The sequence below is a fragment of the Streptomyces flavotricini genome (assembly GCF_020639365.1).
GTDB classification, from domain to species: Bacteria; Actinomycetota; Actinomycetes; order Streptomycetales; family Streptomycetaceae; genus Streptomyces; species Streptomyces flavotricini.
In genome coordinates, this window is sequence record NZ_JAINUL010000001.1 from 4551454 (window position 1) to 4717644 (window position 166191).

Below are 166191 nucleotides of genomic sequence, written 5' to 3' on the forward strand. Positions count from 1 at the left end.
CGCTGCGGGCGCGGCCGGCGCGGCGGCGCCCGCCCCGGCCGCCACGGCCTGCTCCGGCTTCGCCTTCGACTTCGGCTTGCGGGTGTCCGTCACGGTTCTCCCCCTGCCCTCGGCGGCCCCGGCGCCCCCGTCCGGGGAGTCCGCGGCGGGGCCACGGGTACCGTCCTCCCCAGTCTTGGCCGGTCCGGCGCCCGTGGCTCCACTCACGACTTACTCCTCGTGCTCCCCGGCCGAGGGCTGCGTGCCCTCGGCGGCCTCGGCGGCCTGTCCTTCGGCTGCGTCGGTCTCCTCGACCTCGTCAGCTTCCTGACCGGCCTCGGCGTTACGAGCGATACCGACCACGGCATCGCGCTTGCCCAGGTTGATCAGCTGGACGCCCATGGTGTCACGGCCGGTCTCCCTGACTTCGTTGACTCGCGTACGAATCACACCACCGCCCAGGGTGATGGCGAGAATCTCGTCCGTCTCGTCGACCACGAGCGCCCCGACGAGCGAACCGCGGTCCTCCACGATCTTGGCGGCCTTGATGCCCAGACCACCACGACCCTGGACGCGGTACTCGTCGACCGGCGTCCGCTTGGCGTATCCGCCGTCGGTCGCGGTGAAGACGAACGTACCCGGCCTCACAACGCTCATGGAGAGCAGTTCGTCACCTTCGCGGAAACTCATGCCCTTCACGCCCGAGGTGGCGCGGCCCATCGGGCGCAGCGCGTCGTCGGTCGCCGTGAAACGGATCGACTGCGCCTTCTTGCTGATCAGCAGCAGGTCGTCCTCGGCGGACACCAGCTCGGCGCCGATCAGCTCGTCATCGCCGCCGTCCTCGGTCTCCCGGAGGTTGATGGCGATGACGCCGCCGGAACGGGGCGAGTCGTAGTCCTTGAGCGCCGTCTTCTTCACCAGGCCGCCCTTGGTGGCCAGGATCAGGTACGGAGCGGCCTCGTAGTCGCGGATCGCGAGGATCTGGGCGATCTTCTCGTCCGGCTGGAAGGCCAGCAGGTTCGCCACGTGCTGCCCGCGGGCGTCGCGGCCGGCGTCCGGCAGCTCGTACGCCTTGGAGCGGTAGACCCGGCCCTTGTTCGTGAAGAACAGCAGCCAGTGGTGCGTGGTGGACACGAAGAAGTGGTCGACCAGGTCGTCCTGCTTCAGCTTCGTGCCGCGCACGCCCTTGCCGCCGCGCTTCTGCGAGCGGTAGTCCTCGGTCTTGGTGCGCTTGACGTAGCCGCCGTGCGTGATCGTGACGACGATGTCCTCTTCGGCGATCAGGTCCTCCATGGACATGTCGCCGTCGAAGGGAACCAGCTTGGAGCGCCGGTCGTCGCCGAACTTCTCGACGAGGGCCGCCAGCTCCTCGCTGACGATCGAGCGCTGCTTCTCCGGCGAGGCCAGGATCGCGTTGTACTCGTTGATCTTCGCCTGCAGCTCGTCGTGCTCGGCGACGATCTTCTGCCGCTCCAGGGCCGCCAGGCGCCGCAGCTGCATCTCGAGGATCGCGTTGGCCTGGATCTCGTCGATCTCCAGCAGGCCCATCAGGCCCTCGCGCGCGATCTCGACCGTGTTGCTGCGCCGGATCAGCGCGATGACCTCGTCGATCGCGTCCAGCGCCTTGAGCAGACCGCGCAGGATGTGCGCCCGCTCCTCCGCCTTGCGCAGGCGGAACTTCGTGCGCCGGACGATGACCTCGATCTGGTGCTGCACCCAGTGGCGGATGAACGCGTCGATCGACAGCGTGCGCGGCACGCCGTCCACCAGCGCCAGCATGTTCGCGCCGAAGTTCGTCTGCAGGTCGGTGTGCTTGTACAGGTTGTTCAGCACGACCTTGGCGACGGCGTCGCGCTTGAGCACGATCACCAGGCGCTGGCCCGTGCGCGACGAGGTCTCGTCGCGGACGTCGGCGATGCCGCCGATCTTGCCGTCCTTCACCAGGTCGGCGATCTTCTGCGCCAGGTTGTCCGGGTTCGTCTGGTACGGAAGCTCCGTGACCACCAGGCACTGGCGGTTCTGGATCTCCTCGACCTCGACGACCGCGCGCATCGTGATGGAGCCGCGCCCGGTCCGGTACGCCTCTTCGATGCCCTTGCGGCCCACGACCAGCGCGCCCGACGGGAAGTCGGGGCCCTTGATCCGCTCCAGGAGCGCGTCGAGCAGCTCCTCGTGCGAGGCCTCCGGGTGCTCCAGCGCCCACTGGGCGCCGGCCGCGACCTCGCGCAGGTTGTGCGGCGGGATGTTGGTGGCCATGCCGACCGCGATACCGGCGCTGCCGTTGACCAGCAGGTTCGGGAAGCGGGCCGGCAGGACGGTCGGCTCCTGGTTGCGGCCGTCGTAGTTGTCCGTGAAGTCGACGGTCTCCTCGTCGATGTCCCGGAGCATCTCCATGGCCAGCGGCATCAGCTTGCACTCGGTGTAGCGCATCGCGGCCGCCGGGTCGTTGCCCGGGGAGCCGAAGTTGCCGTTGCTGTCCACCAGCGGCATGCGCATCGACCACGGCTGGGCCAGGCGGACCAGGGCGTCGTAGATGGAGCTGTCGCCGTGCGGGTGGTACGTGCCCATGACGTCACCGACGACGCGGGCGCACTTGTAGAAGCCCTTCTCGGGCCGGTAGCCGCCGTCGTACATCGCGTACAGGACGCGGCGGTGGACCGGCTTGAGGCCGTCCCGTACGTCGGGCAGCGCGCGGGACACGATGACGGACATCGCGTAGTCGAGGTAGGAGCGCTGCATCTCCGTCTCGAGCCCGACGGGCTCGATGCGCAGCACGGGCTGCTCCTCCGCGGGATTCTCGGCGGTGGGGGTGGTTTCGTCGGCCATTGCTGGTCAGAAGTCCTTTCAGGCGGCGGTCAGCGGAGGCCGACTCAGATGTCGAGGAACCGAACGTCCTTGGCGTTGCGCTGGATGAAGGAGCGCCGGGCTTCGACGTCCTCACCCATGAGCACCGAGAACAGGTCGTCGGCCTGGGCCGCGTCGTCGAGGGTGACCTGGCCGAGCACGCGGTGGTCCACGTCCATGGTCGTGACGCGCAGCTCCTCGGCGTTCATCTCGCCCAGACCCTTGAAGCGCTGGATCGAGTCTTCCCTGATCCGCTTGCCGTTCTGCTTGCCGAGTTCGACGAGGGCGTCGCGCTCGCGGTCCGAGTACGCGTACTCGAAGTCGTCCCGACCCCACTTGATCTTGTACAGCGGCGGGCGGGACAGGTACACGTGACCCGCCTCGACCAGCGGCCGCATGAAGCGGAAGAGGAAGGTGAGCAGCAGGGTGTTGATGTGCTGGCCGTCGACGTCGGCGTCCGCCATCAGGATGATCTTGTGATAGCGGAGCTTCTCGATGTCGAAGTCCTCGTGCACACCGGTGCCGAAGGCGCTGATCAGCGCCTGGACCTCGGTGTTCTGGAGGATCTTGTCGATACGGGCCTTCTCGACGTTCAGGATCTTGCCGCGGATCGGCAGGATGGCCTGGTACATCGGGTTGCGGCCGGACTTCGCGCTGCCGCCGGCGGAGTCACCCTCGACGATGAAGATCTCGCACTTGGTCGGGTCGTTCGACTGGCAGTCGGACAGCTTGCCCGGCAGGGAGGCGCTCTCCAGCAGGCCCTTGCGGCGGGTGAGGTCGCGGGCCTTGCGCGCCGCGACGCGGGCCGTGGCCGCCTGGATCGACTTGCGGATGATGTCCGCGGCCTCGACCGGATTGCGGTCGAACCAGTCGTTGAGGTGCTCGTGGACGACCTTCTGCACGAAGGTCTTGGCCTCCGTGTTGCCCAGCTTGGTCTTCGTCTGGCCCTCGAACTGCGGCTCGCCCAGCTTCACCGAGATGATCGCCGTCAGACCCTCGCGGATGTCCTCGCCGGCGAGGTTGTCGTCCTTCTCGCGGAGCAGCTTCTTGTCGCGCGCGTAACGGTTCACCAGACCCGTCAGCGCGGCCCGGAAGCCCTCCTCGTGCGTACCGCCCTCGTGCGTGTGGATCGTGTTCGCGAAGGAGTAGACCCCCTCCGTGTACTGCGAGTTCCACTGCATCGCGATCTCGACCGAGAGCATGCGCTCCTTGTCCTCGGCCTCGACGTCGATGACGGTCGGGTGGATGAGCTCGCCCTTGCGCGAGTTCAGGTACTTCACGAAGTCGACGATGCCGCCCTCGTAGTAGTACGTGACGGTACGCGCGGTGGGCGCGGCCGTGTCCGCCTCGGGGTCGTCCGCACCGACGGTCGCCTTGGCCGACTCGCGCTCGTCGGTCAGCTTCAGGGTCAGGCCCTTGTTGAGGAAGGCCATCTCCTGGAAGCGCCGCGACAGCGTCTCGAAGGAGTACTCGGTCGTCTCGAAGATGTCGCCGTCGGCCCAGAACGTCACGGACGTGCCGTGCTCGTCGGTCTGCTCGTTCTTGGCCAGCGGGGCCGTCGGCACGCCCAGCTTGTAGTCCTGGGTCCAGCGGTGGCCGTCCGTCTTGACCTCGACCGCGACCTTGGTCGACAGGGCGTTCACGACGGAGACGCCGACGCCGTGCAGACCGCCGGAGACGGCGTAGCCGCCACCGCCGAACTTGCCGCCCGCGTGCAGGACCGTCAGAACGACCTCGACGGCCGGCTTCCCTTCGGACGGCACGATGCCGACCGGGATGCCGCGGCCGTTGTCGATCACGCGCACCCCGCCGTCGGCGAGGATCGTGACGTCGATGGTGTCCGCGTGACCGGCCAGCGCCTCGTCGACCGAGTTGTCTACGACCTCGTAGACGAGGTGGTGCAGACCACGCTCGCCCGTCGAGCCGATGTACATACCCGGCCGCTTGCGGACCGCGTCCAGGCCCTCGAGGACCTGGATCGCGCTGGCGTCGTACGAGGCGGTGACCTCGCCGTTCCCGCCGGCTGTGGACTGGTTGTCGTTGGGGTTGCCGGAATCGGCCACGAAGCGCCCTTTCTGGCACAGCACAGGCCGTACTCCGGGCCAGCAGGCATGCAAGCAGGAGCGGCTGCGTCGATCTGCGTTGTCAGCGTGTATCAGCGAGATCCCGCAAGCGGGCGGGATTCGCTTCAGTCTACCGGTACCACGGACATGAATGGGGGTTTGCCGGTACCTCAGTCCGCATGTGCCGCCCTGAACCTCCTCTCTCCGACTCCCCATATCCGGGAAGGGGCTCAAAGAGGCTCACGCGGGCGTCCAGCGCTTCGGCCTGTCAACCTCCGGCTACCGTGAGGGACGCCACGCGATGCGGGGCTATCCGTACGTGTCCCCCGGGCCCGTGCTGCCCGGCGCGCGCAGCGGCCCGTACCGCTTCGGGCGCCCGCCCGGGCCCTGGACCTTGATCATCCGGACCGTCCCCTGACCCAGGTCCGCGTTGAGCCGGGCCACCAGCTGAGGGGCCAGCAGCTTCAGCTGCGCCGCCCAGGCCGAGGAGTCACAGCGCACGACCAGTTCACGGTCCTCGTACCGGTCCGGTTCACAGTGCGCCGCGATCTCCGGCCCGACGATCTCCGGCCAGCGCTCCATCACGCCCGCGACCGCCATCGGCATCTCCCAGCCGTGCTCCGTGCGCAGCCGGTCCAGCGCCGCCATGAGGGGCATCGGGTCCCGGCCGTCCGCGCGGGCGCCCGAGCGCAGTCCGGGCCGGTGCCTGTTCTTGGCGCCGGCCGCGTTGCCCCGGGCCCGCGCCTGCTCGCGGGCGGCCGCCAGCGCCTGGCGCGCGAGGTCCACGCCCGAGGGCTCGGGGACCCTCCGGGGTCCGGTCGTACCGGGTCCCTTCTCGTCGTCGCTCACAGCCGGGTCACCTCACCTCCGGACACCGCGAACCGGGTTCCCGCCAGCACCCCCGGAACGTCGTCGTCCACCGCCGCGGTCACCAGTACCTGCTCGCCCGCGGCCACCAGCTCCGCCAGCCGCTCCCGGCGCCGCGCGTCCAGCTCGGCGAACACGTCGTCCAGGATGAGCACCGGCTCGGCGCCCTCCGAGCGCAGCAGCTCGTACGAGGCCAGTCGCAGCGCCAGCGCGTAGGACCAGGACTCGCCGTGGCTCGCGTACCCCTTCGCCGGGAGGTCGCCCAGGCGCAGCAGTACGTCGTCCCGGTGCGGGCCGACCAGGGTCACTCCGCGCTCGATCTCCTGCTTGCGCACCTCGGCCAGGGCCGACAGCAGCACCTCGTACAGGTCTTCGCGGGTGCGGGCCCCGCCGTCGTCCACGCTCCGGCCGCCCTCGCCGGCGGCCGAGGACTTGTACGCGAGCCCCAGCGGGCCGCCGCCGGGCGCGAGCTGCTCGTACGCCTTGTCCGCGAGCGGCAGCAGCGTCGCGATCAGGTCGAGACGCTGCGCCAGCAGCTCCGCGCCCGCGCGCGCGAGGTGCTGGTCCCAGACGTCGAGGGTGGAGAGGTCCATGGAGCGGCCGCCGTGCCGACGGGCCATCGCCGCCGACTTCAGCAGGGTGTTGCGCTGCTTGAGCACCCGCTCGTAGTCCGAGCGGACTCCCGCCATCCGCGGCGAGCGGGCGGTGACGAGCTCGTCGAGGAACCGCCGGCGCTCCCCGGGGTCCCCCTTCACGAGGGCCAGGTCCTCCGGCGCGAACAGCACCGTCCGTACGATCCCCAGTACGTCCCGGGGCCTGACCTGCGAGGACCGGTTGATGCGGGCGCGGTTGGCGCGCCCCGGGTTCAGCTCCAGCTCGACCAGCTGCTGGCGCGCGCCGTGGGTGACGGCCGCGCGGATGACGGCGCGGTCCGCGCCCATCCGCACCAGCGGGGCGTCCGAGGAGACGCGGTGGCTGCCGAGCGTGGCCAGGTACCCGATGGCCTCGACCAGGTTCGTCTTCCCCTGGCCGTTGGGACCCACGAAAGCCGTGACGCCCGGGTCGAGGGGAACCTCGGCCCGGGCGTACGAGCGGAAGTCGGCCAGTGAGAGATGCGAAACATGCATACGGCGCCGACCTCCCCCGGCTTCCTGCTGCTCTGCTCTGTACTGCTGTGGAGCGGTTGTGGACAGGCTGTGGATTACGCCTTCTCGACCGCGTGGCCGCCGAACTGGTTGCGCAGCGCGGCGATCATCTTCATCTGCGGGGAGTCGTCCTGGCGGGACGCGAACCGCGCGAAGAGCGAGGCGGTGATCGCGGGCAGCGGCACGGCGTTGTCGATCGCCGCCTCCACCGTCCAGCGGCCCTCGCCCGAGTCCTGCGCGAAGCCGCGCAGCTGCTCCAGGTGCTCGTCCTGGTCGAGGGCGTTGACGGCCAGGTCCAGCAGCCAGGAGCGGATGACGGTGCCTTCCTGCCAGGAGCGGAAGACCTCGCGGACGTCGGTGACCGAGTCCACCTTCTCCAGCAGCTCCCAGCCCTCGGCGTAGGCCTGCATCATGGCGTACTCGATGCCGTTGTGGACCATCTTCGCGAAGTGGCCCGCGCCGACCTTGCCGGCGTGCACGGCGCCGTACTCGCCCTCGGGCTTGAGGGCGTCGAAGACCGGCTGGACGCGGGCGACGTGGTCCTTCTCGCCGCCGTACATGAGCGCGTAGCCGTTCTCCAGGCCCCACACGCCGCCGGAGACACCGCAGTCGACGAAACCGATGCCCTTGGCGGCCAGCTCCGCGGCGTGCTTCTCGTCGTCGGTCCAGCGCGAGTTGCCGCCGTCGACGACGATGTCGCCGATCGAGAGCAGCTCGGCGAGCTCGTCGACGGTGGACTGCGTCGCCGCACCTGCCGGGACCATCACCCACACGACGCGGGGGGCCTGCAGGCTGTCCACAAGTTCCCGCAGGCTGTGGACATCGGCAAGGTCCGGGTTGCGGTCGTATCCGATGACGGTGTGGCCTGCGCGGCGGATGCGCTCGCGCATGTTGCCGCCCATCTTGCCGAGACCGACGAGACCAAGCTCCATCAGGTGGTTCCTTAAGCGTTGTGGCCGTCTGTGCCGGGTTCCCCGAAATCACCGGGGCACCCAGGCTCCGAGCCTACGCCGGGCGGTGGCGCCGGGCGCCACGGGCGCTCCAGGGACGGCCGTGCGGGGCGGGGGCGGGCCCGTACGGGCCGGGTGTACCGGCCCTCGCGGGGGTTCTCCGTACGGGGTTCTCCGTACGGGGTTCTCCGTACGGGGTTCTCCGTACGGGGGCGGACGGCGTCGGGCCCGGCCCCGCGCCTGCGAGACCGGGCCCGACGTGCGCCGCGCGTCAGCCGGAGAGGCGCACCGGCATGATCAGGTACTTGTACGCCTCGTCCGCCTCGGCGTCGACCGCGGGACGGCCGCTCAGCAGCGCCGGCTTGGTGGACGTGGTGAAGCTCAGCTGCGCGGCTGGCGAGTCGATCGCGCTCAGGCCGTCCAGCAGGAAGGTCGGGTTGAAGGCGATCGAGATGTCGTCGCCCTCGAGCTTGGCGTCGACGCGTTCCACAGCCTGTGCGTCGTCGGAGGAGCCCGCCTCCAGGATCAGCACGCCCTGCTCGAAGCTGAGACGGACCGGGGTGTTGCGCTCGGCGACCAGGGCCACGCGCTTGACGGCCTCGACGAACGGGGCGGTCTCGATGACGGCGATGGAGTTGAACTCCGTCGGGAAGAGCGTGCGGTACTTCGGCAGGTCGCCTTCGAGCAGCCGGGTGGTGGTGCGGCGGCCGGCGCCCTCGAAACCGATGAGGCCCTCGCCGGCGCCGGAGCCCGACAGCGCCAGGGTGACGGTGTCACCGCTGGTCAGGGACTTGGCCGTGTCCAGGAGCGTCTTCGCGGGCACCAGGGCCACCGCGGAGGCGTCCGGGTTCTCCGGCTTCCACAGGAACTCGCGGACCGCGAAGCGGTAGCGGTCGGTGGAGGCCAGGGTGACGCGGTCGCCCTCGATCTCGATGCGGACACCGGTCAGCACGGGCAGCGTGTCGTCGCGGCCGGCGGCGATGGCGACCTGGGCGGCGGCGGAGGCGAAGACCTCACCGGGCACGGTGCCGGTCGCGGTCGGCATCTGCGGCAGCGCCGGGTACTCCTCCACAGGCAGGGTGTGGAGTGTGAATCGCGAGGAGCCGCAGACCACGGTCGCCCGTACACCGTCTGTGGAAATCTCCACCGGGCGGTTGGGGAGGGCGCGGCAGATGTCGGCGAGCAGCCGGCCGGAGACGAGGACGGTGCCGTCCTCCTCGACGTCGGCCTCGACGGAGACGCGGGCCGAGACCTCGTAGTCGAAGCCGGAGAGGGACAGCGTGCCCTCCTCGGCCTTCAGCAGCAGGCCCGCGAGAACGGGCACCGGCGGCCGGGCCGGGAGGCTACGGGCAGCCCAGGCCACCGCCTCCGCGAGTACGTCGCGCTCCACCCGGATCTTCACCGGAACCGCCTCCTGCTGTTGCTCGCTCGTCTGCCGGCCTTCGTTCTCGGCCCGATGCCTCGATGCCCTCGATGGCTCGGAGCCTCGGTGCCGGGGACCAGTCTGACGTACGGCGCCGACAGTCGGTGCTGCCGGAGGTCAAGTCGGGAGCGAGGTGTCGGGGAGGCATTCCCACCGAGTTGTGCACAGGACCCGCTTGAAAACCGAAACCGGGCTAACTCTCTATGGGGGTAGTAGTAGGGCCTGTGGAAACGGTGGATAAGCCCGTTCTCCCAGGTCAGCCCGCGTTTTTTATCCACCGACCCTGTGGGTGACACCGGTGGACAACACGGTGTGTCTGTGGAGAACAAAAACTTCTGCACAGGCCATCCCCAGATGACCCCGACTACTCCACAGGTGTGTCCCCAGGTTTCCCCCAGTACTCCACAGCCCAAACGTCGTCTTCCGTGTGACGGCTTTCACTCCGGGTGGTGACGGGAGGTGCAATGTTGCCGAACAGTGGACAGCGGTGTGGGTAACTCGTCGGATCCTGTGCACAGAGTGCGGGAACCTGTGGGTCGGCGGTGGACAGAGGAGTGGACGAGCCTGTGGACGAGGACTCTGTCCACAGGCTGTGGATGACGCTTGCGCACAAATCCACAGGGTTCTGACCAGTGCTGATGGTCCCTCATCCGGCGGCCCTGTGGACAGATTGTGGGTGACGGAACCCGTCCCCACCCTGTGGACGGAAGAAAGTCGGGGAATCTGTGGATGAGTTGCTCCACAGGGGGCGTATTCGAACAGACCAGGGGCGCTCGGACGAAGAAGGGCGCCCCCGAAGTACCCCGGGAGCGCCCTCTGAAAGCGTTTGGAGAGGCCCGGCCGGGCCCGCAGGCACGGCCGGGAGGCCCTTCGCTCAGCCGTTCTTGATGCGGTTGGTGAGCTCCGTGACCTGGTTGTAGATGGAGCGCCGCTCCGCCATCAGGGCCCGGATCTTGCGGTCCGCGTGCATGACCGTGGTGTGGTCGCGGCCGCCGAACTGCGCCCCGATCTTGGGCAGGGAGAGGTCCGTGAGCTCCCGGCACAGGTACATGGCGATCTGCCGGGCGGTGACCAGCACGCGGCTGCGCGAGGAGCCGCACAGGTCGTCCACGGTGAGGCCGAAGTAGTCCGCGGTGGCCGCCATGATGTCCGTCGCCGTGATCTCGGGGGCGGAGTCCTCGCCGCCGGGGATCAGGTTCTTGAGGACGTCCTCGGTCAGGCCCAGGTCGACCGGCTGCCGGTTCAGGCTCGCGAAGGCCGTGACCCGGATCAGCGCCCCCTCCAGCTCGCGGATGTTGCGCGAGATGCGGGAGGCGATGAACTCCAGTACCTCCGGCGGGGCGTTGAGCTGCTCCTGTACGGCCTTCTTGCGCAGGATCGCGATACGGGTCTCCAGCTCGGGCGGCTGGACGTCGGTGATCAGGCCCCACTCGAAGCGGTTGCGGAGCCGGTCCTCGAGGGTGACGAGCTGCTTGGGCGGCCGGTCGGAGGACAGCACGATCTGCTTGTTGGCGTTGTGGAGCGTATTGAAGGTGTGGAAGAACTCCTCCTGCGTCGACTCCTTGCTCGCGAGGAACTGGATGTCGTCGACGAGCAGGATGTCCATCTCGCGGTAGCGCTTGCGGAACGCGTCGCCCTTGCCGTCGCGGATCGAGTTGATGAACTCGTTGGTGAACTCCTCGGAGCTCACGTACCGCACGCGGGTGCCCGGGTACAGGCTCCGCGCGTAGTGCCCGATGGCGTGCAGAAGATGCGTTTTGCCCAGGCCCGATTCCCCGTAGATGAAGAGGGGGTTGTAGGCCTTGGCCGGCGCCTCGGCGACGGCCACCGCGGCCGCGTGCGCGAAGCGGTTGGACGCGCCGATGACGAACGTGTCGAACAGGTACTTGGGGTTGAGCCGGGCGGTCGGCTCCAGCGGGCCCGAGGTGGAGCCGCCAGAGGAGGACGGCGGCGGCGCGGGCCGGCCGGGCGCCGGGCGCGGGGCCGGCTGCTCGTACTGCTGCTGCTCGTATTGATGGGACTGCTGGGGCTGGCGGGGCTCGTACTGCTGCTGCTCGTACTGCTGCTGGTCGAAGGAGCCCTGCTCGTAACCGCCGGGGTCGGACTGCTGGAGGTAGCCCGGCTGCGGGGAGGCGTACGGATCGCGCTCGGGGAAGCCGCCGAGGCGCGGCTGCTGCCAGCCGTAGTCGTCCTGCTGGCCGCCGCGGGGCCAGGAGCCGGGCTCGGGGCGCGACTGCTGGTAGTCCGGGTAGGCGGGGCGGGCGGTGGGGAGCTGGTCGTCGGAGGGCCCGCCGGGGCCGTTGTGGCCGCCACCGCGCTGGTTGCCGTACGGCTCGTACGACTCGGAGCGCTGCTGGGTGGCCGCGGGCAGGGGCGCGGGCTCGCCGGCGGAGTCGTCCACGGTGATGGCGATGCGGATGGGGCGGCCGCACTCGCGGCTGAGCGCATCGCTGATCAGCGGGGCGAGCCGGCCCTCGAGGACGCGCTTGCCGTATTCGTTGGGGACGGCGAGCAGCGCGGTGTCGGCGACGAGGGCCAGGGGCTGGCAGCGCTCGACCCACTGCTTGTCCTTGGGCTCGATCGCCTGCTGTCCCTCCCCGAGGAGCTTTTCGAGCACCCTTGGCCACACTGCGGCAAGATCGGCAGGTACGTCAGCCACAGAGCACGCTCTCTCACAGGGGTCCCACGAATGTGTGGTTCTTTGGGACGGTCGGGACAAAAAATCCGGGATCAGACAACGGTAGTCAGGCCGACGGGTACGGTTCAAGTCGTTGTCCACAGCCTGTGCACAGTGTGAGGGCATGCCGCCTCGGTTTGACCGGATGGCGTAGCCGCGCGTACCGTAACGAGGTCGAGTTGTCGATGGCTGCTGCCGCCTGCCTACCGATGGGCGAAGATCACCTTTTGTGATCGTTTAGCGGTGCCACTCGGGCGAACACGCGAGTTTCCTCGTGGGCGCACGGTGACAGCCAGGCGATGTCCCGCCACAACGATTCATTCTCTGGAGCCCCCGAGTGAGCAAGCGCACCTTCCAGCCGAACAACCGCCGTCGTGCCAAGACCCACGGCTTCCGTCTCCGGATGCGTACCCGTGCCGGTCGCGCGATCCTCGCGAACCGTCGTGGCAAGGGCCGCGCAGCCCTTTCCGCGTAACAACGCGCAGGTCGTGACGTCGTGCTGTCTCCCGAAAATCGGCTGAGGCGGCGCGAGGACTTCGCGAGCGCGGTACGCCGAGGTCGTCGGGCTGGTCGCCCGCTCCTCGTCGTCCACCTACGTACAAGCGGTGCAACGGACCCGCACGAGCCGGGGGAGATCGATCCCTCGACGCGTGCGGGTTTCGTCGTCAGCAAGGCCGTGGGTGTAGCCGTCGTCCGTAACCGGGTGAAGCGCCGTTTGCGCCATCTTGTCCGCGAACGCCTCTCACAGCTGCCCGCCGGTAGCCTGGTGGTGGTGCGGGCATTGCCCGGTGCGGGTGATGCCGGTGCCGACGAACTGGCCCGGGACCTGGACGCCGCTCTGACGCGGCTCCTGGGAGGCGTGGCTCGATGAAGTACCCGCTGCTCGCATTGATCAAGCTGTACCAGTGGACCATCAGTCCGCTGCTCGGGCCGGTGTGCCGTTATTACCCCTCGTGCTCGCACTACGGGTACACGGCCATCGACCGGCATGGTGCGGTGAAGGGGACGGTCCTGACCGGCTGGCGGATCCTGCGGTGCAATCCGTGGTCCGCCGGCGGTGTCGACCATGTCCCACCCCGTAAACGCCCGCGTTGGCACGAGCAGCTGCGCAGTGCGTTGCGTAGATCTCGCAATGCTCAAGGAGCCTGATTAGTGGACACGATTGCCAGTCTGTTCAGCTTTATCACCACGCCCGTCTCGTGGGTCATCGTCCAGTTCCACAGTCTGTACGGCGCGATCTTCGGCCCGGACAGCGGTTGGGCCTGGGGCCTGTCGATCGTGTCCCTGGTGGTCTTGATCCGTATCTGCTTGATCCCGCTCTTCGTGAAGCAGATCAAAGCGACGCGTGGCATGCAGGCGCTCCAGCCGAAGATGAAGGCGATCCAGGAGCGCTACAAGAACGACAAGCAGCGCCAGTCCGAAGAGATGATGAAGCTGTACAAGGAGACGGGTACCAACCCGCTCTCCTCGTGCCTTCCGATCATCGCGCAGTCCCCGTTCTTCTTCGCGCTCTACCACGTGCTCTCGGCCATCGCCAACGGGCAGACGATCGGCGTCATCAACCAGTCGCTGCTGGAGAGCGCCCGCCAGGCGCACATCTTCGGCGCGCCGCTGGCGGCGAAGTTCACGGACAGCGCCGAGAAGGCCGCCTCTTTGGGCGCCTCGATCACCGACGTCCGGATCGTGACCGCGGTCATGATCGTCATGATGTCGCTGTCGCAGTTCTACACGCAGCGCCAGCTGATGCAGAAGAACGTCGACCTCTCGGTGAAGACGCCGTTCATGCAGCAGCAGAAGATGCTGATGTACATCTTCCCGCTGATCTTCGCGGTGATGGGCATCAACTTCCCCGTGGGTGTCCTCGTCTACTGGCTGACCACCAACGTGTGGACCATGGGCCAGCAGATGTACGTGATCAACCAGAACCCGACCCCCGGCAGCAAGGCCCAGGACCAGTACCTGACCCGTCTGCTGAAGCACGTCACCACGCACGGAGACGTCAAGGGCCGGGGCAAGAAGAAGATTGTCGCGGCGATCGTGGCCAAGGGCCCGGACCGCAACGACAACGAGCGCAAGTTCATCGCGGCTCTCACGAAGCAGGGTCTGGCTGCGCAGGCGGACGGGTCTGTGATCAAGAGCGCCGAGGCCACGGCCGACTCGGACGCTGCGAGCGGCGGTGCCGCCAAGCGGCAGCAGCCGAAGCGGCAGACGAAGTCGCAGCGGCAGACGCCCCCCAAGCCCTCTTCCAAGAAGTAAGAAGGAGTCCCTCCCGTGACGGAAGGCACCACCACCGCCGCCGCTGAGAGTGGCGACACCCTGACCCGCCTCGAGCAGGAGGGTGAGATCGCGGCCGACTACCTCGAGGGTCTGCTGGACATCGCCGACCTGGACGGGGACATCGACATGGACGTCGAGGCCGACCGGGCCGCGGTGTCGATCGTCAGTGACTCCGCCAGCCGCGATCTCCAGAAGCTCGTGGGCCGCGACGGTGAGGTCCTGGAGGCTCTGCAGGAGCTGACCCGCCTCGCCGTGCACCGCGAGACCGGGGACCGCAGCCGGCTGATGCTGGACATCGCGGGCTTCCGTGCGAAGAAGCGCGAGGAGCTGACGGCGATCGGTGCCCAGGCGGCGGCGGACGTGAAGGCTTCCGGTGAGCCGCTGAAGCTGGCGCCGATGACCCCCTTCGAGCGCAAGGTCGTCCACGACGCCGTGGCGGCCGCAGGTCTGAAGAGCGAGTCGGAGGGCGAGGAGCCGCAGCGCTTCGTCGTCGTGCTCCCGGCCTGATCGCAAGCCTGAGTGTTCGGCCCCGTCTGTGTCGCAGACGGGGCCGAAGTTTGTCAGCCTGGCAGTGCCGGTCCCGGCGGTGCCAGTTCGAGCAGTGCGTTTTCAACGATCCATGCGGTACGGAAGGACGGTCCCCGTGACGGAGGCAGCGGAGCTTCCCCCGGCGCCTGAAGAGGCGCGCGCGGTGTTCGGCGAGTTTTTCCCGGAAGCTGTGCGGTATGCGGAGCTGCTGGCAGACGCGGGGGTCAAGCGCGGCCTGATCGGCCCGCGCGAGGTGCCGCGGCTCTGGGAGCGGCACCTGCTGAATTGTGCGGTGCTCTCGGAGGTGGTGCCCGAGGGCGTCACCGTCTGCGATGTCGGCTCGGGTGCCGGCCTGCCCGGCATTCCGCTGGCTCTGGTGCGGCGCGATCTGAAGATCACGTTGCTGGAGCCGCTGCTGCGGCGGACGACCTTCCTTCAGGAGGCCGTGGAGCTGCTGGGCCTGGACCACGTCACGGTGGTGCGCGGCCGCGCCGAGGAGATGCTCGGCAAGGTGCAGCCGGTGCACGTGGTGACGGCACGGGCCGTGGCTCCGCTGGACCGGCTCGCGGGCTGGGGCGTGCCCCTGCTGCGTCCGTACGGGGAGATGCTGGCGCTCAAGGGCGACACCGCCGAGGAGGAGCTGGTGGCGGCGAAGACCGCACTGGCGAAGCTCGGTGTGGTGAAGACCTCGGTGCTGCAGGTGGGCGAGGGTGTGGTGGATCCCCTGTCCACCGTCGTCCGTGTGGAGGTCGGAGAAAGCCCCGGTGGGGTGAGGTTCGCGGCCAAGCGGGCTAAGGCCGCGCGGACCAGCCGGACCCGTCGGCGCCGCTGATTTTCGGGGCATTGAGCCCTATAGGTATGGATTTCGGAGTGTCGTAGCGGCTCGAAGACCCTGTCCGGGTGCTGTGCGGGCATCGTGTTTCACGTGAAACATCGCTCTCTGCTGCACGGAATCATCAGCCGCGGCCGTGCGGCCGCGTCCCCCCGTTCCCGTAAGGGCGACGGGGGGACGGAGTTGTCCACAACGGTGGATTCATCCACTGGAGTACGGGCCCCGCTGGTTCGCGACCCGGGTGTCATGGCAGGCTCTGTTCATCGCGAGCCTGATGCCGAGGAGAGTGACACCGTGCGGTCCGACGCCAACCTCGCGGGGCCGATGGCCGACCCGGTCCCCGGTCCCCGCTCTGAACCAGCGGGGGACGATGTTTCACGTGAAACATCGTCGCCTCTTGTAGACAACGACACGCCCATCGGTCGTGCCGCCCAGCTGGCGGTCGAGGCGCTGGGACGTGCCGGCGCGGGGCTGCCCCGCCCGGCGCAGACCCGGGTCATTGTGGTCGCCAACCAGAAGGGCGGCGTGGGCAAGACCACGACGACCGTGAACCTGGCGGCCTCCCTGGCCCTGCACGGTGCGCGCGTCCTGGTGGTCGACCTCGACCCGCAGGGCAATGCGTCCACGGCACTCGGTATCGACCACCACGCGGATGTGCCCTCGATCTACGACGTGCTCGTGGACAGCCGGCCGCTGCTGGAGGTTGTCCAGCCGGTGGTGGACGTGGAGGGGCTCTTCTGTGCTCCGGCCACGATCGACCTGGCGGGTGCGGAGATCGAGCTGGTGTCCTTGGTGGCCCGCGAGAGCCGGCTCCAGCGGGCCATCCAGGCGTACGAACAGCCGCTGGACTACATCCTGATCGACTGCCCGCCCTCGCTGGGGCTGCTGACGGTGAATGCACTGGTGGCCGGCGCCGAGGTACTGATCCCGATCCAGTGCGAGTACTACGCACTGGAGGGTCTGGGTCAGTTGCTGCGCAATGTCGACCTGGTGCGGGCTCACCTCAACCCGTCGCTGCACGTGTCGACGATCCTGCTGACGATGTACGACGGCAGGACCCGGCTGGCTTCGCAGGTGGCGGAGGAGGTGCGCACCCACTTCGGCAAGGAGGTGCTGCGCACGAGCATCCCGCGTTCGGTGCGCATTTCCGAGGCCCCGAGTTACGGCCAGACGGTGCTCACCTACGATCCGGGTTCGAGTGGTTCTCTCTCCTATCTGGAAGCGGCGCGCGAGATCGCGCTGCGGGGGGCCGGAATTTCGTACGACGCCCAGCACGCCCATCTGGGCGCGGGCATGAACAGCACGCAGAGTGTGGCGGAGGGGATCCAGTGAGTGAGCGACGTAGGGGTCTGGGGCGGGGGCTCGGCGCGCTGATCCCCGCCGCTCCCCAGGAGAAGACGCCGCCGGTGATCGGTGCCGGCTCGACGTCTCCGGCGGCGGTGCCGATGTTGCCTTCGGAGCGCGGGGTCGCGGCGGCGAAGCTGGCTTCGCTGGCACAGGCCGATGTTTCACGTGAAACATCGCTTGGCGGGACGACTGCGGTTGCCGTCGTGGATGAGCCGGAGACGGTGGAGCCCGAGGCCGATGGGGTGGCCGGGGCGACGTTCGCCGAGCTCCCGATGGACTCGATCACGCCGAACCCGCGGCAGCCCCGTGAGGTGTTCGACGAGGACGCGCTTGCGGAGCTGGTCACCTCCATCCAGGAGGTGGGTCTGCTTCAGCCGGTGGTCGTGCGGCAGTCGGCTCCGGACCGCTATGAGCTCATCATGGGTGAGCGTCGCTGGCGGGCCTGCCGGGAGGCCGGGCTGGAGCGCATCCCGGCGATCATCCGGGCGACGGACGACGAGAAGCTGCTGCTGGACGCCCTGCTGGAGAACCTGCACCGGGCGCAGCTGAACCCCCTGGAGGAGGCGGCCGCGTACGACCAGCTGCTCCAGGACTTCAACTGCACGCACGACCAGCTGGCGGACCGGATCGGGCGTTCACGTCCGCAGGTGTCCAACACGCTGCGCCTTCTGAAGCTCTCGCCCCCGGTCCAGCGCCGGGTGGCCGCGGGCGTGCTGTCCGCCGGACATGCGCGGGCCCTGCTGTCGGTGGAGCACTCCGAGGCACAGGACAAGCTGGCGCACCGGATCGTGGCCGAGGGACTGTCGGTGCGTGCGGTCGAGGAGATCGTCTCGCTGATGGGTTCCGAGCCGGAGGGGCCCGTGAAGCCGAAGGGGCCGCGGGCCGGTACCCGAGTGGCTCCGGCGCTCAGCGAGCTGGCGACTCGGCTCTCGGACCGGTTCGAGACGCGCGTGAAGGTGGATCTGGGCCAGAAGAAGGGCAAGATCACCGTCGAGTTCGCCTCGATGGAGGATCTGGAGCGGATTCTGGGGACGCTGGCGCCGGGCGAGGGCCGGGTGCTGGAGCAGGGTCTGTCCGGGGAGTGAGTTCCCGGCCGCCGAGGGGCGGATCGTGCCGGTGTGAACCGGGGCGGTCCGCCCCTTTGCCTTGTCGCGGTTTCGCCTGATTCGGGCTGTGGATACGATGCGCTCATGGGGCGTCGGTTGGTACCACTCACGCTGGACAACCTGCAGGACCTGCCTCGCCGTTGCCGGTCCTGTGTGTTCTGGGAGTTGGATCCCGTCAGCGGTGAGGCCGCCGTGAAGGCGGGGACTCCGGCGCAGGAGAAGGAGGCGTGGATCTCCGCCGTCCTGCTGGAATGGGGCTCGTGCGGCCGTGTGGTCTACGTGGACGAGATTCCGGTGGGGTTCGTCCTGTACGCGCCGCCGGCGTACGTACCGCGGGCCGCTTCGTTTCCGACGAGTCCGGTCTCCCCGGACGCGGTGCAGCTGATCACGGCGTGGATCATGCCGGGCTATCAAGGCCAGGGCTTGGGGCGGGTGATGGTCCAGACGGTGGCCAAGGACCTGCTGCGGCGCGGGTTCCGGGCGATCGAGGCTTTCGGGGACGCGCGCTGGGAGGGCCCGGCCTGCCTGCTGCCGGCAGACCACCTGCTCGCCGTGGGCTTCAAGACGGTGCGGCCGCATCCCGTCCATCCGCGGCTGCGGCTGGAGATGCGCTCGACGCTCTCGTGGAAGGAAGACGTGGAGCTGGCGCTGGACCGGCTGCTCGGCGCGGCACGCAAGGAGCCCGCGCTGCGGCCACTCTGATGCGCGAACGGGGCCGCCCCTCGAAGGGGCGGCCCCGTTTCACGTGAAACATCCCCGGCTCTCGCCGGGCGGAGGTTCCAACCGTCAGCCGACGGGCTTGATGGTCACGAAGCCGTCGAGGTCACGCAGGATGGCGGCCTTCGGCTTGGCACCGACGATGGTCTTGACGACCTCGCCGCCCTGGTAGACGTTCAGGGTCGGGATGGACATGACGCCGTACTTGGCGGCCGTGTCCGGGTTCTGGTCGATGTTGAGCTTGACGATCTCGATCTCGTCGCCGTACTCGGCCGCGATGGCCTCCAGGGACGGGGCGATCTGGCGGCACGGGCCGCACCACTCGGCCCAGAAGTCCACCAGGACGGGCTTGTCGCTGCTCAGGACTGCGGCGTCGAAGTCGGCGTCGGTCACGCTCTTGAGGGCCACTGCGGCCTCCTAGTTCTTTCCTGCGGGGTGTGGGGTGTGAGAGTGGGCGAGGGTCAGACCGTCGCGTGCGCCTTCTCGGCGTCCGCGAGGGCGGAGAGGAAGCGCTCGGCGTCCAGGGCCGCGGAGCAGCCCGTGCCCGCGGCGGTGATGGCCTGACGGTACGTGTGGTCCACGACGTCTCCTGCGCCGAACACGCCAGTGAGGTTGGTCCGCGTCGAGGGGGCGTCGACCTTGAGGTAGCCCTCCCCATCGAGCTCCAGCTGGTCCTTGAACAGCTCGGTGCGCGGGTCGTGGCCAACGGCGATGAACAGGCCCGTCACGGGGAGCTCGGAGGTCTCACCGGTCTTGGTGTTGCGCAGGGTGAGACCGGAGAGCTTCTGCTCGCCGTGGATCTCCGCGACCTCGCTGTCCCAGGCGAACTTGATCTTCGGGTCGGCGAACGCGCGGTCCTGCATGGCCTTGGAGGCACGCAGGCTGTCACGGCGGTGCACGATGGTGACGGACTTGGCGAAGCGCGAGAGGAAGGTGGCCTCCTCGATGGCGGTGTCGCCGCCACCGACAACGGCGATGTCCTGGTCCTTGAAGAAGAACCCGTCACAGGTGGCGCACCAGGAGACACCGCGGCCGGACAGGGCGTCCTCGTTGGGGAGCCCGAGCTTGCGGTGCTGGGAGCCGGTGGTGACGATCACGGCCTTGGCGCGGTGCACGGTGCCGGCGGTGTCGGTGACGGTCTTGATGTCACCGGTGAGGTCCACGGACACGACGTCGTCCGGGACGAGCTCGGCGCCGAAGCGCTCGGCCTGGCCGCGCATGTTGTCCATGAGGTCCGGACCCATGATGCCGTCCTGGAAGCCGGGGAAGTTCTCGACCTCGGTGGTGTTCATCAGCGCGCCACCCGCGGTGACCGCGCCTTCGAAGACCAGCGGCTTGAGCGAAGCGCGTGCGGTGTACAGGGCGGCGGTGTAGCCGGCCGGCCCGGAACCGATGATGATCACGTTTCGTACGTCGCTCACGGGTTTCTTCCTCGTCTCTGTGGACTGCACGCTGCTGCCGGAGGGGCCGGTGTGTTGTCTCACCCCACCCAACGGATCCTACGGCGCATGCATTCCCGACCCGCTCCCTCGCGGTCCCGAAGGTGTCAGCTTCGAGGATATGTCCTGGTCAGCAATGGTTTGTCAGATCCGGCGGACGAGGTCTTCGTGCACGCGGCACCCACCAGGTAGGCATCCACACGGGCTGAGTCGCCGGGGTGCGGCAGGACGAGGAGGTAGACCTCGGCGCCCTGGTAGCTGCCCTGTTCGGCCACGACCGGGGTGTCGGTGCGACCGGTGGCGTGCTGGACACAGGCCGGCACGGAGGAGGCCGTCGTGCGGTTGCCGTCCCCCGGGACCAGGTCCGGTGGGGGCGTGGTGCTCTTCTCCAATCCGTAGGTGTTGTTCTGCTGTTCCTCCTGCGGGACGGTCTTCGCCCCCGGTCCGGAGGCCAGGAGCCGATGGACGTTGTCCTCGAGGCCCTGCGCGGTGTAGGTGCCGTCGGCAGGTGCCGCGGTTGCCGTGCTGGTCGCGGATCTGCGGGCCGCGGTGTCCGGAGAGCCGGTCCCGAGCAGGTTGCCCGCGAGGAAGATGCCGAGGGCGCAGGCGGCCGCTCCGGACAGGCCGGCAATGACGGCGATCCGGCGGCGGGCACGGCGGCGCCCGGGACCGGTTGCTCCGGCCGGGTGACCGGCCGGCCGCCCGGTACCCGGACCCGAAGGCGCGGCAGGCGATGTTTCACGTGAAACATCGGAGGCCGGGGCGGCGTCCGCCCTGGGCGCGGTGGAGTCGAGGAGGGCTTCGGCAGCGAGAGCCGCGTCGATGCGGCCGGCGATGTCGGAGGGCATCCTGGGCGGCCCGGGCAGTGTGCCGAGGAGTCCCCGGATCTCCTCCAGGGAGGCGAGGACGTCGGCGCACAGGGGGCAGTCGCCCAGGTGGCGGCGTACCTCACCGGCCCTGACCGGCGAGAGGAGCCCTTCGGTCAGGTCGGAGATCTCCGAGACGTCAGGGTGCCGGATCGTGCCGGTTGTGGGAGTCACGTTCGTCCACCTCCGCCCTTCACCGTGTCTGCGTCTGGGGCCGGCTGACTGGGGTCTGCCGCTGGTGGGACGGGTGTCCCCTGCGTTCGGTTCCTTCCCCGCTCGGTGGCGGTGTTATCCCCGGCATTCGAGCGCAGATGAGTGAGCATCGGGAGGAGTTTCGCCCGGCCGCGCGCGCACCGGCTCTTCACGGTGCCGGCGGGGACGTCGAGGATACGGGCGGCCTCGGCGACGGGGTATCCCTGCATGTCGACGAGGACCAGGGCGGCCCGCTGCTCGGCCGGGAGCGTGCTGAGAGCGGCCAGGAGCTGCCGGTGGAGGTCTTGGCGCTCCGCGGGTGCCTCGGCGGACTCGTGGGGCTCCAGGAGGCGCTCCAGGCGTTCCGTGTCGTCCAACGGCGAGGTCTTGCGGGAGGCGGCTTTGCGGGCCCGGTCGAGGCAGGCGTTGACGGTGATGCGGTGCAGCCAGGTGGTGACGGCGGATTCGCCGCGGAACGTGTGGGCGGCCCGGTAGGCGGAGACGAGGGCGTCCTGCACGGCGTCGGCGGCTTCCTCGCGGTCGCCGAGGGTGCGCAGGGCCACGGCCCACAGCCGATCGCGGTGCCGCCGGACGAGTTCCCCGAAGGCATCGGGGTCACCGGCGGCATGCAGCGCCAGCAACTCCTGGTCGCTCCGGTCGTCTCCCGTTGCTGAGTGCATCACACCTCCCCTCCGGAAGGGAGCGTACGGGTCGGGCGGGATGAATACGAGGGACCGCTGCCCAGTCGGCGCAGCGGTCCCGTATCCATGGCGGCCCGGCCCTACTCGGCCGTGCCGAGCACCTTGATCTCGTTGATGCCGCCCCGGTAGCCGCCGTTCGAGTCGGCGGGCAGCGCGGTGATGTGGATCACCAGGTAGCGGGCCTTCAGCGGGGTCTCCAGGGTGGTCTTCAGGTTCTTCCCGGCGGTGGTCAGCTTGACGACCTCGTGGGAGAAATCCGAGAGGGAACGGGGCTGGGAGGCCTCCGGAGAGGCGGCCCGGACCTCGACCTTCTGCCCGGCCGCGTACATGTCGACGTCGAGGCCGGCCACCTCCTGGACGCTGCCGAGGTCGACGATGATGCCGCTGCCGTCGTCGTAGCTGTCCAGGTTGCCGAAGTTGGCGTAGCCGTAGAACACCTTGGTGATCCAGGCGGAGTCGCCGTTGTTGTCGATGGCCTTGTCCGCGTCCTCCGGCTTGATCGGTTCCTTGCCGAAGGTGGTGGCGTTGGCGATGTGCAGGGGCTTGCCCGGGTTGTTCGGTTTGGCCCCCTTGGAGGCCTCGTCGGGCTTGGGCTGCTGGTTGGAGCCGTTGCTGCCGGTGTCGCCCTTGACGCGTTCCAGGAGCGTGTCGGCGAGCTGCCAGCTGCCCAGGCCGAGCGCGGCGATGAGCAGGGCGGCCACACCCCACTTCAGGACGCGACCGGTGCGGCTCTGCAGCGGGGGCGGCGGTGGGATGGCCATGGTGTGGCTGCCCGGTCCGCCGGGGTGCGGCTGCGGACGGCCGTAGCTGCCCTGCTGGTAGGTGGTGTGCTGGTACTCCGGCGGAGCGGTGAAAGCGGGCTCCGGCGGCCGGATGCGGGGCATCGCGGCGACGGCCTTCGCCAGTTCCTCCGGGGTGGTGCAGGGCGGCTCCTGCCGGGAGGCGGTGGCGCCGTCGTTGGCGAGGGCGCGCATGGCGAGCTCCCCCAGCCCCCGGTGTACTCCGGCACGGACCTGGTCGGGCGCGATCAGGCCGACGCCCTTGGGCAGGCCGGTCAGGCCGTACGCGTCGTCCTCGTACGGCCAGCGCTGCGTCAGGGCGGCGTACAGGAGCGCGCCGATGGCCTCGGTGTCCGCGCGCTGCGGGGTGTCGCTGGTGATGCCGCGCAGGGCGGCATTCACGGCGAGCCCGCGGATGCGGTACTGGCCCGTGGAGGTCCGCAGTATGGCGCTGGGCGTCAGCCGCAGGTGGGCGAGGCCTTCGCGGTGAGCGGCGGCCATCGCCTGGGAAACCTGGGTGACGAGCTGGTAGGCCTCGTGGGGCTCCAGGGGGCCCGACGCGAGGATCGCGGTCAGCTCGGTGGCGTCGGGCAGCCACTCGTGGACGACGTAGACGAGGTCGTTCTCCTCGACGGCGTCGAGGACGTGGACGAACCTCGGGTCGCCGAGCAGCGCGGAGGAGCGGGCCGCGGCCAGGACGGCGCGGGCCCGGGGGTGGTCGGCGGGCAGCAGGTGGACGCCCACGGCACGGCGCAGCTTCTCGTCCATGGCGCGCCAGCTGCTGAATCCGTCCAGACGGGTGACGCACTCCTCCAGGCGGTAGCGCCTGGCGAGTTTGTGGCCGCTGTGGAGTTCGGGGGCGGCAGCAGGAGCCGCTTTCCTGCGCTCGCCGTCCTTTTCGGGCATGGGTCCGTCCGCGGCTCGTCCGTTCTGGGTGTCCACCCCGTCGGCCGTGGCCTTCGCCGCATCTGCGGCCGGCGGCTCGTCGCCGCCGTTGTCGGCCACGTCGACGGCAGCCGTGCTACGTTCCGCCACCGTCGTTCCTGCCTCCCCATCCGTTACGCGCTGTCGGCCAGTCTGCGAAGCCATGCCAATTGTGCCCACAGTCCGGCGCTATGCACGACACGCGAAGGGGTCCGACGGTTGTGCGCATCAGCGACCCAAGCGGCCGCGGACCATTCCGACCATGGCGTTGAGCTCTTCGATGCGCATCCGCTTGGCCGCCACGAGGAATACGGCGGCCAGCGCGACACCGCCGGCGGCCAACGCGGCGAAGGAGCCGGTGACTCCGCTGCCGAGCCACTGGGTGACCGCGTAGGCGGTGGCGCCGCCCACGGCGGCCGCGGGGACGCAGGCGCCGGTGAGGCGGGCGTAGGTGCGCATCACGTGGGCGCCGTCGAGGTCGCCGCCCAGCCGGGTGCGCAGCCGCCGCCAGGCGACGCCCACGCCGACCGTGTAGCCGAGGCCGTAGGCGGCGGCCATGCCGACGACGGCCCAGCGCGCGGGGAGCACGAAGAACGCGGCGGTGGAGACGGCCGCGTTGACGCCGGCGACGATGACCGTGTTGTAGAAGGGCGTCCGGGTGTCCTCGTAGGCGTAGAACCCGCGCAGGACGACGTACTGGACGGAGTACGGGATGAGTCCCAGGCCGAAGGCCATCAGGACGTAGCCGATGTTCTGGGCGCCGGATCCGGAACCCGCGTACAGCAGCGTGGCCATGGGGACGCCGAGGGCGAGGAACGCGAAGGCGCAGGGCACGATCGCGACGGCCGAGGTGCGCAGCCCGTACGAGATGTCGTCGCGGACGGCGGCCGCGTCCCCGTCGTGGGCGGAGCGGGAGATGCGCGGCAGCACGGCCGTCATGACGGAGACGGTGATGATGGCCTGCGGCATCTGCCACAGCAGCAGTGCGTAGTTGTAGGCGGTGATGCCGGTGCCGGGGTGGCCCTGCTTCTCCGCCACGGATCCGGCCCACGTGGCGAGCTGCGTCACGACGACGAGCCCGATCTGGTTGGCCAGGACGAAGAAGAACGTCCACTTGGCCAGGCGGGCGGCCTTGCCGAGGCCGTGGCCCCGCCAGTCGAAGCGCAGGCGCGGCCTGAAGCCGGCGTCGCGCAGGTAGGGCAGCATCGCGAGGGCCTGGACGGTGAGGCCCAGGAGGGTGCCGAGGCCCAGCAGGCGGACGCCCTCGGGGGTGACGGTGGTGGCGCTGACCCCGGAGGTGGTGAAGCCGCCGAAGGCCCAGATGAAGGCGCCGAAGGTGGCGATGACGACGATGTTGTTGAGGACGGGGGTCCACATCATCGCGCCGAACCGGCCGCGCGCGTTCAGGATCTGACCGAGGACCACGTGCACGCCCATGAAGAACATGGTCGGCAGGCAGTACCGGGCGAAGGCGACCGCGACGTCCATCTGCTGGGGGTCGGACGCGAGCTTCGGCGACATCATCGTGATGAACACCGGCGCCGCGAGGACGCAGATCGTGGTGATGGCGGCCAGCAGCACGACGACGAGCGTCAGGAGGCGGTTGGCGTAGGCCTCGCCCCCGTCGTCGTCCTGCTTCATGGCCCGTACCAGCTGCGGGATGAAGACGGCGTTGAGCGCGCCGCCGCCGACCAGCACGTAGATCATCGTCGGCAGGGTGTTGGCGATCTGGTACGTGTCGTTGAACGTGCCCACGCCGATGGCACCGGCGATGACGAGGGTCCGCAGGAAGCCGGTGATGCGGGAGACGATCGTGCCGGCGGCCATCAGGGCGCTGGACTTGAGGAGGCTGGAGGCGCGGCCGGCAGGCTTGCTCGGTGCCGGGGCGGCGACGGGGACGTCCTCCACGGGCGTGCCGGGCGTGCCCTGCTGGTCCCGGTAGAGGTGCGCGAAGGCGTCCGGCTCGGGTTTCTCGTCCGCCGCATTCGTGACCAGGGAGTCCACGCCGACGAACTGGGTGGTCGTCGCGTGGTCGCCGTACGGCAGGTGCCGGGAGGGCCCGTCCGGCTCGGGCGGCGGGGTCTGGGCCCAGACGTGCGGGTCGGGGGCGTGCACGGGGGCCTGCGGGGCCGCGTAGAGCGGTCCGGGCTCCTGGTAGGTGCCGGGCGGCGGCGGAGGGTGCGCGGCCCGGTCGTAGAGGACCTCGGCGACGGGGTCCTGGGCCGACAGGTCCTGGGACCGGTACGGGTCGTGGCCGTAGGCGTCCTGGACGTACGGGTCACGGTCCGGCGCGGGCGCAGGCGCGGGGACCTGCCCGGCCACCGGGGTGCCCGGGGCAGAGCCCTGGTAGGGCGCGGGCCCACCAGTGCCCTGCGCGCGGTCACCGTCGTACGGCGCGTTCATCGAAACCCCACCTCATCGTCCCCAGGCCGACCGGCCACGGCATCGCTCAACGGTCCACTGTCTCACCCGTGCCGGACGGCCCGGTGCTTTGCGGTCCGGTGTCCGGGGTCTCGTCACTCGGCTGCGTGCTCTCGTCGGCGGCCGCACGGGCCGCGATGCGCTTGCGGCTGGCGTACATCTTGATGCCCGCCAGGACGAGGAGGAGAACGCCGCCCGCGATGACGAGCATGACGGTCGGAGTGATCTCGGTGGCCTCCACGGTGAACTTGCGTGCCTTGCCGTAGGGCACGCCGTCCGTGGTGAAGAGCTGCGCGGTGACCTCGACGGGGCCGCTCGCGGTGGCGTTGGCGGTGAACTTGACCGTCTGGCTGTGCCCGCCCGTGACGGTCACTTCCTGCTCGGCCTGGCCGCTGTCGCCGAACATCAGGCGGGTCGGGTTGGCGGACTTCACGCGCAGGACGAGGTTGTGCACGTCCTGGACGAGGCTGTTCTGGACGCTGACCGGGATGGTCGCGCTGTGTCCGGACAGGGTGGCGTCGGACTTGGGGACGACCTTGACCTTCTCGGTGAGACCGATCAGGTACTCCTGCACCTGCTCCCGGTAGAGCCGCGCCTCCTCGGGGCGGCCGCGCCAGGAAGTGGACATCTCGCGGTTGGTGGTGTTGCCGAAGGGGATCTCCACGCGGTCGGGCGCGCTGAGGATCACCTTGAAGTGGTCCAGGGTGTTCTGGGTGGTGCGGATCTTCTCGAAGGCCGAGACCGGGAGCTCCGTCTTGCGCAGCGCCTCGGGGTACTGGCCGGCGCCCGGGACCTGGGTGTTGACGCCCGGGTCGGGCTTGGTCGCAGCCGCGGTGTCGAGGTCTGCCGGCTGGGTCCAGCGGCCCGCCTGCAGGCCCCGTACGGCGGCCGCCATCGATTGAGCCTGGCTGGTGGACGGCATCCGCTGCGGGGTGACGACGAAGCTGCGCTGGTTGTCGGTCTTCTGCAGGTTCAGGGCGAGGCTCTGGGCGAGGAAGCGCTGCACGGCCAGCGTGGCGTTCCCGGCGTTCAGCATGTCGCCCTCGAAAGCGGTGGACAGGTCGGCGTCGGCGACGACGGCCGTGGCGCCCGCCCCGATGGGACGGGCCGCGGAGGGCGTGTAGCCGAGGGCGCCGGTCTCCTGGAGGCTGTCGCTGCGCGTCAGGACGTTGTGGGCGCCCGCCGAGGTCGCCACGTTGACGATCGACGGGTCGATGGCCCCGTCCACGGGCCAGGAGAAGTCGGTGGACGGGGTGACGTGCAGGACGGTCTCCACGGCCTGCTTCGCCTTGTCGGTGGCCGGCCGCAGCTGACCGAGGGTGCCCGAGACGTCCTTGCCCTGGTGGGCGAGGGAGGCGATGTCGGGGTCGGCGAACGGCAGCGCGACGATCTTCTTGCCCTGGACCGCCGCCTCCAGGGCGCTCAGCCACTGCTCGGCGACGGCCTTGTTCTTGCCCTGGACGATCCGGCCGTCCGGCGTGCGGTACCGGTAGCCCTTGGTCATGGCATCGACCGTGTACAGCAGGTCGGGGTCGATGACCCAGGTGACGGGCAGGTCCTTGCCGAGGGCGACCATCTGCTGGAGGCGCCCGCCTGACTTGAGCTCATCGGCGAGGGAGTCGTCGAGGAAGACGGGGGTCTGCAGCTCGTCCGAGCCGGTCTCCGCCGTCACGTGCGTGGTGGAGATCAGCGGCCACAGGTACGTGAGCTGAGAGCGTTTGGCGGCGGCCTCGGGCTGCCAGGGGAGGAAGGTCCGCTTGATGCCGAGCACCTGCTCGTACTGGCGGCTTTCGGTCTCCCCGGACAGCGAGACGCCGAGCTGGTAGACGCCGTCCTTGTCCAGCTCCAGCTTGTTCACCGGGATGGTGAGGGTGAAGTCCTGCTTGACCTTGGACGGCAGCGAGGGGATCTTCACGGCGTAGGCCGGGTCGATCTCACCGGGGTCCGTGCCGGCCCGGAACCCGGCGCGTTCCGCGGCCTCGTCGATGGAGGCCCGGTCGCCCAGGGCGGGCCCGACCCGCAGCCCCACGTGCGCGCCCGTGATCGTCTCCCGGCCGTTGTTGACCACGGTGCCGGAGATGGTGAGCGTGTCGCCCTTGACCGGGGCCGCGGGAGCCATACCGTCCAGCTGTACGTCGACGGTACCCGCCTCGGCGGCCTGGGCGGCCTGTGGGGCGGGTGAGTAGACCAGAGCGGCGAGCACGGGGGTCCCGGCCAGCAGAACGACTGCGCGCCGCAGCCAGCGGCGCCGGGCAGGTGCGGGGGGTGCCCCCTGGATGTCTGCCGCCTCGGCCACGCGCTAGCCCGTCCCTCGAAGTGTCAGTGGTCGTCGTATGTGCGTCCACGAATGGTAACGAGGTGCGCTGTGCGCGAGTGCCGCGCCTTGCTCCACATGATCGGGGGCCGCCCCGGCGGCGCCGCGTGCCGGGGTGCCCACAAACAGGGAAGCCCGCGCCGGGCGGGGCACGTACCCTTTTCTGTTGTGCCGAACGCCAACGAAGACAACCCCAGTGCCCTGAGTCAGGTGCAGCGCCGCGCGGTCAGTGAACTGCTGCGGGTCGCCCCTGTCGCCGACGAGCTCGGCCGCCGGTTCCAGGAGGCCGGCTACCGCCTTGCCCTGGTCGGCGGGTCCGTACGCGATGCGCTGCTCGGGCGTCTCGGCAACGACCTCGACTTCACCACCGACGCCCGCCCCGAGGCCGTCCTGAAGATCGTCCGGCCGTGGGCCGACTCGGTCTGGGACGTCGGCATCGCCTTCGGCACCGTCGGAGCCCAGAAAGAGGGCTTCCAGATCGAGGTGACCACGTACCGATCGGAGTCGTACGACCGCACCTCGCGCAAGCCGGAGGTGTCCTACGGGGACTCGATCGAGGAGGACCTGGTCCGCCGGGACTTCACCGTGAACGCGATGGCCGTCGCGCTCCCCGAGAAGGAGTTCGTGGACCCCCACGGGGGCCTGGAAGACCTCCAGGCGGGCGTTCTGCGCACCCCCGGCACCCCGGAGGACTCCTTCTCCGACGACCCGCTGCGGATGCTGCGCGCGGCGCGCTTCGCCGCGCAGCTCGACTTCGAGGTCGCTCCCGAGGTCGTGGCGGCGATGAAGGCGATGTCGGACCGGATCGAGATCGTCTCGGCGGAGCGGGTGCAGGGCGAGCTGAACAAGCTGCTGCTGTCCGCGCACCCCCGCAAGGGCCTGGGCCTGCTCGTCGACACCGGGCTGGCCGATCATGTGCTGCCCGAGCTGCCCGCCCTGCGGCTGGAGAGTGACGAGCACCACCGGCACAAGGACGTCTACGACCACTCGCTGATCGTGCTGGAGCAGGCCATCGCGCTGGAGCACGACGGCCCGGACCTGGTGCTGAGGCTGGCGGCCCTGCTCCACGACATCGGCAAGCCGCGCACCCGCCGGTTCGAGAGCGACGGCCGGGTCTCCTTCCACCACCACGAAGTGGTGGGCGCGAAGATGACCAAGAAGCGCATGACCGCGCTGAAGTACTCCAACGACATGGTCAAGGACGTGTCCCGGCTGGTGGAGCTGCACCTGCGCTTCCACGGCTACGGGGACGGCGAGTGGACCGACTCCGCGGTGCGGCGCTACGTCCGCGACGCCGGCCCGCTCCTGGACCGCCTGCACAAGCTCACCCGGTCCGACTGCACCACGCGCAACAAGCGAAAGGCCAATGCCCTCTCCCGCACCTACGACGGCCTGGAGGAGCGCATCGCGCAGCTTCAGGAGCAGGAGGAGCTCGACGCCATCAGGCCCGACCTGGACGGAAACGAGATCATGCAGGTCCTGGGCGTCGGTCCCGGGCCGGTGATCGGCAAGGCCTACGCGTTCCTGCTGGAGCTGCGGCTGGAGAACGGTCCGATGGAACGCGACGCCGCGGTCGCCGCTCTCAAGGAGTGGTGGGCGGCACAGGCCTGATCCGCAGGCGGCCGGGTCGATGTTTCACGTGAAACATCGACCCGGCCGACGCATCGGACGCGTCACGATTGCGCTCCCCGGCGCCTCAGGTAGACCGCCGTCACCGCGTAGAGGACGGACACGCTCACGATCAGCGTGACGGACCGCCCGTCCGGGGGGAGCATCAATGCGGCCACGGCGGCCGCGCCCACGAAAGCGATGTTGAAGAGCACGTCGTAGACGGAGAAGACCCGGCCGCGGAAGTCGTCGTCCACATGGGACTGGATGGCCGTGTCGGTGCAGATCTTCGCGCCCTGGGTGGCGAGGCCCAGCACGAAGGCCGCGACCAGCATCGGTCCGGGCCTGAAGAACAGCCCGAGCGGGGGCACCAGGACGGCTGCCCCGGCGGAGCAGGCCGTGATCCAGCCTCGGGTCCCCAGCCGGCCCACCATCCAGGGGGTGACGACGGCGGCCGCGAAGAACCCGGCCCCGGAGACGCCGACCGCGATGCCCAGCAGGGCGAGGCCGGCGGACTCGCTGTCCGACCAGGAGTACCGGCAGAGCATGAGCAGCGTCACGAACAGGGCCCCGTAGCAGAAGCGCATCAGGGTCATGGCGGTGAGCGTCTGGGCCGCCTCGCGCCGGGAAGCCAGGTGTCGCAGCCCCTCGACCATGCCCCGGACGGTCAGGGCTATCCCCTGGGCCACCGAGGGGTGGACCCGTCCGGCGGGATGGTCCGGGCCGAGCAGGCCCACGGCCAGGCGCAGGGAGACCAGGGCCGCGCACAGGTAGAGCCCGGCGCCGAGCAGCACTACCAGGGCGTTGGAGTCGGAGGCCAGCACCCGGACGAGGAACGCGAGTCCCCCGCCGGCGACCGCCGCGAGCGTCCCGGCCGTGGGGGAGAGCGAGTTGGCGGTGACCAGCTGTGCGGGGGCGACGACGCGGGGCAGGGAGGCGGCGAGCCCGGCCAGAACGAAGCGGTTGACGGCGGTGACCGACAGGGCGGAGGCGTAGAAGAGCCAGTCGGGGACCTGCGCGACGATCAGCAGGCCGGTGACGCAGGCCAGGACCGCCCGCAGCAGGTTGCCGAAGAGGAAGACCTGGCGGCGGCGCCAGCGGTCGAGCAGTACCCCGGCGAAGGGGCCGATCAGCGAGTACGGCAGCAGCAGGACCGCCATGGCCGAGGCGATGGCCGCGGGCGAGGTCTGCTTCTCGGGGGAGAACACCACGTACGTGGCGAGCGCCACCTGGTACACGCCGTCGGCGGCCTGGGAGAGCAGCCGTACGGCGAGAAGGTTGCGGAAGTCCCTCAGGCGCAGGAGTACGCGCAGATCACCTACGACAGGCATGAGGGCAAGGGTCACATACGCGGAGGGTCCCCGGGCACATTGCCCGGGGACCCTCCGCGGAAGAACGGTCGAAGACCAGGTGTCCGAAGACCCGTGGGGTCCGACTTAGCGCTCGACCTCGCCCTTGATGAACTTCTCGACGTTGGCCAGCGCCTCGTCGTCGAAGTACTGCACCGGCGGGGACTTCATGAAGTAGCTCGAAGCCGACAGGATCGGGCCACCGATGCCGCGGTCCTTGGCGATCTTCGCGGCGCGCAGGGCGTCGATGATGACACCGGCGGAGTTCGGGGAGTCCCACACCTCGAGCTTGTACTCGAGGTTCAGCGGGACGTCGCCGAAGGCGCGGCCTTCGAGGCGGACGTAGGCCCACTTGCGGTCGTCGAGCCACGCCACGTAGTCGGACGGGCCGATGTGGACGTTCTTCTCGCCGAGCTCGCGGTCGGGGATCTGCGAGGTGACGGCCTGCGTCTTGGAGATCTTCTTCGACTCCAGGCGGTCGCGCTCCAGCATGTTCTTGAAGTCCATGTTGCCGCCGACGTTGAGCTGCATGGTGCGCTCAAGACGGACACCGCGGTCCTCGAACAGCTTGGCCATCACGCGGTGCGTGATGGTGGCGCCGACCTGCGACTTGATGTCGTCGCCGACGATCGGGACACCGGCCTCGGTGAACTTGTCGGCCCACTCCTTGGTGCCGGCGATGAAGACCGGGAGGGCGTTGACGAAGGCGACCTTGGCGTCGATGGCGCACTGGGCGTAGAACTTCGCCGCTGCCTCGGAGCCGACGGGCAGGTAGCAGACCAGAACGTCGACCTCGCGGTCCTTGAGGACCTGGACCACGTCGACCGGAGCCTCGGCGGACTCCTCGATCGTCATGCGGTAGTACTTACCCAGGCCGTCCAGGGTGTGGCCGCGCTGCACGGTCACGCCCGTGTTGGGGACGTCGCAGATCTTGATGGTGTTGTTCTCGCTGGCGCCGATGGCGTCCGAAAGGTCGAGGCCGACCTTCTTCGCGTCGACGTCGAACGCGGCGACGAACTCGACGTCGCCCACGTGGTAGTCGCCGAACTGGACGTGCATCAGACCGGGGACCTTGGCCGCCGGGTCGGCGTCCTTGTAGTACTCGACGCCCTGCACCAGCGAGGCGGCGCAGTTGCCCACGCCGACGATGGCTACGCGAACCGAACCCATTCCGGTTGCTCCCTGTTCGTTCTTGGACGAGGCCTGCGAGATGCAGGCCTCACTTTGCAGTTTCGTCGGGCGGACCGGGTCGTCTCCGATCCCGTCCCGCCCGCTCACTCTCGATGAGCTCGTTCAGCCAGCGCACTTCGCGCTCCACGGACTCCATACCGTGCCGCTGCAGCTCAAGCGTGTAGTCGTCGAGGCGCTCCCGCGTACGGGCGAGTGAGGCGCGCATCTTCTCCAGGCGCTCCTCCAGCCGGCTGCGACGGCCCTCCAGGACCCGCATGCGCACTTCCCGCTCGGTCTGACCGAAGAAGGCGAAGCGGGCGGCGAAGGACTCGTCCTCCCAGGCGTCGGGGCCCGTGTGGGACAGGAGCTCCTCGAAGTGCTCCTTGCCCGCCGCCGTCAACCGGTAGACGATCTTGGCGCGGCGCCCTGCGAGTGAAGTGGCGAGAGCGTCTTCCGGGGCGTTGCCCGGTTCTTCGATCAACCAGCCGTTGGCGACCAACGTCTTGAGGCAGGGATAGAGCGTCCCGTAACTGAACGCCCGGAACACCCCCAGGGAGGTGTTGAGCCGCTTGCGGAGCTCGTACCCGTGCATGGGGGATTCGCGAAGCAGGCCGAGGACGGCGAACTCGAGGATGCCTGAGCGCCTGCTCATCCGCCTGCCTCTCCCTCGCCCCTGAGTTTTATACCGAGCTGATGTATCGGCTCGATACATCCAGACGATAGAACGGGCCGTCTTCGACGACAAGGGGTGGCGTGGTGACCGGCGTCACATCACTAATTCGCACGAACCGAGTTGCCTGATTTGGGGTGAACTTCGGCACTGTTCGGGTTTTGAGCGTGCGTAGTCTGTGGGCCATGACAACGGGGGAACCGGAATTCACCTGCCGCTTCCAGGCCACTCGCCTGCCCGAGGAGTAGTCGTTCGATGAGCGAGCACCGCCGCAAACCGCCGCATCCCGAAGGGGGCGGACGTGCCGCGACCCGTCGGGCCGCCCAGCAGCGCCCCGGCCGGGGTGCCGGACCCGCACGCGACGTCCCCACCGCGTCGCCCAGCGGACCGTACGCAGAGCCGCCCGGCCACGGCGGCCGGGCCGGCACGCGCCGGGCCGCCCCCCGTGGAGCCGGAGGACGCGGACGCGACGCCGACGGCGCGGGCCGCCCGGACAAGCGGCTGATCAACTACCCGCGCTCCGACAAGGACGGCTGGCAGCGGTTCGTACCGTCCTGGAAGCTGGTCTGCGGCACGGCGCTCGGCTTCTTCGCCGTCGTCACGGCGGGCGCCGGCATCGGCATCGCGTCGGTGAACACCCCCGACCCGAACAAGGCGGCCCAGGCCCAGAACAACGTCTTCTTCTGGGCGGACGGCACCCAGATGGTGGCCACCGGCGGATCGATGAACCGCCAGATCGTTCCCATCGACAAGATCCCCAAGTCGATGCAGAACGCGGTGATCTCCGCGGAGAACGAGTCCTTCGAGACGGACAAGGGCGTCGACCCGATGGGCATCGCCCGCGCCGTGTGGAACATGGCCAAGGGCGGCTCCACCCAGGGTGGCTCGACCATCACCCAGCAGTACGTGAAGAACACGTACCTGGACTCCGACCAGACGCTCAAGCGGAAGGTCACCGAGCTCTTCATCTCGATAAAGCTGGGCGTGTCCGAGGAGAAGGACACGATCCTCGCCGGCTACCTCAACACCGCCTACTACGGTCGCGACGCCTACGGCATCCAGGCGGCCTCGCGAGCCTACTTCGGCAAGGACTGCAAGGACCTCACACCGTCCGAGAGCGCCTTCCTGGCCTCGGTGCTCAAGGGGCCCAACCTCTACAACCCGGACGGCGGCATCGGTACGGCGGCCACCCCCGAGAAGAACACCGAGCGGGCCAAGGAGCGCTGGGCCTGGGTCCTGGACCGCGAGGTCGCCGTCGGCCGGATGCAGAAGGCCGAGCGGGACCAGTTCACGGAGTTCCCGAAGATCGTCGACTCCGAGCAGGCCCGCAGCCTGTCCGGTCAGACCGGCTACCTGGTCGACACGGCCAAGAAGTACGTGATGAAGGTCACCGGCCTCACGGCCGAGGAGATGGCCCGCGGCGGCTACCAGATCAAGACCACCTTCCAGAAGCCCAAGGTGGACGCGCTGGTCAAGGCTGTCGAGGACACCCGCAACAACTTCCTGGACGAGAAGGCCCGGCCCGAGTACGACACCTTCGTCCAGTTCGGGGCCGCCTCGGTGGACGTGAAGAGCGGGGCGATCGTGGCCCTGTACGGCGGCCCGGGCATGGACAAGAAGTACTTCAGCAACAACGCCGACACCCTCGGTGTCCCGGTCGGCTCGACCTGGAAGCCGTACGTCCTGGCGGCCGCGATGGAGTACGGCACCCAGAACTCGCGCGGCCAGGGCATCTCGGCCGACAGCAAGTACAACGCGAACGACCTGACCGTGATCAACAACCGCGACGGCAAGCCGCTGCGGGACGCCTCGGGCAAGCCGTTCAAGCAGAAGAACGAGAGCACCTACCCGTACGGCTACGTGACCCTCAACGAGGCGATGGAGAAGTCCATCAACGTGCCGTTCGCGCAGCTCGTCTTCGACGTCGGCCACAACAAGGTCCGAGAGGTGGCCGAGGCCACGGGCATCCTCAAGGACTCGATGAACCCGAACAACGACGCCTCGTTCGCCCTCGGCACCTCGACGCCGAGCGCCATCCGCATGGCCGACTCGTACGCCACCTTCGCCGCCTCCGGCACCCACCACGATCCGTTCTCCGTGACCAGCGTCGAGAAGGACGGAAAGGAGCTGCCCGGCTTCGGGGCCCCCAAGGAGCAGCGGGCGATGGACGACACCATCGCCGACAACGTCACCAAGGTGCTGGAGAACGTCGTCGACAACGGCACCGGCACCAAGGTCAGGAAGCTCGGCTTCACCCGGCCCGCCGCCGGCAAGACCGGAACCACCGACCAGAACAAGTCGGCCTGGTTCGTCGGCTACACCCCCGAGCTGTCCACCTCGGTCGCCCTGTTCCGCACCGACCCGAACTCGAAGGACAAGAAGCTCATCTCCATGAACGGCGTCGGCGGCGTCGACTCCATCCACGGTGGCGACATCCCGGCCGCGATCTGGACCGAGTACATGAAGGAAGCCCTCAAGGGCGCCCCGGTCAAGGAGTTCCCGGAGGCCGAGAAGATCGGCGTCACCGCGGACGCCTCCGGTGCCCCTTCGCCGTCCCCGTCCTTCTCCCCCTCGCCCTCCCCGTCGATGCCCTCGCCCTCGGCGAGCTCCTCCCCGCCGGTCTCCCCGTCCCCGTCGAAGGGCGGCAAGCCGACCTGCAAGCCGTGGGAGCTGTACTGCATCCCGGACACCAATGGCGGTACGAACAGCGGCAGCACCAACGGGGGCTCCGGCGGCGGGACCGGCGGACCCAGCGGTTCACCGTCGGGGAGTCCGTCGGGCAGACCGGGACGTCCCGGCGGCACGAGCTGGGGGACCTCGGTGGGCGCCTCCGGCTGACCCGCCTCACTGCGCCCGGTGAGGGCCGCCGCACACCGTGCGGCGGCCCTCCCGCATGTCCGGCCCCGTACGGCAGGATGAGCGCATGACGAAGGTGCACGAGGACCGGCCGCCCGTTCTGCCCACCCAGCAGGACGAGGTCGCCGCGGCCGGCAGTGAGTTCCTCGGCGGCCCGATGGGCCGCTACGCCCGGCTGGGCGGCCACTGGCTGACCCCGGTCCGCGTCGTGGTCCTCGTGGCCCTCGGGATGTTCGCGCTCGGCATGGTGCAGAAGCTGCCCTGCTACGACTGGGCGTGGTTCAGGGGAGCCGACTCCCAGTACACGCACGCCTGCTACTCCGACATCCCGCACCTGTTCTCCGTACGCGGCTTCGCCGACGGGCTCACGCCCTACTTCGACCGCCTCCCCGGCGACATGGAGTACTTGGAGTACCCGGTCCTCACCGGGCTCTTCATGGAGGTCGCCTCCTGGCTGACCCCGGGCAGCGGCTCCATGCAGCACCGCGAGCAGATGTACTGGATGGTCAACGCGGGGATGCTGATGGCCTGCACCGCGGTCATCGCCGTGTGCGTCGTGCGCACCCACCGGCGCCGGCCCTGGGACGCGCTGCTCTTCGCCCTCGCACCCGCCTTCGCGCTCACCGCGACGATCAACTGGGACCTGCTGGCCATCGCCCTGACCGCCGCGGGGATGCTCATGTGGTCCCGCGGCCGCACCCTGCTCTTCGGCGTGTTCATCGGCCTGGCCACCGCCGCCAAGCTCTACCCCGTCCTGCTGCTCGGCGTGCTGTTCGTACTGTGCTGGCGGGCCGGGAAGTGGCGCGCCTTCGGCTCCGCCGTCCTCGGTGCCGCCGTCTCCTGGCTCGTGGTCAACCTGCCCGTCATGATCTACGCCTGGGACGGCTGGAAGAAGTTCTACACGTTCAGCCAGGAACGCCCGATCGACTTCGGCTCCGTCTGGCTGCTCATCTCCCAGCGCTCCGGGAACCCCCTGCAAGACGCCAACACGTACGCGACGGGCCTGACGCTGCTGCTGTGCGCGGGTATCGGCCTGCTGACGCTGACCGCCCCCCGCCGACCCCGTTTCGCGCAGCTGGCCCTCCTGGTCGTGGCCGCCTTCATCCTGGCCAACAAGGTCTACTCGCCGCAGTACGTGCTGTGGCTCATCCCGCTCGCGGCGCTGGCCCGGCCGCGCTGGCGGGACTTCCTGATCTGGCAGGCCGGCGAGGTCGTGTACTTCCTCGGGATCTGGTTCTACCTGGCCTACACGACCAGCGGGGACAAGCACCAGGGCCTGCCCGTGGAGGGCTACCAGCTGGCGATCGCCGCCCATCTGCTGGCGACCCTCTACCTCTGCGCGGTCGTCGTCCGCGACGTCCTGCTGCCCGAGCGGGACGTCGTACGCCGCGACGGATCGGACGACCCGTCCGGCGGCGTCCTGGACGGGGCCGAGGACGTCTTCGTGCTGTCGGACGCGGCGAGGGCGCCGCAGGACGCGGCGCCCTCGGAGGGACAGCGGGTGGAGTGGGGCACGGCCCACGGGGACTGACCGGTCAGGCGTCGAGCACCCGGTCGAACTGCGTCGTGGTGTGGCGCAGGTGCGCCACCAGCTCGTCGCCGACCTTCGGCTCGGGCGCGTCCGACGGCACGAACAGGATCGACACCTGCATGTGCGGGGGCTCCGCGAACCAGCGCTGCTTGCCCGCCCACACGAACGGCGACAGGTTCCGGTTCACGGTCGCCAGACCGGCCCGTGCCACGCCCTTGGCGCGCGGCATCACACCGTGCAGGGCCTTGGGGGCCTCCAGGCCCACTCCGTGCGACGTGCCGCCCGCGACCACGACCAGCCAGCCGTCTGAGGCGGCCTTCTGCTGGCGGTAACCGAACCGGTCGCCCTTGGCGACGTGCGTGACGTCCAGGACGGCGCCGCGGTACTCGGTCGCCTCGTGATCGCCCAGCCACAGCCGGGTGCCGATCCGCGCCCGGAAGCGGGTCTGCGGGAACTGCTGCTGGAGCCGGCCCAGCTCCTCGGCCCGCAGGTGGCTGACGAACATGGTGTGCAGCGGCAGCCGGGCCGCGCGCAGCCGGTCCATCCAGCCGATGACCTCCTCGACGGCGTCCGAGCCGTCCGGGCGGTCCAGCGGCAGGTGCAGGGCGAAGCCCTCCAGCCGCACGTCCTCGATCGCCGCGTGCAGCTGGCCCAGGTCCTGCTCGGAGATGCCGTGGCGGCGCATCGAGCTCATGCACTCGATCACCACGCGGGCGCCGACCAGGCCGCGGACCCCGTCCAGCGAGGACACCGAGCGGATCACCCGGTCCGGCAGCGGCACCGGCTCCTCGCCCCGCCGGAACGGGGTGAGGACGAGCAGGTCGCCGCCGAAGAAGTCCTTGATGCTGGCGGCCTCGTACGTGGTCCCGACGGCCAGTACGTCGGCGCCCAGCCGGGTCGCCTCCTCGCACAGCCGCTCGTGGCCGAAGCCGTAGCCGTTGCCCTTGCAGACCGGGATCATCCCGGGGAACTGGTCCTGGATCTGCTTCTGGTGCGCACGCCAGCGCGCGGTGTCGACGTAGAGCGTGAGCGCCATGCCCGTCCGGAGCCTCTCTCTAAAAGCTGCCTGTGCAGCGGTGCGGTGTGTGGGGGGTGCGGCAGCAGGTCAGCGGCGCGACATGTAGATGTCGAGCGCCTTGTGCAGCACCTTGTTGAGCGGGAAGTCCCACTCGCCGACGTACTCGACGGCCTCGCCGCCCGTACCGACCTTGAACTGGATGAGGCCGAACAGGTGGTCGTTCTCGTCCAGCGTGTCACTGATGCCGCGCAAGTCGTAGACGCTCGCACCGAGCGCGTAGGAGTCGCGCAGCATGCGCCACTGCATCGCGTTCGAGGGCCGCACTTCGCGCTTGTGGTTCGCGGATGCGCCGTACGAGTACCAGACGTGCTGGCCGACGGTGAGCATCGTGGCGGCGGCCAGTGGCTCCCCCTCGTGCTTCGCGATGTACAGCCGCATCCGGTTGGGGTCCTCGGAGTTGAGGGCCGTCCACTGGCGCTGGAAGTAGCTGAGCGGGCGCGGGCGGAACTTGTCGCGCTCGGCCGTGACCTCGTACAGCTCCTGCCAGATCGGCAGGTCTTCGTAGCCGCCCTGGACGACCTCGACACCGGCCTTCTCGGCCTTCTTGATGTTGCGGCGCCACAGCTGGTTGAAGCCCTTGAGGACGTCGTCCAGCGACCGGTTGGCCAGCGGTACCTGGAAGACGTAACGGGGCTGGACGTCACCGAAGCCGGCGCCGCCGTCCTCGGCCTGCTGCCAGCCCATGCGGCGCAGCTTGTCCGACACCTCGAAGGCGCGGGGCTCGATGACCGAGGCCTCCACGTCGCGCAGGCGCTTCACGTCCGGGTCCTGGATACCGGCCTTGATGGCGGCCGAGTTCCAGCGGCGGATGACGACGGGCGGGCCCATCTTCACGGTGAAGGCGCCCTGCTGCTTGAGGTGGGCCAGCATCGGCTGGAGCCACTCCTCCAGGTTCGGGGCGTACCAGTTGATGACCGGGCCCTCGGGGAGGTACGCGAGGTACCGCTTCACCTTGGGCAACTGCCGGTACAACACGAGGGCGGCGCCGACCAGTTCGTCGTTCTGGTCGAACCAGCCGAGGTTCTCGGAGCGCCACTCGTTCTTCACGTCGGCCCACGCCGGGACCTGGCAGTGGCTAGCCGAGGGCAGGCTCTGGAGGTATCCCAGATGCTGCTCTCGGCTGATGGTCCTCAGGGACAGGCTCATGCGGGGCGTCTCCTCCGGCGGCTTCGCTGGCTATGGCGCGAAGCCTACTGCGACAAGGGCGCCACCCATCTGGGGGACGGGCCGGGCCCGGGCCGGTGAGTGGCCGGCGCCCTGTCGCCGAAGAGCCCCGGTCAGCCCGCCCAGCCGCCGAAGAGACCGCCGTGCGCCATGCCGAGGTAGAAGCCCACGCCCGAGGCGCCAAGCCCGATGATCAGTGCGAAGCGCTCGCGTGTCGTCTCCGAGATGAACTGTCCGTACGCGCCGGTCAGGATGCCGATGAGCCCGGTCCACGAGCTCAGCAGGTGCAGATTGTCGAAGAAGCCCGTGACGAACGCCACGATGCCGAGCACCACCGTGGCCACCATGAGGGTGTCCTGCAGCGGATGGGGCTTGCCGTCGGTCGCGAGGAGCGAGATGGAGGACTTGGGTTGCATGGCCTGTGCCATCGGAAGGCACCTCCTGGCTGAAGCAGAGCGGTGCCCGGGCGCCTCCGGCAGGGGCCGGGGGCATAGCACCGAGCACACCCGATGCATACAGAGTGTGGCCTCCTCCCGTCGGATTTCAACCGGAAGGAGTCGAGCAGGTAGTCTGTACAGCTGCGCGGTGTCTGCTCACAGACGCCGTGCGCACGCATCACGACCCTCCTGCCACGGAACGACCGTGGCCGCTGAGTCCAAAGGAGGTGGGTTCCACATGCGTCACTACGAAGTGATGGTCATCCTCGACCCCGATCTCGAGGAGCGCGCTGTCTCCCCGCTGATCGAGAACTTCCTCTCCGTCGTCCGTGAGGGCAACGGAAAGGTCGAGAAGGTCGACACCTGGGGCCGTCGTCGTCTCGCTTACGAGATCAAGAAGAAGCCCGAGGGCATCTACTCGGTCATCGACCTTCAGGCCGAGCCTGCGGTCGTCAAGGAGCTTGACCGACAGATGAACCTGAACGAGTCGGTTCTCCGGACCAAGGTCCTTCGCCCCGAGACCCACTGAACTTCGGTTCAGCGGTAATCGGGACCGAGTAGCACAGCAGCCCAGCAGCAATCCCCGCCGAGAGGTTCATCCATGGCAGGCGAGACCGTCATCACGGTCGTCGGCAATCTCGTCGACGACCCCGAGCTGCGCTTCACCCCCTCGGGTGCGGCGGTCGCGAAGTTCCGTGTCGCGTCCACCCCCCGCACCTTCGACCGTCAGACCAATGAGTGGAAGGACGGCGAGAGCCTGTTCCTGACCTGCTCGGTGTGGCGGCAGGCGGCCGAGAACGTCGCCGAGTCCCTTCAGCGAGGCATGCGCGTCATCGTGCAGGGCCGACTGAGGCAGCGGTCGTACGAGGACCGTGAGGGTGTCAAGCGCACGGTCTACGAGCTGGACGTCGAGGAAGTCGGCCCCAGCCTGAAGAACGCCACGGCCAAGGTCGCCAAGACCACCGGTCGCGGTGGCCAGGGCGGATACGGCGGCGGCGGTCAGCAGCAGGGCGGCGGCGGTGGCTGGGGCGGAGCCCCCAGCGGCGGCGCCCCGCAGGGCGGCGGAGCTCCCTCCGACGACCCGTGGGCGTCCAGCGCGCCGGCCGGCGGCCAGCAGCAGCAGGGCGGCGGGGGCGGCTGGGGCGGAAGCTCCGGCGGCTCCAACGGTGGCTACTCGGACGAGCCTCCCTTCTAGGGAAGCTCGCATCCCCACTTCTTGATCACACAGGAGAGACACAATGGCGAAGCCGCCTGTGCGCAAGCCTAAGAAGAAGGTCTGCGCGTTCTGCAAGGACAAGACCGCGTACGTGGACTACAAGGACACGAACATGCTGCGGAAGTTCATTTCCGACCGCGGCAAGATCCGTGCCCGCCGCGTCACCGGCAACTGCACGCAGCACCAGCGTGACGTCGCCACGGCCGTCAAGAACAGCCGTGAGATGGCGCTGCTGCCCTACACGTCCACCGCGCGATAAGGAAAGGGTGACCGAATAATGAAGATCATCCTGACCCACGAGGTCTCTGGCCTCGGTGCCGCCGGCGATGTCGTCGACGTCAAGGACGGTTACGCTCGCAACTACCTGGTCCCGCGTGGTTTCGCGATCCGCTGGACCAAGGGTGGCGAGAAGGACGTGGCGCAGATCCGCCGCGCCCGCAAGATCCACGAGATCGCGACCATCGAGCAGGCCAACGAGGTCAAGGCCAAGCTCGAGGGCACGAAGGTCCGTCTGGCCACCCGCTCGGGTGACGCCGGCCGTCTCTTCGGCTCCGTGACCCCGGCCGACATCGCCACGGCGATCGAGGCTTCCGGTGGTCCGAAGGTCGACAAGCGTCGCGTCGAGCTGGCTGCCCCGATCAAGACCCTCGGTTCGTACCAGGTCTCCGTGCGTCTGCACGCCGAGGTCGCCGCGAACGTGGGCGTCGAGGTCGTCGCCGCCTAAGTGCTGCGAGCGAAGGGCCGCACCCCTGTGGGGGTGCGGCCCTTCGTCGTTTCCGGGACCGCCGGTCGATGTTTCACGTGAAACATCGATCCGAGGATCAGCGGGTGGCTCCCGCGACCAGCCAGCGGCCGGAGCGGGCGCGCAGCTGCAGGGTGGCCATCCGAACCAGCATCATCAGGGTCATGGCCCACCACAGCGTGGTGAGACCGCCGCCGAGGACCGGGACGAGCAGGGCGGCCGGGGTGAACACGGCGAGCGTCAGGAGCATGGCCCAGGCCAGGTAGCGGCCGTCGCCCGCACCCATCAGGACTCCGTCGAGCACGAAGACGATGCCGCACACGGGCTGGGAGATCGCCACGACCAGCAGGGTCGGCAGCAGGGCGTGCTCGACCACGGGGTCGCCGGTGAAGAGCGGGATGAAGGCCGGGCGGGCCGCGACCACGAGCGTGCCGAGGACGATTCCGGAGGCGATCCCCCACTGCACCATGCGGCGGCAGACGGCCTTGGCTCCTTCGGTGTCGCCGGCGCCCAGGTAGCGGCCGATGATGGCCTGCCCGGCGATGGCGATCGCGTCGAGTGCGAAGGCGAGCAGGCTCCACAAGGAGAGCAGTATCTGGTGGGCCGCGATGTCCGCGTCGCCGAGCCGCGCGGCAACGGCGGTCGCGATCATCAGCACGGCGCGCAGGGACAGCGTGCGCACGAGCAGCGGGACGCCCGCCTGGGCGCAGGCTCGGATGCCCGCGGGGTCGGGGCGCAGGGACGCCCCGTGCGTACGGGCTCCGCGGACGACCACGAAGAGGTACGCGCCGGCCATGGCGCACTGGGCGATCACCGTGCCCCAGGCCGAACCGGCGATGCCGAAGCCGGCTCCGTACACGAGGGCGACGTTCAGTGCCGCGTTGAGGGCGAAGCCCGCGACGGCGACGTAGAGCGGTGTGCGGGTGTCCTGGAGGCCGCGGATGACGCCGGTGGCGGCGAGGACCATCAGCATGGCCGGGATGCCGAGGGCGGAGATTCGCAGATACGTCACCGCGTGCGGGGCGACGGTGTCGGAGGCTCCGAAGAGGGAGACCAGCCAGGGCGCCGCCGGCAGCAGGACGGCGACGACGACGGCGCCGATCAGAAGGGCGAGCCAGATGCCGTCCATGCCCTGCCGGATGGCTGCCCGGAGGTCTCCCGCGCCGACCCGTCGGGAGACGGCCGCGGTGGTGGCGTAGGCGAGGAAGACGAAGACGCTGACGGCGGTGGTGAGCAGGGCCGCGGCGATGCCGAGACCGGCCAGCTGGGGAGTGCCGAGGTGCCCCACGATGGCGCTGTCGGCCATCACGAACAGGGGCTCGGCGACGAGCGCGCCGAAAGCCGGGACGGCGAGCGCGAGTATCTCGCGGTCGTGCTGTCTCGGGGCAGGCTTCAGCGGGGCGATGGCCTGTGTCATGCGCTCAATCTAATCTTCCACAGGTAATGGATGCAATGGCCTTTGGATCCTTACTTGCGAGTTGGTTCACACGTTCTCGGCACCCCATTGGAGGCGATCTCGGAACTGGGGCGGAGAAATTTCTCCCCCACAGCCCGTGGGGGAAGAAATCGCAGGTCAGGATGGGTGGATGGGTAGGGCAGGTGATTTTGTCCACAGCGCCGTCCCCCGGTCCGTGCACAGCTTCCGGCGACTTACCCACAGCATTGGGTCGGTCATCCACATCTCATCCACACAGCCTGTGGATAACAAGATTGGCTGACGTCGCTCTCGGCCCTACCGTTGTGCGTTGCCCGACTCGCCGATGGCGGTTTCGGGTGCCCCACATGTCAGAGCCGTGCCCTAGAAAGAGTGGCACGGCGAGGTCCGCGTTGCGGACGGGAGGAGGCGGCCCGGTGAGTATGCCCGAGCCCATGGACGACCCCTGGGCCGACAGCGGTCCGGGTGACCGTCTGCCCGCCCGTCCGCGCCGAAACAGCGACAGCCGGGGCCGCGGGGACGAACAGCACGAACGGGGCCGCGAGGGCGGCTCCTGGGACGGCGGTGGCGGCGGCTTCGAACGCGTCCCCCCGCAGGACCTCGACGCCGAGCAGTCCGTGCTCGGCGGCATGCTGCTGTCCAAGGACGCCATCGCGGACGTCGTCGAGGTCATCAAGGGCCACGACTTCTACCGGCCCTCGCACGAGACGATCTACCAGGCGATCCTCGACCTGTACGCCAAGGGCGAGCCGGCCGACCCGATCACCGTCGGTGCCGAGCTGACCCGCCGCGGCGAGATCAGCAAGGTCGGCGGGGCCTCCTACCTGCACACGCTCGTCCAGTCGGTGCCGACTGCGGCGAACGCCGAGTACTACGCGGAGATCGTCCACGAGCGGGCGGTCCTCCGCCGTCTGGTCGCCGCCGGTACGAAGATCACGCAGATGGGATACGCGGCGGACGGCGACGTCGACGAGATCGTCAACAGCGCCCAGGCCGAGATCTACGCCGTCACCGAGCAGCGGACCTCCGAGGACTATCTGCCGCTGGGCGACATCATGGAGGGCGCGCTCGACGAGATCGAGGCCATCGGCTCGCGCAGCGGCCAGATGTCGGGCGTCCCGACCGGTTTCACGGACCTCGACTCGCTGACCAACGGACTGCACCCGGGCCAGATGATCGTCATCGCGGCCCGACCCGCCATGGGCAAGTCCACGCTCGCGCTCGACTTCGCCCGGGCCTGCTCCATCAAGAGCAACCTGCCCAGCGTGATCTTCTCCCTCGAAATGGGGCGCAACGAGATCGCGATGCGCCTCCTGTCGGCGGAGGCCAGGGTCGCCCTGCACCACATGCGCTCCGGCACCATGACGGACGACGACTGGACCCGGCTGGCCCGCCGGATGCCGGACGTCTCGGCCGCCCCGCTCTACATCGACGACTCCCCGAACCTGTCGATGATGGAGATCCGGGCGAAGTGCCGGCGCCTCAAGCAGCGCAACGACCTCTCGCTCGTGGTCATCGACTACCTCCAGCTGATGCAGTCGGGCGGATCGCGCCGTCCCGAGAGCCGCCAGCAGGAGGTCTCGGACATGTCCCGAAACCTCAAGCTGCTGGCCAAGGAGCTCGAGGTGCCGGTGATCGCGCTGTCCCAGCTGAACCGTGGTCCCGAACAGCGCACCGACAAGAAGCCGATGGTCTCCGACCTGCGTGAGTCCGGCTCGATCGAGCAGGACGCCGACATGGTGATCCTGCTGCACCGCGAGGACGCGTACGAGAAGGAGTCGCCCCGCGCGGGCGAGGCGGACCTGATCGTGGCGAAGCACCGTAACGGTCCGACGGCGACGATCACCGTCGCCTTCCAGGGCCACTATTCGCGGTTCGTGGACATGGCCAACACGTAGCATCCGATCATGGATGCCGTATCTGAAGACGTGGATCTGCTCCCCGCGACCCGGCGTGCGTTGAGGCACCGGATCGCCGTCGCGCAGAGCGAAGGGCGGGCGCCCTCGGTGGTGGCGGCCGTGGCCCGCGGCGGCGAGGTGGTCTGGGAGGGCTCCCGGACCTCCGTCGAGGGGCACGGGCCCGACGGGAACGTGCAGTACCGGATCGGCTCGATCAGCAAGACCTTCACCGCAGTGCTGGTGATGCGCTTGCGGGACGAGGGCCTGGTGAGCCTCGAAGACCCGCTGGAGAAGCACCTGGCGGGGACGGGCGCAGGAGAGGTGACCATCGCCCAACTTCTGTCCCACACGGCTGGGTTGGCGGCGGAGACGCCGGGCGAGTGGTGGGAGCGCACGCCTGCGGCGCTGCGGCCCGAACTCGCGGACGTGTTGGGTGAGGAGCCCTTCCGCTTCCGGCCCGGCCGACGACACCACTACTCCAACCCGGGCTACACACTGCTGGGTTCACTCGTGGAAGCCGTGCGCGGAAAGCCGTGGGAAGAGGTGCTCCGGGCCGAGGTGCTGGAGCCGCTCGGTCTGGACCGTACGACGGCCCACCCGCAGGCTCCGCACGCGGGAGGCTGGGCGGTCCATCCGTGGGCCGACGTGATGATGCCGGAGCCTCTGGAAGACCTGGGGCTGATGGCCGCGGCCGGACAACTCTGGTCCACTACACGTGACTTGGCGCGGTTCGCGCTGTTCCTCGCCCAGGGTGACGAGCGGGTGCTGAGCGCGGAGACGGTACGGGAGATGCGGACGCCGGCCGCGCCGCCGGAGCCGGGACTGGCCGAACTCGGCTACGGGCTCGGCATGCAGCTGTCGAACGTCGGCGGGCGCCGGCTCGCCGGCCACACCGGTTCGCTGCCCGGCTTCGTCGCCGGGCTGTGGCTGAGCGAGGCGGACGACGTGGCGGCCGTGGTCCTGGCGAACTGCACATCAGGGCTGCCCGCCGCGACGGTGGCCGCTGAGCTGGTGGCGATCGTGGCGGACGCGGAGCCGCGGTTCCCGCAGCCGTGGCGACCGTTCCGGGAGGCCGATCCGGTCGCCCTGGATCTGTGCGGTCCCTGGTACTGGGGTACGTCGCCGCAGGTGCTGCGGTTGAACGCGGACGGTCTGCTGGAGCTCGCGCCGGTGGGGGCGACGGGTCGGGCGGCCCGGTTCCGGGCGGAGCCCGACGGCAGCTGGACCGGACTCGACGGCTACTACGCGGGGGAGACCCTGCGGGCGGTGCGGCGCGAGGACGGTTCGGTGAGCCATCTCGACCTGGGCTCGTTCGTGTTCACGCGGGAGCCGTACGACGCACAGGCCCCGGTGCCCGGCGGGGTGGACCCGCAGGGTTGGCGGGGCATCGGCTAGCGCGTCCGGCGGACTCAGGCGACGAGTTCGCGTTCCAGCGGAGTGCGGAAGCGCGGGGTGATGCGGGCCTCGCCCACCCATCGGGCGAGGCGGGCCGCCTCGGCGGCGACGGCGCCCTCGGCGGCGCGGCCGCGATCCGCCAGCAGCCGCCAGACGATCTCCCCGTCCGCACGCTGGGCCCAGCCGCCGACGATCTCACCGTTCCACCAGACCGTGGGGCCGATGTTGCCGGCGTAGTCGAAGAGCGCGGGCCGGTGGGCGGGGTCGAGGTGGAAGCTCCGGTCGGCCCAGCCCATTCCGCTGGGGTCCAGGCCGGGCAGCAGTGCGGCCCAGGGCTCCGGGACGGGTTCGGGCACGGTGTCGCCCGGGCTGACCAGGGCGGTGGTGTCGTCTTCGAGGCGGACCTGGTCGGGGCCGACGAGGGCGAGGGCCTTGCGGACTTCGGTGAGGGTCCAGCCCGTCCACCACTTGAGGTCCGACTCCGTGGCCGGTCCGTAGGCGCGCAGCCATCGGCGGGCGATCTCGGCGTGTGCCTCGGCCGCCGGTACGGCGGGCCAGGGCTCGGTGTGCACCCAGCGGAACTGGCTGGAGGTCCACGATCCGCGCGGTCGGTCGCGTCGGATCCGGCCGTCGGCGGCCAGGAGGCGGATCACCCGGGTGGCGACGCCGGTCTCTGCCTCGTACTTCTTGCCCCTGCCGACGGTGATCTTCTGGCGCAGCGCGGGCACGGCCGCGGAGAGCTGGCTGCCGGTGCACGGACCTTGGGCGTCGAGGGCATCGAGCGCAGCGGCCTCCGCTCCGGCCAGCCACCCCGCGTCGAGACCCTGACCGTCCTCGTCGAGGTGCTTGAGCAGGTTGCGGCGCTCCTTGACGGCGATACCCCGGGCGGTGGAGGAGTCCACGTACGGGGCGAGCTCGCAGGAGACGGCGAAGAGCGTCCTGCGCATGCTGAGCAGCCGGACGAGGGAGACGTCCTCGTACAGCGCCTGCTCGACGGCTTCGGGGCCGCCTTCCGCGAGCCGGGCGCGAGCCGAGAGGAACAGGGTTGCGGCGTCGGTGGCGTGCAGGGCGACGACGGCGTCCGCGGCCTCGGCGACCGTGGAGGCATGTGCCGAGGGGGCCAGGCGGTGTCTGCGTCCGAGCCGGTGGCGGCGCTCGGCGGTGGTGACGAGGGGGAGGCTGGGGCTCATCCTCCCGATCGTAGGCCGGGCCGCAGACACCGGCCCGGCCTGCCGTGCGGGTGATCAGAGGGACAGCTTGAACCCGACGTGGGACGCGGTGAACCCGAGCCGCTCGTAGAAGCGGTGGGCATCGGTGCGGGTCATGTCCGAGGTGAGCTGCACGAGTCGGCAGTTCTCCCGGCGGGACTCCTCGATGGCCCATTGGATGAACCGTGTCCCCAGGCCGCTTCCGCGTTCGTCGGCGTGGACGCGGACCCCTTCGATGATCGAGCGCGTGGCTCCCTTGCGGGACAGCCCGGGGACGATGGTGAGCTGGAGGGTGCCCACGACGCGGCCCTCGCGGACCGCGACGACCACGTGCTGGTGGGGGTCATCGGCCAGGCGTCTGAACGCCGCGAGGTACGGAGTGAGGTCGTCCGGTGATTCGCGGGTGGCGCCGAGCGGGTCGTCCGCCAGCATGGCGACGATGGCGGACAGGTCCTCCTCGGTGGCGGGGCGGATCGCCGGTTCGTCGAGATGGGTCATGGAGAGGTTCCTTCCTCGGCCTGTCGCTCTCAGCCCGCCGCCACGGTGAGCGGGGCCCAGCGGCGGGTCCAGTCGCCGGGCAGCCCCGGGATGTCGCGGGTCATGACGGTGTTGAACGCCACGGAGTCGAGGCCGCGTTCCTTGAGCCAGGCGAGCAGTTCTTCGTGGCGTACGTCGATATCGGTGCGCAGCGGGCGGTCGGTGACGGCGGCGAGCGCCGTGATGAGGGCCCGGGCGCCGGCCGTGTCATGCGCGATCAGCGGACCGATCACATGGGTCTCCATGTTGGGCCAGATCGCGGCGTAGCCGACGAGCTCGCCCCGCCCGTCTTCGGCGACCAGCAGCCGGTCCGCGAAGGCGGGAAGACGCGTGATCATGTGCGTCCGGTCCGAGCCGAAGACCTCGGTGTCCAGGCGGACGATCCGCGGGATGTCCTCGCCGGTCGCCGGCCGGACCGCCACCGAGGCCGGCTCGGGCGCTTGGTCCGAGGGCTCGGTGCGGAAGGTGCCCCGGAGCATCTCCGCACGACCGGTGGTGTCGAAGCCGAGCTCTTCGTAGAGGGGGCGGCCGTAGGGGGTGGCGTGGAGGGTGAGCGGGATCCCCTTGAGTGCGTCGTCGCAGACGTACGTCATGAGGCGGCGGCCCAGGCCCTGGCGGGCATAGCGCTCGGCGACGAGGACCATCCCGATGGCGGCCAGCTCCGGGCCGGTGTGAGTGTGCCCGTACGAGGTGACGACGCAGGCTGCCGCGAGTCCTTGGCCATCGGGAGCATCGATGCCGTAGCCGTTGCCCGCCGCGAGAAGCAGCCCCCACTTGTGGTCCTCGCGCGGCCACCCGCGGTCTTCGGAGAGGTCGGCGCAGTGGCGGAGATCATCCACGGTCAGCGCACGGATCGGCAGGTCGGTGAGGTGTGGTGGTGTCACGGGCCCAGACTGGATCATCAGCCGGGGGGCGTCCAGAGGATTTGGGGTCGATGTTTCACGTGAAACATCGCGACCTCTCTCCCCGGGCTGTCGTGGCGAGGCGGCTCGGTGGGAGCGGGCGATGTTTCACGTGAAACATCGCTAGCCTCGTCTTCCATGACGCTCCTTCACCTCTTCGATCTCGACGGGACGCTGATGTACGGCTCGGCCGCGCCGGTCGAGATCTCCCGACAGCTGGGCTTGAGTGCGGAGATCGCCGAGCTGGAGCGCGCGTTCGGCGCGCAGGAGATGGGGCCGCACGAGTTCTCGGTGGCGGCGCACGCGATGTGGGCGGAGCTGACCCCCGCGCACGTCCGGGCGGCGTTCGACGGAGCCCCGTGGCTGACGGGGATTCGCGAGGTGTGGCAGGAGATCAGGGAGCGTGGGGACTACTGCGCGGTGGTCTCGTTGTCGCCGTCGTTCTTCGTGGAACTGCTGCTGGAGTGGGGCGCGCATGCCGCACACGGTTCGGTCTTCCCCGAGGTCCCCTTCACCCGGCCCGTGGATGCGGCCGGGATCCTGACGCCCGAGGGCAAGGTCACTGTGGCTGACCGGCTCTGCGCACAGTTCGGGGTGAGCCGGGCCGACTGTGTCGCGTACGCGGACTCGGCGACCGACGCGGTGCTCTTCGATGCGGTTTCGGTGTCCGTGGCGGTCAATGCGCGACCGTTCCTGGCGGGACGGGCGACACACGTCTACGAGGGTCGGGACCTGCGCGAGGCATATCAGCTGGTTGGGGCGGCACGCCCGGAAGTCCGAGCATCTTAAGAGGAAAGTGGGTTCGAAACGCGGACTTTCCAGGTTTTCCCGCGCGTGGTGGGGGCGGCTGGCAGTCTCTGAGGCCCGGAACCACGGATTCGTAGGCCGTGGCGTGCTTACCGACCGAGATGTTCGAAGCGAGGCACCGCATGGACGCTCCGCCCACCAGATCGGCCAGACGGACGGCCCGGATACCGTCCGGGGGCGGTGAGGTCGAGCCCTCCCCGGACGCGGTGCTCATCCGCCGGACCCTCGAAGAGGTCGCTCCCATCGCCGACAGGGTGACCTCGTATTTCTACGCCCTGGTGTTCACCGGGCACCCGGAGGTGCGGGGCATGTTCCCGGCCGCCATGGACGCACAGCGAGATCGGCTGCTGAAGGCACTGCTGACCGCCGCCGAGCACATCGACGACCCGGAGGTGCTCGTCCCGTACCTGCGCCGGCTGGGTGCCGGGCACCGGAAGTACGGGACGATGGCCGGGCACTATCCGGTGGTGGGCGAGGCCCTCATCGGCGCACTGTCCCGATACGCGCAGCAGACCTGGGGGCCGGAGACGCAGGCCGCGTGGGTGCGGGCCTACACCGTGATGTCGCAGACCATGATCGACGCGGCGGCGGAGGACGAGGTGCAGAGCCCCGCGTGGTGGCACGCGGAGGTGGTCTCGCACGATCTGCGCACCCCGGACATCGCGGTGCTCACCGTCCGCCCCGACCAGCCGTACCCCTTCCTCGCGGGCCAGTACACGAGCCTGGAGACTCCGTGGTGGCCCCGGGTGTGGCGGCACTACTCGTTCGCCTCGGCACCGCGCGCCGACGGGCTGCTGTCCTTCCACGTCAAGGCCGTTCCGGCGGGCTGGGTATCCAACGCGCTGGTTCGGCACGCCCGGCCCGGTGACGTGTTGCGGCTCGGGCCGCCGACCGGGTCGATGGTGGTGGACCACACCACCGACAACGGGATGCTGTGCCTGGGCGGCGGGACCGGCATCGCCCCGATCAAGGCGCTGATCGAGGACGTGGCGGAGCACGGCGAGCGCCGCCCGGTGGAGGTGTTCTTCGGGGCGCGCAGCGACGGCGGCCTGTACGACAAGGACACCCTGCTGGGGCTGCAGCGCTCGCACCCGTGGCTGTCGGTGCGCCCGGTGGTGGGCGAGGGCCTCGCCGGCCAACTTCCCCAGGCGGTCGGTGAACACGGGCCGTGGAGCTCGTACGACGCGTTCGTCTCGGGGCCGCCCGCGATGATCCGCAGCGGTGTGAGCGAGCTCAAGCGCATCGGGATTCCCGGCGACCGGATCCGCTTCGACGCGGTGGAGGAGCTGGTGGGCGCCGCGGGCTGAGCCCCGGGCCACCGGCCGGGGCCCGGGCCGAAGCAACCCGGGCCGAACAGACCGAGGACAGGGCCGGGATCAGCCCAGGTCGGGGGCGTGCATGGCGCGTACGCCTTCGATGTTGCCGTCGAGGTAGTGCCTCAGGGACAGCGGGACGAGATGGACGGCGGCGATGCCGACCCGGCTGAACGGCACGCGGACGATCTCGTATTCACCCGCGGGCTCGTCGATTTCGGGGCCGTGCCGCTGGCTGGGGTCCATGGATTCGAGGTGGCAGACGAAGAAGTGCTGCACCTTCACTCCGGTCACCCCTCCGTCGGCGATGTGCTCGACGGTGTCGACGAAGCAGGGCACGACATCGGTGATCTTCGCCCCGAGCTCCTCGTGGAGCTCTCGGTGGAGGGCGTCGACGACGGTGGCGTCCGAGGACTCCACTCCCCCGCCGGGGGTGAGCCAGTACGGATCGACGCCGGGCTTGGTGCGCTTGATGAGGATCAGGTCGTCACCGTCGAGCAGGATCGCGCGGGCGGTGCGTTTGACCACGGGACGTTCGGTCATGGGAGAAGAGTGGCCCAGACGACGGTGTCTGAAACGCGAGTCGGCGAAACGCGCCGCACACCGGAAGCGGAGGCTCACCAGTGGGCGGCGGCGCGCAGCAGCCGGTCGTGCGCACGGGCGAGGTGGGCGAGGGCGAGGCTGCCCGTCCGTACGGCGAGGAACCAGGTGCGCAGCGGCGGTACGGGTGGCTCCAGCAGGGCGACGATCTGCCCGTGGTCGAGGGCGTCCTGGCACAGATACCGAGGCAGGACGGCCAGCCCGGCGCCGGCCCGGACGCACTCCAGTACGGCACGCAGGTCGGGGGCGACGACGGTGGCGGCATCGGGCCGGGTGCCTGGCCGGGTCTCGAAGACTGCGGCCCAGTAGCGGGCGACGAGCGGCAGCGTCTCGTGGACCTCGACGAGCGGAATGCCGTCGAGGGCGGCGGGGCCGGACTCGCGCAGCCGGTCCGGATCGACGAGCGCCGCCCAGTAGGGCGCGGCGACCAGGACGTGCTCCTCGTCGCACAGGGCGGTCGCGCTGAAGAGTCCGCCGCGTGGGCGGGCGGTGGTGACGACGAGGTCGTGGTGGCCGGCGGCGAGCCCGTCGAGGGCCTCCTCGGCTGCTGGCTGGAGGACGGTGCGCAGGGTGTGGCCCTGTCCGACGAGCGGAGCCAGGGCGGGCAGGACGCGCATGCACAGGAACTCGGGCGGACCGGCGAGGTGCAGCGTGCGTAACGCGCCGGCGGCTTCGCGTTCCGCCTCGGTTATCCGCAGCAGGGCGTCGAGGTGGGGGGCGGCCTTGTGGGCGAGTTCGTCGCCCACGGCGGTGGGGGTGACCCCGCGGGCACGGCGGTGGAACAGCGGTCGGCCCAGCTGGCGTTCGAGGGTGCGGATCTGTGAGGTGACGGCGGGCTGCGACAGCCCGAGGAGCGCGGCGGCCCGGGTGAACGAGCCCGCCCGGTGGACGGCGACGAAGGTGCGCAACAGGGCCAGGTCCATGAAGGCCCCTCTCGGTGGGGACCTTCAACTATAAATATGCCGATAGGCCCCTGTCGTTACCGTGATTGGACTCTGACGTTGAGTCAACTAGCCTTGTGCGCGTGGTTCTTCGCGCAGAACCCGGGGCGGTCCGAGCCACTAGGGGGGAGGCTCGGACCGCTCTCGTTCCTGATGCTCAGACGCCCGTGCCCGCCGCGTCGAGGGCTCGCAGCACGTCCGTGACCAGGTCATCGGTGTCCTCGGCCCCGGCTGACAGGCGGATGAACCCCTCCGGTACCGGGTCGCCGCCCCACCGTCCGCGCCGCTCCGCGGTGGACCGAACGCCGCCGAAGCTGGTGGCGTCCTCGACCAGGTGCAGGGCGGCCATGAACCGTTCGGCGTGTGCCCGGTCCGGCAGGGTGAAGGAGACCACGGAGCCGAAGCCCCGCATCTGCCGGGCGGCCGTCTTGTGCGACGGGTCCGCGGGCAGGCCGGGGTAGCGCAGCCCGGTGACGTCCCCGTGGTCGGCCAGCGCCTCGGCGACGGCCAGCGCGTTGGTCCACTGGCGCTGGGCGCGCAGCTGGATGGTGGCCAGGGAGCGATGGGCCAGCCAGGCCTCCATCGGCCCCGGGATCGCACCGACGATCTTGCGCCAGCGCCGGACGGTGGCGGCGAGCTCCGGGTCGCGGCAGACGACATAGCCGAGCAGCAGGTCGCCGTGGCCGGTGAGGCCCTTGGTTCCGCTGGCGACGGAGAAGTCCGCGCCGAGTTCCAGGGGCCGCTGGCCGAGTGGGGTGGCCAGGGTGTTGTCGACGGCGACCAGGGTGCCGCCCGCGTGGGCGGCATCCACCAGGCGCCGGATGTCGCACACGTCGAGCCCGGGGTTGGAGGGAGTCTCGATCCACAGCAGCCTTGCGCCTCCGAGGACGGCGAGCTGCGCGTCATCGCCGGTCGGGGCGGTGCGGACGTGGATCCCGTACGCCTCCAGCTGCTCGCGAACCAGCGGCAGGGCCTGGTAGCCGTCGTCGGGCAGGACGACGGTGTCGCCGGTGCCGGCCTGGGAGAGCAGGACGGCGGAGACCGCTGCCATGCCGGAGGCGAAGACGATGGTGTCGACGTCCTGGCCGGGCGCTTCGAGCTCCCCGATGGCCCGCTCCAGCAGGGTCCAGGTGGGGTTGGTGTCCCGGCCGTACGTGTACGGGCCCGAAACGTCGCCCGGGAGGTGGAAATGGGCGGCGAAGACGGGTCCGGGCAGGGGCGGTTCGTTCTTGGCCGGCTCGGGCAGCCCGGCGCGTACGGCCCGGGTGCCGTCGCCGATCGCGGCCGCCGGCTCGTCGGCGTGGTCGTTCATGCGGTCTGCTCCTTCACTGCCTCGCTTACGGCGTCCAGCAGACCCGCGCTCGCCGCCTCGACGAGCTCCAGGCACTGCTCGAACCCGTCGAGGGAGCCGTAGTAGGGATCCGGTACGTCGGCCTCCGCAGCCGTCGCGGCCGGGTCGTAGGAACGCAGCAGCCGCACCTTGGCGGCGTCCTCGGGAGTGGGTGCGAGCGCCCGCAGGTCCCGCAGGTGCCCGGCGTCGAGCGCGATGACGAGGTCGAGGCCGGCGAACCACGAGGCGCGGAACTGCCGGGCCCTGTGGCTCTGCTCGTATCCGGCGGCCTCCAGGACGGTGACGGTGCGCGGATCGGCACCGTCCCCCTCGTGCCAGCCGCCGGTGCCGGCACTGTCCACCTCGACCAGGGCGTCGAGCCCCGCCTCGATGACGCGGGCGCGGAAGACGGACTCGGCCATGGGGGAGCGGCAGATGTTGCCCGTGCAGACGAAGCACACGCGGTACATGGCGTTCGTCTCAGTCGTTGTCGGGCAGGGCCATGTTCACGGCCCAGGAGACGACGGAGATGATCAGGCCGCCGATCAACGCGGTCCAGAAGTTGTCGACATGGAAGCTGAGGTCCAGCTGCTCGGCTAGCCAAGAGGTCAGAAGCAGCATCAGGGCGTTCACCACGAGGGTGAACAGCCCGAGGGTGAGGACGAACAGGGGCAGCGAGAAGAACTTCACCACGGGCTTGACGATCAAGTTGACCAGGCCGAAGACCAGAGCGACCAGGATCAGGGTGAGGGTCCGGCGGCCCAGGGAGCTGTGGTCGTCGAGCGTGATGCCGGCCAGCAGCCAGATGGCGACGGCCAGGGCCGCCGCGTTCGCGAGCGTCTTGACTACGAAATTTGTCATGTGTCTGATCGTGGCAGAGAAGATCCCGGTGGGACATCAGCAGATCAGCGGATGCCAGGGAACGCGAGAGAGCAAGGGGCACAACGACGATGAAGGCCTTCCGGCTGGACGAGCTCGAGGCGGAGCGGCTCGCGAACGACGGCGCCTATCTGCAGTTCCTGCGCGAGAGGAACATGTCGGTCGGGCTGTACGCCCTCGACGCCGGCCAGAGCGACCCGCAACAGCCGCACCGCCAGGACGAGGTGTACTTCGTGGTGAGCGGCAGGGCCTCGATCACGGTCGGGGAGGAGACGACGACGGTGGCACGCGGCAGCGTCGTCTACGTGCCCGCCGGGGTGGTGCACAAGTTCCACCACATCACCGAGGACCTGCGGGTATTGGTGGTGTTCTCCCCGCCGGAGGCCTAGGGCCCGTCCGGCGGATCAGGGTCGGGTAGGCCCGAGCGCGGCAGGCCTTGGCCCAGGGTCGGACCCCTGATCCCCCTAGGGGGCGGATCAGGGGAGTCCGGGGGCTCGCGGAGCCCCGGACGGTTGTGCGGCCTCCTAGCATCGAGAGCAGGAAGTCACGGCTCAGGAGCTCAAGGGGCTCAGGAAGAGGTTGAGGACATGGACGGCATCCGAGAGACATTCGCAGGCATGCCCTGGTGGGTTAAGTGGGTCGCGATCCCGCTTCTGGTGCTCTTCGTCTTCGGTGGTGTCATCACGAGCATCCTTGGTGCCCTGATCTCGTTCGTCTTCAAGCTGCTGCTCTTCGTCGCCCTCGTCGGCGGCCTGGTCTTCATCGTGAAGAAGTTCACCGGCAGCGGTTCGAAGTCCTCCTCCCGCGACTGGTAGGTCCCGGAGCCCAGGCCCCTGGGCCCCGGGTCAATCCCGGGGAGTAACCCGGGCGGGGGAACGTGAGGTGGCAAACCGCCCACACTGCGGGAATCGGCAGATAGAGTGGCAATCTGTGCCGTTCCCTGGGCATCGGACGCCGACGGTGCTGCACTGACCTGCGGTTTTATCCAGTGCCGACTGAGTGCGACCCCCAGGATCTACGGTGCGTGCGGGGGCGGCCCCCGCAGGGCGGGCCCTCCCCAGGCCCGCCGCCACGCCTGGGGGTGAGCTTTGTCTTCGGTTCACAATGCGGGTGTGCCGACGCTGATCGGTTCGGTGCAGCGCGCGTTGAGGCTGCTCGAAGCAGTGGGTTCCCACAGCGAGGGGGCCCCGGCGAAACAACTGGCGCGCGAAGCCGGGCTCCCGCTCCCCACCGCGTACCACCTCCTGCGCACCCTCACGCACGAGGGCTATCTGCGGCGTGAGGGCGGAGTGTTCGTGCTCGGCGCCGCCGCCGGGCGGCTGGCGGGCGGCGGGCTCCAGCAGAAACGTCGCGGCATGATCCTCGACTCCCTCGCGCACTTCCGCGACGCGGTCGGGGCCCCCGTCTACTTCGCGGTGTTCCGCGAGGGTGAGATCGAGCTCGTGGGAGTTTCGGACACCCCGGCCAGCCCCGCCGTCGAGGAGTGGGCCGATTTCCGCGCGACCGGCCATGCGCACGCCATCGGTCAGTGCCTGCTGGCCCAGCTCGACGAGAAGACGCGCAGGGACTACTACGAGCGGCACCCCGTCGAGGCCGTCACCCGGTACACCGTCCGGGACCAGAGCGCCCTCGAACACCGCATCGGTGCCCTCGGACGGATGGAGCCGGTTACGGAGCGTCAGGAGTACGCGCTGGGCACTGTCTGTGCGGCCATCCCCATCACCGCGGGCGATACCGCCGCAACAATGGCGATTTCTCTCCCTTTGCACCACGAGGAACGATTGCTGTATGTGGTCGATCGACTACGGAGTGAAGTAGGCGCGCTGTTGAGCACCCTCTCGTTCTCTATCAGTATCTGAAAACTCACTCCTTGTGATCTGCATGAGCTTCCACCACCCTTGTCAAGAGGGCCCTGGGGGTTCATTCCTGGCCACTTCCACTACAGCGGGGTAGTCCATGCGCGAGTCGGTACAGGCAGAGGTCATGATGAGCTTCCTCGTTTCCGAGGAGCTCTCCTTCCGGATCCCGGTGGAACTCCGGTACGACACCCGTGACCCCTATGCAGTGCGCCTGACGTTCCACCTGCCCGGAGACGCCCCCGTGACCTGGGCGTTCGGCCGGGAACTGCTCCTCGACGGCATCAACAAGCCCTGCGGCGACGGCGATGTGCACATCGCCCCCACCGATCCGGAGGAATTGTCCGACGTCCACATCCGGCTCCAGGTCGGCTGCGACCGGGCCCTGTTCCGCGCCGGCGCGGCGCCGCTCGTCGCCTTCCTCGACCGTACCGACCGGCTTGTTCCGCTCGGTCAGGAGCGCAACCTCGGCAACTTCGAGGAAGACCTCGACGAGGCACTGGACCGGATCCTGGCCGAGCCACAGCAGAACGAGCAGAACGCGGGCTGAGCAGCCCGACCGGCAGAACCGATCAAGCTGACCGCGCGAGCCGAGTCACCCCGGGCCCCCGAGCCACCCGGGTCGCTCAGCGCTTGCGCCGCCGCCCCCGGCCGCCGCGGACCGGCCCCGAAGCCGCCGCTCCGGCCGGGGATCCCGGCCGGTCGGCGGAGACCACGAGTGCGGCGAGCGCGGTGGTCACCGGGACCGAGGCCACCAGGCCGATCGACCCGACGAGGGTCCGTACGATCTCTTCCGCGACCAGCTCGCTGTTGGCCACCGAGCCCATGCTGCTGTTCGCGATCGAGAACAGCAGCAGCAGCGGAAGCGCCGCGCCCGCGTAGGCCAGCACCAGCGTGTTGACCACCGAGGCGATGTGGTCGCGGCCGATCCGGATGGCCGCGCGGTACAAGGCACGGGATCCCATCGACGAATCGGCCTGGTGGAGTTCCCAGACCGCCGATGTCTGGGTGACCGTCACATCGTCGAGCACACCGAGCGATCCGATGATCACGCCCGCGAGCAGCAGACCGCTCATGTCGATGTCCGGGTAGAGCCCGTGGATCAGCCCCGTGTTGTCGTCGGTGTTGCCGCTGAGGAACGCCCAGTCGACGAACACCGAGCCGAGCAGCCCGATCAGCAGCAGCGAGACGAGCGTGCCCAGGACGGCGACGGATGTGCGGGCGCTCAGGCCGTGGCACATGTAGAGCGCGATGAGCATGATCGCGCTGGCCCCGACGACCGCGACGACCAGCGGGTTCGAGCCCTGCAGGATCGCCGGGAGGATGAAGAGGGTCAGCACGCCGAAGCTGACGACCAGCGCGATCAGCGCGAACAGGCCTCGCATCCGCCCGACGACGACCACGGCCACCGCGAAGATGCCGGCCAGCACTGCCAGGGGAAGCTTGCGGTTCACGTCGACCACGGAGTACTGGAGGTCCCGGGGCGCGTCCGGCGCGTACGCGACGACCACCTCCTGGCCCTCCTCCAACTGCCGCGGCGCTCCCGGCTGCACGATCTCGACGAACGTGCGGCCCTTGTCCGGCCCGGTGCCGACCTCGACGGTGGCCTTCTTGCAGTCACCGGTCTGCTGGGCCCGGGCCTCACGGCCCTCCGGAGTGGAGACGCTTCCCGTGGTCGGCACCTGCGAGGCGTTCACCGATTTGCAGTCGACTTGTTCGAGCGCGACGACCGTGCCCTGCTGGGTCTGCCGGTCGAATCCGACCCCGGAGCGCTCGTGGGCGGGGGCGCCGCCCGGCCAGAGCACCACCATGCCGACGAAGACGGCGACGGCGAAGGGGATCAGGACCGCGGCGATGACCTTGCGCAGGTGCTTCGAGACGGGAGCCGCGGGTCCGTGGCTGTGGGAATGACCGTGGGAGTGACCCTGGGGTGGCGGGCCCTGGTCCTGCCCGTGATCATGCCCGTGGCCCACGTGTGCGTGGTCGGAGTGACCTGGGGGCTCGGTGGGCGCGGAGGGAGGCTGCGGCGAGGACGTCACCGGCAGATCATCGCAAGAGTTGAGGGGGCCCACTGTTCAGCACGCCACAAATGACGCTAGCGTGGGGGCACCTTTGCACAACGCGGGAGCTCGGAGCACCGGGCTGAGAGGGCGCTGATCACCGTACGCGCAGCACATATGCGTACGGGAAGAGGCTGCGTCGACCGCCGAACCTGTTACCGGGTAATGCCGGCGTAGGGAGATCAGGTCTCATGACCATTCAGGACGCACGCACGCCTGCCGTCAGCCAGGACGCCGACGGCCAGACCGAGCGCCAGCCCGGCTGGCACAAGGGATACCTGGCGGGCTCCCGGCCCGACCTCCGGGTGCCGGTCCGCCAGGTCCACCTCACCAACGGCAAGGACGTGACGCTCTACGACACGTCCGGGCCGTACACCGACCCGCAGATCGAGACCGACGTACGGCGCGGCCTGCCCCCGCTGCGCGAGAACTGGATCATCAGCCGCGGCGACACCGAGGAGTACGCGGGCCGGCCCGTGCGCCCCGAGGACGACGGCATCAAGCACACCTCGCCGCGCGGTGGCCTCAAGAACCTCGACGCGGTCTTCCCGGGCCGCCCGCGTCAGCCCCGCCGAGGCCGTGGCGGCGCCGCCGTCACACAGCTCGCGTACGCCCGCCGCGGTGAGATCACCCCGGAGATGGAGTACGTCGCGATCCGCGAGAACGTCTCCCCCGAGGTCGTCCGCGAGGAGATCGCCGCAGGTCGCGCGGTGCTTCCCGCGAACGTGAACCACCCGGAGATCGAGCCGATGATCATCGGCAAGCGGTTCCTGGTGAAGGTCAACGCCAACATCGGCAACTCCGCCGTCACCTCCTCCATCGAGGAGGAGGTCGACAAGATGACCTGGGCCACCAAGTGGGGCGCCGACACGGTCATGGACCTCTCGACCGGCCGCAACATCCACACCACCCGCGAGTGGGTGCTGCGCAACTCCCCGGTCCCGATCGGCACCGTGCCGCTGTACCAGGCGCTGGAGAAGGTCGACGGCCGCGCCGAGGACCTGACCTGGGAGATCTACAAGGACACGGTCATCGAGCAGGCCGAGCAGGGCGTGGACTACATGACGGTCCATGCCGGCGTACTGCTGCCGTACGTGCCGCTGACCGCCCGCCGCAAGACCGGCATCGTCTCCCGCGGCGGCTCGATCATGGCCGCCTGGTGCCTCGCGCACCACAAGGAGAACTTCCTCTACACGAACTTCGAGGAGCTCTGCGAGATCCTCGCGACGTACGACGTCACGTACTCGCTGGGCGACGGCCTGCGTCCCGGTTCCATCGCCGACGCCAATGACGCCGCGCAGTTCGCGGAGCTGAAGACGCTGGGCGAGCTGAACACGATCGCCAAGCGGCACAACGTGCAGACCATGATCGAGGGTCCGGGCCACGTCCCGATGCACAAGATCAAGGAGAACATCGACCTCCAGCAGGAGATCTGCGAGGAGGCGCCGTTCTACACGCTCGGCCCGCTGACCACGGACGTCGCCCCGGCGTACGACCACATCACCTCGGGCATCGGCGCCGCGATGATCGCTTGGTGGGGCACCGCGATGCTCTGCTACGTCACGCCGAAGGAGCACCTGGGCCTGCCCAACCGTGACGACGTGAAGACCGGCGTCATCACGTACAAGATCGCTGCGCACGCGGCGGATCTCGCCAAGGGCCACCCGGGCGCCCAGGAGTGGGACGACGCGCTTTCGGACGCGCGCTTCGAGTTCCGCTGGGAGGACCAGTTCAACCTGGCCCTCGACCCGGATACGGCCCGCGAGTTCCACGACGAGACGCTCCCGGCCGAGCCGGCGAAGACCGCGCACTTCTGCTCCATGTGCGGTCCGAAGTTCTGCTCGATGAAGATCTCGCAGGACATCCGCCGTGAGCACGGCGGGGACCTGAAGGCCGATGAGATCGAGGCGGGCATGGCGGAGAAGTCCGCCGAGTTCGCGGCGAGCGGGAACCGGGTGTACCTCCCGCTGGCGGACTGACCGCCCAAGGCGGCCGGCGCTGCTCTGGGGAGGTTGAGGGGGCTTCCCAGGGCAGCGTTCCGGCCGTGGCGCGATGTTTCACGTGAAACAGGACGGCAGGCCTGCCACGGCCGCGGCGTTACTGCGCGCCGCCGTCCGGGCCGGTGAAGTCCGGGCTTGTGAAGTCCGGAGGGGTGTAGCCGGGGCGGGGACCTTGCGAAGGGGACCCCGGACTGGTGAAGTCGGGCCGGCTGTAACCCAGGTTGGGGATGCGCCCGGCCTTCGGCGTGTGCGGGGCCGGGTACGCCGCCCCCGCCGGTGCCGCGCTCGGGTCGGCCAGCGCGTCCCGCAGGAACGGCAGGATGCCCCGCTCCAGCAGGGCCTGCCGCCAGGCCTCGCGGGCCCGCGCGACGTCGTCGGGTATCGCGTCGGCCTCGTCCCGGGCCACCACCTCGGTCGCCCGGTTGCGAACGGCCGTCACGAGCAGCCCGATCACCGCGAACGCCAGCGACACCACGGTCAGCGCGCCGAACAGCCATCCCGCCGTCAGCATCGTTTCCGCGAAGGCCGGTTCGGGTTCGACCGCCTTCAGGATGTAGCCCACCAGCAGGAATATCACCATCGCGGTGCCCGCCAGGACCGGCGCGAGCACCGCGACGACAGCGCTGACGCCCGCGCCGTCCTCGCCTTCGCCCTGCAGTCCGCCAGCCTGCTCCCCGGCCGAACCGGGGGCGGACAGGGCCTCGTCGCGCCGCTCCCCGCGGAGTTTCACGTAGTGGTCGTACTCGGCCGCAGCTGCGGCCGTCAGCAGCGCACTGGCCCCGATGGCCATCGTGCGCAGTTGTTCGGCGTTCAGGCGCTCACCGAGGGCGGCGAGCTCGGGCCGTTCGTGCGCGGTGCGCAGCGCCTCGTCGAGGAGCCGATCGAACTCGGGTCGGTCTTCGGTCAGCAGGTGCGGAGCGCTGTTCATGTGCATCCCCCGATGCTCCGTGGGGACCGGTTTGCCCGCGTAGACCCGGGCGCCGGCACAAACGGAGGAGAGCCTGCTACGGATAGGGCGATGGTAGAGCGCCCATGCCACGCCGTGACAGGGGCTTTCCCGAAATTACCCCCCTTCTGATAACCGTCAGTCGTTCAGGGGGAGTTGCACGACCAGCAGTTTGCCCGCCATCGTGACCCCGCCGTCCATCGCGATGGCGAGCCCCTCCGCATACACGTGCGGGCCGTTCACGGCTTCCGGTCCGCGCGTTTCGTCGCCGTCCTCGGTACCCACCTCGCCCAGCAGGTACGGGATGGGGCTGTGCCCGTGGACTACGCGGCCGCCGCCGTAGGTGTCGAGGAGTTCGCGTACGGCCTGGGGGCCGGTCTCCTCATCGCGGAACGCGAACCGCTTGGTGAACTTGCGGAACAGGTCCCAGGTGATGTCGGCGTCGTTGCGGTTGAGCAGCTCGTGGATGGTGTCGTTGACGTCCTCGACGGAGTCGCCGTAGTCGAGGTACGCGGTGGTGTCGGAGTGCAGCAGCAGGTGCCCGTCCTCCAGCACGGCCGCGTCCAGCCGCTGCATCCACTGGAGGTGTACGTCCTCCAGGCGCTCCATGTCGGTGCGCTGGCCGCCGTTGAGGAGCCAGGCGGCCTGGAAGGTGGCGGTGCCGGCGCCCGAGGCGACGGGGGTGTCGCCGAACCGCTTGGCGCCGATGAGCAGCAGCTCGTGGTTGCCCATCAGGGCCTTGCAGTAGCCGCCGGCGGCGGCGGCCTCGGCGGACAGTCGCATGACGAGGTCGATGACGCCGATGCCGTCGGGGCCGCGGTCGGTGAAGTCGCCGAGGAACCAGAGGCGGGCGTTGCCGGCCGACCAGCGGCGGTCGGCGTCGATGAGGCCCTGGGCCTGGAGTTCGTGGACGAGCTCGTCCAGATAGCCGTGGACGTCGCCGACGACGTACAGCGGTCCGGGGCCCGCGGCCGGGGCCTCCTGGGGAACGTACTGGACCTGGACGGTGTCGCCCGGTCCTCCACGGCCGATGATCGGCAGATCCCGGTGGGTGGGGGTGTAGCCCTCGTCGAACTCGTCCCCGTCGACCGGAGCCGGACCGTCCGCGGCCGGATCGCCCATGGGCGGCTGTGGGGGCGCGGAAGGCTGAGGCGGCACGGAGGGCTGCGGGGGCACCGGCGCGCCCTCCCCGTAGTACGCGGGGTACTCGCCGTACACCGGAGCCTCTTCGGGAAGCGCGCCGGGCACGCCGTACGGGACGGGCTCGGTGACCGGAACTCGGAAGTCCCGCAGCGTCTCCGTCCGCATCGCGGGTCCCTGACCGGCCCCCTGAGTCATCGACCCCTCCACCACCGTCGCGCTGCCGTACACCTGCGGACCCTCCTGGCCTCCTGAGCGGAGGGTCCGTGATGTCGTGCGCCCATCATAGGAATGCGGCTCGCGCTCTGTGACGCACCAGGGGTGGTGAATCCTGGGCGGAACCAATAGTTCCTGCCGCTTTCTCCCGAAATGGGTGTTGCGGAAATCCCCGGCGGGGCCGTCGGCCCCGCCGGTATCGCGCCGAGGCGGTCAGTCCTTGGCCGGTGAACGGGGCGGGCTGACGGTCGTACGGGGCTGCCTGCGCTGTGAGGAAGTGCGGACGATCAGTTCGGTCGGGACCACCTGCTCGACCGGGCGGCCGGTGTCGACCCCCTCGATGGCGTCGATCAGCAGCTGCACGACGGCGGTGCCGATGCGCCGCGGTTTGAGGGAGAGGGTGGTGATGGGCGGTTCGGTGTTGGCGTACACGGTGGACTCGCTGCAGCACACGAGCAGCAGGTCCTCGGGGACGCGCAGGCCGTAGCGCCGGGCGGCGGCCAGCAGATCGGTCCCGTTGGGGTCGAAGAGCCCGTAGACGGCGTCGGGCCGGTCGGGCCGAGCGAGCAGCCGGTCCGCGGCGACGGCGCCCGCGCACGGGTCGTGGGCGGGGTAGGACTCGTAGACGGGGTCCTGGCCGACGCGCTCGCACCAGCTGAGGTAGGCGGTGGTGGAGAGCCGGGTGTAGGTGTCCGTGGTGGTGCCCGTCAGCAGCCCGATCCGGCGGGCGCCGGCGGCGGCGAGGTGGTCGAGCAGGTTGAGTACGGCGGCTTCGTGGTCGTTGTCGACCCAGGCGGTGACGGGGAGGGAGCCGGCCGGGCGGCCGTCGGATACGACGGGGAGCCCTTGGCGGACCAGTTCGCTGACGACGGGATCGTGGTCGGAGGGGTCGATGACGACGGTGCCGTCGAGGGCCACGTTGGACCACACGTCGTGTCGGGAGGTGGCGGGGAGGATGACGAGGGCGTAGCCGCGGGCGAGCGCGGCGGAGGTGGCGGCCCTGGCCATCTCGGCGAAGTACGCGAATTCGGTGAAGGTGAAAGGTTCATCCCCGTACGTGGTCACGGTCAGGCCGATGAGGCCCGACTTGCCGGTACGGAGGGTGCGGGCCGCGGCGGAAGGGCGGTAGCCCAGCCGGTCGGCGACCTCGCGAACGTGGCGGCGGGTGGCGTCCGGCAGCCGCCCCTTGCCATTGAGGGCGTCGGAGACGGTCGTGATCGAGACGCCCGCCGCGGCGGCCACGTCCCTGATGCCGGCCCGGCCCTGTCGGCCGGCGGCCCGCCGGGTGGTCTCGGTCCGGCTCACCTGATGCTTCCCTGCTGCTGTCATGGCGAGCCGATAGTAGGGCTCGGCGGGGTGGGTGGTCCGGGTGCATATGCACGGGTTGACAGGCACGATTCTGCATGGTTAGCCACCCCCAATGACCTTGGAAACGAAGGAATTTGAGTGCGGAGAGTGAGTGGGGCGTTTGTCGTCGGGTACGGGCATGCCAAAGAGGTGCGGTCTCGGGACGGTCTCAACTCACCTGTACGAGGGATGCGCGCCACGGCGTGGGCCACCGGCGTGCGCATATATGCGTGCGCTCCCCCGCAATCCTGGCGCCGCCCATTTTCGAGAGGGCGGAATCCTCATAAGGTGAGCAGTATTGAGTCGACGGCGACGTCGTACGGGACGGTCGAGGAGGACCTGCGGTGAGCGAGAAGAGCCCGAAGCTGCGCGCCGAGCTGGACGGCATTCCCACCTACAAGCCCGGGAAGCCCGCTGCCGCGGGCGGGCCCGTCGCGTACAAGCTGTCCTCGAACGAGAATCCGTACCCGCCGCTGGCCGGGGTGCTGGAGAGCGCGGTCGCGGCCGCCGGACAGTTCAACCGCTACCCCGACATGGCCTGCACGGGCCTGGTGAACGAGCTCGCCGAGCGGTTCGGGGTGCCGGTCGAGCACATCGCCACCGGCACGGGCTCCGTGGGCGTGGCCCAGTCGCTGATCCAGTCGACGGCCGGCCCGGGCGACGAGGTCATCTACGCCTGGCGGTCCTTCGAGGCCTACCCGATCATCACGCAGATCTCGGGTGCCACGTCCGTCCAGGTCCCGCTGACCGACGGGGACGTGCACGACCTCGACGCGATGTTCGACGCGATCACCGAGCGGACCCGGCTGATCTTCGTCTGCAACCCCAACAACCCCACCGGCACCGCGGTGCGCCGCGCCGAGCTGGAGCGGTTCCTGGACCGGGTGCCCTCGGACATCCTGGTGGTGCTGGACGAGGCCTACCACGAGTTCGTCCGGGACATCGAGGTGCCGGACGGCATCGAGCTCTACCGCAGCCGCCCGAACGTCTGCGTGCTGCGTACGTTCTCCAAGGCGTACGGGCTGGCCGGCCTGCGCGTCGGCTTCGCGGTGGCACACGAGCCGGTGGCGGCCGCGCTGCGCAAGACGGCGGTGCCGTTCGGCGTCAGCCAGCTCGCCCAGGACGCGGCGGTCGCCTCGCTGCGGGCCGAGGACGAGCTGATGGGCCGGGTCGGGGCGCTGGTGGGCGAGCGCGCCCGGGTCCACAAGACGCTGCTCGGCCAGGGGTGGACCGTGGTGCCGGACACGCAGGCGAACTTCGTGTGGATGCGGCTGGGGGAGCGGACCGCCGATTTCGCGGCGGCCTGCGAGAAGGCCGGTGTGGTGGTCCGGCCCTTCGCCGGCGAGGGCCTGCGGGTCACGATCGGCGAGCCCGAGGCGAACGACATCTTCCTGCACACGGCCGAGGCCTTCTTCAAGGAGATGTAACCCCGTGGGACCGCGCGAGCCCTGAGCGGCTACGCGAGTTCCACGCGGATCGGGTCGCCGTCGCGGACGGTGGACAGCAGGCGGGGGTCGCCGTCGAACGAGCCGAGCACGTTGCACGGGCTCGCCAGGCGGCTCTCGCCTCCCCGCGAGATGGGGGTGGGGCCGTAGGGCAGCGCGAGTGCGTCGCCCTCGGTCCAGAACGCGACCGTGCCCGGGTCGACGACCTGCCTGGCGTCGTGTTCCAGCGCCACCGAGACGCCGGTGTCGAAGTAGACCTCCTCGCCCCAGGTGTTGGCGGAGGCCGAGATCGGGAGGGCCTCGGCCAGCGCCTTGCTGGTCGGGGTCTCGTCCAGGGTTGCCGTGAGCTGGCCCGCGGGCCAGGAGATACGAATCCTCATGGGCGGCATTCAACAATCTGTTGAATGCGTTGGCTAGGGGGGACCCCGGCTGAAACCCGCCGAAGACGGTGCGACATAATGCTTGTGAATGTGAACGCGTTCACAAGCGTGTCCTGCTTCATCCCGTATTGGGTAGGACGCGCCAGGCAAACTGCGGCAGTGACCACGGCGCACCGAAGGAGACGACGACGTGGACGTAGCTTTGGCGCCAGAGACGTTGGCGCGATGGCAGTTCGGCATCACCACCGTCTACCACTTCCTCTTCGTCCCGCTGACGATCTCGCTCGCCGCGCTCACGGCGGGCCTTCAGACCGCCTGGGTGCGTTCGGGGAAGGAGAAGTACCTCAGGGCCACCAAGTTCTGGGGCAAGCTCTTCTTGATCAATATCGCCATGGGTGTCGTCACGGGCATCGTGCAGGAGTTCCAGTTCGGCATGAACTGGTCCGACTACTCGCGCTTCGTCGGTGACATCTTCGGGGCGCCGCTGGCCTTCGAGGCGCTCATCGCCTTCTTCTTCGAGTCGACCTTCATCGGCCTGTGGATCTTCGGCTGGGACAAGCTGCCGAAGAAGATCCACCTGGCCTGCATGTGGATGGTCTCGATCGGCACCATCCTCTCCGCGTACTTCATCCTCGCGGCCAATTCCTGGATGCAGCACCCGGTCGGCTACCGGATCAACGAGCAGCGGGGCCGGGCAGAGCTCACCGACTTCTGGCTGGTCCTCACGCAGAACACCGCGCTGACCCAGTTCTTCCACACCATCACGGCGGCCTTCCTGGTCGGCGGCGCCTTCATGGTCGGCATCTCGGCCTTCCACCTGGCCCGCAAGAAGCACATCCCCGTGATGCGGACCTCGCTGCGGCTCGGCCTGGTCACGCTGATCATCGCCGGCATGGGCACGGCCATCAGCGGTGACCTGCTCGGCAAGGTGATGTTCAAGCAGCAGCCGATGAAGATGGCCGCCGCGGAGGCGCTCTGGGACGGCGAGGCGCCGGCGCCCTTCTCCGTCTTCGCCTACGGAGACGTCGAAAAGGGCCACAACAAGGTCGCGATAGAGATCCCCGGCCTGCTGTCCTTCCTGGCCAACGACGACTTCACCTCCTTCGTCCCCGGCATCAACGACGTCAACAAGGCCGAACAGGAGAAGTTCGGACCCGGCGACTACCGGCCCAACATCCCGGTCGCCTACTGGGGCTTCCGCTGGATGATCGGCTTCGGCATGGCCTCGCTGGGCGTCGGCGTGCTGGGGCTCTGGCTGACCCGGAAGAAGTTCATGCTGCCTCCGGGGCTGCGTACCGGCGAGGACGAGGTCCCGCACCTGGTCCTCTTCAAGAAGGCGCTGAGCCCCCGGTTCGCCACGTGGTACTGGATCGTCGCCCTCTGGACCATGGGCTTCCCGCTCATCGCCAACTCCTGGGGCTGGATCTTCACCGAGATGGGCCGCCAGCCCTGGGTGGTCTACGGAGTCCTGCGCACCCGCGACGCGGTCTCGCCCCACGTGTCTCAGGGCGAGGTGCTCACCTCGATGATCGGCTTCACCCTCCTGTACGCCGTGCTCGCGGTGATCGAGGTCCGGCTCCTGGTGAAGTACGTCAAGCTCGGCCCGCCCGAACTGACCGAAGCCGACCTGAACCCGCCCACCAAGATCGGCGGGGACGACAAGAACTCCGACCGGCCGATGGCCTTCTCCTACTGAGGCTGAGGGGACCACACATGCAACTCCATGACGTCTGGTTCGTGCTCATCGCCGTCCTGTGGACCGGCTACTTCTTCCTGGAGGGCTTCGACTTCGGAGTCGGCGTCCTGACGAAGCTGCTCGCCCGCGACCGCCGGGAGAAGAGGGTCCTGATCAACACGATCGGGCCCGTGTGGGACGGCAACGAGGTCTGGCTGCTCACCGCGGGCGGCGCCACTTTCGCCGCCTTCCCCGAGTGGTACGCCACCCTCTTCTCCGGGTTCTACCTGCCGCTCCTGCTCATCCTGGTCTGCCTGATCATCCGCGGTGTCGCCTTCGAATACCGGCACAAGCGGGACGAGGAGAGGTGGCAGACCAACTGGGAACACGCCATCTTCTGGACCTCGCTGATCCCCGCGTTCCTGTGGGGTGTGGCCTTCGCCAACATCGTGCGCGGAGTGAAGATCGACGAGCACATGGAGTACGTGGGCAGTCTCTTCGACCTGCTCAACGTCTACTCCCTGCTCGGCGGACTCGTCACGCTCACCCTCTTCACCTTCCACGGGACGGTGTTCACCGCACTCAAGACGGTCGGGGACATCCGCGACCGCTCACGCGCGCTGGCGACCCGACTCGGTGCGCTCACCGCCGTGCTGGCCCTCGTCTTCCTGATCTGGACGCAGGCCTCGCGCGGTGACGGCAAGAGCCTGATCGCCATGGCCGTCGCGGTCCTGGCCCTGGTCGGAGCCCTGGGCTTCAACCTCGCGGGCCGCGAGGGCTGGTCGTTCGCCCTGTCCGGGATCACCATCGCCGCCGCGGTCGCCATGCTCTTCCTGACGCTCTTCCCGAACGTCATGCCGTCCTCGCTGAACGACGCCTGGAACCTCACGGTCACCAACGCCTCGTCCAGCCCGTACACCCTGAAGATCATGACCTGGTGCGCGGGAGTGGCCACGCCGCTCGTCCTGCTCTACCAGGGCTGGACGTACTGGGTGTTCCGCAAGCGCATCGGTACGCAGCACATCGCCGATGCGCACTGAGCCACCGCATACGGATGCCTGACCCTTCCGCCCGACCCTGCTCTGGGGGATGTTTCACGTGAAACCGATCGACCCGCGCCTGCTTCGGTACGCCCGCTCCACCCGCCTCTTCCTGGCGGCCGTGGTGGCCCTGGGGCTTGCCGGGGCAGGGCTGGTCGTCGGCCAGGCGATGCTGATCGCCGAGATCGTGGTCGGGGCCTTCGAGCAGGGGCTGGACGGCGAGGAGCTGCGGACACCGCTGCTCCTCCTCGCGGCGGTCGCGCTGGGGCGCGGCCTGCTCGCCTGGCTCACCGAGCTGGCCGCCCACCGGGCCAGTGCGGCGGTCAAGTCGCAGCTCAGGGGGCGACTGCTGGACCGGGCCGCGGATCTGGGACCCGGCTGGCTGAGCGGTCAGCGGACCGGATCGCTGGTGGCACTGGCCACCCGGGGCGTGGACGCCCTCGACGACTACTTCTCCCGCTACCTGCCCCAGCTGGGGCTCGCGGTGGTCGTCCCGGTCGCGGTCCTCGCCCGGATCGTCACCGAGGACTGGGTGTCGGCGGCCATCATCGTGGTCACCTTGCCGCTCATCCCGCTGTTCATGGTGCTGATCGGCATGGCCACCCAGTCCCGGATGGACCGCCAGTGGCGGCTGCTGTCCCGGCTGTCGGGGCACTTCCTGGACGTGGTGGCCGGGCTGCCGACGCTGAAGGTCTTCGGCCGGGCCAAGGCCCAGGCCGAGTCGATCCGCAAGATCACCGACGATTACCGGCAGGCGACGGTGCGGACCCTGCGCATCGCGTTCCTGTCCTCCTTCGCCCTGGAGCTGCTGGCGACGCTGTCGGTGGCGCTCGTCGCCGTGACCATCGGCATGCGGCTGGTCCACGGGGAGCTCGACCTGTACACCGGGCTGGTCATCCTGATCCTGGCGCCCGAGGCGTATCTGCCGCTGCGCCAGGTCGGGGCGCAGTACCACGCGGCCGCCGAGGGGCTGGCCGCCGCGGAAGAGATCTTCGAGGTGCTCCAGACCCCCGTCGCCGCCGCCGGCGGCGTGGCCGCGGTGCCGCCCGCGGGGCTGCGGATCGAGTTCGACGGGGTCGCGGTCCGCTACGAGGGCCGGGGCGAGGATTCGCCGGGACCGGTCTCGCTGGAGGTCGGCCCCGGGGAGTGCGTCGCCCTCACCGGGCCGAGCGGGGCGGGCAAGTCCACGCTCCTCCAGGTACTGCTGGGCTTCGTCGAGCCCACCGCGGGGCAGGTGCGGATCTCAGGAGTGGACCTCGCCTCGCTGTCGCTCGGACAGTGGCGGGAGCGGATCGCGTGGGTGCCACAGCGGCCCCACCTGTTCGCCGGGACGATCGCACAGAACGTACGGCTGGCACGGCCGGACGCATCCGCCGACGCGGTGGCCGGGGCGCTGAAGGACGCCGGGGCATGGGAGTTCGTGGCCGCGCTGCCGCGCGGTGTCGACACGGAGCTCGGAGAAGGCGGGGTCGGGCTGTCAGCCGGGCAGCGCCAGCGGCTGGCACTGGCGCGGGCGTTCCTCGCCGACCGGCCGGTGCTGCTGCTGGACGAGCCGACGGCCGCTCTCGACGGGGAGACCGAGGCGGCGGTGGTCGATGCCGTACGACGCCTCGCGGTGGGGCGGACCGTACTGCTGGTCGTCCACCGGCCGGCGCTGCTGGCCGTGGCGGACCGGGTGGTGCGGGTGGGCGCCGTGGGGGTCCTCCCGGCTCCTTCCGCCGTCCGGCTCGGGAAGAACGGACCCGCGGCCCCCGAGGGCCTCGCCGGGAAGCACGACGGGCCTTCCGGCCCCGGGGAGTGGATCCTCGGCAGCGCCCCCGAGAAGGCGGCCAAGGCGGGCGGCGCCGACTCGGGCGGGGGCGATCCGCTGCGGCGGGTGCGCGCCGTGGCCAAGGCCTGGCAGGGGCGGTTCCGGCTCGGCCTGCTGCTCGGTGCCCTGGCCGTCGGGTGCAGCGTCGGGCTGATGGCCGTCTCCGGGTGGCTCATCTCGCGGGCCTCGGAACAGCCGCCGGTGCTCTACCTGATGGTGGCGGTCACGGCCACCCGGACCTTCGGGATCGGGCGGGCCGTCTTCCGGTACGCGGAGCGGCTCGTCTCCCATGACGCCGTGCTGCGGATGCTCGCCGACCTGAGGGTGTCGGTGTTCCGCCGGCTGGAGCGCATCGCGCCCGCCGGGCTGCGTGAGCAGCGGCGCGGAGACCTGCTGGCCCGCCTGGTGGCCGACGCCGACTCCCTCCAGGACTACTGGCTGCGCTGGCTGCTGCCGGTCGGCACTGCGGTGCTCGTCGGCACCGGGTCGGTCGCCTTCACCGCCTGGCTGCTGCCCGGGGCGGGTGCCGCGCTCGCCGTAGGGTTGCTCACCGCCGGGGTCGGGGTACCGCTGGTCAGCGGAGCCTGTTCCCGGCGTGCGGAGCGGCGGCTGGCGCCGGCCAGGGGAGAACTCGCCACCCGGGTGGCCGATCTGCTGACCGGGACCGCCGAGCTGACCGTCGCCGGAGCTCTGGCCGGACGCAAGGACGCCGCGAAGGAGAGCGACCGGACCCTGACCGGCATCGCCGCACGGGGAGCCGCCGCCACCGGACTCGGGAGCGGGCTGACCGCCCTCGTGTGCGGGCTGACGGTGGTGGTCGCCGCGGCTCTGGCCGCCGACGCCGTGCACGGCGGACAGCTGTCCGGAGTGGCCATGGCCGTGGCCGTCCTGACCCCGCTCGCCGCCTTCGAGGCGGTCAACGGGCTGCCGCAGGCCGTCCAGTACCGGCAGCGGGTGCGCCGCAGCGCCGAGCGGATCCACGAGGTCATCGACGCTCCCGCCCCGGTCGTCGAGCCGGATCGGCCGGCCGCGGTGCCGGCCTCCCCCTTCCCGCTGCGGCTGACCGGACTCGCCGTCCGGCATCCCGGGCAGGAGCAGGAGGCGCTGCGCGGGCTGGACCTCACCCTGGAGGCCGGCCGACGGATCGCGGTCGTCGGCTCCTCGGGTGCGGGCAAGACCTCGCTGGCCCAGGTCCTGCTGCGGTTCCTGGACCCGCACGACGGCACGTACACCGTGGGTGGCACCGACGCGCGCACGCTCGATGGCGACGAAGTCCGCCGGATGGTGGGCCTGTGCGCGCAGGACGCGCACCTCTTCGACAGCTCGGTACGGGAGAACCTGCGGCTGGCCCGCACGGGGGCGAGCGAGGAGCAGCTGCGGGAGGCCCTTGCGGCGGCCCGGCTGCTGGAGTGGGCCGACGGCCTCCCGGACGGGCTGGACACGCTGGTCGGCGAGCACGGCGAGCGGATCTCCGGAGGCCAGCGCCAGCGGCTGGCCCTGGCCAGGGCGTTGCTCGCCGACTTCCCCGTCCTCGTACTCGACGAGCCGGCCGAGCACCTGGATCTGGTGACCGCGGACGCCCTGACGGCAGATCTGCTCGCCGCTACCGAGGGCCGCACCACCGTGCTGATCACGCACCGGCTGGCCGGGCTGGAGGCGGTCGACGAAGTGCTCGTACTGGATCAAGGAGCGGTCGTGCAGCGCGGTACGTACGCCGAGCTGGCCGCCGTCGAGGGTCCCCTGCGGAACCTGCTGGAGCGGGAGCGGGCGGCCGATGGCTCCCTGGCCGACTTTCCCCGGTAAAAGGGACTAACTAGGCTCAAGGGCATGTCGTTGCAGGAGTCGCAGGAACCGCCGGAGTCACCACCCGGAACCCCTGACCCGCTGGAGGCAGCAACCCAGGCCACCCGGAGTCTGCAGGGCCTCTCCACCGAGCTCACTGCCCGGGTGCCACAACTGCTGGAGGCCATGCGTTCCGTGGGCACCGGTCTCGAACTGCACTCCACCCTCGACCGCATCTGCGAAACGGCTGCCGAGCTCGCGGACGCCCGGTACGCAGCGATCGGGGTCGTCGACACCGAGGGCCGCGGGCTGTCGGACTTCGTCACCTTCGGCATCGACGCCGAGACGGCCCGGAAGATCGGGCACCGGCCGGACGGGAAGCGGGGTCTGCTCGGTGCGCTGATCTCCCATCCCGACACGGTGCAGCTCGCCGATCTCACGAAGGACCCGCGCTCGGCCGGGTTCCCGGCGCACCACCCGCCCATGAAGACCTTCCTCGGCGTCCCGATCCGGGTACAGGGGGAGATCTTCGGCAATCTGTACCTCGCCGAGAAGAACGGCGGCGGCCGGTTCAACGACTACGACGTCCACATGGTCCGGGTCCTGGCCACCGAGGCGGGCATCGCCATCGGCAATGCCCGGCTGTACGAGGCCGCCACCCAGCGGGAGCGGTGGATCGACGGCTCGGTGGCCGTCACGACCGCCCTGCTGTCGGGAGGGGACGCGGACGACGCCCTCTCGGTGGTGGCCGAGCAGGCCCGCCACCTGGCGGATTCCGCCGCCGGAATCGTGATGCTGCCGGCCGAGGAGGGCGGCATGGAGATCGTCGCCGTCTCCGCCGAGAACGCGGCCACCTCGCTCGGCCTGGTGATCCCGGCCGAGAGCCCGGTGGTGGCGAAGCTGCTCGAGGGCGAGCCCGTCTTCGTGGAGGACGCCGCCGGCGATCCCCGCACGATCAGCCGACTGACCAGCCAGTACGGCCCCTGCATGATGCTGCCCCTGCACAGCGGCGGGCGGGTGCTGGGTGCGCTGGTGACACCGCGGGCCCGCGGCAAGCGACCGTTCAGCGAGGCCGAGCGGACCCTGGCCACCCAGTTCGCCTCCCAGGCGGCGCTCGCGCTGATGATGGCCGAGGCGCAGCGCGACCGGGAGCGGCTCGCGGTGTTCGAGGACCGCGACCGGATCGCCCGGGACCTGCACGACCTGGTCATCCAGCGGCTGTTCGCCACCGGGATGATGCTGGAGGGCGCCCAGCGGCGCTCCGTCGTGCCCGAGGTCGTCGACGGGGTAGGCAAGGCCGTGGACGAGCTGGACGTGACGATCCAGGAGATCCGTACCGCGATCTTCGCGCTCCAGCAGGGGCCGGCCGAGGCTCCGTCGGGCCTGCGCACCCGGGTCCTGCGGGAGATCAACATGGCCGCCGTGCCGTTGGGCTTCAAGCCGGCGCACCGGTTCCTCGGCCCGATCGACACGATGGTCGGCGAGCTGGTGGGCAAGAACCTGATCGCGGCGCTGCGCGAGGCCCTGTCGAACGCCTTCCGGCACGCGGAGGCGTCACGGATCGAGGTGGTCGTGGACTGCACCGGCACACTGGCCGACGGGCGGCCCGGGGTGCGGCTGGAGGTCGCCGACGACGGGGTGGGCATCCCTGAGGGCGGCCGGCGCAGCGGGCTGCGGAATCTGCGTCGGCGGGCCGAGTCGCTGGGCGGGTCCAGCTCGTACGGCCCCGGCATCGGGGAGGACGGCAGTGGGACCACCCTGGTGTGGGAGGCCCCCCTCTGACGTCCCCGGGCCGCCACCCGCTCTGACTCGCCTGACGCCGTTCTAGGGCCGGTGTGCGGCGCGTTCCTCGAGGATGCGCTCGATGACGACGGCGACGCCGTCCTCGTTGTTGGCGACCGTACGGCCGGAGGCGGCCGCTATCACGTCCGGGTGGGCATTGCCCATCGCGTACGAAGTGCCCGCCCAGCGGAGCATCTCCACGTCGTTCGGCATGTCACCGAAGGCGACGACCTCGGCGGGGGAAATACCGCGCTCGGCGCAGCACAGCTCCAGGGTGCTGGCCTTGGAGACCCCCGGTCCGCTGATCTCCAGCAGGGCGGTGGGGCTGGAGCGGGTGATCGACGCGTAGGTGCCGGCGGCCGAGCGGGCGAGTGCCAGGAACTCGTCCGGGGCGAGCTCGGCATGGTGCGCGAGCAGCTTGAGGACGGGAGTGGAGGCGTCGTCCGTCTCCTCCTCCAGCAGCTTCTCGGCGGTGGCCACATGGGCACCCGGGTCCTGGAAGAAGGGCGGGTACAGCGGTTCGTAGTTGATGCCGGTGGTCATCTCGACCGCGAAGGAAGTGCCCGGCGCAGCAGCGCGCAGCGTCTCCACGACCGTCAGCGCAGTGGCCCGCAGCAGCGCGCGGACCTGCACGAACTCTCGGCCGGCGTGGAGATCGACCACCGCGGCCCCGTTCGCGCAGATCGCCAGGCCGTGGCCGTGGACGTGGTCGCTGACCACGTCCATCCAGCGGGCCGGGCGGCCGGTCACGAAGAAGACCTCGATCCCGGCCTCCTCGGCGGCGGCGAGCGCCGCGACCGTGCGGTGCGAGACGGATTTGTCGTCGCGCAGCAGGGTGCCGTCGAGGTCGGTGGCGATGAGCCGGGGAGTGGGGGTTGGCCCTTCCGGGCGCTGGGGAGCCGAGGTCACGGATCCATCTTCGCCCATGGCCTTGCCACAGCCGACCAGAGTGGGCCCGGCTCCTGCACCGGATGGCGATGTTTCTCCCCCGGTGGCGGCCGGGCGGATGCCCGCGGTGAACCGGGGACGAACGATGTTTCACGTGAAACATCGGCGGGGCCGTAGGCTCGAACGCATGAGTCTGCTTCTGAGCACTGTGATCCTCCCGGTACGTCCGTGGCGTGAGGGCGGCCGTGACCAGTGGGTGCGAGCCGAGCGGCTCGGGTTCCACACCGCGTACACCTACGACCACCTGACCTGGCGCTCCTTCCGCGACCGGCCGTGGTTTGGCGCGATCCCGACCCTGACCGCGGCGGCCACCGCCACCGAGAAGATGCGCCTGGGCACGCTCGTCACCTCGCCGAACTTCCGGCACCCGGTGACGCTGGCCAAGGAGCTGATGTCGCTCGACGACATCTCCGGCGGCCGGATCACCCTCGGGATCGGCGCCGGTGGCAACGGGTTCGATGCCACCGCCCTGGGTCAGGACCCCTGGACCCCGCGCGAGCGCGCTGACCGCCTGGCGGAGTTCGTACCGCTGCTGGACCGACTGCTCACCGAGACCGAGATCAGCGAACGGGGCACCTTCTACTCCGCCGAGGAGGCCCGCAACATCCCCGGCTGTGTGCAGCGGCCGCGACTGCCCTTCGCCGTCGCCGGAAACGGCCCGCGGGGAATGAAGCTGGCCGCCGTCCACGGCCAGGCCTGGGTGACCACCGGTGATCCGAAGCTCTTCGACGAGGGCACTCCCGAGCAGTCGCGGGAGGCCATCCGCGGCCAGCTGGGCCGGCTCGACAAGGCATGCGCCGAGATCGGGCGCGCGTCCGAGCCGATGGGGAAGATCCTGCTGACCGGCTTCACCCCGGACCGCAACACGATGCTGGACTCCGTCGACGCGTTCGTCGACTTCGCCGGCCGCCACCGGGAGCTCGGCATCACCGAGATCGTGATCCACGCGCCGATCCCGGACTCCGAGTTCGCCGCCGACGAGAACGTCTTCGAGCAGATTGCCACCGAGGGCCTGGCCCAGCTGAACGGCTGAAACGGCGAGGACGCCCCCGTCGCCGCAGGGCGACGGGGGCATCCCGCTCAGGACCGCAGGCTGTCCAGGGTGGACTGGGCGCGCTCCAGCAGCTCGTCCGGGACCCCCTCGGGCATGGCCCGGAACTCCTCGATCAGTTCCGAGAGCCGAGCGGCTCCCGCCTCTTCTCGACCGATCTCCTGCTCGGTCCAGGCGGCGTACTGCACGCACTGGAGCCTGTCCCCCAGATGGTCCGGGCCCAGTTCCGCGTACAGGTCACCGGCCCGCGCGGTCAGTTCGATCTCCTCCCGCCTCAGCGCCTCGGCGTCCACCTTGAGGCGGCGGGAGCCCTCACCGCCCCCGCCGTCCTCGTCGTCCTCGGCCTGCTCGTACGAGGTGACCCGCCAGTCGAGCAGCTGCGCCAGCTGCAGCCAGGTCTGGGCGAGCTCGGCCCGCAGCTGCGGGGCGGCCCGGCCCTCGCCGGCCTCCGCGCTCCCGGCCGGTCCGGCCTCGGCCAGAGCGGCCTCCAGGACCCCGGCGGCCTGGCCCATCAGGTCCCGCGCCCGCGCCCACGCCGCCTCGTTGGCGTCTGCGCGCGGAGCCATCCAGGCCAGGGAGCGCAGGATCCGTACCTCGGCGACCGGGGCGTCCCCCGTCATCCGGTACAGCTCCAGGGACCGCTCGTAGGCGGCGAGCGCCTCCTGGTCCAGGCGCGCGGCGGACAGCTGTTCCGCGGCCGCCTGCGCCAGGGCGGCCTGCGGGCGGGTGTCCTCCCAGCCCTTGGCCACCTCCGCCGCCAGCAGGTACTGCTCCGCCGCCGCCCGGGAGTCGCCCAGCTGCCGCAGCAGATCGCCGAGGAACTCCCGTACGGACACGGCCTGTCCCTCGCCGTGCTCCAGCAGATCGGGCAGGGTCGACTGCAGCACCTCCGCCGCGTCGGCGTGTCGGCCCTCCCGCGCGTACGCCCGGGCCAGCACCAGCCGGGCCTGCGCCCCGCCGTCGGCGGTCAGACCCGCCTGGTCGAACCAGTGCGCCGCGGTGAGGGCGTGCTCGGCCGCTTCCGCCCCGGCATCGGTGCGGCGCAGCAGGATGTCCGCGAGGGTGAGCCGTACGACGCCCTGCGTCTCGGCCTCCGTCACCTCTGCGGAGTGCTCCAGCGCGGAACGCGCCGCCTCCTCGGCCTCCTCGGGCCGCTCCACGGACATCAGCACACCGGCCCGCAGCACCAGCGCGTCCACCGCCTGCCAGGGAAGACCGGCCGACACCGCGCGCGCCGCGGACGCGGCCAGCAGCGGCAGGGCTCGCTCGGGCTCACCCTGCGACAGCGCGACGCGGCCCAGCATCTCCTCGGCCTCGGCTGCCAGATCGGGCAGGGCGTGCTCGTACGCGGCGACGAATGCGTCGAGTTCGGCCGCCAGCTCACCGTGCCCGTGGTCTTGTCCCGGCTCGTGGAGGTGCTCGTGCTCGGGGCCCGCCTCCAGCGAGCGCAGGTACGACTCCACGCGGATCGACGACAGCTCCGCCAATGCGATCCGGCGGCCGCGCAGAGGCTCGTCCGCGTCCAGCGCCTCGGCGGACTTCAGCGCCACCGCCAGCAGCTCGCGGATCCGCCGCGGTTCGGCGCCGGACTGCGCGGCCGCGCTGGCCAGCCGCAGCTCGACCAGTGCGGCGCGCTCCGACTGGCCGAGCTCGCGGTAGCGGTCGCGGACCGCCTCCAGCAGTTCCGCCGCGTTCGGGGCCCCGCCGCGCGCCGCCGTCAGGGCCCGCTGGTCCGCGACGTCGGCCGCGAGCAGCGGGTCCACCTCGTCCTCCGGGCGCGCGTCCACCCGTACGCCGAGCTCGGCCCAGAGCGCGTCCGCCGCCGGGTGCCGCTGTTCCCGGGCCTGCCGGGCCCGTTCCACCAGCTCCTCGACATCGGCCGCGGGCGGCGCGGGCACGGCCGTGGCCGCGCTCACGGCGGCGGCCGGCCGCGGCAGCGCGCCGCTGCGCACCCCCAGCGGCAGTACGCCGACCAGCGGCTCCCGCCCGATCCGGGCCAGGAAACGGTCGGAGACCCGGGTGGTGCCGTTGCGGGCGTCGAACCGGCGGGCGATCTCGAGCGAGCTCGCGCGCAGCACCTCGTACAGCTCGGAGACCGTGTGCGGGACGCCCTCGTACGGGACGGCCGGGCTCTGGCCGTGCCCCAGCTCCGTCAGCCGGCGCAGCAGTACCAGGATGCCGCCGTGGAAGGCCATCTGGTCGTCGACATTGACCAGGGGGCTCATGTGGGCGGCGTGCTCGGCGAGGATCTCCAGGCCGCGCGACTCGTTGCCGCTCAGGGCGCAGAACTCGATGTGCTTGCCGATCGAGGGCAGCAGGCTCTCGTTGCCGCGGGCCATGCGGTAGCCGCGCACGTGGTGCGAACGGGCATCGTCGAAGCGGCCCAGGCGCAGCAGGGGCAGCAGCGAGGTGGCGAGCAGCCGGTGGGGTTCCTCGGCGCAGGTCCGCTCGCCCGCCAGGACGGGCTGCCAGAGCTCAAGGGCCCGGGCGTCGTCCCCACGCAGCACGGCGTAGGCGCCCTGGCCGTTGAGCTCGCAGGCGTGGCAGTCGCTCATGTCGTCGCGGTCGGCCGCCAGCCAGGCGCGGTGGGCCCGCTCGGCGCGGTCGTCGTCGCCGATCGCGTCGGCGAGCCACAGCTCGGACTCGCGAACCGGCCGCTCGCTGTAGCCGGCGATCCGGTAGCGGCGCTCCATCTCGTCCAACCAGCCGACGGCGGACTCCAGCGGGATCTCGGGGGAGTCGCTGATGGCCGTGGCCACCCACTTGAACTGCCAGAACAGCGAGTGGGCGTCCCACCGGCCGAAGGAGCCGGGGTCCTTGTCGTACTCCTGGAGCAGCCGGGCGAAGGGCACCAGCATCTTCGAGGACTCGGCACTCCAGAGGTAGGCGTTGATCAGGTTGTCCAGGGCCGTGCGGAACAGGGCCCCGTCTCCGATCGCCTCCGCCGCGCCCACCAGCACCTCGGCGTGCGCGTTGCGCGCGGCTCCGTTCGGGGAGCTCCTGTTCTCGGCCAGACCCTGTTCGATCTCCTCGCGCGTCAGCATGGTCACTTCTGTCCCTCCGGGGAGTCGGTGGAGTGGGTCGCCCATTCCAGGAGCCCGAGGAAGGCCCGGTTGAGCAGCGTGGAGTCGGCGGGGCGCAGCGGCCGCTGGGACATCAGCAGCGCCTGCCCGTACAGCGACTCGACGGCGGTGCCGGTCAGCGCCTCGTCGGGCAGGGCCGAGATCCGGCGGATCAGCGGGTTGTTGTGGTTGAGGACCAGACGGGCGCGCGGTGCGGAGCCGCGCAGCGCGCCGAGGATTCCGCTCCACAGGGAGTCGGCGCTGTCCAGCGCCGCGGTGCGGTCGCGCTCTTGTCGGGCCTGGCGGTCGTCGAGGTAGAGCGCGGGGACGGACACGGGCTGGAAGGCACGCAGCACGACATCGCAGCCCTGTGCCTCCAGTCGGGTGCGGGCCGTGGACAGGAAGGGGGCGAGGGCCAGTTCGGCGGAGGTCGGGACCGGGTCGAGGCGCTCGGTGACGGCCCCGGCGTCCAGCTCCATGACCTTGAGGTCCGGCCGGACGGCGGGCAGCAGGGCGAGCAGGTCGGCGTCGTACGTGTATCCGGCGTTGATGACGCCGAGGCCGTGTGCGGCCGCGATCGGGGCGATCTGACGGAACTCCTCGACGGTCCGCGTGAAGTGGATCTCGGTGTGGGCCGCCGTGAACTCCTGGAGGCTCATCGAGCCCTCGCTCGTCTCGAACGGCAGCCAGGGCAGCATCAGGCCGAGCAGCTCGGCGTCGTGCCGGGCCAGGGACTTCACCCCGAGGTGGTGGACGCTCAGGAAGGCTGCCAGGCGCTCCGGTTCACTCGCGGCGAGCTCGGCGAGCCAGGCCCGGACCCGGGCGCCGAGGGCTTCCCGCACGGCGGACAGGGTCTCGTCGTCGTAGAGGTTCTCGCGCGAAGCGGTGGGCCGCAGGGTGTCCGTGTCGATGACCGCGCGGACGAAGAACGCCCAGTCCGGCAGCAGGTTGTCGGCGTGGTCGGTGAGCAGCATGCCCTTGAGGTGGACGCGGTGTCCGGCCCGGTGGGCGGGGCTGGTCGGTTCGGGGAGGACGTACGCCACTCCGCGCACCCCGGCGACGGGCAGGTCGAGGTCGATGCTGTCGAGCGGGGTGAAGCCGAAGAGCTGCGAGCAGTGGCCGGCGAGCGCGACGCGGCGCGCGGCGGGGGTGGGGAAGGGGCGGTCCCACACGGCGGGCCGGTCGGTGATGCCCCGCGGCTCGCCGGCCTCGCCGCCCTCGCGCTCGCCCTCGGTGAAGGTGATGTCGTACGGGAGCAGGGAGCCGTAGTCGCGGGCCAGCTGCTCGACCTTGGCGGGCACGGTCCATTCCTCGGCACCCGGGCGGGCCTGCAGGATCACGGTGGTGCCGGGTTCCCGGCGGGTCTCGTCGGGCAGTTCGCGGACGGTGTAGGAGCCGTCGTCCGTGGCCAGCCATTCGACGGGTGCGGCCCGGGGGTCGCGGGCGGAACGGGTGATGACCCGGATCTGGCGGGCCACGACGAAGCAGGCGAGCAGACCGATGCCGAACTGGCCGAGGAACTCCCGGCGGGTGGTCTCGAGGCCGTGGTCGCCGCCGCGCTTGGAGCTGCGGCCGATGGTGGCGAGGAGGGAGTGGGCCTCGGCGGCGGTCAGGCCGATGCCGCTGTCCTCGATGGTCACCCGGCCCGCGGACGCCGACAGGCGGATGCGGATCTCCGCCTCCGGGTCGAGTGCCTGACGGGCGGTGACGGCGTCCACCGCGTTCTGCAGCAGCTCGCGGACGTAGACGCGCGGGCTGGAGTAGAGGTGGTGGGAGAGCAGGTCGACCAGGCCGCGCAGATCGACTTGGAAGCTGTTGGCGGCAGGGTCGGAATGGGTGGAGGAAGAGGATGCGGACGTCATGGGGCGTCACCTCGCGTACTCGCATGGATGGTTCGGCGATCGCGAGGTACCCCCCTCACGGATCGGAATGAGGAACAGAGTAGGGGGATGATCTGACAATCTCGTTTGAATTCCCGCGCTAGGAGAAGCGCAGGAATTGCGGCGGCACGGCCTCCGCCAGCCACACCCCGTTGGCGCTGATCCGGAACACGTGCCCGGCCGCGCGCATCGCCGCGGCGTCCACGGAGAGCACGACGGGCCGGCCGCGCCGCGCGCCCACGCGGGTCGCGGTCTCCCGGTCGGGGGACAGGTGCACGTGGTGGCGGGCCATGGGGCGCAGGCCCTCGGCGCGGATCGCGTCCAGGGCGGCGGCCACGGTGCCGTGGTAGAGGTACGCGGGCGGTTCGGCCTCCGGCAGGTCCAGGTCCACGGGAACGGTGTGGCCCTGGTTGGCGCGGATGCGGGTGCCCTCGACGGCGAACCGCTGCTTGTCGTTGGCCGCCACGACGTGGTCGAGCTCGGCCCGGCTGATGGGGAAGCGGTGGGCGGCGGCCGCGCGGAGAAGATCGTCGATCTCCACCCAGCCCTGGGGGTCGAGCACCAGTCCGATGCGTTCCGGCTGATGCCGCAGATGTTTCGAGACGTATTTGGACACCTTCACGGTGCGTCTGTCGTCCATGGGCCCAGCTTGCCGGGTCGGGCGGGGGTCGAGCAGGGATTTATCGGTGCTCCGCCGCCCTGGGACACCGTGAGACACCCTCTATCGCGTTTCCAAGATACGGAATACATTTTCCGCTGTACTGCCGCCCAGGGGGAGAACCCATGACAATCCACGCTTCCCTGCCGCGCCGCGCGGTCGCCGAGCTCGTCGGCACCGCCGGCCTTCTCGTGGTCGTGATCGGTTCCGGTATCCAAGCCGCCGAACTCAGCCGTGACACCGGTGTCGCCCTCGTCGCCAACTCGCTCGCCTCGGCCATCGGCCTCGGCCTGATCATCACCCTCTTCGGGCCGCTGTCCGGAGCCCACCTCAATCCTGTCGTCACCCTCACCTCCTGGTGGGCCCGCCGGACCGGCGGCGAGGGGCTCGGCGGCAGGGAGGCCCTCGTCTACACCGCCGCCCAGACCGCCGGGGCCATCGGCGGGGCCGTTCTCGCCGAGGTGATGTTCGGCCGTGCGCCCGGCACCTTCTCCACGCAGATCCGGGGCGGCGGCCACCTGCTCGTCGGCGAGATCGTCGCCACCGCCGGGCTCGTCCTCGTCATCCAGGGCTTGGAGCGCATCGGGCGTCCGAAGCTGATCCCGGCCGCGGTCGCCGGGTACATCGCCGCCGCGATCTGGTTCACCTCGTCCGGCTCCTTCGCCAACCCGGCGGGCACCATCGGGCGCGCCTTCAGCGACTCCTTCACCGGGATCGCCCCGCGGTCGCTGCCCGGATTCATCGCGGCCCAGGTGGTCGGCGGCGTCCTGGGCCTGGCCCTCGCCGCACTCCTGTACGGGAGCACCCGCCGCGGTGAGCGGCAAGCGCCGGCCGACGTCGTCAGAGTCACCGGCTCCGCCGGCGCCATCAGCCCGGTGAACCCCGCCTACGAGACCATTGGTTGACCCGGCCGCACGGGATTCCACAGGGCTGTCCACAGAGTTGCCCACAGGAAACACCGGCTTTTCCACAGCTGGTTGGGTCGGTTTTGAGGGCAAACGAGTGATCCGCCCTGTGGACTACCGACCGGATGCCACCGGCCGTTATCCGCCGCCCCGGCGGGCCAGCTCGTTCATCGTCCGGGCCTGGAGCTCCCGCTCCGTCGCGGCCCGGACGAACTCCCCCACGTGCTCGGCGCCGACCAGCTCCTGCACCGCCCGTACCGTCTCCGCGGGCAGGGCCACCGACGCGGGTCCCGAGGGCTGCGGGGCCCCGGCAGCCCCCAGGTGGCGCTGCAGATGCCGGGTCGCGAACAGCCGCATCGCCCGGGCCAGCTCGGCGTCCACCGTCTGCTGGGCCAGGGGGCGCAGTCTCCGTACCATCGTCGCCGCCTCCGCCGCGTCCGCGTCCGTCGGCGGGACCTCCCCGAGGTAGCGGGCGAAGACGTGCTCGGTGGTGAACTCCAGGAAGCGGGAGGCGATGTGCTCCACCTGCCCGCGCAGCTCCCGCAGGTGTCCGGTGATCGCCGACAGCGGCACCCCGGCCGCGTACAGCTCGGCGGCCACCGTCAGCTCCTGCGGGGAGGGCACCAGGAATTCGTCCGGGCGCCCCGGGATCGCCTCCAGCACCCCCAGCTCGCACGCCTCGCCCACCGCGTCGTCATCGGGCAGGCCGCCGAACCGCTCGTTCAGCTCGGCCCGGCTGATGCGCGCGGCCTCCTCGTCGGTCCACGGGCCGTGCACCTCGGCGACGAGCCCCAGCACCCCGCCGAGCCCGCGCCCGGCGTCCCAGGCCTCCAGCAGCTCCTTGATGGAGGCCAGGGTGTAGCCGCGGTCCAGCAGATCGGCGATCTGGCGCAGCCGCGCCAGATGCGTGTCCCGGTAGACGTTGGAGCGGCCGCGCCGCTCCGGCTTCGGCAGCAGCCCGCGGTCCTGGTACGCCCTGATCGTGCGCACCGTCGCCCCGCTGTGGTGCGCGAGATCCTCGATCCGGTACTCGGCCACCGCCTGTTCTGACAATCCCGGCTCCCTACGACATGGCGGCTCGGCCGACCGCGGCCGCCGCGGCCCGGGCGGCAGGCGAAGCCGCAAGGTACTCGACCGCCCTGCGCAGCGAGCCCTCCTGCGAGGGATGGTACGACCGCCGGAAGGAGCGGGATATGGCCGTGCCGGGCTCTGTCGCGCTCACAGCCGGGGCTCCAGCTTCGCGAGCCGCCGCAGGGCGCCCGGCGCGAACCGGGACATCCACAGGGCGCCCTTCGACTCGGGGGTCACGGGCACCACGGCCTCGTTGCGCACCACCGCCCGCAGGATCGCCTCGGCGACCTTCTCCGGCGGGAAGTTGCGCAGCCCGTACAGCCGCGAGGAGCGCTCCTGGCGGCGCTTCTCCTCCGCCGCGTCCACCCCGGCGAAGCGCGAGGTGGCGGTGATGTTGGTGTTGACGATGCCGGGGCAGATCGCGGAGACCCCGATCGACCGCGAGGCGAGCTCGGCGCGCAGGCATTCGCTCAGCATCAGCACGGCGGCCTTCGACGTGCTGTACGCGGGCAGGGTCTTGGACGGCAGGTAGGCGGCGGCGGAGGCGGTGTTGACGATGTGGCCGCCCTGCCCGCGCTCGGCCATCTGCCTGCCGAAGATCCGGCAGCCGTGGATGACACCCCACAGGTTGACGTCGAGGACCTTCTTCCAGTCCTCCGAGGTGGTCTCCAGGAAGGGCCCCGAGAGGCCGATCCCGGCGTTGTTGACCAGGACGTCCACGACGCCGTACTCGGCGGCGGTCTTCGCCGCGAGCTTCCCCATCGCCTGCTCGTCGGCGACGTCGACGCACTCGCCCCAGGCCTCGGGGGCCCCGACGAGCCGCGCCATGTCGGCCGTACGGGCCGCACCCTCCGCGTCGCGGTCCACGCACACCACCCGGGCCCCGGCCTCGGCGAACGCGAACGCGGTGGCCCGGCCGATGCCGCTGGCGGCGCCGGTGACCAGTACCAGCTGGCCGCCGAACCGGTCGGCGTACCTGCCCGGGGCCTTCTGCTCCGGTGCCCGGGCGGCGGGCTCCTCCCGGGCGGTGACGAACTCCGTGATCCACGCGGTCAGCTGGTCGGGCCGGGTCCGCGGCACCCAGTGCTTGGCGGGCAGGGTGCGCCGCACCAGATCGGGGGCCCACCGCTCCAGGTCGTCGTAGAGCCGCTCGGAGAGGAACGCGTCCTCGGTCGGGGTGATCAGCTGGACGGGTACGTGCGCGTACGCGTCGGGGCGCGGCCTGCGCATCCGGGGCCGCACGTTGTCGCGGTAGAGCCAGGCTCCGTGCGCCGCGTCCGAGGGCAGCGAGGCCGTCGGGTAGGAGCCGGCCGGGACCTTCTCCACGCGCTCGAGCATCCGGGGCCACCGCTTGCCGAGCGGCCCGCGCCAGGCGAGCTCCGGGAGAACGGGGGTGTGCAGCATGTACACGTACCAGGACTTGGCGCCCTGGCCGAGGAGCTGCGCGGCCCGGCGCGGGGTGGGCCGGGACATCCGCTTCTTGATCCAGTGCCCGAAGTGGTCCAGGGAGGGGCCCGAGATCGAGGTGAAGGAGGCGATCCGGCCCTCGGTGCGGGCGACGGTCGCGAACTCCCAGCCCTGTACGGAGCCCCAGTCGTGGCCGACCAGGTGCACCGGACGGTCCGGGCTCACCGCGTCCGCCACCGCCAGGAAGTCGTCGGTCAGCTTCTCCAGGGTGAAGCCGCCGCGCAGGGGCACCGGAGCCGTGGAGCGCCCGTGGCCGCGTACGTCGTAGAGCACCACGTGGAAGCGGGCCGCCAGCCGCTCCGCGACCTCCGACCAGACCTCCTTGCTGTCCGGGTACCCGTGCACGAGCACCACGGTCGGCCGGTCCGCCTCCCCGAGCTCGACGACGCACAGTTCGATGCCGCCGGTGCTCACCCGGCGCTCGCGCGCCCCCGCGAGGCCCGACCCGTTGATCCCGCTCATGCCGCTCATGCTGCCTTCTCCTCGGCCCAGCGCCGCACGTGCGGCAGATCGTCGTCCAGCCAGAACGCACTCTCCCCGGGATCCCGCGAGTCGGTGACGACCAGGATCTCCTCGAACTTCGCACCGGTGCCCCGGAACCCCAGGTGCGGCTCCACCGCCCACAGCCCGGGCTGCGGCGGGTGGTCGGAGAAGCGGTACGGGCTCCACAGCGGGGACCAGCCCTCGCGGTGTCCGTGCAGGGCGTCGGAGGCCAGCCCCTTCAGGGACTGCGTCCCGAACCCGAAGGCGGTCGGGGACCAGCGCCGCTCCTTGACGCGGTCTATCTTGTGGGCGATCACACCGAAGGGGTAGGCGCGGTGCCGGTTGGCATACCCCTGGTGGATCATCAGCCGCTCGACGTTCTCGTAGATCTCGCGCAGCGGGCGGCGCTCGCGGACCTGGTCCAGGATCAGCTCGCGGTGCACGCGCAGATCGGACATGAGCCGGTCCTGCACCGGATTCAGCCCGAGGCTGCCCGAGTACCCGATGTCGGCCGCGTACCCCTTGTACACGGGCGCCATGTCGAGGATGAACGGCATCCCCGGCTCAAGCCTCCGGTTCGTCGGGAAGAACTGGAGGGGGATCTTGAAGTTCGCGAAGGCGGTGCGGTCCCCGAACCACGCGAACGGCAGGTGGAACCAGTCCCGCACCCCGCGCTCGCGCAGCCACTCGCGCTGCATCCGCGCAGTCTCGCGCTCGGTCACGCCCGGCCGCAGCTGCGCCGCGACGGTCTCCGCGCACTCGTACGAGAGGCGTTGCACTTCCCTGAACCCGCGCAGGTCCGGCGAGAGTTGCGCGGTGCGTTGCCTGGTGTCCGCAGCCATGACAGCCGTCCGTCCGTAGAGCCGTACGCGCTACGCGCCCGTAACTTGACACTGATGAATGTGACAATGACCGGAGATCACGTCAAGGGTCGTGCACGGACCTGTGGACAACTTGTCCGATCCACCGCGTACGGTCCGCTTCGCCGGTCCCCTTTGACCGGTCCGCATCAGCCTTTCGTCAGGGTGTGTAGTCCTGAAGGCGGAGACGGGATGACGCTCCTGGTCTGACGATCGGCGCGGTCCGCGCCACTAACGTCGAAGCCGTGACTGTCATCGCGACCGAAAGCCTGAGCAAGCGGTACCCCCGAGTGACCGCAATCGACCGGCTCTCCCTGGACATCGGGCCCGGAGTGACCGGCCTCGTGGGTGCCAACGGAGCCGGCAAGTCCACGCTGATCAAGATCCTGCTTGGACTGTCCCCCGCCACCGAGGGCCGCGCCGCCGTGCTCGGACTCGATGTCGCCACCCATGGCAGCGCCATCCGCGAACGCGTCGGCTACATGCCCGAGCACGACTGCCTGCCGCCCGACGTCTCGGCCACCGAGTTCGTCGTGCACATGGCGCGCATGTCCGGACTCCCGCCGACCGCCGCCCGCGAGCGGACCGCCGACACCCTGCGCCACGTGGGCCTGTACGAGGAGCGGTACCGCCCCATCGGCGGCTACTCCACGGGCATGAAGCAGCGCGTCAAGCTGGCCCAGGCGCTCGTCCACGACCCCCAGCTGGTCCTGCTCGACGAGCCCACCAACGGCCTCGACCCCGTGGGCCGGGACGAGATGCTCGGCCTGATCCGCCGCGTCTACACCGACTTCGGCATCTCCGTCCTCGTCACCTCCCACCTGCTCGGCGAGCTGGAGCGGACCTGCGACCACGTCGTGGTCGTCGACGGCGGCAAGCTGCTGCGCTCCAGCTCCACGAGCGACTTCACCCAGATCACCACGACCCTCGCGGTCGAGGTCACCGACACCGACGCCCATCCGGACGGCACCGCCGCCCTGCGCAAGGCGCTCGCCGACCTGGGCCTGACCCTGCACGCGGGCGAGGAGCAGGGGCTGCCCGGAGCCGGCCACATCCTGCTGCTGGAAGCCACCGGCGAGGAGACCTACGACATCGTGCGCGACACCGTCGCCGACCTCGGCCTCGGCCTGGTCCGCATGGAACAGCGCCGCCACCACATCGCGGAGGTCTTCCGCGACAACGACCAGCAGCAGCTCGTCCGGAAGGGAGCCGGTTCCGATGGCGCCTGACACCTCGACCCAGATCCACAACATCGGCTACCGGTCCTACGACGGAGCCCGGCTCGGCCGCGCCTACGCCCGCAAGTCGCTGTTCTCGCAGTCCCTGCGCGGGGCGTACGGACTCGGCCGGTCCGCCAAGTCCAAGGTCCTCCCGATGCTCCTCTTCGCGGTGATGTGCGTCCCGGCGCTGATCATCGTCGCGGTCGCCATCGCGGTGCCCGGCTCCACCAGCCTGCCGATCAAGTACACGACGTACGCGCTGACCACCCAGGTGATCATCGGCCTGTACCTCGCCTCGCAGGCACCGCAGTCGGTCTCACGGGACCTGCGCTTCAAGACCGTGCCGCTCTACTTCTCGCGGCCGATCGAGCGCGTCGACTACGTCCTCGCCAAGTTCGCGGCGATGGCCTCGGCGCTCTTCATCCTCACCGCCACCCCGCTGCTGATCATGTGGATCGGCGCGCTGCTGGCCAAATTCGACTTCGCGGACCAGACCAAGGGGTTCGCCCAGGGACTGGTCTCCGTGCTGCTGCTCTCGGTGCTGTTCGCCGGCCTCGGCCTGATCATGGCCGCGCTCACCCCGCGCCGGGGCTTCGGCGTCGCCGCCATCATCGCCCTGCTGCTGATCCCCTACGGCGCCGTGACCGCCGTCCAGGGCATCGCGTACAACACCGGCTCGACCGGTCCCATCGAGTGGATGGGCCTGTTCTCCCCGATCACCCTGATCGACGGCGTGCAGACGGCCTTCCTCGGCGCCACCTCCGCCTTCCCCGGCGGAGACGGCCCCTCGGCCGGCGTCGGATTCGTCTACCTGCTCGTCGTCCTCGGCCTCATCGCCGGCTCCTACGCCGCTCTGATGGCCCGCTACCGGAAGGCCGGGCTGTGACCACCATCGACATCGACCACACCTCCCGCTGGTTCGGGAACGTCGTCGCCGTCAACGACGTGACCATGCACATCGGCCCCGGCGTCACCGGGCTGCTGGGCCCCAACGGCGCCGGGAAGTCCACTCTCATCAACATGATGGGCGGCTTCCTCGCCCCCTCCACGGGCACCGTCACCCTCGACGGCGCGCCGATCTGGCAGAACGAGCAGGTCTACAAGCAGATCGGCGTCGTCCCCGAGCGCGAGGCGATGTACGACTTCCTCACCGGCCGGGAGTTCGTCGTCGCCAACGCCGAGCTCCACGGCCTCGACGACGCGGCCGCCCAGAGGGCGCTGGCCACCGTCGAGATGGAGTACGCCCAGGACCGCAAGATCTCCACGTACTCCAAGGGCATGCGCCAGCGCGTGAAGATGGCCTCGGCCCTCGTCCACGACCCGTCCGTGCTGCTCCTCGACGAGCCGTTCAACGGCATGGACCCGCGCCAGCGCATGCAGCTCATGGACCTGCTGCGGCGCATGGGCGACGACGGCCGCACCGTGCTCTTCTCCTCGCACATCCTGGAGGAGGTCGAACAGCTCGCCTCCCACATCGAGGTGGTCGTCGCCGGCCGGCACGCCGCATCCGGCGACTTCCGCAAGATCCGCCGCCTGATGACGGACCGCCCGCACCGCTACGTGGTCCGCTCCTCCGACGACCGGGCCCTCGCGGCGGCCCTGATCGCCGACCCCTCCACCGCGGGCATCGAGGTCGACCTCAAGGAAGGCGCGCTGCGCATCCAGGCCGTCGACTTCGGCCGCTTCACCGAGCTGCTGCCGCGGGTCGCCCGTGCGCACGGCATCCGGCTGCTGACGGTCTCGCCCTCCGACGAGTCCCTCGAGTCGGTCTTCTCCTACCTCGTCGCGGCCTGAAGGAGCTGGCACCCATGTACAACCCCACCGTCGCCCGGCTCACCTACCGCGCGCTGCTCGGCCGCCGCCGTGCGCTGATCCTCTGCGGACTGCCCGTCCTGCTGATCGTCATCTCCATCGCCGTCCGCGCCTTCACCGGGCTGGACGACAAGGTCGCCGCCGACCTGCTGGGCGGCTTCGCCCTCGCCACGATGGTCCCGCTGATCGGCGTCATCGCCGGCACCGGCGCCATCGGCCCGGAGATCGACGACGGCTCCATCGTCTACCTGCTCTCCAAGCCGGTGAAGCGCCCGACGATCATCATGACGAAGCTGATCGTCGCGATCGGCGTCACGATGGCCTTCTCCGCGATCCCGACCCTGATCGCCGGGTTCATCTTGAACGGCAACGGCCAGCAGATCGCCGTCGCCTACACCGTCGCGGCGCTCGTCGCCTCGATCGCCTACAGCGCGCTGTTCCTCCTGCTGGGCACCGTCAGCCGGCACGCGGTCGTCTTCGGCCTGGTCTACGCCCTGATCTGGGAGTCGCTCTTCGGCAGCCTGGTCTCCGGTGCGAAGACCCTCAGCGTCCAGCAGTGGGCCCTGGCCCTCGCCGAGAAGGTCGCCGGCGAAGGCTACGTCGACGCCACCGTCGGCCTGCCCACCGCGGTGACCCTGCTCTGCGTGGTCACCGTGGGCGCCACCGTGTACGCCGGCCAGAAGCTGCGCCGCCTCACCCTGGCGGGCGAGGAGTAGGCACCCGCCGTACCGGCTCCACGCCCGGTGCCCCGCACGGCCCACAGGCCGGGCGGGGCACCGCCGTACGGGGCAAAATCAGGGCATGGTCGAGCACCCCGAGCCCGAGCCGTCCAGGCCCGTACGGTCCTGGATACGCTCCTCGCCGGGTACGCACATATGGCTGCTGCTCCTCGCCGTCACGAGTGTCATCGTCGTGATCGCCCCCGACCACCTCGAGCACGTCCTGCTCCACCGCCACAGCAGCAACATCCACGAACTCACCCGGCACCCCGTGCGGGCCCTGCTCTCCAGCGCCTTCTGGATCGAGAACCCGGCCTCGCTCGCCCTGTACGCCGTCCTCTTCGAGCTCTTCCACGCGCCCGTGGAACGCTGGCTCGGCACGCTGCGCTGGCTGGCCGTCGTCGCGACCGCCCACATCACGGCCACCCTGGTCAGCCAGAAGGTGGTCCTGATGGCCATTCAGGACCACCGGGCCCCGCACAGCATGGTCCACGTCGTCGACGTCGGCGTCAGCTACGGCCTCGCGGCCTCGGCCGGGGTCCTCACCTACCGGCTCCCGAACCCGGTGCGCTGGCTCTACCTCGTCGGTGTCGTCGCCTTCTTCGGGCTGCCGCTCCTCACCGGGGGGACCTTCACCGACCTCGGGCACGCCATCTCGCTCTCCGTCGGCCTGCTCGCCTGGCCGCTCACCCGCCACCCGCACCCCAGACATGTTTCACGTGAAACAGAGCACCACGCCGGCGACGGCTGACCGCGGAAATTGACTGGTACGTGACCTGCGCCCCGGGCAGAGTGAGCCGTGCGGGGAGCAACAAAAAGGTCCGGAGCAGCCACTTCGAGCGCGCCTCGCGGCGCGGGCTGTTCCGGACCTTCCCCGTCTCGCTCCCGGTTCCGGGCTGACCGTCAGGCGGCGCCCAGCAGTCGCTCCAGCACCACCGCGATGCCGTCCTCCTCGTTGGAGGTCGTCACCTCGTCGGCCACCGCCTTGAGCTCCGCGTGGGCATTGGCCATGGCCACTCCGTGCGCCGCCCAGCCGAACATCGGGATGTCGTTGGGCATGTCGCCGAAGGCGATCGTCTCGGCCGCCTTCACGCCCAGCCGGCGCGCGGCCAGCGAGAGGCCGGTGGCCTTCGTCAGCCCCAGCGGCAGGATCTCCACTATCCCCGGACCGGCCATGACGATGTCGACCAGCGAGCCCACGGTCTCCCGGGCCACCTTCACCAGCGCGTCGTCGCCGAGCTCCGGGTGCTGGATGTAGAGCTTGTTCAGCGGAGCCCTCCACACTTCCGCGGTGTCCGCCAGGTAGAGGGCCGGCAGACCCCCCTGCACCTGGTAGCCGGGGCCGAAGAGCACGTCGCCGTCCACCCCGTCCCGGCTTGCCGCGAGCGCCAGCGGACCCACTTCGGCCTCGAGCTTCGACAGCGCCAGACCGGCCAGTTGCCGGTCCAGCGTCACCGAGGTCAGCAGCCGGTGCGCCCCTGCGTCGTAGACCTGTGCGCCCTGCCCGCACACGGCGATCCCCTTGTAACCGAGATCGTCCAGCACGCCCCGGGTCCAGGGCACGGCCCGGCCGGTGACGATGATGTGCGCCGCGCCCGCCGCGGTGGCCGCGGCGAGCGCTTCACGGGTGCGTTCTGAGACGGTGTCGTCGCCACGCAGCAGCGTGCCGTCGAGATCGGTCGCGACGAGCTTGTACGGGAACGGGACCGGGCTCACTTGGCGATCGGCTCCAGGAGCTCACGGCCGCCCAGGTACGGGCGGAGCGCCACCGGCACGTGCACGGAACCGTCGGCCTGCTGGTGGTTCTCCAGGATCGCGACGATCGTGCGCGGTACGGCGCACAGCGTGCCGTTCAGCGTGGAGAGCGGCGCGGTCTTCTTGCCGTCGCGGTAGCGGATCGACAGGCGGCGGGCCTGGAAGCCGTTGCAGTTCGAGGCCGAGGTCAGCTCGCGGTACTTGCCCTGCGTCGGGATCCACGCCTCGCAGTCGAACTTGCGCGAGGCGGAGGCCCCCAGGTCACCGGTGGCGACGTCGATCACCTGGAAGGGCAGCTCCAGGCTGGTCAGCCACTGCTTCTCCCACTCCAGGAGGCGCTGGTGCTCGGCCTCGGCGTCCTCCGGCGCGACGTACGAGAACATCTCGACCTTGTCGAACTGGTGGACGCGGAAGATGCCGCGGGTGTCCTTGCCGTACGTACCGGCCTCGCGGCGGAAGCACGGCGAGAAGCCGGCGTAGCGCAGCGGCAGCTTCTCGACGTCGATGATCTCGTCCATGTGGTACGCGGCGAGCGGGACCTCGGAGGTGCCGACCAGGTAGTAGTCGTCCTTCTCCAGGTGGTACACGTTCTCCGCGGCCTGGCCGAGGAATCCGGTGCCCTCCATGGCGCGCGGGCGGACCAGCGCCGGGGTCAGCATGGGGATGAAGCCGGCCTCGGTGGCCTGCGCGATCGCCGCGTTGACCAGGGCGAGCTCCAGCAGCGCGCCGACACCGGTCAGGTAGTAGAAGCGCGAGCCCGACACCTTGGCGCCGCGCTCGACGTCGATGGCGCCCAGCGACTCGCCGAGCTCCAGGTGGTCCTTGGGCTCGAAGCCCTCGGCGCCGAAGTCGCGGATCGTGCCGTGCGTCTCGAGGACGGTGAAGTCCTCCTCGCCGCCGACCGGGACGTCCTCGTGGACGATGTTTCCGAGCTGGAGCAGCAGCCGCTTGGCGGCCTCGTCGGCCTCGTTCTGCTCGGCCTCGGCGGCCTTGACGTCCGTCTTGAGCTGCTCGGCCTTCTTCAGCAGCTCTGCCCGCTCCTCCGCGGAGGCCTTGGGGATGAGCTTGCCGAGTGACTTCTGCTCATTGCGCAGTTCGTCGAAGCGCATGCCGGAGGACCTGCGGCGCTCATCGGCGGAGAGCAGTGCGTCGACGAGGTCGACGTCCTCTCCACGGGCGCGCTGCGAGGCGCGGACACGGTCAGGGTCTTCACGGAGCAGCCGGAGGTCAATCACCCCTCCAGGCTACCGGGCTGGGCTTCCTGGGCTCACACCGATATCACGCTGCGTGTCGCTATGTCCCAATTGTGGAGAATGGAAAACGCGGAACCCGCTGGCCGGAAGTGACCCTTCCCGTGTGGTCAATAAAAGCGGCCCATTCCCTGAAAAGGGGCACAAGCGCGGTATCCGGGCACCCCCTGAGCAGGGCGGGAAGGTCTTCCTTGTCCACAGGAATTGCCCGCCACGGAGACTTGTCCACAGGCTGTGCGCCGGATCTGTGGACACGGAAATAGATCAATCCCCACCCGTGACCCGTCAGGACGATTCAGGGTTCAAACCGCCCTCACACACTCATTCGGGTGGGAATGGCTCGCTCCAAAGAGTTGATCGGCGATGCAGGGGTGACGCCGTTCACCTTCCGCTCCCCAGCGCGAAACCCGGGGCCCCCGACCGATTTGTCGACCTTGTCGCGCCGTGATGTCGACTAGTCCACAGGTCCCCATCTCTGCCTGTGGATAACTCTGTGGACAGTGGAGGAAGAGCTACGCCCGGCCGTCGAGGCAGCGCGTCAGCCAGTCGGAAGCGGCCATGAAGTCTCCGTCGGAGGTTCCGGGCCGCGGAGCGCGCACGTCACCCTGAGCGACGCCGGCGCGCGGATAGGAGCCGAGGAAACGGACCTGGGGGCAGGTGCGCTTGAGACCCATGAGTGCCTCGCTGACCCGGCGGTCGGAGATGTGGCCCTCGGCGTCGACCGCGAAGCAGTAGTTTCCGATGCCCTCGCCCGTCGGCCGGGACTGGATCAGCATCAGGTTGACCCCGCGGACGGCGAATTCCTGGAGGAGCTCCAGCAGCGCACCGGGGTGGTCGTCGCCGAGCCACAGCACGACGGAGGTCTTGTCGGCGCCCGTCGGCGCGGCCGGCCGGGCGGGCCGCCCGACGAGCACGAACCGGGTCTCTGCGTTCTCCGCGTCGTGGATCTCGGTGACCAGCGGGACGAGCCCGTACGTGGCCGCCGCGAACTCGCCCGCGAAGGCGGCGTCGAAGCGGCCCTCCTGGACCAGCCGGGCCCCGTCGGCGTTGGAGGCGGCAGACTCCCACGTCGCGTCGGGCAGGTTCGCCCGCAGCCAGTTGCGCACCTGGGGCTGGGCGACCGGGTGCCCGGTGACGGTCTTGACGTCCGACAGCTTGGTACCGGGCCGCACGAGGAGCGCGAAGGCGATGGGCAGCAGCACCTCGCGGTAGATCATCAGCGGTTCGCCGGAGGCCAGCTCGTCCAGGGTGGAGGTGACCCCGCCCTCCACCGAGTTCTCGATCGGCACCAGGGCGGCGGCTGCCTCCCCGTTGCGTACGGCGTCCAGGGCGGCCGGGACCGACACCATCGGGACGAGCTCCCGGGTCGCGGCTTCCGGCAGTGTGCGGAGGGCGGCTTCGGTGAAGGTGCCCTCGGGACCGAGATAGGTGAAGCGGGTGGCCGACATGTGATCAGCCTAATGCCGGGTCCCCGACCGCCGGGTTGCTGTTCATCCTTCGAGCAGCCGCTGCCCCACGTACTCCCCGTCGCGGGGGCCGGGCGGGACCGCGTACAGCCCGCTGGACTCGTGCCGGATGAACGCCGACAGGGCGTCGCCCCGGTCCAGCTTGCGCTGGACGGGGACGAAGCCGCGCAGCGGATCGGCCTGCCAGCAGATGAAGAGGAGACCCGCGTCCGGGGTGCCGTCGGCGCCGATCCCGTCATGGAAGGAGAACGGGCGCCGGAGCATGGCGGCCCCGCCGTTCTGTTCGGGGGCGGAGATCCGGGCGTGCGCGTTGGACGGAATGACGGGCTTGCCGTCGGGGCCGATCTTGTCGAGAGCCATCTTCGTGGTCTCGGTGCCGCCGGTGAGGGGCGCGCCGGTGGCCTTCGTACGGCCTATCACCTGCTCCTGCTGGGCCAGGGACTGCTTGTCCCAGTCGTCGAGGAGCATGCGGATGCGTCGTACGACGGCGTACGAGCCCCCGCCCATCCAGGAGTGCTCGGCGGGCCCGGGGCCGGCGGCGGGGACGAAGATCCGCTTGTCGAAGTCGGGCTGCGCTGGCTTCGGGTTGCCGGTGCCGTCGATCTGGCCCATGAGGTTGCGGGCGGTCATCGGTGCCGCGGTGGCGCCGGGGGACCGGTTGAAGCCGTTCATCTGCCAGCGGACCCGGGCTGCTTCCCCGGCCTCCTTCTGGAGGGTGCGCAGGGCGTGAAAGGCGACGAGCCCGTCGTCGGCGCCGATCTGCACCCACAGGTCGCCGTTGCTGCGCTGGGCGTCGATCCGATCGGCGGAGAAGTCGGGCAGCGGGTCGAGGGCGGTGGGGCGGCGGGCGGCGAGCCCGGTGCGCTCGAAGAAGGAGTGGCCGAAGCCGAAGGTGATGGTGAGGGAGGAAGGACCGGCGTCGAGGGCGATACCGGAGTCCGCGCCCGATGCGGGCTGGCCCGCCATCAGCAGGCGCGCGGTGTCGGACCAGCGCCGCATCAGGGCGGCGGCCTCCTTGCGGCCGGCCCCGGGGGCCAGGTCGAAGGCGAGGACGTGGCCCTTGGCCTGCAGCGGGTCGGTGATGCCGGCCTGGTGCTCGCCCTGGAAGGCGATGCGGGTGGCGCCGAGGGAGGCGAGGCTCCCGGAGGCACCGGTGGCGCCGGCCGGGGAGTCGTCGAACGCGGAGTGCACGAGGGCGCCGCCGGTGGTGCCGAGCGCGAGCCCGGCGGCGCCCGCGGCGCCGACGGTGCCCAGCAGTCGGCGCCGGGAGATCTCGATGTCGGGGTTGCTGTCGGTCACGCTGGTCAGCCGATCTTCACGTTCTTCTGCACGGTCGTCTGGTCGATGTCGGAGGTACGGACGGTCACGTCGATCCGCCATTCCCCGGCCAGCGGCAGCTGGACGCCGGACGCGCTCCAGTGTCCGGGGGCCGCGCGCTCCGGGAGGAGCGGCAGGGGGCCGATGTCCTTGGCGGGGAGGGTGAAGGCGACCTTGATTTCGGGGATGTCGAGGGGCCGGCCCTGGGGGTCGTCGATCCAGACGTGGAGCGAGTTGGCGCCGACCCGGCCCGGGTCGACCTCGACACGGACCGATCCCTTGCCGTTCTGGCCGCCTGTGTCGAACGGCAGGGTGATCTTGATGGCGCGGTTGGGGACGGCGGTGGCCGCGGAGTCCGGCCCGCCGGCCCGCTCGGCGGTCCGGCCGGGTTCGGTGCTGGTGAGCACGGTGGTCACGGCGAGCAGGGCGATGGCCACCCCGGCCTCGGCGAGCACGGAGCGGCGCAGTCCCGCCCGGGCCGGATCGGCGTCGCGCACCTGCTTCTCGCGGGCGTTCTCCCGGGCGGCGCGTTGCCGGGCGAGCTGGGCGGCCCGCTTGGGGTCCTCGGGGACGGTGACGGAGGCAGGCGATGTTTCACGTGAAACATCGCGTTGCCGGGCGATCTTGGCCGGCTTCCCGGCGGGGGCATCGGTGAGCCGTGCCGTCCACGAGCGGGAGACGTAGGCGATGCCGACGAGGACGGCGACGAGCCCGACCTTCACCAGCAGGAGCTGCCCGTAGCTGGTACCGGTGAGGGCCGACCAGCTGCCGACCTGGCGCCAGGACTGGTAGACGCCGGTGACGGCGAGGACCAGGACGCTGACGAACGCGACCCGGGAGAAACGCCGGACCGCCTCCCGCTCGATGTCCGGGACCTTGTGGAGGGCGACGAGCAGTGCGGTGAGACCGCCGAGCCAGGCGGCGACGGCCAGCAGGTGCAGGATGTCGGCGGGCATGGCGATACCGGGCTGGACGCCGGTCGAGGCGTGCTCGGACAGGGCCCAGGTGGCGGCGATGCCGCCGGCCACGACGGTTCCGCCGATGCCGAGGCCGAAGAGCAGGTCGTTCGCGTCCTTGTCCGCCCCCGAACCCGGCCCGGACGCCTTGTCCGCTCCGCGGTCCTTCTGCTTGCCCTTGCCCTTGCCCTTGGGCTTGTCCGCTTCCGCGGCCTCGGCGGTCCCGCGCGCGTAGGCGCCGAACAGTACGGCGATGAACAGCGCGGCGGCGCCGAGGAGCAATAGCCGGGAGACGAGGGAGGCGCCGGGCTTGGTCTCCAGGACGGCCTTCAAGCCGTCCAGGTCCAGAGCGTCGGCGAACTTCCCCGACCCCGTGTACGGGGTGCGGAGCACCAGCATCACGAGAGTGGCGGCGGTGAGCGTGACCCACGCGCGCACGATGAGCTTCTGCAGCGGGCGCTGTGCCGCGCCGCGTCGCCAGCACAGCAGGATGAAGGCCGCGCCGCCGACGAGGACGGTGAAACCGCCGTAGGCGGCATAGCGCGCGATGTCGTAGGCGATGCCCACCGGTCCGCCGCCCGCCTGGGCGGTGGGCAGGGCCACGCTGGTCGCCGAGGGGGCGCCGATGGAGAAGGTGAAGGCTCCGGAGACGGGATGGCTGTCGGCGGAGACGGCCTGCCAGGCGACGGTGTAGGTGCCGTCCGGCAGCCCGGAGTGCAGTGCGGTGCCGTAGCGGATGGTGGTTCCGCTGCACATGTCGCGCAGCTCGCCGGTGTCCACCCGCTTGCCCTGCGGGTCCATGACGCGGATGGAGTCGTCGCCCATGGCGACCTGCTCCGAGAAGGAGAGGGTGACCTGGGCGGGTGCCGTGGCGACCACCGCCCCGTCCTTGGGGTCGCTCGCGGTGAGCGCGGCGTGTGCCGAGGCCGGGCCGGCCGCGGTGAACAGGGTCGCCAGCAGGGCTGCGAGGACCAGCACGAGCCGCGGCAGGGATGCCGGGGCCCGGACGCGGGCCGGGGAGGGGGCGATGGCCGTCATGGCGTGTCAGTACCTCGGTCCGTCAGTGGCCGCTGGTGTTCTGGGCGTTGTACGTCCGTTCCTTGACGTCCAGCTCGACCTTGACCGGGTCTGCCTTCTCGAAGCGCAGCTCGACGGTGACCTTCTCGCCGACCTTCGGCATGCTCTTCAGCCCCATGAACATGACGTGGCTGCCGCCACGCTCCAGCCGGAGTTCACCGTTGGCGGGCACGGCCATGGCCGCGACCTGCTGCATCTTCTGGTCCTTGGTCTCGTGGATCTGCAGATCGTCGGAGAGCGGGCTGGTGACGGCCGTGAGCTTGTCGGCCGTCTTGGACTCGTTCTTGATGACCATGAACGCGCCGGCCATCTTGTCGTTCACGGGTTCCGGCATGAAGGCGCCGCTGACCGTCATCTTCGGCTTGTCCGCGCCGGCCTTGGCGTCGGAGTCCGAGGAGCAGCCGGATATGGCGAGTGCTGCCGTCAGGGAGAGGGCGGCGGCGAGGGTGCGGGTGGTGCGGGCGTTCACGGGTTCTCTCCCTTGGCGATCTTCGGCAGGTCCTTGGTGTAGTCGTCGACGGTCGTGCCTTCGCCGTAGAGGAGGTACCCCTCGTCGGTCTTGGGCGAGAACGCGATGACCTGGGCACCGTGCATGGAGACGACGCTGCCGTCGGCCTCCTTCTTCGGTGCCTCGATACCGATGCCGAGCTTGCGCGCGGCCGCCTGGATGGTGGCGAAGTCCCCGGTCAGTCCGGTGAAGGACGGGTCCTGGGCCTTGAGCCACGCGCCGAGGGAGTCGGGAGTGTCCCGTTCGGGGTCGGTGGTGACGAACACGACCTGGAGGTTGTCCTGGTCGGCCTTCGGCAGTGCCTTCTTCGCGACGGCGATGTTGCTCATCGTCAGGGGGCACACGTCGGGGCAGTTGGTGTAGCCGAAGTAGATGAGCGTCGGCTTGCCCTTGGTCTGCTCGCGCAGGTTCCACGGCTTGCCGGTGGTGTCCGTCAGGACCAGCTCCGGCTTGTCGAAGGGGCGGTCGAGGACCGTGGCCTTGCCGGGCTTGGTCTGGCCGGTGAGCTGCGTGACCTCGTTGGTCTTGGCGGTCTCACCGCCGCCGCAGGCGGTGAGGGTGAGGGCGGCCGCCGCCGCGAGGGCGGCGACCGTCACACGTGTGGTGCGCATGGAGGGATGTCCCTGGGATCGGGGATGTGGTGCACGGGCGGGCCGGCGACGAAGAAGGACCGGCTGCGCGCACGTTCTGGACTAAGGGGATACGGCCTGGGGCCGCTCGGGGTCAGGAGGCGCGGCGACGCGAGGCGACACCGAAGGCGACACCGCCGAGGCCGATGACGATGCCCGCGACGCCGAGGGCGCGCGCAGTGGTGTCGGAGGCGCTCTTGGCGGCCTCGTCGTGGCCCTTGTCGTCCTTGGCGGCGGCGTTCTTGTCGTCGTCGTGGTGGTCGTCGGCGGCCTTGGCCGCGGTCAGCTTCAGGACGGGAGCCGGGTTCTGCGGCTCCGCCGCGCCCGCCTTCGTCTCCTCGATCCAGCGGACGACCTCGTTGTTGTCGTACGTCTGGATCGCCTTGAAGACCATCTGGTCGGCGTTGTCGGGCAGCTTGCCGACGGAGACGGGGAACTGCTGGAACTTGCCGGGCTCGATCTTTCCGCCGCTCCAGGTCACCTTGGTGACGGCCTCGTTGACCTGCTTGCCGTGGACGGTGAGCGGCTTGTCGAGCTTGCTCTTCTCGATGGCCACGGTCCAGCCGGGGATGTCCTGCGGCATGACGGAGGTCAGCGGCTGGTCCACGGGGAAGTTGACTTCCAGCTGCGTGGTCGAGGCGTTGTCGCGCTCGTTCGGGACCTTGAAGTTGATGGTCGCGTAGCCGCCCTTGACGGCGTCCCCGGGCTGCACGCTGACGTGCGCGAAGGCCGTGCCGGACAGGACGAGGACGGAGCCGGCGGCGAGGGCGGCGGCGAAGGAGACGCGAGAGGTCTTCATGGCGGGAACACTCCACAGAGGCAGGGTGACGGTGGTTCCGCGCACGGGTGCGCGCGGAGTTCGCGGCACCGGTGCGTCCGCCGGGTGTTCCGGGGAGGGGTGCCGCGTCAGGCTGCGAGGGCGAGCGCCGTGGAGGGCGGCCCGCGCCTGATCACCGTGTGCTGGAGTGCGTCCCGGCCCGTGTGCGCGGCGGGTTCGGCAGCGGTACGGGCCGCCCGCGGGGCACCGGCCGGGGTACCCGCGAGCCCGGCGCCGAGGGCCCGTACGAAGGCCAGCGCGGCGCGCAGCGGACGTACGGGATCGGCTTCGGCGGAGCTGCGGGACAGCTCCACGAGCCGGAGCAGGGCGGCGTCGCCGCGCCCCATGAGCCAGCCGGCGGCCAGGGCGGCCAGCAGGTGCCCGAGGAGCATGCCGGTGCTGAACAGGCCGGTGGCGGGCGCCTCGGCGGCCTGCGCGAGGTGCGCGTGGCCGGCGTGGACCGGTGCCGCGCCCTGCGCCGCGGCCTGGGCGGCCAGGGCGGCCGGATCCAGTCCGGCGGTCTCCAGGATCTGCCGGGCGTCGGCGGGGCTGAGCGGGACGGAGTTGCCCCCGCAGACCAGCCGGGCGGCGAGCGCCGCGAGCGAGGTGTCCGCGCCGGCAGGTGCCTGGGCAGAGGCCGCGCTGTGCTGGCCGAGGCCGAACACCGTGTGCAGGCCGAGCTGTCCGAAGGCGAGTGCGGCGGCGATGCCGGGCAGCGACCGCCTGCGGCCCGCGAGCGGGGCGGCGACCGCGAACACGGCGAGGAAGGCGATGACCAGGGCCCACCAGGGCACCGTGGCGCAGGACGCCAGGGCGTGCCCGGCCGCGGACAGCACGACGCAGACCGCGGTGAACACCGCGGCCCGGAGCAGCCGGAGTCCGGCTCCGGCAGGCGTCGCGTGGGGGACAGTCATGGCCGGGCCATCATCGCACTGCCCTCACACCGTCCATACGGCAGGTCCGGAAGGTCGTGAGTGCCCCTGTACGAGGGCTTCACCTCGGGTGTCCCCGCCGGGGCGGAGGCCCGGATACGGCCGCATACACCGCCGCTTCGGAGTGCCGCATCGGCCGAATGAGGGCTGTGGCGGCCGCCGGGGGCTTACGCCCCGCCGCGTGCGGCAATACGTAACCGTATGAGCATCTGGTGGTCTCTCCACTTGAGGCGCGAAGCCGCGAGCGTGCCGCTCGCCAGGCGGTTGCTGCTGGGGACGATGGAGACCGCGGGGGTGGACCCGGACATCTCCTTCGATCTCTCGGTGGCACTGAGCGAGGCCTGCGCGAACGCGGTGGAGCACGGAGGCCCGGCGGCCGAAGCCGGTGCCGGCGCGGAATCCCTCCCGGAGGCGTGCGCGGCGTACCGCGTCACGGCCTACCTCGACGGCGACTGCTGCCGCATCGAGGTGACCGATTCGGGCCCCGGTTTCCCCGCGGCGACGGTCTCGGGGCACAGACCCCCGTCGGCCGGCCCCTCCGAACCCTCGGAGAGCGAGCACGGCCGGGGCCTGTGGCTGATCGCGGAGCTCGCCGACCACGTCAGGTTGCGCAACCGGCCCGGCCGGGGCGCGGTGGTCAGCTTCGACAAGATCTTGAAATGGCGTGAGGGAGCGCTGCTGAAGGTGTCCTAGCGGAAGGGCCCCCGGATACGCCGATGGACGGGACTCGCGTACGAGATCCCGCCCATCGGAGGTGAACGCGGGGCCGGCCCGAAGGCCGGGCCCCACGGCAGGCGTCAGCCCTTCAGGCGCGCCATCCAGGCCTCGACATCGGCCGAGGCGCGGGGCAGCCCGGCCGACAGGTTCCGGTTGCCGTCCTCGGTGACCAGGATGTCGTCCTCGATGCGGACGCCGATGCCCCGGTACTCCTCGGGCACGGTCAGGTCGTCGGCCTGGAAGTACAGACCGGGCTCGACGGTGAGGCACATGCCGGGCTCCAGCGTGCCGTCGACGTACGCCTCGGTGCGCGCGGCGGCGCAGTCGTGGACGTCCATGCCGAGCATGTGGCCGGTGCCGTGCAGGGTCCAGCGGCGCTGCAGGCCGAGCTCCAGGACGCGCTCGACCGGGCCCTCCAGCAGGCCCCACTCGACGAGCTTCTCGGCGAGCACGTGCTGCGAGGCGTCGTGGAAGTCGCGGAACTTGGCACCCGGCTTGACGGCCGCGATGCCGGCTTCCTGGGACTCGTACACCGCGTCGTAGATCTTGCGCTGGATGTCGGTGTACGTGCCGTTGATCGGCAGCGTGCGCGTGACGTCCGCGGTGTAGAGGGAGTGGGTCTCCACACCGGCGTCGAGGAGCAGCAGGTCGCCGGAGCGGACGTCGCCGTCGTTGCGGACCCAGTGCAGGGTGCAGGCGTGCGGGCCGGCGGCGCAGATGGAGCCGTAGCCGACGTCGTTGCCCTCGACGCGGGCGCGCAGGAAGAAGGTGCCCTCGATGTAGCGCTCGGACGTGGCCTCGGCCTTGTCCAGGACCTTCACGACGTCCTCGAAGCCGCGGACGGTGGAGTCGCAGGCCTTCTGGAGCTCGCCGATCTCGAACTCGTCCTTCACGGCGCGGGCCTCGGAGAGGTAGACCCGCAGCTCCTCGTCGCGCTCCTTGGTGACCTTGTCGGTCAGGGCCGACTCGATGAGGGAGTCGTGGCCGCGCACGTTGCGTACGGGGCCCTCCGCCTCGGTCAGCTCCTCGGCGAGCTTGCGCACGTCCTTGGCCGGGATGCCCAGCAGCTGCTCGGCCTCGGCGAGGGAGTGGCGGCGGCCGACCCACAGCTCGCCCTGGCCGGAGAGCCAGAACTCGCCGTTCTCGCGGTCGGAGCGGGGCAGCAGGTAGACGGTGGCGGTGTGGCCGGTCTCGCCCGAGGGTTCGAGGACCAGTACGCCGTTCTCGGTCTGGTCGCCGGTCAGGTACGCGTACTCGGTCGAGGCGCGGAAGGGGTACTCGGTGTCGTTCGAGCGCGTCTTGAGGCGACCCGCGGGCACGACCAGGCGCTCGCCGGGGAAGCGCGCGGAGAGCGCGGCGCGGCGGGCCGCGGTGTGCGCGGCCTGGGCGATCGGCTCCAGCCCGTGCAGCTCGGTGTCGGCCCAGCCCGTGCGCATGTTCTCCGCGAGTTCGTCGCTGACGCCCGGGTACAGCCCGTTCTTGCGCTGCTTGTGCTTCTTCTGGGGCTGCTCTTCTTCCGGGGTCTCCGGGGTGAGCTCGTCAGCCACGTCTTCTCCTCAGCTACGACACGTACGACAGCTACTGCAGGACCGGGTAGGACCGCATCCATCGTATGTGCGAGGGGAAGACGCCCGGCGGCGGGTGTGAGGAATCAGTCAAAACGGGCAGCGAGCAGGACGATGTCCTCCACTCCGTCCTCCGTGGCGGCCATGGCGGCCGTGGTGGCGGACGGGGCGGAAGCCGCCGCGGGGGCGGAACCGGCGGGGGCGACCGCCGGATCGTCCGCGGGCAGCACCGTCCGCAGGATGTGGTCGCAGAGGGCCGCCGGATCGTCACGGATGGCCCGGGGCACCCCCGCGGCGGCCGCGTGCAGCCGCGCGTAGGCCCGGTCCATGGAGTCTCCGGTCCGCCGCAGCAGCCCGTCGGTGTACAGCAGCACCGTTTCTCCTGGCGCGGGTTCGATCTCCACGCTCGGCGCCTCCCAGCACGACAGCATCCCGAGCGGTGCGGAGAGCGTGGTCTCCACGTACTCCGTGCGGTGCTCGCCGATGAGCAGCGGCGGGGTGTGCCCCGCCCCGGCCAGGATGATCTTCCGTCCCCGGTGTCCCCCGTGCGGGGCCCCGCCGGGTTCGCAGTACGCGAAGAGCGCCGTCGCGCAGCGCGCGGGCTCGGTCAGGCGCAGCAGCAGCTCGAGGTCGGACAGGACCGCGACGGGGTCCTCCCCCTCCATGACGGCGTACGCGCGCAGCGAGGCCCGCAGCCGTCCCATCGCGGCGACGGCGCTGGGCCCCGCCCCGCCGACGGAGCCGACGGCCAGTCCCAGGGCGCCCTCGGGCAGCGGCAGCGCGTCGTACCAGTCGCCCCCGCCGTGCGGTCCGGTGTCGTGGCGGGCGGCGAGCTGCACCCCGGGGATCCGCGGGAGCCGGCTGGGCAGCAGCTCCTCGGCGACCGTGGCCAGGCGCGTGCGGGAGCGTTCCACCTCCAGCATCCGGGCCAGGTGTTCGGCGGCGTGCCGCACGTAGAGCCCGGCGAGGTCGCGCTGGCGCTCGCTCGGCTCGGCCTGTTCGTCGTAGAGCCAGACGGCGGCTCCCAGCCGCCCCGTGGCCTCGGCCGTCAGCGGCAGCGCGTAGCTCGCGGCGTAGCCGAGCCGGGCGGCGACCTCGCGGTGGCGGGGGTCGACCGGGGTGCCGTACCCGCCCGAGCCGGGGGCGGCGTCGGGTTCGGGGAGCACCTCGGAGCCGCCCCGGGCGTCGGGGAGTCCGTCGAGGATGCGGCCGTACGAGGTCGCGGAGCGCGGGACGGTCTCGATGTGCCCGAGGTCCGCGCGGCCCAGCCCCAGGCCGATCGTGTGCGCCGGGCCGAGCCCGTCGGAGGGTTCGAGGACGACCAGGCCGCGGCGGGCGCCGACGAGGGCGGCTCCGGCACGCAGGAACTCCTGGAGGGAGGAGTCGAGGTCACGGGCGCGGGCGAGGCGCTCGGTGAGCTCGTGGAGGGTGGTCAGGTCGGAGACCATCCCCGCCAGCCTGTCCTGGATCACCGTGCTCGGTCCGGGGACCGCTGCCGCAGCTTGTGCCGGGGCGGTTCGGGCGGGCGTGGGCGCCGCAGTTTGCGGGGCCGCGGTAACTGCTGGATCGATTCCAGCCACTTTCGGCAGATGCGGGGCGCTCATGGCGTCCGCCTTTCCACCTGGTGCGATTCGCCATATAGCATCGCAAACCCCCAGATCGTGCTGCGCCGCCATCAATGAATCCACATCTACACGCACACGAGGATCGATGTCCAGCATTGCCCAGGTGGGAATCCTGGTGTCCGTGGGACGGCAACTCACTGTCCAGCCAAGGCTAGAACTTGGCTGGAAAAAGCCGGAAGCAGACGGTTTTTGCGATCGACTGGTCGGGCGTCGGAGTGGCTCCGGGTACCTAATCGGTGGTGCCCGGGGGGAGTTGGCGCAGCCCGGCGGTCGCCGGGAACCGCCCGGCACGGTCCGTCGTCCTTAGCGGCGGCAGCCGGTCTCGGCACTGGCGCGGGTCGCGTTCCGCCCCCGCCGGACGTTTGATGGACCCGTAAGAAGACTGCACGAACCGTGTGAACCTCCTTCAAGGCGGACAGTGACGCGAAACGTGTACGTGTGGTGAAACACCGGTTACATGGTGTGATGTGGCCCTCGGCGTTCAACGGAAAGGAACGAGCGCTCATGCGCGAGATCCTCGGAAGGCGTCTCCAGCGGCTCCGCGATCGCTTGAAAACCCTCCGCCCCGCCTCCGGGCAGAGCGGTGATCCGGCCCTCCCCCTCCTCGACGCGGCGCTCACCTGCGCCACCGCCCGGCAGTGGCCGGTGCTGCCCGGCGTCGGCCGCTCCGGCGCCGACAGCAACCGGTGCGCCTGCCCCGATCCCGACTGCGTCGTTCCCGGCGCGCACCCCTTCGACCCCGGGCTGCTCGCGGCCACCACCGACCCCCGGATGGTGGCCTGGTGGTGGACCAACCGGCCCACCGCCCCCGTACTGCTGGCCACCGGAGGGTCCGCGCCCTGCGCCGTGAGCCTGCCGGCCAACGCGGCCGCGCGGGCCGTCGTACGGCTGGACGCGCAGGGCATGCGGCTCGGCCCGATCGTCGCCACGCCCACCCGTTGGGCGCTGCTGGTCGCGCCGTACTCGCTGGAGCGGCTCGGCGAACTCCTGTACGCCAAGGACCACGTGCCCTCCGCGCTGCGGTTCCACGGGGAGGGCGGCTACCTGTTGCTCCCGCCCTCCCCCGCCTCCGGCGGGGGGCAGGTGCGGTGGGAGCGCGAGCCCGAGGACGGCCCCGTCCCCGGCGGTCTGTGGCTGCCGGAGATCGAGGCGGTCGTGCACGCGCTGGTCGAGGCGAGCAGCGGGGCCTCCGGCGGCGGCAGCCGGCTCGCTTACTGAACCGGCGCTCCGGACGCCCGCGGATCACTCGTACGGGTGTCAGCTCGACGAGTTTCCAAGGGAATTGGGCGCGGGGATCTCCGTGCCCCATTCCCGCATCGCTATCTTCGCCGAATGAATCTCCGCTTGATCGGTATCAGCGCCGGTGTGCTGATCATCTTGTCGCTCCCGCTGGCAGGAGCGATCGCCGGACCGGATTTCGCCGGTCAGGACGACGGAAAAGGCGGCGGGTTGCTCTCCTCGCTCGGACTGGCCGATCCATCGGGTGGATCGCGTACGTCGACACCTGCCGCCGGGCCCGGGCGGCGGGCCGAGCCGGCGCGGGGAACGTCGCCGGGGCAGCCGCCCGCGCAGCGGGCTCAGCCCGGCCCGTCCGAGCAGCCCCGTACGGATTCCCGGTGCGGCCCCGAACTCTCTTCCCCGCAAGGCCTGGAGGCACAGACCTGTGTCCTCGCGGGCGAGGGCCGGACCTGGGGTCGCAGCTACTACCGCAACACCAGCGGACGCGCGCTGGACGCCGTCCTGACGGTGATGGGGCCGGCGGGGCGCACGGTGCAGATCCGCTGCGCGGTCGGGGCCGGCGACGAGCCGGGACTGTGCGAGACGCCGCGTGAGGACTCGGCGGGGGCGCCGGACGCCTACTCGGCAGTTGCGGAGTTTGCAGTTCCGGATGATGAAGGGCGTCTGCTGCTGCGGTCCGGGAGCAACTCACCGGCACCGGCCGACGGTTGAGCGACGGCGGAAATGGAAGGGCCCGGTCGCTGGCGACGGGGGATGCACCAGCGACCGGGCTACAAGAACGGTAACAAGAGATCGCCTGTTCGCAAATTCGATCTCTGATATTCAGACACCGATTTGCAGGCGATTAGCGGGAGTTGTGACCCCAGTCACCGGTCCTGCACGGGCTCGGCGGTCAGCTGAGCGTGACCTGGCGGTTGGTGAGTCCGCCGCGCGCCCGGCGCTCCTCCGCGGTCAGCGGGGCGTCCGCGGTCAGGGCCGTGGCCAGCCGCTCCGCGAACTCCGCCGCGGGCTTCTCCACGTCGTCGGCGGTCACTCCGGTGGGCAGGTCCCAGACGGGGACCATCAGGCCGTGCGCCCGGAACGAACCGACCAGTCGGGTGCCCTCGCCGAGCGAGGACGTGCCCGCCGCGTGCAGCCGCGCGAGGGCGTCGAGCAGCTTCTCCTCGGGGTGCGGCATGACCCAGCGCAGGTGGTTCTTGTCCGGGGTCTCGCACCAGTAGGCCGCGTCCACGCCGGACAGCTTGACGGTGGGGATGGCGGCGGCGTTGGCGCGCTCGAGGGAGGCGGCGATCTCCGGGGAGGAGTTCTGAGCGCTCTCCGCATCCGGAATCCAGAATTCGAAGCCACTGTGCACAACCGGCTCGAAAACGCCGTCCGTGTCCAGGAGATCCTGAAGTCGCGGACCCTCGGCGGGCACGCGGCGGGCGGCCACCGGGGTGCCCGGTTCCGCGACGAGCGCGCGCTCCAGGGTGTCGGCCATGTCCCGGGCGAGGTCCCCGGTGGTCGAGTCGTTCTGGAGGCCGAGCAGGACGGAGCCGTCCTCGCGTCGCAGCGCCGGCCAGGCCATCGGCAGTACGGTCACCAGCGTGACGGACGGGACGCCTTCGGGCAGACCGCCCTTGAGCGTGAGCGGGATGGTCGCCGCGGGCACGAGCTCGCGCAGCGCCACCCAGTCGCACTCGGAGGGCAGGCCCTCGAAGGGGCGCGCCACATGCTCGGTGACCGCGTGTGCGGCGGCTGCGCCGTGGCAGGCCTTGTAACGGCGCCCGGATCCGCAGGGGCAGGGCTCGCGTGCGCCCACCACCGGGATCTCCCCGTTCTTGAGCTGCGGCTTTGCAGTCTTCGCTGCGGGGCGCTTCTTGGCCATCGTGGGTGTCTCCCGGTTGCGGCGGTACGGCGTTGTGTCTGGGCGCGAGCCTAGCCGTTCGCGCCGCCGCAACCGGGAGGGTGCGGCCGGGAGCACGGTCGGCGTGCGCTCCCGGCGGCCGCTCGTTCGGATGGCCGGTGTCGTCGTCGAGGATCCGGGTCGGGGATCCGGTCACGGATGGAGATCGTCGAAGGCGGTGCTGAAGTCGATCGCCGGGGGCGCAACGCGCGTAGCGAAATCCTCGTGCCGGGCCCCGCACGCAACCGTCACCCATACGGTGACCTCGCCTGCCGCTCCGTCCCGGACACCCCAGTCCTGGGCGAGGGCGCTGATGATGTTCAGCCCCCGGCCGCCGCGCGCGGTGACCGAGGGCGTGGCCGGAACCGGGCGGGTGGGGCCGCCCCCGTCCGTGACCTCGACCGTCAGCCGCCCCGCCTTGTCGATGCGCCACGCGGCGCGTATCTCCCCGTCCCCGACCTCTCCGGCACCCAGCGGTCTGCCGTGCCGGCAGGCATTGCTGAGCAGTTCGGAAAGGATCAGTACGGCGTCGTCCACGACCGATTCGGACACTCCGCTCATACGCAATTGCTCACGCATGCGGCGCCTTGCCTCGCCCACGCCCGCAGGACCATGGCATACGTCCATACGCGAAGACGTGGGCACTTCCTGTGCCACCACCAACGCCACCCCCGGAACCTCCTTAGCCCCACGCCATGGTCTGGATGCCCCAATGGCCTGGACCGGAAACCGACGCGGCGGAGCCCTCTGACGCATTCATGTCGGACGATTGCGGAGCGGATGCGCCGGTGCACACCCTGTCACCCGCGTGGCCTGCGGGGCGGGTGCGCAAAAGGGGACGTCAGCGCCCGAGCTGTGACAGAACTTGCCGCGGCCTGTTCGTGATGATTGCTTCCACACCCAGATCAGCGCAGAGCTGAACGTCTTCGGGTTCGTTCACGGTCCATACGTGTACGGAGTGGCCCGCGCTCTGGAGCTTGCGGATGAACCCGGGGTGGCTGCGCACGATGCGCATCCCGGGACCCGCGATCCGCACCCCGGCCGGCAGCCGCCCGTCGCGCATCCGGGGCGAGATGAACTGCATCAGGTACACGGTCGGAACCGTCGGCGCGGCCGCCCGCACCCGGTGCAGGGAGCGTGCCGAGAAGCTCATGACGCGGACCGGGTGCGGACCCTCGGCGGGCGGTGCGTCCAGCCCGAACCGCTTGAGGAGGAAGAGGAGCCGCTCCTCCACCTGTCCGGCCCAGCGGGTCGGGTGCTTCGTCTCGATGGCGAGCTGCACCGGCCGGCCGGCGTCCGCGACCAGCTCCAGGAGCCGCTCCAGGGTGAGCACGGAGGTGCGCTCGGGGTCGGCGTCCCAGTCCGGGGACTCCTCGCGGTCCTTCCAGGAGCCGAAATCGAGGGCGGCGAGGTCGGCCAGCTCCAGGGCGGAGACGGCGCCGCGGCCGTTGGAGGTGCGGTTGACCCGGCGGTCGTGGACCAGCACCAGATGGCCGTCGGCGGTGAGCCGGACATCGCATTCGAGGGCGTCGGCGCCGTACTCGATGGCCTTGCGGTAGGCGGCCAGGGTGTGCTCGGGGGCATCCTCCGAGGCGCCGCGGTGGGCGACGACCTGGATGGGCGGCAGTGCGTGGGTCACCGGGTCATGGTGCCACCGAGACGGCCCCGGGTGTCGGGATCCACCGTGCGGATGCGCCCGGAATGCCGGATATAAAGAATGGGGCAGACGCACAGGTCCGGCTTACAGTGCTCTGACGGGTCATGGGGAAGGCTTTTCCCAGGAACTTGTGCGGCACGTCGAACGTTCTGTCGGGCCGAATCGCCAGTTTTTCTGAAGCCGTGTGTGACGAGGAGAAGAGCGCTGTGAGCACCGAGAACGAGGGCACCGCGGCCCCTACGCCCCCCGCGGCCCCGTCCACACCCCCGGTGGCCGCTCCCGCCCCCGAGACGTCTGCGACCGCACCGGCCGCCGAGACCCCGGCGGCGCCTGCTCCGGCCGCACCCGTCGCGGAGCCGGTCACCCAGCAGCTCCCGCCGACGCCCGCGCCCGGCACGGAGCCGACCCGGCAGATCCCGCCCGCACCGGCCCCCGCCTACCCCCAGGCCCCCGCGCCGCAGGCTCCGGCCGCGCACGGCGCCGAGGGCTGGCCGCCCCCGCCGCCCGCGGTCCCGGCGTACGGCTCGGGAGGCGGCCACGACGGCGGCGCCTGGGGCGCGCCCCCGACCGCCGACGGCTTCCCGCCCGCCAAGCCGAAGGGCAAGGGCGGCCTGGTCGCCGCCGTGCTCGTGGCGGCCCTCCTCGCCGGCGGCGTCGGCGGCGGCATCGGCTTCTGGGCCGCCGAGCGCAGCGAGAACGGCGTCGGCTCGACCACGGTCGCCGCGAGCAGCACCCCCAAGGACCTCAAGCGGGAGGCCGGCTCGATCGCGGGCCTGGCCGCGGGCGCGCTGCCCAGCGTCGTCACCATCGAGGCCTCGGCCGGCGACGGCGAGGGCGGTACCGGCACCGGCTTCGTCTATGACCAGCAGGGCCACATCCTCACCAACAACCACGTGGTGGCCTCCGCCGCGAACGGCGGCAAGCTCTCCGCCACCTTCTCCGACGGCAAGAAGTACGAGGCCGAGGTCATCGGCCGGGCCCAGGGCTACGACGTGGCCGTGCTCAAGCTGAAGAACCCGCCGGCCGGCCTCAAGCCGCTGCCGCTCGGCGACTCCGACAAGGTCGCGGTCGGCGACTCGACCATCGCGATCGGCGCGCCCTTCGGCCTGTCCAACACGGTCACCACCGGCATCGTCAGCGCCAAGAACCGCCCGGTGGCTTCCGGTGACGGCTCCGGCGGCAAGAACTCGTACATGAGCGCGCTCCAGACGGACGCCTCGATCAACCCCGGCAACTCCGGCGGTCCGCTGCTCGACGGGCGCGGTGCGGTCATCGGCATCAACTCCGCCATCCAGTCGGCCGGCAACGGCGGCTTCGGCGGCGGCCAGGCCGGCTCCATCGGCCTCGGCTTCGCCATCCCGGTCAACCAGGCGAAGAACGTCGCCGAGTCCCTGATCAAGACCGGCAAGCCGGTCTATCCGATCATCTCGGTCTCCGTGGACCTCCAGTCCAAGACCGACGGCGCCAAGATCTCCGAGCAGGGTGCGCCCGCCAACGACCTGGTCGACCCCAACGGTCCGGCCGGCAAGGCGGGCCTCAAGCCCGGCGATGTGATCACCCGGTTCGGCGACAAGCCGATCGACAGCGGCCCGACCCTGATCAGCGAGATCTGGACGCACAAGCCGGGCGACGTGGTGAAGCTGACCTACCTGCGCGACGGCAAGCCGACCACCGTCGACATCACCCTCGGCTCGCGGGTGGGCGACAAGTAACGACGCCCGACCCGGGCGTGAAACCGACGGGGCCGCTGGCTTGATGGGAGGGGCCGTGGGCGCGAATACGCCTACGGCCCCTCCCAACGTCCGCTTATGCTTCCCATGTGTTCGATTCCCGGCACATACGTACTTTCCACGAAGTGGTGGCCTCCGGGTCCTACTCGGCGGCAGCCCGCGCCCTCGGGTACACCCAGCCTGCGATCACGCAGCAGATGAAGGCGCTCGAACGCGCCGTCGGTACCCCGCTCTTCACCCGGGTCGGCCGCAAGATGCAGCTCACCGAGGCCGGCGAGTCGATGGCCCGGCACGCCGAGTCCATCCTCGGCAGTCTCTCCGCCGCCGAGGCGCAGCTCAAGGCGTACGCCCGCCTGCGCACCGGGCGGGTCCGGCTGTGCGGCTTCCCCAGCGCCAACGTCACCCTGGTCCCGGAGGCCCTGAGTGACCTGGCCAAGGACCATCCGGGCATCCAGGTCGAGCTGTTGGAGGGGGAGCCCCCGGAGTCGCTGCGCCGACTGGAGCGCGGGGAGTGCGACATCACCCTGGCTTTCACCTACCCCGGGCTCCACGAGGAGATCCCGGAGGAGGTCGCCGAGGTCAGGCTGCTGGAGGACCAGCTGACGGTGCTGCTCCCGACCGGGCACCCGCTGGCCCGGCGGCGGGCCGTGCACCTGGCCGATCTCGCGGAGGAGCGGTGGATCGCCGGCTGCCCGCGCTGCCGGGCGAACCTGCTGCACGAGTGTGCCGAGCTGGGCTTCGTGCCCGACATCCGGTTCGCCACGGACGACAACCTGGTCGTGCAGAGCATGGTCGGACAGGGGCTCGGCGTGGCGATGATGCCCGCGCTCGTGCTGCCCTCCCTCTCCCTGAACAAGGTGTGCGGGCGGCCGCTCCAGCCCGCCGCGCGCCGGCACATCGCCGCGTACGTCTACCGCGATCACCTGCGCATCCCGGCGACCTCCGTGGTCCTGGACGCGCTCAAGCAGGTGGCTTCGAACCGCGTCGGCTGCTGATCACCGGACGTCCTTCCCCTTTAATTCATAAGCAGGGCTTGGGATTTCAGGTGAGAACTGTCGTTGGACGTGATGGGTCGGCTGTCCGACGCTGCGGGTATGACCACCACTACGCCGGCCCGTACGACCGCGAGGATGGCCGCCCTCGTCAGTGAGATCCGTACGGTCGTGGACCGGGGGCTGGCCCCGGACCTGACCGCCTACCTCGTCGGCGAGCGCGTCGCCCCGCACCTGGGCACGCCCGACCTGCTCACTCCCGAGCAGCGCGTAGGGGACCCCGAGCGGTACCGGCAGCACGTCCTGCACGCCGAGCCGGACGGAAGCTTCTCGGTGGTCGCGCTGGTCTGGCTGCCCGGTCAGGAGACCGCCATCCACGACCACGTCTCCTGGTGCGTGGCCGGGGTCCACGAGGGCGAGGAGAGCGAACTCCGCTACCGGCTGGCCCCCGCGACGGGAGACGCCTGCGCCCGACTGGTGGCCACCGAGCACGTGGTCAACGGCCCCGGTGACGTCTGTGGATTCGCCCCGCCCGGCGATATCCACAAGGTCTACAACTCCTGTCGTACCACGGCGATATCCCTGCACGTCTACGGAGCCGACGTCGTCCGCCTGGGCAGCAGCGTCCGCCGCGTCTACACGCTCCCCACCGACTGATGGCGCTGCTGAACCGCCCCGTACGCGGGGCGGACACCGAGGGCGAGAAGCATGTTTCACGTGAAATATCCTCGTCCTGGCCCGGGTTGGGGATGGCGGTCGCCGGAGTGCTGGTGGCGTGGTGCGTGCACCGGCTGGTGCCCGCGGTACCCATGCTGACCGCGTCGGTGGTGCTCGGCATCGCGGCGGCCCACCTCCCGGGCATACGCGAGGTCGTACGCGGTGCGGCCCGCCCGGGCCTCTCGCTGGCCGGGCGGCGGTTGATGCGGATCGGCATCGTCCTGCTGGGCCTCGGCCTGGGCCTTGACCAGGTACTCCGGCTGGGCTGGGCCACGGTGGCGATGGTGGCCGGGGTGGTCGCCGCCACCTTCTTCGGCACGCTTTGGCTGGGCCGCAGGCTCGGGCTCCCCGGAGACCAGCCGCTGCTGATCGCCACCGGGTACTCGATCTGCGGGGCCTCGGCCATCGGCGCGGTGAGCCAGGTATCGGGCAGTGACGAGGAGGACGTGGCCGCCTCGGTGGCGCTGGTGACCTTGTGCGGGACCCTGGCCATCGCGGTCCTTCCGCTTCTCCAGAGCCCGTTGGGACTCTCGGACCCGGCCTTCGGGCGCTGGGTCGGCGCGAGCGTCCACGACGTCGGCCAGGTGGTGGCCACCGCGCAGACCGCCGGCCCGGGCGCGCTCGGCGAGGCCGTCCTGGTCAAGCTGATGCGCGTGGCCCTGCTTGCTCCGCTGGTGGCCGCGGTGGCCTTCTCCGTACGGGCGCGGCGGCAGGGAGTACGCACGCCCTCTGGGCGCCGCCCGGCGCCGGTGCCGCTGTTCGTGGCCGGGTTCCTGGCCGCGGCCGCGCTGCGTGCCACCGGGGTGTTGCCCGACGCGGCACTGGAGTGGGCGCACACCGCACAGGAACTGCTCTTGGCGGCAGCCCTGTTCGGGCTGGGCAGCGCGGTGGACCTCCCCCGGCTGGCCCGGACCGGCGGCCGGGCCGCGGTACTGGGGCTCGGGGCCTGGCTGGTGGTGGCGGGGGTCTCGTACGCGGGCGTGCTGATGACGGTATGACCTCGGCGGGCGGGTTCTCGCGTTCCATCGAAGGGAGTTGGCCAATTCCTGGCCGGAACCGACCGAACGTTCCGACCCTCTCCTGACTTCTCGTGCCACACGTGCGACCCTGCGGCCGATCCGCACCGACAGCTCTTCACCCCCACCCTGCCCGTTCCGACGGGACCGGGCACGGCAGAAGGAGTCCTGCGTGAATCGTCATCGCACGGCAGCATCGGTCCTCATGGCGGCGGGCGCCCTGATCGCGGGCGCGCTGACGGCGGCCGCCCCCTCGGCCGCCGCCGATTCCCCGGCCTCGTTCAAGCAGCAGCACACCCAGGGTTTCTGGACCGCCGAGCGGATGCGCGGCGCCACCCCGCTGGACGTGACGGCGGCGCCGGGGACCGGGCGGGCGCCGGTCGCGGCGGCCGCGGCCCGGCCCACGGCGGTCGCACCGACGGCGGCAACCGCCGCGGTGGCCTCCCCGACGTCGTTCCCGCAGGCGGGCGGCGCGTGGACGGGCGGCGGCGCGGTGGTGAAGACATCGGGCCGCGTCTTCTTCACCTTCGGCGACCGTACGGCGTCCTGCTCCGGCGACTCGATCAGCAGCGCCAACGGCAGCACGGTCATCACCGCCGGACACTGCGTGAAGTACCAGGGCACCTGGCACACCAACTGGATCTTCGTCCCCGCGTACGAGAACGGGAACGCGCCCTACGGCCAGTGGTCGGCCACCAAGACCTTCGCGACGGACCAGTGGGCCGCCAGCGAGGACATGAACATGGACGTCGGCCTCGCCGTCGTCGCCCCGCTGAACGGCCAGAAGCTCAGCCAGGTCGTCGGCGCCCAGGGGATCCTGTTCAACGGCGGCTACAACAAGAAGATGTACTCGTTCGGGTTCCCGGCGGCCGCGCCCTATGACGGCACCAAGCTGGTCTACTGCAGCGGGAACACCGGCAAGGACTTCCTGCTGACCAAGGACCACAGCCTGGGCTGCAACATGACCGGCGGCTCCAGCGGGGGCCCCTGGTTCCAGGACTTCAACGAGGCCACGGGCCTGGGCACCCAGGTCTCGGTGAACAGCTTCGGCTACACCTTCCTGCCGAACCGGATGTTCGGCCCGTACTTCGGCAACGAGGCGAAGGCGGCCTACGACAAGGCCCAGAATTCCTGACCCGGCCGCCCCCCACCTGCCGGTACTCTGTACCGGCCAGGTGGGTTGCCCGAGCGGCCTAAGGGAACGGTCTTGAAAACCGTCGTGGCAGCGATGTCACCGTGGGTTCAAATCCCACACCCACCGCCAGATCAGAGAAGTAGCAGGTCAGAGGGCGGGTCCCCGAATCGGGGACCCGCCCTCTCCGCTCACCCCCGTGTTCGGATCGCAGCGGGGACATGGCGCTCCGCCGCTGTCCGGGCCATGGTCCGGAGCTTGGCGAAGTAGGAGGCGCAGTACTCCTGGTCTCCAGCGCGCTCATGACGTACATCGACGCTCCGCCGGGCAGAACCAGGTCGGCAACCAGGCCGTGCATGTCCGCGTAGTCGAGCACGTCGTGGGAAGCGCGGGGGTCCCGTACCGGCAGCCGGAGCGGGTCCGGCGGTGGTGGCACGGCGTTCATCGGTGCGGTCTTGCCGCCGGACGGTCGGCGGTGCCATCGGATTGTGCGGGCGGCGGGCCTGGCCGGCGGACCGGCGGGCTACGCCAGTACGGCCCGCCAGTCGTTGCTCGTGTGCCATTGGCCCGGCGGGTACTCGAACTCGGTCTCGCCGAGGAGTACGAAGCCCGCGGCGCGGCAGACGGCGTTGGATGCCGCGTGGTCCACGGACGGGAAGGCGTGGAGGTGGCGGCGCGTGCCGTGCGCGGTCGCGTGGGCGATGACGGCGCGGGCCGCCCGCGCGGCGAGGCCGCGGCCCTGGAACTCGGGGAGGACGCCCCAGCCGGTCTCGTAGACCTCCTCGTCCTTCCATACGCGCTCCCAGAAGGCGATCGTGCCCATGCTCTCGCCCTCGGCGACGATCCGGAACACCCGTCCGGCCGCCGGCTCGCGGGCGCTCAGCGCCAGGTACCGCTGATGGCGCTCCCGGAGCTTGGCCTCGGTCTCCGGGCCGCCGAGATGTTCGGTCATGACGGGCTCGTTCTTGCGCAGCAGCAGCCAGAAGTCGTCCTCGGCCCAGGGCACGAGCTGTAGGGATGCGTCCATGCCGCCACGGTAGGCGTGACCCAGGTCCAAAAGACACGCCCTAGGCCCTTCGAGTGGTGTTTGTCGGAAGATCGGCGCGGGTCGTGGGGGCGCTGCGGTTGCGACCACATCATGACGAATGTATGCAGATCCGCCCGTCGGAACATCGCGAAACGAAGGACCTCGTCATGGCTCACCGCATCACCGTCACGTCGATCTGGACCGCAGTCGTCGCCGTCGTCGTGGCCCTCCTCGCCTCCCTCGGATTCGGCGCCAAGGCCGCCCCGGCCGCCACCGCCACCTCCGAGGCCCCTGCTCCTTCCCGTTGCGCGGCGGCCGTCGTACGCCGGCCGGCCCGGCCGATGGGACGGCGGAGCTGGCGGGCGATGATGCGCGGCGGGTCCCTCCCGCCGACCATCAAGCAGCGGATCCGCGCCGAGGCGCACGGCAAGGCCCCGTCCGTCCGCCGCTCGACCACCGCCGCCGCGTCCCTGGCCGGGAGCAGCTCCGGAGCCGGCCGCGAAGAGCTCGAACTGGTTGCGTAGCACCCGTACGGCGTCGTCGTGCAGGGCGCATCAGCATCACGTACCAACGCGGCAGGCGGTAGAGAGCGGTAACGGCAGCAGCAGGCGCTGGAGCCCGGTCGGCAGGTCGCGACCGCGGATCGCGCCGGTGATGTGCCCCGGAGCGGGGCACGGCGGGATGGCCCCGGCGGGCGCCGGGGGCGCGCAGGGGGCGTGAAGCTTGGCATTGCAGGGCCGCAGGCCCGGGAGACGGTGGGGTTCCCGGACGGAGCGGCCCTTTTCGGCATGTCCGGCGCACGGCGCACATGAGTTTGAGGGAACGTTTCAGCTCAGATCCGGCGGTGGTTTCGGCCGACTCCGCCCCGCTGACCAGCGGTGTTGGGGTGCGAATGGGGTTTATCCGATGTTGCTCATACTTGCGGGGGAATCGTGGACTCCGGGCTGGTTCGCCGGGGATTCGGTGGGCAACTCTGGTCTCGCGACGTCGTCACCACGCAACGACCGAGGTGGTCGGCCAACTGCCTTGGAGCAAGTCCCACTTCGCTTTTCTGGAGGATTCAGACATGGCAAGCATCCGCACCGCCCGCGTCTTCGCCGCCGTCGCCGCTCTCCCCCTCGCCGTTTCCCTCTTCGGCGGTGTGGCCTCCGCCGACAACGGCTCCTTCGCGAACGACGGATCGAATGCGAGCGTCGCCAGCATCATCGGCAGTGGCGTCGGCGGGAGCAACAGCGGTAATTCGTCGACTTCCCAGCAGGTGGCCACCGGCTCCGGTGCGTCCAACCAGAACAACACCGCGCAGGTGAACGGCTCGGCCTTCACCGCGATCCAGCAGGGCAACCTCGGGGTCAACTTCCATCCCTGGTGGTAGGTGATCACCGAGTCCTCTGAGTCTTGAGGGCGCCTGTGTCACCGGACCGGCTGGGGTCCGGTGGGGCGGGCGCCCTCGCGCGTGCGCGCATCCGCGCAGCGATACGCGCGCCGGACCCGCGCGCCGGACGTGCGCCGTCCCGCGCACCGGTCCGCGCGCAGTCCCTCCGGGGCTCTCCCGACCTTGACATCCACAGTGAATCTGACGGACAGTCAGGTTCACTCGATGATGCGATGCCGGGAGGCCAGCGCCGTGCACCTCGCCCCGACCGAAGGCCAGTTGCGGCTCCGCGCCGAACTGCGGGAGTACTTCCACGATCTGCTGCCGGGCGGGCCTCCCGAGGACCCCGCCGCCCAGCGCGCACTGCTGCGCCGCATCGGCGCCGACGGACTGCTCGGCCTCGGCTGGCCCGTCGAGTACGGCGGCCAAGGGCGGGGCCCCGACGAGCAGTTCGTCTTCTTCGACGAGGCCTACCGGGCCGGCGCCCCTGTCTCCATGGTCACCCTCAACACCGTGGGCCCGACCTTGATGAAGTACGGGACCCCGGAGCAGAAGGACTACTTCCTGCCCCGGATCCTCAGCGGCGAGATCGTCTTCGCCATCGGCTACTCGGAGCCCGGGGCCGGCACCGACCTGGCCTCGCTGCGCACCCGCGCCGTACGCGACGGAGCCGACTGGGTCGTCGACGGGCAGAAGATCTTCACCTCCAACGCCCAGAGCGCCGACTGGATCTGGCTCGCCTGCCGCACCGATCCCGACGCCCCCAAACACAAGGGCATCTCGATCATCCTGGTGCCCACCGGCGCCCCGGGCTTCGCGTGGACCCCGATCGACACGGTCGGCGGGCTCACGACCACGTCGACGTACTACGACGGCATCCGCGTACCCGCCGGGAACCTCGTCGGCCCCGAGCACGGCGGCTGGGGGCTGATCACCAACCAGCTCAACCACGAGCGCGTGGCCCTCGCCGCCATCGGCATGCAGGCCGAGGACTTCTACACGAAGGCCCTGCACCACGCCCGCACCCCCGATCCGGTCACCGGCGAGCGCCCCGCCGACCGCCCCTGGGTGCGGTCGCGGCTCGCCGAGGCACATGCCCGGCTGGCCGCCGTGCGCCTCCTGAACTGGCGCCTCGTCCAGGACGTGGGCAGCGCCACCCTGGCCCCCGGCGACGCCAGCGGCGTGAAGTTCCTCGGCACCGAGTCCACCGTCGAGGTGTACCGGATGTGCCAGGAGGTGGTCGGCGAGGAGGCCCTCGTACGGGGGCCCGCGGCGTTCGCCGGCGGCGAGCTGGAGCGGATGAACCGGGCCGCACAGATCAACACCTTCGGGGGCGGGGTCAGCGAGGTCCAGCGCGAGATCGTCGCCATGATGCGGCTCGGCATGAAGGGAAGGAAGCGATGACCGCCACGGCGGACCAGGCAGCGGGAAGGGGTGCGGATGCGGACGCCGAGGAGGCCGCCCGGTTCCACGCCCTGCTCAAGACCTTCGAAGGGCGCCCCGCCGCCACCGCGGGCCGGGGCAAGGACCCCGTCAACCAGCCGATGATCCGCCACTGGTGCGAGGCGATGGGCGATGCCGACCCCGCGTACACCGGCCCGGACGCCATCGCCCCGCCCACCATGCTCCAGGCCTGGACGATGGGCGGGCTCTCCGGGCACGGCGACCGCTCCTCCGCCTACGACGAGCTCCTCGCCCTGCTCGACGGCGCGGGCTGCACGTCCGTCGTCGCCACCGACTGCGAGCAGGAGTACCTGCGGCCGCTGCGCCCCGGCGACACGATCACCTACGACGCCGTCATCGAGTCCGTGTCCCCGCGCAAGACGACGAAGCTGGGCACCGGCCACTTCGTGACCACCCGCATGGACGTGCGCGCGGACGGCGAACTGGCCGGGACCCACCGCTTCCGGATCCTCAAGTACGCGCCCGCCGCCCCGCGCGAGAAGAAGCCCGCGGCCCGGCGCCCCCGCCCGGTGGTCAACCGCGACAACCAGGGCTTCTGGGACGGGGTCGCGGCCCGCGAGCTGCTGATCCAGCGCTGCACCGCCTGCGCGACCCTCCGCTTCCCCTGGCTTCCCGGCTGCAACGCCTGCGCGAGCCTGGACTGGGACACCGTCGAGGCCTCCGGCGCCGGCACGGTGTTCAGCTACGTCGTCATGCACCACCCGCCCTTCCCGGCCTTCACCGCGCATGAGGATCCCGCTGCCGCGGGGGGCCCGTACGCGGTCGCGCTCGTCGAACTCGCCGAGGGCGTCCGCATGGTCAGCAACATCACCGGCGTCCCGTACGACAAGGTCCGCATCGGGATGCCCGTGCAGCTGGAGTTCCTGCGGGTCGACGAGGACCTGGAGCTGCCGGTCTTCCGAGGGAGCGAGGGCTGATGGACTTCCATCCCACCGAGGAGCAGGCCGCGGCGGCCGGGCTGGCCGGCCGGATCTTCCGCGACCTCGCCACCCACGAACGCCTCGCCGCGGCCGGCACCGGCAGCGACGCCGAGCTGTGGAAGGCCCTCACCGCCGCCGGACTGACCGCCGCCGTGGAGGACATAGGCCTGCTCGGCCTGGTGCTGCTGCTGGAGGAGCAGGGCCGCACCACCGCGCAGGTCCCGTACGCCGCCACCTGCGCGTACGGGATCCTGCCCGTCGCCGCGCACGGCAGCGCCGAGCAGCGCCTGCGGCTGCTGCCCGCCCTGGGCTCGGGCGAGGCGGTCGCCACCGGAGCCTTCCCGGCCCGCGGCCGCATCACCGCCTCGTCTGACGGCCGGCTGACCGGGACCGCCCCCGTCGTGCCCTGGCTGCGCGACGCCACGCACGTGCTGGTCCCGGACGCCGACCGGTTCCTGTGGCTCGTACGGACGGACGCTCCCGGCGTCGGGACGCCCGAGGTGGAAACCACCGCCCCCTGGTCGGCGGGGCGGCTCACCCTGGCGGGGGCCGAGGCCGAACGGCTGGGCGACGGCCCGGCCTACGAAGCCGTACTGGCCACCGCCCGCATCGCCTTCGCGGGGCTCCAGGCGGGGGTCTGCGCGGGCTCGCTGGCCCGCGCCGTCGAGTACACCTCCACCCGCGAGCAGTTCGGGCGGCCGCTCTCCACGAACCAGGGGGTCATGCTGCGCGCGGCCGACGCGTACATGGACACCGAGGCGATCCGGGTCACCGCGTACGAGGCGGCCTGGCGGATCGACGAGGGACTTCCGGCGCGCGAGCACGCCCTGACCGCGGCTTGGTGGGCCTCCGAGGCCGGCACGCGGGTCGTGCACGCGGGCCAGCACCTGCACGGCGGAATGGGAGCCGACCTGGACCATCCCGTCCACCGGCACTTCCTCTGGGGGCGCCAGCTGGACGCGTACCTGGGCTGCGGCGGCGAGCTGCTGGCCGAGCTGGGCGCGCTCCTGTCCGACCACGCAGCACCCGAGGGGGACGACGCATGAACGTCGGCGACACACTGGCGCCGCTGGAGATACCGGTCACGCGCACGCTGATCGTGGCGGGCGCGATCGCCTCGCGCGATTACCAGGACGTGCACCACGACGCCTCGCTCGCACGCGAGAAGGGCTCCCCGGACATCTTCATGAACATCCTGACCACCAACGGCCTGGTCGGCCGGTACATCACCGATCGGCTCGGGCCGGGTGCCGTCCTGCGCAAGGTGGCCATCCGGCTCGGCGCCCCCAACCACCCGGGCGACACGATGGTCCTGACCGGCACCGTGGTCGCCCTCGACGGGGACCGGGCGGAGATCCGGGTCGTCGGCGCCAACGGCATCGGCCACCACGTCACCGGCACGGTCACCGTCATCCTCCCGGCGGAGGTGGCGGCATGAGCGTCAGGCACCGCGACACGCTCGGCGGGCGCGCCGCCATCGCCGGCATCGGCGCGACCGAGTTCTCCAAGGACTCCGGCCGCAGCGAGCTGCGGCTCGCCGTCGAAGCCGTGCACGCGGCCCTCGACGACGCCGGGCTGACCCCCGCCGACGTCGACGGCATGGTCACCTTCACCATGGACACCAGTCCCGAGATCACCGTGGCCCAGGCCGCCGGGATCGGGGACCTCTCCTTCTTCTCCCGGATCCACTACGGCGGTGGCGCGGCCTGTGCCACCGTCCAGCAGGCCGCCCTCGCCGTCGCCACCGGGGTCGCGGAGGTCGTGGTCTGCTACCGCGCGTTCAACGAGCGCTCCGGCCGCCGTTTCGGCTCCGGGGTGCAGCAGCGCGAGCCCTCGGCGGAGGGCGCGGCGCTCGGCTGGTCGCTGCCCTGGGGACTGCTCACCCCGGCCTCCTGGGTGGCCATGACCGCGCAGCGCTATCTGCACGCGTACAACCTGACCCCCGAGGCCTTCGGCCACGTCGCGGTCACCGACCGCCGGCACGCCGCGAACAACCCCGCCGCCTACTTCCACGGCAAGCCCATCACCCTCGCCGATCACGCCGCCTCGCGCTGGATCGTCGAACCGCTGCGGCTGCTGGACTGCTGCCAGGAGACGGACGGCGGTCAGGCGCTGATCGTCACCAGCACCGAGCGCGCCCGGGACCTGCGCCGCGCACCCGCCGTGATCACCGCCGCCGCGCAGGGCGCCGGGCGCCGCCAGGAGGGCATGACCTCCTTCTACCGCGACGACCTCACCGGGCTCCCGGAGATGGACGTGGTCGCCCGTCAGCTGTGGCGGACCAGCGGACTGCGGCCCTCGGACATCGACGTCGGCATCCTCTACGACCACTTCACCCCCTTCGTCCTGATGCAGCTGGAGGAGTTCGGATTCTGCGAGCCCGGCGAGGCCGCCGACTTCGTCGCCGCGGACGCGCTGCCGCTCAACACCCACGGCGGCCAGCTCGGAGAGGCGTACCTGCACGGGATGAACGGCATCGCCGAAGCCGTCCGGCAGATGCGCGGCACCTCCGTGAACCAGGTGGCGGGAGCCTCCCGCGCCCTGGTCACGGCCGGGACCGGGGTCCCGACGTCCGGGCTGATCCTGGCAGCCGACGGCTGAGCCGGGAGCCGTGGGCCGGCCCACGGGCCGGCCCGCGCGCGTCGCCCGGGGCACCCGAGGTCGCCCTGCCCCTCCACCTTCAGGAGGTGGGGCAGGCCCCACCCCTACAACCTGAGATGGATCCAGCTTCGGCACTTGCGGCCGATCCCAGGTCCGGACCGCGCTTCTAGCGTGGAGCCATGACCACGCCTGTGTGCACGCTCGCCTCGAACCCGACGCCGTACCCGTCGTTCTCGGCGTACGTCCGGACCCGCGGCTCGGTCCTGATGCGCACCGCTCGCTCGCTCACCGCCAACCCGTGCGATGCCGAGGACCTGCTCCAGACGGCCCTCGCCAAGACGTACGTCGCCTGGGACCGCATCGAGGACCACCGAGCCCTCGACGGCTACGTCCGCCGGGCCCTGGTCAACACCCGCACCTCCCAGTGGCGCAAGCGCAAGGTCGACGAGTTCGCCTGTGACGAGCTCCCGGAGCCCGAGGAGACGCCCGCCTCCGACCCCGCCGAGGCGCAGGCGCTGCGCGACGCGATGTGGCGGGCGGTGACCCGGCTTCCCGACCGGCAGCGCGCGATGGTCGTCCTGCGCTACTACGAGGACCTGAGCGAGGCGCAGACCGCCGAGCTCCTCGGGGTCTCGATCGGCACGGTCAAGAGCGCCGTCTCGCGCGCCCTGGTCAAGCTCCGCGAGGACCCGGAGCTCACCCCGGTCCGCTGAACGGGCCCGTGTTTCACGTGAAACATCGCCGTTTCACGTGAAACGTCGGCGATTGGTTGCCGTGTTTGTACTTCCGGGTAGTGACATGCCGACCGGTACGTGCGCAGAATCGGCTGCATCCGTAGCCGCCGCAGCGCCGCAGCGCTCACCGGGAGGACGCTTTGCTGAGCACCATGCAGGACGTACCGCTCCTCGTCACCCGCATACTCCAGCACGGGATGACGATCCACGGTAAATCCCAGGTCACGACCTGGACCGGGGAGGCCGAGCCGCACCGCCGCAGCTTCGCCGAGATCGGTACCCGCGCCACCCGCCTCGCCAACGCCCTGCGCGATGAACTGGGCGTTCAGCAGGACGACCGGGTGGCGACCCTGATGTGGAACAACGCGGAGCACGTGGAGGCGTACTTCGCGATCCCCTCCATGGGTTCCGTGCTCCACACCCTCAACCTGCGCCTGCCGCCCGAGCAGCTGATCTTCATCGTCAACCACGCGGTCGACCGGGTCGTACTGGTCAACGGGACCCTGCTGCCGCTGCTGGTCCCGCTCCTGCCGCACCTGCCGACCGTCGAGCACGTGGTCGTCTCCGGCATCGGCGACCGTTCCGGGCTCGAAGCCCTCGCGCAGGAGCGCGGCTTCCGCGTCCACGACTACGAGGAGCTGATCGCGGACCGCGCGACCTCGTACGACTGGCCGGAGCTGGACGAGCGCCAGGCCGCCGCCATGTGCTACACCTCCGGCACCACCGGCGACCCCAAGGGTGTCGTCTACTCCCACCGCTCGATCTACCTGCACTCCATGCAGGTCAACATGGCCGAGTCGATGGGCCTGACCGACAAGGACACCAGCCTCGTCGTGGTCCCGCAGTTCCACGTCAACGCCTGGGGCCTGCCGCACGCGGTGTTCATGACCGGCATCAACCTGCTGATGCCCGACCGGTTCCTCCAGCCCGCCCCGCTCGCCGAGATGATCGAGCGGGAGAAGCCCACGCACGCCGCGGCCGTCCCCACCATCTGGCAGGGTCTGCTCGCCGAGGTCAGCGCCAACCCGCGCGACCTGACCTCGATGAAGCAGGTCACCATCGGCGGCGCGGCCTGTCCGCCCTCCTTGATGGAGGCCTACGACAAGCTCGGCGTCCGCCTCTGCCACGCCTGGGGCATGACCGAGACCTCCCCGCTGGGCACCATGGCGCACCCGCCGGCCGGCCTGAGCGCGGAGGAGCAGTGGCCGTACCGGATCACCCAGGGCCGCTTCCCGGCGGGCGTCGAGCCGCGCCTGGTGGGCCCCGGCGGCGACATCCTGCCCTGGGACGGCGAGTCGGCCGGCGAGCTCGAGGTACGCGGCACCTGGATCGCGGGCTCCTACTACGGCGGAGCTTCCGGCGAGCCGCTGCGCCCCGAGGACAAGTTCAGTGCGGACGGCTGGCTCAAGACCGGCGACGTCGGCGTGATCAGCCCCGACGGGTTCCTCACGCTGACCGACCGCGCCAAGGACGTCATCAAGTCCGGCGGCGAGTGGATCTCCAGCGTGGAGCTGGAGAACGCGCTGATGGCGCACCCCGAGGTCGCCGAGGCGGCGGTCGTCGCCGTTCCGGACGACAAGTGGGGCGAGCGCCCGCTGGCCACCGTCGTCCTCAAGGAGGGCGCCACCGTGGACTACGACGGACTGCGCGTCTTCCTCGGCCAGTCCATCGCCAAGTGGCAGCTGCCCGAGCGCTGGACGACCGTCGAGGCCGTCCCGAAGACCAGCGTCGGCAAGTTCGACAAGAAGGTCATAAGGAAGCAGTACGCGGACGGCGAGCTGGAAGTCACCAAGCTCGACTGAGCCGTGAAGGCGTGCTGCTCAGCCCTGGCCGGCCTTGGTCAGCCAGGGCCGCAGCAGCCTGCTGACGGCCGGCATCGCCAGGTAGGTCATCAGCGTGCTGAAGACGACCGCGAAGGCGGCCGTCCGCAGGACGAAGTGCAGGTCCACCAGATACGGCCCGAGCACCGCGTTGCCGGCGAGCGAGATCGGGAAGATGGCCAGCCCCGAGCTGATCGCCATCTTCCAGCGCGGCGGCGCGGGCCGGGTCGTACCCGGCTTGGCGAACCAGGTCTCCATGCCGTGCAGTTCGCGCCGGGCTATCTCGGTGTGGTGGTGGCCCAGGCAATTGGAGAACCACTCGGCCCGCTCGGCGGAGTCCTGCCACCGCTGGAAGGCCTCCTGGTCGCGGAAGCGGTGGACCAGGAACCACGGCCCGCCGTCCGCCGCCGGACGGAACAGCCCGTACCCCAGATGCCCGGGGAAGGTGGCGGCCGTCTCCAGGATCCCGTGGGCCCAGGCCTCGAACGCCTCCTCGTGGCCCGGCTCCACCTGCCGGGCGATCAGGAGGTTCACCTCCCCGTCGTCGGCGGGGACGGTCTGCTCGCGCGTGTCGGTGATGGCCATCGGGCCAGGATGACTAGTTCGTTCCGATCTTGGCCAGCAGGTCCACGATGCGGCCCTGGACGTCCGCCGTGGTGGACCGTTCGGCGAGGAAGAGCACGCTCTCCCCGGAGGCCAGCCGCGGCAGTTCGTCCGGGTCGATCCCCGTGGCCGTGTAGACGACCAACGGGGTCCGGTTGAGCTGCCCGTTGGCGCGCAGCCAGTCCACGATCCCGGCCCGCCGGCGCCGGACCTGCATCAGGTCCATGACCACCAGGTTGGGACGCATCCGCGTCGCCAGCTCCACCGCGTCGGTGTCCGCGCCCGCCCGCGCGACCTGGAGGCCGCGCCGTTCCAGGGCGGCCGTCAGCGCCGTCGCGATCTCGTCGCGCTCCTCGATCAGCAGCACGCGGGAGGGGTGCTGCTCGCTGTCGCGCGGGGCGAGCGCCTTGAGGAGGACGGCGGGGTCGGCCCCGTACGCCGCCTCACGCGTGGCGTGCCCCAGCCCGGCCGTGACCAGTACGGGGACCTCGGCGGCCACCGCGGCCTGGCGCAGGGACTGCAGGGCGGTCCGGGTGATCGGCCCCGTCAGCGGGTCCACGAACAGTGCGGCGGGGAACGCGGCGATCTGCGCGTCCACCTCCTCGCGGGAGTTGACGATCACCGGCCGGTAGCCGCGGTCGCTGAGCGCCTGCTGGGTCTGCACATCGGGCGCCGGCCACACCAGGAGGCGGCGCGGGTTGTCCAGGGGCTCCGGGGGCAGTTCGTCGTCCACGGGCAGCGGTACGGGCCGGTTGACGACCTCGACGGCGCCCCCGGGTCCGTCCAGCGGCTCGGGACCCTCGACGGCGCCCGCCTCGGGGGCTCCTATCGCGAACGCCCGTCCCTGGGGCGCGGGCTCGGCGAGCCGGCGCCGACGGCCGGAGCCGCTCGTGGCGCCCGCGCCGTCGGTGGAGCCGGAGTCGACAGAGATGCCCTGGCCGAGGGTGCCGAGGGCGCGCACGCTGATCGGCTGTGCGGCCTCGGCCGGGGTGTCCTGGGGCTGCCTGGCCCCGGGGACGGCCACCGGGCCGGCGCCCTCCTCGTCCTCGGGAGCGGTACGGGCCGCCGGGACCGGCCAGGCCGGAGTGGCGGGCAGCGCACGCCGACGACCGGTCGGCGGTACGGGCTCCTCCGCGGCCGGGGCCGGCTGCGCGGCGGGGGCCGCGGGCTCGGCGGCGGGCGCGCTCAGTACTCGGCGCCCGCGCCGCCCGGCCGGGGCGTCGCCCTCGGCCTCGCCGGAAGCGGGTACGGGACCGGGCACGGCGGGGCCCGCCGCGGAGCCCGGCGCCGGTGCGGGAGCCGCTGCCGGGGTCGGGCCCGCGGGCAGGGCGAAGCCGCCCTCGGGGGCGATGGGCCGTACGGGGGCCTGCGGGGCGGCGGCCTGGGCCGGGCCGAGGCCCGTCGCAGGTACGGGACCGCCGGGCTGGGGCGCGGCGGCCGAACCCAGCGCGCGCCGCCGTCCGGCGGGATGCTCGGTCACCGGAACCGGCGGCACGGCGGGCGCCGGGGGTCCGGGCGGCACCGGCACGCCCTGCTGCACCGGGGGCACACCGGGACCGCGGCCCGGTCCGGGAGACCCCTGCGGCACCGGCGGCAGCGCGGGCATGGCGGTGCCCTGCGGGGGCACGGGCCGGCCGGGGCCACCCTCGCCGCCGCCCGTCTCGCTTCCGTCGCCGTCCCGGCCGCGCCGGCGCCCGGTGCCCAGGCCCGCCGGATTCACCGGGGACTGCGCGAGCTCGGGGCTCGCGGCGTCGACTCCACCGGACTCGCCCGCCCGCCGCCGCCCGGACGGCAGCGCCAGTGCGCTTCCGCCCCCGGCGGCGCCGTTCGCCTTCGCCTCCTCGGCCGAGTCCTCCAGGAAGGCGTCCACCCCGCGCCGGGCCCGCCGCCCCGCGGGGCCCTTGCCCGGGCCCTCGGCGGCCGCGGGCTCCTTCGCGGGCTCGGGCTTCGGCTCCGGCAGCGTCACCGTTCCGGCTCCCGCGCCGAGCGGCAGCTCCAGTACGTACGCACCGCCGGGCGCGCCGGGTACCTCCACCGTCTGCAGCACACCACCGTGCGCGGCCACGATGCCCCGCACGATCGGCTCGTGCACCGGGTTGCCGCCCTCGTACGGCCCGCGCACCTCGATCCGTACGACATCGCCCCGCTGCGCGGCGGCCACGACGATCGTCGAGTCGCCGTACCCGCTGCCCTGGGGGGTCTTGCCGGTGGCGTCCACCCCGGCGACGTCCGCGACCAGATGGGCGAGGGCGCCGGCGATCCGCTCGGCGTCCACCTCGGCCTCGATGGTCGGCGCGTGGACGGCGAACTGCACGCGGCCCGGGCCGATCAGCTCGACCGCGCCGTCGATGCCGGCCGCGACGACCCCGTCGATCAGGACCTTCTTCTTCCTGAGCTTCTCGGTGCCCGCGTCGAGTCGCTGGAAGCCGAGCACGTTGTCGACGAGCGCGGTCATCCGGGAGTATCCGGCGGCCAGGTGGTGCAGCAGTTGGTTGGCCTCGGGCCACAGCTGCCCCGCGTCGTCGGCGGCCAGCGTGGCCAGCTCCCCGCGCAGTTCCTCCAGCGGCCCGCGCAGGGAATCGCCGAGGACGGCCAGCAGCTGGGCGTGCCGGGCGGCCAGCGCGTCGTAGGGCCGCCGGTCGGTGAAGGTCATGACGGCGCCGACGAGCAGCTCCCCGTCCCGTACGGGCGAGGTGGTCAGGTCGACGGAGACGGGCTGCCCGGCCTTGTTCCAGAGCACCTGGCCGCGCACCCGGTGCTTGCGGCCGCTGCGCAGGGTGTCGGCGAGCGGGGACTCCTCGAAGGGGAACGGCGAGCCGTCGGCGCGCGAGTGCTGGATCAGCCCGTGCAGCTCGCGGTTGCCGAGGTCGGTGGCGCGGTATCCGAGGATCTGCGCGGCGGCCGGGTTGACGAGGACGACCCGGCCGTCGGTGTCCGTGCCGACGACGCCCTCGGCGGCGGCCCGCAGGATCATCTCGGTCTGCCGCTGGGAGCGGGCCAGCTCGGCCTCGGTGTCCACGGTCTCGGAGAGGTCCCGCACGACGAGCATCAGCAGTTCGTCACCCGTGTACGCGGGCTGCGGCTCACGGTAGGCGTCGCGGCCGTCGAGGTGGGCGGCCGTGACCTCGACGGGGAACTCGGTGCCGTCGGTACGGCGCGCGACCATCCGCTTGGGCTTGGCCCGGCCGCCCTCGTCCTCGCCGGGCCGGCGCATGGAGCCGGGGATCAGTTTGGAGTCGAACTCGGGGAGGAGGTCCAGCACGCCGCGGCCGACGAGGCCGGTGCCGGGACTCTCCATCACTTCGAGGGCGATCGAATTCGCGTTGACGACCGTGCCGTTGGCGTTGACGAGCAACAGCGCGTCCGGAAGAGCGTCGAGTATTGCTGCGAGGCGAGCAGCGCCTCGGGATGGCCTGCTGCTCACGACGAGCTTCCTCCCTGACCACAACTACCGGCATGTCACGGGAGGAGTCTAAGGGCACTGCCCCGGCCTGAGGTGGCGGATGTTCGGTGGATACCGTGCATCCTTCGCATCCTCCCAGGTCAGGAGCGCCCACCCGGAAGCACAGGTTCCAGGTTGTTCCACCGGGCGATCTCGCATCCGTTGGTCCGCCGGAACGTCGCGTCCACCTTGTGGCCCTGCCAGGTTCCGGTCACGTGCGCGGTGGCCGGACCCCCGTCCTGCATGGTGCAGATCTGCCGTTTGGCGGTGGGGGCGAAGGGGTCCTTGTCCTGCTTCGCGAGGATGTCGAGGCGGTCGCAGGCCCGCTCGGCCTCGGGGTGGTTCCCGCCGACGGGGTTGCACTCGAGCAGGTACTCGCCGTTCGCCCGGGGGTTGCCGGTGGCGGACACGGTGATGGTGAGGCGGTCGGGCGCGGCCAGCAGCCGGCCCAGCGTCGACAGCGGGGGCAGTGGCCCCGCTGCCGTGGCCGCCGAGGCGGCCAGGGCGGAGGTGACGGCGAAGGCGGCGAGACGCAGCATGGGGCACTCCAGGTCGTCCGTACGTCGTACGCCTGACCAACGACGCGCGCCCGCCGACGTTGCGTACGGGCGTGCGTACGGACGGACGGACGCGCCGGAGGGTCCGCCGGAAGGACGCGCGGGAGGACGCGGGACAGGAGGGGCTTAAGGCTTTGCTCTGGTGGCGGCTGTCCTTGTACCGTGGGAGCGGATTGGTGAGCGGCCCGGTGGCTGTGTCATCATCTGCACGCACCCTCGTACGCGGGGGTGTGCTGGAGGCGTCGCCTAGTCCGGTCTATGGCGCCGCACTGCTAATGCGGTTTGGGTCTTAAAGCCCATCGAGGGTTCAAATCCCTCCGCCTCCGCACCTGCCGAAGCCCCGGTCCTGACGGACCGGGGCTTCGGTGCGTTCCGAGGTCTTGCTTTGACGCGTTCCGGCCAGGCCGACCACCGCCCCAACCCCGCCCCGACAGTGGTGCGAACCCATGCCGATGATCTTCGTTGGGGGCGTTTCCGCAGGTCAGGCCCGGTTTGGCTAATGGATTTCGCGTCCCGCCGAGGTCCATGTATTGTTGTTCTCGCAAGGCCAACGGGGCGCAAAACCCCGAGAAGCCCAAGCACTCGTAGCTTAACGGATAGAGCATCTGACTACGGATCAGAAGGTTGCAGGTTCGAATCCTGCCGAGTGCACAGCCTGAGAGGCCCCCCGGTTCGCCGGGGGGCCTCTTGCGTTCCCCGGTGTCCTTCTCGGTGGGGAGGCGGGTGTCGGGGTTCTTCGGGGGTGCGGGTCGGTCCTGTGGGGGATGATCGGCGGGCCGGGGGTGGATACGGTCCTTCGAGACGGTTCGGAACGGTCGGGCCGCGAGAGGGGGACTGTCATGGGGCTGTTCGGGAACGCGCACACGGTCGATCCGATGTCGGCGCAGCGGGACTACGCGCGGCTGCTCGGGCAGGGGGAGCAGGTGCATGCCGCGTACCTGTTGATACGCGACACGATCCTGTTCACCGACCGGCGGCTCGTGCTCGTCGACAAGCAGGGCCTCACCGGGAAGAAGGTGGAGTACCACTCCATCCCGTACCGGAGCATCACGCACTTCTCCGTGGAGACCGCCGGGCACTTCGATCTCGACGCCGAGCTCAAGATCTGGCTCTCCGGGAGCGCGGCGCCGATCGAGAAGACGTTCACCAAGGGTGTGGACATCTACGAGGTGCAGGCGATCCTCACGCAGTTCGTCGCCCGGTAGTCGGCCCGTGGGTGGCGCCCCTTCCCCTGGCGCGTTGCTTGCTGAATTTGGTTCGGCCTCACGGTGATATTGCAGGATCCTGTACTGTCGAGGCACGGGTTTCAGGGGATGTGGGAGGAAGATCGCGTGGACGACATCGACCGGGCGCTCGTCCTGCGCCTGCAGCAGGACGCGAGCCAGTCGTACGCCGCCCTCGGCGCCGCCGTGGGGCTGTCGGCCGGGGCCACCCACGAGCGCGTGCGCAAGCTGCGCGAGCGCGGGGTCATCCGGCGCACGACGGTCGAGGTGGATCCCGCGGCCGTCGGGAGCGGGGTGCTCGCGTACGTGATGGTCGACTCCAATGCCTGGATGGGGGATTCGAAGGCGGCCTTCGAGGCGATCGCCGAGATCCAGGAGGCGCACATCATCGCCGGGAGCGCCTCCGTCCTAGTGAAGGTGCGCACGGCCACGACCGAGCAGCTCCAGGACGTCCTGCGCCGCCTCTACGCCGTCGACGGCGTCAGCGGTACGCACGCCACCGTCGTGCTGGACACCTTCTTCGAGCGGCCGCTCCCGCTGTGACCTGGCGGTGCACCGGGATCCGGTGGACTGACGGCCTCCCCGCCATCGGGTGGTGGGCCGAGGGGCGCGGTGAGCGCAGCAGCCCGCTCGCGTACGGGCAGCGGCTGGCTTTCGCGGCCCGCGGGGAGCGGCACTGCCTCGGTGTACGGCGGGCCGGGAAGCGGACCCCGTGCCCCACGGCCGCCACCGTCCCCGGCCGGGCCGGGAACGCCCAGTGCCCCGAATGCGCCCGCCTGGACCGGTCGTTCTCGGTGGCCGCCGACACCAATGCCGCCGACCCGCGCACCTACCGCGTCTACCTGGCCTGGTTCGGGCCCGAGATGGTCAAGGTCGGGATCACCGCCGAGGAGCGCGGCCCGGCCCGGTTGCTGGAGCAGGGGGCGGTGACCTGGACCTGGCTGGGGCGGGGGCCGCTGATGGCCACCCGCCGCACCGAGGAGCTGCTGCGGGCCGCCCTCGGAGTGCCGGACCGGATCGCGTACGCCCGCAAGCGCGCCGTACGGGGGCACCTGCCGGCGCCGGCCGACCGCGCCCGGGAGGTCGCCGGGCTGCACGCCCGGGCAGCGGCCCTGGAGGGCTGGCCGGAGTCGCTGGAGCGGCTTGAATGCGAAATCGCGGACCACGCCGGGCCGTTCGGGCTGGACGGGCTGCCCGCTCCCGCGCGGGTGGCCACCGCGATGGTCCCCGGCGGCGCCGTCGTGGGCCGGCTCGCCGGCGCGGCCGGTCCCGATCTGCACTTCGCGGACGGGCTCGTGGTGGACGCCCGGCTGCTCGCCGGCTGGGAACTCGTCACCCCCGCCACCGACGCCGCGACCGCCGTGCCCGTCGCCGAACTTCCCCCGCTCGCCGCGCCCGGAGGGCAGGACGGGCTGTTCTGAGCAGCGGGTCCACATCGGCAGAGACAGGGCGTCCAAGGTCAAAACTTGGATCCCTTTGCGCTCCAGGTCCCCTTTCCGGTGGACATGCCGGGGGCCGCTGCGGAAGGTGGTGGGCATGAGCATCCAGCCCGTACCCGCATTCGAACCGCCGTACGTGATGGCGGTGTTCAGCAACATCCGCACACCTGACGACACCGGATACCCGGAGACCAATCAGCGGATGAACGAGATCGTGGCCGCGAACCCGGGCTTCCTCGGCTACGAATCCGCCCGTACCCCCGGCGGCCTCGGCATCACCGTCGCCTACTTCCGCGACCACGAGTCCCTCGGCGAGTGGCGGCAGAACCTGGAGCACCAGGCGGCCATGAAGAAGGGCCGCGCCGACTGGTACGAGAGCTACACCCTGCACGTCGCGACCGTCGAGCGGAGTCACGGCTTTGCCCGCAACGGCTGAAGCGGTCCGCGCCTTCCGGGAGCGGCTCGGGCTGCCCGGACTGGTCGACGTCCACACGCACTTCATGCCCGAACGGGTCCTGGCGAAGGTGTGGGACTACTTCGACGCCTTCGGGCCGCCGGGCAGCGTCGAGTGGCCCATCACCTACCGGCACGAAGAGGAGCAGCGGGTCGCGCTCCTGAGGCAGTTCGGGGTCCGAGCCTTCACCTCGATGCTCTACCCGCACAAGCCGGCGATGGCCGCCTGGCTCAACTCCTGGGCCGCCGACTTCGCCGCCCGGACCCCCGACTGCCTGCACACCGCCACCTTCTTCCCGGAGGACGGGGCAGAGGCGTACGTCCGGCAGGCCGTCGAGGCCGGGGCCCGGGTCTTCAAGGCGCACCTGCAGGTCGGCGGGTACGACCCGAACGACGACCGGCTCGACCCGGTCTGGGGGCTGCTCGCCGAGGCGGGCATCCCGACGGTGATCCACTGCGGGTCGGGGCCGGTCCCGGCCAAGCACACCGGACCCGAGCCGGTCGCCCGGCTGCTGGCCCGGCACCCCCGGCTGCCCTTGATCGTCGCGCACATGGGCATGCCCGAGTACGCGGACTTCCTGGACCTCGCCGACCGGTACCCGGCGGTGCGCCTCGACACCACGATGGCCTTCACCGACTTCTCGGAGCGGTTCCGCGGCTTCCCGCAGACAGAGCTCGGGCGGCTCGCAGACCTCGGCGACCGGATCCTGCTCGGCACCGATTTCCCGAACATCCCCTACCCGTACGAGCACCAGCTGGAGGCCCTGGAACGGCTCGGCCTCGGCGACGACTGGCTGCGCGCGGTCTGTCACGACAACGGGGTCCGGCTGTTCCGCCTGGTCTGAGCGGCCGGCCCGGCGCCGCTCCGGGTTTCTCAGGCAATTCACAGGTAAGGACAAGAACGCTCTCAGAGGCCGAGGTCAGCGTGGTCGCATGACTGCGACGACCACCTCCCATGCGTCCACGTCCACCAGCAACCCGACGGCCCTCGTCCGGCCCGACGGCGGCCCCTGCCGGGTGCTCGTCGTCGACGACGAGGCCTCGCTCTCGGAGCTGCTCTCCATGGCCCTGCGCTACGAGGGCTGTGAAGTCCGCAGCGCGGGCGACGGGGCCGGCGCGGTCCGGGCCGCGCGGGAGTTCCGGCCGGACGTCGTGGTCCTCGACATCATGCTCCCCGACATGGACGGACTCGCCGTCCTCGGCCGGCTGCGCCGGGAGATCCCGCAGCTCCCGGTGCTGTTCCTGACCGCCAAGGACTCCGTCGAGGACCGCATCGCGGGCCTGACGGCGGGAGGCGACGACTACGTCACCAAGCCCTTCAGCCTGGAGGAGGTCGTGGCCCGGCTGCGCGGCCTGGTCCGCCGCTCGGGCGCGGCGCACGCCGCCCGCGGGGGATCCGTCCTGGCCGTGGGCGATCTGCGGCTCGACGAGGACAGCCACGAGGTGTCCCGCGGCGGCCGGGAGATCCACCTGACCGCCACGGAGTTCGAGCTCCTGCGCTACATGATGCGCAACCCGCGGCGCGTGCTGAGCAAGGCGCAGATCCTGGACCGGGTGTGGTCCTACGACTTCGGCGGCCAGGCCAATGTCGTCGAGCTGTACATCTCCTACCTGCGGCGCAAGCTGGAGAGCGGCCCCGGCTACCCGCCCATGATCCACACCCGGCGCGGCGCCGGCTACCTGATCAAGCCGGCCGAGTAGTGGCCCTCTCCCCGCCGCGGCCGCGTCCCGCCTTCCGCCGGCCCCGCCTCTTCCGCCCGGTCCGCTCCTGGTCCCTGCGGTCCCGGCTCGTCGTCTCGGCGGTGGCGCTGATCGCCGTGGTGGGCACGGCCATCGGGGCCGTCACCACCCTCGCGCTGCGCTCGTACCTGGTCGACAAGCTCGACGACCAGCTGAGGGTCTCCATCGACATGGGCCTGCGCAAGCCCCTCGGGGAGAAGGTGCTCCGCGACAAGGACGACAAGTTCGTCCTCGCCCCCGGCTCCCCGCTGGGCGCCGCCGGGATCCGGCTCCTCGCCGACGGCACGGTCGCCAGCACGGCACGCAGCGCCGCGGTCGGCGGGCCCGGCTACGACCACATCCAGCGCCTGACCCAGGCCCAGACCGAGGCCCTGGCCCGAGCCGCCCGCAAGGCCGCCGCTCAGGGCATGCCCGGCCCCGTGAACCTGGACCTTCCGGACCTCGGCGCGTACCGGGTGCTCACCGCCCCGGACGGGAGCCTCGTCCTCGGCTTCCCGCTCGCCGAGGTGGACTCCACCGTGAGCACGCTGATCGCCGTGGAGGTCTTCGTCACCCTCGCCGGGCTGATCGCCGCCTCCCTCGCCGGACAGGCCCTGGTCGGGGTCGCCCTGCGCCCGCTGCGCCGGGTGGCGGCCACCGCCACCCGCGTCTCCGAACTACCCCTGCACAGCGGCGAACCCGCCCTCCACGAGCGGGTCCCGGAGGCCGAGGCCGACCCCCGCACCGAAGTGGGCCAGGTCGGCGCCGCCCTCAACCGGATGCTGGGACACGTCTCCTCCGCCCTCACGGCCCGCCAGCAGAGCGAGACCCGGGTCCGGCAGTTCGTCGCGGACGCCAGCCACGAGCTGAGGACTCCCCTGGCCTCCATCCGCGGGTACGCCGAACTGACCCGCCGCGGCCGGGAGGAGCCGGGCCCCGACACCCGGCACGCCCTGGGCCGCATCGAGTCCGAGGCGACCCGGATGACCGGCCTCGTCGAGGACCTGCTGCTGCTCGCCCGGCTCGACGCGGGCCGCCCGCTCAGCTCGGAGGACACCGACCTCGCCCCGCTCGTCGTCGACGCCGTCAGCGACGCCCGGGCCGCCGGGCCCGAGCACCACTGGCGCCTGGAGCTTCCCGACGAGCCGGCGCCCATCCGTGCCGACCCGGCCCGGATCCAGCAGGTCCTGGTCAACCTGCTCGCCAACGCCCGTACGCACACCCCGCCCGGCACCACCGTCACCGCCCATGTTTCACGTGAAACATCCGCCGTCCGGCTGCGGATCGAGGACGACGGGCCCGGCATCCCACCCGCCTTGCTCCCCCACGTCTTCGAACGGTTCGCCCGCGGCGACGCCTCCCGCTCCCGGGCCGCGGGCTCCACCGGCCTGGGGCTGGCCATCGTCCAGGCAGTGGTGACGGCGCACGGCGGACAGGTCGACGTACGGAGCCGGCCCGGGCGCACCTCCTTCGAGGTCCTGCTCCCGCTCGCGCCGGACCAGCCCCCGAGGACGAGCCTCCGGGCCGACTCCCTGGCGGACTCCCTGACGGACTCCCGGGCCGAGTACGGGACGGACTCCCCGGTGGAGTCGCGGGTGCGGTCCCGGACGGACTCACAGACGGGGCACAGGCTCACCACACAGCGGTGACAGCCCGCCCGGAGAAGGTCGGTACATGCGAACCGACACCTCCTCCGGCGCCCTTCCGGCACGGGCGCACCTCGCGCCCGTGCCCGGCGAGCCCGTACTCGACGTGGTGATCCCGGTCTTCAACGAGGAGACGGACCTCGGCCCGTGCGTGCGCCGGCTCCACGACCACCTCACCCGTACGTTCCCGTACCCGTTCCGCATCACGATCGCCGACAACGCGAGCACCGACCGCACCCCGGAGGTCGCGGCCGCCCTCGCCGCCGACGTCGAGGGCGTACGGAGCACCCGGCTGGAGGAGAAGGGCCGCGGCCGCGCCCTGCGCACCGTCTGGTCCCGCTCCGAGGCGCCCGTCCTCGCCTACATGGACGTGGACCTGTCCACCGATCTCAACGCGCTGCTACCGCTGGTCGCCCCGCTCATCTCCGGCCACTCCGACCTCGCCATCGGCACCCGCCTCGCCCGCTCCTCGCGCGTGGTGCGCGGCGCCAAGCGGGAGTTCGTCTCCCGCGCCTACAACCTGCTCCTGCGCTCCTCCCTCGCCGCCCGCTTCAGTGACGCCCAGTGCGGGTTCAAGGCCATCCGGCGGGAGGTCGCGGAGCGGCTGCTGCCGCTGGTGGAGGACACGGGCTGGTTCTTCGACACCGAGCTGCTGGTGCTCGCCGAGCGGGCCGGGCTGCGGATCCACGAGGTTCCGGTCGACTGGGTGGACGACCCGGACTCCACCGTCCACATCGTCAGCACCGCCACCGAGGACCTGAAGGGCATGTGGCGGGTGGGCCGGGCGCTGGCCGTCGGCGCACTGCCGCTGGACCGGCTCGCCCGCCCCTTCGGCGACGACCCGCGCGACCGCAGCGCCCTGCCCGGCGTGCCGCGCGGGCTGGCCCGCCAGCTCCTCGGCTTCTGCGTCATCGGGGTGCTGTCCACGCTCGCCTACCTCGCCCTGTACTCCCTCTTCCGGCTCGGCGCCGGACCACAGCTCGCCAACGCCGGCGCGCTGCTGGTCTCCGCCGTCGCCAACACCGCCGCGAACCGTCGGCTCACCTTCGGGGTCCGCGGCCGCGACCGGGCCGTACGCCACCAGGCCCAGGGCCTCGTCGTGTTCGGCGTCGGGCTGGCCCTGACCAGCGGATCGCTCGCCGCCCTCGGCGCCGCCACCTCCGCCCCCTCCCACAGCACCGAACTGGCCGTGCTGATCACGGCCAACCTCGCCGCGACCGTGCTGAGGTTCCTGCTCTTCCGCGCCTGGGTCTTCCCCGAGCGGCGCGCCACACTCTCGAAGGACGACACTCGATGACGACGGCCGTACCACCCATGGACTCCCCGTTCCCCGAACGGGCCCCGACCCCTCCGGCCGCCACCGCCGACGCCGGTACCGCGACCGCGGGGCGCCCCCGCTGGGAGCGGCCCGCGTACGTGGCGCTCCTGCTGGCCACCGCAGTCCTGCTGCTGTGGAATCTGGGCGCCAACGGCTTCGCCAACTCCTTCTACTCCGCCGCCGTCCAGGCGGGCAGTGAGAGCTGGAAGGCCTTCTTCTTCGGTTCCTCCGACGCCGGGAACTCCATCACCGTCGACAAGCCTCCGGCCGCCCTGTGGCCCATGGCGCTGTCCGTCCGGCTGTTCGGGCTCGGCGGCTGGCAGATCCTCGTCCCGCAGGCCCTGATGGGCGTCGGCACCACCGCCGTGCTCTACGCCGCCGTACGCCGCCACTTCGGGCCCGCGGCCGCACTGATCAGCGGCGCGGTCTTCGCGCTCACCCCGGTCGCCGCGCTGATGTTCCGCTTCAACAACCCGGACGCGCTGCTCACCCTGCTGCTGACCGTCACCGTCTACTGCGTCCTGCGAGCCCTGGACGGCGCCCACACCAAGTGGCTCGTCTGGGCGGGCGTCGCGGTCGGCTTCGCCTTCCTGACCAAGACCCTCCAGGCCTTCGTCATCCTGCCGCCGCTCGCCCTCGTGTACGCGGTCTGCGCGCCGACCCGGCTGCGCCGCCGACTCGGCCAGCTGCTGCTCGCCGGAGCCGCCATGGTGGTGGCCGGCGGCTGGTGGGTGGCGATCGTGGAGCTCTGGCCCGCGTCCTCCCGCCCGTACATCGGCGGCTCGCAGAACAACTCCTTCCTGGAGCTCACCCTCGGCTACAACGGCCTCGGCCGGATCAACGGCAACGAGACCGGCAGCGTCGGCGGCGGTGGAGCCCGCCCCGGTGGCGGCGGTGGCGGCGGCTGGGGGGAGACCGGCATCGACCGGCTGTTCTCGGACAACATCGGCGGACAGATCTCCTGGCTGCTCCCGGCGGCCCTGGTCATGCTCGTCACCGGAATCGTGATCACGTGGCGGGCCCGCCGGGCCGCCGACTCCGTGGATGGCATGGCCCGGGCGGCGTTCCTGGTGTGGGGCGGTGCCCTGCTGATCACGGTGCTCGTCTTCAGCTACATGCAGGGCATCTTCCACGAGTACTACACCGTGGCGCTGGCGCCGTTCGTGGCCGCGCCGGTCGGCATGGGCGTGGCGATGCTGTGGGAGGAGCGGGGCGGCAAGGCCGCCGCGCTCACCCTGTCCGGCACCCTCGCCCTGACCGCCTGGTGGTCGTACGTCCTGCTCGGCCGCTCGAACGGATACCTGCCGTGGCTGCGCTGGACGGTCCTGGTGGCCGGCCTCCTCGCCGCCGCCGGGCTGCTGTTCGGCGCCCGGCTCGGCCGCCGGTTCGTACTGGGCGCGGCGGGGCTGGGGCTGGCGGCGGCGCTGGCCGGTCCGCTCGCGTACTGCCTGACGACCGTGGACTCCACCCGTGGCGGGTCGATCGTGACGGCCGGCCCCGCCGTCTCGGGCGGCCGGGGCGGCATGGGCGGTATGGGCATGCGCTTCGGTGGCGGCGAACTCCCGCCGGGCACGGGCGCGCAGCAGGGCGGCCCGCAGGGTCTGCAGGGCGGCATTCCGCAGGGCGGGCCCGGGCAGTTCCCCGGAGGCCAGGGCTTCCCGGGCGGTCGGGCCGGTCAGCCCGGTCAGGCTGGCCAGGGTTTCCCGGGCGGCCAGGGGGCCGGCGGCGGGCGCGGTGCACGCGGTATGGAGAACTTCGCGGGCGGCCCCGGCGGCTTCGGCGGCCTGCTGAACGGTACGAAGGCCAGCAAGGAGGCCACGGCCGCCCTGCGCAAGGACGCGGCAGCGTACACCTGGGCGGCGGCCGCGGTCGGCGCGCAGAACGCGGCGAGCTACCAGCTGGCCTCGGGAGAGCCGGTGATGCCGATCGGCGGGTTCAACGGCAGCGACCCGTCCCCGACGCTCGCCAAGTTCCAGGAGTACGTGCGCGCCGGGAAGATCCACTACTTCGTCGGTGAGGGCGGCGGCTCGGGCGGCGAAGGGCAGGGCATGCGCGGCGGCCTGGGTGGTGGTCCGGGTGGTGGTCCGGGTGGTGGCACCAGCAGCGCCATCACGAGCTGGGTCAAGGCCAACTTCAAGACCACCACGGTCGGTGGGGCCACCTTCTACGACCTGACCGCCCCCCTGAACGGCACGTCCGCCCCGTCCTGAACCTGCCGGAACGTGGGAGGCACCCTCTAGCATCAAGTGGGCGGACCGGGCATTCCGGGCTGATCCAGTTGTCGTGAGGAGGGTGCCTCCATGGTGACCGCGGCCGATCCCGGCGCTTCCCGGACCAGCGTGTGGCTCGCCCCCGGGCACTCCGCACCCGCCAGGCGCCGCAGCGAGGCGCCTTCGGGTCTCGACCGGGACCTGATCACCGGAGCCACCGTGCGGCTGCTCGACGCCGAGGGGCTGGCCCGGTTCTCGATGCGGCGGCTCGCGGCCGGGCTCGGGGTCACCGCGATGTCCCTGTACTGGTACGTCGACACCAAGCACGACCTGCTCGAACTCGCCCTGGACCGGGCCCTGGGCGAGCTCCCGCTGCCCCGGACCGCCCCGGCCGAGCCGATCGCACCCGCCGTACCCGTCGCTCCCGTCGCGCCGCCCCAGGACGGCTGGCCCGGCCGGCTGAGGTCGCTGGCCTGCGGCTACCGGCGGCTGCTGGCGGAACACCCGTGGGTGGCGCCGCTGACGGCCGCGTACCCGAACATCGGCCCGCACGCCCGGGCCTTCGACGCCGCGCTGCAGCGGCTGCTCGACGCCACCGGCCTGGCGGGTGCCTGCCGGACCGGCGCGCACCTGGCCGTGTCGCAGTTCCTGCACGGCTGCGGGGGCGCCGCCCGGCGCGCGTCCGACGGGGACTTCGTCCTCGCGCTCGACGTCCTGATCGCGGGCATCGAGGCGAAGGCCGCCGCCCGGCCGGGGGCGTAGCAAACCCCAGCCGCCCGGCCCGAGGCGCAGGAAACCCCCGCCGGGCGCCGCTCCCGCCCTGCCGGACAGGGGAGAGGCGGCCCGACGGGGGTCCGTGGGTACCGCTCGCTGTCGCTACTCCGCCGTGGCCGTGGCCGCCGACGCCGTCGGGGCGTGGGCCGCAGCCTTCGACTTCAGCGCGACCTCCTTGATGAACAGCACCAGGACGAGCCCGAGCAGCGCGAACGGCGCCGCGTACAGGAAGACGTCGCCGACGCCGTGCCCGTACGCGGACTCGATGACCGTGCGGAACGGCGCGGGCAGCTTGTCGAGGTCGGGGATCCCGCCGCCGGCCGTGCCGCCGTGGCCCATCGCCGCCGCCTTCGGGCCGAGTTCGGCCAGCCCGTCCTTGACGTAGTGGGTGACCCGGTTGGCCATGACCGCGCCGAGCGCCGAGACGCCCATGGCGCCGCCGAGCGAGCGGAAGAAGGTGACGACCGAGCTGGCGGAGCCCAGGTCCTCGGGGGCCACCTGGTTCTGCGTGGCGAGGACGAGGTTCTGCATCATCATGCCGAGACCGAGGCCGGTCAGCGCCATGTAGATCGCGATGTGCCAGTACGGGGTGTCGTACCGGAGGGTGCCCAGCAGCCCGAGACCGGCCGTCAGGAGGACGCCGCCGGAGACGAGCCAGGCCTTCCACCTACCGGTCTTGGTGATCACCTGACCGGAAACCGTGGAGGAGACGAAGAGCCCGCCGATCATCGGAATCGTGAGGATTCCGGACATCGTGGGGGACTCGTTGCGGGCCAACTGGAAGAACTGGCTGAAAAACACCGTGCCCGAGAACATCGCGATGCCGACGAACAGCGAGGCCGCCGAGGCGAGGGAGATGGTCTTGTTGCGGAACAGGCGCAGGGGGATGATCGGGTCGCTCGCCTTGGATTCGACGAGGAGGAAGAGCAGGCCGAGGAGGACGGCGCCGCCGGTCATGGCCGCGGTGGTCCAGGAGACCCAGCCGTACGAGTCGCCGGCCTGCGTGACCCAGATCAGGAGCAGGGAAACGGCCCCGCTGATCAGGAAGGCGCCGAGCCAGTCGACCTTGACGTCGCGGCGGACGACCGGGAGGTGCAGGGTCCGCTGGAGGACGACCAGGGCGATGACCGCGAACGGCACGCCGACGTAGAAGCACCAGCGCCAGCCGAGCCACGAGGTGTCGGTGATGACGCCGCCGAGCAGCGGGCCGCCGACGGTGGCGACGGCGAAGACCGCGCCGAGGTAGCCGCTGTACCGGCCGCGCTCGCGCGGGGAGATCATCGCGGCCATCACGATCTGGGCGAGGGCGGAGAGGCCGCCGACGCCGATGCCCTGGACGACGCGGCAGGCGATGAGCATGCCGGTGTTCTGGGACAGGCCCGCGACCACCGAGCCGAGGACGTAGATCACCAGGGATATCTGGACCAGCAGCTTCTTGCTGAAGAGGTCGGACAGCTTGCCCCAGAGCGGGGTGGCCGCGGTCATCGACAGCAGGGCGGCCGTCACGACCCAGGTGTACGAGGACTGCGTGCCGCCGAGGTCGCTGATGATCTGGGGCAGGGCGTTGGAGACGATCGTGGACGACAGGATCGCCACGAACATGCCGAGCATCAGCCCGGACAGCGCCTTCATGATCTGGGCGTGGGTCATGGGGGCGGGGGAGCCGGAGCCGGGGGTGGACGCGGGGTCGGACGTGGTCTCCGACCGGCTGCCTCCCTGCACACCGGTGGGTGCGGTGGTCGCCATGTGTTTCCTTCGGTCTAGAAGCTCGATCGGAGCCGGGTCAGCAAGGTGTTGAGTACGTCGATGTCGTGCGGGGACCAGTCGGCCAGGGCCTTTTCCAGCGCGCCGGTGTAGCGGGCGCCGACCTCGGCGAGGAGGGCGTGGCCGGCCGGGGTGAGCCGCAGGATGCGGCAGCGGCCGTCGCCGGGGTCGATGTCGCGGGTGATCCACCCGTGGTCGGCGACGTGGGCGACGTGGCGGCTGGTCACCGAGATGTCGATGGCCATGAGGTCGGCGAGGCGGCTGAGCCGCATCTCGCCGTGGCGGTCGAGCAGGGTGAGGACGGCGGCCGAGCCGGGCGGGCAGTCCGGGGGGAGCAGCCGGGCCAGGTCGCGTTTGACGGCGCCGATGCCGGTCAGCTGGCGGGCCAGCTCTTCGTAGCGCGTCGCGGGGCTGTGGGGCGTCTGCGGTGCGGGTGGTGCTGGTGGTGCTGGTGGCACGGGTGGTGCCGGGGGCGCGGCCAGCGTCCGGGCTTCGGTGGTCACGGGCTCCCTCCCCTCCTCATGTTGTTGCTTAGGGCAACCATAAGAGTGATTGGTTGCTACAGGCAAACGAATAGGGGGGTGTGGCCGGTAAAGGAATGGGAAAAGCCGCTAGGGTCCTGAGGCATGGCTGCGAACCACAACTCACAGGGACCCGAGGGCAACTACGACCCCGCGGGCAGCACTCAGATGTTCCGGGCGTTCGTCGAGGAGGCGGCGCCGACCGGGCCGGGAACCGGGGCGGGGCCGGTGGCTCCGGGATCCCGGCGGCGCCAGGCCGCGGCGCAGAGCTCGGGGTCGAAGGCCGGGCTGTGGCTGGGGGTGGGGGTCGCCGCGGTGGTGCTGATCGGCCTGGTGGCCTGGCTGGCCCTGTAATCGCGGGGGCGGGACGGGCTGGGGCGTGGTGGGGCGCCCTGCGGGCCCGCCCTCCCCACCCCAGCCCCGCTACCCGCCCTTTCCCCGCCCCGCCTTCTCCCCGCCCGGCGACCGCGGGGTCGCCGCGGTCGCCGGGCGCGCCGCGGTGGCTACGTCCAGGTCGCCGTCGTCGTCCGGGTTTCCACGTGCATGCCCAGGGGGACCCGCCAGGACTCGACGCAGATCGTGTAGGTCCGCGTCTTCGTCGTGCCCCCGGGGATCGGTGTCGGGAGGGGCTGGGTCGTGGTGATCGTGGCCCAGTCGATGCCCAGTGCGCCGATGATGTGCGTCGCGAACGTGACCGTGCCGGAAGTGGCCGGTTTCGTTCCCGTGTTGGTGAACGCCACCGTGACCTTCTCGCACCAGCGGTCCGCCGCCCCGGTGCGGGTCGGCGGGCCCAGGGTCAGGTTCGCCGGCGTGGTCGGGGGCGTCGTCCCCGGGTCGGGTGCGGGCGGTCGCGGGGTGGGCGGGACCTGCGCCGGCGGGGGCTGGGGCGGCTGTGTGGTGCCGGGCGGGGGGGCCGGGGATCCGCCTTGGGCGGAGGCCGCCGGGCTCCTCGGATCCGGGGTACCGGGCGGCGTACTCCCCGTCTTCGAGGCGGGAGGGGGGCTCTCGGTCAGTCGTCGGAGCTCCACCGGGGACTGTGGCGGTACGTTGTCGCCCGCCCGGCGTTCCGGGCCCGGGGCCACGGCGCCCGCGGCCGCATAGCCGTCACGTGCCGGGCCGCCGCATCCCGTCAGGCATGCGGCGGCCAGAGAGCAGCACAGGGTCATCAGGGTGAGCGTTCGGCGGTCCACTCGCATCGCCGTAGTTTTGCTGACCCTGCGTCAGGTGGGAACCCTTCCGGTCGCGACTACTCGCCGATCAGGCCTACGCGCAGCTGTGCCAGCGTGCGCGTCAGCAGGCGGGAGACGTGCATCTGGGAGATGCCGACCTCCTCGCCGATCTGCGACTGCGTCATGTTCGCGAAGAACCGCAGCATGATGATCTGCCGTTCCCGGGGCGGGAGTTTGGCGAGCAGCGGCTTCAGCGACTCGCGGTACTCGACGCCCTCCAGCGCGGTGTCCTCGTACCCGAGCCGGTCCGCGAGCGAGCCCTCGCCCCCCTCGTCCTCGGGGGAGGGCGAGTCGAGCGAGGAGGCGGTGTACGCGTTGCCGACGGCGAGGCCGTCGACGACGTCCTCCTCCGACACCCCGAGTACGGCGGCCAGTTCCGGCACCGTCGGCGAGCGGTCGAGCTTCTGGGCGAGCTCGTCGCTGGCCTTGGTGAGGGCGAGGCGCAGCTCCTGGAGGCGGCGCGGGACGCGCACGGACCAGGAAGTGTCCCTAAAGAATCGTTTGATCTCTCCCACGACGGTCGGCATCGCGAACGTCGGGAACTCCACGCCGCGTTCGCAGTCGAACCGGTCGATCGCCTTGATCAGGCCGATCGTGCCGACCTGGACGATGTCCTCCATCGGCTCGTTGCGGCTGCGGAAGCGCGCGGCCGCGTACCGGACCAGGGGCAGGTTCAGCTCGATCAGGGTGTCGCGTACGTACGCCCGTTCGGGGCTGTCCACGTCCAGGGCGGCAAGTCGCTGGAAGAGGGAGCGGGAGAGGGTGCGGGTGTCGATGGCTTCCGAGCGGACAGGCGCTGCAGGCAGTGCAGGCGCTGCCGGCGCCGCGCTCTTGACGAGCGTGAGCACCTTGGAGCTGCCCTGGTCTACGGACATGCCACCCCCTTGAGGTCGCGGACGGTCGCGTACGGCGCGTCCGTCGGAGGAACGCAGCCTCCACCTGAATACCGGAGGCGGGGCTGCGGCAAACGCGGTTCCAGCAGAATGTCACATGTCGGCAACACGCTGTAGCGCCAAGTCGACATATATCTCCAGCGACAGAGCGGAATGAGCCCATTCTGTGGGAAACGGCCGAGCGAGCTCCACCCGTTTCAGCTACGCCTCGATCCTGTTTGCGGACCGGAGTCGAGCGAAGCTGCGGGCGAGCAGTCGCGAAACGTGCATTTGGGATACGCCGAGCTCCGCGCTGATCTGGGACTGCGTCAGATTGTTGTAGTACCGCAGCAGCAGGATCCTTTGTTCACGCTCGGGCAGCTGTACGAGGAGGTGCCGGACGAGGTCGCGGTGCTCGACCCCGGCCAGCTCCGGGTCCTCGTAGCCGAGGCGGTCCAGCAGCCCCGGGAGCCCGTCGCCCTCCTGGGCGGCCTCCAGCGAGGTGGCGTGGTACGAGCGCCCGGCCTCGATGCAGGACAGCACCTCGTCCTCGGTGATCCGCAGCCGCTCGGCGATCTCGGGGGTGGTGGGGGTGCGCCCGTGCAGGGTGGTGAGGTCCTCGGTGGCCGCGTTCACCTGGACCCACAGCTCGTGGAGGCGGCGCGGTACGTGGACGGTGCGGACGTTGTCGCGGAAGTACCGCTTGATCTCTCCCACGACGGTCGGCATCGCGAAGGTCGGGAACTGCACCCCGCGGTCCGGATCGAACCGGTCGATCGCGTTGATGAGGCCGATCGTGCCGACCTGGACCACGTCCTCCATCGGCTCGTTGCGGCTGCGGAAGCGGGCGGCCGCGTACCGGACGAGCGGAAGGTTCGCCTCGATGAGGGCCCCGCGCACCCGGTGGTGCTCGCTCGTGCCCGGCTGAAGGCCCTTCAGCTGGCCGAACAGGACCTGGGTGAGGGCTCGGGTGTCCGCGCCCCGGCTCGGCGGTCTCGGGGGCGCTGGGGGCTCCTCAGGGGGCTCCGGTCGAGGCGGGACCGGGGAGTCCTGGGGCTCCTGCTGGGGTGGCACCTGAGGCGCAGTACTGGCCGGCACGGTCACGCCACCCCTTCATGTCAACTCATCCGTCAAAAGCGGTCATAGCATCACAAGACATGTGCACTGTGTGCAAGCACCGTATATCGCCGTGTTGAGGGCAAGTTGGGCATAATGGGGTGTTTTGGGCAGGGCTGTCCGAGGGGGTGCGGGAACGCGAAAGCCCCCCACCCGTCGGAGTGGGGGGCCGGTCGTTCGTGAGGCCGCGTCAGCGTACGGGTTCAGCGCACCAATTCGGTCATGAACGCGCCGATGCCGTGGGCCGCGTCCGATATGCCCTGGAAGCCTATTTTGACGATGTCGGCCGCCTTGACCGGCTGAGTGATGATCACGAAGAGCACGAACACGACGAGCCCACTCATGATCATCTTCTTGGTGTCCATGAGCGGTGTCGGCCTCCCCAACCGGTCCTGCTGATTCGGGTGAGTCTAACCGTTCGTCTTCGGACACTCACCCGGCCTTTATGGACCAATGACCTGGCCGTCCGGGTCCTTTGCCGCAGTACGGGCGGGTGGGGGTGGCGCAGTATGGAAGGCGAGCCCACCGGTTCTGGCAGGAAATCGGTGGGTGAGGGACAGGACCTCACTGCGGGGTCCGAGCCGCAAGCTTCCCCCTGACTGCGGTTCGGACTGGCAGGTTCCGTCCTCGTCGGGGGAAGTGGCTTGTCCCCCCGATGCCACTTCCCCCGCCCGTACGTCGAAGGCCCCGACCCCGGTCGGGGCCTTCTTCGGCTTCCGCCGGCGTCCGGGGCCTCCGCCGCTACTGGACGGCGCCGAGCAGGCCCAGGACGGGCTCCACGGGGGCGATCACGGGCGCCAGGTCGTTCGGCAGCTCCGTCACCCGGCCGAGCTTGTCCAGCTCGTTGAGCTTCCCGCCGATCTCCTGGACGGAGCCGGGCGTGGCCCCCTGCGGCATGCCCGGGGCGGCCTGCGGCAGGTCCGGGAGGGTGATCGGGGCCGGAGTGGCGGCGGAGGCGGCGGGAGCGGCGAGGCCCGCGGCGGCCCCCGCGAGGGCGAAGGCGGCGAGCATGCGCTGGGTCTTGGTCATGCCGTGACAACGGCCGAGCGGGGCGCGCGGTCACGCGGGCGTCATCCGTAGAGACGCGTCGGGGGTCCGTCAGGGTTCGTCGGGGCCGACGGAACTCGACGCAACCCGTCGGAGGCGTCCCGTTCCACCCCGTCCCGTTCCACCCCGTCCCGTGTCGGCCGGGAAAACGCCGGAAGCCCCGTCCCTTGCGGGGCGGGGCTTCCGAACGAAGCGGTAGTGGAGGGATTTGAACCCCCGATGGGTTGCCCCATACTCGCTTTCGAGGCGAGCTCCTTCGGCCACTCGGACACACTACCGAGATGGATCCTAGCCTAAGGATCGGCATCAAATGAAATCGATACCGCCGAGCCCCGTCATCGGTCCCGGAAGAAGTCCGTCAGCTGCCGCGCGCACTCCTGCGCGAGCACGCCGCGGATCACCTCCGGTCGGTGGTTGAGCCTGCGGTCCCGTACGAGGTCCCAGAGCGATCCCGCGGCTCCCGCCTTCTCGTCGTCGGCGCCGTAGACGACCCGGGCCACCCGCGACTGCACGAGCGCGCCCGCGCACATCACGCACGGCTCCAGGGTCACCACGAGGGTGCACCCCGGAAGCCGCCATTCCCCGAGCCGGGCGGCCGCCCGGCGCAGCGCCAGCACCTCGGCGTGCGCCGTGGGGTCGCCGGTGGCCTCGCGCTCGTTGTACCCGGTGGCGAGGAGCTCGCCGTCCGGGCCCAGCACGACGGCGCCGACCGGCACGTCGCCGGCCGGCACCGCCCGGGCGGCCTCCGCGAGCGCGAGGCGCATGGAGTCCCGCCACGGGTCCCGTACGGGATCGGGGCCGTGCAGGGGGTGGTGCGTGGTGATCACTAGCGGACGGCCTCCAGCACCTCGGTGGCGCCGAGGGAGTCGGCGATCTCCGAGAGGGCGTCCCCGTCGAGGGTCATCAGTTGTTTGTTGCTGACGCCGAGGTCGTCCAGCAGCCGGGGGTCGCCGAGCGGGCCGGCGGGTACCGGTTCCGCGCCGGGCGAGTCCTCCTCGTCCTCGTCGTCGGCGTCCGTGAACGCGGCGATGGTCTCCTCCTCGCCGTCCTCGGTGCCGTCAAGGTCCAGTTCGTCGAGTTCGTCGTCCTCCTCGTCGCTGCCCAGCAGCTCGTCGGTCAGCATCGAGCCGTAGGAGCTGCGGGAGGCCGCGGAGGCGTTCGACACGAAGTACCGCGGGTCCTCCTCGCCGTCCACGCGGACGACGCCGAACCAGGCGTCCTCCTGCTCGATGAGGGCGACCACCGTGTCGTCGTCGACAGCGGCGGCACGGGCGAGATCGATCAGATCACTGAGGGACTCGACGTCGTCGAGTTCCATGTCGCTCGCTTCCCACCCGTCTTCGGTGCGCGCGAGCAGTGCGGCGAAGTACACCGTGACTCTCCCACTGGTCATAGGCGTGCCGGTTGGAGGTCCCCCCGGCCGGAGGTGGGGAGGGTTGGAACGGCTGTCCTGCTCGCCGTTTCGTGCCCCGCCCAATCGGCATCGTGGCAGAAAGCGCGGCTTTGCGAGAGGTCTTCGGCGCTTGCGTCGTCCCGTGCCGTGCGCTCCGCGGGTTGTACGGGGGCAGCCGGGGCGCGCCGTGGCGGCCTCGCGGGGCCCCCGCGATCCCGCCCGGCGCCCCGGCGCGGCGCCGGTGCCGGGGCCCCGTCCCCGGGCGGCCCGGGCTACCAGCGGAACGTACGCATGCGCATCTGCTGGCGCATGCGGGCCGCACGGGCGCGGCGGGGCTGGACGCGGTCACGCAGGGCCCGCGCCTCCATCAGATCGCGCAGGAACTGCGCTCTGCGCGCCCTGCGCTGTGCCGCCGTCTCCGGCTGCTGCGGCGCGTCGTTCTCTCGGCTCGGCTTCGTGTCGGGCATCCGCCATCACCCCGGCTGGTCCGGTAGTCCTCCTCCGCCGGCGCGAAGCAGACCCCCCGCACCCCACCTTCCCCCGGATGGGGCGATTGATGCCACCCCCTCGCATCCCCCTTCGCATCCTCCTTCTCGGCCCCTTCGCAGCTCAGAGGGGTCGTCACTCGTCGTCCGACAGGGTCGGGACCACCGCCACCGGGCCGTGGGCGTGGTGGAGCACCGCGTGCGCCACCGAGCCGATCATCAGGGACCCGACGCTGCGCCGCGGGTGATGGCGGCCCACCACCACCAGGGCCGCCGACCGGGAGGCCGTCACCAGCCGCTCCGCCGCGTCGCCCGGGACCGCCGCCTGCTCCACCGGAACCTGCGGCCACCGGGCCCGGAACGGCGCCAGCCGCTCCGTCTGGGAGCGCAGCATCTCCCGCTCCGCCGGCACCGCGTTCCCGTCGTCGGCCAGGCCCTCCGGCGGGATCGCCTGGAAGGGGTTGTCCACCACCATGACCGGCGCCGGCGGGATCGCGTAGGCCGAGACCACCTGGACGGTGGTCCCCCGTGCGGCCGCTTCCGCGAAGGCGAAGGCCACCACGTCGTCCGCCGTCTCCGCGGCGTGCAGGCCGAGCACCACCCGCCCGGCGGACTGCCCGGCCCCCGCCTCGGCGCTGCGCGCCGCGTGCGGGACGACCACGACCGGGAAGGCCGCCGTGGAGGCCACGGCGCGGCTGTTCGAGCCGAGCAGCAGGGCGGCGAAGCCGCCGCGGCCCCGGGAACCCATCACCAGCATCAGGGACTGCTCCCCGGTCACCCGCAGGGCCTCCGGCACGGAGCCCTCCAGCGACTCGTACCGCACCTCGGCCGGCAGCTCGGGGGCGCCGGCGAGGACGTCGCGTACGTGCTCGGCGACGGGGTCGGCGTACTCCTTCGGCTGTGAGGGGTCGGCGAGGGAGGAGCGGCGCGCCGCGTACAGCTGGACGCTGTCGGGCAGGACGTGCGAGACCACGAGCGGGCTGCCGTGCCGCAGTGCCTCCGTCCGCGCCCATTCCAGTGCCTTGAGGCTGTGCTCGGACCCGTCGACGGCCACGACCACCGGTGCGTTGCTCATCCGTCCAGCGTGCTGGGCGTCCGGGCGGGTCGCATCCGCAGGGGATCCGCGACGATCCGCGGGCGGCGGTGCGGGTTCGGACGCACGGGGGTGCGCGCACCGCGTAGCCTTTTGACCGTGGGTCGCGAAAAAGTGCGGCCGTTTTTGCAGGTCGCAGGTCGAAACCCGGCAGCTGAGCCTTGGAGGATGTTGTGCGTTTGCAGGTCGTCGATCACCCCTTGGTGGCGCACAAACTGACCACCCTGCGCGACAAGCGCACCGACTCCCCCACCTTCCGTCGGCTCGCCGACGAGCTGGTGACCCTCCTCGCGTACGAGGCCACCCGCGACGTGCGCACCGAGCAGGCCGACATCGTCACCCCGGTCGGCCCGACCACCGGCGTGAAGCTCTCGCACCCGCGCCCGCTGGTCGTGCCGATCCTGCGCGCCGGCCTCGGCATGCTGGACGGCATGATGCGGCTGCTGCCGACCGCCGAGGTGGGCTTCATGGGCATGGTCCGCAACGAGGAGACCCTGGAGGCCTCCACGTACGCGACGCGCATGCCGGAGGACCTCTCCGGGCGGCAGGTCTACGTCGTCGACCCGATGCTCGCCACCGGCGGCACGCTGGTCGCGGCGATCCAGGAACTGATCAAGCGCGGCGCGGACGACGTCACCGCCGTGGTGCTGCTGGCAGCGCCCGAGGGCGTCGAGGTCATGGAGCGCGACCTCGCGGGCACCCCGGTGACGGTCGTGACGGCCGCGGTGGACGAGCGGCTCAACGAGCACGGCTACATCGTGCCGGGCCTGGGCGACGCGGGCGACCGCATGTACGGCTCGGCCGAGTAGGGACCGACGCCGCCGCGCGAAGCAGCCGGCCGCCCCGGAAGGGGCGGCCGGCTGCTTCGCGTTCGGCAGTTCACCGCACCGGCAGTTCACCGCATCAGCAGTTCACCGGGTCGGCGGTCCACAGGATCAGCGCGTTCAGCAGGTCTTGGCGGGGGCCGGCTGCGGGTTGGCCAGCAGGTACAGCTCCTTGTCCGCCGCCTCCTTCGGGCTGAGCTCCTTGAAGGCGTCGCCGAGGATCAGGTCGATGTCCGCGCCCTCCCGGGCGTCGGTCTGCTGCGTATCGCCTTCGAGCTGGGTGCCCAGTACGGAGAAGGCCGCCTTGTCGGTCTTGGGCGAGCCGAGCAGTATCCCCGTCCCGGGGACCTTCTTGTCGAAGTCGGCGGGTGCGTTGCCGACCTTGCCGACGGTGAAGCCGCGCTTCTTCAGCTCGTCGCCGACCGCCTTGGCGAGCCCGGCGCGCGGGGTCGCGTTGTAGACGTTGACCGTGATCTCGCCGGGCTGCGGCAGGGCCACGGCCGGCTTGGCGGCGGCCGGGCTGGCGGCCGCCGCGGCGCCCGCCCTGGGCTTCGGGGTCGCGCAGTCCTTGCCGGCGGCGCTCTGGTGTTTGCCGCTGCCGCTCTCGCCGCGGAACACGTTCATGAGCTGCAGGGATCCGTAGCAGAGCAGGGCCAGACCGAGGGCTGCTCCGAGCACGGTGAGGACGATCCGGCGGCGTCGCCGCGGTGGCCTCATACGGGGGTAGGCAGCACCCGTGACGCGGTACTTTCCGCCCATGCCGGGGGGAGTGAGCATGCTCATGGGCGCAGCGTAGTACCGCCCGCCTGCGATGCCCACCAAATGATCTGTTGATAGGGCAAGACCGACCCGAAAGGCGCAATTCTCCCGAACCGGAAGCCCAAGCGGGGCCTGGGCGGAAGCCCTTCGCGGCCTCGCCTACGGCGTGTCCCGGCTCAGTAGTCCATTTCGAGGACGCGCGCGTGCAGCACCTGGCGCTGCTGCAGGGCCGCGCGCACGGCGCGGTGCAGTCCGTCCTCCAGGTACAGGTCGCCCTGCCACTTCACGACGTGGGCGAAGAGGTCCCCGTAGAACGTCGAGTCCTCCGCGAGCAGCGTTTCGAGGTCCAGCTGCCCCTTGGTCGTCACCAACTGGTCGAGCCGGACCGGGCGCGGGGCGACATCCGCCCACTGCCGGGTGGTTTCCCTGCCGTGGTCGGGGTACGGCCGCCCGTTTCCGATGCGCTTGAAGATCACACGGAAAGCCTACCGGGCCGGTGCCTGCGGGCGCAGCCTTGCCAAGCTGGTGCAAAAGTGGCAGGCAGGGCTATTTCGGGAGTGATGTATGAGCGAGAGCACCGACCCCGCGTCCCCGGCCGATCAGATCGCCGCCGGGTACGCCTTCACCGGACCCGCGCTCGAACTGGGTGCCCTGCTGTGGGACGGGGCCTGCCTGCCGGACCGCCAGATCCGCATCCCGCTGTCGATGCTCAACCGCCACGGCCTGGTCGCGGGCGCCACCGGCACCGGCAAGACGAAGACCCTCCAGCTCATCGCCGAGCAGCTGTCGGCGGGCGGCGTTCCGGTGTTCCTCGCCGACATCAAGGGCGACGTGTCGGGGATTTCGGTGCCGGGCACGGCCAACGACAAGATCGCGGAACGGGCGAAGGAAGTCGGCCGGCCGTGGGAGGCCGCCGGATTCCCGAGCGAGTTCTATTCGTTGGGCGGGATCGGACCGGGCATTCCGCTCCGGGCCACCGTGACGAGTTTCGGCCCGGTGCTGATGTCGAAGGTGCTCCAGCTCAACCAGACCCAGGAGCAGTCGCTCGGCCTGATCTTCCATTACGCCGACACCAAGGGACTGGAGCTGATCGACCTCAAGGACCTGCGGGCGGTCGTCGCCTTCCTCGTCTCCGACCAGGGAAAAGCCGAGCTCAAGGGCATCGGCGGGCTGTCGACGGTGACGGCCGGGGTGATCCTGCGCGCCCTGACCGCCTTCGAGCAGCAGGGCGCCTCGGAGTTCTTCGGCGAGCCGGAATTCGACACCGGTGAATTCCTGCGGACGGCCCCCGACGGGCGCGGTCTGGTCTCCGTACTGGAACTCCCGGCGGTCCAGGACAAGCCGCAGCTCTTCTCCACCTTCCTGATGTGGCTGCTGGCCGACCTCTACACCGACCTGCCGGAAGTCGGGGACCTGGAGCGGCCGAAGCTCGTCTTCTTCTTCGACGAGGCCCACTTGCTCTTCAGCGGCGCCTCGAAGGCCTTCCTGGAGTCCATCACCCAGACCGTGCGGCTGATCCGCTCGAAGGGCATCGGCGTCTTCTTCGTGACGCAGACCCCCAAGGACGTGCCGGCGGACGTGCTCGCGCAGCTCGGCAACCGGGTGCAGCACGCGCTGCGCGCCTTCACCCCCGACGACGCGAAGGCGCTGAAGGCGACGGTGAAGACCTTCCCGAACTCCGCGTACGACCTGGAGGAGCTGCTGACCCAGCTCGGGACGGGCGAGGCGGTGATCACCGTACTCAGCGAGAAGGGAGCCCCGACCCCGGTGGCGGCGACCCGGCTGCGCGCCCCGCAGTCGCTGATGGGCCCGATCGACGCGGCGGCCCTCGACGCGGCGGTGAAGTCCTCGCTCCTCTACTCGCGGTACGCGGAGCCCGTCGACCGGGAGTCGGCGTACGAGAAGATCAGCGCCGAGCAGGCCGCGGCCGAGGCGGCGGCGGAGGCGGCCGCGGCCGGGGCGGAGGCCGAGAAACGGGCCGAGGAGGCGGCCAAGGCGGCGCGCGGCGCGCCGAAGCCGGATCCCTCGCTCGCCCAGCAGGTGGTCGGGAGCGGGCTGTTCCGCTCGTTGGCCCGGTCGATCGGGACCCAGCTGGGGCGGGAGATCTCGCGCTCGATCTTCGGGACGGCGAAGCGGCGCAGATGAGGACCCCGCCGCTTGACAGGTGATGGATTCCGGCGGCCGGATCCTCCGCCGGGGTGCCGCCGGGGGCCTCGGCGCTGACAGACTTCCACCCATGCGGACCGAACTCACCGACACCACGTCCAGCAAGATCGACCGGGCCCTGCTCGATGCCCGCCGGGCCGTCGGCAGCCCGACGATGGGCCTGGTGCTGACGCTCGTCATAGCGACCGACGAGGAGAACGCGTACGACGCCGTCCGCGCGGCCTCGGAGGCCTCGCGCGAGCACCCCTGCCGCATCATCGTGGTGATCAAGCGCACCTCGCGCGGCTCGCACAAGCTCCGCCAGACCCGCCTGGACGCCGAGCTGCGCGTCGGATCGGACGCCGGGACCGGGGAGATCGTGCTGCTGCGCCTGCACGGGGCGCTCAACGAGCAGGCGGGCTCGGTCGTCCTCCCGCTGCTGGTGCCGGACGCGCCGGTGGTGGCGTGGTGGCCGGCCGACGCGCCCGCCGACACGGCGCGGGATCCGCTCGGCGCGCTCGCGCAGCGCCGGATCACGGACGCGGAGGCCACCGCCGACCCGGTGGCGGAACTGGACCGGCGGGCCGCCTCGTACGCCCCCGGGGACACCGACCTCGCCTGGACCCGGCTGACGCCGTGGCGGGCGCTGCTGGCCGCCGCGGTGGACCAGAAGCCGCTGCCGGTGACGGGCGCGGCGGTGGAGAGCGAGCCCGACAACCCGAGCGCCGAACTGCTGGCGCGCTGGCTGGAAGGCCGGCTCGGGGTACCGGTGGAGCGGGTCGCCACGAACGGGCCCGTGATCACCCGGGTCCGGCTGGCGACCAGGGAGGGCGAGATCACCGTGGACCGCCCCGACGGGGCGCTGGCCACGCTGATCCTGCCGGGCAGCCCCGACCGCAAGGTGGCCCTGAAGATCCGCAGCATGGCCGAGCTGATCTCGGAGGAGCTGCGGCGCCTGGACGCGGACGAGGTCTACGCGTCGGCGCTGCGCGGGCGCCCGGCCCGGGCTCTGGCCCCGTCTGCTCTCTAACCGCCCTTCTCCGCCTTGGCGGCCTTGGCCGCCGCCTTCATCTCCTGTTTGTGCGCCCGCACCTTCGCCAGGGACTCCGGCCCGGTGATGTCCGCCGCCGAGCGGTAGACGTTCGCCGGGCCGTAGCCGCCGGCCGCCTCGCGCCAGCCCTTGGGGCGCACGCCGAGCTGCTTGCCCAGCAGCGCCAGGAAAATCTGGGCCTTCTGCTCCCCGAACCCGGGCAGCTCCTTGAGCCGCTTCAGCAGCTCCTGCCCGGTGCCCACGCCGCGCCAGACGGCCTCCGCGTCCCCGTCGTAGTGCTCCACCAGGTACGCGCACAGCTGCTGCACCCGCTTCGCCATCGACCCGGGGTAGCGGTGCACGGCCGGCTTCTCGGAGAGCAGCGCGGCGAAGGCCTCCGGGTCGGCGGCGGCGATGGCGTGGGCGTCCAGGTCGTCCGCCCCCATCCGCCGGGCGATCGTGTACGGGCCCGAGAACGCCCACTCCATCGGCACCTGCTGGTCGAGCAGCATGCCGACGAGCGCGGCGAGCGGGCTGCGGCCGAGGAGCTCGTCGGCCTCCGGCTGCTGGGCCAGCCGCATCGTGATGTCCATGGATCCAGCCTCCCGCGTGGCCGCCCTCCACGCGCGGTCGGCGCACCGCGGGCCTAGCGTGAGAACCGCGCAAAACCGACGAAAAGACACAGGAGTCGATCGATCATGGCTGAGTTCCCGGAAGGCGCTCCGTGCTGGGTGGACGCGATGTTCAAGGACGTGGAGGGCGCCAAGACCTTCTACTCCGACGTGCTGGGCTGGACCTTCGGTGACGCCTCCAGCGAGTACGGCAACTACACGCAGGCCTACTCCGACGGCAAGGCGGTGGCGGCCGTGGTGCCGCCCATGCCGGGCGCCGACGCCCCCTCGCAGTGGTGCCTGTACTTCGCCTCGCCCGACGCGGCGGCCACCGCCGAGAAGATCAAGTCGGCCGGCGGCCAGCTGATGGTGGAGCCGATGCAGGTCGGCACCTTCGGCACGATGGCCATCGCGAAGGAGCCGAGCGGCGCGGTCTTCGGGGTCTGGCAGCCGGGCGAGCACAGGGGCTTCGAGAAGATCGGCGAGCCGGGCGCGTACGCCTGGGCGGAGGTCTTCACCCGTGACCCGGCCAAGGCGGACGGGTTCCTCTCGCAGGTCTTCCCGTACGAGGCCCAGACGATGGAGCCCGGCGACGACCCCGAGACGGCCGGGATGGACTTCCGGATCTACAGCGTCGGCGGCAAGGAGCACCCGGTCCTCGGCCGGATGAAGATGGGCGACGAGTTCCCGCCGGAGATCCCCCCGTACGTCCAGGTCTACTTCGGGGTCCCGGACTGCGACGAGGCCGTGGCCAAGGCCAAGAAGCACGGCGGGGCCCTCCACTTCGGCCCGATGGACAGCCCCTTCGGCCGCTTCGCGGCGCTGACGGACCAGCAGGGCGCGGCCTTCGCGGTGATCGACATGGCGAAGACGACGGGCGAGATGCCGAAGTTTTCGGACGCGTAGCCGTCCCTCGGGGACGGAGGGGGCGGGGCCGCCGACCGGTGGCCCCGCCCTCACGCGCAGGGTGGTCGCGTGACGGTGCAGCCCTTGCAGGTGCCGGGGGTCGGGCTGCGGAAGGCCCGGTCGCACTTCTCGCAGGTCTGGAAGGGGGCGGGTGGGGCGAAGGGGGTTCTGCGCGGGAGCGGGGTCAGGTCGGGCGGTAGCTGGGTCCTCAGGCGGTGGGCGATCAGGCCGGGCGGGTTGCGGGGGTGGTCCGGGAGGTTCGCCGTGAGGGCGCTGATCACCGCTTGAAGGGTGGCCCCGCGTTCCAGCCAGGCCTCGACGCCGCCCGCCAGGCGTTGGACGTCCCGTTCGCCGAGCAGCAGGCGGGGGTCGACCCGGCGGAGTTCGGCCAGGAGTTCCTCGGCCAGCTGCCTGCGGGCCGGGTTGTGCGGGTTGCGGGGCGCGGGGAGGGCCGCCGCCGGGGGCGGCGGGCCGGGGTCGGGTGCGGGCGGCGGTTCGGGCGCCGGTTCGGGCCTCGGCTCCGGTGCCGGCCGGGGCGCCGGCTCGGGCTTCGGCTCCGGCAGGGTGACGGCCTTCGGGGCGTTGCAGAACACCGTACGGGTGACGATCCGCCCGTCCGGGAGCTTCTCCTGGAGCCGCCGCAGGTACCCGTACGCCTCCAGCTCGCCCAGCGCCTTTCCGATCGCCTTCTCCCCCAGGGGCAGCTGCCCGGCCAGGGCTTTGATGCCGACCGGGGTGCCGCGGGGCACGGACTGGATGTACGAGGCGAGGGCCCGCGCGTTCATCGACAAGTGCGGGTGCCGGATCAGGTCGTTGCTGACCACGGTGAAATTGCGGGTCTGCCGGACGTTGGCGTGTTGAACGCCGTACGCGGCGCGCGAGGGCGCGTTAGAGTGCTGGAAAGCCATCGGGAAGTTGGATCCTTCTCGTGGTCAGGCCCTCGTCGGGATTGCGAGTCCCGGCGGGGGCCGCCTTGTGCCCGGAGTTGTCGCGGCGAGCATATGCCAGGCAACCGGCATGAAATCCAGCCGAGTTGGAACCATTCACCCGTGTGAGTGAGCGTTGCTCCGGGGAGGCTGGAGGGGTTGGGCGGGAGTTTCTTTCTCTTGGTACTTCCAAAGACAAAGCGTCGTGCCGCACCGGGTCGCGCCCGAGCGCGACCCGCCCGCGGGGGCGGCCCCGCACGAACGTCCACGACTTTGTCCAAAGCTGTCGAGACTGCCTCAACGCGAGTGACGGGTAAGGCGCGTTGAGGAGGTGGGTGCGCATGGGCGTGGACGTGGACGGTGACGGTACGGATGAGCACAGCTGGTCCGTGGACCCCGAGGACGAACAGGGCGCGGCGGTGGTCGCGGCCCTCGGCCGGCAGATGCGGGCGAGGCGGGAAGCGCTGGGGATGCGGGTCGGCGACCTGGCGGCGGCGATCCAGTATGGCGAGGCCCTGATCTACAAGGTCGAGGGCGGCAAGCGGATCGCCAAGCCGGAGTATTTGGACAAGGTCGACGATGCGTTGAAGGCCGGGGGCCTGATCCGGGCCATGGCGGAGGATCTTGGTCGGGTCCGATACCCGAAGAAGGTTCGAGACCTGGCAAAGATGGAGGGGCAGGCCGTTGAGATCGCGGTGTACCGGATTCACGGCATCCATGGCTTGTTGCAGACGGCGGAGTACGGGCGAGCCCTGTTCGAGATGAGGCAGCCTGCCTACTCGGAGCAAGAGGTCGAGCGGTTTGTAGCGGCGCGGGAGGCGAGGCGGGTCGTGTTCGACAAGGTCCCGGCGCCAACGCTCAGTTTCGTCCAAGAAGAGGGCACGCTGCGCCGACGTATCGGGGGCACAATGGTGTGGCGTCGGCAGCTCGAACATCTGCTTGAGGTACTCCAGTTGCGCAACATCTCCTTCCAGGTCATGCCGCTTGACTGCGAGGTCCATGCAGGAATGGACGGCGGGATCGAGGTGCTGAAGTTCGATGACGGATCGGCTGTTGGCCGCTCGGACGGAGCGTTCAATGGACGTCCGGTCTCGGACGCCAAGCGACTTCGGATCCTTGAGCTGCGGTATGGAATCATCCGAGCCCAGGCTCTCTCGCCACGGGAGTCCCGGGCGTTTGTTGAGCACTTGCTGGGAGAGACATGATGCGGGACTTGGCCTGGTTCAAGAGCAGCTACAGCGATGGCAGCGAAGGCGACTCCTGCGTCGAGGTGGCGGCCTGCCCCGAAGCCGTCCGTGTGCGGGATTCCAAGGTGCTCGACGGGCCCCAGCTGGCGCTCACGCCGCAGGCCTGGGCCGGCTTCGTCGCGTACGCGCGCGACGATCAGGCCTTCTCGTAGGCGGCGTGGGAGGTCGCGCGGTAGCAGCGGGAGTTGACGGTGAAGTCGAGCGTCGGCTCCAACGTCGCGGTGTGGGCGGTGACCGTCACGAAGAAGTGTTCGGCCTCGTTCGAGGCCTGGATCTCGGGGCCGTCCTCACTGATCCTCCAGCCGTTCTCACCCAGCGCCTTCCGCAGGTTCTGCATGCCGGCGTCGTACTGGTCACTGGTCATGCCGCCCACCGACCAGCGGTGTTCCAGGGCGTACAGGTCTTGGCCGTACTCGTCGCAGACCACGACGCTCACGCCTGTGCGGGGCTCGGTGACCTTGCCCTTGACCCCGGCCATCTCCAGCAGGCGGGCGGACACCTCCCTCGTCTTCGCGCGCGCCGGGTCGGGATCCATCCGCTCCGGCGTGTAGGGGAGTTCCATGATGTTCGAACACCCCACGGACAGCGCCAGAAGCGACGTGAAGACGACCGTGAAGGCACGCCTCCTACGGCATGCCCGGGTGGAGCGTCCCATTTCCATGATTCGTCGCATCATCCGCTTCTCCGGGAAGAAGACCGATGCGTCGGCCCGTCCCCTGGTGGTCCCTGGTCCTGACCGTACTCCCGCACGAAAACGCAGAGGACCTCTACGCGGCACTGCGCTGCGCCTGACGCCGCGCGCCGGCGTCACGGGACGGCGACGTACACCTCGGTCGACTTCACCCGCGCGGTGACGATCCAGACGAAGGAGTTCCGTACGGAGGTGGCCGTTCCGTTGCCCGCGGGCGGCTGGGGCCGGGGCTCACCGGCCAGGGCCTTGGCGAAGGCGGCGAGCGCGACCCCGTCGAAGGACCGCCCCCCGTCGGCGGCGCGGCGCACAGGCAGCCGCCCTCCGTCGGCAGGTGCCGCCTTGGGGCGCAGGGGTTCAGGAAGGTGCTCAGCGCGGGCCGGTCTCGCCCTTGGCCTTGGCCTGCGCGGCGGCGACGTAGCGGACGGTGAAGAGCATGGGGACGACGAACCCGGCGGCCTGGACGAGCGTGGCGGCCGTCGAGTGGCCGTGGCCGGCGTGGGCGAGGGCCGCGAGCGCGCCGGCCGTCACGGCGAAGGCCGCGGTCCACGCGCCGGTGATGACGGCGTTGGCCCGGATGAACGGCCGCAGGCCCCAGACCTCGCGGGGGGTGGTGCGCTTGGCGATGCCCAGGGTGAACGGCCTGCCCACGAGCAGCGAGACCCCGGCGATGACGGCCAGCGTGGCCGAGGAGAGGGTCGCCGAGTAGTCGTGCACGCCCGAGTGGGGGTCGGTGAAGGCGATGGCCGTCAGCGCCGCGAAGAAGACCGCGGAGCCGATCTCGATGATCAGCGCGTCGAAGCCGGCTCCGGTCCGGCGCTGCTGGACGGTCACCGCCACCGCCGCGACGAGACCGGCGAGCGCAGCCCACTGCCACTGGCCGGACGGAAGCACCGCGAAGACGATCCACGGAAGGAAGGTGCGTACGTACGACATCGGAGACCCCCGGCTGAGTGGCTGACGTTCCTGTTCTGACATGTCGAAAGTAGATGTTCCAGAACTGACATGTCAAGAATGGAATGTAAGGTGAGGGTCATGAGCCTTCGACACGCCCTTCTCGGACTCCTGTCAGAGCGCCCCGCCAGCGGATACGACCTGCTCAAGCGCTTCGAGACCTCGCTGGCCAACGTCTGGCCCGCCACCCAGAGCCAGATGTACACAGAGCTGTCCAAGCTCGCCGACGCCGGGATGATCAGCGTCTCGGCGCAGGGCCCGCGCGGGCGCAAGGAGTACACCCTCACCGACGAGGGGCTGGCCGAACTGCGTCACTGGCTGACCGGGACCAAGCCGCAGCGCAACACCCGCAGCGACATCCTGCTGAGGGTCTTCTTCCTCGGCGTACTCACGCCCGAGCAGGCGCGCGGCTATCTCGCGGAGCTGACGGAGATGTCCGAGCAGGAGTACGAGGGCCTGCGGCAGCTGGAGGAGTCCATCGACTGGGGCGACGATCCGCTCTCGGTCCACGGCAGGATCGCCCTGGAGTACGGCCTGCGGTTCAACGCCATGCGCCGGGAGTGGGCCGAGTGGGCGGCCGGCCAGATCCGCTAGCGGGCCACTCCCCGGGCGGTGTCCCGGTTCCACGCGCGGAGTTTCTCCGGGTTGCGGACCGCCCAGATGTGCGTGACGCGGTCGGCGGCGAGGCCGAACGCGGCCACGGTCACGGTGGTGCCGGCGTGCCGGGCCACCAGCCCCGGTCGGCCGTTGACCGTCCGCTCCAGGAGGGTGAGCCCGGGGGCCTTGGCGGCCATGTGGATCAGGTACTGGGCGATGCGCTCGCCGCCCTCGACCGGGCGGAGCGCGGCGCCGACCAGTCCGCCGCCGTCGGTGACCATCGTGGCGTCGGGGTCGAGGAGGCCGACGAGGGACTTGATGTCCCTGGCCTCCCACGCCTCCTTGAAGTGCCGCACGAGATCGGCCTGCCCGGCGGCCGTGGCCGCGGTCGTGGCGGCGGTCGGGGCCGTGGCGGAGGTCGCGGTCGCGCCCGCCGGGGCGTGTGCCGTACGGACGCGGCGGCGCGCCGAGACCGCCAGCTGCCGGCAGGCGGCCGGTGACCTGGCGATGATCTCGGCGATCTCGGCGAAGGGGTACCGGAAGACGTCGTGCAGGACGAACGCCACGCGTTCGGCCGGAGTCATCGACTCCAGCACGACGAGGAAGGCCATGCTCACCGACTCGTGCAGGGCGACCCGGTCGGCGGGGTCCTCCGGCCCGCCCGTCCACTCCGTACGGTCGGGCAGCGGCTCGGGGAGCCACGCGCCGACGTAGCGCTCGCGCCGGACCCGCGCGGAGCCGAGCAGGTCCAGACAGATCCGGCCGGCCACCGTCGTCAGCCAGGCGCCGGGTGCCTCGACGGCCTCCTGCTGCCGCGGCGACATCGCGTACCAGCGGGCGTAGGCCTCCTGCACGGCGTCCTCGGCCTCGGCCACCGAACCCAGCAGCCGGTAGGCGAGGGCGATCAGGCGGCGCCGCTCGCCGAAGATCGCGCGCGGGTCCGGACCGGAGGTGCTCACGGCAGCGAACGCTCCCTGTTTCTCTCGTCCGCCTCACATTTCGCGGGCCTGCGTCGTCGGACTGTCGAGACAGTACCGAGCCACCGCCGTGAGGCAGAAGAGGGGACGCACCATGGCCACCCGGACCACCGCAGACCGCGCGACCGCGGAGGGGGCGACCGCGGACGGGGCGACCGCGGAAAGACGCACCCGCACGTTCCTGCGGGTCTCGATCGCCCTGCAGACCCTGGCCGTCTTCTTCCAGGCGGCCACCGCCGGACTGCTGCTGTCCACGTCCTACGGCGAGACGCTGCACGGCGTCGGAGCACGTGTGATGTACGGCGCATCGATGCTGTACGTGATCGCGGCGGTCCTGGCGTGGAGGCCGGGCGGCGGAAGTCCCCGCCCCGTCCTGTACGCGTCCGGCTTCCTGGCCCTCGCCTCGGCGCAGGTGGTGCTGGGCATCGCGCACGTACCGGCGCTCCATGTACCCCTGGGGGTGCTCATGTTCGGCCTGAGCGTGCTCGCGCTGGCCCGGGGAGCGTCGAGGGGCCCCACCGCGAGCGGTGGGGCCCTTCGACAACGTGCCCGGTGAGGCACTGGCGGAGGGTGCGAGATTCGAACTCGTGAGGGGCTGGCCCCAACACGCTCAAGCATGGGCCTACTTGCCGGCCTCCGGGCCGTACCACTGCATGGCTTGGCCGGTGACAGCCGCGATGCACTCGAAATCGTGGTCGCGGTGCAGGAGAGTCAGCCCCTGCAGTTCCGCGGTGGCGGCAACGGCGAGGTCCACCGCGCCCGCACTGCGGTGCTGCCCGCGCTGGGTCAGTAGCTCCTGGACCTGCCACGCGCGGTCGTACGCCCGGTCGTCGACGGGCACCCAGCCGAACAGCAACCGCATGTCCTCGATGCCGCGGGCGCGGTCTGCGGCAGATCGGGCACTGTGGAAGAACTCCAGCTCGGTGATCGGGCAGGTTGCGATGAGACCAGCCGCAGCCGCCTGATCCCAGCCGTACTGTTCGGCGTCGCCGTGCAGGAACCGCGCGAGCGCGCTGGTATCGATCAGGAACTGTGCCGCGCTCACCTTCGGTAGTTCCTCTTGTCCTCGAAAAGGGCCAGATCGAACGCATCCTCTCCGGCGGCGGCCCGCAGCCGAGTCAGCGCGAGCGCACGCCGGCGGTTCTCCAACACCTCACGCAAGGCGGTGTTGACCGTCTCCTTCTTGGTGCTCGTCCCGAGCGCCTGAGCCACGGCGGCCAGCAGCTCGTCGTCGAGGTCGATCACTGTTCGACTCATTCGAACACCTCCTGTGATATCAACTTGCCCATCGAGTATATCCAGCGTGATATCTGCGGTCGAGCTCGTCTGGAGATCACAAAATGCGGCATGCGAGCTGCTGACTTCGATCTTTGGTGGCGGGCATGGTGATGAGCAGGGCGAGGAGGTGCCCGGTGCTGTGGATCTCCATCGCGGCAGGGGTCCTCGTGGCCGTAGAGCGTGCGAGGTGCCTGCTGGTGCAAGTCCGGAAGCTCCTTGCGGAGCTCGCCGAGGTGATTCGGGCGTGGCGCCAGGTCCGGCGGCTGCTGAGGCGGGGTCGCCATGACGGGGAACGCAGAAGGCCCCGGCCGGTTTCCCGGTCGGGGCCTTCAAGTGCCCGGTGAGGCACTGGCGGAGGATACGAGATTCGAACTCGTGAGGGGTTGCCCCCAACACGCTTTCCAAGCGTGCGCCCTAGGCCACTAGGCGAATCCTCCGCCGCAAACAATACAAGACGTTGAGGGGTGCTCGCGAACGTGATCGCCGACGGGGGATCCGGGGGGAGACCTGGGCGGGTTCCCGGTCGGTCCTCGCCGGGTTCCGGTCGGGGGCCGGGTCGATTCCGGGGGCTTCCATCCGCTAGGGTGGGGCCCAGCCCCTCACGTGGCGCTATCTCACCCAACTCCCCCAGGGCCGGAAGGCAGCAAGGGTAAGTGGGCTCTGGCGGGTGCGTGGGGGGCGCTTTGCGTTCCGGGACGGCCTGCGGCCGTCGGCGGGACGTCTTTGTCGGCGGGCCCGGATAACCTCGTAGACGTGTCGTCCCTTGCGCTGTACCGCCGCTACCGCCCCGAGTCGTTCGCCGAGGTCATCGGGCAGGAGCATGTCACCGTCCCCCTGATGCAGGCCCTGCGGAACAACCGGGTCAATCACGCGTACCTGTTCAGTGGTCCGCGAGGCTGTGGCAAGACCACCAGCGCGCGCATCCTGGCGCGCTGCCTGAACTGTGAGCAGGGTCCCACTCCCGAGCCCTGCGGGGAGTGCCAGTCCTGCAAGGACCTGGCGCGCAACGGGCCGGGCTCGATCGACGTCATCGAGATCGACGCGGCCTCCCACGGTGGCGTGGACGACGCCCGTGACCTGCGGGAGAAGGCCTTCTTCGGGCCCGCGTCCAGCCGGTACAAGATCTACATCATCGACGAGGCGCACATGGTCACCTCGGCGGGCTTCAACGCCCTGCTGAAGGTGGTCGAGGAGCCGCCGGAGCACCTCAAGTTCATCTTCGCGACGACCGAGCCCGAGAAGGTCATCGGGACCATCCGGTCCCGTACGCACCACTATCCGTTCCGGCTCGTGCCGCCCGGGACGCTGCGCGACTACCTGGGCGAGGTCTGCGGGCGCGAGGGGGCCAAGGTCGAGGACGGCGTGCTGCCCCTCGTCGTGCGGGCGGGCGCCGGCTCCGTGCGCGACTCCATGTCCGTCATGGACCAGCTCCTCGCCGGTGCCACCGAGGACGGTGTGACGTATGCCATGGCCACCTCCCTGCTCGGGTACACCGACGGCTCGCTGCTCGACTCCGTCGTCGACGCCTTCGCCTCCGGGGACGGGGCGGCCGCCTTCGAGGTCGTCGACCGGGTGGTCGAGGGCGGCAACGACCCGCGCCGGTTCGTCGCCGACCTGCTGGAGCGGCTGAGGGACCTGGTGATCCTGGCCGCCGTGCCGGACGCCGGGGAGAAGGGGCTCATCGACGCCCCCGCCGATGTCGTCGAGCGGATGCAGGCCCAGGCCTCCGTCTTCGGGGCCGCCGAGCTGTCGCGCGCCGCCGACCTGGTCAACAGCGGGCTCACCGAGATGCGCGGTGCCACCTCGCCGCGGCTCCAGCTGGAGCTGATCTGCGCCCGGGTGCTGCTGCCCGCCGCCTTCGACGACGAGCGGTCCTTCCAGGCCCGGCTCGACCGGCTGGAGCGGAGCGGGTTCACGCCCGGCGCCGCCGGTGGGGCCGGAATGGCCGGAATGCCCGCCGCCCCGGCCGGCGGGCCCGTCATGGGTTACGTGCCCGGGCCCGAGGCCCACGGCATGGCCCCCGCCGGGCCCGGCGGGGCCGTCGCGGCCGCGCGGGCCGCCGCTGCCGCCGTACGGACGCCCGAGCAGACGGCTCCGCCCGCTCCGGCGCCCGCGCCGGAGCGGACCCCGGCCCCGGCCCCGGTCCAGGCCCCGCCGCCGGTCCAGGCTCCGGCTCCCGCCGCCGCTCAGGCTCCCGCTCCGGCTCCCGCCGCCGCGCCCGGGGCGTGGCCCGGAGCCGCGCAGCCCGGTGGCGCAGCCGCCCCCGGCGCCTGGCCCGGAGCCGCCGCCCCGGCTCCGGCGGCACCCGCCGCCGGGGCCTGGCCCAGCGCCGCCGCGCCCGGCTCGGGCCAGG

The 166191-nt window shown here is 70.9% G+C and carries 153 protein-coding genes, 5 tRNA genes, 1 other RNA gene and 2 pseudogenes; 78 read left to right on the top strand and 83 right to left on the bottom strand.

The genetic code is table 11. The features are described from left to right. Nucleotides 1-210 precede the first annotated feature (210 nt). The 8 genes and pseudogenes from gyrA to dnaA (K7B10_RS41855) form a co-directional block, all read right to left on the bottom strand. Nucleotides 211-2805: a DNA gyrase subunit A gene (gene gyrA / locus K7B10_RS20595; RefSeq protein ID WP_229337885.1), complete on the bottom strand. Its 2595-nt coding sequence runs from the start codon at nt 2803-2805 to the stop codon at nt 211-213. 44 nt (nt 2806-2849) lie between these two features. Further along, complete coding sequence (gene gyrB, locus K7B10_RS20600; protein WP_308284613.1) at nt 2850-4910, bottom strand: DNA topoisomerase (ATP-hydrolyzing) subunit B; 2061 nt, start codon at nt 4908-4910, stop codon at nt 2850-2852. Nucleotides 4911-5195: 285 nt separating this feature from the next. Then, nucleotides 5196-5735, bottom strand: a complete 540-nt coding sequence (locus tag K7B10_RS20605) for a DciA family protein (RefSeq protein WP_229337889.1) — start codon at nt 5733-5735, stop codon at nt 5196-5198. Further along, the gene (gene recF / locus K7B10_RS20610; protein ID WP_229337891.1) at nt 5732-6880 is read right to left on the bottom strand and encodes a DNA replication/repair protein RecF; all 1149 of its coding nucleotides are present in this window, start codon (nt 6878-6880) and stop codon (nt 5732-5734) included. The genes K7B10_RS20605 and recF overlap by 4 nt, the downstream gene beginning before the upstream one ends. A 74-nt stretch (nt 6881-6954) precedes the next feature. Further along, the gene (gene gnd, locus K7B10_RS20615) at nt 6955-7830 is read right to left on the bottom strand and encodes a phosphogluconate dehydrogenase (NAD(+)-dependent, decarboxylating) (protein WP_229337893.1); all 876 of its coding nucleotides are present in this window, start codon (nt 7828-7830) and stop codon (nt 6955-6957) included. Nucleotides 7831-8119: 289 nt separating this feature from the next. After that, nucleotides 8120-9250: a DNA polymerase III subunit beta gene (dnaN, locus tag K7B10_RS20620; protein ID WP_030153167.1), complete on the bottom strand. Its 1131-nt coding sequence runs from the start codon at nt 9248-9250 to the stop codon at nt 8120-8122. 895 nt (nt 9251-10145) lie between these two features. Further along, nucleotides 10146-11273 (bottom strand): annotated as a pseudogene (gene dnaA, locus K7B10_RS41850) (chromosomal replication initiator protein DnaA); the annotation flags it as partial. Nucleotides 11274-11419: 146 nt separating this feature from the next. Further along, nucleotides 11420-11930, bottom strand: a pseudogene (gene dnaA / locus K7B10_RS41855) (chromosomal replication initiator protein DnaA); the annotation flags it as partial. 355 nt (nt 11931-12285) lie between these two features. Between dnaA (K7B10_RS41855) and rpmH the strand changes: the two are divergent. From rpmH to K7B10_RS20670, 9 genes are all read left to right on the top strand, one after another. Then, nucleotides 12286-12423 (top strand): 50S ribosomal protein L34, encoded by a 138-nt coding sequence (gene rpmH, locus K7B10_RS20630; protein WP_008741645.1) that lies wholly within the window; start codon nt 12286-12288, stop codon nt 12421-12423. Nucleotides 12424-12444: 21 nt separating this feature from the next. Further along, complete coding sequence (gene rnpA, locus K7B10_RS20635; RefSeq protein WP_229337897.1) at nt 12445-12819, top strand: ribonuclease P protein component; 375 nt, start codon at nt 12445-12447, stop codon at nt 12817-12819. Beyond that, nucleotides 12816-13097 carry a membrane protein insertion efficiency factor YidD gene (gene yidD / locus K7B10_RS20640; protein ID WP_372481439.1) on the top strand — a complete coding sequence of 94 codons (282 nt, stop codon included), beginning with the start codon at nt 12816-12818 and terminating at the stop codon, nt 13095-13097. Before rnpA ends, yidD begins: the two co-directional genes overlap by 4 nt. A gap of 3 nt (nt 13098-13100) precedes the next feature. Beyond that, nucleotides 13101-14204, top strand: coding sequence for a membrane protein insertase YidC (gene yidC, locus K7B10_RS20645; protein WP_229337899.1), 1104 nt, complete (start codon nt 13101-13103; stop codon nt 14202-14204). 15 nt (nt 14205-14219) lie between these two features. Next, complete coding sequence (locus K7B10_RS20650) at nt 14220-14732, top strand: Jag family protein (protein ID WP_229337901.1); 513 nt, start codon at nt 14220-14222, stop codon at nt 14730-14732. A gap of 112 nt (nt 14733-14844) precedes the next feature. After that, nucleotides 14845-15585: a 16S rRNA (guanine(527)-N(7))-methyltransferase RsmG gene (rsmG, locus tag K7B10_RS20655; RefSeq protein WP_037835282.1), complete on the top strand. Its 741-nt coding sequence runs from the start codon at nt 14845-14847 to the stop codon at nt 15583-15585. A gap of 246 nt (nt 15586-15831) precedes the next feature. Continuing rightward, the gene (locus K7B10_RS20660) at nt 15832-16917 is read left to right on the top strand and encodes an AAA family ATPase (RefSeq protein ID WP_308284614.1); all 1086 of its coding nucleotides are present in this window, start codon (nt 15832-15834) and stop codon (nt 16915-16917) included. Next, nucleotides 16914-18017, top strand: a complete 1104-nt coding sequence (locus K7B10_RS20665) for a ParB/RepB/Spo0J family partition protein (protein WP_229337903.1) — start codon at nt 16914-16916, stop codon at nt 18015-18017. The genes K7B10_RS20660 and K7B10_RS20665 overlap by 4 nt, the downstream gene beginning before the upstream one ends. 105 nt (nt 18018-18122) lie before the next feature. Continuing rightward, a complete protein-coding gene (locus K7B10_RS20670; RefSeq protein ID WP_229337905.1) occupies nt 18123-18740 on the top strand; it encodes a GNAT family N-acetyltransferase in 618 nt (205 codons plus the stop codon). An 84-nt stretch (nt 18741-18824) separates the two neighbouring features. On the opposite strand, the gene trxA is transcribed toward K7B10_RS20670, so the two are convergent. The 7 genes from trxA to K7B10_RS20705 all read right to left on the bottom strand — a co-directional run bounded on the left by trxA (nt 18825) and on the right by K7B10_RS20705 (nt 28373). Beyond that, nucleotides 18825-19163, bottom strand: coding sequence for a thioredoxin (gene trxA / locus K7B10_RS20675; protein WP_229337907.1), 339 nt, complete (start codon nt 19161-19163; stop codon nt 18825-18827). A 53-nt stretch (nt 19164-19216) separates the two neighbouring features. After that, nucleotides 19217-20176, bottom strand: coding sequence for a thioredoxin-disulfide reductase (trxB, locus tag K7B10_RS20680; RefSeq protein WP_030857724.1), 960 nt, complete (start codon nt 20174-20176; stop codon nt 19217-19219). Between the two features lie 125 nt (nt 20177-20301). Continuing rightward, nucleotides 20302-21234, bottom strand: coding sequence for an anti-sigma factor family protein (locus tag K7B10_RS20685; protein WP_229337909.1), 933 nt, complete (start codon nt 21232-21234; stop codon nt 20302-20304). Further along, nucleotides 21231-21932 (bottom strand): RNA polymerase sigma factor SigM, encoded by a 702-nt coding sequence (gene sigM, locus K7B10_RS20690; protein ID WP_229337911.1) that lies wholly within the window; start codon nt 21930-21932, stop codon nt 21231-21233. Before sigM ends, K7B10_RS20685 begins: the two co-directional genes overlap by 4 nt. Nucleotides 21933-22033: 101 nt before the next feature. Then, entirely contained in the window at nt 22034-23767 is a 1734-nt protein-coding gene (locus K7B10_RS20695) for a protein kinase family protein (RefSeq protein ID WP_229337913.1), read from the bottom strand. Nucleotides 23768-23884: 117 nt separating this feature from the next. Then, nucleotides 23885-26059 carry a murein biosynthesis integral membrane protein MurJ gene (gene murJ, locus K7B10_RS20700; RefSeq protein ID WP_229337915.1) on the bottom strand — a complete coding sequence of 725 codons (2175 nt, stop codon included), beginning with the start codon at nt 26057-26059 and terminating at the stop codon, nt 23885-23887. Nucleotides 26060-26105: 46 nt separating this feature from the next. Continuing rightward, nucleotides 26106-28373 carry a DUF6049 family protein gene (locus K7B10_RS20705; protein ID WP_229337917.1) on the bottom strand — a complete coding sequence of 756 codons (2268 nt, stop codon included), beginning with the start codon at nt 28371-28373 and terminating at the stop codon, nt 26106-26108. A gap of 186 nt (nt 28374-28559) precedes the next feature. Here K7B10_RS20705 and K7B10_RS20710 point away from each other — a divergent pair, with 186 nt between their 5' ends. Further along, entirely contained in the window at nt 28560-30002 is a 1443-nt protein-coding gene (locus K7B10_RS20710; protein WP_229337919.1) for a CCA tRNA nucleotidyltransferase, read from the top strand. A gap of 62 nt (nt 30003-30064) precedes the next feature. Here the strand turns inward: K7B10_RS20710 and K7B10_RS20715 are convergent, their stop codons facing one another. From K7B10_RS20715 to K7B10_RS20725, 3 genes are all read right to left on the bottom strand, one after another. Further along, nucleotides 30065-31330, bottom strand: coding sequence for an MFS transporter (locus K7B10_RS20715; protein WP_229337922.1), 1266 nt, complete (start codon nt 31328-31330; stop codon nt 30065-30067). Between the two features lie 105 nt (nt 31331-31435). Continuing rightward, nucleotides 31436-32518 (bottom strand): inositol-3-phosphate synthase, encoded by a 1083-nt coding sequence (locus tag K7B10_RS20720; RefSeq protein ID WP_229337924.1) that lies wholly within the window; start codon nt 32516-32518, stop codon nt 31436-31438. A gap of 49 nt (nt 32519-32567) precedes the next feature. Further along, entirely contained in the window at nt 32568-33170 is a 603-nt protein-coding gene (locus K7B10_RS20725) for a PadR family transcriptional regulator (protein ID WP_030857740.1), read from the bottom strand. A gap of 273 nt (nt 33171-33443) precedes the next feature. On the opposite strand from K7B10_RS20725, the gene K7B10_RS20730 reads away from it, so the two are divergent. Next, entirely contained in the window at nt 33444-36026 is a 2583-nt protein-coding gene (locus K7B10_RS20730) for a transglycosylase domain-containing protein (protein ID WP_229337926.1), read from the top strand. A gap of 85 nt (nt 36027-36111) precedes the next feature. Further along, nucleotides 36112-37575, top strand: coding sequence for a glycosyltransferase family 87 protein (locus tag K7B10_RS20735; RefSeq protein ID WP_229337928.1), 1464 nt, complete (start codon nt 36112-36114; stop codon nt 37573-37575). A gap of 4 nt (nt 37576-37579) precedes the next feature. On the opposite strand, the gene K7B10_RS20740 is transcribed toward K7B10_RS20735, so the two are convergent. From K7B10_RS20740 to K7B10_RS20750, 3 genes are all read right to left on the bottom strand, one after another. Further along, nucleotides 37580-38611, bottom strand: a complete 1032-nt coding sequence (locus tag K7B10_RS20740; protein ID WP_229337930.1) for an alanine racemase — start codon at nt 38609-38611, stop codon at nt 37580-37582. Between the two features lie 69 nt (nt 38612-38680). Next, on the bottom strand, nt 38681-39799 hold the full coding sequence (locus tag K7B10_RS20745) for a lipid II:glycine glycyltransferase FemX (RefSeq protein ID WP_229337932.1): 1119 nt from the start codon (nt 39797-39799) through the stop codon (nt 38681-38683). A 131-nt stretch (nt 39800-39930) separates the two neighbouring features. Then, nucleotides 39931-40245 carry a hypothetical protein gene (locus K7B10_RS20750; RefSeq protein WP_229337934.1) on the bottom strand — a complete coding sequence of 105 codons (315 nt, stop codon included), beginning with the start codon at nt 40243-40245 and terminating at the stop codon, nt 39931-39933. Between the two features lie 247 nt (nt 40246-40492). On the opposite strand from K7B10_RS20750, the gene rpsF reads away from it, so the two are divergent. The 4 genes from rpsF (at nt 40493) to rplI (ending at nt 42194) form a co-directional block, all read left to right on the top strand. Then, complete coding sequence (gene rpsF, locus K7B10_RS20755) at nt 40493-40783, top strand: 30S ribosomal protein S6 (RefSeq protein ID WP_004950685.1); 291 nt, start codon at nt 40493-40495, stop codon at nt 40781-40783. Nucleotides 40784-40855: 72 nt separating this feature from the next. Then, complete coding sequence (locus tag K7B10_RS20760; protein ID WP_030292604.1) at nt 40856-41449, top strand: single-stranded DNA-binding protein; 594 nt, start codon at nt 40856-40858, stop codon at nt 41447-41449. A gap of 43 nt (nt 41450-41492) precedes the next feature. Then, complete coding sequence (rpsR, locus tag K7B10_RS20765; protein ID WP_005315025.1) at nt 41493-41729, top strand: 30S ribosomal protein S18; 237 nt, start codon at nt 41493-41495, stop codon at nt 41727-41729. Nucleotides 41730-41747: 18 nt separating this feature from the next. Next, nucleotides 41748-42194 (top strand): 50S ribosomal protein L9, encoded by a 447-nt coding sequence (rplI, locus tag K7B10_RS20770; protein ID WP_030292603.1) that lies wholly within the window; start codon nt 41748-41750, stop codon nt 42192-42194. Nucleotides 42195-42291: 97 nt separating this feature from the next. On the opposite strand, the gene K7B10_RS20775 is transcribed toward rplI, so the two are convergent. Next, a complete protein-coding gene (locus K7B10_RS20775; RefSeq protein WP_229337936.1) occupies nt 42292-43629 on the bottom strand; it encodes an MATE family efflux transporter in 1338 nt (445 codons plus the stop codon). Nucleotides 43630-44081: 452 nt separating this feature from the next. On the opposite strand from K7B10_RS20775, the gene dnaB reads away from it, so the two are divergent. Then, complete coding sequence (gene dnaB, locus K7B10_RS20780; RefSeq protein WP_053687861.1) at nt 44082-45545, top strand: replicative DNA helicase; 1464 nt, start codon at nt 44082-44084, stop codon at nt 45543-45545. 9 nt (nt 45546-45554) lie between these two features. Next, nucleotides 45555-46940 (top strand): serine hydrolase domain-containing protein, encoded by a 1386-nt coding sequence (locus tag K7B10_RS20785; RefSeq protein ID WP_229337937.1) that lies wholly within the window; start codon nt 45555-45557, stop codon nt 46938-46940. Nucleotides 46941-46954: 14 nt separating this feature from the next. Here the strand turns inward: K7B10_RS20785 and K7B10_RS20790 are convergent, their stop codons facing one another. From K7B10_RS20790 to K7B10_RS20800, 3 genes are read right to left on the bottom strand one after another with little or no spacing between them, the layout of a single operon-like run. Then, on the bottom strand, nt 46955-48130 hold the full coding sequence (locus tag K7B10_RS20790; RefSeq protein WP_229337940.1) for a winged helix DNA-binding domain-containing protein: 1176 nt from the start codon (nt 48128-48130) through the stop codon (nt 46955-46957). A gap of 54 nt (nt 48131-48184) precedes the next feature. After that, entirely contained in the window at nt 48185-48646 is a 462-nt protein-coding gene (locus K7B10_RS20795; protein ID WP_229337942.1) for a GNAT family N-acetyltransferase, read from the bottom strand. Between the two features lie 29 nt (nt 48647-48675). Then, nucleotides 48676-49569: a GNAT family N-acetyltransferase gene (locus K7B10_RS20800; protein WP_229337944.1), complete on the bottom strand. Its 894-nt coding sequence runs from the start codon at nt 49567-49569 to the stop codon at nt 48676-48678. 156 nt (nt 49570-49725) lie between these two features. Here K7B10_RS20800 and K7B10_RS20805 point away from each other — a divergent pair, with 156 nt between their 5' ends. Next, entirely contained in the window at nt 49726-50376 is a 651-nt protein-coding gene (locus K7B10_RS20805) for an HAD family hydrolase (protein ID WP_229337946.1), read from the top strand. Nucleotides 50377-50516: 140 nt separating this feature from the next. Continuing rightward, nucleotides 50517-51701 (top strand): globin domain-containing protein, encoded by a 1185-nt coding sequence (locus tag K7B10_RS20810; RefSeq protein WP_308284615.1) that lies wholly within the window; start codon nt 50517-50519, stop codon nt 51699-51701. Nucleotides 51702-51770: 69 nt separating this feature from the next. Here K7B10_RS20810 and K7B10_RS20815 read toward each other — a convergent pair whose 3' ends face one another. From K7B10_RS20815 to K7B10_RS20835, 5 genes are all read right to left on the bottom strand, one after another. Next, a complete protein-coding gene (locus K7B10_RS20815; RefSeq protein ID WP_030857770.1) occupies nt 51771-52250 on the bottom strand; it encodes an NUDIX domain-containing protein in 480 nt (159 codons plus the stop codon). A 74-nt stretch (nt 52251-52324) separates the two neighbouring features. Then, nucleotides 52325-53230 carry a LysR family transcriptional regulator gene (locus K7B10_RS20820; RefSeq protein WP_229337950.1) on the bottom strand — a complete coding sequence of 302 codons (906 nt, stop codon included), beginning with the start codon at nt 53228-53230 and terminating at the stop codon, nt 52325-52327. A gap of 175 nt (nt 53231-53405) precedes the next feature. Beyond that, complete coding sequence (locus tag K7B10_RS20825) at nt 53406-54560, bottom strand: cystathionine gamma-lyase (protein WP_229337952.1); 1155 nt, start codon at nt 54558-54560, stop codon at nt 53406-53408. Further along, nucleotides 54557-55048, bottom strand: coding sequence for a low molecular weight protein-tyrosine-phosphatase (locus K7B10_RS20830; RefSeq protein WP_229337954.1), 492 nt, complete (start codon nt 55046-55048; stop codon nt 54557-54559). The genes K7B10_RS20825 and K7B10_RS20830 overlap by 4 nt, the downstream gene beginning before the upstream one ends. A 10-nt stretch (nt 55049-55058) precedes the next feature. Beyond that, nucleotides 55059-55439, bottom strand: a complete 381-nt coding sequence (locus K7B10_RS20835) for a phage holin family protein (protein WP_229337956.1) — start codon at nt 55437-55439, stop codon at nt 55059-55061. Nucleotides 55440-55528: 89 nt separating this feature from the next. Between K7B10_RS20835 and K7B10_RS20840 the strand changes: the two genes are divergently transcribed. The 4 genes from K7B10_RS20840 to K7B10_RS20855 all read left to right on the top strand — a co-directional run bounded on the left by K7B10_RS20840 (nt 55529) and on the right by K7B10_RS20855 (nt 57863). Further along, nucleotides 55529-55846 carry a cupin domain-containing protein gene (locus K7B10_RS20840; RefSeq protein WP_030153240.1) on the top strand — a complete coding sequence of 106 codons (318 nt, stop codon included), beginning with the start codon at nt 55529-55531 and terminating at the stop codon, nt 55844-55846. Nucleotides 55847-56044: 198 nt separating this feature from the next. Further along, a complete protein-coding gene (locus K7B10_RS20845) occupies nt 56045-56272 on the top strand; it encodes a DUF5326 family protein (protein WP_229337959.1) in 228 nt (75 codons plus the stop codon). A gap of 306 nt (nt 56273-56578) precedes the next feature. Then, complete coding sequence (locus tag K7B10_RS20850; protein WP_229345256.1) at nt 56579-57316, top strand: IclR family transcriptional regulator; 738 nt, start codon at nt 56579-56581, stop codon at nt 57314-57316. A 97-nt stretch (nt 57317-57413) separates the two neighbouring features. Next, on the top strand, nt 57414-57863 hold the full coding sequence (locus tag K7B10_RS20855) for an SsgA family sporulation/cell division regulator (protein WP_030857783.1): 450 nt from the start codon (nt 57414-57416) through the stop codon (nt 57861-57863). Nucleotides 57864-57939: 76 nt separating this feature from the next. On the opposite strand, the gene K7B10_RS20860 is transcribed toward K7B10_RS20855, so the two are convergent. Beyond that, entirely contained in the window at nt 57940-59385 is a 1446-nt protein-coding gene (locus K7B10_RS20860; RefSeq protein WP_229337961.1) for a YibE/F family protein, read from the bottom strand. 179 nt (nt 59386-59564) lie between these two features. On the opposite strand from K7B10_RS20860, the gene thiC reads away from it, so the two are divergent. Further along, nucleotides 59565-61352 (top strand): phosphomethylpyrimidine synthase ThiC, encoded by a 1788-nt coding sequence (gene thiC, locus K7B10_RS20865; RefSeq protein WP_229337963.1) that lies wholly within the window; start codon nt 59565-59567, stop codon nt 61350-61352. Between the two features lie 118 nt (nt 61353-61470). On the opposite strand, the gene K7B10_RS20870 is transcribed toward thiC, so the two are convergent. From K7B10_RS20870 to K7B10_RS20880, 3 genes are all read right to left on the bottom strand, one after another. Continuing rightward, nucleotides 61471-62307, bottom strand: coding sequence for a hypothetical protein (locus tag K7B10_RS20870; RefSeq protein ID WP_229337965.1), 837 nt, complete (start codon nt 62305-62307; stop codon nt 61471-61473). A 150-nt stretch (nt 62308-62457) separates the two neighbouring features. Next, complete coding sequence (locus tag K7B10_RS20875) at nt 62458-63672, bottom strand: metallophosphoesterase (protein ID WP_229345258.1); 1215 nt, start codon at nt 63670-63672, stop codon at nt 62458-62460. 216 nt (nt 63673-63888) lie between these two features. Next, the gene (locus tag K7B10_RS20880; RefSeq protein WP_030857788.1) at nt 63889-65004 is read right to left on the bottom strand and encodes a LacI family DNA-binding transcriptional regulator; all 1116 of its coding nucleotides are present in this window, start codon (nt 65002-65004) and stop codon (nt 63889-63891) included. A gap of 362 nt (nt 65005-65366) precedes the next feature. Here K7B10_RS20880 and hisC point away from each other — a divergent pair, with 362 nt between their 5' ends. Continuing rightward, nucleotides 65367-66449: a histidinol-phosphate transaminase gene (gene hisC / locus K7B10_RS20885; RefSeq protein WP_229337967.1), complete on the top strand. Its 1083-nt coding sequence runs from the start codon at nt 65367-65369 to the stop codon at nt 66447-66449. Between the two features lie 29 nt (nt 66450-66478). Here hisC and K7B10_RS20890 read toward each other — a convergent pair whose 3' ends face one another. Further along, on the bottom strand, nt 66479-66847 hold the full coding sequence (locus K7B10_RS20890; RefSeq protein WP_229337969.1) for a cyclophilin-like fold protein: 369 nt from the start codon (nt 66845-66847) through the stop codon (nt 66479-66481). Between the two features lie 190 nt (nt 66848-67037). On the opposite strand from K7B10_RS20890, the gene K7B10_RS20895 reads away from it, so the two are divergent. The 4 genes from K7B10_RS20895 to K7B10_RS20910 are packed head-to-tail and all read left to right on the top strand — an operon-like array spanning nt 67038 to nt 74936. Next, nucleotides 67038-68543 carry a cytochrome ubiquinol oxidase subunit I gene (locus tag K7B10_RS20895; protein ID WP_229337971.1) on the top strand — a complete coding sequence of 502 codons (1506 nt, stop codon included), beginning with the start codon at nt 67038-67040 and terminating at the stop codon, nt 68541-68543. Nucleotides 68544-68560: 17 nt separating this feature from the next. Then, nucleotides 68561-69562 carry a cytochrome d ubiquinol oxidase subunit II gene (gene cydB, locus K7B10_RS20900; protein WP_229337973.1) on the top strand — a complete coding sequence of 334 codons (1002 nt, stop codon included), beginning with the start codon at nt 68561-68563 and terminating at the stop codon, nt 69560-69562. A gap of 58 nt (nt 69563-69620) precedes the next feature. After that, nucleotides 69621-73175, top strand: coding sequence for a thiol reductant ABC exporter subunit CydD (gene cydD / locus K7B10_RS20905; protein WP_229337975.1), 3555 nt, complete (start codon nt 69621-69623; stop codon nt 73173-73175). Between the two features lie 24 nt (nt 73176-73199). Further along, on the top strand, nt 73200-74936 hold the full coding sequence (locus tag K7B10_RS20910; RefSeq protein ID WP_229337977.1) for a GAF domain-containing sensor histidine kinase: 1737 nt from the start codon (nt 73200-73202) through the stop codon (nt 74934-74936). Between the two features lie 42 nt (nt 74937-74978). Here the strand turns inward: K7B10_RS20910 and K7B10_RS20915 are convergent, their stop codons facing one another. Further along, the gene (locus K7B10_RS20915; RefSeq protein ID WP_229337979.1) at nt 74979-75863 is read right to left on the bottom strand and encodes a Cof-type HAD-IIB family hydrolase; all 885 of its coding nucleotides are present in this window, start codon (nt 75861-75863) and stop codon (nt 74979-74981) included. 148 nt (nt 75864-76011) lie between these two features. Here K7B10_RS20915 and K7B10_RS20920 point away from each other — a divergent pair, with 148 nt between their 5' ends. Further along, nucleotides 76012-76917, top strand: coding sequence for an LLM class flavin-dependent oxidoreductase (locus K7B10_RS20920; RefSeq protein ID WP_229337980.1), 906 nt, complete (start codon nt 76012-76014; stop codon nt 76915-76917). Nucleotides 76918-76964: 47 nt separating this feature from the next. On the opposite strand, the gene K7B10_RS20925 is transcribed toward K7B10_RS20920, so the two are convergent. The 3 genes from K7B10_RS20925 to K7B10_RS20935 form a co-directional block, all read right to left on the bottom strand. Then, entirely contained in the window at nt 76965-79985 is a 3021-nt protein-coding gene (locus K7B10_RS20925; RefSeq protein ID WP_229337982.1) for an amino acid adenylation domain-containing protein, read from the bottom strand. After that, nucleotides 79982-81859, bottom strand: coding sequence for an HSP90 family protein (locus K7B10_RS20930; RefSeq protein WP_229337984.1), 1878 nt, complete (start codon nt 81857-81859; stop codon nt 79982-79984). Before K7B10_RS20930 ends, K7B10_RS20925 begins: the two co-directional genes overlap by 4 nt. A gap of 118 nt (nt 81860-81977) precedes the next feature. Further along, on the bottom strand, nt 81978-82517 hold the full coding sequence (locus K7B10_RS20935) for an RNA 2'-phosphotransferase (protein ID WP_229337986.1): 540 nt from the start codon (nt 82515-82517) through the stop codon (nt 81978-81980). A 143-nt stretch (nt 82518-82660) separates the two neighbouring features. On the opposite strand from K7B10_RS20935, the gene K7B10_RS20940 reads away from it, so the two are divergent. Further along, nucleotides 82661-83440: an aquaporin gene (locus K7B10_RS20940; protein ID WP_229337987.1), complete on the top strand. Its 780-nt coding sequence runs from the start codon at nt 82661-82663 to the stop codon at nt 83438-83440. Between the two features lie 138 nt (nt 83441-83578). Here the strand turns inward: K7B10_RS20940 and K7B10_RS20945 are convergent, their stop codons facing one another. The 3 genes from K7B10_RS20945 to K7B10_RS20955 all read right to left on the bottom strand — a co-directional run bounded on the left by K7B10_RS20945 (nt 83579) and on the right by K7B10_RS20955 (nt 87303). Then, nucleotides 83579-84493, bottom strand: a complete 915-nt coding sequence (locus K7B10_RS20945) for a MerR family transcriptional regulator (RefSeq protein WP_229337989.1) — start codon at nt 84491-84493, stop codon at nt 83579-83581. Between the two features lie 165 nt (nt 84494-84658). Beyond that, nucleotides 84659-86440, bottom strand: coding sequence for an SDR family oxidoreductase (locus tag K7B10_RS20950; RefSeq protein WP_229345260.1), 1782 nt, complete (start codon nt 86438-86440; stop codon nt 84659-84661). Nucleotides 86441-86445: 5 nt separating this feature from the next. Continuing rightward, complete coding sequence (locus K7B10_RS20955) at nt 86446-87303, bottom strand: M24 family metallopeptidase (protein ID WP_229337991.1); 858 nt, start codon at nt 87301-87303, stop codon at nt 86446-86448. A 263-nt stretch (nt 87304-87566) separates the two neighbouring features. Here K7B10_RS20955 and K7B10_RS20960 point away from each other — a divergent pair, with 263 nt between their 5' ends. The 5 genes from K7B10_RS20960 to K7B10_RS20980 all read left to right on the top strand — a co-directional run bounded on the left by K7B10_RS20960 (nt 87567) and on the right by K7B10_RS20980 (nt 91823). Continuing rightward, nucleotides 87567-88550, top strand: a complete 984-nt coding sequence (locus tag K7B10_RS20960) for an ABC transporter ATP-binding protein (protein ID WP_229337993.1) — start codon at nt 87567-87569, stop codon at nt 88548-88550. Continuing rightward, nucleotides 88540-89427 carry an ABC transporter permease subunit gene (locus K7B10_RS20965; protein ID WP_030857810.1) on the top strand — a complete coding sequence of 296 codons (888 nt, stop codon included), beginning with the start codon at nt 88540-88542 and terminating at the stop codon, nt 89425-89427. Before K7B10_RS20960 ends, K7B10_RS20965 begins: the two co-directional genes overlap by 11 nt. Further along, entirely contained in the window at nt 89424-90335 is a 912-nt protein-coding gene (locus tag K7B10_RS20970) for an ABC transporter ATP-binding protein (protein ID WP_229337996.1), read from the top strand. The genes K7B10_RS20965 and K7B10_RS20970 overlap by 4 nt, the downstream gene beginning before the upstream one ends. Nucleotides 90336-90349: 14 nt before the next feature. Beyond that, the gene (locus tag K7B10_RS20975) at nt 90350-91069 is read left to right on the top strand and encodes an ABC transporter permease (RefSeq protein WP_123513638.1); all 720 of its coding nucleotides are present in this window, start codon (nt 90350-90352) and stop codon (nt 91067-91069) included. Between the two features lie 85 nt (nt 91070-91154). Then, on the top strand, nt 91155-91823 hold the full coding sequence (locus K7B10_RS20980) for a rhomboid-like protein (RefSeq protein ID WP_229337998.1): 669 nt from the start codon (nt 91155-91157) through the stop codon (nt 91821-91823). Nucleotides 91824-91975: 152 nt separating this feature from the next. Here K7B10_RS20980 and K7B10_RS20985 read toward each other — a convergent pair whose 3' ends face one another. From K7B10_RS20985 to K7B10_RS21025, 9 genes are all read right to left on the bottom strand, one after another. Then, nucleotides 91976-92788: an HAD family hydrolase gene (locus K7B10_RS20985; protein WP_229338000.1), complete on the bottom strand. Its 813-nt coding sequence runs from the start codon at nt 92786-92788 to the stop codon at nt 91976-91978. After that, a complete protein-coding gene (serS, locus tag K7B10_RS20990) occupies nt 92785-94062 on the bottom strand; it encodes a serine--tRNA ligase (protein ID WP_229338002.1) in 1278 nt (425 codons plus the stop codon). The genes K7B10_RS20985 and serS overlap by 4 nt, the downstream gene beginning before the upstream one ends. A 527-nt stretch (nt 94063-94589) precedes the next feature. Beyond that, on the bottom strand, nt 94590-95525 hold the full coding sequence (gene pheA, locus K7B10_RS20995; protein WP_229338015.1) for a prephenate dehydratase: 936 nt from the start codon (nt 95523-95525) through the stop codon (nt 94590-94592). Nucleotides 95526-95567: 42 nt separating this feature from the next. Continuing rightward, the gene (gene efeB / locus K7B10_RS21000) at nt 95568-96851 is read right to left on the bottom strand and encodes an iron uptake transporter deferrochelatase/peroxidase subunit (protein ID WP_229345262.1); all 1284 of its coding nucleotides are present in this window, start codon (nt 96849-96851) and stop codon (nt 95568-95570) included. After that, on the bottom strand, nt 96848-98854 hold the full coding sequence (locus K7B10_RS21005; protein ID WP_229338017.1) for a copper resistance CopC/CopD family protein: 2007 nt from the start codon (nt 98852-98854) through the stop codon (nt 96848-96850). The genes efeB and K7B10_RS21005 overlap by 4 nt, the downstream gene beginning before the upstream one ends. Before the next feature lie 22 nt (nt 98855-98876). Continuing rightward, nucleotides 98877-99362, bottom strand: coding sequence for a copper chaperone PCu(A)C (locus tag K7B10_RS21010; RefSeq protein WP_229338019.1), 486 nt, complete (start codon nt 99360-99362; stop codon nt 98877-98879). Then, nucleotides 99359-100012: an SCO family protein gene (locus K7B10_RS21015; RefSeq protein WP_229338021.1), complete on the bottom strand. Its 654-nt coding sequence runs from the start codon at nt 100010-100012 to the stop codon at nt 99359-99361. The genes K7B10_RS21010 and K7B10_RS21015 overlap by 4 nt, the downstream gene beginning before the upstream one ends. Nucleotides 100013-100124: 112 nt before the next feature. Further along, nucleotides 100125-100829: a YcnI family copper-binding membrane protein gene (locus K7B10_RS21020; protein ID WP_229338023.1), complete on the bottom strand. Its 705-nt coding sequence runs from the start codon at nt 100827-100829 to the stop codon at nt 100125-100127. A 107-nt stretch (nt 100830-100936) separates the two neighbouring features. After that, entirely contained in the window at nt 100937-101761 is an 825-nt protein-coding gene (locus tag K7B10_RS21025) for a hypothetical protein (protein ID WP_229338025.1), read from the bottom strand. Nucleotides 101762-101980: 219 nt separating this feature from the next. On the opposite strand from K7B10_RS21025, the gene K7B10_RS21030 reads away from it, so the two are divergent. Next, complete coding sequence (locus K7B10_RS21030) at nt 101981-102472, top strand: ATP-binding protein (RefSeq protein WP_229338026.1); 492 nt, start codon at nt 101981-101983, stop codon at nt 102470-102472. A 104-nt stretch (nt 102473-102576) separates the two neighbouring features. Here the strand turns inward: K7B10_RS21030 and K7B10_RS21035 are convergent, their stop codons facing one another. Next, a complete protein-coding gene (locus K7B10_RS21035) occupies nt 102577-104043 on the bottom strand; it encodes an aminopeptidase P family protein (protein WP_229338028.1) in 1467 nt (488 codons plus the stop codon). A gap of 104 nt (nt 104044-104147) precedes the next feature. Continuing rightward, nucleotides 104148-105782, bottom strand: a complete 1635-nt coding sequence (locus K7B10_RS21040; protein ID WP_229338030.1) for a PP2C family protein-serine/threonine phosphatase — start codon at nt 105780-105782, stop codon at nt 104148-104150. Between the two features lie 408 nt (nt 105783-106190). On the opposite strand from K7B10_RS21040, the gene K7B10_RS21045 reads away from it, so the two are divergent. Beyond that, a complete protein-coding gene (locus tag K7B10_RS21045) occupies nt 106191-106904 on the top strand; it encodes a bifunctional DNA primase/polymerase (RefSeq protein ID WP_229338032.1) in 714 nt (237 codons plus the stop codon). Nucleotides 106905-107018: 114 nt separating this feature from the next. Beyond that, nucleotides 107019-107636 carry a hypothetical protein gene (locus K7B10_RS21050; protein WP_229338034.1) on the top strand — a complete coding sequence of 206 codons (618 nt, stop codon included), beginning with the start codon at nt 107019-107021 and terminating at the stop codon, nt 107634-107636. Between the two features lie 181 nt (nt 107637-107817). Here K7B10_RS21050 and K7B10_RS21055 read toward each other — a convergent pair whose 3' ends face one another. The 3 genes from K7B10_RS21055 to K7B10_RS21065 form a co-directional block, all read right to left on the bottom strand. Then, nucleotides 107818-108792 carry a DUF5926 family protein gene (locus tag K7B10_RS21055; protein WP_229338036.1) on the bottom strand — a complete coding sequence of 325 codons (975 nt, stop codon included), beginning with the start codon at nt 108790-108792 and terminating at the stop codon, nt 107818-107820. 171 nt (nt 108793-108963) lie between these two features. Beyond that, entirely contained in the window at nt 108964-109566 is a 603-nt protein-coding gene (locus tag K7B10_RS21060) for an ATP-binding protein (RefSeq protein WP_229338038.1), read from the bottom strand. An 85-nt stretch (nt 109567-109651) separates the two neighbouring features. After that, nucleotides 109652-110449 (bottom strand): glycerophosphodiester phosphodiesterase, encoded by a 798-nt coding sequence (locus tag K7B10_RS21065; protein WP_229338040.1) that lies wholly within the window; start codon nt 110447-110449, stop codon nt 109652-109654. Nucleotides 110450-110673: 224 nt separating this feature from the next. Here K7B10_RS21065 and K7B10_RS21070 point away from each other — a divergent pair, with 224 nt between their 5' ends. The 6 genes from K7B10_RS21070 (at nt 110674) to K7B10_RS21095 (ending at nt 116186) form a co-directional block, all read left to right on the top strand. Next, a complete protein-coding gene (locus K7B10_RS21070) occupies nt 110674-112179 on the top strand; it encodes a S1C family serine protease (RefSeq protein WP_229338042.1) in 1506 nt (501 codons plus the stop codon). 107 nt (nt 112180-112286) lie between these two features. Then, nucleotides 112287-113192 (top strand): LysR family transcriptional regulator, encoded by a 906-nt coding sequence (locus K7B10_RS21075; protein WP_229338044.1) that lies wholly within the window; start codon nt 112287-112289, stop codon nt 113190-113192. Between the two features lie 99 nt (nt 113193-113291). Continuing rightward, a complete protein-coding gene (locus K7B10_RS21080) occupies nt 113292-113846 on the top strand; it encodes a cysteine dioxygenase family protein (RefSeq protein ID WP_229338046.1) in 555 nt (184 codons plus the stop codon). Beyond that, a complete protein-coding gene (locus tag K7B10_RS21085; RefSeq protein ID WP_229338049.1) occupies nt 113846-114904 on the top strand; it encodes a YeiH family protein in 1059 nt (352 codons plus the stop codon). Before K7B10_RS21080 ends, K7B10_RS21085 begins: the two co-directional genes overlap by 1 nt. A 190-nt stretch (nt 114905-115094) precedes the next feature. Then, entirely contained in the window at nt 115095-116057 is a 963-nt protein-coding gene (locus K7B10_RS21090) for a trypsin-like serine peptidase (RefSeq protein ID WP_229338051.1), read from the top strand. Between the two features lie 39 nt (nt 116058-116096). Then, a tRNA-Ser gene (locus K7B10_RS21095) sits at nt 116097-116186 on the top strand. 391 nt (nt 116187-116577) lie between these two features. On the opposite strand, the gene K7B10_RS21100 is transcribed toward K7B10_RS21095, so the two are convergent. Next, entirely contained in the window at nt 116578-117081 is a 504-nt protein-coding gene (locus K7B10_RS21100; RefSeq protein WP_229338053.1) for a GNAT family N-acetyltransferase, read from the bottom strand. Nucleotides 117082-117248: 167 nt separating this feature from the next. Here K7B10_RS21100 and K7B10_RS21105 point away from each other — a divergent pair, with 167 nt between their 5' ends. From K7B10_RS21105 to K7B10_RS21145, 9 genes are all read left to right on the top strand, one after another. Next, nucleotides 117249-117605 carry a DUF6344 domain-containing protein gene (locus K7B10_RS21105; RefSeq protein ID WP_229338055.1) on the top strand — a complete coding sequence of 119 codons (357 nt, stop codon included), beginning with the start codon at nt 117249-117251 and terminating at the stop codon, nt 117603-117605. 542 nt (nt 117606-118147) lie between these two features. Beyond that, entirely contained in the window at nt 118148-118453 is a 306-nt protein-coding gene (locus K7B10_RS21110) for a hypothetical protein (RefSeq protein WP_229338057.1), read from the top strand. A gap of 252 nt (nt 118454-118705) precedes the next feature. Further along, the gene (locus K7B10_RS21115) at nt 118706-119857 is read left to right on the top strand and encodes an acyl-CoA dehydrogenase family protein (protein ID WP_229345264.1); all 1152 of its coding nucleotides are present in this window, start codon (nt 118706-118708) and stop codon (nt 119855-119857) included. Next, nucleotides 119854-120834, top strand: coding sequence for a bifunctional MaoC family dehydratase N-terminal/OB-fold nucleic acid binding domain-containing protein (locus K7B10_RS21120; RefSeq protein WP_229338060.1), 981 nt, complete (start codon nt 119854-119856; stop codon nt 120832-120834). The genes K7B10_RS21115 and K7B10_RS21120 overlap by 4 nt, the downstream gene beginning before the upstream one ends. Continuing rightward, nucleotides 120834-121883, top strand: a complete 1050-nt coding sequence (locus K7B10_RS21125) for an acyl-CoA dehydrogenase family protein (RefSeq protein ID WP_229338062.1) — start codon at nt 120834-120836, stop codon at nt 121881-121883. Before K7B10_RS21120 ends, K7B10_RS21125 begins: the two co-directional genes overlap by 1 nt. Continuing rightward, nucleotides 121880-122275: a hotdog family protein gene (locus tag K7B10_RS21130; RefSeq protein WP_229338064.1), complete on the top strand. Its 396-nt coding sequence runs from the start codon at nt 121880-121882 to the stop codon at nt 122273-122275. The genes K7B10_RS21125 and K7B10_RS21130 overlap by 4 nt, the downstream gene beginning before the upstream one ends. Then, the gene (locus K7B10_RS21135) at nt 122272-123438 is read left to right on the top strand and encodes a lipid-transfer protein (protein ID WP_229338066.1); all 1167 of its coding nucleotides are present in this window, start codon (nt 122272-122274) and stop codon (nt 123436-123438) included. The genes K7B10_RS21130 and K7B10_RS21135 overlap by 4 nt, the downstream gene beginning before the upstream one ends. A gap of 179 nt (nt 123439-123617) precedes the next feature. Next, the gene (locus tag K7B10_RS21140; RefSeq protein ID WP_030153345.1) at nt 123618-124151 is read left to right on the top strand and encodes a SigE family RNA polymerase sigma factor; all 534 of its coding nucleotides are present in this window, start codon (nt 123618-123620) and stop codon (nt 124149-124151) included. 161 nt (nt 124152-124312) lie between these two features. Further along, the gene (locus tag K7B10_RS21145) at nt 124313-125974 is read left to right on the top strand and encodes a long-chain fatty acid--CoA ligase (protein WP_229338068.1); all 1662 of its coding nucleotides are present in this window, start codon (nt 124313-124315) and stop codon (nt 125972-125974) included. Nucleotides 125975-125992: 18 nt separating this feature from the next. On the opposite strand, the gene K7B10_RS21150 is transcribed toward K7B10_RS21145, so the two are convergent. The 3 genes from K7B10_RS21150 to K7B10_RS21160 all read right to left on the bottom strand — a co-directional run bounded on the left by K7B10_RS21150 (nt 125993) and on the right by K7B10_RS21160 (nt 130576). Continuing rightward, a complete protein-coding gene (locus tag K7B10_RS21150; protein WP_229338070.1) occupies nt 125993-126577 on the bottom strand; it encodes an antibiotic biosynthesis monooxygenase in 585 nt (194 codons plus the stop codon). 13 nt (nt 126578-126590) lie between these two features. Further along, nucleotides 126591-130019, bottom strand: coding sequence for a PAS domain-containing protein (locus K7B10_RS21155; RefSeq protein ID WP_229338072.1), 3429 nt, complete (start codon nt 130017-130019; stop codon nt 126591-126593). 119 nt (nt 130020-130138) lie between these two features. Further along, nucleotides 130139-130576: an SSI family serine proteinase inhibitor gene (locus tag K7B10_RS21160; RefSeq protein ID WP_229338074.1), complete on the bottom strand. Its 438-nt coding sequence runs from the start codon at nt 130574-130576 to the stop codon at nt 130139-130141. 253 nt (nt 130577-130829) lie between these two features. On the opposite strand from K7B10_RS21160, the gene K7B10_RS21165 reads away from it, so the two are divergent. The 12 genes from K7B10_RS21165 (at nt 130830) to K7B10_RS21220 (ending at nt 141364) form a co-directional block, all read left to right on the top strand. Then, nucleotides 130830-130920, top strand: a tRNA-Ser gene (locus K7B10_RS21165). Between the two features lie 252 nt (nt 130921-131172). Next, nucleotides 131173-131245 (top strand) — tRNA-Arg (locus K7B10_RS21170). Nucleotides 131246-131433: 188 nt separating this feature from the next. Continuing rightward, entirely contained in the window at nt 131434-131799 is a 366-nt protein-coding gene (locus K7B10_RS21175) for a PH domain-containing protein (protein ID WP_053692457.1), read from the top strand. A gap of 126 nt (nt 131800-131925) precedes the next feature. Further along, nucleotides 131926-132360: an Lrp/AsnC family transcriptional regulator gene (locus K7B10_RS21180; RefSeq protein WP_229338075.1), complete on the top strand. Its 435-nt coding sequence runs from the start codon at nt 131926-131928 to the stop codon at nt 132358-132360. Then, nucleotides 132357-133238, top strand: coding sequence for a DUF2797 domain-containing protein (locus K7B10_RS21185; RefSeq protein WP_229338077.1), 882 nt, complete (start codon nt 132357-132359; stop codon nt 133236-133238). The genes K7B10_RS21180 and K7B10_RS21185 overlap by 4 nt, the downstream gene beginning before the upstream one ends. 115 nt (nt 133239-133353) lie before the next feature. Next, nucleotides 133354-133692: an antibiotic biosynthesis monooxygenase family protein gene (locus K7B10_RS21190; RefSeq protein ID WP_229338079.1), complete on the top strand. Its 339-nt coding sequence runs from the start codon at nt 133354-133356 to the stop codon at nt 133690-133692. After that, the gene (locus K7B10_RS21195) at nt 133676-134554 is read left to right on the top strand and encodes an amidohydrolase family protein (RefSeq protein WP_229338081.1); all 879 of its coding nucleotides are present in this window, start codon (nt 133676-133678) and stop codon (nt 134552-134554) included. Before K7B10_RS21190 ends, K7B10_RS21195 begins: the two co-directional genes overlap by 17 nt. 88 nt (nt 134555-134642) lie before the next feature. Beyond that, complete coding sequence (locus K7B10_RS21200; RefSeq protein WP_030857904.1) at nt 134643-135410, top strand: response regulator transcription factor; 768 nt, start codon at nt 134643-134645, stop codon at nt 135408-135410. 74 nt (nt 135411-135484) lie between these two features. After that, entirely contained in the window at nt 135485-137077 is a 1593-nt protein-coding gene (locus K7B10_RS21205; RefSeq protein ID WP_229345266.1) for a sensor histidine kinase, read from the top strand. A gap of 25 nt (nt 137078-137102) precedes the next feature. Beyond that, the gene (locus K7B10_RS21210) at nt 137103-138371 is read left to right on the top strand and encodes a bifunctional glycosyltransferase family 2/GtrA family protein (protein ID WP_229338083.1); all 1269 of its coding nucleotides are present in this window, start codon (nt 137103-137105) and stop codon (nt 138369-138371) included. Beyond that, complete coding sequence (locus K7B10_RS21215; RefSeq protein WP_229338085.1) at nt 138368-140602, top strand: glycosyltransferase family 39 protein; 2235 nt, start codon at nt 138368-138370, stop codon at nt 140600-140602. The genes K7B10_RS21210 and K7B10_RS21215 overlap by 4 nt, the downstream gene beginning before the upstream one ends. Before the next feature lie 90 nt (nt 140603-140692). After that, complete coding sequence (locus tag K7B10_RS21220; protein ID WP_229338088.1) at nt 140693-141364, top strand: TetR/AcrR family transcriptional regulator; 672 nt, start codon at nt 140693-140695, stop codon at nt 141362-141364. Nucleotides 141365-141478: 114 nt separating this feature from the next. On the opposite strand, the gene K7B10_RS21225 is transcribed toward K7B10_RS21220, so the two are convergent. Continuing rightward, entirely contained in the window at nt 141479-143026 is a 1548-nt protein-coding gene (locus tag K7B10_RS21225; RefSeq protein ID WP_502974149.1) for a DHA2 family efflux MFS transporter permease subunit, read from the bottom strand. A 110-nt stretch (nt 143027-143136) separates the two neighbouring features. Next, complete coding sequence (locus K7B10_RS21230) at nt 143137-143598, bottom strand: MarR family winged helix-turn-helix transcriptional regulator (protein WP_229345268.1); 462 nt, start codon at nt 143596-143598, stop codon at nt 143137-143139. A gap of 168 nt (nt 143599-143766) precedes the next feature. Between K7B10_RS21230 and K7B10_RS21235 the strand changes: the two genes are divergently transcribed. Beyond that, nucleotides 143767-144015 (top strand): hypothetical protein, encoded by a 249-nt coding sequence (locus K7B10_RS21235; RefSeq protein ID WP_030857911.1) that lies wholly within the window; start codon nt 143767-143769, stop codon nt 144013-144015. A 149-nt stretch (nt 144016-144164) separates the two neighbouring features. Here the strand turns inward: K7B10_RS21235 and K7B10_RS21240 are convergent, their stop codons facing one another. The 10 genes from K7B10_RS21240 to K7B10_RS21285 form a co-directional block, all read right to left on the bottom strand. Further along, nucleotides 144165-144851, bottom strand: coding sequence for a hypothetical protein (locus K7B10_RS21240; RefSeq protein WP_229338092.1), 687 nt, complete (start codon nt 144849-144851; stop codon nt 144165-144167). 56 nt (nt 144852-144907) lie between these two features. Beyond that, the gene (locus K7B10_RS21245; protein WP_229338093.1) at nt 144908-145765 is read right to left on the bottom strand and encodes an RNA polymerase sigma factor SigF; all 858 of its coding nucleotides are present in this window, start codon (nt 145763-145765) and stop codon (nt 144908-144910) included. Between the two features lie 219 nt (nt 145766-145984). Then, complete coding sequence (locus K7B10_RS21250; protein ID WP_229338095.1) at nt 145985-146860, bottom strand: RNA polymerase sigma factor SigF; 876 nt, start codon at nt 146858-146860, stop codon at nt 145985-145987. Between the two features lie 221 nt (nt 146861-147081). Then, nucleotides 147082-147243 (bottom strand): hypothetical protein, encoded by a 162-nt coding sequence (locus K7B10_RS21255; RefSeq protein ID WP_165937499.1) that lies wholly within the window; start codon nt 147241-147243, stop codon nt 147082-147084. A 376-nt stretch (nt 147244-147619) separates the two neighbouring features. Next, entirely contained in the window at nt 147620-147907 is a 288-nt protein-coding gene (locus K7B10_RS21260) for a hypothetical protein (protein WP_229338097.1), read from the bottom strand. A gap of 211 nt (nt 147908-148118) precedes the next feature. Continuing rightward, nucleotides 148119-148203, bottom strand: a tRNA-Ser gene (locus K7B10_RS21265). 57 nt (nt 148204-148260) lie between these two features. Next, nucleotides 148261-148752 carry a tRNA adenosine(34) deaminase TadA gene (gene tadA / locus K7B10_RS21270; protein WP_030857921.1) on the bottom strand — a complete coding sequence of 164 codons (492 nt, stop codon included), beginning with the start codon at nt 148750-148752 and terminating at the stop codon, nt 148261-148263. Then, nucleotides 148752-149297, bottom strand: coding sequence for a tRNA adenosine deaminase-associated protein (locus K7B10_RS21275; RefSeq protein WP_229345270.1), 546 nt, complete (start codon nt 149295-149297; stop codon nt 148752-148754). The genes tadA and K7B10_RS21275 overlap by 1 nt, the downstream gene beginning before the upstream one ends. 293 nt (nt 149298-149590) lie before the next feature. Continuing rightward, nucleotides 149591-149785: a hypothetical protein gene (locus tag K7B10_RS21280; RefSeq protein ID WP_229338099.1), complete on the bottom strand. Its 195-nt coding sequence runs from the start codon at nt 149783-149785 to the stop codon at nt 149591-149593. 154 nt (nt 149786-149939) lie between these two features. After that, on the bottom strand, nt 149940-150878 hold the full coding sequence (locus K7B10_RS21285) for a universal stress protein (protein ID WP_229338101.1): 939 nt from the start codon (nt 150876-150878) through the stop codon (nt 149940-149942). A 191-nt stretch (nt 150879-151069) separates the two neighbouring features. On the opposite strand from K7B10_RS21285, the gene upp reads away from it, so the two are divergent. Continuing rightward, nucleotides 151070-151705 (top strand): uracil phosphoribosyltransferase, encoded by a 636-nt coding sequence (upp, locus tag K7B10_RS21290; RefSeq protein ID WP_030160225.1) that lies wholly within the window; start codon nt 151070-151072, stop codon nt 151703-151705. A 135-nt stretch (nt 151706-151840) separates the two neighbouring features. Here the strand turns inward: upp and K7B10_RS21295 are convergent, their stop codons facing one another. Both K7B10_RS21295 and K7B10_RS21300 read right to left on the bottom strand, forming a co-directional pair. Next, nucleotides 151841-152503 (bottom strand): LytR C-terminal domain-containing protein, encoded by a 663-nt coding sequence (locus tag K7B10_RS21295; RefSeq protein ID WP_229338103.1) that lies wholly within the window; start codon nt 152501-152503, stop codon nt 151841-151843. Between the two features lie 152 nt (nt 152504-152655). Then, nucleotides 152656-152955 (bottom strand): type II toxin-antitoxin system VapB family antitoxin, encoded by a 300-nt coding sequence (locus K7B10_RS21300; protein WP_030160221.1) that lies wholly within the window; start codon nt 152953-152955, stop codon nt 152656-152658. A gap of 88 nt (nt 152956-153043) precedes the next feature. Between K7B10_RS21300 and K7B10_RS21305 the strand changes: the two genes are divergently transcribed. Then, entirely contained in the window at nt 153044-154624 is a 1581-nt protein-coding gene (locus K7B10_RS21305) for a helicase HerA-like domain-containing protein (protein ID WP_229338105.1), read from the top strand. Between the two features lie 91 nt (nt 154625-154715). Next, nucleotides 154716-155654, top strand: a complete 939-nt coding sequence (opcA, locus tag K7B10_RS21310) for a glucose-6-phosphate dehydrogenase assembly protein OpcA (RefSeq protein ID WP_229338107.1) — start codon at nt 154716-154718, stop codon at nt 155652-155654. On the opposite strand, the gene K7B10_RS21315 is transcribed toward opcA, so the two are convergent. Then, nucleotides 155651-156247: an HhH-GPD-type base excision DNA repair protein gene (locus K7B10_RS21315; protein WP_229338109.1), complete on the bottom strand. Its 597-nt coding sequence runs from the start codon at nt 156245-156247 to the stop codon at nt 155651-155653. The genes opcA and K7B10_RS21315 overlap by 4 nt on opposite strands. A gap of 105 nt (nt 156248-156352) precedes the next feature. Here K7B10_RS21315 and K7B10_RS21320 point away from each other — a divergent pair, with 105 nt between their 5' ends. Then, nucleotides 156353-157171, top strand: a complete 819-nt coding sequence (locus K7B10_RS21320) for a VOC family protein (protein WP_229338111.1) — start codon at nt 156353-156355, stop codon at nt 157169-157171. A gap of 50 nt (nt 157172-157221) precedes the next feature. Here the strand turns inward: K7B10_RS21320 and K7B10_RS21325 are convergent, their stop codons facing one another. Then, complete coding sequence (locus tag K7B10_RS21325) at nt 157222-158079, bottom strand: helix-turn-helix domain-containing protein (RefSeq protein WP_229338113.1); 858 nt, start codon at nt 158077-158079, stop codon at nt 157222-157224. A gap of 359 nt (nt 158080-158438) precedes the next feature. On the opposite strand from K7B10_RS21325, the gene K7B10_RS21330 reads away from it, so the two are divergent. Beyond that, entirely contained in the window at nt 158439-159302 is an 864-nt protein-coding gene (locus K7B10_RS21330) for a helix-turn-helix domain-containing protein (RefSeq protein WP_229338115.1), read from the top strand. Next, nucleotides 159299-159496: a DUF397 domain-containing protein gene (locus K7B10_RS21335; protein WP_229338117.1), complete on the top strand. Its 198-nt coding sequence runs from the start codon at nt 159299-159301 to the stop codon at nt 159494-159496. The genes K7B10_RS21330 and K7B10_RS21335 overlap by 4 nt, the downstream gene beginning before the upstream one ends. On the opposite strand, the gene K7B10_RS21340 is transcribed toward K7B10_RS21335, so the two are convergent. The 3 genes from K7B10_RS21340 to K7B10_RS21350 form a co-directional block, all read right to left on the bottom strand. Continuing rightward, complete coding sequence (locus tag K7B10_RS21340) at nt 159481-159906, bottom strand: hypothetical protein (RefSeq protein WP_229338119.1); 426 nt, start codon at nt 159904-159906, stop codon at nt 159481-159483. The genes K7B10_RS21335 and K7B10_RS21340 overlap by 16 nt on opposite strands. A 245-nt stretch (nt 159907-160151) precedes the next feature. Beyond that, the gene (locus tag K7B10_RS21345) at nt 160152-160343 is read right to left on the bottom strand and encodes a hypothetical protein (RefSeq protein ID WP_229338121.1); all 192 of its coding nucleotides are present in this window, start codon (nt 160341-160343) and stop codon (nt 160152-160154) included. A 58-nt stretch (nt 160344-160401) separates the two neighbouring features. After that, complete coding sequence (locus K7B10_RS21350; RefSeq protein ID WP_229338123.1) at nt 160402-160968, bottom strand: hypothetical protein; 567 nt, start codon at nt 160966-160968, stop codon at nt 160402-160404. A gap of 99 nt (nt 160969-161067) precedes the next feature. Here K7B10_RS21350 and K7B10_RS21355 point away from each other — a divergent pair, with 99 nt between their 5' ends. After that, nucleotides 161068-161580, top strand: coding sequence for a PadR family transcriptional regulator (locus K7B10_RS21355; protein ID WP_229338125.1), 513 nt, complete (start codon nt 161068-161070; stop codon nt 161578-161580). Here the strand turns inward: K7B10_RS21355 and sigJ are convergent. Then, nucleotides 161577-162542 (bottom strand): RNA polymerase sigma factor SigJ, encoded by a 966-nt coding sequence (sigJ, locus tag K7B10_RS21360; RefSeq protein WP_229338127.1) that lies wholly within the window; start codon nt 162540-162542, stop codon nt 161577-161579. The genes K7B10_RS21355 and sigJ overlap by 4 nt on opposite strands. 112 nt (nt 162543-162654) lie before the next feature. Between sigJ and K7B10_RS21365 the strand changes: the two genes are divergently transcribed. Beyond that, entirely contained in the window at nt 162655-163116 is a 462-nt protein-coding gene (locus K7B10_RS21365; RefSeq protein ID WP_229338129.1) for a hypothetical protein, read from the top strand. Nucleotides 163117-163182: 66 nt separating this feature from the next. Here K7B10_RS21365 and K7B10_RS21370 read toward each other — a convergent pair whose 3' ends face one another. From K7B10_RS21370 to K7B10_RS21380, 3 genes are all read right to left on the bottom strand, one after another. Continuing rightward, entirely contained in the window at nt 163183-163605 is a 423-nt protein-coding gene (locus K7B10_RS21370; protein ID WP_229338131.1) for a PIN domain nuclease, read from the bottom strand. Next, the gene (locus tag K7B10_RS21375) at nt 163602-163817 is read right to left on the bottom strand and encodes a type II toxin-antitoxin system VapB family antitoxin (RefSeq protein ID WP_229338133.1); all 216 of its coding nucleotides are present in this window, start codon (nt 163815-163817) and stop codon (nt 163602-163604) included. The genes K7B10_RS21370 and K7B10_RS21375 overlap by 4 nt, the downstream gene beginning before the upstream one ends. Before the next feature lie 370 nt (nt 163818-164187). Beyond that, a tRNA-Ser gene (locus K7B10_RS21380) sits at nt 164188-164275 on the bottom strand. Between the two features lie 153 nt (nt 164276-164428). On the opposite strand from K7B10_RS21380, the gene ffs reads away from it, so the two are divergent. Further along, an RNA gene (gene ffs, locus K7B10_RS21385) (signal recognition particle sRNA small type) lies at nt 164429-164527 on the top strand. 64 nt (nt 164528-164591) lie between these two features. Beyond that, nucleotides 164592-166191, top strand: a 1600-nt coding sequence (locus tag K7B10_RS21390; protein ID WP_229338135.1) for a DNA polymerase III subunit gamma and tau, incomplete at its 3' end; no start/stop codon positions are given.

Coding starts and splice junctions, on each gene's coding strand:
- K7B10_RS21375 (WP_229338133.1), bottom strand. CDS start 163,817: ATGAGTCGAACAGTGATCGACCTCGACGACGAGCTGCTGGCCGCCGTG.
- K7B10_RS20815 (WP_030857770.1), bottom strand. CDS start 52,250: ATGACCGAACGTCCCGTGGTCAAACGCACCGCCCGCGCGATCCTGCTC.
- K7B10_RS21120 (WP_229338060.1), top strand. CDS start 119,854: ATGACCGCCACGGCGGACCAGGCAGCGGGAAGGGGTGCGGATGCGGAC.
- K7B10_RS21255 (WP_165937499.1), bottom strand. CDS start 147,243: ATGGACACCAAGAAGATGATCATGAGTGGGCTCGTCGTGTTCGTGCTC.
- recF (WP_229337891.1), bottom strand. CDS start 6,880: ATGCATGTTTCGCATCTCTCACTGGCCGACTTCCGCTCGTACGCCCGG.
- K7B10_RS21210 (WP_229338083.1), top strand. CDS start 137,103: ATGCGAACCGACACCTCCTCCGGCGCCCTTCCGGCACGGGCGCACCTC.
- K7B10_RS21055 (WP_229338036.1), bottom strand. CDS start 108,792: ATGGCCAAGAAGCGCCCCGCAGCGAAGACTGCAAAGCCGCAGCTCAAG.
- K7B10_RS21140 (WP_030153345.1), top strand. CDS start 123,618: ATGACCACGCCTGTGTGCACGCTCGCCTCGAACCCGACGCCGTACCCG.
- K7B10_RS20745 (WP_229337932.1), bottom strand. CDS start 39,799: ATGAGCCTGTCCCTGAGGACCATCAGCCGAGAGCAGCATCTGGGATAC.
- K7B10_RS21215 (WP_229338085.1), top strand. CDS start 138,368: ATGACGACGGCCGTACCACCCATGGACTCCCCGTTCCCCGAACGGGCC.
- opcA (WP_229338107.1), top strand. CDS start 154,716: ATGCGGACCGAACTCACCGACACCACGTCCAGCAAGATCGACCGGGCC.
- dnaB (WP_053687861.1), top strand. CDS start 44,082: ATGGACGACCCCTGGGCCGACAGCGGTCCGGGTGACCGTCTGCCCGCC.
- K7B10_RS21280 (WP_229338099.1), bottom strand. CDS start 149,785: ATGCCCGACACGAAGCCGAGCCGAGAGAACGACGCGCCGCAGCAGCCG.
- K7B10_RS21325 (WP_229338113.1), bottom strand. CDS start 158,079: ATGGCTTTCCAGCACTCTAACGCGCCCTCGCGCGCCGCGTACGGCGTT.
- K7B10_RS20790 (WP_229337940.1), bottom strand. CDS start 48,130: ATGAGCCCCAGCCTCCCCCTCGTCACCACCGCCGAGCGCCGCCACCGG.
- K7B10_RS21260 (WP_229338097.1), bottom strand. CDS start 147,907: ATGACCAAGACCCAGCGCATGCTCGCCGCCTTCGCCCTCGCGGGGGCC.
- K7B10_RS20920 (WP_229337980.1), top strand. CDS start 76,012: ATGAGTCTGCTTCTGAGCACTGTGATCCTCCCGGTACGTCCGTGGCGT.
- K7B10_RS20835 (WP_229337956.1), bottom strand. CDS start 55,439: ATGACAAATTTCGTAGTCAAGACGCTCGCGAACGCGGCGGCCCTGGCC.
- K7B10_RS20940 (WP_229337987.1), top strand. CDS start 82,661: ATGACAATCCACGCTTCCCTGCCGCGCCGCGCGGTCGCCGAGCTCGTC.
- K7B10_RS20715 (WP_229337922.1), bottom strand. CDS start 31,330: ATGCCTGTCGTAGGTGATCTGCGCGTACTCCTGCGCCTGAGGGACTTC.
- K7B10_RS20955 (WP_229337991.1), bottom strand. CDS start 87,303: ATGGCTGCGGACACCAGGCAACGCACCGCGCAACTCTCGCCGGACCTG.
- K7B10_RS21365 (WP_229338129.1), top strand. CDS start 162,655: ATGGCCACCCGGACCACCGCAGACCGCGCGACCGCGGAGGGGGCGACC.
- K7B10_RS20840 (WP_030153240.1), top strand. CDS start 55,529: ATGAAGGCCTTCCGGCTGGACGAGCTCGAGGCGGAGCGGCTCGCGAAC.
- K7B10_RS20725 (WP_030857740.1), bottom strand. CDS start 33,170: ATGAGCAGGCGCTCAGGCATCCTCGAGTTCGCCGTCCTCGGCCTGCTT.
- pheA (WP_229338015.1), bottom strand. CDS start 95,525: ATGTCGGCCACCCGCTTCACCTATCTCGGTCCCGAGGGCACCTTCACC.
- K7B10_RS21105 (WP_229338055.1), top strand. CDS start 117,249: ATGGCTCACCGCATCACCGTCACGTCGATCTGGACCGCAGTCGTCGCC.
- K7B10_RS21160 (WP_229338074.1), bottom strand. CDS start 130,576: ATGCTGCGTCTCGCCGCCTTCGCCGTCACCTCCGCCCTGGCCGCCTCG.
- K7B10_RS21350 (WP_229338123.1), bottom strand. CDS start 160,968: ATGTCGTACGTACGCACCTTCCTTCCGTGGATCGTCTTCGCGGTGCTT.
- K7B10_RS20975 (WP_123513638.1), top strand. CDS start 90,350: ATGTACAACCCCACCGTCGCCCGGCTCACCTACCGCGCGCTGCTCGGC.
- K7B10_RS20820 (WP_229337950.1), bottom strand. CDS start 53,230: ATGGACCTGGCCCTGTTGCGCACCTTCGTCGCCGTCCACCGGGCGGGC.
- K7B10_RS21040 (WP_229338030.1), bottom strand. CDS start 105,782: ATGCTGGACATCGATCCTCGTGTGCGTGTAGATGTGGATTCATTGATG.
- K7B10_RS21005 (WP_229338017.1), bottom strand. CDS start 98,854: ATGACGGCCATCGCCCCCTCCCCGGCCCGCGTCCGGGCCCCGGCATCC.
- K7B10_RS21085 (WP_229338049.1), top strand. CDS start 113,846: ATGGCGCTGCTGAACCGCCCCGTACGCGGGGCGGACACCGAGGGCGAG.
- K7B10_RS21110 (WP_229338057.1), top strand. CDS start 118,148: ATGGCAAGCATCCGCACCGCCCGCGTCTTCGCCGCCGTCGCCGCTCTC.
- K7B10_RS20825 (WP_229337952.1), bottom strand. CDS start 54,560: ATGAACGACCACGCCGACGAGCCGGCGGCCGCGATCGGCGACGGCACC.
- sigM (WP_229337911.1), bottom strand. CDS start 21,932: ATGCACTCAGCAACGGGAGACGACCGGAGCGACCAGGAGTTGCTGGCG.
- K7B10_RS21225 (WP_502974149.1), bottom strand. CDS start 143,026: ATGACCCACGCCCAGATCATGAAGGCGCTGTCCGGGCTGATGCTCGGC.
- K7B10_RS21100 (WP_229338053.1), bottom strand. CDS start 117,081: ATGGACGCATCCCTACAGCTCGTGCCCTGGGCCGAGGACGACTTCTGG.
- K7B10_RS21050 (WP_229338034.1), top strand. CDS start 107,019: ATGAATCTCCGCTTGATCGGTATCAGCGCCGGTGTGCTGATCATCTTG.
- rsmG (WP_037835282.1), top strand. CDS start 14,845: ATGCGGTACGGAAGGACGGTCCCCGTGACGGAGGCAGCGGAGCTTCCC.
- K7B10_RS20870 (WP_229337965.1), bottom strand. CDS start 62,307: ATGCACATGAACAGCGCTCCGCACCTGCTGACCGAAGACCGACCCGAG.
- K7B10_RS21060 (WP_229338038.1), bottom strand. CDS start 109,566: ATGCGTCAGAGGGCTCCGCCGCGTCGGTTTCCGGTCCAGGCCATTGGG.
- K7B10_RS21340 (WP_229338119.1), bottom strand. CDS start 159,906: ATGGAACTCCCCTACACGCCGGAGCGGATGGATCCCGACCCGGCGCGC.
- K7B10_RS20915 (WP_229337979.1), bottom strand. CDS start 75,863: ATGGGCGAAGATGGATCCGTGACCTCGGCTCCCCAGCGCCCGGAAGGG.
- K7B10_RS21175 (WP_053692457.1), top strand. CDS start 131,434: ATGGGGCTGTTCGGGAACGCGCACACGGTCGATCCGATGTCGGCGCAG.
- K7B10_RS20730 (WP_229337926.1), top strand. CDS start 33,444: ATGAGCGAGCACCGCCGCAAACCGCCGCATCCCGAAGGGGGCGGACGT.
- K7B10_RS20740 (WP_229337930.1), bottom strand. CDS start 38,611: ATGGCGCTCACGCTCTACGTCGACACCGCGCGCTGGCGTGCGCACCAG.
- K7B10_RS20980 (WP_229337998.1), top strand. CDS start 91,155: ATGGTCGAGCACCCCGAGCCCGAGCCGTCCAGGCCCGTACGGTCCTGG.
- K7B10_RS21125 (WP_229338062.1), top strand. CDS start 120,834: ATGGACTTCCATCCCACCGAGGAGCAGGCCGCGGCGGCCGGGCTGGCC.
- K7B10_RS20830 (WP_229337954.1), bottom strand. CDS start 55,048: ATGTACCGCGTGTGCTTCGTCTGCACGGGCAACATCTGCCGCTCCCCC.
- K7B10_RS20965 (WP_030857810.1), top strand. CDS start 88,540: ATGGCGCCTGACACCTCGACCCAGATCCACAACATCGGCTACCGGTCC.
- K7B10_RS20720 (WP_229337924.1), bottom strand. CDS start 32,518: ATGGGTTCGGTTCGCGTAGCCATCGTCGGCGTGGGCAACTGCGCCGCC.
- K7B10_RS21020 (WP_229338023.1), bottom strand. CDS start 100,829: ATGAAGACCTCTCGCGTCTCCTTCGCCGCCGCCCTCGCCGCCGGCTCC.
- K7B10_RS20810 (WP_308284615.1), top strand. CDS start 50,517: ATGGACGCTCCGCCCACCAGATCGGCCAGACGGACGGCCCGGATACCG.
- K7B10_RS20660 (WP_308284614.1), top strand. CDS start 15,832: ATGGCAGGCTCTGTTCATCGCGAGCCTGATGCCGAGGAGAGTGACACC.
- K7B10_RS20750 (WP_229337934.1), bottom strand. CDS start 40,245: ATGGCACAGGCCATGCAACCCAAGTCCTCCATCTCGCTCCTCGCGACC.
- K7B10_RS21305 (WP_229338105.1), top strand. CDS start 153,044: ATGAGCGAGAGCACCGACCCCGCGTCCCCGGCCGATCAGATCGCCGCC.
- rplI (WP_030292603.1), top strand. CDS start 41,748: ATGAAGATCATCCTGACCCACGAGGTCTCTGGCCTCGGTGCCGCCGGC.
- murJ (WP_229337915.1), bottom strand. CDS start 26,059: ATGAACGCGCCGTACGACGGTGACCGCGCGCAGGGCACTGGTGGGCCC.
- K7B10_RS20890 (WP_229337969.1), bottom strand. CDS start 66,847: ATGAGGATTCGTATCTCCTGGCCCGCGGGCCAGCTCACGGCAACCCTG.
- K7B10_RS21190 (WP_229338079.1), top strand. CDS start 133,354: ATGAGCATCCAGCCCGTACCCGCATTCGAACCGCCGTACGTGATGGCG.
- K7B10_RS21315 (WP_229338109.1), bottom strand. CDS start 156,247: ATGGACATCACGATGCGGCTGGCCCAGCAGCCGGAGGCCGACGAGCTC.
- gyrA (WP_229337885.1), bottom strand. CDS start 2,805: ATGGCCGACGAAACCACCCCCACCGCCGAGAATCCCGCGGAGGAGCAG.
- yidD (WP_372481439.1), top strand. CDS start 12,816: ATGAAGTACCCGCTGCTCGCATTGATCAAGCTGTACCAGTGGACCATC.
- K7B10_RS20855 (WP_030857783.1), top strand. CDS start 57,414: ATGCGCGAGTCGGTACAGGCAGAGGTCATGATGAGCTTCCTCGTTTCC.
- K7B10_RS21330 (WP_229338115.1), top strand. CDS start 158,439: ATGGGCGTGGACGTGGACGGTGACGGTACGGATGAGCACAGCTGGTCC.
- K7B10_RS21245 (WP_229338093.1), bottom strand. CDS start 145,765: ATGTCCGTAGACCAGGGCAGCTCCAAGGTGCTCACGCTCGTCAAGAGC.
- K7B10_RS20775 (WP_229337936.1), bottom strand. CDS start 43,629: ATGACACAGGCCATCGCCCCGCTGAAGCCTGCCCCGAGACAGCACGAC.
- K7B10_RS21135 (WP_229338066.1), top strand. CDS start 122,272: ATGAGCGTCAGGCACCGCGACACGCTCGGCGGGCGCGCCGCCATCGCC.
- K7B10_RS20805 (WP_229337946.1), top strand. CDS start 49,726: ATGACGCTCCTTCACCTCTTCGATCTCGACGGGACGCTGATGTACGGC.
- gnd (WP_229337893.1), bottom strand. CDS start 7,830: ATGGAGCTTGGTCTCGTCGGTCTCGGCAAGATGGGCGGCAACATGCGC.
- K7B10_RS21295 (WP_229338103.1), bottom strand. CDS start 152,503: ATGAGCATGCTCACTCCCCCCGGCATGGGCGGAAAGTACCGCGTCACG.
- K7B10_RS21025 (WP_229338025.1), bottom strand. CDS start 101,761: ATGACTGTCCCCCACGCGACGCCTGCCGGAGCCGGACTCCGGCTGCTC.
- K7B10_RS20930 (WP_229337984.1), bottom strand. CDS start 81,859: ATGACGTCCGCATCCTCTTCCTCCACCCATTCCGACCCTGCCGCCAAC.
- rpsR (WP_005315025.1), top strand. CDS start 41,493: ATGGCGAAGCCGCCTGTGCGCAAGCCTAAGAAGAAGGTCTGCGCGTTC.
- K7B10_RS20785 (WP_229337937.1), top strand. CDS start 45,555: ATGGATGCCGTATCTGAAGACGTGGATCTGCTCCCCGCGACCCGGCGT.
- K7B10_RS21080 (WP_229338046.1), top strand. CDS start 113,292: ATGACCACCACTACGCCGGCCCGTACGACCGCGAGGATGGCCGCCCTC.
- K7B10_RS21285 (WP_229338101.1), bottom strand. CDS start 150,878: ATGAGCAACGCACCGGTGGTCGTGGCCGTCGACGGGTCCGAGCACAGC.
- K7B10_RS20670 (WP_229337905.1), top strand. CDS start 18,123: ATGGGGCGTCGGTTGGTACCACTCACGCTGGACAACCTGCAGGACCTG.
- K7B10_RS21355 (WP_229338125.1), top strand. CDS start 161,068: ATGAGCCTTCGACACGCCCTTCTCGGACTCCTGTCAGAGCGCCCCGCC.
- K7B10_RS21220 (WP_229338088.1), top strand. CDS start 140,693: ATGGTGACCGCGGCCGATCCCGGCGCTTCCCGGACCAGCGTGTGGCTC.
- K7B10_RS20880 (WP_030857788.1), bottom strand. CDS start 65,004: ATGACAGCAGCAGGGAAGCATCAGGTGAGCCGGACCGAGACCACCCGG.
- K7B10_RS20950 (WP_229345260.1), bottom strand. CDS start 86,440: ATGAGCGGGATCAACGGGTCGGGCCTCGCGGGGGCGCGCGAGCGCCGG.
- K7B10_RS21150 (WP_229338070.1), bottom strand. CDS start 126,577: ATGGCCATCACCGACACGCGCGAGCAGACCGTCCCCGCCGACGACGGG.
- K7B10_RS21030 (WP_229338026.1), top strand. CDS start 101,981: ATGAGCATCTGGTGGTCTCTCCACTTGAGGCGCGAAGCCGCGAGCGTG.
- K7B10_RS20845 (WP_229337959.1), top strand. CDS start 56,045: ATGGACGGCATCCGAGAGACATTCGCAGGCATGCCCTGGTGGGTTAAG.
- K7B10_RS20935 (WP_229337986.1), bottom strand. CDS start 82,517: ATGGACGACAGACGCACCGTGAAGGTGTCCAAATACGTCTCGAAACAT.
- thiC (WP_229337963.1), top strand. CDS start 59,565: ATGACCATTCAGGACGCACGCACGCCTGCCGTCAGCCAGGACGCCGAC.
- K7B10_RS21235 (WP_030857911.1), top strand. CDS start 143,767: ATGGCTGCGAACCACAACTCACAGGGACCCGAGGGCAACTACGACCCC.
- K7B10_RS21320 (WP_229338111.1), top strand. CDS start 156,353: ATGGCTGAGTTCCCGGAAGGCGCTCCGTGCTGGGTGGACGCGATGTTC.
- K7B10_RS21200 (WP_030857904.1), top strand. CDS start 134,643: ATGACTGCGACGACCACCTCCCATGCGTCCACGTCCACCAGCAACCCG.
- K7B10_RS21335 (WP_229338117.1), top strand. CDS start 159,299: ATGATGCGGGACTTGGCCTGGTTCAAGAGCAGCTACAGCGATGGCAGC.
- cydB (WP_229337973.1), top strand. CDS start 68,561: ATGCAACTCCATGACGTCTGGTTCGTGCTCATCGCCGTCCTGTGGACC.
- K7B10_RS20795 (WP_229337942.1), bottom strand. CDS start 48,646: ATGACCCATCTCGACGAACCGGCGATCCGCCCCGCCACCGAGGAGGAC.
- K7B10_RS20760 (WP_030292604.1), top strand. CDS start 40,856: ATGGCAGGCGAGACCGTCATCACGGTCGTCGGCAATCTCGTCGACGAC.
- K7B10_RS20735 (WP_229337928.1), top strand. CDS start 36,112: ATGACGAAGGTGCACGAGGACCGGCCGCCCGTTCTGCCCACCCAGCAG.
- K7B10_RS20910 (WP_229337977.1), top strand. CDS start 73,200: ATGTCGTTGCAGGAGTCGCAGGAACCGCCGGAGTCACCACCCGGAACC.
- rpsF (WP_004950685.1), top strand. CDS start 40,493: ATGCGTCACTACGAAGTGATGGTCATCCTCGACCCCGATCTCGAGGAG.
- K7B10_RS21045 (WP_229338032.1), top strand. CDS start 106,191: ATGCGCGAGATCCTCGGAAGGCGTCTCCAGCGGCTCCGCGATCGCTTG.
- K7B10_RS21015 (WP_229338021.1), bottom strand. CDS start 100,012: ATGCGCACCACACGTGTGACGGTCGCCGCCCTCGCGGCGGCGGCCGCC.
- K7B10_RS21130 (WP_229338064.1), top strand. CDS start 121,880: ATGAACGTCGGCGACACACTGGCGCCGCTGGAGATACCGGTCACGCGC.